The sequence below is a fragment of the Ruegeria sp. F5 genome (genome assembly GCF_056533845.1).
Genome location: NZ_JBQFOU010000007.1, coordinates 57,672 through 274,577 on the forward strand (window position 1 = coordinate 57,672; position 216,906 = coordinate 274,577).

A 216,906-nucleotide genomic window follows, 5' to 3' on the forward strand; every position below is an offset into this window, starting at 1 on the left:
GGCCCGTTCAGCAATCGCAGGGGTTTCGCGGGCAGTTTTCGGGGCGTTTGAACGGGCGCAAAATGTCGGGCGAGATCAATTGGGGCCTGCTTCTTGGGCGGGTTCAGGTCGTCGGGTACATTGCGGACCAGAAACTTACCATGAGCGGCCGGGATTCCAATCGATGCACGTTTTATGCGGCCAAGTCCTGACCGCGACCGATCCGGCGGCATTTTAGGGCCGCCTGCCGAGCGCAACATGGGGCAAACCGGAAATCCGCAGCCCGAACCAGACCTCTGAGCGCGCCCCTCAAACACACGGCTTTTCACGAACGCGAGACATGGGCGGCCACGCATTGCCTAATGCCTGCGATGGGCGCACCTTTGCCGCGTCACCATTCGATCATAGCCTTGAAAATGAACCTACGAGACCTTCAATACGTCCTTGCTGTTGCTGCCCACCGGAACTTCACGCGCGCATCTCAGGATGTTGCTGTCAGCCAACCGGCCCTCTCGAACCAGATCAAGAAGCTTGAGGCCGAACTGGGTGTTCCGATTTTCGAACGCGGCAAAGACGGGGTTTCCCTGACGGCCTTCGGTGAGGAGTTGATCACCCATGCCGCGCAGATCGTTGAGATTGTCGATACGATCGGCGATCTCGCGCAACGTCACCAGACGACCGAGTTGCCGCCGATCCGGCTGGGCATGACCCCGACCCTGGCCGCGTATCTGTCCTCATACTTTCGCGAGTTGTTCGCGACGGCGGTCGCCGACCGCAAGATCATCATCGTCGAGGAATACCCGATAGCGCTGGCCAAGATGGTCGAGGATCGCGCGGTCGACATGGCCTTCATCGCGCGCAAGAGCTTCGACAGCATCTATGGCGGGTCCAAACAGCCGCTGGATTTTACCTCTTTATGGCTCGAGCCGCTGTTTCTGGGTGTGCGCACGGACCATCCGCTGAGCCGAAAAACCAGCATCTGGGCGCATGAGGTTCCGGCATCGCAGTTGATCCGGTTCCCGATTTCCTTCGGCTACGATCTGGAGCGCGACCTGCCCGAGCCATCCAGCGCGGGGGCTGAGGAAACCGGCATCGACGTGACGACCGCACGGTTCGAAACGGTCTGCCGATATGTGGCGGAAAGCGATGCCTGTACCATGGTGAATGCCATCGCGGCAGAACAGTTCAAGCGCGACGGGTTCGGGCTGTGCTTTATCCCCTTCGATGACAAGGGCAACATGCGGGAACTTGGGGCGATCACCCGACCGCAATATCCCAATCCCGAGATCATCGAAGTGATGAACAACCATGTCTGCGCAACACCCCCACGCGGCACCGTCGCATCGCGCAACACGCGGCTTGTGAAGACACCCGTTTCGACGGATGGCTGAGAAACAGACCCGGGCGATCCCTGCCCGCGCAACATTGTTCCTTCACCGACAGCAACCTGAATTTGACCGACCCCCGAGGGGCTGAATACGGTCGAAAATCCGTACTTTTTTGTGAAGACGCGTCAGTGAATAGAGTCAGCGTCGCAAGTCCAAGATTCTAAACCATTATAATCGCGATAATATTATCCCTCATAACCTCGCGAACTGCGTGAGTATTTGCGTTGGTTATGCCCCCCATTCAAAGGAAAAATTTCCAATAACGCGCGCCCTCTGCACCTGTTGAGACAGCGGAAAGACGGCCAGCCGGTTGGACCTCCGCCTGAATTCAACTCATGCAGGGAGACACCCGATGCTATCCGAATTTCTTGCAAGTTTGCGCTCCAGATTGCTGACGACCTCGTCACTGGCGCAGGAAACCGTCCGCGACGGGCAAACGCTGTCCAACGGTTTTTTTCAAAACACCGTGGTCGACAACACACCGGCCTTTGTGCTGGACAATGACTTCGCGCGTCTTCTGAACTTTGGTCAGATCACCACCAACAACGCCGCCGCTGCCGTGTCGGTCGAAGGTGAGAACGCGCAGGTGTTCAATTTCCGCTCGGGCAGCATTCAGGCGAACTCGGGCCCCGACGCGCTGGCCACCGGCATTCAGGTCTCGGGCAGCGCCGATATCCGCAACTTTGGTGAGATCGCAGGCGAATTTAACGGCGTTCAGTTCGCAGGTGTAGGCAGCTCGGGCACGCTCGACAACTTCCGGGGCGGCGTGATTTCATCGGACAGCCGGGCGGTCGATATTCAGGGCGAAGGCGTCAGCGTTCGCAACTTTGGTGATATTGTCGGCACCGGCGATCAGCGCAATGGTACGATCTACACCAACTCTACCGCCGAAGATGTCAGCATCTCGAACTTCTCGGGCGGCACCATCGATGCGGGCGAGGGCAACAACGGGGCCGGTATCTCGCTTCAGGTCGGCAATGAGGTTGGCGACCGCGTGTCCAACACCCTGTTCAACGGCTTCGGCGCGACCATTCAGGGCCGCGGGCAAGAGGCCTCGATCTCGCCGGGCGCGGGTGACGGCATCCGCATCAACAACGGGGCCGAGGGTACGATCTCGGAAACCGATATCGTCAACAGCGGCCTGATCTCGTCCGAAAGCAATCAGGGCACTGCAGGCGGCATCCGCATTGCCGATGGTGCTGCGGCTGAAGGGCGTATCCTCAACACCTCGACCGGTGTGATCGAGGGGGTGCGCAACGGCCTGTACATTGGTGAGGCCGAGCATGATCTGGACGTGCTGAATTTTGGCACCATCCAATCCGACAGCCGCGCGGTGAATATCGACGGAACCGGTGTGAATCTCGTCAACGGGGGCGATATTCTGGGCACCGGCGATCAGCGCAACGGTACGGTTTATGCCGACGGCACGGCAGATGACTTCTCGGTCAGCAATCTGGCCAATGGCCTGATCGACGCGGGCGAGCACAATCAGGGCTCGGGTTTCGGCGTTGAAATCGGTGGTGCCGAGGATGGCGCGAACACCTTCACGCTGGACAATGACGGAGTCATTCAGGGTCGCGGCAACGCGGGCGCTGCGCTGGGTCTGGCCGGTGACGGCGTGCGGATCGGCAACGTGGGTAACGCGGGCACAACCGATGCAACGATCACCAACACCGGCACGATTTCGTCCGAAGGCGCCAATGGCACGGTCGCCGGTCTGCGGGTCGTAAATGGCGTGAATTTCCAGGGGACGCTGACCAATGCGGGCCTGATCGAGGGTATTCAGAACGGTGTCTATTTCGGAACCGGCGACCACGCGGGCGGGATGTTCCTGAACACCGGCACCGTGACCTCGGACAGCCGCGCGCTGAATATCGACGGTGGCGGTCTGGAGGTGCGCAACGAAGGCGACATTCTGGGCACCGGCAACCAGCGCAACGGCACGGTTTATGCCGATGGCACTGCCGACAACTATAGCTTCACCAACACCGGTCTGGTGGATGCAGGCGAAGGTTTCAACGGCTCGGCCGTGTCGCTGCAAACCGGTGACGTGGACGGAGATGTGGTTTCGGCCGCGATCTTCAACGAAGGCACCTTTCAGGGTCGCGGCGACGCAACCGAAGGCAATCAGGTCGGCGACGGCCTGCGCCTGTTCAGCAGTGTCGAGGACGCCAGCTTTGCCGGTCTGGTGCAGAACAGCGGTGTGATCGCAGGGTCGGAAGACAGCGACGCGGCGGCAGGTATCCGCATCGATGGTGGTGTGAACCTGCTGGGTGCCATCATCAACGAAGGTGAAATCTCGGGTCAGGTCAACGCGATTGACGCAACCGAGGCAGGCTCAGTGACATTCGTTAACGATGACGAAGGTTTGGTAAATGGTAACGTGTTGCTGGGTGCCGGAGACGACATCGTTGTAGACCTCGGTCAGATCAACGGTGTCGTCAACGGCGGAGCCGGAGATGACGTTCTGATCACCGGCGACGGTGACAACGTGATCGTCGGTGGGCTTGGAAACGACTTCATCGAGGGTGGAGACGGGTTCGACACAGCCGATTTCTCGGATCTGGATGTGGCTGTCACCGTCAATCTGGACGCCAACGGCAACGGCACCGCAACCCGCGACACCGGGTTCAACGTGAGTGTTGTCAATCAGGCGGTGACCGCGTCCGGTCAGTTCGGGTCGGCCATTGCGGACGGTGCTGCCTTTGTCGAACAGGCTGCTGCCGAGAACCTGTACTTCAACATCCACACAGCCGACTTCCCGGGTGGTGAAATTCGCGGTCAGTTGCTGGTCGACAGCGACGATACCGTGGACGGCATTCGCACCATCACCCTGAGCGGTCCGCTGGATGCGGCGCAGGAACCCGGGCCCCTGTCCGACAGCGATGCCACCGGCTTCGCAACGGCGGTTGTTGTTCAGAACCTGGAAACCGGTGAGGTCACCTATTCCAGCGAACTCAGCGTCACCGGCCTGAACGAAGCCGATCTGCTGACCCCGATCCCGGGTGCTGTCTCGGCCATCCACCTGCACAACGCCCCTGCCGGTCAGAACGGCCCGGTGGTTCAGGACACGCTGGTCGATGCCGGTGCGACGCTGGACGTGGGCGCCACAGGCGGCACCGGTGTTGTCGGTGCGGATATCATCGACAACCAGATCGAAACCGACATCCTCAGCTCGATCGAGCGGGTTGTGGGCTCGGGTGACAGCGACACAATCGACGTGTCGGGTTTCAACGGTGTCACCGTTGATCTGGACCTCAGCGGTCCAGCTCCGAACCCGGCGGGCAATGGGGATGAAGGTCCGCAGGACGGCGCCATCATCCAGAACGGGGTGATCGTTGCAGAAATCGACGATTTCGAGAACGTCGTCGGCACCAGCGGTGATGATCTGCTGCTGGGCAATAACGAGTTCAACATCCTTGACGGCGGTGCCGGGAACGATGCGATCCATTCCTTCGGTGGTGCCGACATCATCATCGGCGGCGATGGCATCGACACCGCGCTGTTCACCGCAGGCCCGGGCGTTGTTCTGGACCTCGATGAGGATGGCAACGGGGTTGCGCAGGTCAACGCGCCGGGCGGGGCCACGCTGGATCAGGTCTTCGGGTTTGAAAACATCAACGGCTCGAACAACGCAGGCAGCCCGAATGGCGGCAACGACATTCTGTCCGGCAACTCGGGATCCAACACCCTGAACGGTCAGGCCGGTGACGATGTGCTGAACGGTGAGGGTGGCGATGACATCCTGATCGGCGGCGCAGGCAACGACACCTTCGTGTTCGAGGGCCAGTTCGGTAACGACACCATTCAGGACTTCCAGGCTGGCTTCGACCAGTTGGATTTCGGCGACTTCGACGGTCCGCTGGGCGTCGCGCAGGACGGCGCTGATGTGGTCCTGTCCTTCGCTTCGGACAACTCGGTCCGGCTGGAAGGCGTCAATACCAGCGACCTGACCGACGACGACTTCGTCGCCTGATCCCAGACCAACGGGGTGGCGGCGCAGGTCGCCACCCTTTCACCCTGAAAAGAGATCACCGTCATGTTTCAGAAAAAATCATCCGTCAAAACAGCCTGGGCCTCGTTACGGGGCGGCTTTTTCGCAATCGGCTTTTTCAGCCTTGTTCTTAACCTCCTGATGCTCGCCGGTCCGCTTTACATGCTGCAGGTCTATGACCGCGTACTGACCAGCCAGAACATGGATACCCTGATCGCCCTGACCCTGCTGCTGGGTGGCGTGTTCATCGTCACCGGCCTGCTGGACCTGATGCGGGTGCGTATCCTGAACCGGCTGGGTGCGCGGTTCGAGTTGAAGATCGGCGCGCCGCTGCTGCGGGCCTCGATCCGTCGCCGCCTGCAGGGCAAATCGACGGCCACGGACAACCCGGCCGCAGATATCACCGGTCTGCGCGATTTCATCTCGGGCCCCACGCTGATCGCGTTTTTCGACGCGCCGTGGATTCCGATCTATCTGGCGGTACTTTACATGCTGCACCCCTATCTGGGCGCGCTTGGCCTTGCCGGAGCGCTGACCCTTACAATTCTGGCCCTGATCAACAACGCGCGCGCCGCTGGCGTCATGCAGGACGCATCCCGCGCGCGCAGCAGGTCCGACGCTTTGTTCACCGCAAGTGAGCAAAATGCAGAGCTTGTCCAGGCAATGGGGATGAATGGTGATCTCGCCCGGCGTTGGACAGCTCTGCAACTGGAGGCCCATACGCTGAAGACCCACGTGGCCGACCGCATCGCCAGTTTCTCGGTTCTGTCCAAGACGATCCGCATGGCGCTGCAATCGGGCATGCTGGGTCTGGGTGCGGCACTGGCCATTACCGGGCAGGCCACAGCGGGGGTGATGATCGCCGCCACCATCGTGCTGGCCCGGGCGCTGGCCCCGATCGACCAGTTGATCGGCCAGTGGCGCGGCTTTCTGGCTGCGCGCGGGTCTTACAAGACCCTGCGGACGTTGGATGAAGCCTTCCCGGAACACCCCAAGCGCCTGGCCCTGCCGCGTCCGCAATTCTCGATCAACACCGTGATTGCGCAGGCTGGCCCGCCGCTGGCACGCAATGCCACCATCGGAGACATCGAGTTCGCTCTGTCCGCAGGGGACGTGATGGCCGTGATCGGCCACAGCGGCTCGGGCAAGAGCACATTGGCGCGGATGCTGGCCGGCATCTGGATGCCCCAGCGCGGCGCAATCCGGCTGGATGGAACCCCTATGGCGAAATGGGAGCCGCAGGATCTGGGCCAGATGATCGGCTATCTGCCGCAGGACGTTCAATTGTTCGACGGCACCATCCGAGAAAACATCGCGCGGTTCGCAACCTCGGTCGATGACGCCAAAGTGTTCGAGGCCGCCGTTGCCGCCGATGTGCACGGTCTGATCAGCAACCTGCCCGATGGCTATGACACGCAGCTTGGCGATGGATTCCACCTGTCGGGCGGCCAACGGCAACGCATCGCTCTGGCGCGCGCGCTCTACAATGATCCGTTCATTCTGGTGCTGGACGAGCCGAACTCGGACCTCGACGCGCAAGGCGAACTGGCGCTGCGCAACGCCATCCGCGCCGCCAGCGCCCGCGGGGCTATCACCTTTGTCATGACCCACCGCCCCAGCACGCTGGAGGCCGTCAACAAGATCCTGACGCTGAACAAGGGCATGCAGACCGGCTTTGGCAACAAGGAAGCCATGCTGCGCCCGCGCCAGACCGGCCTGCCGCCGCAGCAACACACGCAGATCGCGGCGCGCAATCCGCAGCCGCCCGCCCGGAAAGGAGCCGCCCAATGACGCTCGCAGTTTACAACAGCCGCGATCAAAGTGTTCTGCATCTGGAAGATTACAGCCGGGCCGGGCAAAAACCCCCGGGTTCGGGCATCAAGGGCTTCGTGATCCTCGGCCTGCTGATCGTGGCCGGTTTTGTCGGCGGCTCGGTGTATTGGGCCGCAACCTCGAAACTGGACGGCGCCGTGGTCGCCCCCGCCTCGTTCGTGGTCGAGGGCAATCGCAAGACGGTCGAGCATCTGGATGGCGGTATCGCGCGGCGCATTCTGGTCGCTGACGGCGATCTGGTCGAGGCCGGGCAGGTTCTGGTCGAACTCGACAGCACCGATCTGGACGTCAATCTGGACGTGATCATCAGCCAGTTGGCAGAACTGACCGTCCGCCGCGCCCGTCTGGTGGCACAAATCCGCGATGAAGAGCGTTTCGACCGCGCGGACGTCACCCGGATGATGCGCGTCGAGATGGACAGCGGCGACTGGCACGGTGCGTTCCTGACGCAGAAGCTGTTATTCGACGCTGAAATCCGGACGCGGACAGCGGAACAAAACCTGCTCGACCAGCAGATCGCCAACCTGCGGGACCAGATCGCAGGGCTGCAGGCCCAGCGGCAGGCCAATACCCGCCAGATGGACATCACGCGCGAAGAACTGGGCAATCTGGAAACCCTGCAGGCCAAGGGGCTGGTCGCCGCCAACCGCGTGAACAGCCGCCGGGTCGAGATCGAACGTCTGACCGGCGTCGCGGCCTCACTGACCACGCAAGAGGCGCAGGCCCGCAACCAGATCAGCGAGTTGCAACTGGCCAGCATCGGCCAGCAGACCCAGCGGGCCGAGGCGATCTCGACCGAACTGGCGCAGGTCGAAGCGTTGCTGGCCACGCTTGAACCGCAATATGTCGGCGCTGCCGAGCGGCGCAAACGCGTCGCGATCACCGCCCCGGTCAGCGGGCGGGTTGTCGGCCTGACGGTCTTTACCTCGGGCGGCGTCGTCCGCCCCGGCGAGCCCATTCTGGACATCGTGCCCGCAGATCAGCCATTGATCGTCGAAGCGCGGGTGAACACGGCGGACATTGAAAAGCTGTTCGTCGGCCAATCCACCCGCGTGCGCCTCTCGGCCTTCGATCAGGGCGAGGTGCCCGAGGCCACCGGCAGGATCACCGATATCTCAGCCGACAGTCTAAAGGACGACCGCACCGGGCAACCCTATTATCTGGCACAGGTCAAGCTGGATCAAAGCCAGTCAGACCGTATCGAGACGCTGGAACTGGTGCCAGGCATGCCAGCGGATCTTTTCGTCAACACCGGCGAGCGCACCGCGCTGAGCTATCTGGCCCAGCCCTTACGGGACCGGATTGCCCGCACGTTCATTGAATAGCGCTGCGTTGTCGGAGCGGCGGGCTTTTTCACCCGCTCTCCGGCCACATTCTCGGTTCATCAGGCCTCGGTCCGGTCGCCGTTGCCCGAGAGATTCGACACAGACCGCGACGAAAACCCGGTTCTGCGTGTATGATCGACCCTTATTTGCAGCATCTATGGGGGTTGAAGGATGAGCGTGACTGAAAACGGTGACTATGTCCCGGGCAACCGTCCCGACGAAAACATGGCAGACGCCGAGTGGCAACGGGGAGAACGCAGGATGTCGATGTATTCGATGATCCTGTCGGCGGTGTCCGTCACGCTGTCCTTCGGCCTTGGCGTATTCATTTACATCGTCGAGGAATGGGACGAGAAATTCGAACGCAGTGTCAGCGAGGTGGACCGGGTCTACGATCCGAAATTCTCGGACGCGCTGACGACCGTGCTCGAGGCGGTTTACAAGTTCTACGAGGACCCCGAGAACCAGAACCTCAGCGCAAGCGAGCGCTACGTCACATTCTGGCGCGAGGCCGATGTCGACCGCGAAATGCTGGTTGTGCTGCCCAGAATTACCACGATCGCAAACTGCGTTGAGCGCGACCAGTGCTATCCCGAAGAGGTGTACAACCGGTTTCCGGAAATCACCCTTCAGGCGATCTATTTCATGCGGGAATTCATCTGGCCCGACTTCGAAGACGACGAAGGGGACGTGGACGAAGGGTGGTCCATCGGATCGACGGACTACACCTTTCTGGCCAATATGTGCCAATGGACCATGACCAAATACGGCGATTTCCCATTGTGGAGCGCGCGACACGAAGACATGCGCTCACCGGATGAACCGGCCCCAAGCCCATGTTTCGAGCCGATAGAATTCACTAAATAACCTTTGATTTTATCGCGGAAATTCAGTCATGTGATCCAAATACGCTTTCGGACAAGGCACAATTTACCAAAGTCATTTCAGGGCACAGAATGGACCACGCAAAGACTGACGGCCGTACGACCCGCGATCCGGAGCAACGCAAGGGCTATGCTGTCGGGACGCACAGAATTCGCCCCCCGGCCCAGACGGTGGCCGATCTGATGCCGCTGCTGGCGCAGGCCGGGATCACGCGGGTTGCCAATATCACCGGCCTTGATCGCATTGGTATTCCGGTCGTGTCCGTCAGCCGCCCCAATGCCCGCTCGCTTTCGGTGTCCCAGGGAAAGGGCCTTGACCTTGATGCCGCCAAAGCGTCGGGGATCATGGAGGCCATCGAAAGCCACCATGCCGAAAACATCGACCACCCCCTGCGCCTTGCGTCCGAGCGAGAGATGCAGGCGCAGTTTCCGGTCGTTTCGCCCTCGACCCTGCCGCAACTGCGCGACACGCGGCACGACCCGGAAAAACAGGTATTGTGGATTGAAGGCACAGACCTGTTCCGCCAATCCCCGATCTGGATGCCGTTCGAGGTTGTGCATACCAATTACACCGTGCCGACCAAGGCGGCCACCGGGTGCCTTGTGGCCTCGTCAAACGGCCTCGCCTCGGGCAACAGCACCGCCGAGGCCATCATTCACGGCATCGCCGAAGTGGTCGAACGGGATGCGATGACGCTGTGGAACCAACTGCCCGAAAGCGCCATTGCCTCAACGCGGGTGGATCTGAACAGCGTCGCGAACGAGGCCTGCCGGGCGCTGCTTGCCAAGCTGGATGACGCCAATTTCAAAGTAGCGGTCTGGGACATCACCAGCGATGTGGGGCTGCCGGTCTTCTACTGCCTGATCGTGGACGCCGAGCGCCGCAACGGGCATTCGGGCGCGGGGGCCGGGTGCCATACCTCCGCCGATGTCGCCATGGCCCGCGCGATCACCGAGGCGGTTCAGGTGCGCTGCAACTACATCGCCGGGGCGCGCGACGACTTGCTGCCGGACGAATACGGTCAGGACAGTCAGCAGGCCAAGCGGGACAGGGCCGAATGGCTGATGAGCCTGCCGACCAGAAGCCCGCGCGCGCTCAGCTCGATTGCAAGCTGGCAGAACGGCACGCTGGACGCGGACCTTGAAACTATGCTGGCGCAACTCTCTGGTGCCGGTCTGGATCGCGTCGCCTGTGTGGACCTGGGCAAGCCCGAGTTTAACCTCGGTGTGGTGCGCATCGTCATACCGGGGCTTGAGGGCCCGGATGACCACCCCGATTACACGCCGGGCCAACGGTCGCTGGCCCAGCGGGGGCAACCGGCATGACCGCATGTGTATTCTCCGGCCCCACCCTGTCCGCCGACGAGATCAGGGCAGTTTCCGAAGCCGAGGTGCTGCCCCCCGCCGCGATGGGCGACGTGATCGCCGCGGTCAAGCGCGGCTTCACCCGGATCGGCATCATCGACGGCTATTTCGAGGGCCAGCCTTCGGTCTGGCACAAGGAAGTCCTGTGGGCGATTGATCAGGGCGTCACCGTGTTCGGCGCGGCCAGTATCGGTGCGCTGCGCGCGGCCGAGCTCTATCAGTTCGGCATGATCGGCGTGGGCGAGATATTCTCGGCTTACGCCGAGGGTGAGTTGGAAGATGATGACGAGGTCGCCCTTGTTCACGGCCCGGCAGAGCTTGGCTATCAGCCTTTGTCTGAGCCCATGGTGAATATCCGGCTGACCCTAGCCAAGGCGGTGGAAGACGGCGTTCTATCGCCAGAGGTCGGCAGGATGCTGACCGATGACTGCAAGGACCTGCATTTTCCGAACCGAACCTGGGCAAACCTGCTGGAAAGCGCATCGCAACGCCTGCCCGGGAAGGACCAGTTTGATCGCCTGTCCGGGTGGCTGGCCGACAACAAGATCGACCAAAAGAAACGCGACGCGCATGAGATGCTGCGGGCGATGTCGCAGGCGGATGCGGTTAGCGAGGCCAATTGCCACATGCAATGGACGGTCATGTGGGACAAAGCGCTGCAATGGCGGGACGAAACCCACACGGATCACAGCGGCGTATTGGATGAACTACGCCTGTCGCCGGACCAATTCGCGAATATGCGGCGTCGGGCGCTTGCGCGGGTTCTGGCCTCGGACGGTTTCGCGGTCGGAACCGCCTCGGGCAACGATATGTCCGCCATGCTCAGCAGACTGCGCCGGGAACAGGGGTTATACTCGCTCTCCGCGCTGGAAAGTTGGATGGCGGACAACGCTTTGACACCGGACGGGCTGGAACGGCTGCTTGCCACCGACGGCGCGCTGGATGCGGCAGAAGAGGCTGCGGGCACCGCGCTGGACGACGCGATGATTGACGAATTGAAACGCGCTGGCCGGTTTGCGGCCCTGTCCAAACGCGCGCAGGCAAAGCGCGAAGCTTTAGCAACCGATCAATCGACAAGCACGGGACCGCCGGGCCGCGCGCTGCTGCTGGACTGGTTCATCCGCGACACAGGCACCGCGTTCGACCCGGAACAGCCTGACATTCTGGCAGATGCACTAGCCCTGCCGGATGCCGAAACGCTTTGTCGTCTTGTCGCCGATGAATTTCTGTTTCGTAAATTGCGCAAAAGCGGGGATACTGACGGCAGGACTTCTGCGCCAAGTGAATTTTAGCACTCGGTCTATTGAGGGGCTGAATTGAATGGATCACCATCCCGGCACGCGTTTCCTGCTGTTTCCGCAACTGCCCACCACGCAAGAGGGGCGGTTCGCCGAAACGGTCTGGGTGTCTTCGCCCGCAGGCTCGGTCGGGCCGGGTCCAGCGGATGACCGGCTCTATGTGGTGGATCCCATCGGCAAGGAACTTCCTTATGGCTTCTATCCTGGCCCGAACGGGATGCCGGATCATTTCAAGCCCCCCTGGGACGGCCAAAGACATCCACCCGCCCTGCCGGACGAACAGGGGCATTTCGATCATATCGACTTTCACACCCGCGAATTCGAACAGGCCCACGCCTTTGGCTGCGTCCGCTTCACGCTGGACATCTGGGAGGACTATTTCGGCGGACAGATTCCGTTTCATTTCCGCGCGGATTACGACCAGTTGGAGATCATTCTGCTGGAGAACTTCGACAATGCCTATGCCGGGTTCGGCTCGATCGAACTGGGGTCCTACAAGCGCAAGAACGGCGACCTGATGGATTTCGCGCTCAGCTTCGATGTGATCGCGCATGAGCTTGGGCACCTGATCGTCTACAGCGCCGTCGGCATGCCTGACACGGCGGATATGGATGGCGAACAGTTCGGGTTCCACGAATCCGCGGCGGACATGGTGTCGCTGATTGCGCTGATGCATTTCGAATCCGCGCGCGACGACCTGTTGGAAAAGAGCAAAGGCAACCTCTATTCCTTCAACCAGCTCAACCGCTTTGCCGAGGTTTCGGATTTCGAACAGCTGCGTCTGGTGTCGAACGATTCAAACATGTGGCAGTTCGAGCAGGGCTGGACCAGCGAACATGACCTCTCGCAACCCCTGACAGCGGCGTTTTTCGACATTCTCGTCGATGTGTTTCACGAGGAACTGCTTGCCGCGGGTCTGATGAGCGACGAGCTCGAGGATCTGTCCGACCGGCTTGAGGACGATCCCGGTTACCACGAGATCCTGCAGCCCATGTTCGATGCCAGCTACGCCCAATCGCCCGAGGGTTTTGCCGATGCTCTGGACCGCGCCCGGGATTATCTGGGGCACGTCCTGGCCCTGACATGGGTGCGCCTGCCGGCAGTTCCGACTTACGCGGACTTCCGGCACGTTATGACGGGTGCGGATGAAACGCTGACCGGTGGCCGTTTTGGCCGAATCATCGAAGTTAACATGGCCCGGCGCGGAATCGGCATCGTATCCGCCGGCCCAAGGCAGACCCCGCCGGACGAAGAAAGCCACGCGTTTTCCGACCGAACCTATGTGCCTGAAAATACATCGTTTCGGCCGCACAAATGCACACCCTACCGAACCCGCTATATGCTCGCACGCGGCGGCTAAAGGGGCGAAAATGAAGGAAAACCTTGTTTATGAATCAAAACTGCCTCAGGCTGTCGCCACTGTTCGCAAGGTTACAATTATTTCAAATTGATAATGGGGGGTTATCACAATGACCGAGAGCTTACTTAGTCTTTCCAAAGTCGTCCTGTTTGGCCGGGTTGTTTCGGACCTCAAGTTTAAGATCACCAGAGACAGACCCGTAGAAGACAAGGAACAACACCCGGGCGACAGCGATGCCTTTGGTGAACCACCCACTCTGGGCGGCAATAGTTTCCTGCTACGACAATTGTTCCGGTATGCAGAGAATGACGAGCGCATCGCACAATTCGCGAGAATTTATTGCTATAGCTATGAATCCCATATCTATGAACTTGCGCGGCCTCAGATCTTTTTGGTGCACGGTGACGGAACGCTCGTCGAGGGACCTAAAGGGGATCTTGAGACCCGATTTGCACGCACTCCGGGCAACCTTGACCGAACCGGCCTTGAAGCGCGCGGTTGGTCGTTCGCCGATGACATGAGGGCGTGGGCCTTTGACAAAGGCGACTACTCGATCCGATTTGACCCGAGTACCGGCCCGCTGGAAGATATTCTGCTCGCAACAGAAGTGAGTGACCCGGCCTATAGCGGTGGCAAGGCTTACAGCGGCGGCAAGGCCTATAGTGGCGGCAAAGCTTACAGCGGCGGCAAGGCCTATAGCGGCGGGAAAGCCTATAGCGGTGGCAAGGCTTATAGCGGCGGGAAAGCATACGGTGGAAACAACGATTAGCACCTGAGACTGTCAAATTTTCTTCAACTTCGAAAACAGGTTGGATGTGAAATGAGTGACTACGACGAAGTTATTCGCGAAATGAAAAACCTATGCGAAAAAGTTTCTGAGGCAAACGCCTTGGGCAAAGAAGCTTTGCCTGTGTTGCGCCAATTGGTGCAGGTTGCCATTAGCGCAACTGAAAATGATGACCCAGTACAAATCAAACCCAAGCGGGCCGAGGACAATCTGGAAATTCTGCGGAAGTCGGTTAGCGATAGCAGGCCACGATATGAAAATGTCCCTGTCCATGGAATATTCAATGCATCTCAGGATGTGACAACAACCGTGCATCTTCTCACAAAGGAAGATAGTGCCGTCTACCCCTTTCTAGAAGTCGTAGGTGTTGAAGTCGAGGGCAGCAGGTTGGACCTCGAAATTCGGGTGAATAACAAGTTGGAAGTAGTGCCCGATGACCCTGACGACGCGCGGAATTTCATAACGGTCGGCCAACAGATAATACTCCGGGTCGATCAGGACGATTCCACACACCCCAGAGCTGAGGCGCTTCATTTCGTAGTCACCGATTCATCTGGCAACTACTGACCAGCCCCTTGTTCGCCGGTTTTTTTGACGCCTAAAGTCATATAATGCTTCGTCTCATCCGAATGGGTGATCTCAAATCCCTCGCGGGTATACAGGCTCCGCGCCGGGTTTCCCTTGATCAGGTCCAGCCGTAACGGAAGCCCGCGCGCTCGGGCTTCGGCGATTACGTTGCGCAGCAGGCGTGTGCCAATGCCCCGGCGCTGGTACTGCGCAAGAATGTGGAACTGATCCAGATTCATCGCGCCATCCGAAATCGTGACCTGCAGATACCCGATATCGGTGCAATCCAGCCGCGTGACGCAGATTTCCTCGGCGTCGAAATACCTGTCGAATGTCGCATCGACCCGATCGGCATCCCATACGCCCAGCGTGGTCAGCAGCGGCTTCATGCAGGCCAGATACAACTGGTGACAAAACGCGCGGTCAGCCGGGACGCCCGGGCGCAGATCAACGCGGGACGGGCGGCTGTTGACCGCCAGCGAAAACGGCTGGGCGTGAATGGGTATCTTCATTTCAGCCCCGCCAGTTTCAGCCCGGCCATAAGGCGCTCTCTGGGTTCGGGGTTTTTGTCCGGCGGGACCTTGCTCCAGTGTTCTATTGAAAATTCGGGGTGGCTGGCCAGCAATTCGCGCGCCGAGCGCATCGCAAGCTGGTTCTCACCCATCAGCGCGTAGCTTGCGGTCAGCATCCGGTGCGCCTCGGTCCGGTCGCTCATCTGGCTAAGAATGCGGATCGCCTCGGCATAGTCGGATTTGTCGAAATGCGCCTCACCCAGATGCCACAGATACCAGTCCGGATAATGCGGGTTCAGCGACATCGCCTTTTTGATCAGTTCAATGGCACGATCCGGGTTGCCGCAGACGCTGACCGAATGCCCCATCTCGGCCAGCACATCGGCATCGTTGGGGTTCAGTTTGATGGCGCGCTCGTAGGCACCAAGCGACTGGTCGTATTCGCGCAGGTAAATTAGCGCGCTGCCCACAGCGGCGTGCCCCCTGGCGTCGGTCTGGTCCAGTTTCACGGCACGTTCGGCCTCTGCCAGCGCATCCCGCAATGCCGCGTCCGGCGGATCGACCCAGTGAAAACGCCAGGCGTCGTTCAATGTCCGTGAAATGCCGACATAGCTGCGGGAAAAGGTCGGATCGGCCTTGCGCGCCTGTTCGAACAGCCCGCGCGCATGGACATTGTTAAGACGCGACGGCCTGCCATAAACCGATCGCCCGCGCAACAACAGGCCATAGGCCTGCAACTGATCCTCGCCCGCGCTGACCGAGCGGCGTATCTCGGCGCTTGTAACCTCCTGAGACAGGCGCGCGGCAATAAGCGAGGTCAGTTCCGTGCGGATCGAGAACACGTCCTCGATCACGCCGTCAAACCGCTCGCCCCACAGCGACTGGCCAGTGGTGGCATCCAAAAGCTCGACATGGACCATGATGCGCCGGTCGCTGCGCAGCAGGTTGCCCGCGATCAGATAGGTGACGCCCAGGCTGTCGGCGATCTCAGACGTGGTCTGCATCGACTGGTCGAACATCGAAGACGACCGGTGCGCAATGACGTGCAGGTCATGAAACCGGGTCAGGTTCGAGATGATGTCCGCCGTGATCCCCGAACAGAGATGGATATTCGCCGTATCACCCGAGGTGTTTTCGAGATCCAGTACGGCAACCGAGTTTGGCGAGGGCGGCGGCGAATTTCTCTGCAACTCGCGCAGGCGAATGCCGGATGACGCGGCAGGCGCGTCCAGCATGACCTCGAAGACATTCACGAATTGCCTGAGGTTCTTGAGTTTCTTTTTCCCAAGCGGCTGCAGACGGACATCCGTGCTGTCCGTGATCTGCGCCTTCACATCTTCGCTGATCAGAATGCCACCCGGCGGTGCCAGGCTTTGCAGCCGCGCGGCGATGTTCAGTTGATGGCCCAGCAAGCCGTTGCGCGTTTGCAGCAGATCGCCAAAGCTCAGCCCGATCCGGAAGGCAATCGGCGACTCGCCCGAGTTCCAGACGCTGTCATTGCTCATTTCCCGCTGCACCGACACGGCCAGATTCAGCGCGTCATCTGCGCTTTCAAAAAAGGCCAGCACGCCGTCGCCGGCGATATGCTCGACCGACCCTCCGTAATCCACAATCAGGGAAGAGATCAGTTCGATCGCGCGCTGGGTGCGCTGTACGGCCCTGGCTTCGTCGCGTTCGATGATGGTCGTGTAACCACAGATATCCGCGAACAACGCCGTTACTGTTTTTGTACCTTCACCAACCATTTCACCGTCTCGTCCTGAATTAAGAACGGGTTTTTCCGTCGGCACAGACGCTACCATGTCTGCCCGGGCTTGCGAACTGTTTACTTGAGCAGACGGAACCGACGTCGCGTTTCGGATCGAAACAGGGTTTTATGCTTAGTTAACAACCCCAAAAGGTCTACGGCATTCGTTCGTTCAGCGCAGTGCCGATACGTCCAGTAACCGCTGTTCCCGTGTCATTTCGAACCTTTGTTCATCGCCAGCCCGTTCCACCTTTACATCCAATTTTTTCGCACGTTCAAATCGATCGAAATAAGCAAATTCAATTGTGTCCAGCGCGCCGATATCCTGACATTGGATCACGTATTCTGCCTGAAATTCCGAATGCGCCGAAGTCTCCGGATCACTCTGTTGCGTGGTTGATACAGTATCACCGGCAGAGTTGTCAGCGACCAAGGTCACATTCGCGGACTTGGTAAAACATCCGGCCTGCTCAGGCACCAGAAACAACTCCAGCGGTTTCGAAAGGTCCGAGATGGCAACCGCGACCGATGCCCGGTCGTCGTCATTGGCGGCAGCGTGCTCGAACCCGACGACATCAAACCCCGGAACAACCAGGGACAATGCGTATTCAGCCCCGGAAAAGGTGACATCAAGCGTGCCGGTTCCGTGCTGATGCTGCGATTCCGCTTGCGTGGCCTGAACGGCAAAGGCCGAAGCACACAGGGCCAAAGCAAGAAAAACTGTCCTCATTAACGCGTTACCACCCAAATCGAATCACCGATATCAGTCTAGACCGATTCGATAGTCGTGCAACTTTGCCCAGTTCTGCGGCACCGGCGGAATATGCCTAGCCAGATTCAGCGGGGGCGGGAAATCGTAATTTCTGACAATAAAACTCAGGTTGACATTGTTGAGTAATTCGCTCAGCTAATGGCGTGCATGAACACCGGGGCTCAGACCCCCATCCAGACAAGAGAGATTTGCGTTCCATGACCAAGCTATTTACCGCCGCCAGCACATTGACCCTGTGCATTGCCACCACTGCCCTGGCTGCCGATGCGCCCGCAAAGTCCGATGTGCTTGAGACCTACGCCAATATCGCCGAAGCCAAGTTCGAAGACAGTCTGATTGCCGCGCAATCCCTGCAGGCCGCCGTCAACGCTCTGATTGCGGACCCGTCCGATGCCACCCTCAACGCCGCCCGCGCCGCCTGGATTGCCGCGCGCGTGCCCTATCAGCAGACCGAGGTTTACCGTTTCGGCAACGCCATCGTCGATGACTGGGAAGGCAAGGTGAACGCATGGCCGCTGGACGAAGGCCTGATCGACTATGTCGATGCCGCCTATGGCGGTGCGACCGATGAAAACGAGTTCGCCGTCCTGAACGTCATTGCCAACCCCAGCTTCGATCTGTCGGGCGAAACCATCGACGCCAGCGAAATCACCCCTGAACTGCTCAGCGAAACCCTGCACGAAGCGGACGGGATCGAGGCCAATGTGGCAACCGGCTATCACGCCATCGAATTCCTGCTGTGGGGTCAGGACATGAACGGCCACGGCGCGGGCGCGGGCAACCGCCCTGCGACCGACTATGCGTCGGGCGACGCCTGCACCGGCGGCCAATGCGACCGTCGCGCGCAGTATCTGAGCGCCGCAACCGACCTGCTGGTCAGCGACCTTGAATGGATGGCCGGGCAGTGGAAACAAGGGGGTGCCGCGCGCGCCGCGCTGACCGAAAACGAGGATGCGGGCGTCAGCGCCATCCTGACCGGCATGGGCTCGTTGTCTTATGGCGAACAGGCCGGCGAGCGGATGCGTCTTGGCCTGATGCTGAACGACCCTGAAGAAGAGCATGATTGCTTCTCGGACAACACCCACAACTCGCATTACTACGACGGGCTGGGCATCCAGAACGTGTATCTGGGCAGCTATACCCGCATCGACGGCACCCCGGTTTCGGGCGCATCGTTGGCGGATCTGGTCATTGCAACCGACCCCGCGCTGGATGCCGAAATGAAGGTGAAGCTGGCCAACACCATGCAGGCTCTGGGCCGTCTGAAATCGACCGCCGAAGCCGGGTTTGCCTATGACCAGATGCTGGAACGCGGCAACGAAGGCGGCGAGTTGCTGATCATGGGCGGCGTCAATGGCCTGATCGACCAGACCAAGACCATCGAGCGCATCGTGACAGCGCTGGAACTGGACCAGATCGAATTCGAAGGCTCTGACAGCCTGGACAACCCGAATGCGGTGTTTCAGTAACATCTGACCCCGGCCAGAGGCATGCGCGACAACATGCCTCTGGCCTTTTTGGTCGGAAACGGTTGCATCCGGAACCGGTTCTGCGGCAAATATCATACTAAATAAGTAAGAAATCCGAAATATGGTCAAACAACCATGATCGTCTGCCACTGCACAAACATCTCGGACCACGAAATTCGCGCCGCGATTGACTGGATGCGGGCATCTGATCCTTATGCCGTCATCACCCCCGGCAAAATCTATCATGCCCTTGGAAAATCGGCGGATTGCGGCGGGTGCATGCCTCTTTTCCTAGACACGATGCGGGGTTCCGATAATCTGGAAGTCCCAATGCAACTCCGTGCATTACGCGGCGGAGTAACACAGGAGAAGTCAGATGAAGGGCGACCCGAAGGTCATCGAATATCTCAACAAATCCCTGCGGCATGAACTGACAGCGGTCAGCCAGTACTGGCTGCACTATCGGTTGCAAGAGGATTGGGGCCTTGGTCACATGGCCAAGAAAAGCCGCGAGGAATCCATCGAAGAGATGGAGCACGCGGATAAGCTGATCGAACGGATCATCTTTCTGGAAGGCCATCCCAATCTGCAGAAACTGGACCCGCTGCGCATTGGCCAGACGCCCAAGGAAACGCTGGAATGTGACCTAGCGGCCGAGATCGACGCCCGGGCGCTGTACAAGGAAGCCCGCGAATATTGCCGCGAGGCGGGCGACTTTGTCTCGATGGGTTTGTTTGAGAAGTTGATGTCCGATGAAGAGGATCATATCGACTTCCTCGAAACGCAGCTCGACCTGTATGAAAGGATCGGCGAAGCCAATTATGTGCAACTCAATGCATCGAAAATGGACGAAGACGACTAGGTTCTTCGCCCTCACGGTGGCCGCTTTTGCGGCCACCCCGTCCCTGTCAGCCGAGCTGCAGGATCTGCACCTGAACTACCCTCCCCGCACCGATGACGAACGCGCCCGTATTGCAGCAGTTACCGCCCCGCCGCAGGATTTCGCCGCACCGCAACCCTTTGAGGAACTGACCGCCGGGGCCGCCACCGTCCGCGCGCGCAATGACGCGGATGCGTTTTCGCAACCGTCCGGCAATCTGAGCTTCGAGCAGGAGCTGGATTTCAAGGTCGGCAACGGATTGTTCAAGAAAATCTGGGTATCGTCCCCGTCTTCGACATTGGCGTCGGACGGGTTGGGCCCGTTGTACAATGCGCGGTCCTGCCAGCGGTGCCATATCAAGGACGGACGCGGCCACACGCCGAACGGGCCGGATGACAACGCCATTTCCATGTTCCTGCGGGTGTCCATCCCCGGTCGGCCCGAGGACGGGCCCGCAGAAATCGCCGATTACATCGCCACCCTGCCCGAGCCCAACTACGGCGGCCAGATGCAGGATTTCGCGCTGGCCGGACATCCGGCGGAATACCGGCTGGGCATCACATACGAAGAACTGACCATTCACCTGTCAGAGGGCGAAACCGCATCCCTGCGCCGCCCGACCTATGAGGCTGCCGATCTGGGCTATGGGCCACTGCACCCGGACGCCATGCTCAGCCCCCGGGTCGCGCCGCAGATGATCGGACTTGGCCTGCTTGAGGCGATTCCGGTCGAGGATTTGCTGGCACGTGCCGACCCCGATGATGCGGATGGTGATGGCATTTCCGGGCGGCCCAACATTGTATGGTCGATTGAATATGGCGAACCGATGATGGGTCGCTTCGGCCATAAGGCCGGCATGCCGACGATCATGGAACAGTCTGCGGCGGCCTTTGCCGGCGACATCGGCATCTCCAGCCCGCTGTATCCGGCACCGCATGGGGATTGCACCGACAATCAGGTCAATTGCGTGAAGGCCCCCCATGGCGACAACGATGTGCGCGCATTCGAGATCGACCAGATCGGCATGGACCTTGTGGCCTTTTACAGCCGCAATCTGGGCGTGCCCGGTCGTCGGGATGTGGGTGACCCACAGGTGCTGCGCGGCAAAGAGGTCTTTCACACCACCGGCTGCGCCGCTTGCCACACACCTTCCCATGTCACCCACCGCATGGAGGATCGGCCCGAGCACAGTTTCCAACTGATCTGGCCTTATACCGACCTGCTGCTGCATGACATGGGCGAGGGTCTGGCCGACAACCGCCCCGAGGCCCGCGCAACCGGTCGGGAATGGCGCACGCCGCCGCTGTGGGGCGTTGGCCTGACCGAGCGTGTCTCGGGCCACACCCAGTTTCTGCATGACGGACGCGCGCGCAACCTGCTCGAGGCGATCCTGTGGCACGGGGGCGAGGCCCAGCCCGCGCGCGATACGGTCGTTTCCATGCCCAAAACCGACCGTGATGCCCTGATCCGATTTCTGGAAAGCCTGTAGCCGATGCGCCCTTTTGCCTTTCTCACCGCTCTTTTCCTGCCACTCGCCGCACAGGCGCAGGATCGCACCGCAATTCTGACGGACGTGACCCAGGCCCATATCCTGCCCCGTTTCGAAAACCTGGCGCAGGCGACCGAAAGCCTGATGACTGCGGCTGAAACCGATTGCACGGCAGGGTCAGATACACTCCGCGCTGCCTATGGCACCGCCTTTGACGCGTGGATTGCCGCCAGCCACCTCAGGTTTGGCCCGACCGAGGCCGAGGACCGCGCCTTTGCCCTGGCTTTCTGGCCCGACACCAAGGGGTTCACGCCGAAAGCCCTGTCACAGCTTATCGCCGCCGAGGATCGGGCGGTCGAAGACCCACAGGCCTTTGCGCAGACCTCAATCGCGGGGCGCGGGTTTTTTGCGCTGGAACGGATGCTGTTCGACCCGGCCTTTGCGGATCTCGGCAGCGCCGCGTATCGCTGCGCGCTGATCGGGGCGATTGCCACCGATGTCGACCACAATGCAGATGACATGCTCTCTGATTGGCACATCTACGCCCCTGCCCTTGTGCAACCGGGCGCAGACAGCCCCTATCGCACACAGGACGAGGCCATGCAGGAACTGTTCAGGGCCCTGTCCACCGGTCTTGAATTTACCGCCGATACACGTCTGGGCCGCCCGTTGGGAACCTTCGACCGCCCCCGCCCGAACCGGGCCGAGGCGCGGCGGTCCGAACGCGCGCTGCGCCATGTGGAATTGTCGCTGATCGCGCTGCGCGATCTGGCCGCGCGGCTATCCGCAGATCACCCGGATATCGCGGCCGATCTGGATGCGGGTTTCGGGCGTGCAATCGACAGCGCCCGGTCCATCGATGATCCGGCTTTGGCCGGGGTCGCCTCCCCGCAAAGTCGCATTCGCATCGAGGCGCTTCAGCAGCAGATCAACGATATCCGCGCGATCACCGCAACCGAACTTGGCCCGACCTTGGGGATCAGCGCGGGCTTCAACTCGCTGGATGGGGACTGACCCATGACCAGCCGCCGCAGTTTTCTGGCGGGTCTTGCCGCCTCATCGCTGGCACCCTTACGGGGCTGGGCATCCGTGGGTGGGCCTGCGTTTCTGGCCGCAGCCCTGTTCCCCGACGGGACATACCGGCTGGCCGGGCTGGACGCGCAGGGGGATATCCTGTTCGCCCTGCCGTTACCCTCGCGCGGACATGCCGCCGCTGCCCATCCGTTCCGGGCGCAAGCCGTCGCCTTTGCCCGCCGCCCAGGCACCTATGCCCTCGTGATCGACTGTGGCAGCGGCACAGAACAGGCACGGCTTCAGGCCCCTTCCGGGCGGCATTTCTACGGCCACGGTACATTCTCGGCGGACGGCTCCCGGTTCTATGCAACCGAAAACAATTATGAGGCTGGACTAGGCCTGATCAGCATCTGGGACGCGGAGAGTTTTGAGCGTTTGGGCGAGTTTGCATCCGGCGGCATCGGTCCCCATGACGTCCGCCTGATGCCCGATGGTCAGACGCTGGTGATCGCCAATGGCGGCATCGAGACCCACCCCGACAGTGGCCGCACCAAGCTGAACCTGCCAACGATGCGCCCGAACCTGAGCTATGTCGATCTGTCCGGCACCGTGCTCGAGCAGGTGGAACTGCCTCACGCGATGCACAAGAATTCGATCCGCCATCTGGCGGTACGCGGTGACGGGTTGGTGGGCTTTGCAATGCAATGGCAGGGCAGCACGGCAGAGCACCCTCCGCTTTTGGGATTGCATTGTCGTGGTGAAGCCCCGACCCTGCTGGCCGCACCCGAGGCAGAACAGAACGTGCTTCAGGGCTATGCTGGCAGTATCGCGTTTTCTGCCGATGGCGAGACAATCGCCATCACCTGCCCGCGCGGCAATGCGCTGCACCGGTTCGATGTGGCCAGCCGCGCGTTCCTGTCCGCCCACGATTTGGAAGATGTCTGCGGCCTCGGCTCGGGCACAAACGGGCTGGTCTTTACCACGGGAACCGGCGTTTTTGGCAGGTTGGACCATGCGCGTACCGAAATCCGAACCCGCGCCGAGTGCCAATGGGACAACCACCTGATCCCGATCCGGCGTCCGGTGTAAAATTCGGATTTCACTGTCACATAGTTTACACTTGGAAGAATCAAACTGCTGCCGTATTGGCGGGCGCGAAACCGGCACCCCAGAGTTAAGGACAGACTTGATTGAAACAGACGCCCGACGCACCGCATTCCATCTACGGGGTTGAGAAATGGGGCAAAGGCCTCATCGAGGTGACAGAGGCGGGCGAGATCGGTCTGCGTAACCCGATGGCGCCGGATACGGCGGCGATCAGCCTGCCCGGCATTCTCAGCGATCTGGACGAACGCGGCATCAAATCGCCGATGGTGCTGCGCGTGACGTCTTATCTGGAACACGAGATCGCGCATCTGAACGAAAGCTTCCTCGATGCCATCGCGCGCACCGGCTACAAAGGCCGTTATCGCGGCGTCTTCCCGATCAAGGTGAACCAGCAGGCGCAGGTCGTGGACCGGATCGTCGAGTTCGGCAAGAAATACAACTATGGGCTCGAGGCCGGGTCCAAGCCCGAACTGGTCGTGGCGCTGGCCCATCGTCTGGCCCCCGAAGCACTGATCGTCTGCAACGGCGTCAAGGATGCCGAGTTCATCCAACTTGCGATCCTGTCCCGCAAGATCGGGTTCAACACGGTCGTCGTTCTGGAAAGCCCGAAAGAGGCCGACACGGTGATCGAGGTCTACAAAGAACTGGGCATCGAGCCCCTGATCGGTGTGCGGGTCAAACTGACCAACCAAATCAGCGGCAAATGGGAAGAAAGCTCGGGCGACCGCTCGGCCTTTGGCATGAACACCGATCAGCTGGTGGCCACGGTGGACAAGCTGAAGGCGGCGGGTCTGCTGCATTGCCTGAGGCTGCAGCACTCGCATCTGGGTTCTCAGGTGCAGGACGTCAACGATGTGCGCCGCGCGGTGGGTGAGGCTTGCCGGTACTTCACCGAACTGACCCGCGAAGGCGTGCCGCTGACCCATCTGGACCTCGGCGGCGGCATGGGCGTGGACTATACCGGCGAGAAAAAGGCCGCCGAGAACTCGATCAACTACACGGTCGAGGAATACTGCGCCAACGTCGTCGAGACCGTCGCCTATGCCATGGACGAGGCCGAGATCGCCCATCCCACGCTGGTCACCGAAAGCGGCCGCGCGGTGGTGGCGACATCCTCGATGCTGGTGTTCAACGTGCTGGAAAGCACGCTCTACGATGCGCCCACCGGTCCCGAGGTCGAAGCGGATGACCACCATCTTGTCTCGGACCTCGCGGCGATCAACGGATACCTATCCAGCGACCGACTGCAGGAATGCTGGAACGACGCCACCTTCTACCGCAACGAATTGCGCGCGCTGTTCAGACGCGGCTATGTCGACCTGCGCCAGATGGCCCGCGCCGAACGCATCTACCTGTCGCTGATCGCCCGCCTCAAGGCACTTGCTGCCAGCGATGATCTGGAAACGGATGTGGACGAGCAGCTTGAGAAAGTGGCCGATATCTACCACTGTAACTTCTCGCTGTTCCAATCCCTGCCGGATGTCTGGGCCATCGACCAGTTACACCCGATCGTCCCCTTGCAGGGCCTGAACACGGCGCCTGACCGCCGCGCCGTTCTGTCCGACATCACCTGCGACAGCGACGGCAAGATCGACCGCTTCATTCTGGCCGATGGCGTCTCGCCCAGCCTGCCGGTGCATTCGCTGCCCGAGGACACCGAATATTTCATGGGCGTCTTCTTCGTCGGCGCCTATCAGGAAACACTGGGCGACCTGCACAACCTGTTCGGCGATACAAATGTCGTCACTATCGACCTGCGCGCCGATGGCGGCTTTGACCTGCTGCACGAGCAAGAGGGCGACACGATCAGCCAGGTTCTGTCTTATGTCGAGTTTGACCCGCAAGACTGCGTCGCCGCCTTCCGCAAAATGGTGGACGAGGCGATCTCGACCGGTACTCTGCAAGCCAAGGACCGCAAAACCCTGATGGGCGCCTATCGCGACTCGATCAACGGCTACACCTATTACGAATAAAAAGGAGACACACCATGAGCAAAACACTGGTTGTCGGCGCAGGCGGCGTATCCCACGCCGCCGTGCACAAGATGGCGATGAATTCGGAAATCTTCACCGAAATCACTCTGGCCAGCCGTACGAAATCGAAATGCGACGCCATCGCCAAAGCGGTGAAAGAGCGTGTGGGCGTCGATATCAAAACCGCCGAACTCGACGCCTACAAGGTCGAAGACACGGTCAAGCTGATCAAGGAAACCGGGGCCGAAATCCTCGTGAACCTCGCCCTGCCCTATCAGGATCTGGTGCTGATGGATGCGTGTCTTGAGGCCGGTATCCACTACCTCGACACCGCGAACTATGAGCCCGAGGATGAGGCCAAGTTCGAATACCACTGGCAATGGGCCTATCAGGAACGGTTCAAAGAGGCTGGCCTTACTGCCATCCTCGGCTCGGGCTTCGATCCGGGTGTGACATCCGTCTTTGCCAAATGGCTGAAGAAACACAAGCTGGACACGATCCGCCAGATCGACGTGCTGGACGCCAATGGCGGCAGCAACGATCAGGAATTCGCCACCAACTTCAACCCCGAGATCAACCTGCGCGAAGTACTGGCCGAGGTGCGCCATTGGGAAGGCGGCGAATGGAAACACTCCCCCGCTATGACCCACAAGGTCGAGTTCGACTTCCCCGCCATCGGCCCCAAGAACATGTACCTGATGTATCATGAGGAACTGGAATCGCTCTCAACCCATTTCCCCGAGATCGAGCGCGCCCGCTTCTGGATGACCTTCGGCGATGCCTACATCACCCACGCCAAAGTGCTGGAAAATGTCGGCATGACCCGCATCGACCCGGTGATGCATGACGGCAAGGAAATCATCCCGATCCAGTTCCTGAAAACCCTGCTGCCCGATCCCGGCGATCTGGGCGCGGAAACCAAGGGCAAAGCTTGCATCGGCGATATCGCCACGGGTCAAGCCAAGGACGGTTCTGGCGAGAAGACCTATTACATCTACAACATCTGCGACCACGAGGAATGCTATGCCGAGGTCGGCAGCCAGGCCGTCAGCTACACAACCGGCGTCCCCGCGATGATCGGCGCGGCGCAGGTGCTGAAAGGCAACTGGACCGAGCCCGGTGTGTGGAACATGGAACAGCTCGACCCGGACGACTTCATGGACATGCTGAACACCCATGGCCTGCCATGGCAGGTCCACGAACTCGACGGCTCCGTCGAATTCTGATCCGCAGCTTCATCTGGCTATAAATATCCCGGGGGTCCGGGGGCAGCGCCCCCGGCCTCTCCACTTAAGGAGACGCCGGTTATGTCCGACATGATGACCACACAGGCCGGAGATGCCGGAGCCTTCCGCAAGTTCGACTTCAGCCGCGTTCCCACCCCCTGCTTCGTGGTCGACGAGAAGGCCGTCGAACGCAACCTGTCCATCCTCACTGACATCGGCACCCGGTCCGGTGCCCATGTGCTCAGCGCGCTCAAGGCGTTTTCGATGTTCTCGCTGGCCCCTCTGGTGCGCCAACACCTCGGCGGCACCTGCGCATCCGGCATCTATGAGGCGCGTCTGGGCCGCGAGGAATATGGCGGTGAGGTCGCGACCTTCTGCGCCGGATACAAAGACGCCGATATCGACGAAATCCTGTCCCTGTCCGACCACATCATCTTCAACTCGCCCGCGCAAAAGGACCGGTTTCTGGCCAAGGCCCAGGCCGCCAAAGTGCAGGTCGGCCTGCGCATCAACCCGGAACATTCCGAGGGCGAGATCCCCAAATACGACCCCTGCGCCCCTTGCTCGCGGCTGGGCACACCTGTAAGCCAACTGACGGAAGACACGCTACACGGCGTGGACGGACTACATATGCATACGCTCTGCGAACAGGGGTTCGAGCCCTTGCAACGCACGTGGGCCGCCGTCGAACCGAAGCTCAAGCCGTTCCTGAACCAACTCAAATGGCTCAACTTCGGCGGCGGGCACCATATCACCCGCGATGACTATGACCGCGAGGGGCTGGTCGCCTTCATCAAATCCATCCGCGCCGAACACAATGTCGATATCTATCTCGAACCCGGCGAGGCCGTGGCGCTGGACGCAGGGATTCTGGTCGGAGAAATCCTCGACCTGCCGACCAATGACATGAACCTTGCGATCACCGATATCTCGGCCACCTGCCACATGCCCGACGTGATCGAAGCCCCCTACCGCCCCGCCCTGATGGACGAGGCCGAGGCGGGCCATACCTACCGTCTGGGCGGCCCCTCCTGTCTGGCCGGTGACGTGATCGGCGATTACACGTGGGACAAACCGCTGGAAATCGGGCAGCGCTTTGCCTTCCTCGATCAGGCGCATTATTCGATGGTCAAGACCAACACGTTCAACGGCGTGCCCCTGCCCGCCATCGCCCTGTGGAACAGCGAAACGGACGAACTGAAGATCATCAGACAGTTCGGCTACGACGACTTCAAGGACCGCCTCTCATGAGCATTTTCCTCAACAGCGAACTGACCGCGTTTGAACGCACCGAAAACGCCCGGTTCCGCGTGATCCCGGTGCCGCTGGAGCGCACCGTGTCTTACGGCTCTGGCACCGCCAAAGGCCCCGAGGCCATTATCGAAGCCAGCAACGAGTTGGAACGGATCATCGGCCATGCCGAACCCTGCGTTGAAGGCATCCACACGGAACCTCCTTTGGACTGCGACGCCGCGCTGCCCGAGATCATGGAACGTCTCGCCCAACGCACCGAGGCAGCCGTGAAGGCGGGCAAGGTGCCGGTGACGCTGGGCGGCGAACACTCGCTCAGCTACGGCGCGGTGATGGGCGTGGCCCGCGCACTGAACCAGCCCGTCGGCATCGTGCAAATCGACGCCCACGCCGACCTGCGCAACGCCTATCAGGGCGAAAAACACTCCCACGCCTCGGTCATGCATCTGCTGGCCGAAGAGGGCATCCGTCTGGCCCAATTCGGCGTCCGTGCCTTTTCCACCGAAGAGGCCAAGAGCCGCCTGAAAAACCACGTCTTCCACGTGGATGCCGAGGAACTGGTCACAGGCAATATTCACGCCGTCGACCTGCCCGAGGATTTTCCGGAACTGGTCTATGTCAGCTTCGATGTGGACGGGCTAGACCCGTCACAGATGCCCGCCACCGGCACACCGGTCCCCGGCGGGCTTGGCTATTATCAGGCTTTGAGGCTGGTGGAACACGCGCTGAAACACCGCAAGTGCGTGGGCTTTGACGTGGTGGAACTGGCCCCGGACGGCAATGCAGCGTGGGATTTCACCGCCGCCCAGATCGTCTATCGCCTAATGGCGGCCTGTTAACCCTCGGCTGTTTCGTTCAACTCCATATGCCCCTCGCCCTTGTTCAGGACGCGGCGCAGCATGGGCTCGAAGAACTCCAACGGCTTGGTCGGATAGTCCGGGTCGAACGCCTTTTGATCGTATTCATGGCAGAAATAGCGGCAGTCCTCCCAATAGGGGCTGTCGCGGTACTTGTCGCGGGCGTTGCGGTCGCCGCCAAGGTGGTGGTTGTAGTAGTAGCCCTGGAACACGCAGTGGTGCTTGAGAATCCAATGGGTTTTCTCGCTGACATAGGGCTTCATCATCGCCGCTGACAACTCGCCGTGATTGTAGGGCGACAGGATATCGCCGGTGTCGTGGATCAGCGCTGCGACGACCAGTTCCTCATCCGCACCATCCTCATAGGCGCGGGTCGCGGCCTGCAGGCTGTGCTGGTAGCGGTTCACCGGATAGGGCGTCCAGTCCTCATCCAGCGAGCGGATCGCGTCCAGAATCCGGTCTGGCAGGGCGGCATTGTACGCCTCTTCATACTCCATCACCGCGTCCCAGTCAGCTTTGGTGGCCTCTTCAAAACTGGTCCAGGTCGGCTTGTGGCTTTTGTCCAGCATGGCTGCGTCCTTTGGTCTGGTTCCCGCAATCAGGATACCGCAAATAGCTAAATCAAAAAAATGAATTGATTTTATCAGGTCGATCAAAAAATACTTTCGACATGCAAATCAAAGCCCTTGAAACCTTTCTCTGCGTTGCTGATACGGGCGGGTTCCACGCCGCCGCGCGGAAGCTCAACGTCACCCAAACCGCCGTCAGCGCCCGCATTCGGCTGATCGAGGACGAGACCGGCAAGCAATTGTTCACCCGCGGGGCCGGCGGAACGGCGCTGACCGAGTTCGGGCGGCAGTTCAAACCCTATGCGGAACAGATGCTGTCGCTGTGGTCCTTTGCCTCGACCGACCTGCCTGCGCAGACGCAAGACCGCCTCGCCCTGCGGCTGGGCGCGCAGCTTAGCATCTGGGACCCGCTGCTGGTCGATCTTGCGGTGCGCTTCGAGCAGCAATTCGGCAAGCTGCTGCTGACGCTGAACTATGACCACGACCTGAACATGACCGAGGCCGTGGCGACCCATGTTCTGGACGCCGCCCTGACCCACGAAAAACCGTCCGACCGCCGGGTGATCTGTCATGAGCTTGCCCCGGAACGCCTGTCGCTTGTCGGAACGCCCGATGGCGGCACCGCAGAAGACGCCCCGCTGTTTGTCAATCTGGAGCTTGGCGACGTCTATCAGGATCACGTGCGCTCGACGGCGCGGCGGGCGGCAGGACAGACGATCTTTCTGGGCAATTGCATGATGGCGTTGCGCTATGTGCTGAAACGTGGCGGATGCGGGTATTTTCCGGATTATGTCATCGCCAGCCATCTGGCTGAGGGCAGTCTGATGCGTCTGGACGGCGCGCGGGATCTGATGCTGCCGCTGTATCTGGTGGTGCGAAAGGACAGCGAGGAGTTTGCCAACATCCTGACCTGCCTGACCCAGTTGCGCGGGTGAGTCAGGCCGACGATACGGCCTCGGCCCGCCGCCTTGCTGGCAACAGCGGGCGCCCGGCGACCACCAGAAACAGGCAGGATATCAGAACGCCCATGACCGCCGGAAGATACAAAAGCCCCCACAGCCTGGGATCGCCAATCACGACAGGCGACACAAACCCCCGCACACCTTCCAGCAGCACAAGAATTGTGAACGCCGCCAATATCTGCGGCCACAGCCCGAACCGCGAAAAGCTGCCCAGCATCAGGGTCGAGTACCCTGCCAAAGCGACGGCGATGCAGATGGCGATCCAGGAAAACCTTTGATGCAGTTCTTCGACCAGCTGCCCCTCGCTATGCCCGTCCGCCGCGGCGACGGCGGCGCGGTCCTGAAGCAATTCCAGCGTCGGTATCGCCTCAAGACTGCGGCGGCCCATGCTGGTGGTATTGGTCAGTTCCGAAATGTCGTACGAGGCGTCCTGAAACAGGGTCGACGACAGGGTTCTGCCCTGTTTGTCCAGCCGCAGGGCAATTCCGTCCACCATCACCAGATGGATGCCGGTGTCGTTGTTGACCAGATAGGCCGTCGCGCTGGAATAACTGACGGCATTTTCCGTATCGCGCCGGTCCGAAACAAAGACCTCGTGCAAGGTACCATCCAGCTCGATCCGCCCGATATAGACGGTCACGCCCTCGACCGGATGCAGGAATTCGCCCTCGTTCAAAAGCTGCGCCGTCACATCGCCTGCGACCTCGGCCTGCCGTACCTCAAGCTGTTCTACCGAGGCCGGGCGCAGAAACACACTGATGATGGCCATCATCAGACCGGTCACCACACCGAACAGCACGATGGCCCGCGCCAGACGCCACGGGCTGGACCCGGTGGCCAGCATCACGGTCAACTCGCTTTCGCGGCTCAGGCGGTTGGTGGCGTAAACGGCAGCTGCAAACACCGCCATCGGCATGACGGTGCGCACCAGCGTCGGCAGGGTCAGGGCGGTAAATTCCAGAAATACCATCGCGGACTGCCCGCCGCTGATCACGCGATCAAACAGGCTGACCGAGCGGGTGATCCAGAACACCCCGACAAGGACCAGGGTGAAAAAGCCGAACAGAATCAGCAATTGCCGCAGGAAATATCCATCAAAGCGCGACATGAGGCTCCGTCCCTGTGATCCGTTCGCGCAGACAGTAATCCATTCGTCTGGCCGTGGAAACCGCGATTGGTCGGCGGCAGGCGTTTTCCATTGACGATTGCGGGATCCCGGCTCAGTCCGGCAGCAAATGAATGGTCAGATAACACAACAGTTGAAACCCGCCCTGCACCATATGGTTCTCCTCAAGGTCAAAATTCATCACCGTCTGATCCGCCAGAAAGAACGCAAGCCACAGGCCGAGCGAAACGATAAAGGCGATATCGACCCGGCGAAGCCATTTGTCTTTCTGCCTATAAGGCGTAATGGCGGCAAAGACGAACAGAAGCGTGGACAACAAGGCCCACAGAATAATTCCGACAAACAGGATGACATTGACCGCTGTGGTCGAGCCGAACTGTTCCAACGTCTTGACCAAGAACGGGTAATTTTGGCCGTCAAACCAGGGGGTCGATGTCAGGCCCAGCAATTCCAGCCCGCCGATGAAGTCCGTCAGAAAGGCAAAGACCCACCAGAAGAGCCAGAAGATCACCAGCCCCTGTTTGAATAAAATCCGCATTGTTCGCCCTCCGCCCCTGTCAAAATTCATTGAAACCAATGACCACAGGATACGCGGTTAAGTCGGGAAAGCGAAATGCGGGCCCGGACCAGCGCGGCTTGCTGAAAAAAGGTTAACCCGCAGGCCATGCGGGGTTCAGCACCAATCTCGATATCTGCCTTGAACCCAGCCAGTCACGAAAACAGGAGGATACCGGGATGGCCTATGCAGATACAAATACCGAAAACGGTTACTTATCGCGCTTCTTCTCAACGGCGAAAAGAAGGGCGCGGCGCGAGAAAACGGCGGAATACAAAAGAAAGCAGCGCGAGGTAGACATGATGTCGGACAAAGTGCTGGCAAAGCTTGGCCACAGCCGATCCGACATGCAGGAAGTTCTGTACCGGCACTACTTTCAGGGCTGAGATTTTGCACCGGGGCCGGCCCCACAGGGGCTGGCCGGCTGCCAATGCGTGCGCAATCCGAAAGATGTACGGGAAACCCCCAATATCGCAGAGGCGAATCCGCTGCTATCCATCGGGCAACGGACCACTTTACACAATCCGTAACCCCCTAAGATGAGGGGCTGGCCGAGACCCCCTCACCCAGCCCCTCACCCCACCCATCACATTCAGAGGCGATGCGACAGGCGGTAACGTTGCTGGCAGCTGTGTTGCGCCAATCCACCGCGATTCCGGGCCGGTGTACACTCGCTATTTCTGAGGGGGGTGCGGCCTCTGGGGCCGATGATATCCTGTGCGGATCGGCGGCCTGTTGAACGCAGGCCGGGTCAAACCGGAATCAGATGAACCAAGGCGCTTTTGGGGCAATGTATCCGGCCACGACGCAATAGCTTCGCAAATAGAGAATTATTAACAGAAGGTTAACGAAACGTTTCCCCTGCATTCAACTGGATTGTTGCAAACTAGCAGACAGTCGTATGGGTGATGGTCTCGCGATCATCGCTGCACGAACGGGAGAGGACGATAAAATGCTGGACTATTTTCTGAATTTCTCAGTGGCATCGACCGCTATCCTGATCGGGTTCCTTGCAACCTTTATTGTCGCCTGACGGAAAGGACACGGAAACCTGTGCACGAGCCATCGACTGCGAACACGGCCGTTCTGAATGCAAACCGCTTGCAGCGGAACGAGGCCGAATATGTCGCTGCCATGTGGGCCGCCTGCGCCCTGGCGGCCTTGTGTCAAAAAAGGTCAGAACATTTCGAGGATTATGCATGCGCCTGGGCAGGCAAGCTGAGCCCCAGCGCCTTACGGTAGGCGCGGCTTGCATGCCGAACTTGAAACCGGGTGTCTGATTTGATTTTCCCATAAAAACCAGACGGTTCATCCTGCGAACCGGTTCAACTAGAAAGGGGCTGGCGCCCATACCCCCCCTCGGCCAGCCCCTTATTTTTTCTAACGGATCAATGCCATCACGCCGACCGGATGAGATCGGCGGCCTTTTCGGCAATCGCCATTGTCGGCGCGTTGGTGTTGCCCGAAATCAGGTTCGGCATGATCGAGGCATCGACCACGCGCAACCCCTCGATCCCGCGCACACGCAGTTGCGGATCGACCACGGCCATCTCATCCACGCCCATTTTACACGATCCCACCGGGTGATAGATCGTATCTGCCCGGGCACGTATGTGCTTTTCCCAGTCAGCGTCCGTTTTGACGGCAACGGTGCCGTGCATCTCGGACAGTTCGTAATCGACCAGCGGCGGGGCCTTCATAATCTCGCGGGTGATCTTCACGCCCTTGATCAAGGTCTCAAGATCGCGCGGATCGCTCAGGAAACCGGGATCGATCCCCGGCATCGCAAAGGGATCGGCGCTGTGCAGGAACACGCGCCCCCGGCTGTCGGGGCGCAGCTTGCATATGTGGCAACTATAGCCGTGCCCCCAATAGAGCTTGCGCAAATGGTCCTCGACGATGGTCATCATGAAATGCAGTTGAATATCCGGGCGGTCCAGATCCGAGGAGGTTTTCAGGAAAGCACCGGCTTCGGCCACGGGCGAGGCCGCCATCGACTTGCCATCCCGGCCCCAGCGCCAGAAGTGGCGCATCAGGTTCAACCCGCCCCAGGCGCTAAGGCCCAGATTGTCCCGGTATGTACTGCGGAAGGACAGCGAGAAGTCCAGATGGTCCTGCAGGTTCCGGCCCACGCCCGGCAGGTCCTGCACCACGTCGATGCCCAGTCGCGCCAGATCCTCGCCGCTGCCGATGCCCGAAAGCTGCAGGATTTGCGGTGATTTCAGCGCGCCCGCGCTCAGCAGCACTTCGCGCCGGGCCTTGACCTGAACATCCCTGCCCTTGTGCTGGTACAGCACGCCGGTCGCCCGCTTGCCCTCGGTCAGTATGCGTTTCACCAAGGCGCGGGTGATCACCGTCAAGTTCGGACGCGCCATCACCGGGAACAGATAGGCTGCAGCAGCCGAGCAGCGCTCGCCATTCTTGTTCCGGTCGTGGAACTGCGTCACCTGATAGAGGCCCACGCCCTCCTGATCGCCGCGATTGAAATCGTCGGTGCGGCGGTGTTGCAGGCGGGTGGCGGCCTCGACAAAGGCATGGGATATTTCGCGCGGGTCCTGCTGGTCCGACACCTGCAGCGGGCCATCAGCGCCATGGTCGGCATCGCCACCGCGCTGGTTGTTTTCGGACTTTTTGAAATAGGGCAGCAGGCTGCCCCAATCCCAGCCCTCATTGCCCAGATTGGCCCAATCGTCGTAATCCTGCCGCTGACCGCGCACATAGAGCGCGGCATTGATCGCGCTGGACCCGCCCAGCGCCTTGCCGCGCGGCTGATAGATCGTGCGCCCGTTCAGGCCCGGCTGCGGCACAGACACCATGCACCAGTTGTTGATCTGAACCGGCCTGTTCTGGATCATAAGAGCCCCGCCCAGCATCATGCGAACAAGCAGCCCGTTGCCGCCGCCGCCCGCTTCCAGCAGGCAGACACTGACATTGGGGGCTTCGGTCAGACGGCGCGCCAGCACACAGCCAGCCGAGCCGCCCCCAACGATCACATAGTCGAAAATCATTTGGTCCCTTCCACAGCGGATACCGTGCCGGGGCTTTGTCTCTGCTTCAATCGTGCCGTTGCGGCAATCCTGTGCCGCTGCGTGTCTCAGCTGTGCGGACCGGCGGCCATCACACGTTGCAACTGCGCATAGCGGTCGCCCAGCTGGTGGTCGATCATCACCAGACGTTTGGCATAGTGCGATGCGGGATACTCCCACGTCATACCGATTCCGCCATGAAGCTGGATGCTCTCCTCGGCGATCAGCGTCCCCGCGCGCCCGATCAGGTTCTTGGCCATGGCGATATACGTTCCGGCCTCATCCGTGTCCAGTTTGCTGGCCGCCAGAATGGTGATCGACCGGCATTGTTCAAGCTCGATCGCCATATCCACCATTCGGTGCTGCAGCGCCTGAAAGCTGGCGATGGGGCGGCCAAACTGCCTGCGTTGTTTGAGGTAATCGACCGTCATGTCGACCAATACCTCCATCACGCCCACCGCCTCGGCACAAAGCGCCAGACGGCCCGCATCCAGCGCCGCTTCGATGATGTCACCGGCATTCTCGTTCAGGCAGGTCGCCGGGGTGGCGTCGAGGATCAAGTCGCCCGCACCTCCGCCGTCGATCATGGCATAGTCGATGGTCTCGGGCCTTTCGACCAGAAACAGGCCTATGCCAGCGCCGGAACGCGCGGCGACCAGCGCGCCATCGGCACCGGGCAGGCCGTAGACCACCGATTTGCGGCCGTTCAGAACCCAGCCATCCCCGGACCGGTCGGCGCTGGCGCGGATCAGCGGCAGGCTTTCTGCCTCCGGCTCGAACACGGCCAGCGGCAGGCGTTTTGTACCCGCAATCATCTGTTCAACCAGTTCATCCGCACCGCAATCGGCAGCGGCGCGGACACTCATCAGCGCCGCAAGCATCGGTTCAGGGCAAAGCCCCCGGCCCAGTTCCTGAAACACGGTGGTGATGTCGAAACCTGCGCCTCCGAACCCGCCCTGCCGTTCGGACAGGAAGGCCCCGATCAGGCCGAGGTCAGACAATTCAGCCCATTTGGCAGGCGAATGATAGGGGGAGGTGCCGATCACGCCATTGCGGGTCTCGAAACCATATTGCTCCGCCAGATAGCGCCGCAGGGTGTCCGACAGCATCTGGCGGTCTTCGGTCAGGGTGAAATCCATCGGTCAGCCCCCGAACAGGTCTTTGGCGATGACGTTGCGCTGAATCTCATTCGATCCGCCAAAGATCGACAGCTTGCGATGGTTGAAATAGGTGGCGGCGGACCGCGCAGCCTCTTCCGGTACGGTCAGCGCATTTTCGGGCAGGTCTTCGGCGGGAAACGGGGTCGCCGCCGCCCCGAGAGCCGAACGGGTCAACGCCAAAATCCGCTGCCGGATCACCGTGCCCTTGATTTTCAGCATCGAGCTTTGCACCCCGGAGGCAGCGCCTTCGCGGGCCGCCGACAACATGCGCAGGTTCATCACACGCAGCGCCTCAAGGTCAATCTCAACCTCGGCGAGTTCCGCAGCAAACAGCGGGTCCTGCGCCAATGGTTTGCCGCCCCGGAGTAGCCGCTGCGACAGGGTTTTTGAGTTTTTCCAGATCGCGCGCCGAAAAGCCCACGCCCGCGATATTGGTGCGTTCATGGGTCAGCAGGTATTTGGCGATGGTCCAGCCCTTGTTTTCCACGCCCACCAGATTGGTCACGGGGACGCGGACATCGGTAAAAAACACCTCATTCACCTCATGCCCGCCCTCCAGCAGCCTGATCGGACGCAACTCGACGCCCGGCGCGTCCATGTCGACCAGAACGAAACTGATGCCTTCCTGCGGCTTGCCCTCGGTCGAGGTGCGCACCAGACAGAAAATCCGGTTGGCGTATTGCCCCAATGTGGTCCAGGTTTTCTGGCCGTTGATCACGTAGTCGTCGCCGTCCCGCACCGCGCGGGTTTTCAGGCTGGCCAGATCCGACCCCGCGCCGGGTTCCGAATAGCCTTGGCACCACCAGTCCGAGCCATCCAGAATGCGCGGCAGAATATCGGCCTTTTGGGCGTCGGACCCGAACTTGATCAGCACCGGACCCAGCATGTTCAGACCAAAGGGCACGATGCGCGGCGCGTTGGCCAGCGCACATTCTTCTTCGAAGATGTGCCGCTCGACCGCGCCCCATCCGGTGCCGCCATATTCAACCGGCCATGTCACGGCCAGCCAGCCCCGCGCGTTCAGCTTTGCGTGCCAGCCCTCCATCTCGGCTTTTGTCAGCGGCTCGGAATTGCGGCCTTTGCGGGCGAGGTCTTCCGGCAGATTCTCGGCCAGAAAGGCGCGCACTTCGGCGCGGAATGCCTCTTCTTCCCGAGTGAAACGCAGGTCCATCCTCAGCCTCCCTTGTTCAGATCGTCAAAGGACTTGCCCGCCTCGGCCAGTTCGCGCAGCAGGGCGGGAACCTGCCAGTAATGGGGATCTTCCCGCGCGTATTGTTCGATCCGGCGGACCAGAACATCCAGCCCGGTGATATCGGCATATTGCAGCGGGCCGCCCCAGTGACGGGGGAAGCCGTAGCCGAACAGGAACACCGCATCCACATCGATCGGGCGCAGGGCGATCTTTTCTTCGACCACCCGCGCCGCCTCGGACACCATCGCGGCCATGTAGCGGTCGACGATCTGCTGATCGGTGAAGCTGCGGGCGGTGATGCCTTTGGCCTCGCGTTCCGCCTGCGCATAGTCGGCCACCGCAGAGTTCACGCTGCGGGACTTGCCGTCGTATATATAGAAGCCTTTCCCGGTCTTGCGCCCGAACCAGCCCTGTTCGCAGATACGGTCGGCGATCTCGACATAGCGTTCCTCGGCCGGGCGGAGCGCGGCCTGACGCTTGCGCGTGGCCCAGCCGATATCCTGCCCGGCCAGATCGGAAACCGCGAAGGGGCCCATGGCAAAACCAAACGCCTCGAGCGCTTGGTCGATCTGTTCGAACGGCGCGCCGTCCAGCTGCATATAGGCCGAAGATTTGCGGTAATGCGCCAGAATGCGGTTGCCGATGAACCCGTCGCAGACCTCGGACCGCACGGCGATCTTGCGCAGTTTTTTTGCCAGTCTGAAGCTGGTAGCGACGATTTCGGGGGCGGTCTGCTTGCCCACCACGACCTCGAGCAGGCGCATCACATGGGCGGGCGAGAAGAAATGCAACCCGATCACATCCTGCGGGCGCGAGGTGGTCGCGGCGATCTCGTTCACGTCCAGATACGAGGTGTTGGTCGCCAGAATAGCCCCCGGTTTGCAGACCTGATCCAGCGCGCCGAAGACCTGCCGCTTGACGTCCATGGATTCGAACACCGCCTCGATCACCACATCCGCTTCCCCCAGCGCTGCCATATCGGTGGTGCAGGTGAGCGTGCCCAGCGCCGCATCGCGCTGCGCCTCGGACAGCTTGCCGCGCTTCACCGCACCGTCGAGGTTTTTGGTGATCGTGTCGCGGGCAAAGGCAACGCGGTCCTCTTCCATCTCGATCAGGGTGACGGGCATCCCGGCCAGCAGCATCGCGGTGGCGATGCCCGAGCCCATGGTGCCGCCGCCAATCACCCCGCCCGAGGTCAGATCGCGCGCCTCGGCCCCTGCCTCGGGGATATGCGCCACGGCGCGTTCGGCGAAAAAGGCGTGTTTCAGGCCCTTATGGGCGTTGCTGCCCATGGCTTCCATGAACAGGGCGCGTTCCGCCTTTAGCCCCTCGGCCAGCGGCAGGTTGCTTGCCTCTGCCGCTTTCAGCGCGCGGTCGGTGACCTCACCCCTGGCCTTGGCGCGAAACGCGGCCAGTTCGTCAGCGGTGATGCGGTTGCTCAGTTCAGCCGTCACGCGGGGTTTCAGCGTGCCGTCCAGCACCTGCTGACCGGCGGCCAGAGCAACCGCCTCGGGGTCGCCATCCTGCAGGTCATCCAGCAGACCGGCCTGCAGCGCCGCCTCAGCCGGGATCGGTTTGCCCGAGGTGATCATGGTCAACGCGGTGGTCCCATCGACCAGACGCGGCAGACGCTGGGTGCCGCCCGCGCCGGGCAGCAGGCCCAGATTGACTTCGGGCAGGCCCAGTTTCAGCCCCTTGATCCCGACCCGCGCCTGACAGCTTAAGGCGATTTCCAGACCGCCGCCCAAGGTTGTGCCGTGCAGAACGCAGACGATGGGCTTGGCGCTGGCTTCAAGGACCTCGCACACTTCGGGCAGGATCGGTTGTTTCGGCGGCTGGCCGAATTCGCGAATATCGGCCCCGGCCACAAAGGTCCGCCCCGCCGCATAAAGCGCGATGACCTTGACCGCATCATCCCCGGCCAAGTCACGCACCGCGTTCACCAGCCCGATCCGCACGTCATAGCCTGCCGCGTTGACCGGCGGGTTGTCGATTTTGACCAGCGCCACCGCGCCTTCTTTGCGAATTTCAACCGCGGTCATAAAGTTCTCCTGTTTATCAATCACATATGCCCAAGGCTCAGCCTGAGCGTTTCCACCGCCCCCAAAGCCCCGGCGTGACGGCCAAAGGGGCTGCGCAGCCCGTCATAGATGTACGCATCAAGCACTCTGAACCTTTTGATCCAGTTGCGCCAGTTCCTCCGCGAAAGCTTCGACCAGCTGGTGTTTCAGGATTTTCCCGGTTGCCGCCTCGGGCAATTGCTCGGCAATCACGATGTGATGGGGGATTTTGTAACCCACCAGTGCGTGACCCAGATGCGCGTTCAACTCCGTCGCCGTCGCCGGGGCGCGCAGGGTCACAAAGGCCAGTACGTCTTCATTCCCGTCGCGGGCGCGGCCAACCACGGCGGCCTGCGTGACCGATGGGTGGGCGTTCAGCGCGGCCTCGACTTCGGGCGGGTAGACGTTGAAACCGGAATGGATGATGACCTCTTTGCAGCGCCCCACGATATAGATGCGCCCGTCCGCTTCGATCCGCGCCAGATCGCCGGTGCGCAGGAAGCCATCCGCCGTGAAAACTTCGGCGGTGGCTTCGGGGTTCCGGTAATAGCCCTTCATGATGTTCCGACCGCGCGCCAGCAATTCGCCGACACCATCCGCGCCGGGGCGGTCCAGCCGAACCTCGATCCCGGGCAGTGGGGGACCGACACAATCGTCCTGCGGAGGGTTTTCAACCTCGGTGGTGGCAATCCCCGGCGATCCTTCGGTCAGGCCATAGCCATTGTGAATGGGCAGGCCAAAGATCTGCTCGACCCGGCGTTTCCAGCTTGGATCAAGCGGCGACCCGCCCGAGGACATATAGCGCAGACGGGTCTCAATCCGGTCGATGCCGTTGTCTTTGCAATGCGTCAGGATCAGCGCAAACATCTGCGGCACGCCGGACAGCATCGTGGCGCCGTTCTGCAGCGCGTCGATCACAAGGGCCGGGTCGAACCGGGGCTGAAAGCGCAGGCTGCACCCGGCCAGAAAGGTCGTGAGGATGATCGAGGAGAACCCGAAGACATGCGTGCCGGGCAATACAGCCAGGGCCTGATCCGCCGCCGTCGCCTGTCGCCGCTTCATCGAGGCATTGGCCGCACATAACAGGTTGTCATGCGTCAGCATCACCCCTTTGGGTGTTCCGCTTGTACCCGAGGTGTAAAGCACCGCCGCCACCTGCCCGGCCCCGTGTTCGACCGGCTCAACCTCAGCCTCGCGGACGGGCGAGGCCACCAGTGCGCCGCAGGGTAATCGCCCGATCTCGGTCGCAGCCAACCGCGCGGCATGGGCCCTTGCCGCATCCGAGACATCCGAAGTACAGATCACACAGCGCGCGCTGCAATGGGCGATCAGGGTGTCCGCCTCGTGCTCGGTCGCGCGGGCGTTGAGGGGGACGATCCAGGCATCCAGCAGGCTCAGCGCCAGAATGACCATCGCATAGGTCGCGCAATTCTCGGCCAACACCACCACCCGGTCCCCCGGACGCACGCCATGGGCCCCAAGCAAAGCCTGCGCCGCACGCGCTGCATCCGACAGATTCCCATAGCTGAGGCGCGCGCCGTCATGGTCGATGACAGCCAGATCCGAGGCTGCCTTGCCCTCGATCAACTGGTGAATTCGGTGCACCGCCTTCCCCCTGAGCGCAATCAGCCGGTTCAGCGGGCATGCTAAAGCAAATCACTATACGCTCAAGTGGTCCGCATTGCGGCGCTTTGCCGTTGACCACTCGCACAGGCGGGCGAGCGAGAAATTCGGACTGTGGTCTGCTATGATGCAGAACCGATGATTTCCGATCATCAAAAGGGAGCTGCGCAGGCGACGTGAAGATAATGACGGGCGGACAAACCGGGGTTGATCTGGCGGCGCTGCAATTTGCGCGCCAGAACGGCATCCCCTATGGCGGTTGGGTGCCCAGGGGCCGCATGAATGAGGCGGGCCGAATCCCCGATCATTTCAGCGGTCTGGTTGAAACACAGTCCGAGGATGTCAGCGAGCGTACACGGCTCAATGTCCAATCCTGCGATGCGCTGCTGGTCTTTTCAGACGGATCGCCGAGCCCCGGCACCCAACTGACGGTGGAATTCGCGGAAGAGACCGGAAAGCCCTGTCTGATCGTCGATGTTCGGGAGGGGGCAGAGACCTGCGCCCGACAGATACGTGCATGGTTGGACTCTCACCCCATTGCGGCGCTGAATATCGCGGGCCCCCGAAGCTCCGAGGCTTCGCAGATCGGAGAACGGGTGGCAGACATTCTGCGCCTGTCACTGGGCTGAGCCGAGAACAATCCTTAGGGTCGCCTTTCTGCGGTCCCGGCAAACACGGTTCATAGTACAGGGCGCGCGCGAAACTGGCTCTTGCGCCAAAGGGAAATTATGTTTCGCGCAGACAGGCAAAAACGAAACTTCATGACAATCCAAACGCGATAGTCTAATTGTTTCTTTTAATCCAAGCTTTAAGTCCCGGTGAATTTAGTGGAATACGTGACCTTTACGTTCGAGATGGGTGTGGTTTGCGCGCTGTTGGCCTTTACCGTCTTCCTGTTCGTGTCCGAAATCGTCAGAATTGACCTCTCTGCCATTCTGGTTCTGGTGCTCATCGGTCTGCTCAGTTACGCACCTGGGCTGGAAAACCTTGCCGACGTGCCGCATCTGTTCGACGGGTTTGCCTCGAACGCGGTGATCTCGATCATCGCGGTCATGATCGTGGGTGCGGGTCTGGACAAGACCGGCATCATGAACAAGGTGGCGGCAGTTATCCTCAAATATGGCGGCACGTCCGAAAGCCGGGTTCTGCCCATCATATCGGGAACCGTGGGCGTGATTTCATCCTTCATGCAGAATGTCGGGGCCGCGGCCCTGTTCCTGCCGGTCGTCAGCCGGATTTCGTCGCGCTCGGGCATACCGCTGTCTCGGCTGCTGATGCCGATGGGCTTCTGCGCCATTCTGGGCGGGACGATGACCATGGTCGGGTCCTCGCCGCTGATCCTGCTGAATGACCTGATCCAGACGGCAAATGACGGGCTGCCCGACGGCCAGAAAATGAAACCCTTCGGGCTGTTTGCTGTCACCCCGATCGGCGTTGTGCTGATCCTGTCGGGGATCGCGTATTTCCTGCTGCTGGGCCGCTGGGTTCTACCGGGCGATGACGGGACAGACAATACCGGCACCGGTCAGGGCACGCAGGAATACCTGCAACGGGTCTACGGGTTGAACGCGGATGTGTTCGAGGTCGTCGTACCCGCCGACAGCCCACTGGTGGGTCAGGTTCTGGCGGATATCAACCATGAAAACCACTTGTACATCATCTCGACCTTCTATCGCGGCAAAACCTCGATGGTTCAGGTTCTGACGGCGGAAATCGCCGCCCCCTGCCGCCTGGCCATCATCGGCCGCCGTTGGGTGGTCGAGGAGTTTGCCAAGAAATTCGGCCTGACCGTCCTGCCGGACCTGGATATCTTCGTCGAAGAGTTTGCGCCCACCAATGCCGGTATTGCCGAGGTCGTGGTCACCCCCGACAGCAAGCTGATCGGAAAATGCCCGCGCGAGCTGCTGTTTCGCAAAACCTATGGCATGTCGCTGCTGGCCATTCACCGGGGCGAGGAAACGCTGAGCCATGTCGAGACCGAAGACCACCACTCCACCCAGATCGGGCTCGAGAAGTTTCACGCGGGCGACATGCTGGTCGCCCATACGCGATGGGACAACCTGATGCGGATCAAGCGCGACCCGGATTTCGTGGTGGTCACGACAGATTTCCCGCAGGATGAGTTGCGGCCGCAGAAAGTCGGCTGGGCGCTGGCCTTTTTCGCCATCTCCCTGTCGCTGATCCTGTTCACCGATGTCCGGCTGTCACTGTGCCTGCTGACCGGCGCTGCGGGCATGATGCTGACCCGCGTGCTGAGCGTGGACGAGGCGTATCGCGCCGTTGGATGGAATACCGTGTTCCTGCTGGCCTGCCTGATCCCGTTAGGGCAAGCGGTTCAGAACACCGGCACCGCGGCGTGGATTGCGCAGCAGATCATGGTCATTCTGGATGGCTGGCCGATCTGGTCGCTTCAGGCCGGTGTCGCCATTCTGGCCACCGCGTTTTCGCTGGTGATGTCGAATGTCGGGGCCACCGTTCTGCTGGTGCCGCTGGCGGTGTCCATCGCGGTTGCCGCCGGGGGCAACCCGGCGGTGTTTGCGCTGACTGTCGCGATCTCGACCTCGAACAGTTTCATCATCCCGACGCATCAGGTGAATGCGCTGATCATGGGCCCGGCGGGGTACAAGGTGATGGACTTTGTCCGCTCGGGCGGGGTGATGACCATTGTGTTCCTGATCGTCTCTCTGCTGACCCTGAACCTGATTTACTGAACCGCCCCGGTCCCCACATATCCAGATGGGGCAACATGCCACTGCCGGGTGTATTGCAACCTGCAGAAAATTAGTATACCGCCGCATACAATGAGTTTGGCCGGACCCGCGAACCCCCTTTGCGCCCGGCGCTCTCGCCTGATTCAACGCTTACACGTCGGGATAGCCATGAGCCTTTATACAGACTACTTAACCGAGATCGAAACCCGCAAGGAACAGGGGCTGCACCCCAAGCCCATCGATGACGGCGCGCTGGTGAAAGAGATCATCGCGCAGATCAAGGACACCGGGAAAGCGCACCGGGCGGACTCGCTGAAGCATTTCATCTACAACACCCTGCCCGGCACAACCAGCGCCGCAGGTGAAAAGGCGCAGTTTCTGAAAGAGATCGCATTGGGCGACGCCCAAGTTGCCGAGATCACGCCCGCTTTTGCGTTTGAGCTGCTGTCACACATGAAAGGCGGCCCCTCGGTCGAGGTTCTGCTGGATCTGGCCCTGGGCGACGATCTGGCCATCGCCGAACAGGCCGCCGAGGTTCTGAAAACGCAGGTGTTCCTGTATGATGCCGACACAGACCGGCTCAAGGCGGCCTATGCCGACGGGAACCCGGTGGCGAAGGACGTGCTGGACAGCTATTCCAAGGCAGAATTCTTCACCAAGCTTCCGGATGTGGACGAAGAGATCAAGGTTGTGACCTATGTCGCCGCCGAAGGCGATATCTCGACCGATCTGCTGTCGCCGGGCGGTCAGGCGCATTCGCGGTCCGACCGGGAACTGCATGGCAAGTGCTTCATTTCGGAGAAGGCGCAGCAGGAAATCCAAGCGCTCAAGCTGCAGCATCCGGACAAGCGCGTGATGCTGATCGCCGAAAAGGGCACGATGGGCGTCGGCTCATCGCGAATGTCGGGGGTGAACAACGTGGCGCTCTGGGCCGGTAAGCAGGCCAGCCCCTATGTGCCCTTCGTCAATATCGCGCCGATCGTGGCGGGCACCAACGGGATCTCTCCGATCTTCCAGACCACCGTGGGCGTGACCGGCGGCATCGGGATCGACCTGAAGAACTGGGTCAAAAAGGTGGATTCCGAGGGCAACCCGATCCTGAACAATGACGACAATCCGGTCCTTGAGCAGAAATACACGGTCGAGACCGGGACCATTCTGACCATCAACACCAAGGACAAGACACTGTGCAACGAAGCCGGTGACGAAGAGCTTGTGGATGTCTCCTCGGCGTTCACGCCGCAGCAGGTCGAGTTCATAAAGGCCGGCGGGTCTTATGCGATTGTCTTCGGCAAAAAGCTGCAGGCATTTGCGGCCGAAACGCTGGGCGTGGAACTGAAATCGGCCTTTGCACCGGCCCGAGAGGTTTCGCACCAGGATCAGGGCCTGACGGCGGTCGAGAAAATCTTCAACAAAAACGCCGTTGGCGTCACTGATGGTGCGGTTCTGCACGCGGGTTCCGATGTGCGGGTCAAGGTCAATATCGTGGGCTCGCAGGACACGACCGGCCTGATGACCTCGCAGGAACTGGAAGCGATGGCCGCCACGGTCATCTCTCCGACTGTTGATGGCGCGTATCAGTCGGGCTGTCACACGGCATCGGTCTGGGACGCGAAGGCGCGGGCGAACATCCCGAAACTCATGAGCTTCATGCACAAGTTCGGCCTGATCACCGCGCGCGACCCCAAGGGCGTCTATCATTCGATGACGGACGTGATCCACAAGGTGCTGAACGACATCACGGTGGATGACTGGGCCGTCATCATCGGCGGCGACTCGCATACGCGGATGTCGAAAGGCGTGGCCTTCGGGGCGGACTCGGGCACCGTGGCTCTGGCGCTTGCAACCGGTGAGGCAACGATGCCGATCCCGGAATCGGTGAAAGTGACCTTCAAGGGCACCATGGCCGACCACATGGATTTCCGCGATGTGGTCCACGCAACGCAGGCACAGATGCTGAAGCAATTCGGCGAAAACGTCTTTCAGGGCCGCGTGATCGAGGTGCATATCGGCACCCTGCTGGCCGATCAGGCGTTCACCTTCACCGACTGGACCGCCGAGATGAAGGCGAAAGCGTCGATCTGCATCTCGGAAGACGAAACGCTGATTGAATCGCTGGAAATCGCCAAAAGCCGCATCCAGATCATGATCGAAAAGGGCATGGAGAATGACAACCAGACCCTGCAGGGCCTGATCGACATTGCCGATCGGCGGATTGCCGAGATCAAGTCCGGCGACAAACCCGCTTTGGCCCCCGACTCCAACGCCAAATACAGCGCCGAGGTTGTCGTCGATCTGGATGAGATCAACGAGCCGATGATCGCCGACCCGGATGTGAACAACGCCGATATCTCCAAGCGCTACACCCACGATACGATCCGGCCGATTTCCTACTATGCGGCCGAGAAGAAGGTCGATCTTGGCTTCGTCGGCTCCTGCATGGTTCACAAGGGCGATGTGAAGATTGTCGCGCAGATGCTGATGAATCTGGAAAAGGCCAATGGCAGTGTCGAGTTCAACGCCCCGCTGGTCGTGGCCGCGCCGACCTACAACATCATCGATGAGCTGAAGGCCGAGGGCGACTGGGAAGTTCTGCAGAAATACTCGGGCTTCGAGTTCGATGATTTCATGCCGAAAACCGCGGCCCGCACTGAGTACGAGAATATCCTGTATCTGGAACGCCCCGGCTGTAACCTGTGCATGGGCAACCAGGAAAAGGCGGCCAAAGGCGACACCGTGCTTGCCACCTCAACACGCCTGTTCAAAGGGCGCGTGGTCGAGGATTCGTCCGAGAAGAAAGGCGAGTCTCTGCTGGCTTCGACCCCGGTTGTGGTGCTCTCGGCCATTTTGGGCAGAACACCGACGGTCGAGGAATACAAGACCGCCGTTGAGGGGATCGACCTGACCAAGTTCGCCCCGCCGCTGCAGAAACCGGCAGGCACGCAGTCGGCCCATTTCTAAGGGCTTAACCTGAAAGAAAGGCCCCGGCGGCTGAGGTCACGCTCACCGTCGGGGCTTTTCGTTTTAGACGTCCAGACCTTCGGTCGACAGATCGTCAAGCTTGGGCATCAGCCGCAGCAGCTCGCGCGCATAGTCCGTCTGCGGGTTGGCAAACAGCGCGTCAGTTTCCTGTATCTCGACCATCTGCCCGGCCTTCATCACCGCCACCCGGTCGCACATCTGCCGGACCACCGGCAGGTCGTGGCTGATGAACAGCATGGTCAGGCCCAGATGTTCCTGCAGGTCCTTGAGGATGTTCAGAATCTGCGCCTGAATCGAGACATCCAGCGCGCTGGTCGGTTCGTCACAGATCAGGAATCTGGGCTGTGTAGCCAGCGCCCGTGCGATGGAAATGCGCTGCCGCTGACCGCCCGAAAACTCATGCGGGTATTTCAGCCCGGCCTCGTGGCCCAGCCCGACCTGATCCAGCAACTCATCCACCCGGCGCTTGATGTCGGCGCCCTGCATCAGACGGTGATGGCGGATCGGTTCAGCCACAATCTCATCCACGCGCATCCGGGGGTTGAGCGAGGAATAGGGGTCCTGAAAGATCATCTGGATGTTCTTGCGGTATTCCTCTTGCACCGCCTTGTTTCCCAGATCGCTGACCAGTTGCCCGCCGAAAGTAATCGTGCCGCCATCGACCGGGTAAAGCCCGGCGATCATCCGCGCGACGGTGGATTTGCCTGAACCGGACTCGCCCACGACGCCGAACACCTCGCCCGCCTGCACGTCGAAACTCACGTTGTCGACAGCGGTGAAATAGGTGCGGTCCCAGGGCAGCAGGCCGCGTTTTTGCAGGAACTTCTTGGTCAGGTTGCGGATCTCGAACACCGGCTTTGAGGTGTCATTGTCCACCTTGGGCCAGTGACGCGCCATGTCTTCGATGGCAAATCGCGTCTCGCGCCCGCCATAGCTGATCTGCGGGAAACGGTGTAGTTTCAGCGTCGGGCGCGGCACGGCGGCGATCAGCGACTTGGTGTATTCGTGGCTGGGCTGGCCCATGACCTGCGCGGTCGGGCCGGATTCGACCACCTTGCCCGCATACATCACCGTCACCTTGTCGGTCGTATCGGCAATCACGCCCATATCGTGCGTGATCAGGATGACACCGACCTGACGTTCGCGGGCCAGTTCCTTGATCAGGTCCAGAATCTGCGCCTGTACCGATACGTCCAGCGCCGTGGTCGGTTCGTCCGCGATGATCACGTCCGGCTCGGTGCACAGCGCCAACGCAATCACCACGCGCTGCCGCATCCCGCCCGAGAACTGGTGCGGATACTGATCCAGCCGCGTGTCCGGGTCAGGGATGCCGACGCGGTCGATCAGGTCGCGCGCGCGGGTATTGGCCTCGGCCTCGGACCCGCCCAGATGGGTCAGGATGGTTTCGGTCAGTTGCTCGCGTACTGTGAACAGCGGGTTCAATGAGGTCAGAGGGTCCTGAAAGATCATCGAGATCTTCTTGCCGCGCAGCCCGCGCATCGCATCCGCATCCAGCCCGCTGATCTGATCACCACCCAGCTTGATCTGACCACTGGCGATCTGTCCGGGGCGTTCGAGCAGCCCCATAACAGCCGCGCCGATGGTGGATTTCCCGGCCCCGGATTCGCCAACCAGACCATGAATCTCGCCCGGCTCGACCGAGAGGCTGGCATGGTCCACGGCAGTGAACAGTTTCCGGCGGGTCGGGAACTCGACGGTGAGGTCCTGAATCGTAAGAAGGCTCATAAAATCACCGCAGTTTGGGGTTCAAAGCGTCGCGCAGCCAATCGCCCAGCAGGTTGACCGACAAGGCCAGCGCCAAAAGGGTGCAGGCCGGGAAGAACAGGATCCACCATTCGCCCGAGAACAGGAACCCTTGCCCGATGCGAATGAGCGTGCCCAGCGAGGGCTGCGTCGGCGGTGCGCCAACGCCCAGAAAGCTCAGCGTCGCTTCGGCAATGATCGCTAGCGCCAGCGAGATGGTGGCGATCACCAGAACCGGGCTGAGGACGTTGGGCAGGATGTGCCGGAACATGATCGGGATCGACCCGCGCCCGATCAGGCGCGCGGCCTGCACATATTCCTTGTTCTTTTCCACCAGCGCCGCGCCACGTACGACACGGGCGAACTGCACCCAGTCGGACAGGGCGATTGCGACGATCAGCACGTAGATCGCCATCTCGTTGCGGTATTCCGGCGGCGTGACACCCTTGGCGATGCCAAAGATCAGCATGGCGACCAGAATGGCCGGGAAGGTCAGTTGCACATCGGCAATGCGCATGATCAGCGTTTCGACCCAGCCGCCGAAATAGGCCGCGACCAGCCCCAGGATCACGCCGATGATCATCGCCAGCAGAACCGCGGCCGACCCCACGAACAGCGAAATGCGCAGGCCATAGAGGATGGTCGAAAACACATCGCGGCCCTGATCGTCGGTGCCCAGCAGGAACGTCTCTTGCGTAAAGGCGTTGGGTGTGCCGGGCGGGGTGAAGCCGTTCATCAGGTTCAAAGTGGCCGGATCGAACGGATTGTAGGGCGCGATCAGCGGCGCAAAAATGGCCGCCAGCACAAGGACTACAACCACCAGCGTGGCGATCACCGCCACCGGAGAGTGGCGGAAGGACCAGGCGAAATCGCTGTCCCAGAATTTCGCAAAGCGCGATTGGGCCGGTGCTTTGGGGGTTACAGGCGTATCGGTCATGTGGCCCTCGCGTCGACGCGCAGGCGCGGGTCGATGGCATAGTAAAGCAGATCCACGATCAGGTTGATCGCCACGAACATGACCGAAATCAGCATCAGATAGGCGGCCATTACGGGGATATCGACGAACTGAATCGCGTTGATGAACAGCAGGCCCACGCCGGGCCACTGAAACACCGTCTCGGTGATGATGGCAAAGGCGATGATCGAGCCCAGTTGCAGACCGGTGATGGTGATCACCGGGACCAGAGTGTTCTTCAGCGCGTGCCGGAAATTGATCACCCGGTCCGACAACCCGCGTGCGCGGGCAAAGCGGACGTAATCGGCGCGTAAGACTTCCAGCATCTCAGAACGGACCAGCCGCATGATCAGGGTCATCTGATACAGGCCCAGCGTGATTGCGGGCAATATCAGGGCCTTAAGGCCCGAGGCGGTCAGGAATCCGGTTGACCACCCCCCTATCATCACGGTTTCCCCTCTGCCGAAACTGGGCAGAAGATCCAGTTCGACCGAGAAGATGTAGATCAGCAATATCCCGATCAGGAAGGTCGGAAGCGATACGCCGATCAGACTGACGGTCATGATGACATTGGCCGCGATCCCCTGTCGTCGGATCGCGGTGAACACACCCAGCGCGATGCCCATGGTGATCGCCAGAAACCCGGACACAAAGGCCAGTTCCAGCGTCGCGGGCGCGCGTTCGGCTATGATCGTCGAGACCGGACGGCCCTGTCGGTATGAGACACCGAAATTCCCCTGCACGGCCCCCTGCAGGAACTTGAAATACTGAACCGGAAAGGGCTGATCCAGGCCAAGTTCGGTTCTCAGCCTGTCGATATCGGCCTGCGTGCGTTCCTGACCCAGCATGTTGTCGATCGGATCGCCGACAAACCGGAACATCGAAAAGGCAACCAGACCCACGACCAGCAAAACGATCACGGACTGGAACATCCTTCGGACAATAAATGCGAACATGCGTTCTCCCCATTGATCGGTCCGTCTAAGCCCTGGCGCAGCAGATGGTCAAGGCACCGCTGGCAAAAGAAACCGGAACCGGGGCCGTTACCTGGGGTCGTCAGTTGACCGTCACCCAGCGCAGGATGAAAAAGTCATCCGGGCGTTGCGTCAGATCGATATTGCTGCCCTTCCCCCAAACCAGCGGCGTGACGTAAAGCGGCACATAGACCTGTTCGTCCTGAATTATCTTGGCGACCTCATCCAGCATGGCCTGCCGTTTATCCGCATCCAGTTCGGACTGGATCAGCGGCAGCAGCTCGTCGATCCGCGCGTTCGAGAAACCTCCGAAATTCCAGCTGCCCAGTTTCTTTTCTTCGTTCGGGGTCGCCACGAGGAACCGCACCGGGTGCTCCGCGTCAAAAGTGCCAGGGCTCCAGCCCAACAGATACATGTCGTACTTGTCCTCGCGCAGTTCCGGCCAGTAGTTGCGCACGGGCATCGCGTCGAGTTCCGCCGTGACCCCGATCTGGGCCAGCATGCTGACAACGGCCTGACAGACCGCCTCATCGTTCAGATAGCGGTCATTGGGGCATTTCAGACCGAATGAGAACCCATCCGCATACCCTGCCTCGGCCAGCAGCGCCTTTGCGGCTTCGATATCGAAGGCGGGCCGTTCCGAATTGGCCCGCGAATACCCGCTCATCACCGGGCTGACCAGTTGCGACGCAGCCTCGGCATTGCCGCGCATGATGGTGGCAAGGATTGCGTCGACGTTCACGGCCTTGGCGATGGCCTGACGCACGCGGGCATCCCTAAACGGGTTCGGCTTTCCCGCATCGTCGGTGTATTTCAGCGCCTCGGCCTGATGATCGAAGCCCAGCATGATCACGCGCGCCTCGATGCCCTGAATGACGTCCACGTCATCACTGCCCTGCAACCGCGCCACGTCCTGAATGGGTACCGGGTTGATCATGTCCACATCGCCGGACAGCAAGGCGGCAACGGCGGTGGCGGGGTTCTGGATCGGGGTGAACTCGGCCCGGGTGATATTGTGCGCGGCCTCATCCCACCAACCGTCAAAAGGTTCCAGTACAGTGCGCAAACCCGGCTCGCGCGCTGTGACCCGGAAAGCCCCGGTGCCGTTGGCGTTGAGGGTGGCGTAGTTGCCGGTTTCCTTGTCCGGCAGGGTAGCCTCATTGGCTTCGGCCCAGCCCTGATCCATGATCATCCAGTTGGCAATCGAGGACGGGAACAGCGGGTTCGGGGCCGAGGTCAAGAAATCGACCGTGTAGTCATCGACCACCTTCACCTCGCTGATCGGCGCGAACCAGCTGCGGGTATCCGCCACCTCGTCCGAGGCACGCTGATAGCTGAACAGAACGTCCTGCGCGTCAAAGGTACTGCCATCGTGGAAGGTGACACCTTCGCGCAGGTTGAACCGCCAGCCTTCGCCATCGCCGATCTGCTCCCAGCTTACGGCCAGGGCAGGCTCTATGCGCATGTCCTTGCCCCGGCGCACGAGCCCCTCGTAGACATTGTTGAGAAAACCCAGAACGGCGGCAGAGTTCACTGCGTGCGGGTCCATCGTCTGCGGATCGGTCGTCGAGGCCCATTTGAACTCGGCAGCCTGTGCCGCGCTTGCGGCCAGCATGGCCAAACCAATGGCACTGTTTCTGAGGATCATGGCGACGACTCCCTGATTGGCCCGCAGGCGGTTTTGAATATCGTAAAGCAAAACAGGGCGCGAAACCGCGCCCTGTTTCCGGTTTTTCACCTTAGTTCATGGTGAAGTATTTGATTTTCGGCGAATCTTCCGGCTCAACAATAGTGCCGACATCCGACTTCATCCCCCAGTTCAGCACCTGATGGTGGATCGGGATGTAAAGCTGTTCGTCCTGAACAACCTGCCAGATTTCCGCGATCTGCTGATCCCGCGCAGGCAGGTCGGTTTCCGAAGCCAGCGCCTGAATCTTGGCGTCCAGATCAGGGTTCGAGTAGCGCGTGCCGTTCCACGAGCCATACTTCTCACCCTTGGTATGCGCCAGGAAGTTGAAGATGTATTCCGAATCATAGGTCGGAACACCCCAGCCCAGCATGTAGAAATCGGTCTCAAGGTTGTTGATCAGCGGGAAGTGCTGCGCCTTGGGCTTGGCGTCCAGATTCACGGTGATCCCGATCTGCGCCAGCATGCCGACAGCGGCCTGACAGATCGCCTCATCGTTGATGTAGCGATCATTCGGGCAGTCCAGCTGGATGGTGAAGCCGTCAGGATAGCCTGCCTCGGCCATCAGGGCCTTGGCCCCTTCGATATCGGTGGTCGAGGAGCTGTCCATACCCTCATCCCAACCATTGACGAAGGGCGGCGCGATCATGCCCGCCGGGGCCGACTGGCCGCGCATCACGACCTGTTTGATCGCATCGCGGTTGATCGCCTTGGACATGGCCTGACGCACGCGGACATCAGACAAGGGGTTCTTGCCGTCCACATTGTCATTGGCCAGATCCGCATCGCCCATGTTCATGCCAAAGAAGATCACCCGGTTCTGCGGCGCGGTGCGCACATCCAGCCCATCTGCGCTGGCAACACGTTCAAGGTCCTGCACCGGCACGTCCTGGATAAAGTCCACCTCACCCGACAGCAGGGCTGCCACGCGGGTCGCGGCGTTCTGGATCGGGGTGTAGACGATCTCGGTCACCTGCAGCGGGAACTCATCCTTGCCCCAGTAGTTTTCATGCGCCGCCAGTACGGTTTTCACGTCCGGCTCGCGGCTGACCACCTTGTAGGGGCCAGTGCCATTGGCGTTCTTGGCCGCAAAAGTATCCTCGCCCCCTTCATAGTCCTGAACCTTGACCGCGTTGTTCGCCTCGGCCCAGCCTTTGTCCATCATGAACATGTTGGTCAGGTTGTTCGGCATGATCGGGTTCGGGCCGTCGGTTTCGATCTCGATCGTGTATTTGTCGGTCGCGCGCACATCTTTGACCGAGGCCAGCAGTTCCTTGTAGTCCGAATCCGGTGTCATCGCCCGGTTCAGAGAGAACACGACGTCTTCGCTGTCGAACTCGGCCCCGTCATGGAACGTCACGCCTTCGCGCAGTTTGAACACCCAGACATTCGGGTTGTCTTCCGAGGGGGACCATTCGGTGGCCAGCGACGGAACCAGCGCGCCGGAATGGTCGCGCATGACCAGCGTTTCCATGATCTGATGCGCCAGGGTCGAGGTCGGCCCTTCGTTCTGCGCATGCGGGTCCAGCGTCAGCGAGTCGCCCGCGCGCGCCCAGCGCAGCGTCTCGGCCGAGGCGCTACCGGCAAGCAGCGCCGTTGCACTGGCTGCGATCAGCAAGTGTTTCAGTTTCATTTTGGATATCTCCCCTATTGGTTTTTGCCCGCACACGTGGCGGGAGACCGTGTTGTTCGGTCTTCATGCCCCTGATCATCCAAATCAGACTGAAACTTTCAACCGCATAATTTGCCCGCCAAGTCCGGTTGACGCAGGATCAGCCCCTGCGGCGATCCGGCTGCCTTGCCCCTGGCCCGGATAAGCCTTTCCCATCAAAAATTAGCCGTCCTGCAACTTTTTTGAACTTTTCAGTTGCCGAAACCGGTTTCGGAACTCCTAATTGATCCTATGACAGCGAATCTGGATACCCTTCGCATAGGATCGGCCGCCCCTCGCACGGCGATGGCGGGCCGCGTCAAGCTGAATGAACTGGCCGAGCATCTGGGGCTGTCCAAAAGCACCGTATCGCGCGCGCTTAACGGGTATCCGGACATTTCCGAGGTGACACGCAGGCGGGTTGAAACCGCCGCGCGCAAGCTGGGCTATCGCCCTTTGAGCCATGCGCAGGCGATCCGCACCGGGCGGGTACGCGCCATCGCAATGGTTCTCAACAGTGATGAGCCGGATGGGCACAACCCGTTCCTGCAGGAATTCCTGGCCGGCGCCTGTGAAGCCGCCAGTGGATTCGACTGGACCTTGACGATTTCGACCGCAAAATCCGAAGCCGACACCCTGACCGTGCTGCGGCGTCTGGTCGAAGAGCACAAGGCCGACGGGTTCATCCTGCCCCGTACCGCAGTCGAAGATGCACGGGCCAATCTGCTGCGTGATCTGAACGTTCCGTCCATCCTGTTCGGCCGGACAGGATATGGGCGCGACGAGTCGCAGGACGACATCTCGTGGTACGACATTTCGGGTGAAACCGCCATGCACAAGGCCGTGCAGCGGCTGGCCGATCATGGGCACAGCCGGATCGCCTATGTGGGCAGCGACCCCAAGTTCAATTACAGCCACCTGCGTCAGGACGGGTTTGTCGAAGGGCTGGCCGCCGCCGGTCTGCCCTGCGATTCCGATCTTATCCGAAACGGGGCCCGGACCCGCGAAGAAGGGGCCGCCGAGGGGCGCGCGTTGCTGCAGCTTGACCGCCCGCCGACCGCCATTGTCTTTGCAACCGATCTTGCTGCGCTCGGGTTCTGCTCGGTCGCTGCGGAACAGGGGCTGGAGATTGGACGGGACATCTCGGTCATCGGCTATGACGGAATTCCCGAATGCGCTTATGCCAAACCGCCGCTGACCACCTTCAGCGTCAACTCGCGCAAGGCCGGGCACCGGCTGGCAACCTTGTTGATCCGCCAGATCCGGGGCGAAGCCGCCGGAACGCTGCGGGAACTGGCTGACGCCACTTTGATCGAACGGCTCAGCGACGGCCCGCCGGCGCTGACCACCGAAGGCTTGGCGCGGAAATTACGAAACACCCACTAAACACAAACGGGGAGGAAACAACCGATGAAACTGACACCCACAGCCGCACGGCTGATGATGGGCTCGTCCCTTGCACTGGCGCTGACCGCGCTATCCGTGCAGGCCGACACGATCCGCTTCTGGACAACCGAGGAACAACCCGAGCGCCTCGCCAAACAGCAAGAGATGGCTGACCAGTTTAAGGCCGAAACCGGCACCACGGTCGAGGTGATCCCGGTCACGGAAACCGATCTGGGTACCCGCGCCACCGCAGCCTTTGCCGCCGGAGACCTGCCGGATGTGGTTTATCACCCGCTGCAATACGCCCTGCCCTGGGCCGAGGCCGGTATTCTGGACACCGAAGCCGCCAGCGAAGTGATCGAGGAACTGGGCGCCGACACATTCGCGCCGGGCGCTTTGGCCATGGCCGCGTTCAATGACGAAACCGCCTCGGTCCCCGTCGATGGCTGGACCCAGATGGTGGTCTACCGCAAGGACCTGTTCGATGAGGCCGGGTTGGGCGCTCCGTCCTCGTTCGGCGACATTCAGGCGGCGCTGGAAAAGCTGCACAATCCGCCCGAGATGTATGGCTTTGTCTCAGCCACCAAGGTTGACGAAAACTTCATGAGCCAGGTGCTGGAACATGTCTTCCTTGCCAATGGCGTTTCGCCTGTTGGTCCCGACGGCTTCCAGCCGCTGGACGAAGCCAAAACGACCGAAGTTCTGGATTTCTACAAGGCGATCTCGAAAGCCTCGCCTCCGGGTGAGTTGTTCTGGAAACAGTCGCGCGAGCTGTATTTTGACGGCAAGGCCGCAATGATCATCTGGTCGCCCTTCATTCTGGACGAACTGGCCGGTCTGCGCGACAGCGCGCCGCCGACCATCAATGACGACCCGACCTCGCGCGATCTGGCGGGCAAGACCGGCATCGTGACCAAACTGTCCGGCCCGTCGAACCCTGATGGCGCGGCCTGGGGCGATGTCCGTTACTTCGGCATCACCAACGACGCCGATACCGACGCGGCGATGGAGTTCGTGAAATACGCCATGGATCAGGGCTATACCCAGACGCTGGCGATTGCGCCCGAGGGCAAATTCCCGGTGCGTCGCGGCAATGCCGACAATCCGACCGCGTTTTCCGAAGCCTGGGCCGAACTGCCCGTGGGCGTCGACCGCAAGGCGCCGCTGGGTGAGTTGTACGAGCAGGCGATGATCGACGAGATCGTCGGTGGTCTGGACGTGGCGCAGCGCTGGGGCGTGGCCGAGGGCCAGCTGGCGCTGGCCTCAAAAATGATCAACTCTCAGGCCATCAACCGCGTGGTCCGGCAGTATATCGACGATGAAATCGACGCGGCCGCCGCCGTTGCGGCCATGAACGAAGAGCTCGCCAAGGTCCAATAACCTTTCGGCACACGCAGCGGCAGTCACGCCGCTGCACCCAACCCTTCGAGGTATCCCATGTCTTCGGCCACCCCACCGACCGGAACCGGGGCGCTTGCCAAACGCGAGGCGCGATTGGCCTGGGCGCTGCTTGCTCCGACCGTTATCAGCGTATCGCTTGTGGTGATCCTGCCCCTGCTGGCAATCCTCTGGATCAGCTTCAAGCCCTTCACCCTGTCCGACCTGCGCCCACCCGCGCCTGTTGTGCGCGAAAGCCTGCGCGGATCGGGCGACGATCTGCGGATCGAATACCGCCTGCGCAATTCCAGCCAGGAGATCGCCATTGAAGGCGTAACCCTGACGGACGTGCTGCCCGACGGGGTCTCGCCCGCCGAGGTCGCCGCGCCCTGCGTACTGGACGGGCAGGCGTTGTTTTGCGACTTCGGCACGCTGGAAGGCGGACAGCGCGAGCGCATCCGCATACCCGTTACAATCGACGGGGACCCGGACGCCTTCGAGGACCTGATCGAAAGATCGGAACCTGACACCACCGGCAGCGGTCCCAATGTGCTGACCAGTTTCGAATTCAGCTTCGAGAACTTCGCCCGCATCTTTGACGGGTCCGAGTTCTGGGGCGTTCTCTGGGTCACACTGTTTTACACGGTGTTCGGCACCATCGGCGCACTGGTCATGGGCCTGTTCGCCGCCCTGCTATTGAACAAAAGCTTCCGCGGGCAGGGCTTTATCCGCGGCCTTTACCTGTTTCCCTATGTCGCCCCGGTTATTGCGGTGGCCTTCACATGGGTCACGCTGTTCGATCCGTTCTCGGGCTCAGCCAACGCGCTGCTGGTGCAGATGGGTCTCAGCAATGATCCGATCAACTTCTTCGGCGAGCGGCCTTTGGCGCTGATCATGGTCACCGTGTTCGAGATCTGGCGTTATTTCCCGCTGTCCTTCCTGTTCATCCTTGCGCGGATGCAGTCCATCGACTCGAGCATGTACGAGGCAGCGGATATGGACGGCGCCTCGCCCTTCCAGAAGTTCTGGCTGCTGAGCATCCCGCAACTGCTGGGTATCCTGTCGGTGCTGTTCCTGCTGCGCTTCATCTGGACCTTCAACAAGTTCGACGACATCTTCCTGCTGACCGGCGGCAATGCAGGCACCCGCACACTGACCGTGAATGTCTATGAGCAGGCCTTTGCGATCTCGAACATCGGGGCGGGCGCGGCGGTGGCCGTTGTCATCCTGATGTGCCTGATCGCCTTCAGCTTCGTCTTCTTCCGTTTCATCAGCCGAGAGGAGGGATTGTGATGCGCAATGGTTTTGTCACCGGCCCGGTTCTGGGTGCGCTCTGGCTGGTGGTGATCGCCACCACCATCGCGATCACCATGTCCTTTGCCACGGGTGCCGCTTTCCGCCCGCAGGTTCTGCTGAGCCTGATCTGGGGTGCGGTCGCGGGCCTGGCCTATGTCCGGTTCCCGACCCGTCAGGCCGCCGCCCGGCTGGGTGTTTCGGCTCTGCTGGGCTTGTCCTGTCTGACCGGGTTCGGCCCGGTTCTGATCGGCTCGGACACCACGCTGCAGGCGACCCTGATCACCGTGATTGCGATCGCCATCGTGATGCATCTGTCGATGGCCGAGATCCTGAAAGAGGTTCCTTTCGGCGAGCTGACCCGGCACGAGTTCGAGGACGCGGTGATCCGCTTCTGCACTGGCTTCGGCTATATCTTCTTCACCGCCATCGTCATCATCCCGTTCTACGTCATGGTGATGACCAGCCTGAAATCGCAACAGGCGCTGCTGCAGAACCCGCTGGATTTCTCGGTTGACCTGTCACAAGGCACCGCCCTGTTCCGCAGCTACACCGAACTGTTCCGCGACTTCAATTTCGGCACTTACCTATGGACCTCGTTCTACGTTTCGGTCCTGACCGTGTTCATCACCCTGCTGTTCAGCGTTCCCGGCGCCTACGCCGTGGCACGGTTCCGGTTCAAAGGGCAAAAGGCGTTCTCGCGCTCGATCCTGCTGATCTACATGGTGCCGATGATCGTGCTGGCGCTGCCGATCTATATCGCCTTCTCGATGACCGGCCTGCGCAACTCGATCCTCGGCATCGTGCTGATCTACCCGGTCACGACAATCCCGGTTTCGCTGTACATGCTGCAGGGCTATTTCCGGGGCTTGCCGACCGAAGTCGAGGAAGCGGGCCTGATGGACGGCCTGTCGCGCATTTCAGTGATCTGGAAGATCACCCTGCCGCTCAGCCTGCCGGCGCTGGCATCGGTCTCGCTCTATGTCTTCATGATCGCCTGGAACGAGTTCCTGCTGGCCTTCATGCTGCTGGACGACCCGTCGAAATTCACACTTACCCGAGGGGTCACGATGCTGAACTCCTCGGAGATTCCCCGTCAACACCTGATGGCCGGTGCGGTGATCGCCACCGTCCCGATCATGGCGCTGTTCCTGGGGCTTGAACGTTTCATGACCAAGGGCCTGACTGCGGGGTCCGTCAAAGGATGACCGAGATGAACCAACATACAAACCCCGACCGCGAGGCGCGCAATATCCTGATCGCCAATGACCGCGGCGGCTACACCATCCCGACCGAAGGGCTGTACCCTTATCAATGGAACTGGGACAGCGCGATTGCGGCACTTGGCTTTGCCGAGTTTGACATCGACCGCGCCTGGGTCGAACTGGAAACCCTGTTCTCGGGCCAGTGGGATGACGGCATGGTGCCGCATATCCTGTTTCACCAGCAAGATGACGGCTATTTTCCCGGCCCGGATGTCTGGGGCTGCAACGGCCCCATCCCGTCCTCGGGCATCATCCAGCCCCCGATTGCCGCCACGATGGCGCGGAAAATCTGGGAGAAAGACCCCAAGGCGGGCGAGGCGCGCATCCGCGCCCTGTTCCCCGCGATGCTGGCCTGGCACCGGTGGATCATGAAGTGGCGTCTGGACGACCGGAATGCCGTCTGCACCACGCACCCCTGGGAAGCGGGCCGCGACAATGCGCCGGACTGGGATCAAACGATGGCGCGGATGGATGCCTCGGGCGTCGGTGAATACCAGCGCCGCGATACCACCCATGTGAACAGCGAGGATCGCCCGACCAAGTTCGATTATGACCGCTACATCAAGCTGGTCCAGATCGGTCGCAACGCCGGGTGGGATCAGCAGGAACTGCTGACCCTCAACCCTTTCCGCGTGGCCGACCCGACAATGACATTCACCACCCTACGCGCGGCACGGGATCTGCTGGCGATCAGTACTGCACTCGGACTAGCGGCAGAAGGGCTGGAAGCCGACATCAGACGGCTGGAGGCGGGGGCGCACTCGCTATGGAACGACACGCTGAATGCGTTCGATTCCCGCGATGCGCATAGCGGCGAATGGTCCGGCACCCTGTCGAACGCGTCCTACATGTGCTGGTTCGCGGGCGTTGAATCCGACAAGATGCTGGATCGGGTGCGGACCACTCTGGCAAATGTCCCGCACCCGATCCCCAGCTATGACCCCGGCATGCCCGGTTTCGACGCCCGCCGCTACTGGCGCGGGCCGACCTGGGCGATCATGAACATGATGATCGGCTTCGGGCTGGAAGATATGGGCCACGGTGACGAGGCCGCGCAGCTGCGCAGCAAGACCGCCGAGCTGATCTCGACCTTCGGCTTTGCCGAATATTTTGACCCCATGACCGGCAGCCCCGCTGGCGGCAACGCATTCACCTGGACGGCCGCTGTCTGGCTGCACTGGGCAGGGAGGAACTGATGGGCAGTATCGCACTGAAATCCGTCGAAAAATGGTTCGGCAGCGCGCAGGTGATCAAGGGTATCGACCTGCAGATCGAAGAAGGTGAGTTCGTCGTCTTCGTCGGCCCCTCGGGCTGTGGCAAATCCACATTGCTGCGCATGATCGGCGGGCTCGAAGACATCTCGCGCGGGGAGTTGCTGATCAACGGCAATGACGTAACCGATCATCCGCCCTCGAAACGCGGACTGACCATGGTGTTTCAATCCTACGCCCTGTACCCGCACCTGACCGTGGCCGAGAATATGGGCTTTTCGCTGAAAGTCGCAGGCGTCCCGAAAGCCGAGATCGAAGAGCAGGTCAACCGCGCTGCGGATGTCCTGAAGCTCGGACCGTTTCTGGAGCGCCGCCCCAAGGACCTGTCCGGCGGACAACGCCAGAGGGTCGCCATCGGGCGCTCGATCGTCCGCGACCCGACCGCATTTCTGTTCGACGAACCGCTATCAAACCTCGATGCCGCCCTGCGGGTCGAGATGCGCTACGAGATCGCGAAACTGCATCAAAACCTCAAGCGCACGATGATCTATGTGACGCATGATCAGGTCGAGGCCATGACCCTCGCCGACCGGATCGTGGTTCTGGAATACGGCAAAATCGCACAGGTCGGCACACCGCGCGAGCTGTACGAGCGCCCGGCCAACCTGTTCGTGGCCCAGTTCATCGGCAGCCCGAAAATGAACATCCTGCCCTGCACCACGCGCAACGGTCACTACCATCTGGAAAACGGCGGCAGCGGCGCATTGGACCGGGCGGGCGAGGCAACCAAACTGGGCATCCGCCCGGAACACATCACCCCGGTCGCGCCCGGCGAAGGCCAAAGCGACGGCACGATCGAGGTCATCGAATACCTTGGCGCAGACACATTCCTGATCGTGGATTGCGGCGGCGAAGAAAAGGTCACCGTGCGCATAAATGGCGATACTGACCTGAAGCCCGGAACCAAAATCGGCCTGCGCTTCGCCCCCGAAAAGCTGCACTTCTTCGATGGGGAGGGTCAGGCGCTCTGATCCCAAAACCGTCGCTACGGGGCCGGAGCAACCCGCTTCGGGCCCGTCGGCTTTCGGACTTGCACCGGGCTTGAAGCGCCGGGGCTTTATGGGAACGAACAAAGCCTAAGTGATGGCTGATGGGTGTTGTGCCAAACCCTGTCGGTCATCCTTTTTCCCGCACTGTTTTCGGTGACCCGCAAGTGTCTTCTAGGACTCCGCCTTGATCGGCCTCACCCTGTCCTCTTGGTGCTGTCAGAGGAATTCTAACCAGTCTCAGTTTGCCGCAGAAACCGTGAACCTATCCGGAACAAAGTTGACGCCACTCGGCGAGAGCGGCGGTGCGTGTCAGCTTGAAGGAGTCTCGGCTGGTAAGGGATCTTTCCTGATTGAAGTGGTTGTAGACGGAGGAATGGACGGACGCGAATTTCTGTAAACTGCGCATGCGCCTGAAACGTTGCATTACGCGTTCGCGTTGTCGAAACGACAGGTGCGAATTCTCGACACCGTTGTTGAGCCACCTTCCCGTCTGTTGTTTTTCGAGCGCGCCCAATTCTCTGAGCACAGCCTTGTAGGATGCAATACGGTCGGTAACGATCTCTTCGGCGCAACCATGCCGCTTCATCAATTTCTTGAGAAATTTCAATGCTGCAGCTTTGGTTCTGCGCTTGCTGACAACTGCTTCCAGCACTTCGCCCTCATGATCAACAGCTCGCCAAAGATAATGCCACTTGCCACTCACCTTCACGAAAACCTCGTCCACATGCCACTTCCATTTTGAAAAGGCTCGAAGTTGCTGAACACACTTTCTTCGGATCTCAGCAGCAAACATCAGGCCAAACCTGTTCCACCAATATCGAACAGTCTGGTGGCTCACCTCAATTCCCCTTTGGTGCAACAGGTCTTCCACGTTTCGCAGAGATAGAGGGAACCAAACGTACAGCATGACTGCCAGACGAATGACCTCTGGACTGGTCTTGAAGTACTTGAATAGCGATTGTTTGATCATGCGCGAAGGCTACGAGGGCACCCTGACCGCCTCAACCCAAGTTCTTCTGACAAGACCTGTTCAACGCTCAAAACCTGTCTGATCCACGTTGACGACTTCGATCCTGGTGACACCATCATCATGAACAAAACTGGAATGGACGGGCCAGTTTTTGCGAGGGTCTACGATCCGCGCGGTCACCTTTGACATGCAAACAGGTCGACTGCCATCCGTGTTCTTATCAAGTGTTTTTATCCAGTTCTCCAGCCGGGCGGTAACATTAATCGTGTCACCGATGACGTTGTACCGAAGAGAGCCGCTTACACCCAATGTGCCCCCCCAGGCTTCGCCGCTGTTCAGGGCAATTCGCAACCCGTAGCCTGGGCTCCCGTCCATTCCGCGGTTCAGTTCCAGCGCAATCGCGCGCATATCCTGGGCACATTGCAGGGCCGAAAGGGCGTCCCGCTGTCTCTGCTCTTCAGTGGTGCTGGGCACGGGCGCTCCAAAGATCACAAGGATGCCGTCCCCGGTGTACTTCTCGACGAACCCGCTATGTTTGCGGGCGACTTCACCCAATTGGTCCAGAATGCGCGAAACCCAGGCCATGAAGTCCTCGGCATCCATCGAGTTGCCAATACGCGTAGAGCCTTCGATATCGGCAAGCAGGGCCGTAACAAACAATCGGCGCGACTTTGGTTTGCCCCCGGACAACAGGCTTTTCCTCTGTTGCCATATCTCAGCAGACAATTCGTCCGACAAGTGAGACGAGAAAATCTGCACGATTGCGCGCCTTTGGTTTCGCGAAATACCCGCGATGACCGCGAACGCAAACAAGAACCCCAAAAGCCACCCCAACACGGACGGCACAACAGGCATCAGCACGGCATTTTTCTGGAACAACGACAGCGCGATTAGCAGCGCCCCTCCCCCGAACACCGCTATCGCTAAGGAGGGGGCCGTGACCCGTACGAACATCGCAATACAAGAGCCTGCAAAGACGCAGGCGAAGATCATAAATGAGGCAGATGAACTGCTCAGCGAGCGCAACGGCAAAAGACGGTCATTCCCATAGTCGACCAGTTGCTGAAAAATGGCCGCGTGTATTTCGGCCCCGTAAGCAAAACTCGCACCTGACGCGCGTTTGAGCGGGATTTGAAAGTAATCCTTAACGGATTGGCTGGTTAGCCCGATGATCGCAACTTTGTTTCTGATGCGCTGCATGCCTTGCCCGGCCAGAACATCTGCAGCGGGAATCCGGTGCGTGATCGGCAACGCGTTCTGGTAGTCTATGATGATTTGGTAACCGGACGTATCAGCACTTCGAAATAGGTTTGACCCGGCCGTCAACGGAGGCACCACCGTACTACCAAACATAAGATAGCTCGGGTTTTCGGGATCCGCTTGCAGCGCCGGACGACCAGAAAACTCCGCCGCCAATTGCATGGGCAGCGACAGTGACAATCCTTGCGCATCACTGACCAGCAGCAACGCGCGCCGGGCCACCCCATCGGGGTCGATGGGTATATCGGCAAACCCGGTTCTCACCCCTGGCGGGGCAGCAATGCCCGCACCGCTTTCATCCGGCAGTTTCGAGATCACAACAACTTTGGGATCACGCAGAACATCAAGCAGGTCTTCGCGGCCGGAACCGGCTGAAACATCCCTGTAGATGTCCACCCCGACCGCCGCCGCGCCAGCCGCCAGCAAATTCTCGATTAGCTTGGCAAGCTGGGCGTCCGGAACTGGCCAACCCCATTTGCTCAGATCCTGATCGGATATTGCAACAAGATGAACGTCTTCCGCCTGCGTTTTTTCGGAAATTGCAGATGTGGTCCAATCGTATTGCGCAAGCTCAAGCGGCTCTAACGCCCCTTTGTTGCGCAGCAAAGTTATGGAAGCTCCTACGATCAGAGTAATCGAAACGACCAGAAGCCAACGCTGCCACATCGGCAAAAGCGGCGTGGCCAGAGTGCCAGCTTGCTTTCGGCGCTTCGATTTCAATAAGCCACCCCGGCAGACTGCAAGAGTTGTTCAAACTGATCAGTGTTCACAGGTCTGACACGGCCACTCAGGCTGATGTCAACCAGTGGGGACAGCGCATCAAACCACAACCCGTCCGCGGACGGATTCCCGGAACTCAAACTCTCCGGAACCCGTTCGACAAGACGCATCGACCGTTCGCTCACCGTGCTCGTCTTGCTGTTCAAAAGCAGAATCTGCCATTCATAAATCCTGCCTGTTTCCAGGTGTTGCTGAAGCCGACCTAAATCCACCCCATAATATCCCGGCGGAAACGGCCCATTGATCAGCAGCTCGCCGCCAGGAGCGCCAGCAGGGTTCAGGGCGAACACCAGATCACCTCGGTGCCCGGACTTTAAATGCCAGATCAAGGGCGGAGACGACAGGGTCGTCAGGCCACCGTCTTCCGGCGCCAGCAGCAAAAGCACGCCGTCTTCGCCATCCACGGAAGTGCCCCGCGTACCCGCGCCCATCCGATCTTTCGGAGTTCCCATCTTAGGGGGGACAAACACGATCTCGTCGGTGCCGTCGGCTGCGTCACTCTCATCGGCAGCCGCCAGCTTGACGCCCGGCATTGCCATCAGGATCAAAAAAGCAAACAGGGCGTTTTTGGAAAGATCAATGCACGACACACAATGCCTCGCGAAACAAACTGATTAACAGAAGACCATTTGTGACGTCAGCTTAGGTCGGATTCAGGATTGAGTCCAGTTTCCGAGCCACGTCGTCCGCGTATCGAAAAGCGCGGTAAGATGTGGTACGGTATGCGATGTTTGACTGTGCTGGTTCGGGTTCTCTTGTATGATTTTAGGTTTTCAGAACATCATTTTGCTTATTCGGGCTTTTGTTTTGGCGTGTTTCTTAGCTGTCCCGGCAGCGACAATGGCCGAAGACGCGCGTGTCGCGCTGGTGATCGGCAATTCCGGCTATGAACGTGTTTCCAGTTTGCCCAATACACAGAATGACAGTCGCGATCTGGCTGACGCGCTAGAGCGCATAGGCTTCGAAGTCACCCGCGGTCTGGACTTGAGCTTTCGGGATATGCGTATAGCGATCCGCGATTTTGCAGAAGCCGCGGCTGACGCCAAGGTGGTCGTAGTCTACTTCGCAGGTCATGGCATTGAAATCGACAACACCAATTACCTCATTCCAATCGACGCCGAGTTGCAGAGTGACCGGGACATAGAACTGGAAGCGATCCGGCTGGACACGCTGATTGGCTCGGTTTCCGGCGGCGATGGGCTGAAGATCATCCTGATCGATGCATGCCGCAACAACCCGTTCGTGCCGAACATGGCCCGCACCTCTTCCACCCGGTCCATTGGCCATGGGCTGGCGCGGATAGACCCAAGCGGTGTTTTGGTGGGCTATGCGGCGCGCAGCGGCACGTTGGCGCTGGACGGAGACGGTCGAAACAGCCCCTATGCGCAAGCACTACTAAGCCATATCGAAGAACCCGGTCTGGAACTGGGTAAGATGTTCCGCAAGGTCCGGGATACAGTGTTTGATTTGACCGATGGCTATCAGGAACCATTTACCTACGGATCGTTGCCGGGGCATGACATCTATCTCGTGTCCCCGCCCGTTCCGCAGCCTGCAGTCGCAATCGAACAAACCGCAATCAATCCTCGGTCACCTGACGAAGAAGCCGAAGCAGCCTGGGATGATTTTCGCGACAGCACGTCACCGGATGCTCTGGAGGCGTTTGCCAAGACTTATCCCGACACGGCCTATGCCGCGCTGGCGTTGTCGATTGCAGATCGCTACCGTGAAAACACTGCTCAGACCTTGCCGCCTGCCGACTTGCCGAAATGGTGCAATAGCCCCAAGAACGAAACCCAGTCTCTTATATGCCGCGATCCTGATCTTCTCAAACGAGACAGCGAAGTATCAGAACTGTTTCAAAGACGACTGGATGCAGTTCGAAGCGGCGCGGCACGGGGGCAGGCCCTTGTGGAACAAAGGAATTGGCGTCTGTCGCGGGATGAATGCGGCAGCGATCCGACTTGCATCGCGAAATCCTACAAGCTGCGAAAGATTGCACTGGTCGAATTCGACGACGCCGCGATGCCAACGGCCCTGGTGGTCCGCTCGGTTCAGGAAGAGCTCAACCGCATGAGCTGCGGAGCCGGTGACCCTGACGGCGTGATAGGTGCCCAAACGCGAAATGCTTATGATCTCGCCGCGTCGTTGCTTTCGGAACTCGAAAAAGGGGCTGCGCTGGACGATGCGCGAACACTGAACGTTCTGCGCGCTCAACCGACTGCCGAGTGCTCGTTCCTCAAGCGGGCCGTAAAAGAGCCCAAACTTCTGGAAGGCGTCTGGAAGATTCGAACAGTCACATGTCCAGGCGAGGCCGGGGGTTTCAATCTCAGGCGGATACAGCTTAAACACGATGGCGATGGGGTCTATTCCGGCAGGCTGGCTTATGAAAACGGCGCTTTCAAGCGGGCAATAGGCGCGCGACTGTCTGACCGGGTACTGTCACTTACGCATGTGACGACAAATGGCAGCCGACAATCCTATTTTTTTGAGCCCGCAGATGTTCCAAACAAGTTTGTTGGCTCGGATTGGTCGAAATGTACGATCTCGGTCAGCAGATAGCGCAGTTTTGATTCCGGCGCATCAGTTCAGACGGCCTTCGAGTACAACTGAATGCGCATGGTTGCCATTACCATCAAACCATTCCGAAGGTATAGCTTTGCTTAGATCCCGACGCCCACGCTTCTGATACGCAAATTGCGCGAAAGCCTTTTTGCCATGACCGTGGGTCTTGTTCGGCTTAGAAGGCAACCAGTTTGTGTAAGCCACTGGTTCTCCACTGTACCAACGCCAGCCGATGACGGCGTCACCTTCTTTCGGATCCTTTCTGAAACCAAAATAGGGTCCTGATTTGAAGCTGTAGTTGGTTCTGCTATCGTATGCGATTTCAAAGAATGCCGGGTCATTTGCCATCATTTTGACGATGAAAGCATTTTCTTCAGCAGATGTGATCGACGCCAGATCAACACCGCACTTCTGAGCCTCGCTTCGCGCATTTTGGAGATTACCCCAATACGTCATAATCACGTATAAGCTGCCGCGAAATTTGCCATAAACGCTCCGCCGCAATCTCAAGCACCGCAGTATCTCCGTTGTTTCTTCGGATTCTCCTAGCAACTCCAGTTCGCTTACTTTCTGACTTACTGCGAACGGGTTGCTAATGAAAGTCTCGTTGTCCTCTTGCTGCGATCTCAGCCTCAATATGGCCAAAACGGCGGGGTCGACAAATCCGGTCTGTTCTAGCCCATTCGCTGCCTGAAGGGCCCGGAGGCCGGACCGGGTCTTGGGCCCGAAAGCACCATCGGCTGCGCCAACGTCAAAACCAGCGTTGTTGAGACTTTCCTGAACGCGCTTTTTGACATCACGATCCGGCACCAGAGCATCTTCCAGACTTTTCAATTTCCCGCTCTTTGCCAACCACTTCGGTGTGATTTCGGCCATTCGCTTCAGGGCGTCAGGTTCGGTTATCGAAGCGGCACGGTACTTCTGTGCCATCAGTGCCCAACCACGCATTGTGTTGGTTTTCATCGCGGCCGCCATTACATCCTGGCGTGTTACCGGTACCGGCTGAGGAACCGGCGCAGCTGCACCCTGACTTTTCGGCACCTGCAACGCGACGGGCTCAACATGGGGCACCAGGTAAATGTCTTCCCCGGGAAGCGAGCCGTAGATGAAAGGTTCCTGAAACCCCTCGGTCAGGTCATATACACGGTCTCTGACCCTGCGGAACATCTTGCCCAGTTCCAGACCCGGCTGCTCAATGTGCTCCAACAAGGCCTGCGCGTAGGGGCTGTTCCTGCCATCGCCATCCTGCGCCAAAGTCCCGCCCCGGGCAGCGTAGCCAACGACAACACCCCCCGGTTCCACCGCTGCCAGACCACGCCCGATTGATCGCGTATCTGAAACGCGTGCCATCTGAGCCAGAAACGGATTGTTCCGGCAGGCGTCGACAAGGACGATTTTTAGGCCGGGAGAGTTTGAGATTGAATTGACAATGGCATCCAGTCGAATTGTTTCAAAATCTACATCGCGATCACTTTTGAGCGTTGCATTAACGGGTATCAGATAGTTGGTATTCTCGATTTCTATGCCATGACCTGCAAAATAGATCAAAGCTACATCCGCAGTAGCCGCGGCCTCTGCGAAGTCACGCAACGCAATGCGCATCCCATTGTAGTCAAGATTCAACCCTTCGGTGACGTCGAACCCGATCCGCTTCAGAGACTGGGATAAATCCTCGGCGTCGTTCGACGGGTTTCGCAAGTTCGAGACATGTTGGTAAGCGGAGTTACCAATCACAAGTGCCACGTGTTTGTCTTTAGCCTGGGTCAAATTCGCGGAGGTCGCAAAAACCAAAAAAAACAGCAGACGCCAAGTTTTGAATCGTAGACAAAATTTGAGGAACATGAACAACCACTCAGGGATTAGCACCGATAATTACAGCGATGTTAGCATAAACCCGGTCGTTTTCTAACGGAGCAACTGTTGTTTCACGATAAAAGGCCAAATGAAACGTTTTGCTCTGAGAGCTTCATGTCACGAGATCGAAGGTCTTGATTGATGAGCCGCTTCTTTTCGTTGGGTACGGTCAGGTGAATTCGAACCAGTCTCGACCAGGGCTGGGGCTCAGGTGTTGTGAGACGAATTCGAACTTGTCTCGGTTAGGCCAGTGGCGCTGCCCTTTATCCCGCGCCAAGTTGGCGCCACTCGGCGCGAGCCGCGGTGCGCGTCAGCTTGAAGGTGTCTCGGCTGGTGAGAGATCTTTCCTGGTTGAAGTGGTTGTATCGAGGAATGGACAGAGGCGAATTTCTGTAAAATTCGCATGCGCCTGAACCGTTGTATCGCGCGGTCGCGTCGTTGGAACGGCAGGTGCAAATTCTCGACGCGGTTGTTGAGCCACCTGCCCGTCTGCTGTTTTTGGTAGCACCAAACTCTCTGAGAGCGGCCCGATACGATGCGAAGCGATCCCTGATAACGTTTTCCGCTTTACCGTGTCGCTTCATAAATTTCTTGAAGAATTTCAATGCTGCAACTTTGTTTCGGCGTTTGGTGACAACGGCTTCCAGCACCTCGCCTTCGTGATCAACAGCCCGCCAAAGATAATGCCGTTGGCCATTCACCTTCACGAAAACCTCGTCCAAGTGCCACTTCCATCTGGAAAACGCGCGCAGCTGCTGGACACGCTTCCGTCTGATCTCAGCAGCAAACATCGGGCAAAACCTGTTCTAACAATATCGGACAGTTTCGTGGCTCACGTCGATGCCTCGCTCATGCAGCAGATTTTCGACATTCCTAAGCGAGAGCGGGAAACGGATGAACAGCATCATTGCAAGGCAGATGATCTCAGGAATGGATTTAAAGCACTTGAAAGAGGCAGGTCTGGTCATGAGCAAAAGCTACGCAACCGCCCTGCCCCGCTCACGCAAAGTTCTTCTGAAAAGGCCCTTTAAAGCACCACGCCCGGCTTAGCGCCAGTTTTCACAGCAACTTGTGTCGAATTGAGGTAGCCCTCAGGGGGAAACAATGCGGAGTTGAGAACCCGAAATGCCGAGCCACGGCACCAAATTGGTGTGCCAATACAAGCCGCTACATTGACTAAAAACAAGTCAGACGCAATGCTGGCTTGAACTCCAACATCTTCGAATGGGTTAAACAATTACTATGGTCTCAATACGAGCAATTCTCTCCGCTGCAATGCTGTTCTTGTTGGCATTCGGAGCAATCGCACAAGAAGACCTGCAACGAACCCTGTTTGTCAATGTCGATGTTTTTGACAGCGAAAACGCAGCAGTGATCGAAAATGCCCATGTTCTTGTCGAAGGCAATCTGATTGCGAGGGTTTCGACCGATCCGATTGAAACCAATGGTGCCGTGGTCATTGACGGTCAAGGAAGGACTTTGATCCCGGGGCTCATCGACGGCCACAACCACATCATGTTGCCGTCCAATCCTCTGGCATTGGCGTACAACCTTCACTGGACATACACCGGGGCTCTCGTCACGCGGGAAGCTGAACTTATGTTGATGCGGGGCTTTACGACGCTGCGCGATGCAGGTGGTCCGTCCTATGGCATCGCCAAGGCCATTGACGAGGGTATCGTGCCCGGACCGCGTATCTTTAGTTCCGGGCATTGGATAGGTCAGACATCTGGGCACTTCGACTTCCGCCTATATAACGACACCCACCACCGACAGCGTATTGAACGTACGGCTTTTGAGCGCGAGTGGGCGTTCATTGCTGACGGAGTGCCTGAAGTGCGGGCAGCCACCCGTGAGGTGCTGCGCCTTGGGGCCACTCAGGTAAAGATCAGCCTGGGTGGCGGTAACTCAACCCCTTACGATCCATTGGACACAACCCATTACAGTCCCGAAGAAATCCGTGCCGCAGTGGAGGCTGCTGAAGACTGGAACACCTATGTCATCGTTCACGCCTACACAGATGAATCCGTCATCAGGTCATTAGAGGGCGGAGTAAAGAGCATCGATCACGGCAACATGATATTCGAGGAAGAGACCATTCGCGCCATTCGCGATGCTGGGGCCGTTCTCAACCCGCAGTTTCTAATCTTCACACCGGATGAGGAAATGTTGGCCGCGGGCGATCCTGCTACCATCGAAAAGGGCGCGCCGCTGCGCGACAACGTCGAAAACTACGTTGCGTTGATCAAAAAATACGACCTTCCGATTGCTTTTGGCGTGGACCTGTTCGGAGCCCCAGAGCTCTTGGCAATGCAGAACCTTGAGTTCGAACGCCGTGGTCGCTGGTGGTCTGGGGCAGAAGTCTTGCAACAGGCCACGTACAACACCACAAAGCTGGTCGAGATGTCAGGACCGCGAAACCCGTACCAGGAAGGCCCGCTTGGGGTGATTAAGGCTGGGGCATATGCTGATTTGATCCTCGTCGACGGTGACCCAGTCGAGGACATCAATCTTCTGGTCGAACCGGAAGAGAACTTTCTGATTATTATGAAGGATGGGGTCATCTACAAAAACACGCTTGAGAACTGATGAGCGTCATCATGCGGCTGCTTGTGGTTGGGATATTGGGTTTGCTTGTGGTGACTTCCGTGGCCGCGAACCCTCGTGTTGTCAGTTGGAGCGACCTAGTCGACCCGTCGGCCCAGACCTTTGAGGATCCATTCAAGAAACTTGGTGCCATTGATCTCGTGAACTTGCAGGTTGTGGTGCGCGTTCGCGAACTGCTGAAGAATGGTATAACTGACCCGGAAAAACTGGAACTGGCCAAATCCCGCTTGGCAGAGGCCGAAGCAACTCTCGATGCGGCGGGTGTGGATATTGACTGGTACATTTCGCAGCGTTTTGTCGTGGCTGACAAACGAGAGCGCGCCGCAAAATCGGGCAATCCCGGTCTCAATGGACGGCAGGTGTCGATAACCGGTTTCGCGATACCAGCGCCGCCGAACGCGGACGGAACACAAATGGCTTATCTGGTGCCGCAGCTAGGCATGTGTAGCCACTTACCGCCACCACCACCCAACCAGCTTTTACGCCTGCGTTTGCCTGAGGGTGAAAACACGGTTCGCCTATATGAACGGCTGCAAGTTACTGGCCCGCTTCAGATTGAGCCAAGTTCACAAACTGTTTTTGTTGCAGACGGAATGCAAAAGATGGAAACCACATGGATGCTCAACGCAGCGACTTTGGAGCGTCCGGAGGCTTTCGATGGTAGTTCGCAAAGCGGGCGACGGCCCATGCTCTCGAGGAACGGCATCATGACCTCGGAAGATTTCAGCCATAGGTCCGATGCGGATCTCAATTGATGTAAATCTCGGCATCAGAAACCTTCCTTTGCCACGTGGCTGCTGGAGTCTTGCAACTGTCAATACTTGCCAATCGCACGTATCCAAACGTGTCTGACGTCAGAGCCTGTCGGTCCAAGTATGGTAATTTGCTAAGGGTGGGTTTGTCACTCTTCATAGCCATTGAGGAATGGACGATGAATAAGCCACTGTCGCACCTTCCTCATTTTCTGGGTTGTGCTTTTGATCCCAACGGGTGTCTCATACAAATTGTAATGTCTTCATTGGATCTTAGCCGTGTTCGACGCGTCGACATACCTCGCGATAACATCGATTGCAGTCATCGGCACTGTTCACGTCTTCTGCGTGTCTTTTTTTCGAAGATTCCCCGCCCAAGCAAGCTGGCTATCTGATTTTTCGTCTGGGATTGGACTTGGCTATGCTTTCCTTTTCTTACTGCCAAAAATCGGTGAATTGTCCGCTGTATTAGCTGCATCCGGGAAGTGGGAGCACTCGCTGTATGGTTACTCTCTGCTAGGATTTCTCCTTTACTACTTGCTGGAAGCCAGACGCGACGTGGGGGCCGATAACCGGTTGTCGCTTGGCTTGGATACAGTGGCACTTGGAACCTACAACTGCTTGCTTGCTATTACAGTCATGCAAACGACGGGAACATCACCCGAGCTGAACGCGATTGGAACGTTGGCCTATTCATTGCATTTGTTTGGAGTGAATATTTTTCTCTATAAGACCCACCCCGGGCATATGTCTGGATGGCTACGCGCATACTTTGTCGCGTCGCTTGCAATCGGCATATTGATCGGTCTCAACGCGGACAAAAGTAGCATGATCTATTCAATTGCGACTGGGTTGACTGGGGGTGTGATAATTGCCCTGTCTCTTCGGGTTAAACTACCCAGCCTTTCGGCAGTGAATACAAAAGCGCTTTTAATTGGCGTGGTGTTTGCTGCGGTCGCAGTCGAGGTCACCCGGTACTGACCCGGCGACGCTGAACGAAGTACTGGGCTTGCATTAGTATGAGGCGCTCGATTTTTCTCGGTCTTTTTGTGACGTAACCACCAACACTTGGACAGGCCCAGCATTCTCTTCAATGACCGTTGTTGTCCTGTTGATCAGCGCATCCACTGCCTCAGCAGCGATGGTTTTGAACGAGTCGAAAAAATTTACGGCAACCTGCTGGGTGAAGCAGCTGGTACATCCCTAAGCCGACTTTGAGCACAGCATTCACTGTGCCTGCTTAGCTCAAGTGATGGTCGATACCTGAATGTGGGACGAAGCACCAATTCTCCGCAGCTGCGCCAACTGTCGCTTTCAGAAATTGATTGGCTCGAAAGCCATGTTTCGTGAGAAGGCTCTGACGTTTACGTTTTTTCCCTGCAGCCTTACCGAACAGTTTCGGAAACTCGATCCTGCCTCGGGGAACGTCCGAATTTACGGGCATATTCTCGTGAGAATTGAGCGGGGCTTTCATATCCGACGCCGTAGGCAATCTCTGAGATCTTTGCGCCGGTGGTTTGAAGCTCATTGCGGGCATGAAGTAGGCGCAGGTCTTTCTGGTATTGCAACGGCGAGGTTCCCGTGACGGCCTTGAACCGTTCGAAGAAGGCCGAACTGCTCATACCCACGCGCCCGGCGAGTTCTCCGACGACAAGGGGATTGGCCAGGTCTGACCGGATTTCGTGAGTCGCCGCGAAAATCCGGCTGGCCGTGTTTTCATGCCACACCAGTTTTTGAAGCGTGCCGCCATGTTGCCCGATCAGCAGGCGGGCATGGATTTCCCGCACCGTGATCGGCGCCAGCATGTGACGCGTCTCTTCGCCTTCGCACTGGCGGAAATACCGCAACAGGGCGCTTTTCATGTCATCACCGGTGTCAGCGAGGCAGATCGAAAATGGATCCGACACTCGATGGGTGGATGACTGCGGCAGTGACGAGGCCAGGACACGCAAGAGATCCAGATCAAGGGGGAACACGAGCGCGACATAGGGACGTTCTGGTGTGGCCTCGGTAATCCTTGAGACAACCGGCAGCGCGTTACTGACGATCAGCGACTGCCCGGCCCGGACGGTGAGTGTTCTGGTGCCGGTTCCGACCTCCTTGGCGCCTTGCAGGACCGCGCACAACAGCGGACGGTAGACATTTGCGTCATGTTGGGTGGTCGACGGGTGGGTGAGAAAAACCGTCCCGCTTTCCTTATGTGTCAGGACCCCCTGCGCGACGCCTGCGTGGTCAAGCAGCGCCAGAACATAGTCCAATAATGTCTGAGGTCCCATGACTGCCTCCTGTCGTTGCCCTCATCGTTAGCACGGAACCAAAAACGCTATTACTGAAAACTTCCATTTCCGGAGAATTGAGCAAGAAAGACGGAGAATACTGAAAGATACATCCTTTCCTGATGATTATTGTGTGCTTAGAAATTTGCGGAGCAATAACATGAAAACCATTCTGATCACCGGGGCCTCATCCGGTATTGGCGCGGCAACCGCCCGACATTTCCAAGCGAACGGTTGGAATGTCATTGCCACGATGCGCAACCCTGCGGGCAGCACGGATCTGGGGGATTTGGACAACGTACATCTGACCCAACTGGATGTGACGGATTCGGACTTAATCGCATCGGCCGTGGGCGCTGGCATCGAACGGTTTGGGCAGATTGATGTTTTGCTGAACAATGCGGGCTACGGCGCCTACGGTGCGTTAGAGGCCTTCACAATGGACCGCATCCGGCGTCAGTTTGACACCAACGTACTCGGGTTGATGGAAGTGACCAAAGCGGTTCTGCCCCATTTCCGTCAGAACCGGTCGGGCACGGTCATAAATATCTCGTCCATCGGAGGACAGATCACATTCCCACTTGGCGCGCTCTATCATGGCACCAAGTTCGCAGTAGAGGGGCTTTCCGAGGCGCTGCACTACGAGTTGGAGCCTCTTGGCATTCGGGTCCGTATCATCCAGCCTGGAATGATAGAGACCAACTTTGGCGGCAGCTCATTCGATTTCGCGATGGATGAGAACCTGCCGGATTACGCACCAATGGCCGAAGCCATGGGGCGCCTGTTTGGCAAGCTGGCCGCGAACCCTTCGGCACCAGAAACTGTCGCGCAGGTCATTTGGGATGCGGCCAACGAGACCGGCAACCGCCTGCGTTTTCGCGCAGGGCCTGATGCTGAAGAACTGCTCGATGCGCGCAAACAACAGGATGACGAGACGTTCATCGGTGGCGTCAAGCAAAAGATGGCGCCCTGAAAGGCCGCTTAGTCATTCACAGCAAAAGAGGATGATCCATGTACCGCGAAGCAATCGATAAAGGTGGCCTGGCCGTTGTAACCGGGGCAGCAAACGGTGTTGGCAAAGCCGCGGCCCAACGATTTATTCAAGACGGTCTGGGGGTCGTGCTGGTCGATCTTGCGGGTGAGGTCTTGGACAAAGCCGAGGCGGAATTGCGCGATCAGGCTGGGGGTGCCGCGACTGTTCAGGCGGTTCCGACTGATGTTACCGACGCCACTGCTGTGAATGCATTGGCGGATCAGATCTTTGCCCTCGGCGAGGTGGCTGTCCTGATGAACAATGCCGGTATCGCGGTGCCGTCCGGCAGTTGGGACAACGCGGAAAACTGGCGCAAACTGTTAGAGGTCAACCTTTTTGGCGTCATGAACGGCGTGCATGCTTTCCTGCCGCGCATGATCAAAGCGGCGCGCCCGGCTGTGGTGATCAACACCGGGTCAAAACAGGGCATCACCACACCGCCCGGAAACCCCGCTTACAATACCAGCAAAGCCGCCGTGAAGGTCATGACGGAAATGTTGGCGCATGATTTGCGGCAGGCCGAGTTGGATATCACCGCCCATCTGTTTGTGCCGGGATTTACCTATACTGGTATGATCGCGAAATTCATGCCGGAAAAACCTGCCGCCGCTTGGACAAGCGAAGAGGCAATTGACTATCTGCTGAAGCGCATGTCGGACGGGGACTTCTATATTCTTTGTCCCGACAATGATGTATCCGAAGAGCGCGACCACAAACGGGTTGAATGGGCCGCGGGTGATATTATCAACAATCGCCCGGCTCTTTCACGCTGGCATCCCGACTATGCGGATGCCTTTGCCGCGCACGAGGTCTTGGAATAGTCGAACCAAGCAAGAGGTCGTGCAAAATACACCGAACTTGCCCGCCGATGGAGAGAGTACGACCGTAGTGCATCCAACAGAGCTCACACCTCAATTTGAAACTGAGCGGGCGAAACCGGGTGCTGTGCCGCGACCTTCATAAGCGGAATTTCGTAAGAATCTCAGTATCAAGTACTTTGGGCTCATGGCCGCTATTGGGGCGGATGCAGCGTCTACAGCCACGCGGCCTGACGGCTCATAGCAGACGGCCCACAGATGCCTTTCAACCTCCAGTTCGATGCCGCAAAACAGATCCCCAAAGCGGTCGTTCATAACATAAGCGATAGCCGATTGGCAGTGAGCCAGCGTCCCTGGACGAAACTGGCCTCAGCTGTTTTCCCTGTCACAAAAGAAAGCGTTTTTGCCACATCCCGAGCAAGTCAAGAACACCCTTTTTCCACAACAATCCCTCTTTCATCGTGTATCTGCAAATCATACAACTTTGTCTGGTTGGCCAAACCCGCCGCCGCCCGGAGTCTCCATTACGAATACGTCTCCCGGAAGCAGCACTGACTGGTCGTTACCGCTGAGCTCTTGAATCAACCCGTTGCTACGAACAATTGCGTTCTGTCCCGTCGCGCCTGGGGCGCCGCCCGAGGCACCGTGTGGATGGGTATCCCGGTGGGACGAAAGGACGGTCACGGTTGTTTCTTCTAAGAACTGCAACCGCCTGCGGATACCGTCGCCACCTTGGAACTCACCGTTCCCGCCTGAACCAGAGCGGATTGAAAATTCCTCCAACCGCACCGGGAACCGGCTTTCCAGTACCTCCGGGTCCGTCATGCGGGTGTTTGTCATGTGGCTGTGTACTGCACTCGTGCCGTCAAAGCCTTTGCCAGCTCCGGTGCCCCCGCAGATGGTTTCGTAGTTTTGATAGGTGGAGTTGCCGTAGACAAAATTGTTCATCGTGCCTTGGCTGCCGGCCACAACCCCAAGCGCGCCATAGAGGGTGTCCGCAATGGCTTGCGAGACTTCTGTGTTGCCGGAAATGACAGCCGAGGGCGCGTTGGGATTGATCATCGTTCCTGCCGGAACAATCAGATTCAAAGGTTTCATACAACCTTCGTTCATCGGAATGTCGCTGCCGACCAACGTTCGGAAAACGTACAAGACGACGGCACGGCAAATCGCCAGTGGCGCATTGTAGTTGAGGGGCGATTGACCGGATGTGCCCGAAAAATCGATCGTGGCGGTTCGGGATGCCTTGTCTACCGAAATTGCCACTTCGATTTTTGCCCCTCCATCCAATGGGTAGGAAAAGCTGCAATCTCGCAGGACGTCGAGAACCTGTCGCACGCTCTCCTCAGCGTTATCCTGCACGTGCCCCATATAGGCGTGGACCGTCGGCAGGCCAAACTGTGCCGATATTTTGCGCAGTTCGGCTGCTCCGGTCTCGTTCGCGGCAATCTGTGCCGCAAGATCCGCCATGTTCTGATCGACGTTGCGACATGGGTAACGCCCCGAAGCCAACAGGTCGCGCGCAGCGTCTTCTCGCAACTCACCCCGATCGACCAACAAGAAATTGTCGATCAACACGCCTTCCTCTTCTATGTGGCGACTATCGGGCGGAGCCGAGCCGGGAGTTTTCCCTCCGATATCAGCGTGATGGCCGCGCGAGGCGACGGTGAACACGATTTTCTCACCTGCTTCGTCAAAAACCGGGGTGATGACTGTAACGTCGGGAAGGTGGGTGCCGCCATTATAGGGGTTGTTCATCATGAACACGTCGCCTAGTCGGATCTTACCCTTGTTTTGGCGCAGAATAGTTCGAACACTTTCCGACATCGAACCCAAGTGCACGGGCACATGCGGTGCGTTGGCAACCAGATCACCTTTTTGGTCAAATATCGCGCAGGAAAAGTCGTACCGTTCTTTGATATTCACTGAATACGCCGTATTCGCGAGCGTTGCCCCCATCTGTTCCGCGATGGACATGAAAAGGTTGTTAAACACTTCCAGCATAACCGGATCGACATTTGTGCCGACTGCCTCAACCCGCTGCAGCGGTGTTTCACGCGTCAGGACCAGGTTGCCACCGCTCAGACAGGTGGCGGTCCAACCGTCTTCGACGACATTTGTTCCAGTTGGTTCGGTCAAGATCGCCGGGCCTTTGATAGATTGACCAATGCCAAGCTGCGTCCGATCGATAAGAGGAACCTGTTGGTGGTGCCCGCTGCAATAAAGCGTCACCGGAATCCGAGCGGCGTTGGTTGCGACACAATCGAGCAAGGTGACCTGCTCACCCGTCTTTCCGATTGCCTCTGTCACCAGCATCTCGATGATCAGATCGCTGGTATCCGGCGCGAATCCAAAGCGCTGCTTGTGCGCCACAACAAACGCGTCGCGCATCGAAATCGGGTCGGAAAATGGCACCGATAGACTTTGCTGAGCATCCGCGGGGCGGATATGGGCAGTCGCTGAGACCGAAATATCTACTTCGGCCACGCCCTGAGCCGCAACCTCAGCCCTGGCGGACTTCGCCAGAGCATCGCAGATATTCTGTGCCTCTGTATCCAGAATAGAGGACTGGAACTGGTGTTCCCGGATCGCTGTGATGTCCGCCAAACCCATACCAAAGGCTGACAAAACGCCTGCATAAGGGTGAATGAAAATTCGTTCCATCCCCAACGCGTCGGCGACCAGACAGGCGTGCTGTCCCCCAGCGCCGCCAAAGCAATTCATAGTGTATTTGGTGACGTCGTAACCGCGTTGCACACTGATTTTCTTGATCGCGTTCGCCATGTTCTCGACAGCGATCCGCAAGAAGCCCTGGGCAAGTTCCTCAACCGATTTATCCGTGCCCATTTCAGCCGCCAGAGCTTCAAATTTACTGCGCACAATTTCCTTATCCAACGGTTCGTTGCCTTCATGGCCGAAAACCGAAGGAAAATGCTCGGGCTGCAGTTTGCCAAGCAAAACATTGCAGTCGGTGACGGTCAGCGGGCCACCACGTCTATAGGCAGCTGGTCCGGGGTTGGCGCCGGCACTTTCCGGCCCGACCTGCATCCTGCCATCGCGAAAGGACAGGATAGATCCGCCACCTGCAGCGACGGTATGGATCGACATCATTGGCGCGCGCATCCGGACGCCGGCAACCTCGGTTTCAAAGGATCGTTCATATTCACCGGCATAGTGACACACGTCCGTAGACGTACCGCCCATGTCGAAACCAATCAGTTTGTCAAAGCCATGATCGGCAGCGGTGCGTACCATCCCGACGACACCGCCCGCCGGACCGGACAAGATGGCATCACGACCCTGGAAGAGATCCGCGTCGGTCAAGCCGCCGTTAGACTGCATGAACATCAATTGATCACACCCGCCTTCATCGGCGCCCAGAGCCGTCGCTACCTGCTCTACGTATCGACGAAGAATGGGTGACAAATAGGCATCAACCACTGCGGTGTCTCCGCGGCCCACCAGTTTGATCAGCGGGCTCACCTCGTGGCTAAGCGAGATTTGTGGAAACCCAACGGCACGCGCCAGCTCGCCAATCAGTTTTTCATGATTGGGATGCCGGAAGCTGTGCATAAGCGCGACAGCGACGGAACGATATCCTTCCGAATAGGCTTTTTCCAACGCGGCTTTCGTTTTGTCGATATCCAGCTGTGTTACGACCTCGCCATCCGCCGCGACGCGTTCTTCGACTTCGACAACGTCTTCGTACAGAAGCTCGGGCAACTGAATATTCAGATCAAACAGGCGCGGTCGGTTTTGGTATCCGATCCGCAGAAGATCACGCAGCCCCTTGGTTATGAACAGGATGGTTCGGTCGCCTTTCCGTTCCAGCAACGCGTTGGTTGCAACCGTGGTTCCCATCTTTACCGCACGAATTGACCCTTTTGGGATGTCCTGATCACTTTCCAAACCCAGTAATTCACGGACACCTTGTACGGCGGCGTCAGCATAGCGCTCAGGATTCTCTGACAGCAACTTATGTGTCTGCAAACTCCCATCCGGCTTGCGTGCAACGATGTCGGTGAACGTGCCACCCCGATCTACCCAAAACTGCCACATGGACATAGCTCCTCTGTTTGCCGGCCCAACCGGCATTGAATTTCATGAAGGGGGAAAGGTGCCTTGGCGGTTTAGTACACCAGAGAAGGCAACCAGGTTGCGAGCTTAGGGAAGACCAAAAGAAGCCCGAGCATGACGAACATGGTGACAACAAATGGCAATGCGCCGCGGATCACATCCATCATGGGTCCTGCTTTTCTGATCCCTTGCACCACATACAGGTTGATCCCAATGGGCGGCGTGATCAGAGCGGTTTCCAGAAGTACCATCAACAAGATGCCAAACCAAACCGGATCAAAGCCGAGCGCCACAACGATCGGAGTGACCAGCGGTGCCATAGTTAACAGCATCGAAAGCGTCTCCATGAAGCAGCCGATCAGGATCAGCACCGCGACGATCGTCAACATGGTTTGCATGGGACTCCAGCCCAGCCCTGTTACGAATTCGGTCAGAGCCTGGGTTAGGCCGATGATCGAAAGGACAAAGTTCAGGAACACCGCAGCGATGATGATCAGCATGATCATGGCGGTCGTGCGCATCGTGCCTTCGATTGCGTGACGCATGGTTTCCATCGACATCTTGCCGTTGAACGCCGCAAGCGCCATCGAGGCAACAACCCCCAAAGCTGCAGCTTCGGTCGGAGTTGCCAGTCCCGCATAAATGGAGCCGACGACTACCATGAAGATGCCAAGTGGAGGGATCAGTGCAGGAAGCGCAGCAAGCCGCTCTGCCCAGCTGTGGCGTAGTTGGTCCCCGCCCCATTCCGGCTTGATCATGCATGCCACAACGACGGTCGCCATGAACAGCAGTGCCAGCAGAAATCCGGGCAGGAAGCCCGCCAGATACAGTTCCGGCACCGACGTATTAGTCAATAAACCATACAGGATCAGGTTGATCGATGGCGGGATCAGAATGCCGAGCGTTCCTCCGGCAGCCACCGTGCCAAGAAACAGCCGTTCGTTGTAACCCCGCTTTTTGATCTGCGGCACAGCCACCGTTCCGATCGTTGCCGCTGTTGCCACGGACGACCCAGACGTTGCCGCAAACAAGGCCGAGGACCCGATGTTGGAATGCATCAACCCACCTGGCAACCAACCGAGCCATTTGACGATGCCGTCATACATCCGTTCGGTGATGCCAGCTCGCAAAAGAATTTCTCCCATCATTACGAACATCGGGATAGCCACTAGCAGAAAGTCCGTGCTGGTCTGCCATGCCATGTCCGATATCGCGCGGTGCAGCGGCATCGGGCTGTCGGTCCATTGCAGGATCAGGCCCAGCCAACCCAAAGAGGCGGCAATAGGAACGGCCAAACCGATGAGAGCAAGAAGGATCAGAAGTGTCTTGATCAGCATCGGTCTACACCGTCTCGTCTTCTATTTGTTCGTCCAGGGATTTCACGCCAATCAGATCCTGCACGCGGGCCAGATCGCCTCGAAAATACTGTCTGATTGCAGCCAGAGCGATGAGTACGCCCGAGCCAACAAAGAACATCCAACCCAGCAGCCAAGGTATCTGCGGAATGGCCAGCGGTACGCGCATCGGTGTAATTGACCGGGAACCGTTAGCCAGCGTATCGGCCACCATGCCCCACACCATCACGACGATGACCAAGGCAAATCCTGTCAAAAGCACCAGGCCAAACAAATTGATAAACGGGTGCAGCGCCTTGGGAATTACTCCAAGCAGGGCGTCAACCCGGATATGCGCGCGTTCAAACAGCGCAAAAGACAGCGCCAAAGCGGTTGCCACACCGAAGGCATAGCCCGAGATTTCGTCCGCCCCGCCCAGAGAGATGTTGAAAACTTTGCGCAGAAAGACTTCGAGAGTAATGAGGAAGGCTGAAAACACGATCAGTGTTCCACCCAGCCACGTCATCCAAAGGCCCAACCTTTGCGCGCCGCCTAAGAGCTTGTCTAACATTTTGATTACCTGATGTTTTGTGGTGGGGCGGCGGGAGTCTGGCCGCCCCACCGAATGGGCCGGATTACTTGGCTTCGGCTTTCAGACCAAGGATCGGGCCAACGGTTTCATTCCAATTTGCGGCACAATCGGCGCCGCAGCGTTCTGCCCAACGGGCCAGCACGACATCGGTTGCGATTTTGTCCCGTGCGGTCAGATCGTCTGCTGTGGGTTCGACGAGCGTCATGGATCCGGCTTCTCCGATCTCACATGCGCCGCCGGTGATGCAGGAAATTGCAATATCATCCTCGGTTGCCGTCTCTGCCCACATGGAGTCCGTCAGCGCTGCGAGTTCGGTTTCCAAGAGTGCCTGTTGTTCGGGCGACAGGCTGTTCCATTTGTCCAGGTTCATGGCTCCGAATGCCAGGCCCCAGCCGACACGCAAGGTATAAGCGTGGGTGGCGACCTGGTTCCACTTGGCCGTATAGGCTGACATGGTCCCGGTGATCGCGCAGTCGACGACACCTTTCTCCAATGCCGGGATAACCTCGGAAAAGGCGACTGTCACGGATGTGCCCCCGACGCCCTCGACGAAGTCACCTAAGGTCGTTGAATAGACACGGATTTTCTTGCCTTCCAGATCGGCAATCCCGTTCACTTCAGCGTTGCACCACAAGGTTTGGCTTGGGAACGGGTACAGCATCAGCAGCTTGGCATTGTAGATTTCTTCGAACGCCGCGGACAGCGTGTCGAAATAGGCGTCGGCCACCTTTCGTTGAGTGTCGATATCCTGTGTCAGGGTAGACAAATCTGCGCCCTCGAAAATCGCGTTTTCGGCGGCGACGTAGCCGGGCAACCCAAATGCAAAGTCAAAGACGCCGTTCTTGACCATGCGCATGATCTCGAAGCCCTTTAACCCCAAACCGGATTGCGACTGGATCTTTCCGACTATTTCTCCGCCCGATGCCTCGTTGAGCCGCTGGTTAAAGAAAGGCTCTTCGTGTTTCTGGTAATTCGTCAGGCTGGACCACGTTCCCACAGCGTTCAGAACCACGGGATTGTCGGCGATGGCTGCGGTTGCTGAAACAGCGAGCGCGCCGAGTGTTGTTGCGAGCTTCTTCATCTGATTTCTCTCCTGTTGCTTTATTTTGATTGGTAGATTGGTGTTTCGGCATCATCAGCGATGTCGGTGATCAGCATGTGGCCCGGCTTGTGTGTGATCGCGATTGAAGGTTTGGCATTCCTGATCGCAGCCTGCGGTGTGACGCCACAAGCCCAGAACATTGGCGTGGTTCCGTCTGGGATCGGAGCCGGATCGCCCCAATCCGGGCTGCTAACATCGGCGATACCAATGATCGCCGGATCGCCCCAATGCACCGGACCGCCGTGTGCCAAAGGAAACTTGCGCGAGATTTCGACAACCTCGTCCACCCTTGCATCAGGGATCGCCCGCATGCTGACAACCATTGGCCCCTCAAACGGCCCAGATTTAACCGTTTGGATATTGGTCACGAACATCGGCACGGTACGGTCATTTTCGATGTGCCAGAGCGGTACTTTGGCCTGTTGCAAAGCATGCTCGAAGGTAAACGAGCACCCCAATGCGAAAGCCACAAAATCATCGCGCCACAGGTTTCTGAGATCATGAACCGTTTCGGTGTGGATGCCATCGCGATAAATGTAATAGGCCGGAGTATCGGTGCGGATATCGATATCACCGCCCAAGGTGTCCATGTTCGGATTGCCTGTGTCAGAAACGCCAACAATCGGGCAGGGTTTTGGGTTTCGCTGGCAGTAGCGCATGAAATCCAACGCGTAGTGCTCGGGTAAAATGGCCAGGTTGGCCTGCAGGGTATTCCCGCCCAAACCGGCGGTGTGTCCGCGATAGGCCTGTGACCTAATCTGCGCGCGCACAGACGCTGTTGTCACAGATTTTAGTGGCTCATACAGATCGTTCACTACGACGCCTCCCTCATTTGGGATACGTTCGTGCGCCCGAGGCATAAAATCAAATTGTATTATTTTTACCTTCTACATAAAAAACTTTTATGGATGTTGAAGCGCTATTTCCTTGGCGATGCCCGCTGCAGCCTCAAGCAGATGGTTGCGTGGTTCACCCAGATAAGACGCAGAAAATTGAAGGGGTTCGGGAACCCACCCCGGGTTGAATTCGACCAGTTTTTCCTCTTGCACCAGTTTTTTTGCCAGCGAGATCGGCAGGGCGCCCACGCATAACCCGGCCTCAACCATACGAAAACAAGATGACAAAGAGGAGGACGGGAACAGGGAGATTTCGGAGCCGAATCGTTCGAACAGAGCGGCCCTCAATTCCCGATACGGCCGAGTGTTCTTGGCGTAGGTCGCGATAGGAATGCCGGCCAGATCGACATTTTGACCAACAGGTCCACCCGACGCCTGGAACCATGCCAGTGGCACATCCGGCAATACCACGTTGTCAACCGTGTAGTCTGAGACCGGCCCAAGCAGGATACCCAGATCGATTTCACGCCCCAGCAACTGGTCCCGTAGGTTCAACGAAATGTCGACGCTGATCTCGATCTTGAGAGACGGGTACTTTGCTCGCAACGCGCCGACGAATTCGGGCAGCCAACTTTGGGCGATAGTCTCGGACACGCCAAGGCGGATCAACCTGTCAACGGCGCACGTATCCACAACGTGCTCTTCGACCAGATCGGAAAGGTGCTGAAATTGTTCGGCATAGTGGACCAGCATATCCCCACGCTTGGTCAGGCGCATTCCGGCGCTTTCGCGTTCGAACAACGACGTCCCCAAGGCGTCTTCCAGGGACTTGATGCGAGTTGTCACGGCAGGCTGCGTCAGGTTAAGCACTTCCGCTGCCTTGCTGACGCTGCCGAAACGTACAACAGCAAGAAATGTCTGTAGATGTTCAAGTTTGAGCCGAGACACGTTGATCGCTTTCTGCTGAGAACGGTCCTGATCTTACTATCGTATTGTCGACGTTCAAATTGTCTATGGTTAGAGGTGATATTACTTTGTTGAAAACTGGACATTTCACTGAATGCAACATTGGAATGGATCCGTTAATGAACCAAGGGGTTTTGCTGTCATGCCCTCGCAGCTAATTGACTGGGTAAAAACTCTGACTTGAATGGCAGCTTTCAATCATTTGTGAAGACCTGTTTGCTCTCGCAGCGAATGGCTGCTTCCATCCGATTCTGTTGAAAAACAACGTGTTGCTGACGCAGATTGGGGTGAGCTTAGCACGACACGAACGCCTTTCTGGTCAGGCTTTGCGCATTTGCTGCGGTGCGGGAAAGATCTTGGCCAATTTGCGGAGGTTTTGGGCGGTGGCGGCGAGGAGGAATTCGTCATTTGCACCGCATGGTCCCCGTAATCGGAGCCGTCCGATCCCGAGGATGCGTTTGAGGTGGGCGAAGAGCATCTCGACCTTCTTTCTAAGTTTCATCGAGATGTCGTATTGGCGGGTCTTGGAGATCTCGCGGGCAACCTGGCGGGCATCTTCGTGTTCTTCGCGGGTGATTTGCGTGCATCGGTGTTTGGACAGCATTTGGCTTTCGATGGACAGATCTGACAGACCTCTTTCAAGGCGCGATAACGTGCCGTGCCTTTGCCGGTCGGACCTCGGTTCGGATCGGAGTAGTTGCGGCGGAACTGCTTCAGGGCGTGGTCTTCCGGGCAGATGTATTGATCGTTCCCGGCATCCCATTCGAAGTCGGCGCGCGTCCAGGTGCCGTCGTTGCGCCCGGATTTATCAAAGACAGGAATGTGCGGTGCGATCTCGCGGTCAACCAGCCAGCCCAGAAGTGGCCCGGTGCCATAAGCCGTGTCGGCGATCAGCCGTTCAGGATGCAGATCGAACTTGTCCTCTACCCGGTCCAGCATGGTTTTGGTTGATCCGACCTCAGCTTGTCGGATGGACCGTGTGGCTTCCACATCCGTTGCCCGGCAGTCGTTTGCTCTGCAAACGATGAGAGGGGACGATGACGCCATGGTCCGTGTCGATCAGATAGTTGTCGGAATAGCTAAAGAATGCTGGGCCTTTACGGGCCGCCGTCCACTGGCTGGCCGGATCAGAATGGGAGGTGAACTTTGGTTACACCTCGCTCGCAGCTCCAAAAGCCGCCTCATCCAGAGTGTTGAGATACTCGCGGACCGCGCGAAGCGCATCTTCTGGATCGATGGTTGATGCATCCCATTCTTCTTTTGGCGTTGAATTCTGTATGTTGGCATCGGCCACGAACAGGCTGGCATCGATTGCCATGCGCTGGCCGCGCACCAGACCTTCCGCGATGCAACGTGCGACGGTCGTCTCGAACAGATGACGCAGCAGTTCGCTCTCGCGGAAGCGGCCATGCCGGTTCTTGGAGAACGTCGAGTGATCCGGGATACGGTCACTCAGATCGAGGCGGCAAAACCATCGATATGCCAGGTTCAGATGCACCTCTTCGCACAACCGTCGCTCCGAGCGGATGCCGAAGCAATAGCCGACCAGCAGCATACGGATCAGCAGTTCAGGATCGACCGATGGACGACCGGTGTGGCTGTAAAAATCCGCGAGATGCACTCGAATGCTGCTCAGATCAGCAATGCGATCAATCGACCGAAGCAAGTGATCTTGGGGAACGTAGTTCTCCATTGAGAACTCATAGAACAGCGACGATTGTGCTTCCTGCCTCGGTCCCATCATCGCCAATCCTCCCGCCAATTGGCAGAATTGAATCAGCTGTTCATGCGGCGATCAAGGAAGAGTTTTCAAAAAATTACACCCATGAGTAAATGGCGATGTCCGCTTTAGGCGAGCCTCCCCAACTGATCTGGTCCACCGTTATGTTTAGGAATCGGAGGACTGAGAATGGCAAAGAAGCGACCTAGGTTCAGGATGCATTGATTGTCACTGCTCGGCGTGATTCACGGCTCGCAAAACGGAGTGGTGACATGAACGACCTTTACTAGCTGACAGACGAGCAGATGGCCAAGCTTCCCCTTTCTTCCCGAAGTCGCACGGCAAGCCACGGGTCGATGATAGAAAGGTGCTGAGCGGGATTATCTTCATCAATCGCAATGGATTGCGTTGGCGAGATGCGCCCAAAGAATACGGACCTCACAAGACGCTCTACAGCCGGTGGAAGCGTTGGAGCGAGAAAGGCATCTTCGCACGAATGATGGCTGGTCTGGCCGCCGAGCACGGTGAAAAGAAAACGGTCATGATCGACGCCACATATCTAAAGGCCCATCGTACGGCGTCCAGCTTGGGCGTCAAAAAGGGGGGCGTGGCCGCCTGATTGGCAGAACCAAAGGCGGCATGAATACAAAGCTGCACGCTATCTGTGATAGCGAAGATCGCCCGCTCAACCTGTTCGTCACTGCTGGGCAAGTCAGCGATTACATCGGTGCCCGGGCCTTGATCAGCAGTCTGCCGGATGTCGATTGGCTGTTCGGAGATCGCGGCTACGACGCAGACTGGTTCAGAGAAGCGTTGAAAACCAAAGGGATACGTGCATGTATCCCCGGCCGGAAGCAGCGCAACAAAACCGTCAAATACGACAAGCGTCGCTACAAACGTCGCAACCGAATTGAGATCATGTTCGGCAGGCTCAAGGATTGGAGGCGCGTGGCGACCCGCCATGACCGCTGCCCGAAGGTGTTCCTCTCAGCAATCGCCCTCGCTGCAATCGTCATCTACTGGTTATGAATCCTGACCCTAGTCTTACTATCAACGTTAATGAAAAACGCATGCTGAAACGGTCTGAGGCGGCGGTTATACCGGGCTGCCTCCAAAGCTCTTCAAAACAACGTGCCCCGTCCAGGCAATCGAAATGCGCCCCGGCACAATCTTTTGGGACAAGCGCGATCTGGACAATTGGATTGATGCAATGAAGGAAGGGGCCGAGATGGCGACGAAGGACGTCATTCTTGGCAAGTTGTAATGACACGTGTCAGGGTAAGAGGTTTCAAGATATTTGATGATCGGCACGGGAAACCGCGCCGCTGTCATCGCGCCACGGGTCACAAGATCGACCTGGGAAAGACCCCATTAGGATCGGCGTTTTTTGCGGAATGCGCCCGCATTGCAGCCATTGCCAAGGCGAGGAAGGCGCAGGCACCCAAGCCGGGAGCCATTGGCGGGCTGGTCAATGCTTATTTCCGGACTGAACCCTTTGGCAATTTGGCGGACGTCACCAAGCGCAGCTATCGCAAGTGCGCTGACTTCCTGCACCCGATTCGTGACACGCCCGTTCCCGCAATCACAACGCCCCTTGTGTCGGGCATCCATGACAAGGCGGCGGGCGAACATGGTCCGCACCTTCCTGAGCCAAGTTTTTCGCTACGCCATTCCGCGCGGTCTGATCGATCGGGACTGCGCGGCGGGCGTCATTCCTAAGCCGCGCCCGAAAAATCGGCCCTATGCCAACCGACCTTGGACGGTAGAGGAACGCACAGTTGTTCTGGATCGAGCCGCCCCGCCCGTTCGGGTGGCGGTGACGCTGATTATGAATACAGACCTTGATCCGTCCGATGCATTCAAGCTGACCCGCCGCCAGATCGACGGCGACACGATCTGGGGCGTCAGGGGCAAGACAGGTCAAGAAGTTGTCATTCCTATCGGTCCGACACTGCAAGCGGCTATGGACGCTGCGCCCACGCACGACGCCGTGACCATCCTTGCCTAATCTATGGGAAAGCCTTGGACCTACAACGGCTTTTCGACAGTCTGGCACCGCTTCAAGAAAAAGCTGGAAGCTGAGGGCGTTGTGCAACCCGGCCTGACCCTCAAGGGGCTGCGACACACCGTGGCCACGACACTGCGCGAGGCAGGGCTTGAGGATCGCCAGATTGCGGACCTGCTGGGGCAAAAGACACCATCTATGGCCCGCCACTTTTCCCGGTCCGCCAACCTCGCGGACCGCAACCGGATCACGATGGAAACACTAAAAAAGGAGAACGAACGCAGATCGAAAGTTGTCAAACCTTTCAAGAAAACTGTCAAACCCTGAAAGGCTCAGAAAAGAATATTGCAAAATATCAGGTGTTTGAATGGTGCCCGGGGGCGGATCTAAATCACACTTAAAAACAATCACTTAGACATTATGATGCACCAAGTATGATGCACTTATGATGCGCTTTTCAAACTCAAGAGCTCTGTGCACAAAGTTAAATCAAACAAGAATGTATCATAATTCTTGGCGATTAGCGTTAAGGCTCACGACCGTACTGAATGGGACTGGCGCAAACTAAATAAGGAGCCCTGATCCGCTATTGCCGTCCGAACTGGCCGCTGCGGTCGCATTCGGCTGGCCTCTGTCCGGAGCGGACGCAAAGACCTTGGCTCAAAGCTGCAAAGGCTGACCTTCACGGTGCAGATCGCGAACTAGGGAACAGTGGGACACAGCCCATTCTATTTAGAAACCTACAGTCTCATCCGCAGGCGCCGAGTCACAAGAAATTTTCTCAGTAATTTCGATCCCCGCAGACCATGCTTACAAAGCGGTCCGCTGCGAGAACGGGTTTCCAAGTTTTTAACGCGATTTTAGCTTGAACGATCAATGCGCTTTAACGATGCTGCCCACGGTAAAGGAAAAAGGCAGAGCGGTGCATCTGGTATTTGTCGGCGCGATCATCGCGTCCGTGGTTGCGGTTCTCGGGGTGCTCAAACCCACCGGATGGGTCTGGGCGCTGTCGCTTCTTTGGGTATTTCTTTTTGGCGTTCTGAACTATGACCATCAAAGCGACCGGGTGTCGATCTTGAACGGGTTGAAACGACGCGACAATGCACTGGTCTATACGAAGCTTGTGGATACAATGCTGGGCGGGTTGAAGCGGATGTTGTCGCCCCCTGACATCTCGAATGATCCGATGCCCACCAAAGGTTGGTTGTTACGTTTTGAGTGGTTTATGACCCCGCGGGCGCGCGATTCCGACAACCTGAAACACCTGCAATCCAAAACATTCTCATGGCCGGTGATGGATGCTGCATTGAAGATCGCCGTGATTTACCCGCTTTTGCTGCTCCTCGTCCAATGGGGTCTAAGCGGTTCTGATACAGGCATCGGAACGGTCACGATCCTTGCTGCGGACGAGCGGTCTTGGTTGCGCGCTGCAGTGGTGTGCCCTGTTTTGGCGCTTGTCATCGTAAGTATACTGGCGTCAGCCAGTCAGATGCGTGTAGACGAAAAAGCATCTGCCTGGCTGTTTTATCTCGCAGTCGCATTCGCAGTCGCAGCCGCAGTCGCAGGCAAAGGCGGAGTCGCAGCCGCATTCGCAGGCGCACTCGCAGCCGCATTCGCAGCCGCAGCCGCAGCCGCAGTCACAATCGCAGTCGCACTCGCAGTCGCACTCGCAGTCGCACTCGCAACTGCAGTCGCAGCCGCATCCGCAGGCGCAGCCGCAGTCAGCTATAGTTGCGCCAAGGGCAAAGGCGGGCTCGGCTATTCCGGGTTGATCATCGCGACTTGGATCTGCCTCGTCGGGGTCTTTTCTGTGACGACGTATGCTCTAGAACCGCAAATGCGCGTTCTGATCTTCGCCCTGGGCTTGCTGCCGCTTGTTAACGCCGTGTTCGATTATCTTTCCTATGGCATTACTCTGGGTTTGGTCCGCTTTGGGCGGGGCCAACGCAATTTGCTTACCGGGCTGGTCTGGATTTTTGACGGGCTGGTCGCTGTGCTCTTGCTGATTGGGCTGGGGTTGGGGCTGAGCGGAACCATCGCGTTGATCAACCATCTGGCTGGGCAGGAGTTCATCGCGCTGCGCCCGATCTTTGACGATCTGAAAACGCCCGAGGGGCGCGCGGGCTATACATGGTTGACCATCACACTGTTCTCGACACTCGTACCGACACTCGTGCATCTGGTACTGGTCTTCTTGTCGGGTTTTACTTGGGTGCCGCAGCGCTTCAAACGCTGGATCGCGCGTGGAATTGAAGACAGCGAAACCGGCGATTTGGCCACGCTGGGCGGTAGCGCCGCCGCTGCGACGCTCGGCGCGCTCTGGGCTGCATTGGTGGCCTGTGGGTTTTGGGGAATCTGGCTGTTCGCAACGGCCTACCTAGAGCCTGCGGGAATGGTGGTTCTGGGGGCCGTGGAGGGCATCGCTCTCTGGCTCGGCTGGGCGGAGCCCGGCGGCGCGGCGGTCGTGGTGCCATTCATCGACATCTGATCGACCCCAATGCACCACCAGCAAACGCAAAAACGGTAAACCGAACTGCCACTCCAACTTTGCAAACTCCACTTTCTGCGCAAAGCCACCAGTTAGGACTGCAAGTATTGCAAGCGCCGCGAATTTCTGCTTGGTGACTAACTCACCAAATCGTTCGGAATTCGCCGCCGGCCTGCGGTGGCAAACGCAAAAAAACTCTGGATCGCTTTTTCTGCTAACGTACATGGTTTGCTGCTTATAGGCCAGCTTCGAGCACTGGCATTACCCATACTTTGCATCGATTTCGATTCCACGTTTGAGCATCGAACTCACAAGGCAAAACACATTCCAAAATTTGATTTCATGATGCACTTTGCGCGCCGAAATTCACTTTTTGGTTTAGCCTTTTGAAGTCAAAGCCGTTTTCAGAACCGATTATGATGCAGTTATGATGCACATTTTGCGCCATTTTTTTGACTGCAGTCGCGTAAGCCATTGATTTTAAATTATTAATTTTCTAAAAATGGTGCCCGGGGGCGGAATCGAACCACCGACACGAGGATTTTCAAACCGAAGCTTATTGATATGGCTCAACCGCTTAGGTTCCGAAAGTCTGTCAAACCCACCTCGGCGCATCAAGCACTTAGCGGGGAATTGTCAAACCTTGGCCCCGAGGCCTTCCGATGAGCTGGCGGGTTGCGAATGCGTGTGCCGAGCGGAAGTTCGGCAGTGCGACGCGCAAGCAGATCATAATGTTCCTGGCCGACAAGGCGAGTGATGACGGGTCGGGCATCTGGTGTTCTAAGGGTACTATCCAACGGCATACGGAGTTGGGCGAGACGACGGTCAAACGGACGATCCGAGATTTCCTAAAGGAAGGCATCCTCGTCGAGACCGGGGCGCGGGGGTGCAAGAACGGCTTCACGGTCGTTTACCGGATCGATCTGACGCAAATCGAAGCGCTGGAACTGACCGCTGAACCAGAGATCGAGACGGGGGCCACAGTGGACCCCGTCCAGACTGGACCCGGAACGGGGGCCACAGTGGCCGGGGTACCGGGGCCACCACGGCCCCCAAACCATCCTAAAACCATCCATAAACCACCTACGCGCGAACGCGTGGCGGAGGAGGATGAAGAGGCTGAGAAGGTTTTGGCGGCGTATCCGCCCGACCGTCTGCGCGGGAAGGCCGACTGTCTGGGGCGGATCAGAGCGGCGCTGGATGAAGGCGTAAGCGCCAAAGACCTGGCGGAAGGCGTGAAGTCCTACGCGACGGAGAGCGCAGGCTTCACTCGGTCGAAGGTCTGTTTCTCGGACAACTGGTTCAAGTCGGGACGATGGCGGAGCTACGTCGAGGACATCGCCCAGGGCCGAGAAATGGCAAAGGCGAAGGAGGCCGAGATGCTAGCGGGCTTGGCGAATTGGGTGACGGATCGCCATCCACTCTGCCGCCACATCACACCCGGCCAGATCGATGCTCTCCTGGCCGCAGAGCTGGTGACACAGGCGCAAGTCCAAGCGGCAGGCCTCAGATCATGAGCGTCCCCAAACCAACCGAAGCGCAGACAGCAAGGCGACCCATGTCATACGGCTGCGCCGATGACACGGGACCTTGCGAGGGGCGGCACGCCTCCCCTTCGAACCCCACCGTCGCGGGCAAAGCCCACGCCAAAGAGCCGCTCAGCGAGACCTTCGTCTTCCGCTGTAGCGCGTCCGAGAAGGTCCAGCTGCGCGCCAAGGCCGAGGCCGCCGGACTGCCCGCCTCGACCCTTCTGCGCGAGGCGCTTGGCTTGACCGAGGCCCGCCGACGCAAGCCCGTGCCGCGCGTCGATCCGGCGCTGGTGCTGGCCGTTGGACGCATCGGCGGCAACCTCAACCAGATCGCCCGCTGGCTGAACCACGCCATGAAGGTCGGGCGCACCGATCTCGACAGCCTGACCGTGGCGCGCCGCCTCGTGGTGATCGAACGTCAGCTTGCCGCGCTCCTCGATGAGGCGCGGCGGTGCTGATCAAATTTTTCCCCAATGGCAAAGGCGCGGGCGCGGGGCCGGTTGGCTACCTCGTGGCCGAGCGCGTGCTGGCCTACGACAGCAACCGCGACCTGATCCGCGATGCAGACGGCCAGCCCGTGACCGTCACTCGCGCCCCATTGCCCGAGGTCCTTCGCGGCAACCCCGAGCGCACTGAGGCCTTGATCGACGCCAGCCGCCACCAATGGACCTACCGCGCGGGCGTGATCAGCTTTGCCGACACCGACGATCCGACTGAGGACCAGCAGGCCGAGGTCATGGACCAGTTCGAGCGGCTGGCCTTCGCGGGGCTGGACCCCGAGCAATATGAGGTGCTCTGGGTCCGCCATCGCCACGAAGGCCGGGTCGAGCTTCACTTCTGCACGCCGCGCCTGGAGCTGACGACGGGCAAAAGCCTCAACATCGCGCCACCGGGTTACCAGGACGCCTATGACAGCTTGCGGGATGTGATGAACCAGCGCCACGGTTGGGCCGATCCGATGGATGTCGATCGCGCCCAAGAGGTGCGCGACTCCATCGAGGCCCCGACCCGCGCACAAGGCCGCGACGAGCTGCACGCCTGGATACAGGACCAGATCGATATGTGCCTGATCACCGACCGCGCGTCCATGGTCGAGGCGCTGACCGACGCAGGCTTCGACCTGCCGCGCACCGGCAAGGCCTACATCACTGCCCGCGATCCCGACACCGGCGAACGCTGGCGGCTGAAAGGAGAGATTTTCCATGAAGACTGGCAAGCCGACCCGGCTGAGCGAGAAGCTGAACGCGGAACTCGACACGATCCGGGCCGAACACGTCGCCTCGATCTCGTCCCAGCTCAAGAGCTTCAGGATCGATTTGAAGAACATTGTGGGTGCCGCGCAGCATACCATCGCGAGCGATACGCGCCGCTTTCAGACCGAGACGGCGAGCCTGTTCGAGACGCGGCTGAGGTCGATCCGCCTCTGGCTGACGATCTCGCCCTGGCTGATCGCGGCGATGGTGCTGACGGGGATCGCCTTGATGATGGCCGCGAGCTTTTTCTGGACGGTGCATCTGACGCGTTCGGAGCTGACGGAACTGGGCCTGACACGGATCGAACGGCCCGAGGGGACCTGGCTGATCCTGGACCCGTCGAAGACGCGGCTCAGGACCTGCACGATGGGCGAGCGGCACGTGACCTGCATTCGGATCGAGGAGGATTAGATGACCCAACTGACAGCCTTGGAACGCGACTTGATCGCCTGCGTCGAGCGGTTGGTGACGGCCTCAGAGGCCTCCGCGAAGGATTTGACCGCCTTGGAGACACGCTCGACCGGCAGGATCGCGAGGGAGCTGGCTGGCTTGAAAGACTGCGTGACCTTGCTCATTCGTTCCCAAGCCGCATCTATGAAGGCCTTGAACGGATTGCTGAACGACGAGGCGAGCTACAAGACGCTGGACGAGAGCTTGCAGCAGAGCTTGACCTTAGCGAAAGCCGCCGCCGAGAGATTGAAGGACAGCTAGACAGCCAGGAGGCGCATGCGGAGCGGGGGTTGAGGCATTGAGACGACAGTGCAGAAAACGAAACTGGACAAGCTTGATGATCAAGCCAACAAACGGTAAGAACGAATTACGAACATTGCGCATAAAATACCTTCAGTGTTGCCTTGGTTTGGCACAACTGGTTGTATGAGAAAAAAGAGAGCGGACAAAATGCAGATAGTTTGCGTGCTTTTTCCGTGGCTCCGTGGCGTGGGTGGAAGCAAATGAATGAACCGACCGTAATTGATTTGTTCTGTGGTGCCGGAGGCTTGTCCGAAGGCATGCGTCAAGCGGGTTTCCGCGTGCTTGCGGGCAATGATATCGACGAGCATGCTGGTTCAACTTTTGCTGCGACCCACCCAGACGCCACATTCATTCCGGGTTCAATCTACGATTTGGCCGCAAGTGATTTTTTGCGAGCCACCGGACTGAAGAAGTTTGAGCTTGATGTCCTGGCAGGCGGTCCACCTTGCCAAGGCTACTCAGTCTACAATCATCAGCGCGGCATGCACGACCAACGTAGTCATTTATTCAAGGAGTACCTCCGGATCGTTGAAGGCTTGATGCCCAAATGGTTGGTCATGGAAAATGTCACCGGGATCATGTCCGCTGGCGAAGGCGAAGCCTTTCAGGCCGTTTTGTCGGGTATTCGTAGCCTTGGTTACAATGTTGAAGCCAAGATTTTGAGGGCGGAAGAATATGGCGTTCCTCAAGAACGCCGCCGCGTAGTTTTCATTGGTAACCGTATAGGTGCCCCGATTGTCTGGCCGACGAAAACTCACGGACCCGACTTGCAGCCGTACACTACAATCCGCGATGCACTGTCTGACCTGCCTGAGTTGGTCAACGGCGAGGATCGCGGAGTTTCGAACTACCGCACAAAAGCAAGCTCAAATTATCAAACGGAGCTAAGACTTGGATCGAGCAAGGTTCATAACCATTCTGCCTCGAAGCTTGGAGCAATTAACTTAGAGCGGATGCAGCACATTCCTCAGGGCGGCAGTTGGCGAGACGTTCCATTTGATCTTTTGCCGGCCGGGATGAAGAGAGCCAAGCGAAGCGATCATACTAAGAGGTACGGTCGGATGCGCTGGGATGGGTTGGCATGCACCATCCTGACAAAATGCGATATTCATTGGGGAGCTTACATACACCCAGAGCAAGATCGCAGCATTACCGTTCGCGAAGCTGCGCGCCTTCAGTCTTTCCCGGATTGGTTTCACTTTGCTGGACCGAGGACCGAACAGTTCGTTCAAGTAGGAAATGCGGTTCCACCCATGATGGGAAAGTGCATTGGCCTTGCAATCTTGGACGCGGTAGGGGCTGAGCTTGCCAACCCTCAGCGGGAAGCCGCATTCGCGTAGCCACATAGCGCGTGTTTCAAAGACTTTTCTTTCTGCTAAGTGCGCTCAACTTAGTCGAAATCGTATCCTCATAGATACCCAATGGTGGTAAGTTCTGAGGGGATACGAAGGCGAAGGCAATCTGCTCAACGGTAGTAGTAAACTCAGTCACAAGCTCGATCGGACGTTCTCCGGAAGTCCAATTTTCAGCGAGTTGGTAGGAGTTGAAGGTAACTGTCCCAGGGCCTTTAGGATACTCCAACAGTGCACTACCGATACGAGTACGGATCTTTTGCAAGACTGGGTCAGGCAGAACAAAAAATAGGCCATGTCGGGCGAGCTTTTCGCGCCGTAGAGCGTGCCCTTTGTAGATTATCTGGGGTAGAATTCTCTTGGTAACATTTTCCCAATTGAAGCCTGCATTTGTTCCTCCCTCACCCCACTTGCTCGGGTGTGGCTGTTCGTCATAGTAGCTCGTCGACGCCTTCTTATAACTGTTTGTGGTGTCAATCGTTTGCACCTCGATCGCAACGATTGCCTGCGGCTCGAGCTCAGGGCCAACTGACGTAAGCAAGAAATCCACCTTAAACGAACCGGTTTCACCCTCGGCAGCTGGTGCCTTGATCCCTACTTCACCGCTATATCCCTGCCCGAAAACAACGACTTCACGACCGTTTAGAGATGATCCCCTTCGTCGTGTTTCAGCTTCGACATCAGTAACCAGATCGCTGCCAGGCCCAAACGTGGTTTCAGCGATCTTTGAGATAACCTCGAAATTATTACCATATAGGCGGTTTGGGCAAATTATGACCGGAGGAGAATCTGGAGCTTGCAAGGCGCACGCGCCACCGCTCTGCGACTTCTTGCATTTTTCGTCGACAAACGGACACCACCGCCTTGCAGCGAATGATCTGCTTTCTGGCGACAGCGGCGTGTAGCCGTGAAATTCTAGAACCTTTGTGGGAATCACTCATCTCCGTTTGCCTAAGCAAAACGATCTACGTTAGATTCTTCAACCGATATTTGAATAATTCCCGAGGCTTAGGCTGCTGCGACCAAGCACATCGTGTCGAACAGTTTGTCCTTCCAGTCTTCCTGGTCAAAGTGTTCCCCTGATGAAACAGCCTTAACCAAACGTAGCCGATCCATAACGATTCCGGCGTCCCGTGCCACCTCTGTTAGTTTGTTGTCCGGCACAACAAAAGGGATCGCAAAGACTTTTGCTGGGCATACCTTAAGCTTAGAGAACCACTTAAAGAACTTGGCAGACACGTCATTCAACTTGCTGTCCCAATCATTGCCGCACGCGCATTGCCCGAAGTAAAATGGTTGCCCTATTGGGCGACCACATCCAAAGTCTTTCCACAGGATGTAGTCCACGCCTTCGTCACCTTGGCGAGGTCCTTCGTCCGGCAAATCATCAACAGGCTGCCATTTTAGCTCTTTGCTCTCTTCAATCGCGACAGTTACAGCCTTTTTGAACCTCTTCTTCTCATTCGGAAAACCAATGTGGCAGTACCTAGTGTTAGGTCCCAGAAAATTTGCGGTAAGCACGGTCGCAAGTCGCTCAAATTGCCTTGGAAAGTCCTTAAATCGACCCGTCGTCAAACTGGGTGAAAGAGATGTGCACAATAAAAACTCGTACACCAGTGAATCTGACTGTTCATAGGTCAAAACATCGCCCTCCAAGCGGAAGGGATACAATCCGCCTAGCGAATTCGAGCGGCGTTCAAGTTCTTCAAGGATCTGCGTAGATGCAGTATCGAGTGAACTCTCTTGAGACTGCCAAGCCTCTTCAGCTACTCCGTCATCAGCAGAATAGCTTTCTTCCAATGTATCAGCGATCGCATCGTCGCGCACGCCCGACGTTGCGCGAGCCTTACCAAACCGAAGGGCAACGAGTTCCGCCTGGTCAGCGTCTTTGGAAACCTTGAGAAAGTGACCTCTCAAAAAGTAGGAATGGTCAGTCGACATCTTCTTCGAATTCCCTATCCGTTATCTCCTTGAGACGTTTAGCCAAATCTGAAGCTGACGACCTCACCTTTACGGAAGTCCCCAAGTGCTGCTTGGCTGAGTCCAAAGTCGGCGGCGTCTCAGAAACGGATGCCACCAGGTCGGAAAGGATCGTTCTTACCCTACCAAGGTTCTCTTCGAGTTTTTCTTCAATCGGTTTTGTCTTGTCCAAGGTTGTAACAAGATCGGTGCCCGTTTTTAGCAAAGCAACTTTCTCCGGGTCCGAAAAAGCATTTGCCAAGTCAATGAGCTGACGTGAATCTTGAATAGCGGAACTGCGCCCGGTCTTTCTGTTTCCAAACATTGCTTCAACGGCAATCGCAGCGTTGTCGAGCTTATCTTCAGGAACAGGATTTGCGCGCTCCGAGACTTTTTCACTCAGGCCACAAAAGTTTCGTGCGGCGCGATAACCTAGGATCGTATAAACCCATGAAAATGGGTATTCTGAAACGCTACCTCGCCCCCTCTTTTGGCTGTCGCTCGGACGAAAATGCCCGGTTTCTATCAGTTGCCTTATAAATCGATAGCCTTCGAGCAAACGAACAACAGTGCTATGTTGATCACCGATCATCTCGGTGATTTTGGAGACCGGCATGCCCGTCTCATCCGTTATTTTAGCAACCCAGGACGCTTTGGCATAAGAGTCCCAAGCTTGCGCTGCTGCAATGTGCCGAACCCCCAAGTATGAAAGCATGGTTTCTGCGGCGGGGCCATCCGGCTCAAATATCAGAACAGGGACCGGTTCTATCGCAGGGCTTCCGTTTGCCTTCCAGGCCTCTTGAACCCTGGCAGTTAAGCGCTCTTGTCGTACTGCGCGTGGGTCGCCCGTCAAAACGATGCAAGCACAAAGACGCCTGTTGCCTTCTTTCACAACCAGAGAGCCGTCTGTCTGGCGTACGCAAACAAGTGGCTCCGCCGCAAAGAAACCGTTCATTGCGAGAGAACTAACGACGTCTTCAATACCAAATTTGTCGATTATTAGATCAACAAGTTGAGATTGCTCGATCCCTCGCTCAAGCTCTCCAAACCTTGGATTGCTGTCGTCGAGAAGTAATTCTTCGATGTTCTTTGTGTCTGGAGTGCCACCTGACACGTTATTTGTTTGTGTGGTCACAGTTTACTCCCAAGTGTCTATCGACACAAATACGTGACGATGCCGCTGATTTACAGTGCGAATAAGCCGCTCGCCCAAACCCGCCCATTGAAAACATGAATTTTCGGAAACTAGGAATACCATCCCGCTACAGCCGAAGTTGCTTCGCGAAGGAGCGCTCAATCCCTAGCGCAAGTACAAAAGCAGGGAAAAGCACTAATACCGCCAACCCAGTGCCAGCAGCTGCAAGTGGGAAGAGTCCGGGCAAAAAACCTGTTTCCCAGAAGCAATAAACCAACGCCCAGAGCGCCAAATATGCCAATGAGACAACTGCGGCTGTGAACAGCACCGGATGAGTAAAACGAACGATTTCCCGTTGCATCATTTCTGTGGTGGCCAACTGGTGGCTCTTCCAATTTCTAGTCACTGTTAGGTCCATGTTCATTCCCTCAATAGCTCAATCCAAGTATGGACGTCGTCCATAGCTATCTCTTTTCCTTCGAGAAAAGAGCGGTACCAGCGCGCCGCGATTGCGCCGCGCTTTTCACTTTTTAACTTGATCCCATTGTCTGACAGGTACTTATCCAGCGCGATTTCGAACTCTTCCAACTTGTCGAGGTCGTGCTTTAGGCGCACCGCCTCAATACCAAGCAATATCCAACTCAAGTCGACTTCGAACTGACGGTGCAGCTTGATCAGAGCTTCAATCGGTATCGATCGCTTGCCCAACTCATAGCTCTGATATGCCCGCAACGACATTCCAAGAGCTTCGGCCATTTTTGCCTGTGACAAAGCTTGCTCGTTTCTGGCGATGCTGATGCGTGCGCCAAGAGCAGTTAGGTAGTTTTCCGCACGTTCTGCCATTGTGAAGGCAATCCACTTGTCTTTGCGCTCAAATGAATGCTATACGCACAAATGAACGTCATTCGTTGTGTTTCGCTATGGGAGCACGGCAAACCCGCGCAATCAACCCGATTCACGCTAGCTTCTTAAAAGGAGAGGGTTTTGGCTCACGAAAAGCTACTGTCGCCCAAAGAGCTTAGTTCCATCGTTGGTCTAAGCGTTGCGCAAGTTCGAGCGTTAATGAACAGCGGAAAGCTCGAATTTGTAGAAATATCACCCAAAACCAAGCTCTTGACGATGAGCGGTTGGGAACGGTTTCAGAAGAATGCCACCAAGGTCAAAGGGACCGAGAGTTCGGCGGCGAATTGATGGGGGTGTCAGGTCATGACGACGACCAATCTCAATATTAACGTGGTAGACAAACGCATGTTCAAGCAGTCCGAGGCCGCGAGCTATGCCGGGTTGCCAGTCAAGCATTTCAAGGCCGCTTGCCCGGTACGCCCGGTGGAGTTGATACGAGGTGCACGTCTTTGGGATCGCCGGGACCTCGATCTCTGGATTGATGACGTGAAGTCTGGGTCCGTGACCGACACGCGCGATAACATTCTGGACCGCCTTTGATGACACAGGTGCGGGTCAAGGGGTTCAAGATTTTCAAGGACCGGCACGGCAAGCAGCGATGCTATCACCGTGAGACCGGCCACAAGGTTGACCTTGCCCTCGCGCCCATCGGCTCCGCCGAGTTCTTTGCCGAATGCGAGACGATCCGCGCCATCGCCGAGGCGCAGCGAGCCAAGGCACCGAAGGCCGGGACGCTTGGCAGGTTGATCCAGTCTTACTTTGAAACCGAGCACTATCAGAACCTCGCCGAAGCCACCCGGCGCGATTACCGCAAATGCGCTGACTTCCTTGAACCGATCCGCGACACGCCGATCCATGTGATCGATACGCCTTTGATTGCGGGTATCCACGATAAGGCCGCAAAGAAGATCGGCTGGCGGCGGGCGAACATGGTCCGCACGCTTCTGAGCGAGGTGTTTCGCTACAACATCCCCAAGGGCCTGATCTCCGCCAACTTCGCCAAGGATGTCATTCCCAAGCGCCGCCCACGTGATCGCGCCTATGCCAACCGCCCTTGGAGCATCGAAGAACGCGATACGGTCCTAAGCAAAGCCAAACCACATGTGCGCGTGGCCCTTGCATTGATGATGAACACTGGCCTCGATCCGTCGGATGCCCTGCGCCTGAGGAAGGATCAGGTCGATGACGGCACGATCTGGGGCGTGCGCGGCAAGACTGGCGAAGAGGTCGCGATTCCGGTCAGCCCGACACTTCAAGCCGCCTTTGACCGCATGCCAGACCACGAAGCTGAAACCGTGCTTTCCAATTCACGCGGCGAGGCATGGACCTACAACGGCTTCTCGACTGTCTGGCACCGTTTCAAATCCGCCCTTGAGAATGAAGACCTCATAGAAAAAGGCCTGACCCTCAAGGGCTTGCGGCACACGGTCGCCACGACTTTGCGCGAAGCAGGGCTGGATGAACGCCGCATCGCAGACCTTCTGGGACAGAAAACACCGTCCATGGCGCGGCACTATTCACGGTCAGCGAACCTTGCCGACAAGAACCGCGAGACTATGGCGACATTAGAAGAAGAGAACCGAAGGCGGGCCGCAAGTGTCAAACCTTCGCAGAAAAGCGTCAAACCTGACCGAAACGAGGATCAGTCATGAGCAGAAAACACAATCATATCAGCTTGTTAAGTGGTGCCCGGGGGCGGAATCGAACCACCGACACGAGGATTTTCAATCCACTGCTCTACCCCTGAGCTACCCGGGCACGGGAACGACGTTTGTCGTTGGGTGGGGGCCTTCTATGACCTGAACCATGCAGTGTCCAGAGGCTTTTTGACATTTTTTCAATGCGGCCGCCGAACCTCGTCTTCGGGCTCTGACCCGACCGTATCGGGGTCCTCTTCGCGCTGTGACGGGACGGCGTAAGACCCGTTCAGCCACTTGGCAAGGTCGATGTCGGCACAGCGCTTCGAGCAGAAGGGGCGGAACTTTGTAACCGTGTCTTCACCGCAGATCGGGCAACTCATTTCAGCACCTCCGACAGGGGGATGCGCCCGCGCTTGCGCTGCAACTCGTAGTGGCCCAAAGGGGTCCAGCCCGCCAGCGTGGTTTCAATCCCATCTGCCTTGAAGGCCGCGCGCAGGGCGGCCTCGAACCCGCGGCGGTCTTTCTTGGGCATCGGCGCAAGGTCCAGCGTGATCTGCCCGCCAAGGCCGCGCACCCGCAGCGCGCGGGCCAAAGCTTTGGCGCAGGCGAAATTGGCCTTGGTGCCTGCGGCCAGTGACGTGTCCGAGCCAGTATTGACGTCCACAGCTACCAGCGCGCGGGTGGGTTGGATGTACAGGTGGCCGCCGCCGGGAAGCGGTTCGGATATCCCGCGCGCTGTGTCCAGTGCGTCGAGCACGCCGTGGGTTTCGAACCCGCCGGCTTGTGTCACGACCTCGACCGGGTCGGTCCAGTCGCGCCAGGCCAGAACGTGGGGGGCGTCGCCTTCCAGCAGCAGTTCCGGCTCGGTGCCCGGGTCGTTCAGCACCTGCTCGGCCTGAACCCGCATCGCGCTGATATCTTCGGCGATCTCAGCAGCGTCCTCGCCCTGACAGCACGAGCGCAGGATCAGGCCATAGGCGCTGCCCTCCATGCTGTCATGCGCGATTTCAAGCAGGCGGTCGCGTTCGTCCTCGTCGCGGATACTGCGCGAGATGTTCAGGCCGGGCGCATCCGGGGTGACGATGGCATAGCGGCTTTTGAACAGAATGCGGTCCGTCACCGGCAGCGCTTTGCCCGGTTCGGCATAGCCCGTCACCTGCACCAGCAGCGGCGCGCCGGGGGCCAGTCCCTTGACTTGCCGCAAAAAGGCCGGGCCATCGGGTGTGGTCAGGAACATCCCGCCCTGCCCCTTGACCGGACGATCAGCGCGGGCGCGGTAGATTGTGCCGGGCGCAGGCGCGTCCGAGGCGATCAGGAAATCATCCAGCCTGCCGTCCACCATCAGCGCCGCGGCTTCGCGGGTTTCGATGTGGTCCAGAATGATGGTACGGCCTTTCATGACGCCTCTTTGTACAATGGATAGCCGATGCCCTGCAAAAGACCGGCTGTCTCGGATAACGGCAGGCCCACGATGCCCGTGAACGAGCCCGAAATCCACGGGATGAAAGCCCCGGCAGGCCCCTGAATCGCATAGGCCCCGGCCTTGCCCTGCCAGTCACCGGTCGCGAGGTAGGCGTTGATTTCAACGTCCGACAGACGCTTGACCTTGACCTGAGAGACCACATCGCGCTGCAAAACACGCGCGTCGCAGCGCACCGCGACCGAGGTTACGACCCGGTGGCGCCGCCCGGACAAGGCATTCAGATACTCAGCCGCCTGCCCGGCATTGTCCGGCTTGCCCAGAATGCGGCGGCCCAGCGCGACCGTGGTGTCAGCACACAGAACAATATCGCTGGTATCCGCCTGAACCGCCTGCACTTTCTCGCGCGCGATGCGGCTGCAATAGGGCACCGGCAACTCGCCCTTCAGCGGCGTTTCATCGATATCGGGGGGGCGGATCGCGTCCGGCCGCACGCCAAGCTGCGCCAGCAGGTCCAGCCGCCTTGGGCTGCCCGATCCTAAGATAAACGCCATTGCGGCAGGCGTTACTTGAAGCGGTAGTTGATCCGACCCTTGGTCAGATCATAGGGGGTCATCTCGACCTGAACCTTGTCGCCGGCCAGAACACGGATGCGGTTCTTGCGCATCTTGCCTGCCGTATGTGCGATGATCTCATGGCCGTTTTCCAGCTCGACCCGAAACGTCGCATTAGGCAGGAGTTCCTTCACGACACCGGGAAATTCGAGCGTATCTTCCTTGGCCATGTTGTCTCCATCATTACGTTGAGCCCGCAGAATCTGCAGGCGTGTGCGCTTAAATGAGCCTATTTCAGCCTTATTTCAAGGCCGGAATCACCTAAAGGCGGGATATTGTGACCGAATCGACTCGGGGGAGTTGTTCGTCCCAATGCGTCCTGTTCAGCACGCGCCCGTCGGCGCGGACGTCGGCGATGGCGGTCAGGTCGACATCCGCATAGGTCCATCCGGGCTGGTTCAGCTGACCCTCGGCCAAAATGCCGGTGGCCGGAAAACCCTTGTCGGGCGGGCCGAAAACACCGCCCATGCCGGTGTTCATGTCCACCGCCTCGGACCAGTCGTTGCCTCCGACCAGCGAAGCCATGACCGTAACGCATTGATTTTCCAGCGCCCGGGACATGGCCCCGATGCGCACCCGCCAATAGCCCGAGAGCGCCTCGGTGCAGGATGGCACAAGGATCAGATCGGCCTCGCTGAGCGCACGGCCCAGCAGCGGGAATTCACTGTCATAGCAGATCAGAACGCCGATCCTGCCCAGTGCCGTGTCGAAGAGTTTAAGCGGCCCGCCGGGGGCAACGTCCCAGACCTCGCGCTCGAACCGGGTCATGATCTGCTTGTCCTGATGATCGCAACTGCCATCCGGGGAATAGAACGCCGCGCGGTTCACCGGTCGCCCTGCGCCGTCCACAACCGGGGCCGATGCGCCCAGAATGTAGGTCTTGTGCTCTTGCGCGAGGCGCTGATGCAGGGTCTGAACTTCCTGCGTCCGATCCGACACGGCCCGGATCGAGCGTTCCAGATCCCCGGCCACCCCGGCCCCGTCCAGCGTCGACAATTCCATCGCGCCGTACTCGGGGAAGACCAGCAAGTCCGCGCCCTGCCCTGCGGCCTCCGAAACCCAACGGTTCAGTTTGTCCTCGTACTGTGCCCAACTGTCGAGCCAGTCGAGATTGTAGGCGGCGGTGGCGACTTTCATGGGAAGGGGTTCCTCGGCGCTGGTTTGGCGCGACAGTAAGAGAGAACCTCTGCACCTGTACAGCCGCTTTGTTGGTCATTTCAACGACGGTAAAGTGAGTTGGCTTTCCACGGCTAAGTTGTTTCAATGGAAGCAGGAGGATCACCATGCAGAACCCCGAAAGCTTCGAGAAGTTCTATTTCGCCAAGGTCGGTATGGGCGAGGCCTGCGGATGTGCCGAACGGGTAATCGACGTGTTCGAATTCAACAGGAAAGGCGGCAAAACGGCCAAAACGGCTCTGAAACTGGAAAAAAGCAGACGCCGGACCCTCAGGGGATGGGCGGTCAAGTATGGCCTACTCAGTCGCAAGCGTCAGACCTGAGCCATCGTACAGCGTTCTATTCCGCAACATCTGCCTGTCAGCCTAAGGCCTGAACGGGCAAGATTTCTGTTGAACCGCCCGTGGGATTTTGCTCACAAATCCCTGATCCAGAACTGCAACGGCTTCAACGTCTCACCCTCTTCCCCGATATCTTTCCAGGAAAACTGCGCAACGACACCGGGCAGAGGCTCATATCCGCGTGCACGCCAGAACCCATCCAGCGGCCGGTAGCTTTCAGGCCGCATGGGATGATCCGCCGGGCGCTGGACGCCGCAGAAGGCGCATTTCCTGAAACTCTGGCTGCGGGCATGGGCTTCGCGCAGGTCGAAGAATTTGTGCCCTACGCCCTGACCGCGATAGTCGGGCAACAGGACGGATTCGGCGCAGTAGAAGATTTTGGACAGGTCCAGCCCGGTGCCTTCAAAAGCCGCAGCGAAATCGTCGGCATGGTCGGTCAGCGGCGCTCCGGTCGAGGCGCCAATTAGCCGGTCGCCGTCAAAGGCACCGACCACGATGGCGCGGTCGCTGTCGCGGTAGGATTGCAGGTATGTGCGCTCATACGCCAGGTCCCCGTCATACAGGTAAGGCCATGCCCGGAACACTTCGATCCGCAGGCGGGCCACATCGTCCAGCGCATCTGCCAGCGCGGGACCGGTCAGCGCGCGAACTTCGGTGACCTTAGCCATTCGACACCTGTTTCACCCAATCGGCGAGGTTGTAGAAGGTGGTGACGCGGGTGATCTTGCCGTCGCGCAGGTCAAAGAACGATCCGGCGGGCAGTCGGTAAGTCTGGCCGTGGGCTACGGGCAGCCCCTCATCGGTTTGCAGATAGGTACCGTTCACGATGAACTCGGCCGCGGCGCGGGTGCCGCCTTCGGCCTCGAACACCACGATATCGGTGAGCGTTTCCTTGTAGCATCGGTTCATATGGGCGCAAAAGGCGGCGAATTTCTCTTTGCCGGTCCTGATCTGGCCCTCGTTCACATGATGCGCCACATCATCGGACAGGCAGGCCAGCATGCCATCCACATCACCGGCGTTGAACGCATCGTAATAGGCTTTGACGGTCTGGTTCATGGTCCCTCCGTAGGCTCACCCCAGCTGTCTTTCAGATGCTTGATGATCTGATCGCGGGTCTGCCGGTAGTGGTGTAGCTTCTGTTCGCGGGTCTCGCCCAGCCCGGTAGGGTCCATTATTGGCCAATAATCGACATCCAGATGGAAAATCCGGGTCAGTTCCAGCGCCTTGCGCTGGCTTGCGGGCGACAGAGCGACGATCAGGTCGAACGAGCCGAGATCATCGCCCCATTCCTGCATCTCGTCAAAAGAGCGCGAGCGGTGGCGCGACAGCTCCACGCCAACCTCGTGACAGGCGGCGATGCTGAAGCCGTCGATCTCAAGGTCGTTATGCACACCGGCGGACTGCACATAGGTGCCGGTGCCATAGAATTTCTTCATCAGTCCCTCTGCCATCGGGGACCGAACCGCGTTGTGGTCGCAACAGAACAGGACCGACTGCGGCAAAGGCTTCACGCGTCAGCCCCCGAAATGCAGCACGCAGATCAGCGTGAACAGGCGGCGGGCGGTATCTGTATCTATGTCGGCCTTCCCTTCCAGCCGTTCCTGCAACACGCGGCTGCCTTCGTTGTGAATGCCGCGCCGCGCCATGTCGATGGTTTCGATCTGGCTGGGCGGCAGGGATTTCACCGCGTCGAAATAGCTTTCGCAGATCTGGAAATAGTCTTTGACCACCTGCCGGAAGGGCCCGAGCGACAGATGGAACTCGGCCGCCTTTTCGCTGGCCTCGGTGGCGATATCAAAGACCAGCCGTTTGTCCCGGATCGACAGCTGCAGGTGATAGGGGCCATCCGGCACCGCGCGCCCATCCCGTTTGGGCAGCGTAAAGCTGTTGTCCTCCAGCAGATCGTAGATCGCGACCTTGCGCTCCTGCTCGATCTCGGGCGTCGGCGGGGGCAGGTTGCTGTCATCCAGTTCGATATGCGAAATGCGGGTCATCTTTACGGTCACAATCCTTCACGTCAGCACAGACCTATATCAACGCATTTCGTTGAGCAACGGATAGAAGCGCCTTGGCGAAAAGTCAGCCATTCAACCGGTTCAAACGCGCCGTGACGGACAGGCCATGCGCCTCGAGGCTTTCAGACTTTGCCAACTGTTCGGCCGCAGGCCCGATGGCCCGCAGAGCTTCGGGCGTCATCTGGCTGAGCGTGGTGCGTTTGAGAAAGTCCATCACGCTGAGCCCCGAGGAAAACCGGGCCGAGCGCGCCGTGGGCAGCACATGGTTCGGGCCGCCGACATAATCTCCGATGGCTTCGGGGGTGTATTGTCCCAGAAAGATCGCGCCCGCGTGGATGGTTTTCCGGCTCAGCGCCACCGGGTCGGATACGCAGAGTTCCAGATGCTCGGGCGCGATACGGTTCGACAGCGCGGCGGCCTCATTCAGATCGCGAACGGTGATGACAGCGCCAAAATCGCGCCAGCTTGCGCCGGCGATAGCGCGGCGTTGCAGAGTCTCCAGACGCTTATCGACCGCGCGCGAGACCGCTTGGCCGAACTCGGCGTCATCGGTGATCAGAATGGACTGCGCGCTTTCGTCATGTTCAGCCTGGCTGAGCAGGTCCAGCGCGATCCAGTCCGGGTCATTGTCCTTGTCGGCAATCACAAGGATTTCCGAAGGGCCCGCGATCATGTCGATGCCGACCTTGCCGAATACCCGACGCTTGGCCGCTGCGACAAAGGCGTTGCCCGGGCCGGTGATCTTGTCGACCGGTTTGATCGTCTCGGTGCCATAAGCCAGCGCGGCAACCGCCTGCGCGCCGCCGATGCGATAGATCTCATCAACACCGGAAAGCTGTGCCGCCAGCAGAACCAGCGGGTTCACCTGCCCGTCAGGCGTCGGCACCGCGATGGCCAGCCGTTCGACACCCGCCACCTTTGCCGGGATCGCGTTCATCAGCACCGAAGACGGATACGAGGCCAGCCCACCCGGCACATACAGCCCGGCAGCCGAGACAGCCGACCAGCGCCACCCCAGCGTCGCCCCGGCCTCATCCGTCCATTGATGATCCTCGGGCATCTGCTTTTCGTGATAGGCCCGGATGCGGTCCGCCGCCAGTTCCAGCGCCGAGCGGTCCGTGTCCGAGACCTGCGTGACGGCGTCGGCAATCTCGGCGGCGCTGAATGCCAGTGTCTCGGGCGTCAGGTCCAACCGGTCGAATTTCGAGGTCAGTTCGATCACCGCAGCATCGCCCCGGCTGCGCACATCGTCGATGATCTGCGCCACAACCGCGTCCACATCCGGGCTGTCCTCGCGCTTGGCGCTCAGCAGGGTTTGGAACGCGGCCTCGAAATCGGGCGAGGTGGTGTTCAGGAAAACGGGCATGGTCAGGCACTCCGGGCGTTTGCATGGGTCATATCGCCCGGACCCGTGCGCCTCAACCCTCGACCTTGGGGTGCAGCGATTTGCGCATCGGGAATTGCGGAATGCCGTTCCAGTCGCCGGTGCCGCCCGTCAATTGCCAGCCCTGCGCAAGATAAAACTCCCGCGCTGTGCGGGATGCATCAAGGGTCGCGGCCTGGCAACCCATCGCGGCCAGTTCCTGTTCCATATAAGACAGCAGAGACCGCCCAACACCGCAGCCAGTGTGGTCTGGATCGACATACAGCAGCGAAATGACCCCGGTTTCCAGCAAACTGCCGACGGCTGCCAGCCGCCCACTCTGCTCTGCTAAGCGTATTTGCGCCCCTGCGTTAATCCGCTCTCGGATGTCCGCCGGATCCTTGTTCGCAGTCCACTCTGCCACCAGACCGGGATCATTGCCGTGATCGGCGGCGCAAAGTTCGGTGATCGAGCGGATCAGAACGCGGCTGATATCAAAGACGTCAAACACCGTCGCCGGGCGCAGGACATGCCCGGGCGGCACTTGCTGAAATGCCTGAGAAATACCGCGCTTGTTGTTCACTCGGGATGTTGCGGCGCGTGGCCCGACGGGGCGCGATAGGGCCGGGTGACATCTTTTAACGTGGCCTCCAGCGCCTCGACCCTCAGCCGGATCGCGCCATCGCCCGCAAGGGTCAGCAGAACCTGCCCCGCGCCATCCTCACCCGGTTCGAAATCAACAGACAGCAGGGACAGGATCATGTCCGTATCACTGCGGTCGATGCCCTGACTGGCCACCGACAAAACCGAGTCGAAGACCAGAACCGACTGCACCCGTTCGAACGGGCGGTCGCGGCGGCTGGCGGCATCCTTGTCTTCCCAGCGGAACCGGTTCAGCAGCAGGCCAAAGCGCCGCTGCGACGGCTGCCACTTCATCTCGGTCACCGGGAACACCGCATCCTGCGCCAGGGTCGAGATCACCTGCAGGTCGTCGCCATCCTCGGCTCCCAGATTCAGCGGCGCCTCGCGCCCGTCTTCGAAACTTGCGTCTGTCATTCGCCCTTGATCCGTTCAATCTTTGCGCCCACGCCTTCCAGCTTGCGCACCACATGCTCATATCCGCGGTCCAGATGATAGACCCGGCTGACCGTTGTCTCGCCTTCCGCCGCCAACCCGGCCAGGATCAGCGAGACCGAGGCCCGCAAATCCGTCGCCATCACCGGCGCGCCTTTCAGGCGCTCAACGCCGGTCACGGTGGCGGTCCCGCCATGCACCTCGATATTCGCGCCCATGCGCACCAGTTCGGGGGCGTGCATAAACCGGTTCTCGAAAATACGTTCTTCCAGAACCGAGGTGCCCTCGGCCGTGCACATCAGCGCCATCATCTGCGCCTGCAGGTCGGTCGGGAAACCGGGGAAGGGTTCCGTGACCACATCGACTGAGCGCACGCGGCCATTCTTGCGCGAGACTTTCAGGCCCGCTGCGGTCTGCACAACACTGACGCCCGCGCGTTCCAGTTTCTCGGCAAAGGACTCGACCAGCGACATTTTCCCGCCCAGCAGTTCAACCTCACCGCCACAGATCGCAGGGGCCAGCATATAGGTGCCCAGCTCAATCCGATCCGTCACCACCTGATGGGTCGCCCCGTGCAACCGGTCAACGCCCTGAATTTCTATGGTCGAGCTCCCCTCGCCCGAAATCTGCGCACCCATCTTGCGCAGGCACTCGACCAGATCGACGATCTCGGGCTCGCGCGCGGCGTTTTTCAGCACAGTCGTGCCCTTGGCCAGCGTCGCCGCCATGACGATGTTCTCCGTCGCACCCACGGATGCAAACCGCATCTCGTGCACGGCACCTTTAAGCCCTCCCGGAGCCCTGGCGTGCAGGTAACCGTCTTTCAACTCGATCTCAGCGCCCAGCGCCTCCAGCCCCTCGACATGCAGGTCCATCGGACGCGCGCCAATTGCGCAGCCGCCGGGCAAAGACACCACCGCCTGCCCGAACCGCGCCAGCAAAGGCCCCAGCACCAGATTAGACGCCCGCATCTTCCGCACGATGTCGTAATCTGCGGTCTGACTGGTCAGTGAGTGGCTGGACATCGCGATCACCTGACCATCCTGCAGCGAAGACACCTCGGCCCCCAGCGATTGCAGCAGCGCGGTCATGGTCTTGATGTCGCTCAGCCGTGGCGCGTTGGTCAGCGTCAGCGGTTCTTCGCTTAAAAGTGTCGCCGGCATCAGCGTCAGGCACGCGTTCTTGGCCCCCGCAATCGGAATCTGCCCGTTCAGCGGGCCATTCCCCGTCACCAGAATCGAATCCATCTGCTCTTATCCCTCGTCCTTATCGGCCTTGTCCCCCGAGGCCGCACGCGCCCTGGCCTGCGCCTTGCGCCGCGCCATGTTCGCTTTCAGCGCCGCTTTCAAGCGGTCTTCGCGCGTTTCCCCGGATTTGCCATGTTTTTTGGGTGAATTTTTCTCTGCCATTGTCTTTCTCTACAGGAGGCGAAAAAAACCGTCCAGACACCCTTGCGCCGCGTTTCGTTTGAGTCTAATCACCCGCCCACAGCGCTGCTGTAGCTCAGAGGTAGAGCACTCCCTTGGTAAGGGAGAGGTCGAGAGTTCAATTCTCTCCAGCAGCACCATGATTTTCTAAATAAATGCAGATACTTGCCCCTGGGCGGCACATTGCGCCAGCGCGACGGCTTTTGCCGTGCCTGCATGGCGAAAAACTCGACTTAGGGTCTGCGGCACCTCCCCAGAATTAGCGAATGTACGTAAGTCGGCGAACAGGGTGGACTTATGCAATGCGGTTCGGGACAATCTAAAACCGCCTGTCGAAAATGGATGAAAGTGATGGGTGGTGTGAGGGGCTGGACGAGGGGGTTTTGGCCAGCCCCTCATTCGGAGGGGGTGTTACGGATTGGGTCAAGTGGTCCGTTAACTCAAAGTTACCCGCTGCTACATTTTCGCGAAATTGGGGGTTTCCCTTAATTCGCGGCCAAGTTGCGAAACGCAGGGTTTCCGCTGTGGAAACGGTGAGTTTCACAATGAGTTGTGGACACATTTTCGCCACAATGCCACTTTGCGAATGTGGGCGGCGCGTTCTGATTTTAGCACGTACTGGTTTATCAACTGGTTTTTGAGGGGGTTATGAGTGCAGCGTGCCGCCCCACGAATACATCTCCAACCGATCCGCTAAGTTGATTCAGCCTTTTTGGGTGCCGGGTTCTGTGCCTGTTCTTCACCTGTCGGCCGTTTCTGTCGCTCCCGCTGTTCCACCCCTTGGTTGCGGTATGTCCCGAGATTGCTGTCGAATCGTTTGGGGGGAGTTCCCGTCACGCCAAGAACCGCGACAGGCCAGGCGGCGCTGAGCCAACCTTGCAGAAACCTCTCCTTCGGAACTGCCACAGATTCCCAAGCGCTCAACCGTAATTCACGGTCAGCCGCCGACATAAACCCCGCTTTTGGGACGATAGAAAATCTTCTGATCGTGAAGCCGACCCAAAAGGTCGTGCATTCGGCGAACGGTGTCTTCCCGCTCGCGCTGGCTGTCTTCGGTCTCGCCCGCCGTTTCAACCGCATAGACGGTCATGGCCTGACGCAGCGCCTGTTCGATAAGGTCCATATCTTCGACCGACAGCTCAAACATGTCGTTGTACCGGGGCATGTCGGGTCCTCCTGCCTGAATGCACACTACGCAGGGTGCATCGTATTTCGCGGATTTTCCACTGAAACCGTGCTTTGAACGACGCGTGACCGTTCCGGTGCCCCCGACATCTGCGCAGGATAGCCATAAGCAATCGCCTGCGCGCTGATGTGGCGATCACGTCCGGCGCCGACCGCCCCAGCCCAACATGCTGAAACAGGCAAACAGAATGGCCGCCACACAGACGATGGATGGCCCCGCCGGCGTGTCGAACACATAAGCCGCCCGCAACCCGGCCACGGCCGAGACCGCGCCGATGGCCGCCGCAATCAACGCCATCGATTCCGGGGATCGCGCCAGGCTGCGCGCGGCGGCCGCCGGGATAATCAGCATCGCCGCGATCAGAAGCACGCCGACCACTTTGATGGCAACGGCAACCGTCACGGCCAGCGACAGGGTCAGGATCAACTGCTCGCGCCTTGGGTCAAAGCCGCTGGCATAGGCCAGTTCCTCGTTCAGGGTGGCCGTCAGCAGATGCGACCAGCGCCACGCAATCAGGCCGACGACCAGCGCCGCACCGCCCCAGATGATCGCCAGATCGGTGCGGGATACGGCCAGAATGTCACCAAACAGATAGGCCATCAGATCGATGCGCACACCGGACAGGAACGATACCGCGACCAGACCAAAAGCCAGCGCGGAATGGGCCAGAACCCCAAGCAGCGTGTCCATCGCATAGCCACGGCCCGCCAGCAGCGTCACGGTCAGCGCCATGACAAGCGCAACGGCCAGCGCGCCGGGAAAAATCGACATCTGAAAGGTCAGCGACAAAGCCACCCCCAAAATCGCCGCATGCGCCGTTGCATCCCCGAAATAGGCCATCCGCCGCCAGACCACGAAACACCCTAACGGAGCCGCCGCAAATGCAACGCCAACACCGGCGAGCGTCGCCCGCGTCATAAAATCATCAAGCATTATTCTGCTGCTTCCTGCGCGTTCGACCCGTGGTCGTGATGGTGATCGTGGTCATGGCGATACAGGGCCAGCGCACCGCCCGTCCCGGTCCCGAACAGGGCCCGGTATTCCGGGGCCGAGGCGACCACGGCGGGCGAGCCTTCGCAGCAGACATGGCCATTCAGACAGATGACCCGGTCCGAGGCGCTCATGACCACATGCAATTCGTGGCTGATCATGATGATGGCGCAGCCGGTGTCTTGCCGCACGGTCTCGATCTGTTGGTAGAACGCGGCTGAGCCCGGCTGGTCCAGCCCCTGCGTCGCCTCGTCCAGCAACAGGATGTCGGGCCGGTTGATCAGCGCCCGGGCCAGCAGAACGCGCTGAAACTGCCCGCCGGACAGTTGCGACATCTGGCGTTTCATGAGATCGGATGCGCCTGCGGCCTCAAGCGCATCCGCGCAGGCCTTGCGCGTCACCGGATGGGTCAGCCGCATGAACCTTTCGACGGTCATCGGCAGGGTCGGATCGATATGCAGCTTTTGCGGCACATAGCCGATCTTCAACCCCGGTTTCAGCACGACGCGCCCGGCAGAGGGCTGCGTCGCGCCGATGATTGCCCGCAGCAGGCTGGTCTTGCCCGAGCCGTTGGGGCCGACAATCGTCACGATCTCACCCGGTTCAACCGCCATGTCCACATGGCGCAACACGGTGTTCTCGCCATAGCGCACCGTCAGGTTCTCGACGTTGATCAGGGTCATTTCGCGGGTTTCCCGGTGCAGGCGGGGCAGATGCCCTCGGCCTCGACCACCGTCCGCTCGATCTCGAAGCCAACGGCGCGGGCTGCGGCCCCCAGCGCGCCTTTGGCCGGGGCCGATTGCGCCTCGGCCACCGCATCGCATTTGCGGCAGATCATGAAGGCCGGCGAATGCGACGCGCCGGGATGCGCACAGGCGACAAAGGCGTTCAGACGTTCGATCTTGTGCACGAATCCGTTCTCGACCAGAAAATCGAGCGCCCGGTAAGCCACCGGCGGCTGCGAGCCGAAGCCTTCGTCCCGCAGGCGATCAAGGATCGCATAGGCGCCCAGCGCGCGGTGTTCCTGCAGCAACAGTTCCAGCACCTTGCGCCGGACCGGGGTCAGGCGCAGCCCTTCCTCGCGGCAGCGGGCCTCGGCTGTGGCAAGGGCGGTGCCGACACATGTGTCATGGTCGTGTTTCTGGAACCCGATCAGGGCCTCATCATCGGCCAGAGCGGGGCGCGTCTCACTTGTCATATTATTACATATCATGTATGTGGCTTGGAATGTTATACAATCACACAGAGGGTCTGATGTCCAGAAAGCTTCTGCCGGTTTCGGTCATGGCGGTTTTGATGGGGGGCACTGCGATGGCGGATGCCCCGAACGTGGCGGTTGATATCGCGCCGGTGCATTCGCTGGTCGCGCGCGTGATGGAGGGTGTCGGCACCCCGAAGCTGATTGTCCAGCCCGGCGCTTCGCCGCATGAATACAACCTGCGCCCGTCCGAGGCTGCGGCGCTGCAGGACGCCGATCTGGTGTTCTGGCTGGGCGAGAATCTGACCCCCTGGATGGAGGGCGCGATTGAAACCCTCGCCGATGGCGCGACTGTCACCACCCTGCTGGATTCCGATGGCACCGTCCTGCTGGAGTTCCGCGAAGGCGCGCTGTTCGAGGCGCATGATCATGGCAATGAGGACGGTCATGAGGACCATGCCGATGAACACGGTCACGATGATCACGATCATGATGAAGATCATGCCAAGCATGACGAGCATGAGCATGAGCATGAGCATGATGACGAGCACGATCACGAAGATCATGCGGAGGAAAAAGGCCACGACGATCACGGGCACGACGACGAACACGCGCATGATGATCATGCCGAAGGCGAAGACCATGATGACCACGCGGACCATGATGACCACGCCGGGCACGATCACGGCGACCATGATCCCCATGCCTGGCTGTCGCCTGCCAATGCCGGCACCTGGCTGAACCTGATCGCGGCACAGCTGTCCTCGGCTGATCCGGACAATGCGGGCGCTTACTTCGCCAATGCCGCAGCAGCGCGCGAGGAAATGGATGCGCTGTCCGCAGAAGTGGCCGAAATGCTCGACCCCGTTCGCGGCGGCAGCTTCATCGTCTTCCACGATGCGTATCAGTATTTCGAGGATGCGTTCGGGTTTCCGGCGTCGGGTGCAATTTCCCTGAGCGACGCCTCTGACCCCAGCCCGGCCCGGATCGCCGAAATTCAGGGGCGCATTCGCGACGAAGGCGTTGATTGCGTTCTGGCGGAACCGCAGTTCAATGCAGGCCTCATCGACACCGTGATGGATGGGACAGATGCCAAGACGGGCGTAATCGATCCCCTGGGCGCCGATCTGGAGCCCGGCGCGGACCTTTATCCGCAGGTCATCCGCAACATGGCCAAAACACTGGCCGAATGCCTTTGATTGCAACCCGGCTGACCCTTGCCCAATCGGCCTTGGGTCAGCCGTCTTATTTGTCCGGATAATACAGGCTTTCCGTCAGCAACGGTGACAGAACTGGAAGCAACGATGCTGTGATGGCAATCCGCGTGCATGCTTGCACCTGTCGGCAGTCACCCAGCCTGCTAGCGTTTCCTGCGCAGCTGTGATCAAATCCTTCCCATGAACATCAATCAGCTCAGGACGCTTCTGGCGGTTATTGATCAGAAATCCTTTGCCGGGGCGGGTGACGTCATTGGGCTGTCGCCCTCTGCCGTCAGCCTTCAGATCAAGGCGATGGAAGATGAACTGGGTGTTCAGCTGTTCGACCGGATCAAGCGCCCCCCGGTGCCGACGGCGCGCGGGCGGGCCTTGGCGGAACATGCGCAAAGAACACTGGCGCTTTTCGACGCCTCACCCCGCATCGCGCGCGGTGAGATAGTGCGATCCAGACTGGCGATCGGCGCTGTCCCGACGGCGATTGCCAGTTTCCTGCCGATGGGCCTGAAACCTCTGCAGGCGGCATATCCGACCCTGCAGGTTGAGGTCAAAAACGGAAGTTCATCAGCATTGGCACAAGGGCTCGCAGATGGGCAGGTGGACGTTGCCATCTGTACAAAACCGGTGAACCCGATCCCGGGGCTGGACTGGCACAGCATCGCGGTCGAGCCCTTCGTCGTCGTTGCGCCCGCACATGCCAAAGGCGACAGATGGCAGGATTTGTTGCGTGATCATCCGTTCATCTGGTTCAACCGCAAGACCTGGGCAGGGCAAGGCATTGAAGAAGAACTGAGTACCCAGGGTATCGAGGTGAAAAGTGCGATGGAAATCGACTCGCTGGATGCCATCTCGAACCTGGTGAGCGAGGGGCTCGGCGTCTCAATCGTTCCGATCTGCAAAGGACGGCAACCCTTTTCGGAACGCCTGCGCACACTGCCTTTCGGTGATCCGCCATTCTCGCGCGAGATCGGGGCGTTCACGAATTCCGAGGGCCGCGCGGATCTTGTAATCGATACCTTTATCGCGGCGCTGCAATCTTCATAAGAAAAACTCATGAAAGAAACAAGAAATCGCAATTAACGTAAACTTTATTGGTGGTGCTAACCTGTCCTTAACAACAAGGCGAGCGCACCATGCTTCATCACGCGATACACCCCAGCAGCCCTTCTTTTGACTTATCCGACCAGCAACGCGCGCTTCAGGCCAAGGCGCGGCAGGTGGCTGAAACCGTCTGCGGCCCGCTGGCCGCCGAAACCGACCGGTCCGAGACTTATCCCTGGCAGGCCGTTGAAGCCCTGACCGACGCGGGCCTGATGGGCATGACCGTCCCCAGATCTCTGGGCGGTCCGGGTCACAGCTATTTTGATGTCGCCCTGGTGGTCGAGGAAATAGCCGCACGGTGCGGCGTGTCCGGCCGGATTGCGGTCGAAGGAAATATGGGCGCAATCGGCGCGATCATTGCCTACGGAACACAAGAGCAAAAGCAAAGCGCGGCGGCGCATGTTCTGGCCGGGGATAAACCGGCGATCTGTATCAGTGAGCCTGACGCGGGAAGCGCCGCAACCCAGATGACTTCGACCGCTATACGTGATGGCGACGATTGGGTGCTGAACGGCAAGAAACACTGGATAACAGGCGGCGGCGTATCCAAGCTGCACCTGATCTTTGCCCGCGTCATTGACGGCGGTGACTTCAAGGGCATCGGCGGTTTCATGGCATATCTGGGCGAGGACGGTCTGGAGATCGGCGCGCGCGAACCCACGCTGGGCCTGCGCGGCAACCCCGAGACCGAGGTCATTCTGGACAATCTGCGCCTGCCGTCAGATCGTCTGATCGCCCCGCCCCAAGGGCTTAGACGTGGCTTTGCCGGGCTGATGGACGCCTACAATGCGCAGCGCGTGGGCGCGGCGACGGTGGCGCTTGGCATTGCGCGCGGCGCCTACGAGGCTGCGGTGGATTTCGTGAAGACGCGCGAGCAATTCGGAAGACCGATCGCCGAGTTTCAGGGTCTGCAATGGATGATTGCGGATATGTCGATGCAGATAGACGCCGCGCGTTTGATGATATGGCGCGCGGCGGCCAGCGCCGGGACCACGGGCACCGGCTTTCCCGATCCGATGCTGGCGGCGCAGGCCAAAGTCTTTGCGTCCGAGATGGCCGTGAAGGTCACCAATGACGCGCTGCAACTTCATGGCGCGCGGGGCTATTCCCGCAACGCACCTGTCGAACGCATGCTGCGCGACGCACGGATGTTCACCATCGGCGGCGGCACCGCGCAGATGTTGCGCAATCTGGTGGCGGGTAATGCTCTGAATATGAAAACGCCGCAAACGCGCGGCGGATACCTTGCGAAAGGCTCAGAGCCCGAAGCGAACGGTGACTGTGGCGAAAAACTTCAGGCCTTGCAAATCAATCGATCCAGCATCTGAAATTTCCGCTCGACAAAACTCAGAAACCGGCTCGACGACGCCGACAATCTGCGATCGCGCCGTGTAATGCAGCCCAGATGCCGGTCCGGGTCGCCGATCTTGATCGGAAGTGAGGTGAGCGTGTTTTGACGCTGCATCATGAAAACAACAGAGAATGGTAGGACGGTCAGCGAATCCGAACCGGTCATCACGTTTACAACCGCGCTCAGCGAACCGCCTGTGAAACTGATTTTAAGCTCGCGCATACCGATGCCGTCCAAAGTATTTCTCAGGTCGCGGAACAGCGGGCTGTTTGCCGGTGGCGCAATCCAGGGGTAATCGGTGATATCCTCAAGCTTCACCTCTTTCTTGCGCGCCAAGGGGTGCCCGACGCGGCAGGCAATCACATTTCGCCCCGGAAGGATCTGGCGGAACTCGTATTCTTCGGACACGTCGGCCGGACGGATGGGAAGAATCGCCACATCCAAAGCTTCGTTCAAAACCTTCGATAACAGTTCCGCCGGGTACCCATAAGACTGATCAATCCGAATATTGGGATGCTCGGCCTGAAACTCTGCAATCACGCTTGAGATAACGCCGTCCATGAAAATCGGCGTTCCCGCGACGCGAACTGCACCTGCGACGCCCTGTCGGTATTCGTCCACCAGACGGCTGGCATTGCGGCCTGCATCCAGAATTTTTTGGCCTTCCTGAGCAAGCGCAAGGCCAAGCTCGGTCGGTTGAAGCGGTCTGCGGGTGGGCTGAAACAGCAGATCTCCCACCCTGCCCTCTAGCAGTGACACGCTTCTGGACACGCTCGGCTGAGATTTCCCAAGCAAAGCAGCGCCTTCGGTCAATCCACCCGCTTCAACAATGGCCGCGAGGATTTCGAGATGTCTTGGATCAAGCTTCATAACCCAAAGTTATATTGAGCGTCGAAATTTCGATCAAGAGCACATTCGTCTGCTGCTAGCGTTTCCCTCAACGCGCACTTCCGCGCATGTCAGGAAACCCGTCCAATGGCTCTCAGCATCACCAGTATAAACGGTCAAAAGGTCCGGTTCGGTGCGGGCCTGCGCAGCGATATCTGCGCCGAGTTGTCGGCTTTAGGATCGGAAAAGGCACTGGTTCTGTCAACGCCCCAGCAAGTGGATATGGCGATGGAACTGGCAACCGCGATTGGCGACCGCGCGTCGGGTGTCTTTACGCGGGCAGCGATGCACACGCCTGTGGACGTGACGGAAGAGGCAGTGGACCACGCGCGCTCGGTTCGGGCGGACAGCGTTGTGGCAATCGGGGGCGGCTCGACGGTCGGGTTGGGCAAGGCAATTGCCCTGCACACCGGACTGCCACAGATCGCCATCCCGACCACCTATGCGGGCAGCGAGGCCACCCCGATTCTGGGCCAGACCGAAAACGGGATCAAAACGACGCTGACGGATGCAAAGGTCTTGCCGTGGGTCATTTTGTATGATCCCGAACTCGTCGCGTCATTGCCGCCTTCGATGACCGTGAACAGCGCGTTGAACGCGATGGCCCATGCGGTTGAAGCACTTTATGCCAAAGACCGAACCAATCAGACGACCGAACTGGCCCTTGAAGGTCTGACAGCCTTTGCCGAGGGCCTGCCCAAAGTTGTCGCAAATCCGGGCGATCTGAAAGCGCGGCAAGAAACGCAACATGGCGCCTGGGCCTGCGGCACGGTGCTGGGTCTGGTCGGAATGGCGCTGCACCACAAGCTTTGTCATACGCTGGGCGGGTCCTTCAATCTGCCGCACGCCGAAACCCACGCGATCATTCTGCCCCATGCCACGGCCTACAACGCGCCAGGAGTGCCCGAGTTGCTGGCACCGGTATCGCAGATACTGGGCGGCTCCGGCCCCGGGCAGGCCCTTTGGAACTTCGCACAGAAAATGGGCGCGCCGATGGCTCTGAAAGATCTGGGTCTTTCCGAGGTCGATCTGGACCGCGCCACCGAAATCGCACTCAGGAACCCGTATTGGAACCCGCAACCGGTCACGGCTGATGGATTGCGGGCGCTGCTGCAAAACGCGTGGGCGGGCGACGCCCCGAACGCCTGAGTTCCGCGTGTCAAGGGAGGGACACATGATCACACGACGCAAATTGCTGAAATCCAGCGCCGCGACCGGTTTAGGTCTGGCAGCGGGCGCATTGGCGACACCCGCACTCGCCCAAGGTGCCAAAATCAAACTGGGCTATGTCAGCCCGCAATCCGGCCCGCTGGCCGCGTTTTCCGAGGCTGACAAATACATCCTCGAAAACTTTGCCGCCTCCGAGGCGGGCGCGAATTTCGAGGTCATCGTCAAGGACAGCCAGTCGAACCCGAACCGCGCTGCGGATGTGGCAGGCGAGTTGATTGTTGATGACGGGGTCGACCTGATGCTGGTCGCCTCGACCCCGGAAACGACGAACCCGGTCGCCGCAACCTGCGAGGCCGAAGAAATGCCCTGCATTTCGACCGTCGCCCCCTGGCAGCCGTGGTTTATCGGGCAACAGGGCAATCCCGGCGATCCCGCAAGCTGGGAGCCGTTCTATTACGCCTATCACTTCTTCTGGGGGCTCGAAGACGTGATTTCGGTCTTCACCGCGATGTGGGGTCAGTTGGACACCAACAAGCAGGTTGGCGGGCTTTTTCCGAATGACGGTGACGGCAACGCCTGGGGCGATCCCAATGTGGGCTTTCCGCCGGTCCTGTCCGAACTGGGTTACACCCTGACCGATCCCGGACGGTATCAGAACCTGACCGACGACTTCTCGGCCCAGATCAACGCATTCCGGCAGGCCAATGTCGAAATCGTCACCGGCGTTCCGATCCCGCCCGATTTCACCACGTTCTGGAGCCAGACCAAGCAGCAGGGCTTTACGCCAAAGGCCGCAAGCATCGGCAAGGCCATTCTGTTCCCGCAAGCGGTCGAGGCCCTGGGCAGCGCTGGCAACAACCTGAGTTCCGAGGTCTGGTGGTCACCGACACATCCGTTTTCATCCTCGCTGACGGGCGCGAGTTCCACTGAACTGGCGCAAGGCTACATGGCCGCCACCAGCCGCCAGTGGACCCAACCCATCGGCTTTGTCCACGCATTGTTCGAAATGGCCGCCAATGTCATGGGCCGCGTCGATGATGCGGGCGACGGGGATGCCGTGGCCGAGGCCATTGCCGCCACGCAGTTGGATTCGATCGTTGGCCGCATCGCCTTTGACGGCGTGGGCCTGCCACCCTTCGCCGCGCAAAACGTTGCAAAAACGCCATTGGTCGGCGGTCAGTGGAGGCTTCTGGACAATGGCAGCTATGACCTCGTGATCGTCGACAACTCTTCAGCGCCCGAGATCCCGACAGCGGGCGTGATGGAAGAAATCTCGTGATCGCAACGAAACCAGCGCCCCGGAGTACTTCCGGGGCAGGAACACCGGCATGACCATTCTTTCGCTCAAAAACGTCTCGAAAAGCTTCGGCGCGCTGACCGTTACGGACGATGTCAGCTTTGACGTCGAACAGGGACAAGCGCTGGGGATCATCGGCCCCAATGGTGCAGGGAAGTCGACGTTGTTCAACCTGATAACGGGCAACCTGACCTCTGACACCGGGTCGGTTCATTTCGACGGCCAGGACGTGACCCGCGTGCCGCCGATGCAGCGATGCTTGTCGGGGATCGGGCGCTCGTTCCAGATCCCTCAGCCCTTCGATCATCTGACGGTGTTCGAAAACCTGCTGGTGGCCGCGACGCATGGGCAGAACAAATCCGAACATGAGGTCGAACAGGCTTGCGCCCGTATCCTTGCGCAAACGGAATTGATGGATGTGGCCAATGACCCGGCCGGTGGGTTGCGGTTGCTGCAACGCAAACGGCTGGAACTGGCGCGCGCCATGGCGACCAACCCAAAGCTGCTGCTTCTGGATGAAATCGCAGGCGGTCTGACCGACGCGGAATGCGCCGCCCTGATCAACACGATCAAGGGGCTGCATGCCAGCGGTGTCACGATCATCTGGATCGAGCACGTCCTGCATGCGCTCACCTCGGTCGTCGAGCGGCTGCTGGTTCTGGATTTCGGCAAGGTGATCGGCCTGGGCGACCCGGACGAGATCATGAACAGCCGGGAAGTCAAAGAAATCTATCTCGGGATCGAAGTCTGATGAGCCTGCTGGAGACCCATTCACTGACCGCTCATTACGAAGATTTCCAAGCCCTGTTTGGTGTGGATATCCGTCTGGAACAGGGCGAGACGGTTGCCATCATCGGTGCGAACGGGGCGGGAAAATCCACCCTGATGCGGTCTATCTCGGGGGTCCTGACCAACGGTTCGGATCAGGTTCGTTTCGACGGTCAGCCCATCGGAGACCTGCCCGCCGACGAGATCATGTCACGCGGTGTCGCCATGGTGCCGGAAGGGCGCAAGCTGTTCCCCTCGCTCAGTGTCGAGGAAAACCTGCTGATCGGCACCTATGGGCGCAAGGTGTCAGGCCATTGGTCTTTGCAAGCAATCTACGACCTGTTCCCAATCCTGAAAGAACGCCGAAACCATCCGGGCACCGCCCTGTCCGGCGGGCAGCAGCAGATGGTGGCCATCGGCCGCGCCCTGATGAGCAACCCGCGCGTGCTGCTGTGTGACGAAATCTGTCTTGGACTGGCCCCGGTGGTCATCAAGGACATCTACGACGCAGTGCCTCGCATTCAAAAGGCCGGGGCCAGCCTGATCGTGGTGGAACAGGATACCGGTCAGGCGCTCAAGGTGGCCGACCGCGTCTATTGCATGATGGAAGGCCGCGTCACGTTGGAGGGCACCGCAGACACGCTCAGCCGCGAAGCCATTCACGATGCCTATTTCGGAGGAGCCGCCGCATGATCTGGATCGACACCATCATTCAGGGCATTCTTCTGGGCGGGCTTTATGCGCTGTTCGCCGCAGGGCTGAGCCTTGTGTTCGGGATCATGCGGCTGGTCAATCTGGCGCATGGCGACCTGATCGTCTTTGCCACCTACCTGATACTGCTGCTGGTCTCGCTGCTTGGGCTGTCCCCGTTTCTGGCCGCGATCATCGCCGCACCCATCATGTTCGGTGTGGGCTGGGCGTTGCAAAAGCACGTTCTGAACCGGGTGCTTGGGCCTGATATCCTGCCGCCCTTGCTGGTGACGTTCGGCCTGTCGGTTGTGTTGCAGAACGCCCTGCTCGAAGGGTTCTCGGCCGACAGCCAACGTCTGCCTGCGGGTGATGTCGCGACGGCGTCGGTACAGATGGGTGGGCTGAACCTCGGAGTTCTGCCACTGCTCACCTTTGCCTCGGCAATCCTTGTGATCGTCGGTCTGAACCAGTTGTTTTATCGCACGGAATTGGGGCGGGCGTTCCGCGCAACCTCTGATGATGCGGTGACTGCCGGGTTGATGGGCATCCGCCCCGAACGCATCTTTGCCACGGCGACCGCAATCGCCATGCTGGTTGTGACGCTGGCGGCGCTCTACCTGGGCATGCGCGCAAACTTCGATCCCAATATCGGACCCGCGCGTCTGATCTACGCATTCGAGGCCGTGATTATTGGTGGCCTCGGCAGCCTTTGGGGCACGCTGATCGGCGGCATCATCATCGGTGTCGCGCAGACCTTGGGCGCTGCAATCAACCCCGAATGGCAAATCCTGACCGGTCATCTGGCCTTTCTCATCGTGCTTCTGATCAAACCCAGAGGCCTGTTTCCAAGGGCGGTGGACTGATGGCTGATACCTCAATGTACCGTGTTCAGACACAGACCCGCGCCTCCTACAGCGCCGGAGCCATCTGCGTCGCTCTGATCATCCTGTTCGTCCTGCTGCCGACCTTTGCCAGCCGGGGATTGATCCAGGACCTGTTCTTCATCTTCACGATGCTGGTTCTGGCGCAGTTCTGGAACCTGCTGGCAGGTTATGGCGGGCTTGTTTCCGTCGGGCAGCAAGCCTTTGTGGGTATGGGCGCTTATGCCATGTTCGGCGGCGTCATCCTGTGGGGCATGGACCCGGTTCCCGCGATCCTGCTGGGCGGCGTCGCGGCCTTGGTCGTTGCCATACCGACCGCTTTCTTCGCCTTTCGCCTGCAAGGGGCCTATTTCGCCATCGGCACTTGGGTCATCGCCGAGGTCATGCGCCTGCTGGTGGCGCAGTGGAAAGTTCTGGGCGGCGGCACCGGAACCTCTTTGCCCCGCACGGCAACGCGCGAGATGTGGGCGACCGAATGGATCCAGACCACGTTTGACGTTCGCGGCGCAGCAGCGCGGGATATCCTGACCTACTGGCTGGCTCTGGCGCTGGTGATCGCGACCATCGCAGGCATCTATTGGTTGCTCAGAACCAAACGCGGGCTGGCACTGGCTGCGGTGCGCGACAATGTCGAGGCAGCCAAGTCCGTCGGCGTCGATGCGGTGCGGATGAAATGGCTGGTCTACCTTGTCTCAGCCGCCGGAACCGGGCTGACCGGTGCGCTGATCTACGTTCAGAAGCTGCGGATATCACCCGATGCCGCATTCTCGGTCACCGACTGGACGGCCTATGTGATCTTCATCGTCGTGATCGGAGGCATCGGCACCATCGAAGGCCCGATCCTGGGCGTGCTGATCTTCTTCATCCTGCAAAGCCTGCTGGCCGATTACGGCTCCTGGTACCTCATGGTGCTCGGGCTGATCGGGATCGCCGTCATGCTTTTTGCCCCACGCGGCCTGTGGGGGCTGATCTCGGAAAAAACCGGGCTGCAAATATTCCCTGTGCGCCGTCGTCTGGTGATTGGCGCGCAATCGAACAAGGAGGATTGATCCATGAAAGCACTCACGTTGACAGCGGCGGTTGCTGCGCTGGGAACGGGCGCATTTGCCGAAAGCACCCTACCAGGAATGACAGGCACAGACCACGTGGGTTTTACAGTTCCGAGTGTCGATGAGGCCGTTACCTTCTTTCAGGACGTCATCGGCTGCAATGTGTTCTATCCGCTAGGTCCGTTCTCGGGCGGCGACAGCACCTGGATGGCGGATCATCTGAACGTGGACGCCAAGGCCGAGATCCCGACGATGCGGCTGGTGCGCTGCGGCAATGGCGCCAACTTCGAAATCTTCGAATACACCGCGCCGGATCAGGACACGATACTGCCGCGCAACTCGGATATCGGCGGGCATCACATCGCCTTTTACACCACAGATATGGACGGCGCCGTCGGCTATCTGCGCGATCACGGCATTCAGGTTCTTGGCAATCCGACCACCATGACCGACGGGCCAAGCGCCGGGGAAACCTGGGTCTATTTCCTAGCCCCTTGGGGGATGCAGCTTGAACTGGTCAGCTATCCGGACGGCAAAGCCTATGAGACCGACTATGACGGCCGCCTGTGGGACCCACGGCCCTGAGAAACGCAAAAGAACAAGGGAGCGAGACTATGGCCACCATCACAACGGATGTTCTGATCATCGGGACCGGACCGGCGGGCTCGGCAACGGCAGCTTTGCTGTCCAGCTATGGCGTCGAGAACATGGTCATCAACCGCTATCGCTGGCTGGCCAATACGCCACGGGCGCATATCACCAACCAGCGCACGATGGAGGTGCTGCGCGACCTCGGTCACGAGGTCGAGGCCGAAGCTTACATGCACGCCGCGCACCAGGATCTGATGGGCGAGAACGTGTTCTGCGAAAGCCTGTCTGGTGAGGAAATCGGACGCATGAAAAGCTGGGGCAATCACCCCTTGTCCAAGGCCGAACATCTGCTGTCCAGCCCGACCATGATGAATGATTTGCCGCAGACCTTCATGGAGCCCATTCTGTTCGGCACCGCCTGCCGCCGTGGCACCCAGGCGCGGATGAGCACGGAGTATTTGCGCCATGAACAGGACGCGGACGGCGTGACAACGACCTGCCTTGATCGCCTGTCAGGCGAAGAAATCACGATCCGGTCTAAATATCTGGTCGGCGCGGATGGGGGAAATTCTCTGGTCGCCGAACATGCCGGTTTGCCCTTCGAGGGTCAGATGGGCGTGGGCGGGTCGATGAACATCCTGTTCCGCGCGGATCTCAGCAAATACGTCGCGCATCGACCGTCTGTCCTCTATTGGGTGATGCAGCCCGGTGCGGATGTCGGCGGCATCGGCATGGGCCTTGTCCGCATGGTCCGCCCGTGGAACGAATGGCTGATCGTCTGGGGCTATGACATCAACCAGCCCGCCCCCGAAGTTGACGAGGCGATGGCCACGCAGGTCGCGCGCCAGCTGGTTGGCGACCCCGGGCTTGAGATCGAATTGATCAGCGCCAATACCTGGACCGTCAACAACATGTACGCCACCCACATGCAGAAAGACCGCGTGTTCATCATGGGCGACGCCGCGCACCGCCATCCGCCGTCCAATGGGCTTGGGTCGAACACGTCGATCCAGGACAGCTTCAACCTCGCCTGGAAGCTGGCAGCCGTGCTGAAAGGCCACGCCGGAGAGAGTTTGCTGGACAGCTACAGCGAAGAACGCGCGCCGGTCGCCAAGCAGATCGTCACCCGCGCCAACCAGTCCATCGGCGAATTTGGACCCATCTTTGAATCGCTTGGCATGGCCGAAGGCGTCGACCCGCAGGTCATGCAAAGCAATCTGGAAGCCCGCACGGGTTCAACGCCCGAAGCAGCAGCTCAACGCAAGGCAATCCGCGAGGCGATTGCTTTCAAGAAATATGAGTTCGACGCGCATGGTGTGGAAATGAACCAGCGCTATGACTCCGGCGCGATTGAAACGGATGGCCAGCCCAATCCCGGTTTCGATCAGGATGCCGAACTGCACTATCAGCCGACAACATGGCCGGGCGCGCGTATTCCACATGTGTGGGTGTTCGACCACGACACCGGCAACAAGTTTTCAACGCTGGATCTTTGCGGTCGTGGCGCGTTCACGATCCTCACGGGGATCGGCGGCGAAGCGTGGGTTGATGCGGCCGAAACCGTATCGCGGGAACTCAGAATGCCCATTCGCTGCCACGTCATCGGCCCGCGCCAGACATATGTCGATCACACAGGCGACTGGGCACGGGCGTCCGAGATTTCGGATACCGGCTGTTTGCTGGTCCGCCCCGACCAGCACGTCGCCTGGCGCTTAGCCGGTTTGGCGGCGGATGCCGAAGCCGAACTGCGGCGGGCTCTGACCACAATCCTTTCGCGATAAGCGGAAACGGATCAGGCTTAATAAGGTTTGGAGGTCACAATGGACTCGCATGAAAAGGGATACTTCACCGAGGAAAACTCGGCCGAGGTTGTCACGGCACGCAACAAGAACGCAGAAAGCGAACGGCTGAAAGAGGTGATGGAGGTCATCACCCGCAAGCTCCACGAAGCAGTGAAAGAAATCGAGCCAACGCAAAAGGAATGGTTTGAAGCGATCATGTTTCTGACCAGGGTGGGGCATATGTGCGATGACTGGCGGCAGGAATATATTCTGCTGTCCGACGTTCTGGGCGTGTCGATGTTGGTGGATGCAGTGAACTCTCGCCGCCCGACCGGAGCCTCCGAGAACACCGTGCTGGGGCCGTTCCATGTCGGCGATGCGCCTGAATACGCAATGGGCCACAACATTTGCCTCGATCAAAAAGGCGAAGACCTGGTTGTTCGTGGACGCGTAACAGACGTTGACGGCAATCCGCTCGAAGGCGTCAAGATCGACGTCTGGCAGGCAAACGACGAAGGGTTTTACGACGTTCAGCAAAAGGGCATCCAACCCGACTTTAACCTGCGCGGCGTTTTTCGAACCGGGCCGGATGGGAAATACTGGTTCCGGGCTGTCAGGCCCAAACATTATTCAATTCCTGCCGATGGCCCGGTCGGCGATCTGCTGAACCGATTGGGGCGTCATCCGTTTCGTCCGGCCCATTTGCACTACATTGTGTCAAAGGAAGGGTATGACGAACTGACAACCCACATTTTCGACCCCGAGGACAAGTACCTTCATTCGGATTCCGTGTTTGGTGTCAAAGAAAGCCTGATCGCCGAGTTCAACCGCATCGATGACCCTGCACGGTCCGAAGAAGTCGGTTTTGATGGCCCCTATTGGGATGTCGAATTCGATTTCGTTCTGGCACCCAATGAGGCCTGAAATGGCGGAACCATGCATCATTTGCGTCGCGATCACCGGGTCCTTGCCCACAAAGGCCAATAACCCAGCGGTGCCCATAACGGTCGGGGAACAAATCGAAAGCACGCACGCAGCGTTCGAAGCAGGCGCTGCGATCTGCCACGCCCATGTGCGCAACGATGATGGGACGCCATCCAGCGATCCGGAGAAGTTTGCAAGGTTGAAAGAGGGGCTCGAGAAACATTGCCCCGGTATGATCATCCAGTTTTCGACCGGCGGTCGCTCCGGGGCGGGCAAGACCCGCGGCGGCATGCTGCCATTGCGGCCGGACATGGCCTCGCTCTCGGTGGGGTCGAACAACTTTCCAACGCGCGTCTACGAAAACCCGCCTGATCTGGTCGAGTGGCTGGCGGCTGAAATGGTGACCTATGGCGTCAAGCCAGAGGTAGAAGCCTTTGATCTGAGTCACATCCTGAAGGCGGCCGAGATGCACAGGAGCGGGCAGATCAAAGATACGCCCTATGTGCAGCTTGTAATGGGTGTCAAAAACGCGATGCCGGCAGATCGCGAGGTTTTCGATTTCTATGTCAGGACGGTCAACAGATTGTTCCCCAGCGCGCCGTGGTGCGCTGCCGGGATCGGACCGAAGCAGATCGTCCTGAACGAATGGGCCATTTCTGCCGGAGGGCACGCCCGAACGGGTCTGGAAGATAACGTCCGCCTGGACAAAAGCACCTTGGCCCCCTCAAACGCGGCTCTTGTCGCGCGTACGGTCGATGTCTGTGCAAGGTATGGCCGCCCCGTTGCGACACCCGCGCAAGCCAGAGAGATGCTCGGTTTGGCCCCGGCCCAGAGCTAGAACGCCGTAGAAACGGAACGCACCGGATTCCGGGCGAAAGATGCTTTGGGTGGCGCTGCGCTGCAGGACGCGCTTAGGGAAGCGGAAATTGTTCACGTTGCAGATGCCTGAACAAAAGCACTCCGTAACTGCCAGACTTTGGGATAGGTTATTATCAAGCGGTGGACCAAAGAGGACTGCAATTGACCCTTTTTATCAACGGGGTAGGAGCAAGTCAGACCTTCTCAGCTTGCACGTGGCAACACTGACTTTCAGTGTCCTCGTGTCTGACGTTTGCGTCCAGATCGATTTCTTCTTTCCTGAATGTTTGGGTCTTGATCAACCTGCGACAAAAGCGAGACCCTTTGGGATCAAACACCTGATCGACGCACATTTGGCTGGATTTCGGTCCAACGCCTGATACCTTGCCCCCGCATCGGTTTATTAGGTGCAACACCTCTGCACCCAAAATCTATTGGAGCGCGCTATTGGTAATTCCGTTTCACGTTCGGGAAATGCTTCAACGCATAAAAGCACGGTTTGACGCCGATCAGATACCCCGGCAGATGGCGCCAAGCGACGCAGAGTTTTCAACGCTACGCCCGTCCCGCAAGCCGACCAAAGAGATGGTCATACGCTTCTGGGACAAGTTGAAACCAACAGCCAGTGACGAGGATCAAGCACGGATCGCAGACCTGGCAACCATTGAAGACGCCGAAATCTATGGCACCAATATCGAGAACTTCATTGGGACCGTTAAGCTGCCTGTCGGGGTCATAGGCCCCTTGCGCCTGAACGGGATGAACGCAAACGGCGATTTTCATGTTCCCCTCGCCACGACCGAGGCTGCACTGGTCGCCTCCTACGCCCGGGGCGCGTACGCCGCCACCCGGTCGGGCGGAATAAGCACAGCTGTGTTGTACGAAGGTGTTTTGCGGACGCCGGCGTTTGTGTTCGAAAGCCTGCTGAAGGCCGGGCAGTTCGTGGACTGGGTTGTCACGCATGTCGACATGCTCCAATCTGCCGCCGAAGCAACGACCCGTCATGGCAAGCTCGTGTCGCTGGAGCCGTTCATTGACACCAACGTCGTTTTCCTGATTTGCCGCTATACGACAGGGGATGCGGCGGGTCAGAACATGGTGACAATCGCCACCGACGCCTTGTGCCAAGCAATCGCCGATAACTGCCCTGTGACGATCGAGAACTGGTATGTCGAAGGCAATTTCTCGGGCGACAAAAAGGCCTCGGCACTGGGGCTGGTGACGGGGCGCGGGCGCAAGGTCAGCGCCTCGGTCACGCTTCCGGCCGAGATTGTCGAAAAGACGCTGGGCACAACGGTCGGGGCGATGCTGGACTATGGGCGCATCGCCAATCTGGGGGCGCATCTGTCCGGCCAGTTCGGAGCGCAGGCGCATTACGCCAACGGGCTTGCGGCGTTCTACATCGCAACGGGACAGGACGCGGCCTGCGTTGCCGAAAGCGCGATGGGGGTCACGCGAATGGAACCGAGGGGGGACGACCTTTTCTGCTCGGTGACGCTTCCGAATATCCTGGTCGGCTCGGTCGGTGGCGGCACGGGGTTGCCAAGTCAGGCTGCGGCGCTGAACATCCTTGGCCTCAGGGGCAGCGGGTGTGGCACGGCTTTGGCCGAGGTTGCCACGGCCACATGCCTGTGCGGAGAAATCTCCATCGTTGCAGCAATTGCAGCGGGCCATTTCACCCGTGCCCATGAAAGTCTGGCCCGCCAAAGATGAGTTTTCTGAACCGACTCTGGATTTACCAATCCGAGCGATTTCCGCTGAAAAAGACCGTACCCCTGCTGCTTGTCTTTTCCGCCGCCAGCATCTGCGTTTCCGCGCGTTTGGCGGATCGCCCCTTGCCGGATTGGCCCGCATTTGCCGCAGGGTTTGTGCTGGCGATGGCGCTGTTCTTCCAGATGCGGGTCTGTGACGAGTTCAAGGATGCCGAGGATGACAGACGTTACCGCCCCGAAAGACCGATCCCGCGCGGATTGGTCTCAGCGGGCGAAATTCTGAGCCTGGGACTGCTGACCGTCCCTTTGGCAATTGCTGCCGCCTGGCTCTGGCACCCGTCGGTCTTGTGGCTGCTGGGCGTGGTCTGGATCTGGCTGGCGGCGATGACGGTGGAATTCGGCGTCCCGGCCTGGCTGAAGGCGCGACCGGTTCTGTATTTACTGAGTCATATGGCCATCATGCCCCTGATTGATCTGTTGTTGACCGGTCTCGAATGGCTGCCGGCGGGTGGGGCTGCGCCCTCTTTGTGGCTGTTCCTGGCGTTGTCCTTTGTGAATGGCTGCGTGCTTGAGATCGGGCGCAAACTTTGGGCCCCGGAAAATGAAATCGACGGGGTCGATACCTATTCGGCTCTCTGGGGTCCGCGTCAGGCAGGGCGTGTCTGGATCGGCGGTGTTCTGCTGTCCTACGCGCTGCTTGTCGGCACCGGCAGCGCCACCGGAGTTGGCTGGCAAAGCGCCCTGATCGGAGCATTGGCCTTGGGCCCCTGCGGGCTTGCCGCGTATCGTTATATTCAATCGCCGACGGCAAAAGCCCAAGACAGGATGGACACGGTGGCCGGGTTATGGGTGTTTTTCTGCTATGCCACGGCTGGATTCCTGCCGTTCCTGACAGGAGCCCTTGCATGACTTTCATCATCGCCCAAACGGATGCCGAAGATGTTTCAGTTGTCGGAGGCAAAGCAGCGGCCCTGTCATATCTTGCCCGACATGGGTTCGCCCCACCTGCTTTTTTTGTCATCACCAATGACGCGTTTCGCATGGGGCAATCCGGACCCATCGCCCAAAAAGGTCTGAGATCGGCTGTGACCGATGCGCTTGAAACGCTTGGGCCCGGGCCTTATGCGGTGCGCAGCTCTGGCCGGGCCGAAGATGGCGTAGACCATAGCCATGCGGGACAGTTCGATTCCGCCCTGAACGTTCCGGGCAATACTGTTATCGCGGCAGCCAAGCAGGTCTGGCAATCCGGGTTCTCGGACACAGTCGAAACCTACCGGGCAATCAAATCCGCGGGCGGGGCCGAGGCCCCGGCGATCATCGTGCAGCGCATGATCGATGCGAAATCAGCAGGTGTTGCTTTCTCCGCCGATCCGGTCAGCGGTCGGCGAAACGTGGTTGTGATCTCGGCCATCAACGGGCTGGCAGACCAACTTGTTTCAGGCGAGGTTGATGGAGAGGATTGGGTCATCGGCTCGGATGGCACACCGGAAAGCGCTCCGGATATACCAGCGCATTTGGATTTGAGCGAAGCCCAATCCATCGCGGCCTTGGCACACAAGGCCGAAGCGCTGTTCGGGACCCCTCAGGACATCGAATGGGCCATTGATGCGCAGGGGCTTCATATTCTGCAAGCCCGACCAATCACAACGGCCCTGCGCCCGGTTGCCTTGGACGACAAGACGCTCACCATTTTCGACAACTCCAACATCGTCGAAAGCTATCCGGGTGTCGTCAGCCCCCTGACCTATTCCTTTGCTCTGCATGTGTATTCTCAGGTTTACCGTGCGTTCGTCAGGCTGTTGGGTGTGTCTGAACGTACCGTCGTCCAGAACCCGACCGTATTCGACAATTTGCTCGGGCGGGTGGATGGTCGTGTGTATTACAATCTGATCAATTGGTACCGCGCTTTGGCCATGTTGCCGGGCTTCTCGTTGAACCGTGATTACATGGAAACGATGATGGGCGTTTCCGAACCGATGCCACGTGACGTCACGGACGCCCTTGCGCCGCCCCCTTCGGTCGGCTGGCGCAGGGCCGTGGAATACGCGAAACTGGTCAAGGTTGCGGGTGGCCTGATCTGGCAGGCCATCCGTCTGCCGCGGACCCGGCGCGCCTTTTACCACCGGCTGAACGGCGTCCTGCGGGCGGGGCTGGATGTCGACGCTTCCAACGCGACCGAACTGGCCGCCGAATATCGCCGCATCGAAAGCACTCTGCTGGATCAATGGGACGCCCCGTTGATCAACGATTTCCTGTGCATGATCGCGTTTGGCGGTTCGCGCAACCTGCTGCAAAAGTGGCTGGGTGAGGACGGCCTGATCTTGCACAATGACCTCATGATCGGTCAGGGCGACATCGTTTCGGCCGAACCTGCCCGACGCATTGCCCGGATGGGTGAATTGGTCCGACAGGCGGGTCTTGCCGAGGCGTTGAAGGCCAAGCCGCATGTGTCGGTTCTGTCTGACCATCCGCAGATCGAAGCCGAGATAGGCGCATATCTTGAGAAATTCGGCGATCGCTGCACCGAAGAGCTTAAACTGGAAAGCATCCCGTTGCGCGACGATCCGACCAGCCTGTTGCTGGCCGTTGCCGCCAGCGCCGAACGTCCCCCGTCCGGGCGTCAGGAAAGCGCCGAACCGGACTGGAAGGCGCTGTTTCCGGCAAACCCTTTGAAACGGCTTGTGGCTAAGTGGATTTTGGGCTGGACCAAAGCGCGTGTACGCGACCGCGAAAACCTGCGTTTTGAACGCACGCGTATCTTCGGTTATGCGCGGCGTGTGTTTTTGGGCATCGGTCGGGAATTTACCGCACTCGGTTTGATCGAAGCCCAAAGGGATGTGTTTTTCCTGACCACGCACGAAATTCTCGGAGCCGTCGAGGGCTTTAGCCTGTCGCCTGATCTGAAAAGCATCGTTGCGCAGCGGAAACAAGAAGATGAACCCTCGTCCCGACGCCCCGACCCGCCGGAGCGGATTGAAATCCGGGGCCCCGCCATCGCGCCGATCTGGTCCGAGGCCGCTGAGCTTGCGGCGGATACAACCCGGGTGAAGCACGGCACGGGCTGTTCTGCAGGACAGGTCACTGCACGGGCACGTGTGATCCGAGACCCGCGCAGCGAAGCCCTGAACCCCGGAAACATCCTGGTCGCGCGCCACACCGACCCGGGCTGGATCGCCGTATTCTCAAACGCATCCGCCATCGTTGTCGAGCGGGGATCGCTGTTGTCCCACTCGGCCATTGTCGCGCGGGAACTGGGTATTCCCTGCGTCGTCGGCCTGAAGGGGGCCACAAACTGGATCGAAGATGGCGAAATGCTGTTTGTCGATGGCGCTGGCGGCACGGTAGAACGGTGCGATGCGTAGCAGCGAGATTGAGACTAAAGCGGATTTCGACCATATCCGATACGCGCAGTTGTGGGAGGACGCGGATGTCCTCACCTCGGCCATGGGCGATTGTGCGGGAAAGACATTGGTGTCCATCTGCTCGGCGGGGGATAACGCGCTGGCCATGCTGACACTCGATCCCGCGCGCATCGTGGTGCTGGACTTGTCGCCCGCCCAGATCGCCTGCCTCAAACTCAGGATCGCGGCCTACAAAGTGCTGTCGCAGCCCGAGTTCATCGAACTCACCGGCTCGCGCCCTAGTACCCGACGGGGTGCATTGCTGATCCGGGTGATGGATGCGACAGATGCCGAAACGCGCGTCTTCTGGCAAACACTGACCCCGGAAGTCGAAAGATACGGCATCGGCGGCGTCGGCAAGTTCGAGCGCTATTTTCGCATCTTTCGAACATGGCTGTTGCCGCTGGTGCATTCGCGCAGAACCATTGACGCGGTGTTCACCCCGCGCAACCCCCAAGCACGCCAGACCTTTTTCGACACGCGGTTCAACACAACCCGTTGGCGGCTTTTGCTGAACATCTTCTTCTCTCGCTTCGTCATGGGGCGCATGGGGCGGGACAGTGCGTTCTTCGACCATGTCGAGGGCAGCCCGGCCCAGCATGTCGCCCGCCGCATTCATCACGCGGGGGTTTCGACCGATCCATCGCAAAACCCCTATCTGCACTGGATTCTCAAGGGCGACCACGGCGATGCGCTGCCGATGGCGTGGCGTCCCGAGCATTACGACACGATCCGATCCCGGCTGGATCGTCTGGATATCCGCCCTGGGTCGCTCGAGGCTTTTGTGTCGACCGGTGAGAAAGCCAGTGGATTCAACCTGTCCGACATCTTCGAGTACATGTCCCCCGAAACCTTCCCGCAGGTCTACGGCTCGATCCTGACCGCCGCAGAACCCTGCGCCCGGCTGGTCTATTGGAACATGATGGCGCCCCGGCGGGTCCCGCCGGAATACAAGGACAAGGTAGAAACCCTGACCGGCATCGAAACACAGCTGAAAACCCGCGACAAGGCGTTTTTCTACTCGGATTTCGTTGTCGAAGAGGTTCAGCCATGACCGTTCTTGGACAAATCTTGCTGGCGGCGGGGTCGGTTTTGGCTTTGATCGGCGTCATGATGGTCATCCGCAATCTGGCCAAAACGGCGGGTCTGAGTGCCGAGGTGCAGCGCAAGCTGATGCATGTCAGCACGGGCCTCTTTGCACTGCTGCTGCCCTGGCTTTTTCCCGACCGCTGGCCGGTTTACATGCTGATCACCGCCACAATGCTGGTGATGCTTGTGCTGCGCCTGCCGCGTTTTTCATCCGGTCTGGGCGCGACTTTGCACGGCGTGGACCGTACGTCCTACGGTGATTTTCTGCTTGCCCTGTCGGTCGGGCTTTGTTTCCTGCTGGCCGGGGACAATACGCTTTTCTACATCCTGCCAATCGCCGTTCTGACACTGGCGGATGCGGCGGCAGCGCTGGCCGGAACCGCCTATGGCACACGGCGTTTCACGGTCGAAGACGGTGAAAAGAGCGTTGAAGGCTCGGTTGTTTTCTTCGTGATGACCCTGTTGATCGCGATCATCTGTTTTCTGTTCATGTCAGACCTGCCGCCCGCAAACACCCTTGTGCTTTGCGTCATGGTCGCGGCCTTCGGAACCCTGGTCGAGGCGCAAAGCTGGCGCGGCTTTGACAACCTGTTCCTGCCCCTAGGCCTGCTTATTTTTTTGAGCGTACATTCCGACAGCACGCTGATTGAACTGGCGATTATCGCGGTTGTCTTTTTGACCGCGATTGCCAGTTTCAGCACCCTCGGTGCAAAGCTGGGTCTGACCAAACATGCCACCCGCGTCTATGTCATCACCGCGTTTCTGCTGTTGTCGGTCACCGCGCTTCAGAATGCCGTCCTGCCCATTCTGGTGCTGGCGACACATCTTTGGGCACGCGTCGAGAACCCTTGTGACGCCAAGTATCCCGATCTGGATATCGTTGCCTCTCTGGGACTGTTCAGCTTTGGCTGGCTGGCGATTGGTAATGCCACCGGATCGAACGCCGTGTCCTTTTATGGCCTGTCTGCAATGGGGCTTGCGATGGGGTTCAGTGTTCTTGCATTGCGGGGAAAACTGCCTGCAATCCTGGCGGTGGCGGCAGCACTTTTCGTGATCAGGCACTTTGTCGTTGCCCTCAACCCTGCCCCATCGAACTGGGCCGAGCCGCTGACGGTTCTGGCCCTGCTTTCACTGCTGTGCACAGCCGCGGTGCCGCTGGCCCGGCCACGCTGGTTCGGAAAAGACCGGGTTCTCAGGCTGACTCTGTTGGCCCTCGCCCTGCCCTTGCTTTACTATGTTTGGATGGTTGCCGGATCGCTTGGTGCGGGGTTCTTTGCCGGAGTCGTTTCATGACCAGAGAGACCATCAAAACAGCGGATGCAAAGCTGACCGTATATCTGAATGGCCCAAACTGGGATGGTGTTCCCGCCGCAACTTTCGGTGATTTTTCCTGCAAAACGCCCGAAGCCGGTGCCGAAATCCTGCTTCAAGGGATTGAGAGGGTCAGGAACGCAGGCCTCGACCGCATTATTGGACCGATGTCGGGCGATACCTGGCACAGCTATCGATTTGTCTCGAACAGCGACGGGTCCGCGCCGTTCCTGATGGAGCCCACCAACAAACCTCATGAGCTTAAGGTGTTCCGGTCGGCAGGCTTTGCCGAGATCAGCCGGTATTTCTCGGCCCGGGTGCCGCTGCAGGCCGCCGCCGGATCACCACCCCCGGAAACCGATGGCTTTGTGGTGGAAGAATGGGATGGAACAGACCCCGAGGCCCTGTTCCGTCAGGTATTCGCGCTTTCAACCCAAGCATTCTCAAACAACGCGTTCTACAAGCCGATTTCCGAGGCGGATTTTCTGGCCATGTACATGCCGGTTGTGCCGATGATGAAGCGCGATCTGATCCTGTTTGCGCGCCGCCGTGACGGGACTTTGGCCGGGTTTCTGTTTGGCATTCCCAACTATGCCGAAGGCCCCAACCCGACATCCGCAATCCTCAAGACCTATGCAAGTCTGGAACCAGGTGCCGGGCGGCATCTGGCTCACAGGTTTCACAAGGCTGCGTTCGGTTTGGGATACGATACCGCCATTCATGCGCTGATCCATGATGACAACACCTCGGCCCAGCGCAGTGCGGCGGAAGGCGCGACGATATTCCGGCGCTACACCCTGCTTGGGCGGAAGCTGGATGGCTGACCTGCTGTCCCATTTCGCTGCCACGGTTGAGCGGGTTCCGGACCGGATCGCCATTGTGGATGGCAAGGGCCGCCAGATCAGATTTCAAACCCTGCACACGCGCGTTCAGCATCTGGCAGGCCGGTGGCAGGACAAGGGCATCCGGTCAGGTGATCGCGTGCTGTTGGCCATGCCCGTCAACGCAGACCTGTATGCCAGTCTGGCGGCCCTGTGGTCCCTTGGCGCTACGGTCGTTCTGCCCGAACCGGCCATGGGGCTGGACGGTCTGCGCCATGCCGCCCGCACCACCAAGCCAAAGGCATTCTGTGCGGCAGGCGCGTATTCCTTGCTGAAGGTTCTGGTTCCGGACCTTTGGCCCCTAACCCTGCTGACGCCCGGACAAAGCCGCAGCAACCCGCCATCACCCAGCGTTCGGCCGGATGACATCGCGCTCATTTCCTTCACGTCCGGGACGACGGGCCAGCCCAAGGCCATCCCACGCTCCCACGCGTTCCTGACGGCTCAGCACGACGCCATCGCGCCCCTCTTGGACAGTGACAGGGCCGAGCGCGATCTGGTTGCCTTTCCGGTGTTCACGCTGATCAATCTGGCAGCCGGGCGCACAAGCGTTTTACCCAACTGGAGGCTCAGCAAGCTGGACCGCCTGTCGCCCGCGCAGTTGGAACGCTGGCTTCGGACGCAACAGATCAGCCGGGCCCTGATCCCGCCATCGCTATGTGACAAGCTGGTACAGTCCCACGACACCGGGTCGTTGCACACGGTGTTCACCGGCGGCGGCCCGGTGTTTCCGGACTTGGTGGAGGCATTGAAAACCCGGCACAGACTTTCCGTCGTGTGCGTCTATGGATCGACCGAAGCAGAACCGATTGCCCATCTCGATGCCAGGGACATTTCAGAAGAGGATCGCCACCAAATGGCTGGTGGCAAAGGCCTTCTGGTGGGGTACCCGGTGCCCGAGGTCACGCTCCGCATTTGCGACAATGAGGTTCAGGTCGCCGGTGCGCATGTGAATGACCGGTATTTGGACCCGGCCCACTCAGAGAAAAACAAAATCAAGGAGGGGGGTGTCATTTGGCACCGGACCGGTGACGCCGGTACGCTGGATGATGACGGACGATTGTGGTTGTGGGGGCGGGTCGGGTCTGAAATTGAAGTTGTTTCAGGTACGCTGTTCCCCTTTGCGATCGAAGTCGCTGCGCAGTATTGGCCGGGCGTGGATCGGTGCGCGCTTGTCAAAACCAAGGCTGGCCCGGCGCTTTGCGTTCAGGGCCACCCGGATCACTTCGGGGATTGGAGTAAATCTGCGCTTGGATTTGGCGTTTCTAATGTGATTTCGATAGATAGGATTCCTATGGACAAGCGCCATGCCTCTAAAGTCGATCGGGCGAAACTTGAATGTATCATAAAGACTTAACGCAGTCCGGCTCAAAGGTTTCTGAGCCTTCCCGTCTGTAGGACTCCGTTGCTATGCGCAGTTGTCAGAGGACTGAGGATAGCAACGAAGTCCTCAGCTAGAAGTATCTCATCAAAATCTGCACATCTTGGGCAGGGGAAATGCGCATTCGTCAGTCACATCTGGCGGTATGAAACATTTGACCGCAGATACCCTGGCATGGTGTGCCTTTGCGATTGCTTCTGCAATTCTGGCCGCGCAGCCCTTGCAATGGCTTGTTCGAAGCTGGCTTAGCCCGGCTTACGGGTCGTATGGTTACATCTATGTTCTGCTGATCGTTGGCCTCGCCGGGATGAGTTTGTTGAGCGGCCGTCCGACAGACGCGCGCGCTCGGACACCCACGATTGCCCTGCTACTATTGGCGGCTTTGGTCCGTTTCTTAGGGCAGGTTCTGGCGATCAATATTCTGAGCGCTCTGGCCCTCGCATTGGATGTCTTCGCGCTGGTTGGGCTGTTGCAGTTGCACCGACGCCCCTTCGCGCTGTCGCCGTTCTGGATGGCGGCCCTGTTCCTGTTTTCCTTGCCAACCGAGATGGTCTTGCAACGTACGCTTGGATTTCCGTTGCAGATGGTTTCGGCAGAATTGTCCTGCCACATGCTCAGCGCCGTGTTCTCGAACGTTGCCTGCGACGGGGTGCGCATCACCCTGGAACAGAGGGATATTCTGGTGGACTTGCCCTGTTCCGGGGCCTCGGGGCTGTTGCTGTCGCTGGCTTTTGTGATCATCCAAAACGCGGTTATGCGGCCACGATGGTACATCGGCGCCCTCAGCCTGTTGGCCGTGACCGGATGCGCGGCCTTGGGCAATAGCCTGCGCATTTCGCTTCTGGCAGTCGGGCTGGCACATGATCTGGATGTGATGGCCGAGCCCTGGCACAGCCTGATCGGGTTGGGGACCCTGATCCTGACGGTTGCGCCCTTTGCACTGTTCTATCGGCCCCGCACCGCAAGCCCGCGCAAAGACCGCCCGCAGGCCGACAGGATCATCCTGCCGAAACCCATCAAGGCGCTGGCGGGCATTGCGTGCCTGATCGGCAGCATTGCCATCGTTTCGTTCAAGGCAAAACCGGTGGATGTTTCGGGCCGTGTCGCGACGCCGACCCTGCCCGCGCAGATCCACGGACATCTGGCGCAGAACGTGCCTCTGACAGCGATGGAGGCGCATTATTTCGAAGCTTATGGCGGGCAGGCGCAGAAAGCTCAGTTCGGCCCGTTGGGCTTGAACGTTGTCAGCACGCGTGCGCCGCTGCGGCATCTGCATGCCCCTGAGATTTGCCTGCGGGGTCTCGGCTACAAGGTGCGGTTTCTGGGCACTGGCTATGACGGCGTTCCCAGCGCCTATTACCGGGCGACCGGCCCAGACGGGGACGAATGGCTGGTTGCGGTCAGCTACGTCTCGCAGAACGGGCAGGTCACACCCAGCGTGGGCGAAGCGATCTGGCGCTGGCTGAACGGGTCCGGCGGCACCTGGAGCAGCGTGCAAAGGATCACCCCTTGGGCCCTGGACACCAAGCTACGCGCACAATTGGACGCTGCAACGATTGCAGCTCTGGACATTCAAACCATCAAAGGAACGGACATATGATACGCCATTTTGCTTTTGTTTTTCTGCTGCTGCCCGGGGCAGCCTACGCTCAACCCGATGACGAGATCGCAGGTCGATTGATCGGCGGCGGGGCAACCGGACAATTGGACCTGCCATTGCTGAAGTCGGACCTTTCCATTGATATTCAAGGCGATATGGCAACCGTTCAGGTGCGGCAGGTGTTCGTGAATCCGTCGGATGATCCGATGTCTGCGGAATATCTTTTTCCACTCAACCAAAAGGCCGCCGTCTACGCGATGCAGATGAAAGTCGGCGATGAGGTGATCGAGGCGCAGGTTCAGCAAAAGGACGAGGCCGAACAAACCTTTGAGACCGCAAAGCACGCGGGCAAGGCCGCAGCCCTTTTGACCCAGCATCGTCCCAACATGTTCACGCAGAACGTCGCCAACCTGATGCCGGGGCAGCCGATTACGGTGACGCTGAGCTATGTGCAGCCCGTTCCCAAGATCGACGGCGGGTATGAACTGGTGCTGCCGCTGGTCGTCGGGCCACGTTATCAGGGTGCGGTGAATTTTGACCCGGCCTCTGGCGATCTAGTGTTGGCGGAGTTCAACGAAGAAGAACCGGTCACCTCTGCCGTGACCCGGATCGATGGCTGGGCAGTTGCCGAGCTGCCCGAGTATCCACCGGTACCGCGCCTGACAAACCCCGATATCATTGAACCCGCGCGGGTCTCGCTGAACCTGAACCTGCGCGGTGCTGTTCCGGTCTCCAATCTGACAAGCGCAACACATGATCTGCAAATCCGGCAGTCAGACGGCGTGCTCAGCGCCACCTTCAGGGACGGGCGGGTAATCGACAACCGCGACCTTGTTCTGCGCTACGAGCTTGGCGGCGATCAGACGACGGCCGGAGTGCTGGCTCATCACGATGAACGCGGAGGCTTTGTGTCGCTGCTGATCGAACCGCCGAAGATCCCACAATCGGATCAAATCACCGCCCGAGAGCTGGTGTTTGTACTGGACACCTCGGGATCAATGGGCGGCGCGCCTCTGGACGCCAGCAAGCGATTCATGGAGGCCGCGTTGCAGGGCCTGCGCCCCGTGGATTATTTTCGCGTGATCCGGTTTTCTTCGGGTGCGTCCGAGTTCGCATCCCAGGCCGTTCCCGCCACCCGTGGCAACATCCGGTCCGGTCTGCGCTATGTACGCGGTCTGCGCGCCGGAGGCGGTACGGAAATCGACAGCGCGATCCGTCACGCCTTTGCGACACGGCAACCCGAGAATACATTGCGCATCGTCGTCTTTCTCAGCGATGGATATATCGGACGCGAAGCGGATGTGTTGCGCACGATCCGGCGGCAAATCGGCGACGCGCGTATCTATGCATTTGGTGTGGGCACTGCGGTAAACCGGTATCTTCTGGATGGGATGGCCGAAGAAGGCCGCGGTTATGCCCGCTATGTTGATCCAACTCAAAACGCCTCGGACGTCGCTGACACACTGGCCCGGGACCTGAAATCGCCGGTGCTGACGGATATATCCATTGATTGGGGCGGATTGGACGTCACCGAAGTTGTTCCCCAACACATCCCCGACCTGTTCGACGGCGGTACGATCCGGGTTCTGGCCCGGTACAACGGCGGCGGGCCTGCCGACATCAAGATCAATGGTCTGGTTCAGGGCAGAGATGCGCAGATGCCACTATCGCCAACCCTGCCCACAGAGTCCGACCCGCAAGACGACACGCATCAGGGGGCCGCGATCCCGCTGACCTGGGCACGTACCAAAATCGCGGATCTGGACCGCGCCATGGCGGTGCAGTCTGGTGACCCCGGGAAGCTTGAGGCACAGATCACCGATCTTGGGTTGAAATTCAATCTTCAGACCCAGTTCACCTCATTTGTTGCGGTGTCCAAACAGGTTGTGAATGAAGGCGAGGTGCCAACAAACCCGACTCCGGTGGCCTTGCCTCAGGTGGCGGGCGTGGGCGCCGGGGCCTATCCCAAAACCGCGTTCAGCGGATCATCCACGCCCGAGCCGCAAACGATTTTCGGACTGATCGTCCTGGCGGCGTTGGGCGCGCTGCGCCTGACACGGGGCCGGAGAGTTTCGGCATGAGGAATGTACCCTACAAACTGCGCACAGATGCCTGGTGGCTCGGCGCTGATTTCAGGTGGCGCAGACCGCAGATGCAAGCCCCACTTGACCCGGCCAATGGCAGTGTGATCTGTGATCGTGACTTCGGTGAAACTTCGATGGCGGACGCATATCGTGAACAACATCCTGATCGTAGATGACGATGCCCGTATCCGCGATGTCGTACGCTTTGCTCTGCAAGATTCCGGCTTTCGAACAACCGAGGCCGGCACCGGTCAGGATGCATTGGACCTGTTTTCCCAATCGCCCGCCGATCTGGTTGTACTGGATATCGGAATGCCCGAAATGGACGGGTTGGAGGCCTGCAAGGAATTGCGAAAAACCTCAACCGTGCCAATCTTGTTTCTGACGGCACGCGATGATGAGATCGACCGCATTCTGGGGTTTCAGCTTGGTGGCGATGACTATGTCACCAAGCCTTTCAGCCCGCGCGAACTGGTGTTGAGGATCAAGGCCATCCTTGCCCGCTCGGCTGACACAAATCCGCGGGGCGAGGTGACGGTCTATCAGGATCTGCAATTGGATCACAACGCGCATCGCTGCACCCTTGCGGATGCCGAGATTCAGTTGACCGGGATCGAATTCTCGGTGCTTTCGATCCTCGCCAAAACGCCAAGCCGTGTCTATGCGCGGGCGCAGCTGATCGAGTTGGTCTATGGTCACAACACCTATCTGTCCGGTCGCACGGTCGACAGCCATATTCGCAATATCCGTCAAAAGGCGCGCGCATTGGGGTATCCCGATCTGATTCAAACCGTGCACGGGGTTGGGGTGAAACTGGGCGTTTGTCAGTGCTGACCATCAGGCAAAAATGGCGGCCATCGCTTGCGCTGGTGATTGCGCTGGTCTGCATCGCCCTGGTGGCACTTCCGGTCATCGGCGTTTTGGGTGCCCGCCTGTCCAGCAACCAGTTCGCGCGCGAGACTGAGCGCAGCCTGCTGTCTCAGGCGGTGATATTTGCCGAGGTGTATGCCGCAGCCTTCGCCGAATTCCAGCCCGTGCCGACCGTCGGCCACCGCTTGTCGACCAAGCAGATCGAGCGTCTTGAACAGGACTTTCACCCCATCGCACCCAGTCTGGATTTGCTGCGCGGCGAGGTCTCGCCACCCAGACCCGATCCGGTATCCAGCGAAGAACCTCTGGCCGCGCCCTACAAGGCGATCTCGGAAACGCTGTCAGCGCTGGCAAGGTCAGCGAAGAAGACCACCCTGTCGGGATATGTTTTGACGGATCACACGGGTCAGGTCATTGCCAGCAGCGGATCAGCCAAGGGATCGTTTCTGCATGTCCCGGAAGTGTCTCGGGCCCTGAAGGGGGAAACCGTTTCCGTGCTGCGGCATCGGGATGATCCGTCGGAACGGCATCTTCTGAACTCGATCAGTCGGGACACATCATACCGCGTGTTCGTTGCCCATCCGGTGGTTTTGGACAGTCGGGTCATCGGCGCCGTTTACCTGTCTCGCACGCCCATGGACCTGAGGAAGTTCTTGTTTCAGGAACGATTCACGCTGGGTTCTGTCGCCGTGTTCATGCTGCTGTCCGCAGCTGGTGTCGGGTGGATGATGTGGCGGTTGATCTCGAAACCAATTCGCGATCTCAGCAGTCAGAGCCGGGATGTCGCAAGCGGATCGAAACCGACGCCTGATCCCGTGCCGCACTACGGCGTGCGGGAATTGGCGGATTTGGGCAATAACGTCGTTTCGATGGCCGCAACCCTGTCGGAACGCTCGACGGCGATCGAGACCTATACAAGCCACGTCACGCATGAGTTGAAGTCGCCGGTCACCGCAATTCTCGGGGCGGCCGAGCTGCTGTCTGAGGGGCCATCTGCCGTGTCCGGTGATCGCAACCAGAAACTGGTTCACAACATTCAGGAAGAAGGTCTGCGCATGAACGCCCTGCTGGTTCGGCTTCGCGAACTGGCCCGGGCCAGCGTTCAAACCGACCCGACCCCAACGTCATTGGCAGATATTGTCCAGGCGGCTTCCGCCGAGTTCTCGGACCATATCATCGAGTGTCACGCGCCGTCCGACACGCATCTGCCCCTGTCCAAAGATCAGGGGCAGATTGTTCTGCATCATCTCTTGCAGAACGCATTCCAGCACGGGGCAACACGTGTCGACATCACCTACGAAGCGGTTTCGCAAAGCCTCATTGTCGCCGATAACGGTACAGGCATTTCCGAACGGAACGCGGCTCGTATCATTGACCCTTTCTTCACGACAAGACGGGATCAAGGCGGCACCGGGCTGGGTTTGTCCATTGTTGCGGCTGTATTGAAACAAGCCGGTGCAACGATCGAGGTCATGTCACCCCAGCACGGCGCCAGTTTTCGGATCAGGTTTTGAACAAAAGGGGATACTAGTACCAATCTGCACGCCATCTGCGATAGCCAAGGAGCGACGCACGAATGTCTTCCGGTCGGCGATCTCTCTCGTAGCATTCGTCATCTCATAACCCCGACAGGCTTGCGGCAATTGCGAGGGCCGAGGTAATTTACCGCCGTTTGTCAAACGATGGATCGGGTTGTCCGACCAGACAATTCAGCACCCACGGGTAGCTTGTGGTGACGTAATATCCGTACTCACCATCCACAGTCATACCGTTGCATTCATCCAGATCGCCCGTCCCGGTGAACTCATAGTCGTCAATATATGTCCCGTCCGGTGTGCCGCCCGGCCCGGCAGGCGGCGCGGGGCGAGCTGTGGTTTTGAGTTGATAGCCGGAAACCGCAGGTCTGATTTTACCGTCGCTGTCCTTGAAAATCGTTCCGTAGATGGGATAGCCGTCAGCCGCGAAACCTATGACCGGTGAGGGTTTATCGAGGTCATGATCCAGAAACAGTGCATTTGGATTGGAATGGTAGTGATACCTGCCGTCTGGCTGGGCATGCGCGTTGTGCAGGTCCACGCCGAAGTATTGATCGTAGGACGGCGGATCGAGCAGCCACGGATCTGTATCCCGGCACCCCGCCAGGACGTTGCCGTTCTTGTCCGCCCGCGGGCCGTTCGGGCGATAACACCCGGCGGAAAGCAAATCGACCGGCACGCCATTCAGTAGAATTGCGTCATAGCTACGCTGAGACAGTGCAGTTTGGCTTCCGGTTTTCTCTGGATTTCTGGGAATCCGAAACGTGCCCGGCAATTCCCGCACGTCATTGGCAAAGTTCGCTGTCGGGCCGTTGAAGTCATGATTGGGAATGCCGTTGGTCTTGAGGGTGCAGTGCTGACCATCCGCCGAGATTTCGATTTCGGATTCGAAACGCTGCTGGCGCGTGACGTCCTCCACCGAAGCAGAATACACGCCCGCATAGTCTGCGCAGTCGGCAGACCGGTTGCTGAGCAAAAGATTGGTGATGTCCTGCGCAGCGGTTTGCGCCATGGCCTGAGCGGTCACAAATCCTGTCAAAAGCGCGCTGAATGTCAGAACGTCCAATCGCATGGCTCAATCTCCTTGGGGTTTTCGAAATTTCCAAAAATAAGTCGGTCGATGAGGGGTGATGCCCGTCAGTCTATCTTCAGAAGGCAACGCGGTCTCCTCCTTTCAGGTCCAGGATTTCCCGCGCTTCATCAGGGGTCGCGATCTGACTGCCCAGATCCTCGACAATACGCCGGATTTTTGCGACTTGCTGAGCGTTGCTCTCGGCCAGTTTCCCGCGCGAGATGAACAGGCTGTCTTCCAGGCCGACGCGCAGGTTACCGCCCATCTGGCTTGCGGTTGCAGCAAGCGACATCTGTGCGCCCCCTGCCCCCAATACGGACCAGCGATAGTTGTCACCGAACAGCCTGTCGGCGGTGCGTTTCATGAAAATCAGATTGTCGACCTCGGGTCCGATGCCGCCAAGGATGCCAAAGATGAACTGAATGAAGATCGGCGCTTTGAACAGCCCGACATCCATGCAGAATTTCAGGTTATACAAGTGGCCGACATCGTAGCATTCATGTTCGAATTTGATGTCGTGCGGCGCGAGTGTTTCCGCCGCCTCGCGAATGTCGCGGAACGTATTGCGAAAGATGTTCTGATCGGAATTCGCGACATAGTCCTTTTCCCAATCGAACTTCCAATCGTCATCGCCATACCGGTTCGCCAACGGATGAAACGAGAAGTTCATCGACCCCATATTCATCGAGCACATTTCCGGGCTGAAGGTCTTGGCCGGGTTGATCCGGTCCTGAATGGACAATGTCAGCGATCCGCCGGTCGACAGGTTCACAACCGCGTCTGTCGCCTGTTTGATGCGCGGCAGGAAAGGCGCGAAATCCTTGGGGTCGACCGATGGCGATCCGTTCTCGGGGTTGCGCGCATGAAGATGCAGGATCGACGCACCAGCCTCGGCGGCGTCGATCGCCTGCCGCGCGATGTCGTCATAACTGTAGGGCAGCGCATCCGACATGGTGGGCGTGTGGATCGCCCCGGTTACGGCGCATGTGATGATGGTCTTTTTCTGACGGGCCATGGGTTCAGTGTTCCTTGGATTGTCCGATGTGCTTCACGCGATAGCCCAGCGGAAAAAGTTGCAGATCATAGCGGCTGCGGATCACGCCCCAGATGCCTTTTGGGGCCCTGAGCATGACAACGATTGCGACCACGCCAAGAACGATCAGGTATGTTGTCCCGAGATCGGCCAGTGTTTCGCGCAAGGCAAAGAAGACCAGCGTGCCGATGATCGGGCCTTCGATGGTGCCGATGCCGCCGATCACCACTATGAAGATAACAAAAGCGGTCCAGTCATTGACGCTGAACGCCGCATCCGGCGAAATGCGCAGCTTTTGCAGGAAGATGAGCGCACCGATCATTGCGGTGAATGCCGAGGTGACAACATACACGATGAACTTCGTGCGCCAGATATCGATGCCCAGGCTTCCGGCGGCCAGTTCGTTGTCGCGAATGGCCGTCAGCGCCAATCCTTGCCGCGACCGCAGGAACAGATACACCGCCGTCACCACCAGCACAGCTGCCCCGAGCGCCAGCCAATAGCTCAGCGCCTCACGCATTGCGCGGCCAGAGGCCAGCGATTTCACGATGGCGACGGGTAAAGACGATCCTGATCCCCCGCCCAGTGCAGAGATTTGCGCGAAGCCCAGTCGAAAGACCTCGGCGATGACCCAGGTGCCAATCGCAAAATACGCGCCTCGGAGCCTGAAGATCAGAACGGCGACGGGGATAGAGATCAAAGCCCCCAGCACCCCGGCAACGGCAATGGCAGCCACCGGAGGCAGCCCACCGAACATCGTAAGCGCAAAAAGCATGTAGCCGCCGAAGCCCACATAGGCTTGCTGACCGACCGAGACGAGACCGGCATAGCCCGCCATCAGATTCCAGAGCGTGGCGAGGGACAGGTAGAGAAACAGCTCGCCCATCAGGCGCATGTCGGCGCGACCCGCCCACCACGGGGCGGCAATCAGAACAAGAACTGCAAGCGCGGCAATGATCGCCGCAACTCGGGCGGCTTTCGAAGAGCGGGAAACGGAATAGTCCTGCAGGTTCATCCGGACACCCTCGGGAAAAGGCCGTTGGGACGAACGGCAAGAATGACAAGAAAGGCAATATGGCCGGCCAGCAGCTGCCAGCCCGGATCAATCTTGGCTCCGACGGTTTGCGCGACGCCAAGGATGACGCCGCCAATCAGCGTGCCCCAGAGGTTGCCAAGCCCACCGATGATGACGGCCTCAAAGCCAAAGATCAGGCGGCCGCCGCCGATGGAGGGATCAAAGCTTGTCCGAATGCCAAGCAGTATACCGGCGATTGCCGTCACGCCCAGCGCCAGCGCCATGGCCAGCCCGAAGATGTGCCGACGATTGAGGCCCATAAGCTGCGCGATGTCCTGATTGTCGGACACAGCCCGAAAGGCGCGCCCAAGTGCGGTGTGGTAAAAGGTCCATTGCAGCCCCCAGATCACCGCGACAGCGATGCCAAACGTCAGCAGCGGCAGGAGTCCGAGCGTCAGCCCTCCGACTGCGACGCTTGCTGTTTCGAGCGCACCGGCGTCAAGGTCTTGCGGGTCGGCGGTGTAGACCTCCAGCAACCCGTTCTGGATGATCACGCTCAGCCCAAAAGTGACAAGCAGCGGCGGAAGAATGTCGTCGCCCAGTGTCTGGTTCAGCAGGCCGCGTTGCAGGGCGTACCCGATCAACACCATGGCGGGAACAACGATCACCAGCGCGGCCATCGGATGCATCCCCGTCGCGGTCGTCACGGTCAGCCCGAGATAGGCGGCCAGCACGATCAGATCGCCATGGGCAATATTGACCAGCCGCATGACGCCAAAGATCAAAGACAAACCTGCGGCGAACAGGGCGTACAGCCCGCCCAGCAACGTTCCCTGCACGATAGCGTTCAGCCATTCCATATCATTCGATCCCGAAATAGGCGCGCGAGATGTCCTCGCGCGAAACCGTGTCAGACGCGCCTTCCAGCGAAACGCGCCCCTCTTGCAGGCAGTAGACCCGGCTCGAGACCGACAGCGCCTTGGTGATGTCCTGTTCGACGATGATTGCGCTCATGCCTTCGCCGATGATGCCGGGCAGCGCCTCATAGATGTCCTTGATAATGATCGGGGCCAGCCCAAGGCTGATTTCATCGAACAGGATCAGATCAGGATTTGCCATCAGGGCGCGCCCGATGGCGACCATCTGCTGCTGACCGCCCGAAAGCGATGTCGAGGCCTGATCTTTTCGCTCTTCAAGGATCGGGAACAGATCGTAGACGGCAGCCAGATCCCAAGGACCTGCGCGGCCAACCTGCGCCCCGATCATCAGGTTTTCTTTGACCGACAAAGAAGGGAACAACTGGCGGCCCTCCGGCACCATGGCAAGGCCAAGTTCCGCGACCTCGTCCGCGCGCAGGCGGCTGATATCCCGGCCACGGTAGTGGATCTGGCCCGGCTCGTTCGCGAGCAACCCGGTGATCGACCGCATCAGGGTCGTCTTGCCTGCGCCGTTCGCGCCAATGATGGCCAGAACTTCGCCTTCGCCAACGTCCAGATCGACATCATAGAGCGCCTGAAAGTCACCGTAGAAAGCGTTCAAACCGCGTATCCGGAGAATGGGGTCAGGCATCGGCTTCGATCCCCAGATAGATCTCTTTGACTTCGGCGCTTTCCATGATCGACTGCGGCTCGCCCTCGGCGATCTTCTTTCCGAAATCGATGACGATCAGGCGGTCCACAACGGCCAGCAGCGCATGCACGACATGTTCGATCCAGATGATGGTAACGCCAGAGGCGTGGATGTCCTTGATGGTCTGGACCAGTGACCTGCACTCTGCTTCGGTCAAACCGCCGGCAATCTCATCCAGCAGCAGCAGTTTGGGCCTGGCGCAGAGCGCACGTGTCAGTTCCAGACGTTTGCGTTCCAGGAGTGTCAGGCGACCGGCAAGAACGTTTGCCTTGGGCAGCAGTTCCGTTTGGTCCAGAACCTCCAGACAAAAGCGTTCGGCCTGATGCCCATGCATACCGGCGGATTGCGTGGCAGCGATCATGGCGTTTTCAAAAACGGTCATGCCCGAAAACGGCTGCGGGACCTGAAAGGAACGGGCAATGCCCGCATGGCTGCGCTTAGCCGCGCTCCATTTGGTGACGTTCTGCCCATTGAATTCAATGACCCCGGAATTCGGTTTGAGCGTCCCCGTGATCAGATTGAACATCGAGGTTTTTCCGGCACCGTTGGGACCTATGACCCCGAGCGCTTTGCCTTGCTGGACCTCATAGCTCATGGCATCGGCGACAGTGACCGCGCCAAATGCCTTGCTCAGGTCTTGGAGTTTCAGGATCGTTGTCATGCGTCTCTCGGATGGGGGGTTCGGCGCCATGATCAGCGCCGAACGTCTGCTCAGCCCAGCAGTTTCATATCTGCCGTTACCGGAACCTCGGGCGCGGTGCTGTTTGCAACGATCTGCAACTCGTACGCGTCGCCGGATTTCTGCCACTGACCGCCGACGAGGGGCGTTTTGGTGACGTTGTTCATCGGCCCATCACCCCAGTTCACCGGACCGACGATCGTGTTCAGGTTGGTGGAGGTGATCGCCGAAATGATCGCAGACGGGTCCTCCAGATCTTCGGCCCGCTTGATGACATCCGCGACCACCTCGAACAGCGCATGCTTGAAGCCAAGCGGTTGGGTCCACGGACGACCAGACTCAGCCGTATAGCCTTCGGCCAGGTCTTTCGAGGAAATGCCGGTCAGCGAGGACGAGAACGGATGGTGCGGAGACCACCAGACCTCGGTCGACAACCCGTCGCCACGGTCGCCCAGCGAGTCAATGACGGACGGGAACAGCAGCGCTTTGCCAATTGTCACGACCTTCGGATTGAACCCTTGCTGGGCCGCCTGACTCCAGAACGTCGCGAAATCCGGCGGGATCATGTTGCCGGTGACGATTTCACAGCCAGCGGCCTTGAACGCTGCGATCTGGTTGGAAAAATCGTCGGACAACGGCTGATAGCGGCCGGGATCGGTGAGCGTGTATCCGGCGGCAGCCAATGGCTTTGGCAGCCCCAGTTCCGCGTCACCCCAGGCATTGCCGTCAGCATCGTTGGGGAATAGACCGCCCACGGTCTTGGTCACGCCGGTTTTGTCCCACATGTCGAGGAAGGCCGCGATCACATCCTCAAGGCCCCAGAAGAAGTGATAGGTCGTCTCAAACCCCTCACCCGGAACACCGTTGCGGCCAAAGAAATAGGGCTGCCACGGGCAGTCGGTCGTGATGCAGGGGACCTCATTGATTTCGGCCTGATCTGCGACCGGGTTCACCGTGTCCGGAGTCGATGCCGCGACGATGATATCGACCTCATCCCCCAGGATCAGGTCGGCGGCGACCTCTGCCGCGCGGTTGGGGTTGGACTGGCTGTCTTTCGAGATGATCTCGACATTCCAGGTCTTTCCATTGTTGTCCAGGCCAGCCGAAAAGACCTGCTGAATGGCCTGAAGCACGTATTCGTCAGCCTCAGCGAAACCCGCCAGCGGCCCGGTGCGCGGGCTGACATTGCCGATCCGCAGTGTCGGGTTCGCGGCGTAAGCGCGCGTCGCCCGGAGGATCGCCGGAGCCGCAATCGCCGCCGTTGCCCCGGCGATGAAACTGCGCCTTGTGGCCGATTTGAAAGTCCTTGTCATTGCGTCCTCCCTTCACCGGCCTCCCGCCGGTGTTTGATTGATCTTACAAAGTCTTCTCGAGATTTTTCAGATGTGTCGCGACGCGCTGGCGAACCTTGTCTGCCTCGCCCTCGGCCCATTTCCTGAACCCTTCGCCGGACTTCATGCCCAGCTTGCCCGCATCGACAAGCGACCTGAGATAGGTTGACGGGCCTTTTTGCGCCTCAAGATCGTGCAGCACGTTTTCGTGGATGTCGAGGGTCAGGTCGGTGCCGACCAGATCCGCGTTCTCCAATGGCCCCAGCACCGCCAGCCGCCGTCCAAAGCTGGACTTGATCACGGTATCGACGGCCTCCGCGTCACAGATCCCGTTTTCCACCAGACTGACCGCTTCACGCCACAGCGCATGCTGAAGGCGATTACCGATAAAGCCGGGCACGTCCTTTTCGACCATCACCGGAGTTTTGCCGGCATCCTTCAACAGATCGAACATCTCCTGCGCGACCCCGGGGTCTGTCCACTCGGTCTTGATGACCTCGACCAGCGGAATCATATGCGGCGGGTTCCACCAATGCGTTCCAAGCGCCCGGTTTCTCAGCCGCAAGCCGGACATGATCTGAGTGATCGGCATGACCGAGGTATTGGACGCGAGTATGCAGGTCTCTGACGCGTGCGCCTCGATCTCAGCAAAAATCGCTTGCTTGAGCTCCAGTTTTTCGGGTGCGGCTTCGAACACGGCGTCAGCGTTTCGTACCGCACCTTCCGTTGTCGCAAAAATCTCAATCATCTTGAGGGTTTTTGTGATTGTGACCTCGTCATCCCCCATCGCAACCATGCTGGCGCGGATGCGATCTGGCACGGTGGCCCGCGCCTTTTCAAAGGGGTCCGTGATGGCGACGTACTGGCCCGCTTTTGCCAAAGTCAGGGCAATGCCGTGCCCCATAAGGCCCGCGCCAATTACCGCCATCTGCTGCTTCTTGCGCACCATCCGTTAACCCGCCGTATATCCGCCGTCGGCATGCAGGATATGCCCGGTGTAAAAATCGGATGCCCGCGATGCGAGAAACAGCAGAGGCCCGGCAAGGTCTTCCGGCTCACCCAGCCGCCCCTTGGGAACCCGGGTCAGGAAGCCGTCGCGCACTGCTTTTGCCTCGTTAGTTTCTTCAAACATCCAGGCAGTCAGGGGCGAGCGAAACACCGTCGGTGCAATCGCGTTGACGGTAATCCCTGTCGGACCCAACTCGCACCCCAAGGCTTTGGTGATCCCGTTCACGGCGGCCTTTGAGGCGCAATAGGCGGTGTAACCGGCAGGATGGCCAAGGATACTGCGCGCGGAACTGACGAAGATAATCTTGCCGTATGCGCTTTGCTTCATCTGCGCCGCCGCCGCGCGCGCCAACAACCAGCTTTGGTTCACGTTGGCGTCCATCACCGCATCGAAAGTTTCCGGTGCCATTTCGTTGATCGGCGCGACTTTGTTCATGCCGGACGCGACAACGAGAATATCGAGCTTGCCAAAATTATCGACGGCGTCGTCGACCAGGGCACCACAGGATGCTTCGTCGGACGGGCGTGCATTCACCGCAACGACGGTTGCACCAAGCGCTTCACACTCTTTGGCAATTTCATCCAGCGCGTCCTTATTGCCTGCGGCCAGAACCAGATTGCACCCAGCGCCAGCCAGAACGCGCGCAGCAACCATGCCAAACGCGCCGGATGCGCCGGTGATCAATGCGACGTTGTCTTTCACGTCGAACATCTTGAGTGGATCAGACATTCTTTTCGTCCTCAGCTTTCTGGCGGATAAGGAATGACAACCAGCATCTTGCAGACGTGGTTCGCGCGGTTTTCAATTTTGCGCATTTCGCCCGGCGCGATCGTGCAACTGTCCATGGGTCCAAGAGTGGTTTCGCTGCCATCGACGATGACGGTCATCTCGCCCTCCAGAACGACGTAGACTTTCTCGAACGGCGTGGAATCCGGCCCGGCACCGCCGCCCGGCAGGAACTGGCTGAAGCCGACCCATTGATTTGTCGGCCCGCCTTCCTCGAACCCCTGCAAACGAAGCCCGTGGCATCCGAAGTGGTTCGGTGCTTCGTAGGGTAAGGCGTCTTGAAACCGCTTCAGATACATGTCCGTCTCCGCCAAAGGTTAATGGCGGCCGCCAGCGAACCGGCGACCGGTCCGTGTGTGTTCAGAATTCTTCACCCGCTTCGATGCGGTAGGATTGGGTCTTGTCGACCATGGCGACCAACCGGATGATGCAGCCGTCGCCACGGTCCCAGTTCCACGGGAAGAACGCGAACGTGCAGCGCTTGCCGGTCACCGCGTCCAGATCCCCGCCGACATTTTCAATGCCCAGAATACCTTTGGAGAACAGCATGTTGTGCACAGGCTCCCACTCGGGGAAGTCAACCTCCCACGGGGTTCCGCCCGACCATTCAAGGTACTCTTTCTCAAGATGCGGCAGGATCGGACCGTTCCGCTGCGGCCCGATGGCCGTGGCCAAAGGGTGGTCGTTTGCCTGAGTGTCGTGGCCGACGACTTTCACGCCCTTCTCGATCATCCACTCAGCAGCCGACGGAACAAGACCCGGGCAATAAGCGAAGTAGTCGCCATCTTCGTACTGCTTGTGCCAGCCGGTGTTGATGATCAGAACGTCGCCCCTGCGGATGGCGTGGCCGCAGGCCTTTTCCAGATCATCCCCTGTGATTTGCTCCCATTTCCTTTTGGGCACGGAAACCACCAGACCCGAGCCGAAGAAATGCGGCAGCGGAACCTCGTCGATGAACGGCGTTCCCTGAACAACATGCGCCGGCGCGTCGATATGCGTCGTCACGTGCATGGTCGTGGTAATCGTCTGCGACAGGACGCCGGACTTGGCCATATAGTGTTTCCGGTCGATCTGGACGTCCTTGAAGTACGGCCAGTTGGGGCATTGAAACCCGTATCTGTGGCTCAGGTTGTAGAACTCCAGCCCCATGTCGTTGTCGGTGTTGCCCTGGAACTCGATGCCGCGGATTTCAACCATTGGGCATATCTCCTTTGTTCGCCGACGACGCGGCGGTGTTCGATTTTCAACTGTCCGGGGGACCTCCCCTCCTGTCCCGTATCATGATGCATACGCACCGCAATGCGGTCAACTTAAAACTCACAATACGGTTGACTTGCACCGCATAGCGATACAATGTGACCAAGTACTCGGCACCGGCATAGGGCGGTAACAGGAAGTGCGAGGGTGATATAAGTGTCTGAAAGAAATGAAAAAGGCGGGATTCAGGTAATTTCACGGGCAGCTTCGATTCTGCGCGTATTGAAAGAAAGCCAATCCGGAATGAGCTTGGGGAAAATCGCCGAACGCGTCGGCTTGCCCCGCTCTACGGTACAGAGAATCACAAGCGCCCTTGCGGAGGAAAAGCTTGTTATTGCCGACGCGAATGGCAGCGGGTTGCGGCTCGGCCCTGAACTGAGCGTGCTCGCGGGCGCAGCTCACTACAACATCGTCGAACATTGCCGACTGCTTTTGACGGAGCTGACCCAGAAGACCGGCGAAACCACAGACCTCGCGGTCATGCGCGGCATCGGCATGGTTTTTCTGGATCAGGTTCCGGGTGTCTACCGATTGACCACGGTCTCGCAAGTCGGCGAGGTTTTTCCGTTGACCACCACCGCAAATGGCAAAGCGTGTCTTGCACAACTCGGTCAAGACGAGGCGACCAAACTCATTCAGAACGAATGGGAACGGAATGGCATCCAGAGAAGTTTGGATGAGTTCCTGTCTGAACTCGCGGTGATCCGCGAACAGGGCCTTGCCTATGATTTAGACGAGCATTCTGCCGGTGTATCGGCAATCGGGTTTTCTTTCGTCGACTGGGTTGGGGATTTGCACGCGATCTCGATTCCGGTGCCAACGACGCGGTTCTCAAGGCAAAAAGCAACGATTGAAAAAGCGCTGCTTGAGACAGCCGCCAATATCCATCAAACCTTTCAGTGAGCGGGCAAAAGAGGCATGAATTCGATGGCGCCTTGAGTTACGGCCCCTTTGACAATGTCTCTAAAAATGCAACCAAGTCTGCGATCTCCTGCTCGGACAAATTCAATTCCGAGAGAATGGCTTCGCCATCAGCGTGCAGCCTTTCCGTATCAATCTCACTGTAGTGCCTGATCACCGCGTCCAGGTCGATCAAACTGCCGTCATGCATGTATGGCCCGGTTTCGGCGACACCCCGCAGACTGGGCGTCCGAAAGGTTCCAAAGTCAGAATGGTTTCTGCGCATACTGCGAACCGCCCAAGCGCCTTTCTTGTCCGGATCGTCATTCCAGTCGCCGTCCAGTGTGTAACCGCTGGAGAGTAGAAGGTTCAATCCACCGAACCGCCCTTCGTCGACTTCGGTTTCACTCAGAAAATAAGGCACACCAGCGTCGTGAAACTCGTTGTTGGAAAACCTCGGACCGTTGTGGCAAAATACACAATTTCCGCGCCCCAAGAACAGCTGAAGACCTCGCTGGGCAGCTTCGGGGTAGGTCGCGGCCACTGCCAGATCGCGGCGTTCCAGTGCGTCCCGGAAGTCGTCGAATTGTGTCTGCCCGGTTGTCAGCGTTTCCAAATAGGCCGACAGAGTTTTGGCAGTGTTTACCAACACCAGTTCCGGTTCCTGACGTCGAAAATCGCCAAAAATAGCCTCGAAATCATCAACATACGCGCTCTCGGAAATGGCTGCCTTCAGACTCGCTGCGGTATGCGCCATCTCATCCTCTTCGATGATCGGATGCAGGCTGGCGGCCCAAAGATTGTCACTCTTGCCACCCCATCCGTACCAGCGCAGGCCAGCAAGGTTCCGCAGTGATGGTGTGTTCCGATTCAGCAGGACACGGCCTTGCGCCCGCGCTTGCGGCGTGGTGAAGGCCTGTTCAGGATCATGACAGCTTGCGCAAGAAAAAGCCCCGTCGACTGATAACACCGGATCTCTGAACAAGGCCGCGCCAAGCGCTATCGCATTTAGATCGTTCGAAACCCGGTTGCTTGGATCCGACTGGACGGGTGGTGGCCAAGGCCCGAAGGACAGTGTTTGTTGGATTTCGTCTTCGGACAACAGAACCTCGGCTCGTGCTGCACCCGTCAGGACCACGAACACGGCTGTCACCCACACCCTCATTTCAGCACGATGTCAGACGTGTAGGAGACCAGTTGCCCGTCAAAACCGATGTCCACTTGCAGTTCCCACGACCCCGGCATGTGGAACAGCATGTCATCGACACGAAACATTCCGTCGCCCATTGCAGTGACCTTGGGCGTGTAGTTCATCCCATGTTGATGCGCCGGCATGACCGCATCGACACGCATTTCACTCACCGCAGTTTCAGCGCAGATGGAAATCAGAATGGAAAACGGTTGGGCCAATGGGATTTCATCAACGGCCACGCGCAGCTCGGGTGCGTTTTGAGTGTCCGAACTCATAGGTTGCCCCGTTGGCTCACAAGCTATGGCCGCGCCGGATGAGACCAGAAACGAAACAACCCAGCGGATCATTCTGTCGCCAGCATACGTTCTGCGTTGGCGTATGCGATGTTGTCAGCGATCTGATTTGGCAACAAATCCAGCCAGTCGCGTGAAAATTCAGCATGCGGGCCGACGTAGTACCACCGCTCCGGCGCGAATGTATCCGTACCGACCATGAAACGATCCGGGTGCGCTTCGAACGCAGCTTTCCACTCCGGGTCGATACGACCGCGAGAAACCATATCGGAGCGGAACGCCAGATCGGCCCAGAGCCCGGGATAGGTGTCCAAGGCATCGACCACGCTGGCCGGGTCGTCAAAGCCGGAATGGGCCCACAATACCCGAGCCCCGGGCCAGGTCTGGAAAATCAGGTCAACAGCTTCCCGATCGCCATGGTGGTGCAGAATCAGGTTCCGCTCCTTCGCCAAGGCGATCATATGCTGGATGACCGGTGTTTTGATATCGTCCCCATAAGCGTGGAATTCGCCAATGGCCTCGTATTCGTTCTTTGCCAGATTTGCTTCCAGATAATCGATCACCGTTTCATCGTGCATCCAGCTATTGATCTCGCCGCGTCGACGGTAAGGGCGAAGTGCGGGAACAACGATGTCCGGCGCAGCGGCCAACAGCAACTGAGTCCCATTGTCATCCGAGCTGGAAACCAGGGTTTTCCGCACACCCGCGTCCCGCAGGATTTTGGCGACTTGTTCGGGTGGAACCAGTTCCACGGCATCATGGCTGTAGTGAATATGGGCATCGAAGATCGGCCGTTCGTCGGCCAAGGCCGCAGTTCCGAACATCGATATTGCCATGGGAACAAGAAATTTCAGCATATCGAGTGTCCTCAACCAAATTCAGACCCGGGCGAGTGTGACATCAAAATTCACATGCAGGAATGGTTCGGTGATCTTGCCGGAAAGTTCCATACCACCGGGGAATTCTGACGCAGGCTTTTCAACATAGGTCATCACCAGATCATCGCGAACGCCAAACACTGTATCCTGATCCAGATAGGGATCGTCGTCTGGGAATATCTCGGTCACCAGAGACCTGTAGCCGGTGGCCTTGACGATATAGTGCAGGTGCGACGGTCGCCAGGGATGACGGCCACAGGCGCGCAGGATATCCCCGACAGGCCCGTCTGACGGCACGGTGTATTCAACAGGCTTGACGGTAGTGAAGGCATATTTCCCGTCATCGCCGGTGGTCATCAGGCCGTGAAACGAATAGGTGTCCTGTTCTTCATCCTGACTGGCATAGAGGCCATTTGGGGCCGTTTGCCAGATATCGAGTTCGGCGCCCGCAATCGGATTGCCCTCGGGATCCCGAATGACGCCCTCGGCAAGCAGTATTGGCCCACCGTAGTGGCGTTTCATATCGCCACCGAATGGCAGAGGCGGCGCGCCGGACACGTGGAAAGGCCCAAGAACGGACGAGCTTGTGGCGTCTGCGCTTGAATGGAGCATGTCGACCAGCGATGAAAGCCCCAACACGTCCGAGGCCAGCACGAATTCATGCCGGTCCTCGGTCTCCACAGCCGCACACCCCTCCAGAAACGCAATACCGGCGCGCCATTCGTCATGCGTCAGGTTGGTTTCCCGGGCGAAGTCATGGAGATGCCTGACCAGAGACCCCATGATTTCACGCATCCGCGGATCGGTGTCCTTGGACAGGTATCCCATGAACACGTCGGTAATGTTGTCTTTGGTGACAGAGCGCATCTTGGCCTCCTTAGATCAGGGCAAGGCTGAGGATCGGGAACTCGATCAGAATGAACAGGACGATCAGCATCACAAACGCAAAGGGAAGCGCGCCCATGAACACGTCCTTGAGCGATATGCGGTCATCGTTGATCGTGGATTTGATGACGAAGCAGGATATGCCCAACGGTGGCGTCAGAAGCCCGATTTCGGCCCCGACCACAGTGATGATCCCGAACCAGATCAGTGACATATCAAGGGCTTCGGCCATCGGCAGGAACAACGGAACGACGATCAGAATGATCGAGGCCGTGTCCAGCAATGTTCCCAGAAACAGCATCAGCAAGACATAGAGCAGCATGATCGACCAGAAGGACGCGGAATTCCCTGCCAGCAAATCCTGCAACTGATTGGGTAGCCCCGCAAGGCCGAGCATGCGGCTGTAGATCGAAGCTGCTGTGATCAGGAACAGGATCGCAGCCGTGATGTGGCCGGTTTCCAGCAACGCATCCCAGAATGCGCGCGGCGTCATCGACTTGCGCACCACGGCGATGATCAGCGCAACCAGCGCGCCGGCGGCACCTGCCTCGACTGCGGTTAGCCAGCCCGTGTAAATGCCACCGAGCACCACGGTGATGATGAACAGGGTCGGCAGGGTTTTGGATGCGATCTCGCGCCCGGACATCCATTCGGTGTCTTCGACGATCCGGCCACCGACGAAAGCCGGTGTGAACCGCCCCATGACCCAAATCGCGCCGACATAAGCAATTGCCAGCATAATCCCCGGAATAACCCCAGCAAGGAACATGTCCCCAACGGATTGTTCCGCGACAAACGAGTATATGATCAGCATGGCCGAAGGCGGGATGATCATGCCTAGAACCGAAGACCCGGCTACAACGCCAACAGCAAAGCGCGGATTGTAGGCCTGCGCCATCATCTGCGGAACCGAGACCTTGGTGAACACCGATGCGGATGCAATTGACGACCCGGTAACGGCGGCAAAGACGGCGTTGGCCCCGACCGTTGCCATTCCGATACCGCCTTTGACTTTGCGAAACCGCATGGTCATGACTTCGTAAATGTCCCTGCCCAACCCGGCCTTTGAAACGATGAGTCCCATGAAGGTAAACAGGGGAATGGTCGCGAAACTGTATTCCATCGCGCTGTCGCCGACCGCCACTTTCAACAGGTTCAGCGCCAGCGTGAAATTGTCCCGCATCAGCCAGATGGACACGAACGAGACCACGCCCAGAGCAATCGGAATGTAAACGCCCGCGTAGATCAGAAAGACGATGGCGATGACCGAGATCAGGCCAATCTCAATCGGCGTCATTCGGCGGCCTCGTCATGTTCGGGGGTGCGGACAAGATGCGGACGATCCTGCGCCGTGACGACCTTGAGCAGGAAGATCACGCAGGCCAGCGCCGTGCCGCACGCGATGACCAGTTTGACCGGCCACCATGGCAGTGTGAAAAGACCGGGCACTCCGAAGTAATCCTGCGTCTCCCACATGTGCAGGAACTCGGGAAAGGTCACATAGGCTATCAGACCCATGAAGATTGCCGAGATGGCGTTGATGATGCGCCTCAGATTGGCTGTCAGGCCGGGGCGGCGATGGTGCAGCAGGTTCAGGAACCCGTCCGAGCGCGTCAGCCGGTCCACTCTGACCACGTCCGCCAATTGCAGAAAAACGATCATCACGACCGAAAACTGCACCATTTCATAGGTCCCGCGCAGAGGGGCCGAAAACAGACCGCGTGCAATGACATCGACATTCAGAATGACTACCAGCGCAAGCACCACGAGCGTACCCAAGGCGTTGGCGGCGATGGCAAGCGAATTGGCGACCCGCGACAGGCCAGCAACTGCGGTCTTCACCATGAAAGGCCCCTTTCGTGGATCGCCAGAGGGTTACTCGGCCGTCCAGTCACGCACTCCGGTAAAACCGGCGTCCTGCAGCTTGCCGAGATAGGCGGCCAGTATCGCGTCGCCTTGTTCACCGTTCTCATTCAGCGTGGCCGCCCATTCCTGCGCGACATTCGGCATTGCGTTGGCCCAAGCCGCGCGATCTTCGTCCGATACTTCGACAATCGTCCCGCCGGCTTCGGTATACGCGTCCCTCGAAGCCGCTGCGCGATCCATGGCAATGCCCGCCACATGATCACGGTAGTCGATGGCGACGGCCTGCAGAACGCCTTTGACTTCATCCGGCAGCTTTGCCCAATAGTCAGAATTCACCGTGATCGTCTTGGAATTCACGGCCCCCAGGTCAGCTTTGAGCATATACGGCGCCACCTCGGCAATCTTGAAGGTCTTGGCCGCTTCGGGCCAGAGCATCGCACAATCGACCAGGCCGGTTTGCAGCATATTGTAGAAATCGGTCAGACCGCCACGAACCCCGGCCGCGTCCTTGATGCCTTCAAGATACCGAAGATTCAGTCCGGCCCCTGCCACTTTTCGGCCTTCCAGATCAGAAACGGTCGAAACCGGTTCTGTACAGAAAACCTGATAGGTATCGAGAACGACACCCGTTGCCAGATAGACCTGGTTCTGCGCGGCAAACTCATTTTGCATCGCCGGATATTCGCGCGCGATTTCATCCACGGCTTTAGCCACCGCACGCGAGTCCGATGCCACGAAAGGCGTCGAGCCCGAAATACCCTGGCTGGGCAGTTTCGAAGAATGGAAGATGGTTGTGACGATGCCAATGTCGCCAAGGCCAAGCTGGATCCCTTCCAGAACGCCCTTCGGCTTGACGATCGACCCGCCATAGTTCTCTTGCCAGTTCATCTTGTAGTTACCGGACTCGGCCAGCCGCTTGTCCACTTCGGGGATGAAAAAGTTGGTGAATTCCTTCACCCACAAAGCCCGGTCCGGATAACCATCGATCACGACTGCGGAAATGGTTTCTTCTGCTGCAACGGGCAAAGCCATAACGCTTGCCAGAGCAGCACCTATAAGACTGTGCTTGGTCCAGTTTTTCATTTCTCTCCTCCCAGAAAGATGGGTCTTTCGAATTCCACTAGTTTGTTTTGACCCAGTTGACGGTCAGGTCGGTGCCTGCCGCTTCGAACAGTTTTGCGATGGCGCAATACCTGGCTGTCTCTTCGCCCACGCGTGTCAGCTCCTCCTGACTGGCGGGCGTTTCGCAATTCACGGTGAGTTCAATTTCGGGAAACGGAACATCGATCTCCTCCTCCATCAGGACACCGCGCCGATCCAGCCTGCACTTCGCGTCGATGGTCACCGCGCCAAGATCAATTCCCAACCGGCGCGCGTTCTTGTGCCCGATGACGTTGGTGCAGGCGATCAGGGCCGCCATTGCGGTTTCTGTCGGAGACGGACCAAGATTTGTTCCACCCCGTTCGACGGGTTCGTCGATAACCACGTCCAGATCGCGGATGGGAATCTCGGTACGCGCATGTGTCGGGCACCGGGCTGTCGTCCGGTACGTCACGACAGGTTTCACTTTCATGGCCACGGCGTCGCCTCCTTACGCATAAGAGCACACCCTTTCGAACGGAAAACGCGGCAGTTTGTGGAACAGACCGGTTTCATCCGCATAGCCCAGATTGCAAAGAAAGTTGGACCTGAGCGTCGTGCCCGCAAAGAATTCCTCGTCTACGATCTGGTTCGAAAAGCCTGACATGGCGCCAACGTCCAACCCGACGGCCCGGGCCGCGATCATGAAGTAAGCGCCCTGAAGCGTGCCGTTCCGAAACGCAGTGTCGGCCACATAGTCGGGATTGTTTTCGAACAATGGCCGACGATCTTCGTGCGGGAAAAGAAAGGGCAGTTCCTTCCAGAACTCCATGTCATAGGCAATGATGGCCGTGACCGGTGCGTCCATCATTTTTGGCACGTTCTTTGGCTTCAACGACTTGGCAAGCCGGTCTTTGCCTTCGGCGCTTGTCACGAAAACGAAACGGGCGGGCAGCGTGTTCATGCTGGTCGCGCCGTTGATCGTGATGTCATAGATCTCTTCAAGCAATTCGTTGGAGACCGGCTTGTTCGTCCAGGCGTAGTGCGATCTGGACTCGCGCAGGATCAACGCAATCGCGTCATCCGACAGCCGTGGAATGCGTTCGCGCAGATCGCGATGATCTTGCTGCGCCTTGGCGCGAAGTGCGTCCAGTTCTGCCCCGGTCGGTGCGCTCATTCTGCGGCCACCTTCGATCTGGTATCTTTTTCATCGACAATCGGGCTGGCACAGATGCCGATACCTTCGATCTCGACCTCAACGACTTCGCCCGGCTTTAACCATCGTGGATCGGGTTTTTTGGCGTGACCCACACCCGGCGGCGTTCCCAATGCAATCAGATCGCCCGGCTCAAGGGTCATGAATTCGGAAATTGTCGCGATCACCTGACGCACGCCCCAGATCATGTTGGCGGTATTTGAACTTTGCAGAACCTCATCACCAACGCGGCTTTCGATCTTCAGGCCCGCAGCACCTTCGGGCAACTCGTCCTGAGTCACCGTGAACGGGCCGATTGCGCCTGTGTCGTCAAAATTCTTGCCCGGCGTCCATTGCACCGTTTTGCGCTGATAGTCCCGCACCGACCCATCGTTGAAAACGGTATAGCCAAATACATAGTCAAGCGCGTCCTCCTCTGGGATATGGCGACCGCGTTTGCCGACAATCAACATCAGCTCCGCTTCGTAGTCGAAATGCTCGGAAACCGCCGGTCGTACCATCGGTTTGCCAGCCGCCATGATCGAGTTCTTCCCGCGCATGAACAGCGTTGGATACTCGGGAATGTCGTATCCGCCTTCCTTGATGTGGTCGGTGTAATTCAATCCCATGCAGATGATGGTGCCGGGGGCCGCTATCGGCAAAGCCGGCGTGATAGCCGAAACTGGCACGGCTTCGGCTGCAGAGATATTGTCGGCCATTGAGTCGCCCAGCCCCGGATTGGCAATCAGACCCATCAGATCGCTGCCAACGCCCGCGTCCAAAGCCGTTAGATTCACTGCGTTTTTGCCAGTCACAGCAAAAACCGCAGTGCCTTCCGAAGTCTCTCCCACCAGGTATTTCATTTTCACCATCCATGTCAGTTCGCTTGATTTTTGCCGACTATTTTGCAATATGTCAAATAATATCGATATTTTTGGAGGGCGCAGATGGTTGCTTGGGCAGAATACAAATCAGAGGCAAAAACCCGTGGCGCGCTTGCGTTGGAGCTTTACGTTGCCCACAGCACACCCGCCAAAGCACCCGAAGATGTAAAGGCGTCACTTCCCGATCATTTGGCCTATCAGGCACAGCTCGAACGTTCGGGGCATTTGGCTTTTGCAGGCCCAATGTCGGACGAAACCGGCGAGCATATGCAGGGGGTGGGCCTGATTATCTATCGCGCCGACAGTCTTGAGGCCGCCCGAAAACTGGCCGAGGGCGACCCGATGCACAAAAGCGGTGCGCGCAGTTTTGTGCTTCGGCGCTGGATGATCAACGAAGGCTCGCTGAACCTATCGGTCGGACTGTCGACTGGAACGAGTGCCCTCAGCTAAAAGCACCCGTAAGTTTGCGCATTCGAAAAGGAACAGCCGGATATGGACGCCATGCTTGATACCGAGGGCAAGGAAACATCAGCCACTCATGGTGCGTATCGACGGCTGCGCGATATGATCCTGACGGGCGAGTTGCCCCCTGGACAGAAGCTGAAGATCGAACAGCTCCGTGGGTTGCTGGACACCGGCGCAAGCCCGGTGCGCGAGGCTCTGAGCCTTTTGACGTCAGATATGCTGGTCGAGCGGATCGATCAGCGTGGGTTCAGGGCCGCGCCGGTCAGCAAGTGCAACTTCGAAGAAATCCTGTTGCTGCGATGCAACCTCGAGGAAACCGCGCTGCGCGCCTCGATCGCCAATGCGGATGGCGCCTGGGAGGACAGGCTGGTTCTGCGTCATCACCATATGAAAAAGGCCGGCCTGAAAGGGGCACCTGACTTTGAAGACGCCCACAAAGCGTTTCACATGGCTTTGCTGGAAAACGCGAAACTGCCGTTGCTGTTGCGGTATTGTTCCCAGCTTTACGACCTGAACATCCGCTACCGCTATCTGGCAGCGGGGGGGCCAACTTACAAAAAGCGCGATATCGCGGCCGAACATCAGCAAATTCTGGACGCCGCATTGGACCGCGACACGGACAGCGCGACGCGGCACTTGCTGGATCACTACCGCCGAACGGGTGAGTACCTGAGCCGTCAGATGGAGCCTTGAGATGCAGCGGAACTGGTTTCTGGGCGATCTGCTGACTCAGCTGTTCGACCGTCCCGGAAAAAGGCGCGGCAAAGAAGACAATCGATCCATTGCAGAGCTGTGTGAGGCACTTTTGTCCGCCGAAGGCGAAGTATCGGGCTTCACGCTCGCGTCCACGATTTTGGATCGCTACCAGACCTTGAGCGATCCCGAGAAGCTGGAGTTCTTTGCCTATTTGAATGACCAGCTTGAGCTGGATGCGGGCCAACTTTCTGAAACAGCGCGCCTTTATGCCGAAGATCAGAGCGTGGATTTATATCAAAAGCTTAGTGAAGTCGCCGAACCCAGACGGCAAGAGCTGTTGCGGCGGCTGAATCAACCCTCAGGTGCGACGCAGGCAGTTGTGGCCATGCGCGTGGACCTGTTGCGCTTCCTCAAGTCCAACCCCGAACTCCAACGCACCGATATTGATTTCGTTCACTTATTGCGAAGCTGGTTCAATCGGGGGTTTCTTGTCCTTAAACAAATCAGTTGGGATACCCCTGCCCGAGACGAACATGAACACCTCCAACCCCTATAGTGGCGACCGTCGCGCGGAAACTGTCGGTATGGCCCTGCCCGGCATCGAGGTGATCGTGACACACCCGGATACCGGAGAACCGCTGCCCCGGGGCGAGGTCGGAATGATCGAAGTCCGCGGCCCCAACGTGTTCCAAGGCTATTGGCAGATGCCCGAGAAAACCGCCGAAGAGTTGCGAGAGAAAGGGTACTTCATCACCGGCGATCTGGGCCGATACCGTCGGGATGGCCACCTGTTGATTGTAGGCCGGTCCAAAGACCTGATCATCACCGGTGGTTACAACGTCTACCCCAAAGAAATTGAAGATGTCCTGAACGACATTGATGGTATCCTGGAATCGGCGGTGTTCGGCGTTCCCGACACCGAGTTTGGCGAAGCAATCATTGCCACTCTGGTGGCCGAGCCCGGCGCGCAACCTGACAAGGAACAGATCGCGAGGACTGTCAAAGACAAGCTGTCGCGCTTCAAACATCCGCGCCGCTACGAACTCGTCCCGGAACTGCCGCGCAATACAATGGGAAAAGTTCAAAAGAATGTGCTGCGCGAACAGCACGCACAAAAAGGATACGCCACTTGAAGTGTCTTAAAAGACGTGCCGGGACCCTCAATCAAACAAGGACCCTTGGACCGGATACTACCCCACCTTTCGGACAACCAAACTCAACAGGAGATTCACTATGACCCGCATGACAGCCAGAGATTTCGACCAGGAGCTTTTGGACCTGTACGACTTTTACGCGCATGGCAAAATCACCAAGCGCCAATTCCTGGACCGGGCAGGCAAATTCGCAGTCGGCGGCTTGTCGGCCGTCGCGTTGCTGAACATGCTAAGCCCGAACTATGCCCTTGCTCAGCAGGTTTCCTTCAACGATCCCGGTATCCACGCGGACTACATTACCTACCCTTCACCGAATGGAACCGGCGATGTCCGGGGCTATCTGGTCCGGCCGGCGGGCGAGGACGACCCCCTGCCCGGAGTGCTGGTGATCCACGAAAACCGGGGCCTGAATCCCTATATCGAGGACGTCGCGCGCAGGTTGGCGAAAGCCGGGTTCATGGCTCTGGCCCCCGACGGCCTGACCTCGGTGGGCGGATACCCCGGTAACGACGCCGACGGGCGCGAACTGCAAAAGACAGTGGACCGGGTCGCGTTGATGAACGATTTCTTCAATTGTTTCGAATACCTGCTGAATCGGGAAGACTGCACAGGCAAGGTCGGCGCGGTTGGTTTCTGCTATGGCGGCGGCGTGGTCAGTGCAATTGCCGTGGCCTATCCCGAACTGGCCGCCGGTGTGCCGTTCTATGGTCGTCAGCCTGCCGCTGAGGATGTGGCCAAAATTCAGGCGCCTCTACTGATTCAGATGGGAGAGCTTGATGAACGCATCAACGCAGGCTGGCCGGATTTCGAGGCCGCTCTGCAGGCCAACGATAAGGTCTACGAGGCCTATATCTACGAAAACGCCAACCACGGCTTTCACAATGACAGCACACCCCGTTATGATGAAGAGATGGCAAATCTCGCCTGGGACCGCACAATTGATTGGTTCAACAGATATCTGAAGTAGGTGGAGTGGGCTGCGAAGTCAGTGCTGCATTTGCGGCGCGTCTTCCAGCCCGGGACTCACTGCGACCAAGGATTGTTAAGCCCGATCATTCCGAATTTAGTGAAGCACCAAAGTGGCGGACCGAGGAGGATTCGAACCCCCGACCCCTTGATTCGTAGTCAAGTACTCTATCCAGCTGAGCTATCGGTCCGCGTTGGTGAGGCGCTATGTAGACCCGGGGCCGGGGACGTGCAAGCCGATTCTGTAAAAAATCTTCAAAAAGTCACGTCCCCGCGCGGTAGTCTTATTTCAAAGGTGGTTCCCTCGGGGCCGGTGTCTTTCAGCAGCAGATCACCGCCATGCCCGCGGACAAGTTCCTGCGAGATTGCCAGCCCCAGCCCGGACCCTCCCTTGCGCACGCCGCCCTGAAACGGGGTGAACAGGTTCTCGCGTGCCTTGGGGGGCAGGCCGGGGCCGGTGTCGCGGATTTCGATGCACCAGCTGTTTTCATACTCGCAGCCCGCGATGGTGATGCGCCCGGGTTTGCCCGAAGCAACCAGCGCCTGCCGAGCATTGCGCACCAGATTCATGATCACCCGGAACATCTGTTCCGGATCGGCGCGGGCCACCAGATCCTCGGGCAGTTCGTTTTCGATTTCGACGCAGGCATCGGCCAGAGCGAGCCGTTCATTGGCGGCCACGTCCTCGGCAATGTCGCGCAGGCGCACCATGGTCAGCGTCGGCGCGGGTTCCTCGGCGCGGCCAAAGGCCAGCGTGCTTTCGCACAAAGACACCGCGCGCGTGATCGAGTTGACCAGTTTGGGTGCCATACGCCGGACCAGCGGGTCATCGCTGGCCTCGATCCTGTCGGTGAACAACTGGGCCGAGGTCAGGATGTTGCGCAGGTCATGGCTGACCTTGGCCACTGCGCCGCCCAGTTGCGCCAGACGCTCCCGCTGTTTCAGAACCTGGGTCAGGTCGGTCTGCAATTGCTGCAGCGCCTCTTCCGCCTCACGCAGTTCGGTCACTTTGGAATTGGGAGAGATGATGCCCCGCGCATCCTCGGGCGCGCTTGCATAGCGCTGCATATAGCCCACAACGCCTTTGATCGGCTTCACCAGCACCACCCGCACGGCCAGAAACAGGAAAAACGCCGTGATGATCGAGATGACAAAGGACAGCCCCAGAATGCGCAGCCCGTAGTCGGTCATCGCCATGCGCAAGGGCATGCTGTCGGTGGTCACTTCGATCAGAAGGCCTGCGCCTTTGACCGGTTCGCCGATCACGCGGATCACCTCGTTTTCAGGTGTCCAGAGCCGGATCATCGCGTCGCGGATCAGCACCCAGGGGCCTGCGTCGCGCAGGTCATAGGTTTTGGTGATCTGCTCGGGGATGGGTGACGACAGCATCAGTTGCCGGACCTCGTCCCGGCGCAGCACGACGTTATAGACGCCCGCATTGGCCAGCAGTTCGGCCTCAAGGTCTTCGGCCAGCATGTCGTCGGCCAGCAGCGCCAGCGAGGCGATCTGGGCGCGTTCCAGCCGGTTCAGCAGGAAATCCTCGCGAAAGCGCGCAATCGAAGGAACAAAGATCAGAATCTCGGCCAACATGACGAAGACCGTGGTCAGGATCAGAAATCGGCCTGACAGCGAGTTCACTCTGCTCTCCCTTTTTCGGTCAGGGTATCCAGCGCTGGACGAACCTGACCATTCGTTTAACCGTTTGATTCTCAAACAGCCTTGGCGAGAAATAAGCACCCGCGACACGTTTGTTAAGCTCTCCGATCGTCGGGTATGGGGAAACCATCGCGGCGATCTGGCCCATCTTCAGGTTATTGGCCAGCGCCAGCGACCACAAGTTGATCAGTTCGCCCGCCTGATGACCCACGATTGTCGCGCCCACAGGCCGGCCTTTTACGACCATGACCTTAATGAAGCCTTTCGTTCTTCGCTCAGAAATCGCGCGGTCATTGTGGTGATAATCAAATCGTGCGATTTCCATCTTATCGCCGTGCTGTTCGCGGGCCTGCGCCTCGGTCAGGCCGACCTGGGCCAGTTCGGGGTCGGTATAGGTGGCCCACGGGATATGGGCCGTTTTGGCCTTGGACGGCAGGCCGAACAGGGCCGAGCGGATGATGATGCCCGCGTGATAGCCCGCGACATGGGTGAATTGCAGACCGCCCGCGACATCGCCGATGGCGTAGACCTTGCGGTTTGTGGTGCGCAGGGTTTCATCGACCTTGATGCCGGTCCGCGTGGGTTCGATCCCGGCAGCCTCAAGGTTCAGCCGGCCGGTATTGGCCTTGCGCCCCGCCGCCAGCAGCAGGTGCGTACCCGCGTAAATCTGGCCGGTTTCTGTGACGACCTCGACCTTGCCTTCGGACCCGCGAATCTGGGCGACCATGGCCTGTTCGTGGATCTCGACACCTTCGGCCCGCAGCGTGTCCAGAACGACCGCCGCAGCCTCGGGGTCATCCTTGCCCAGCGCTTGCATGCCTTCGATCACGGTGACCTTGCAGCCCAGCCGGATATGGGCCTGCGCCATCTCCATCCCGATGGGGCCGCCGCCGATGATCAGCAGATGCTCGGGCTTGTCGCGCAGGTCAAAGATCGTCTCATTGGTGTAAAAGGGCACCTGATCCAGACCGGGGATCGGCGGCACCAGAGGGGACGAGCCGGTTGCAATCACCACGCGGCGCGCAGTGATCAGCGTGTCGCCCGCCTGCACCTGCGTGGGCGAGACAAAGCTGCCGTATTCCCGGATCACCTTGACGCCGAAGCCCTCGAACCGTTCCTGACTGTCCATCGGCTCGATCTGCGCGATGACGTCATGAACGTGGTCCTTGGCGGCGACATAATCGACCTTGGGCACCACATCCGCCACGCCAAGCGCCGAGGCATGTGCCTGACCAAATGCCGCCTTGCCGCTGGCGATCAGCGCTTTCGACGGCACACAGCCGAAGTTCAGGCAGTCGCCGCCCATCTTGTGGCCTTCCAGCAGGACCACATCGGCCCCCATCTGGCTGGCCCCGGCGGCGACGGACAGGCCTCCGGACCCGGCTCCGATCACCAGGATATCGGTTTTCAGTTCGGTCATGGATCAGCTGTCCTTTTTGCCGCGCAGGGCTTTGATCACAATCGGCAAGGCCGCCAGAAGGCACAAGCCAAGGATCGGGCCGATCACGAACGGCTCCCATAGCAGCGAGACATCCGGTGTCTCGCCCCGATCAAACACGCCGCCCAGACCCACGCCAATCCATGTATAGACGATTCCGCCCGGAATGATGCCCAGCGCCGTGGTCAGCAGGAAATTGCGGAACTTCACCCCGACCAGCGCGGGCACCAGATTGGCCACGAAGAACGGCACAACCGGTACAAGGCGCAGCAGGAACAGCACCGAGATTTCATTCTCACGCAGCCCGTCTTTCAGCTTCTTGACCGTACCTTCCGAGGATTCCAGCCGCGCGGTCAGTGTCTCGCCCAACCCCCAGCGCGCGGCCAGAAAGATCGCCGATGCGCCGATGGCGGCGGCAAAAACGTTAAAGACAGTGCCTGCGAACAGGCCGAACAGGAACCCTCCGGTCATCGAGGCAACGGCCGCGCCCGGCAGGGAAAAGGCCACGATCACGATGTAAATACCGACAAAAGCCGCCGCCATCGCCCAGTAATGCCCGTCACGCCAGGCCAGCAACGCCTCGCGGTTGTCGCGCAGGGTCTCGAAAGTCAGGTAATCCCCAAGGGTAAAGAACCCGACAGCGGCAACCGTCAGGATGATCAGCAAGGGAATATGCCGCGCAACCCCGCTGCGCGGCGCCTGGGTGGTATCGCTCATGTCGCCATCCGGCTTTGTCAGTTTCATCTTCTCCACAAGATGCGCCGCCCGGCGGCCAAGCAACAGAGGCTTCACGCGGCCTTGATCCATGTGTCGGTTAATGTGAGCGTTTCTGTGCGGAACCACCGGATTCTGAAATCTTTTCGCCGGTCGGTTACAGAATTGTTGCAAATAGCGACAAAACCCCCACCTTGGGGTTTGACTTACCCTGCCCTTAGCAGTAGAGGACGGGCTTCGAACACTAGGGCCAGGCGAATCCGCGCCGCACCCGACCGCTATAGATTGGAGACGGAGCGATGAAACGCACCTATCAGCCTTCGAACCTGGTTCGCAAACGCCGCCACGGTTTCCGCGCGCGCATGGCCACCAAGGCCGGCCGCAAAATCCTGAACGCGCGCCGCGCACGTGGCCGCAAATCGCTGAGCGCGTAAACCGCTCACCGATAAGGTTATGAACATGACGCCGCCGGAGGCCCCTGAGGATGGTAAGAACCACCCCGGGGACACGCCCCCGGCGGCGTCCGTTTGCGTGCCTGATACTCTGACCGTTCTCAGGAAACGGTCCGATTTCCTGAAAGCCGCGCGGGCGCGCAGGCAGGGCACGTCCTCGTTGATGGTGCAGGCCCGCAAACGCGCACCGGATGAGGCCCCCGGTATTCGGGTTGGCTTCACCTGTTCCAAGAAAGTCGGCAATGCCGTTGCCCGCAACCGCGCCAAACGACGATTGCGCGAGGCAGCACGGGCCGTTTTGCCCGCGCACGGGCGGGACGGCTGGGATTACGTTCTGATCGGACGGGCCGAAGTCACGGCAACCCGCCCTTTTGACGCCCTGCTGGACGATCTGAAATACGCGCTCCGCAAGGTTCACAGCGCCCGGAAATGACGCCGTTTGCCCATATCCTTGCCCTGCCCGTCCGGGCCTATCGGCTAATCTTCAGTCCCTGGGTCGGGTTCAATTGCCGCTACCAGCCCACATGTTCCGCCTTTGCGCTGGAAGCGCTGGAAAAGCACGGCGCTATAAAGGGCACATGGCTCGCCGCCCGCCGCATCGGGCGCTGCCATCCCTGGGGCGGGGATGGCTATGATCCGGTGCCGGATCGCAAGGACTGAACCGCCTCAGACCAGCGCCAGATTGCCACGATCCGTGCGTGCGCGGGTCGGAATAACCTCACGGTCCAGAGAGCCCATAAAGGTGTGATACAGGTCTTCGTAGAACCGGGGCGCGTCGAAATACCAGCTATGCGAGGCGGATTTCCCGTCAGGATAGCTGTCTTTGGTCTTCTTGTAGAACGCGCCGCAATACAGGTTCACGGCCTTGTCCGCCCGATCCTCGGGCAACCCGACCCGCCCGGCCCGGCGCGACACCCCGACACGTTTGATTTCCGAGACCGACAGCGCCTCGTCAAACGGGCTGTAGTAGCAGGTCAGTCGTATGCTACGACGCAACAGGGAAGAGGTTTTGGGGTTCCCGTCCTGAAAGGATTTCGACGACACGTCCGCCGCCACAAAGGCCACCTGGCTGGCGGTCCAGCTGGTCTGGGCCGTGGCGTGGTCGTCATCGGCATAATCCATCGCTTCGCGCACCAGATAGGTGCCCATGGAATGCGCCAGCACGTGAATGTTGTACCGGCAATCCGCCGTCTGCATACGCGACAACCGGTTGATGCCGTGCACAAACAGCTTGTCGGCTGACCGCCGCGCGTCGGCTCGGTCCGAGTTATAGCCCAGAACCGACCCGTCGCTGGGCCAGTCATAGCTGATCACGACGCCCTTGAATCCGTGCGCCTCAAGCCCTTTGCGGATTTTGCGGTGGCGTTCCAGCATCTCGAACTGCTCGGTGTTGAAGCCGTGGACAAACACGACGATATGCCCCTTGTCCTCGTCGGTTGCGCCCGCCGCGGCCTGAACATCGCGCAGCCAGTCCGAGACCCGGACCTCGTGTCTTCGCGCGGGCTGTTTCGCGGTGCCGGGGATCGCCAGATACCGCGCCGCGCCTAGTTTGTTCGAGTAGTGATCGCCCTTGCGGGCGCGGACGGAAAAGAAATAGTCCATGAATTCGCTCCTGCCTGAAATGCTGGCTTCCTACCACATCCGGCACACATCCCCAAACCGGCTGCGTTCAGCCTTGCCCGGGCGCAATGCTCGGTGTACGCACGGGCGCATGTTTGATGACGCAGACGATATCCACCCGCTGTTTGCCGGCGCCCCCTCGACCACCGAGTTCAAGAAGCTGCGCAAGCGCATCGTGCGCCAGACCCGTGAAGCCATCGAGCAGTACGGGATGATCGAACGCCATGATGGGAAGCCCCCCCGCTGGCTGGTCTGCCTGTCGGGCGGCAAGGACAGCTACACCCTGCTGGCCGTTCTGCACGAACTGAAATGGCGCGGCCTGCTGCCTGTCGATCTGCTGGCCTGCAATCTGGATCAGGGCCAGCCCGGCTTTCCCGCCACCGTCCTGCCCGAATTTCTGGATCGGATGGGCGTGCCCCACCGCATCGAGTATCAGGACACCTATTCGGTCGTCATGGACAAGGTCCCGCAGGGCCGGACCTATTGCGCCCTCTGCTCGCGCCTGCGCCGGGGCAACCTGTATCGCATCGCGCGGGAAGAGGGCTGTTCGGCGGTGGTTCTGGGCCATCACCGCGACGATATCCTCGAGACATTCTTCATGAACCTGTTCCATGGCGGGCGTCTGGCGACCATGCCGCCGAAACTGGTGAATGAAGAGGGCGATTTGTACGTCTACCGCCCGCTGGCCCATGTGGCCGAGGCCGATTGCGAGAAATTTGCCAAAGCGATGAACTATCCCATCATCCCCTGCGATCTGTGCGGCAGTCAGGACGGGTTGCAGCGGCAACAGGTGAAACAGATTCTCGACCAGTGGGAAAAGAACAGCCCCGGACGGCGGCAGGTCATGTTCCGCGCGCTTACCAATGCGCGGCCCTCCCATCTGCTGGACCCGAAACTGTTCGATTTCGCCAATCTTGCGCTGAAATCCGGTGAAATAGACGAAAAATTGGAAGAAATTCCGCGCCTGCGTTAACCACTGACTCAGAGAGGTTTCCTAGGGTCTGTCTTGTGCGATTTCAGCCAAGGCCCGGAAACTGATGCGGAACCTTCTTTTTACTCGACGATTGGTGCAGTCCCTCTCGGGTGTGTTCAATGGCCCGTCCGCGCTGGCCTTTGTGCCCGCGATCAGTCTGGGGGCCTTCTGGATCGGGGGCGAACGGGCGCTTGTGGCGATCGCGCTGGGGTTACCCCTGATGTGGGCGGGCTCGGGCATTGCGGGGTCCCGGACCAAGACAAACGCTCGGGGGGCATCGGGCGGGCTTTTGCCGAATGATGGCTTTGACACAGCCCTTGCCGATGTGTTCCAGGCTGCCAACCGCAGGGGCGATGCCTCGGCCTGTATCGCCCTGGCGCTGGACGATTACAGCCAGATCGTCGATCTGCACGGTCAGGCCGCCGCCGAGCATATAAATCAGCAGGTCTGCACCCGTGTCCTTTCGGTAATCCGCACCGGGGATTTTATCACCCGGCTGGACGGGCACAAAATCCTGATCGGTCTCAGCCCCGCGCAGCATTTGGATCTTGAGACATGCATCCAGTTGACCGGGCGCATCCAGTCCGCGGTCGAAACCCCGGTAATGCTGAACGAAGCGGGCGTATACCTGTCCTGCTCGATCGGGTTCTGCCTGAGCACCAGCGCCTCGGACGGCACGGCCAGCGACTGGAAAGAAGCCGCGTTCAGCGCGTTGTTTGAGGCGCAGCAAAATGGCCCCTCGACCATTCGGGCCTATTCCGCAGAGATCAGCCGCCGGTCAAGAATAAGGACCAACCTGCGCAAGGAATTTGACGCCGCGCTGAACAGCGGGGAAATCCGCCCCTGGTTTCAGCCGCAGATTTCAACCGACACAGGGCAAGTCACGGGTTTTGAGGCGCTGGCCCGCTGGGAACACCCCAGAAAGCGCGTCCTTGGGCCGCATCTGTTCCTGCCCTTTGCCGAACAGGCCGGGCTGATGGAACGGTTTGGGCAGGCCATACGCCAACATGCCTTCACCGCCATGCGCGACTGGGATCGCGCCGGGATTATCGTACCCCGGATCGGCGTCAACTTTTCCTCGGACGAGCTGCGCGATCCCGGCCTGATCGACCACCTGAAATGGGAACTGGATCAGTTCGACCTGACCCCGGACCGGCTGGCGGTCGAGGTGTTGGAAACCGTATTCTCCCGCCGCCCCGACGATGTGATCACGCGCAATGTGTCGGGTCTGGCCGCTTTGGGATGCTGCATAGATCTGGACGATTTCGGAACCGGCCATGCGTCAATTGCCTCGATCAAGCGGTTCAGAGTTTCCCGGATCAAAATCGACCGCTCCTTCGTCACCAAGGCCGATCAGGACCCCAGCCAGCAGCAACTGGCCGGCGCCATCCTGACCATGGCGGACAAGCTGAATCTCGAGACTCTGGCCGAAGGGGTCGAAACCCCGGGCGAACACGCGTTGATGGCGCAGCTGGGCTGCAACCATGTTCAGGGCTTCGGGATCGGCAAACCCATGCCCGTTGAAAAAACCGTCGACTGGATCGCCGCCCATCGAAATAAAATCGGGGGCGTTCCCAAAATCGGTCGGCAAACCGGGTAGCGGGGCGGAATTGCATCACGGAAAGCCTGCCCAAGGCGGATTTACGGGCGATTCCGCTTGACCTTTGGGCCTGCACTCTGTTGAACCCTGCGGGTGTCTTTCACTGCTCAAGGTGGCTGTCCCAGATGGACGATCAGAACAAGAATCTCATCCTCGCAACCGCGCTCAGCTTTCTGGTGATCCTGGTTTGGTTCGTGCTGTTCCCCCCGCCGGAACCAACACCCACGACCGAACAGGCCGAGATCGCTGCGGTCGAGGACACTGACGTTCAGACGCCCAGCGCCGCCGGAACCGGCACCGTGGGTGAGGCGACGACCGCCGCAGAAGAAACCCTGCCTGAGGAACTGGCCCCCCGCGTGCAGATCGACACGCCGCGCCTGAAAGGCAGCCTGTCGCTGTCGGGCGGCCGCATCGATGAGCTGTTCCTGAAAGATTACAAGGTTTCCATTGATGAAGGCGCGCCCATCGTTGAACTGCTTGCGCCGGTTGGGACCGATTCCGCTTATTACGCCCTGTATGGCTGGGCCCCAGGGTCTGGCGTGTCGGGCACCGATGTGCCCGGTCCGAACACCCTTTGGACGCTCGAGCAGGGTGAGGCACTGGGCGTGGACACTCCGATCACGCTGGCTTGGGAAAACGGCAACGGCCTGACCTTCCGCCGCACCATTTCGGTGGACGAGGACTACATGTTCTCGGTCACGCAATCCGTTGAAAACGGATCCGACACGACCATCGCGATGGCACCCTATGGAATTCTGGCGCGCCATGGCATCGGCGAGGATGGTGACATTCCCGAGTTAAAGAACTTCTTCATCCTGCACGAGGGCTTGATCAGCATGGCTGATGGAACTCTCAACGAAGTCGATTACAGCGATATACAGGATGGTGTAGATGAGCTTGAGAATATCAAGGAAGGTTGGATCGGGTTCACCGATCACTATTGGATGACAACCCTTATCCCTGAGCAAGGGGCTGAGTTCACTGCTTCTGCAGGTTTCAATAACCAAAACAAAGTTTATCAGGCTGACATAAAGACACCTACTTTAACTGTGCCCGCTGGCGAGTCCGCACAGGTCACGACACGCCTGTTTGCCGGTGCCAAAGAGTGGGAGACCATTCGCGAGTATCAGAAAGAAGGCGTGCAGAAATTCATCGACAGCATCGACTGGGGCTGGTTCTTCTTCCTGACCAAGCCGATCTTCTGGCTGCTGCACAACATCAACGCCCTGATCGGCAACATGGGCTGGTCGATCATCGGCCTGACGCTGATCATCAAGGCGATCCTGTTCCCGCTGGCGTTCAAATCCTACGTCTCGATGGCGAAGATGAAGGAATTGCAGCCGCAGATGGAGGCCCTGAAAGAGGCGGCCGGCGACGACCGCCAGAAGATGCAGCAGGGCATGATGGAGCTGTACAAGAAGGAAAAGGTGAACCCTGCCGCGGGCTGTCTGCCGATCCTGATGCAGATCCCGATCTTCTTCTCGCTCTACAAGGTGATCTTTGTCACCATCGAACTGCGACAGGCCCCTTGGTTTGGCCCGTTCCGGGACCTCAGCGCGCCCGATCCGACCTCGATCTTTAACTTCTTCGGCTTGCTGCCCTGGGCGGCCCCGCAGCCCGAAAGCTTCATGGCGCTGATCTTCATCGGCATCCTGCCGTTGCTGCTGGGTATCTCGATGTGGCTGCAGCAGAAACTGAACCCGGCCCCAACCGATCCGACGCAGGCGATGATCTTTGCCTGGATGCCGTGGGTCTTCATGTTCATGCTGGGCGGCTTTGCCAGCGGTCTGGTGGTGTACTGGATCGCGAACAACACCATCACGTTTACCCAGCAGTACCTGATCATGCGCAGCCAGGGTTACACGCCCGATGTGTTTGGCAACATCAAGTCCGGTTTCAAAAAGACCCCAAAGACGGACGACAAATGAGCGGCGCAATCACCAGCCTGTGGCGGCATCCGATCAAAAGCCACGGGCGTGAAAGCCTTGATCACGTCACCATGACCCCCGGGCAGACCATGCCCGGGGATCGTGTTTGGGCGGTCGCGCATGAGGCATCCACAATCGATGGTTCGCAATGGGCCCCCTGCGCCAATTTCAGCCGTGGCGCGAAGGTGCCGCAACTGATGGCGATCTCGGCGCGGTTGCAGGGCGACGCGGTTACACTAAGCCACCCCGACCGCCCCGATCTGAGCTTTGAGCCGGACACCCAGCAGGATGCGTTTCTGGACTGGGTCAAGCCCTTGATGCCTGCCGATCGCGCGGCCTCGGCCCGTATTGTCCGCGCCCCCGGCCGGGGTATGACGGACAGCGATTTTCCGTCGATCAGCCTGTGCAACATGGCCTCGCACCGGGCGGTCGAACAGAAGCTGGGCCGCGATCTGTCCATCGTGCGCTGGCGCGGCAATATCTGGTTCGATGGCCTGCCTCTGTGGGAAGAGTTCGACTGGCTGGGCCGTGACATCCGCATCGGCGAGGCCCTGTTCCGCGTCCGCGAACGCATCACGCGCTGTCTGGCGACCACCGCCAACCCCGAAACCGGTGAGCGGGACGCCGACACGCTGGGGGCGTTGAACAGCTGGAACCATCAGGATTTCGGCGTCTATGCCGAAGTGCTGGAGGGCGGCAGCGTCCGGACCGGCGACAAGGTAGAAGTGCTATGACCCCGCTTCCCTTCCCCCTGGCCGAAACCCCGGATGAGTTTGCGGCGGAAACCGGCCGCAAGCTGTTTGCCGGCGAATCCGAGTTCGTCAAAGGCGTCGTCGCGATGGACGGCCTGCCCGCCCCCGACCGGTTGGAGGTCTGCTTTGCAGGCCGCTCGAACGTGGGCAAATCCAGCCTGATCAACGCGCTGACCGGCACCAAAGGTCTGGCGCGCGCATCCAACACGCCGGGCCGCACGCAAGAGATCAACTTTTTTACCCAGGGCCCCGAACTGTATCTGGTGGACCTGCCGGGCTATGGCTACGCCAATGCGCCGGTGAAGGTGGTCGAGAAGTGGCAGCGGCTGTTGAAGCAGTACCTGAGCGGGCGTCAGACCCTGCGCCGCGCCTTTGTTCTGATCGATTCACGCCACGGCGTGAAACCGGTGGACGATGAGATCATGAAGCTGCTGGACACCAGCGCCGTGACCTTTCAATGCGTGCTGACCAAGGCCGACAAGGTGAAAGCCAAGGACCGCGCGAAAGTGCTGGATCAGGTGCGCGGCGCGTTGTCCAAACACCCGGCGGCCTTCCCCGAGATCGTGCTGACCTCATCCGAGAAAGGCGACGGCATTCCGACCCTTCGCTCGATAATCGCGCATCTGGAGTAGTCACGGCAGTTCCGGTTTTCATTGCAAAAACACTGATCGCCAATGTCCCGAGAGCGCCGAAGGCGAGGCAGGGCATTGGTGATTCTATGTGAACCGGAACTGCTTTAGGCCCTTGGCAGTGCCGCGCAAAGGTCCTAACACGGAATGTCAGAAGGACCTTAGCCATGAAGACACGTGACATGAACCGGGACTGGATCGCCACCGCCGCAACCCTGAACAGCGCGCTGCCCTATCTGCAGCGCTATGACGGCGCGATTGTCGTCATCAAGCTGGGCGGCCACGCCATGGGCAGCGACGAGGCGATGGAAAGCTTTGCGCGCGACGTGGTGCTGATGCGGCAGGTCGGGGTGAACCCGGTGGTCGTGCATGGTGGCGGGCCGATGATCAACGCGATGCTGGACAAGCTGGATATCCAGTCCGAGTTCGTGAATGGCAAGCGCGTGACCGACAAGGCGACGGTCGAAGTGGTCGAGATGGTGCTGTCGGGCCTTGTGAACAAGCGCATCGTGCAGGCGATCAACCGTCAGGGCGGCACAGCCGTCGGGCTTTCGGGCAAGGATGCCAATCTGATGACCTGCGATCAGGCCGACCCGTCGCTGGGCTTTGTTGGCTCGCCTTCGGAAATGAACCCCAAGGTTCTGCACAACCTGTTCGCCCATGACGTTATTCCGGTCATTGCCCCGCTGGGCGCTGGCCGGGACGGTGAGACCTTCAATGTCAATGGCGACACCGCAGCCGGGGCCATCGCTTCGGCGCTCAAGGCGGATCGCCTGTTGCTGCTGACCGATGTCTCGGGCGTCAAGAACGCCGCCGGTGAGGTCGTGACCGAGCTGAAGGCCGGTCAGATCCGCGAGATGACGATGGACGGCACCATTGCGGGCGGCATGATCCCCAAGACCGAAACGGCGCTGGATGCGCTGCACAGCGGCGTGCGGGCCGTGGTCATTCTGGACGGGCGCGCGCCCAATGCAGTCCTGCTGGAACTGTTCACCGAACACGGTGCGGGTTCGCTGATCCGGCCCGACTGACCCGAGCCGCGGAGGAGAGATGACCGGACATCCCCCACCCTCCTCTTACATGGCGGCAATCAGCTATGGCTGGGTGGGGCGCGTTGCGCATCAGGCGGGCCTGATCGTCATGGGTGCGACCCATCCACGTATCAGCGGCGCCAAAGGGCTGGACGGAGGAACTCTGGTCCTTTTGGGCGCGGGTTCGGCCTTTTGGTCCGTTCTGAAAGCCGCGCCCGAATGGCAGGGCCCCGACCCGGTGGACCGCTGGTCGAGCCGGGTTATCGGCGGGATGGCGCAGACGCTGGGCGCGCAGGCGCATTTCCCCTTTGGCGGGCCGCCTTACGCCCCGTTCATCGACTGGGCGCTGAAATCCGGACGCACGTTCAGCAGCCCGGTCGGCGCGTTGGTGCATGACACGGTCGGCATGATGATCTCGTACCGGGGCGCGCTGCATTTTGCGCAGGAGTTCGACATCCCCGAGATCAGCGCCCCGTCGCCCTGCACGGGCTGCCCGGCCCCCTGCACAACGGCCTGCCCGGTCGGTGCGCTGAATGCCGAGGCGTTTTACAGCGTCGACGCCTGCCACGACCATCTGAACACGCCCGAGGGGCAAAGCTGCTTGACCGGCGGTTGTCTTGCCCGGCTGGCCTGCCCCCTCAGTCCCGGCGCGGGCCGCGATCCGGAGCAATCCGCCCACCATATGAAAGCGTTCCACCCGACATGACCCGTACTCTGATCCTGACCCGTCACGCAAAATCCAGCTGGGACGCGCCGGTTACAAGCGACCATGACCGCCCACTGAACAAACGCGGACGCAAGTCGGCCCCGGCCATCGGTGGATGGCTGAGGCAAAACGGATGGCTGCCGGATGAGGTCATCAGTTCCACATCCGAAAGAACCCGCGAGACATGGGACAGGATGGGTCTGCGGGCTGCAACGGTCGGGTTCACACGCCAGCTTTATCATGCGGGGCCGGGCGACATGCTGAACGTTCTTTCGGGCGCGACAGGGGACACGGTGCTGATGCTGGGCCATAACCCCGGAATTGCCGGTTTTGCCCAGCAGATCGTGCAGCAAGGCCCCGAGCACGCCAGATTTTACGACTATCCGACCTGTGCGACCACAGTGATCCGCTTCGACCTTAGCGATTGGGCGGATGTGAACTGGCGCAGCGGAACGGTGCTGGGCTTTGCCATCCCGCGTGAGTTGCTGGAATAGAAAAAGGCGAGGCCAAAGCCCCGCCCTTCCCGTGATTTCAACCGGATCAGTGCCCCAGAATCTGGCTCAGGAACAGCTTGGTCCGTTCGCTTTGCGGGTTGTTGAAGAACTCTTCCGGTTCGTTCTGTTCGACGATCTGGCCGGCATCCATAAAGATCACGCGGTTGGCGACCTGACGGGCAAAGCCCATCTCGTGGGTCACGCACAGCATGGTCATGCCTTCCTCGGCCAGTTCGATCATGGTGTCGAGCACCTCTTTGATCATCTCGGGGTCCAGCGCCGAGGTCGGTTCGTCGAACAGCATGATGCGCGGCATCATGCAGAGCGAACGGGCAATCGCCACCCGCTGCTGCTGACCGCCGGACAGCATGCCCGGATACTTGTCCGCCTGTTCCGGGATTTTCACCTTTTCCAGGAAGTGCATCGCACGCTCTTCAGCCTCTTTCTTGGGCGTCTTGCGCACCCAGATCGGGGCCAGCGTGCAGTTTTCCAGAATGGTCAGATGCGGGAACAGGTTGAAGTGCTGGAACACCATCCCAACCTCGGACCGGATCTTGTCGATGTTCTTAAGGTCATTCGACAGCTCGATCCCATCTACGACAATCGTGCCCTGCTGGTGTTCCTCCAGCGCGTTCAGGCAGCGGATCAGGGTGGATTTCCCCGAGCCCGATGGCCCCGCGATGACAATCCGTTCGCCCTGATTGACGGTCAGATTGATGTCGCGCAGCACGTGGAACGAGCCGTACCACTTGTTCATGCCGTTGATTTCGATGGCGACCTCGTCGCTCACCTGCATTTTGGTGCGGTCGATTTCGCGGTCAATTGCAAGTTCAGACATGTGTTGAACTCCTTAACGATGATCGGTGGCAAGGCGACGCTCGAGCCACTGTGAATATTGAGAGATGCCGTAGCAGACGACGAAGAACAGAAGCGCGGCAAAGCCCAGAAGCTCCCAATAGACGCCGTTCCATTCGGTCGACGCCAGGATGGGACCCCGGATCATGCCCACCAGATCGAACATCGAGATGACCGAAACCAGTGTGGTGTCCTTGAACAGGCCAACGGCCACGTTCACGATGCCGGGGATCGAGATCTTCAGCGCCTGCGGCAGGATGATCAGGCGCATGGCCTGCGGGTAATCCAGGCCCAGACTGTCTGCTGCCTCGTACTGTCCGCGCGGAAGCGCCGCCAGACCGCCGCGGATCACCTCGGCGATATAGGCGGCCGAGAACATGGTGATCATGATCACGACGCGCAGGAACAGGTCGACCGTGCTGTCAGGCGGGAAGAAATAGGCCAGCATCACCGAAGCCACGAACAGCAGCGTAATCAGAGGCACGCCACGGATGAACTCGATGAAGATGACGCAGACCCACTTGATCAGCGGCATGGTGGATTGACGGCCCAGCGCCAGCGCAATCCCCAATGGTACCGACAGCGTCACGCAGGTTACACCCAGCATCATGTTCAGCATGAAGCCGCCAAGGTCCCGGCTGGGAACGGCCGAGAGCCATGCGTTCTCGGACGCGCCTTCGGGGATCAACGCCCCGCCAACTTTCCAGACCACCAGCGCCACGACGATGGCCCCGAAGAACCCCGCCGCAAAGCTGTTTTTGCCGAATTTCTGGAACACTGCGGCAGCCGCCACACATCCCAGAAGCGCGACCAGCGGAACCAGGATGGTGCCACCCCAAATCAGCCAGAAGGCGACAAACGGATAGACTGCGGTGAACAGCAGCATCTTGCGCGGCAGGTCGAAAAACAGCACCGGAGCCGCAGCAACCAGCATCAGCACAAAGGCCAGATTTGGCCGCCAATAGGCGTCATCGGGGTATTTGAACCCGTAGATCAACTGATGCCAGCGCTCGGTCAGAACCGCAAAACACGCCCCTGTCTTGCCATCCAGAATCTCCCGGCACTGCGCCAGTGAATCCGCCTGCCAGACACCGTTCAGCATCCAGGGAAGCGTATTGCGCAGGATCAGATAGATCAGGATCAGCGACAGTACCGTCAGGATCGTGTTGGCCACGCCCGAAAACAGGTTTTCCCGCAGCCACTTGACCACACCCGTTTCACGCGCCGGCGGCGGTGACGGTGGGATGGTGCCTTCGGCCACGAAAGCGATCGAATTGGTTGTTTGATCGGTCATGACTCAGCGCTCCTTCAACTTGACGGATGCGTTGTACAGGTTCATTACCATCGAAATCACCAGCGAGGCTGTCAGGTAGAACAGCATCAGCAGCAGAACACATTCGATCGCACGACCGGTCTGGTTCAGGGTGATGCCACCCAGCGTTGCCGTGATGTCCGCATAGCCCACGGCAATCGCCAGCGACGAGTTCTTGGTGATGTTCAGGTACTGCGAGATCAGCGGCGGGATGATCACCCGCAGCGCCTGCGGCAGGATCACAAGGTTCATGATCCGGCCCGAACGCAGACCCAAAGCAGCGGCGGCTTCGGTCTGACCCTTGGAAATCGCCTGAATACCGGCGCGCACGTTTTCCGCGATGAAGGCGCCCGTATAGATCGACAGGGCAAACCACAGGGCAATCAGCGGGGCTCCGACCTGGGTGCCTCCCCGTAGATTAAACCGGTTTGCCAAGGGATCGGGAAGGTCCCACGACAAGCCCAACAGAAGCAACACAGCGACAAGCGGGACGACCCAGATCGCCGCATTTATCAACAGCGTGTTCGGCCTGACGCCCGTCTGCTCTTGCTTTATCTGCGCGTTCTTGTTAACGAACCGGGTTGCGAAATACGACAGAACCAGCACAGCCAGCACCAGAAGCCAGTTTACGAAGCTTCCGCCTTCCCCGCCGAACCCACGGGTAAAATAGGGCGACGGAACATAGATACCCCGGTTGGTGAACGCGATGAGCCCGAAGGTCATCTCACGCTCCGGTTCTTCACCCAGATATGCTCTGGCACCCGGCAGGACCGCGGTCATGATCGTGAAGATGATGATGATCCAGATCAGCACCGGAATATTCCGGAAGATCTCGACATATACCGCCATCAGCTTGGACACGAGCCAGTTGTTCGACAGCCGCAGAACCCCGGCAACGACGCCAAAGAACGTGGCCGTGATGCAGGCCAGAAAGGCGACAAGCAGCGTGTTGAGCAAACCGACAACGGACGCGCGGGCATGCGAGTCCTGGCTGTCATATTCTATAAGAACCTGGTTGACGTCATACCCGGCAGTGTCTCCGAGAAACGCAAACGAGATGTTCAGGCCAGCGGCGCGGAGGTTTTGAAACAGATTGTGCCCTAAGTACCAGATACAGTACGCAATAACGATGGCCGCAATCACCTGAAACGTCAAAGAGCGATAGCGGGTATCGTTTATGAGCATCGACAACCGAAAATCAGCTTTCGGTGGGTCAGTCATAGTCGACATATTATGGGATCCCCGTAGCTTGCGGACTGTTTTATCCTGGCGAGGTTGTCCCCGCTCTGCATCTGTCCGCAGCAGTTATTGGTGAAAAGGGCGCAGGTTACCCTGCGCCCTCTTCAATTGATGTCTTAGCGGAACGGCGGCGAGTACAGCAGACCGCCATCGGTCCACTGCGCGTTCAGGCCGCGCGCCAGACCAATCGGGGTTTCTTCGCCGATGTTCTTGGCAAACACTTCACCATAGTTGCCGCCTGCTTTTACAGCTTTGGCAGCCCAGTCGGCATCCAGACCCAGCATCTCGCCCAGGGTGCCTTCGGTCCCCAGCAGGCGGTTTACTTCAGGGTTCTCGGTGCCGGCGCTCAGTTCGTCGATATTCGCCGAAGTCACACCCAGCTCTTCCGCCGAGATCAGCGCGTTCAGGGTCCAGCGAACCACATCTGCCCATTCGTTGTCGCCGTGACGGACCAGCGGGCCCAGCGGCTCTTTCGAGATGATTTCGGGCAGCAGGACGTGATCACCGGGGTTTTCGAACGTGGCACGCGTTGCGGCCAGACCCGATGCGTCGGTGGTGTAAACGTCACATGCGCCAGCCAGATACTGCTGTTGCGCTTCGGCGTTGGTTTCAATCGGAACCGGCTCGTAGCTGATGTTGTTGGCACGGAAGAAATCGGCCAGGTTCAGCTCGGTGGTGGTGCCGGTCTGGATACAGACGGTTGCCCCGTCCAGTTCCTTGGCCGAGCTGACGCCCAGCGCTTTGGGAACCATGAAACCCTGACCGTCATAGTAGTTGACGCCCACGAATTCGAACTTCAGGTCGACGTCGCGGCTAAAGGTCCAGGTGGTGTTCCGGGCCAGCATGTCGATCTCACCGGCGGCAAGCGCCGTGAAGCGTGTTTTTGGTGTGGTCGGAACAAACTCGACAGCAGTCGCGTCGCCCAGAACGGCTGAAGCCACAGCCCGGCACAGGTCTACGTCAAAGCCTTTCCACTCGCCATTCGCGTCAGGTGCAGCGAAGCCGACCAGACCGGTGGTCACACCGCAGTTCAGCGTACCCCGTGCCTTGACGTCGTCCACAGTACCCGCCACGGCTGCGCCAGCGGCCAGGCCGGCAACTGTTGCCGCGCCCAAGATTACGGATTTTTTCATTTTTACCTCTTCCTGATTTTCCGCCCCCTAAAGGAACGGTTCTACCCAGCAAATGAATGCCGGAAAGGTTTCCCCAAAGGTGTCTCCCCTTTAGTGGGCTTGAGTTTGGGCGCATTCATAAACAAACGTCAAGGGTTGGATCAGAGAAAACGATGGGTCCGGCCAATAGGTTTTGGCAGGCCCGTCATAATTTCGATGCGCGAAGGATCAGACAGATACGTCGAAGAAACGTTTGGCGTGCAGAAACGCGGCTTTCTTTGTTTCCGCCGCCGCATGGGCTTCGTCGTCATGGCCCCATTGTTCGATCTGCCACCGCTCGTCCAGCCGCGAGATGTCCCAGATGGCGTCCGCTTGGCGCCAGTTCAGCGCTGCCGCAAAGCCCAGAACCAGCGAGCCCGACAGGCTGACAAGATCGTGGAAGGCGGCCAGTTGAAAAGCATCCATTGCGTGCACCCGGCGGCGCAGCGCGATCAGGGCCTGTTGCGACTGCGGCTGATGCAAAACCCCGGCGACCGGCAACAGCCGGGCCGACAATGCCTCTGCCGCCCAGTCCAGCGCCGGGTCCCATTCATCGGCCTGTCGGTTCTGCAATTCCTGCGGATGGGTCGCACGGTAGCACAGCAAATCCGAATCGCCGTAATCGGCCAGCATGTCGGCCACTTCGGCATGCTGTATCCGCACCTTGTCTATCGCCGCGTTGGCCGAACGGGTAAAGGGCATCGAGGCCGGATCGACCTCTTTCTCCTGCGCGTCCCATTCGGCGGCTACGGCCCGGGCCATGGCGCGGGTCGGCAGGATCAGCGCGGCTTTGGCGGGGGTTTTGACCCGGCGCCCGTCCAGTTCCACGGTATAGCCGCCCTCGGCCTCGACCACGGCGCTGGTTTTCCAGAAGCGTTTCGGTTTCCAGTCGCTCATGCCATCAGTTCCAGATGCGGGCCAGCGCGCCGGGCAACTGGTCGAAGGTTTCAATCATGCAGGTGGCCGAGGTCAGGGCCACCGGGTCGTGATAGCCCCAGGACACGCCGATACCGCGCACTCCGGCCGCGGCGGCCATATCCATGTCATAGCTGGTATCGCCGATCATCACCGCATTTGCGGCCTCGACCCCGGTTTCGGCCAATGCGGTTTCCACCATCGAAGGGTGCGGTTTCGACGGGTGGTGATCGGCAACCTGCTGGGTCACGAAATAGCGCTCCAGCCCATGCGCCTCGATCAATGCGTCCAGGCCGCGCTGAGATTTGCCGGTCGCCACGCCCAGCAGAATTTCCGGCACAGCATGCAAGGCTTCGATTGCCTCGCGCGCGCCGGGAAAAAGCGGAGAACTGCCAACGCCCAATTCCAATCGGTAGGCATGGAAGGCCTCTTTGTAGCCTTCGACCAACCGCGCCTGCACCGCGTCAGACTGTTCCGGCGCAAGCCGCGCGATGGCCTGTGGCAGCGACAGACCCACAATCGACAGGATCGCGTCCCGGGACGGTGCCGTAACCGAGGACGCCTGAAAGCTGGTTGTCATGCAATAGACGATGCTGCCCTGACTGTCGACCAGCGTGCCGTCGACATCGAACAGGACCAGCCGCAAAGGTGCGCTCATTGCAGTTCCTCGAACGGGTCGTCTGCGGCCAGATCCTCGGTCCAACCGAAGGTGTCCCAGCTGTTTTTCATATGTTCGGGCAAAGGAGCTTCGATGGTGATCTGTTTGCGTGTCATCGGGTGCTGAAAAGACGCGCGCCGCGCGTGCAGATGCAGCTTCTTGCTGATGATGCCGCCCAACTGCGCGCCCCAGCCATCGCCAAGGTTTTCCTGACCCGAACCACCATATTTCCCATCCCCGATGATCGGATGCCCGATGGCGGCCATATGCGCCCGCAACTGATGGGTGCGCCCGGTGATCGGCTCCATCGCCACCCAGGCCGCCCGGCCCGCGACGCGGTAGAGCGTGGCATAGTGGGTGTGGGCGCGTTTTGCGCCTGGCGTGCTGTCGATCTCGTCCATAAGCACGGGGATCATCTTTTCGCCCTCGCCGTGCTTGCCGTGACCGGGGGCCTTGACCAGACCCGTCTTGATCTCGCCCAGATACGGCGTAGGAACGCCAGCGACCAAAGCCCAGTAAATCTTGCGGGTATCGCGGTGGCGGAAAGCGGCGGTCAGGCCCTTGGCGGCCTCACGCGTGCGGGCCAGCAGCAGAACGCCCGAGGTATCCTTGTCCAACCGATGCACCAGACGCGGGTTTTCGTCGTAGCCAAAGCGCAGTGCCTCGGACAGGCTGTCCACATGCCGGGTCTGCCCGCTGCCGCCCTGCACCGGCAGGCCCTGCGGTTTGTTCAGCGCCAGAACGTGATCGTCGCGATAGATCACGCAGGACTGGATCATCTTGGCATCCGCATCTGATATGCGACGCTTCACCTCGGCCGGCTTGTGATCCGCATCCGGCAGCGGCGGAACCCGCACGACCTGCCCAACCTCAAGCCGGGTCGAGGCTTTGGCCCGGCTGCCATCGACACGCAATTCGCCCTTGCGGCACATCTTTTCGATCCGGCCCTGACTGACATGCGGGAACAGGCGGCGCAGCCAGCGATCGACACGCTGGTCCCCGTCACCTTCCGCAACCGTAATCATCTGCACGCCACTCATGCCATTGCCCCTTGCACCGTGCGGCCACCCCGCCCGGATTGCACCTTTGCCAGTGTCCCAGAAAACATGCGCGTCTGTGGCCCGCTGGAGGCGAAGAGTCAAGCCGGGCCTACCGCGCGTTCCGCTGCGCCCGCAGTTTCGAGAAATAATCCAGCCGCTTCTTCAACTCGCGCTCGAAGCCGCGTTCGACCGGCTGATACAGTTCTGGCCGCTCCATCCCATCGGGGAAATAGTTCTGGCCGGAAAACCCATCTTCGGCATCGTGATCATAGGCATAGCCCTTGCCATATCCCTGATCCTTCATCAGCGAGGTCGGCGCGTTCAGGATGTGCTTTGGCGGTGGCTCGCTGCCCGATTGCTTGGCCAGCCGCATCGCGGCCTTGTAGCCCACATACGCCCCGTTCGATTTCGGCGCCAGCGCCAGATAGACCAGCGCCTGCGCCAGCGCCAACTCGCCCTCGGGCGAACCGAGGCGTTCGTAAGTCTCCCAGGATTGCAGGCAGATCGCCTGCGCCTGCGGATCGGCCAGCCCGATATCTTCGACCGCCATCCGCGTGATCCGGCGCGCCAGATAGCGCGGGTCCTCGCCCCCCGTCAGCATCCGGGCAAACCAATAAAGCGCTGCGTCCGGGTCCGACCCGCGCACCGATTTATGCAGCGCCGAGATCAGGTTGTAATGCTCATCCCCCGACTTGTCGTACTTCGCCGCGCGCCGCATCAGGCGGGTCGACAGCGCATCCGGGTCCAGCGGGGCGTCGGTCTTCCAGGCCGAGACCTGCTCGATCAGGTTCAGCAGCGCCCGCCCGTCGCCATCGGCCATTTCCTGTAATGCATCCCGCGCCGCAGGGGTCAGCGGCAGGGCGCGGCCCAGCTCCTTTTCGGCCCGCTGGGTCAACCGTTCCAGATCGCTCAGGCTGAGGCGTTCCAGCACCAGCACCTGCGCGCGGCTGAGCACAGCGGCGTTCAATTCGAACGAGGGGTTTTCGGTCGTGGCCCCCACCAGCAGGATGGTGCCATCCTCCATATGCGGCAGAAACCCGTCCTGCTGCGCCTTGTTGAAGCGGTGGATTTCGTCCACGAACAGCAGCGTGCCCTGCCCGTTCTGGCGGCGGATTTTTGCGGCCTCAAAGACCTTTTTCAGGTCCGGCACACCGGTGAAAATCGCGCTGATCTGCACGAAATGCAGGTCGGTTTCCTGCGCCAGAAGCCGCGCAATCGTCGTCTTGCCGACACCGGGCGGCCCCCAGAAAATCAGGCTCGACAGGCTGCCCGAGGCCAGCATGACGCCCAGCGGCGCGTCCGGGCCCAGCACCTGACCCTGCCCGATCACCTCGGCCAGCGTTTGCGGCCGCAACCGGTCAGCCAGCGGGCGGTGCGGGGCCGGTGCGGGCTCGGCGGCCCCGGTATCGAACAGATCGCTCACGGTATCACAGACGGAACCGCAGCGACATGGTGCGACTGCCGCGCTGAATATCCATCTGTACCCTGCGCCCCGGATCAGTCAGCGCGTCCACCACATCTGCGGGGCGCTGCATGTCGTCGCCATTGATGGCGCTCAGCACATCCCCGGCCCGCAGCCCTGCGCGCGCGCCGTAAGGGCCGGGATCGACAACGACGACGCCGGTTTGCGACAACAACAAGCCCAAGCGACTGATCACCGCCGGATTGACACCCGAAACCGTCAGTTCCGGCAGCACGGTTTGGTCATCCAACGTCGTTTCCTCGGCCGCCGGGGTTTCCGGCGCCTTGATCAGAGCCACCTCAACCTCGTCACTCTGTTCACCGCGCAGCCGGGTCAGGACCGAGGTTCCGCCGACCCCTGCAACGGACATGCGAAACTTCATCTCAGCGGGCGAGTTGACCTCATCCCCATCCACATGGGTGACCACATCGCCAACCCGCAGGCCCGCATCGGCCAGCGGGCTGAGGTCGTGCAGATCGGAAATCACCACGCCAAGCGGAATGACCAGACCCAGCGACTCGGCAATATCGGCGCTCATGTGCTGGCCCGACATGCCGGCCCAGGGGCTGACGAAGGCCTCGTTACCCGCCTGCGCCTGCCGCAGGAACTCGGCCACCAGATTGGCGGGGATGGCGAACCCGATCCCGTTCGACCCGCCCGAACGCGTGAGAATCGAGGTGTTGATCCCGATCAGATCGCCGTTCACATCAATCAGCGCCCCGCCCGAGTTGCCGGGGTTGATCGCCGCATCGGTCTGAATGAAATACCCCCGCGCATTCCCTGTGGCCGTCCCCGTCCGCGCCAGCCCCGAGATGATGCCCGAGGATACCGTCTGTCCCACCCCAAACGGGTTGCCGATGGCCAGCGCCAGTTCCCCGACCTCAACCTGATCTGAATCGCGCAAGGTCAGGTAGGGCAGATCGTCGGCCTCTTCCAGACGCAGAATGGCGATGTCGCTTTCCTCATGGCCCAGAACGACCCTGGCGGAAAACTCGCGGCGGTCGGTCGTCACGACGCGAATCTCGGTCGCCGAGCCCACCACGTGATAGTTGGACACCACATAGCCGTCCTCGGACAGGATTACGCCCGAGCCCAGCGAGTTCTGTACCCGTTGCTGCGGCTCGCCAAAGCCCCGGCCAAAGAAGTCGCGAAAGAACGGGTCCGAGAACAAGGGCCGCGCGCGTCCCTGCCGGACGATCTTGGCATAGATATTCACAACGGCGGGTGCGGCGTCTTTCACGACTGGCGCAAAGCCCAGCGAAATCTCGGCCTGTGACTGGGGCACCCGGGTTTCCGCATGGGCGATGGATGCACAGGCGAGGGAAAAGGCGAAAAGGGTCGCGCGAAACATTCAGACCTCAAACTTCTAAGACCTGTTGGATATGCGTCCACACGACCCGTAATGCAATGGTGGTTTACCCGTCCAGCGGCGCGTGCAGGCGCGTGCCCTCGGTGATGATCCCGCCCCGGTTGCCGATCTCGATGGTGCCATAGCGCTGCCGGAACACCTCGGGCAGTTCCCGATCACCGTCCGGAGACAGCCACAGCCGCAGCAGATGCCGCCGCTGGGCCGGGTCGGGCCAGTCGACAAAGCCGGTGCGGTCATGCAGTTGCGCGTGATTGTAAACAAACTGCATGTCCCCGGGTTGCAGCCGCATCAGCAGGTAAAGCTCGGGATCATTGGCCAGCGCATCGAACCTGTCCAGCGCGGCCACGTGGTCCGGCGTCAGGCGCATCGCCTTTGGGAACCTCTGGGCGCTGTCGATATATTGCCGCTGGTAGAACACGGTCAGCTTGCCGTCATGCCAGCAGAAGGGCGGGATGGTCATGAAGGGCTGCATCCCTTCGGGAACCTCGCCCCGGCGGTCGGTGGCAATCGGATCGAACAGCCGGGCCAGCAGGTCCGGGCATTCAGCGCGCATCCGGTTGTAGATCGCCTCGGCGCTGACAAGCAGCGAATCCCCGCCTTCCTTGGCCTCGCGCAGGCACAGCAGCCCGACAATATCGGCGCTGTCCGTGTGGAAGGTCTGGCGCTCGTGGGTCTGGTAAATGCGGGTATTCGGATCACTGGCATCCGCGCCGACGTCGCGCACATGGCCCAGAATATGGCCCTGCGCGTTCTGCGACCGGGCCGAGCCCAGATGCGCGCCCACGCCGCAAAAGATCGTCGCCGCCATTTCCTGTGTGTAGCGCTGAACCGGCAATCCCCTGATAACCTCGAACCCGATGCCGTTGATCAGCTTGTCGCGCAGGGTTTCCAGATGCCCGCCGAAGCCGGCAAGCGGGAAATCGGCCCTGGTAATTTCCCCGATATCGCGCCCCAACGCCAGATAGTGCCGGGCGGCCTGTTCCAGATCGTCAATATCGGCCTGGGTCAGATCGACGATCCACTCGTCCTGCCGCGCGGCCATCTCGCGCCCGGTCCAGACCGATGGGCCTGTCAGTTCGCCCGGGATTTTCGAAAGCACGTCTGTCATATCGCCCTCCTCGTTTGCGGTTCAGAGTCGCGCGGGGATGGGCGGGTTTCATCGTCTCAAATCATCGGAAATCGCCCAAAAACGACATTAACGCCTTCAATCGGGCGACCCTTGTCAGCGCGCAAGGCAAATCACTCGGCCACGGACCAGTCCGGGCCGGGGTCATATTCCGAAATTTCCGCCGCGCGGTCCAGCGTTTCAGGGCCAAAGTCAGCCTCATAGATGATCCCGTTCTCGCCGATCAGGAACGTGTGGATGCCGGTCTCGCCATATTCTGCCGGAACCGCCAGCAAAGCGTGCCCGGCGACCATGTGATCGCCTGCGAAATAGGAATGTGCACCGCCGGGCGCATTGTCGCCCTGCCCCTGCAGGATGGTGTAGTAATAGCCCAGGAAGGGTTCCGGTTCGTAATCCTGTTCCCCGTCGCTCCACCCCGAGGCCGCGGCCCGGGCCAGGGCGGCCCCGACAAGGCTGTCCTCACCCGGCCAGAACAGCCCGTCGCGGGTGTCAGAGTCCGAGATGATCGCGCGCGCGAACTCCATCACGCCGTCGCGATTGTGATCGACCAGCCGGAACGCGGCCTGCAGATCGACATAGGCTTCGAGCAGGTCCATCACATCCAGCTCATTCAATCCGATCTCGCGCGCGGCAAGCTCTTCTATCCCGGCGTCCAGATCGAATTGCCACTGCGCGCCGTCCCGCGTGATCGGGATCGGGAAGGGCCAGCTGTCTTCGCCCATCAGGACGACGACGCCGTTTCCATCGGGCTGGAAGCGATAGCCATCGGCATACATGGCCAGAACCTCTTGCCGGCGGGACCGATCCTCATCAGCATCGCCGGTTGCCAGCAGGTCTTCGGCGTCGGGCCCGAAAATCTCGAGCAGTTTGCCGTGATCTTCCGCTTCCAGCGCGGCGACAAAGGCGTCCAAAGCCGATTGCGGCGTATCAAATTGCGCGCCGTCGGACAGCGCTGGCCCGGCAATTGCGAAAACGAAAGCGGAGGAAACCAAAATCTTGCGCATCTTACCGTCTCCGCTTTCCTTTGGACGCATGTCCCCGGTTCGAGGCCGAGCGCGTTTTGTGACCCGAGGCTTTCTTTTTCATGGCCTGCCCTTTTTGGGCCGAGGGCTTGCGTTGCGCCGCAGCCTTCTTGGCCTGAGGCTTTTGGGCCGTCTGCGCGTTGCGCTTCACAGGCTGCTTCGCCGTGTCTGGCCGCTGTTTGGTGCGGTCTATCGCGTTTTGCTTGGCTGCGGCCTTGTCCCGATCCACGCCACCGGGATTGAGCGGTGGCAGCTGCTTTTTCGCGCCGTCGCGATTGGCCAGCGCGCCGCCCGCGACCGCACCGGCCCCAGCCCCGGCGGCCAGAGCGGCGGCCCCCGCCCCATCCCGGCTGATATCCGCAGCACCGGATTCCCGGCTGAGCTTGGCGCGCAATTCATCCGTACGCCCATCGGGCCGGTTCACAGGCAAATCACCGCGCCCGCCTTCGGGCCGCTTGTGATCAGCGATCTTGTCGCGCGCATCCTGCTGGCGCCCGGGGTCGGGGTTCCAGCCAATATCGGTCCGGTCGCCCAGATCGATCTGATTACCGATATTGACGTTGCCATCCACATCGATGTCGATATCGGGGTTTCGGATGATGGGATTGCCATTCCAGCCGCCGCAATTCCGGCAGCCCCAGTAATCGTACCAATCGTCGTCATCGTCGAAGATCTCATCAATCAGCGCGACGGTGCCAAAGGTCAGCAGGGCCGCGCCGATCACATCTCCGGTTGATGGCCCGGTATAGACCGTCTGGTAATCATATTGCGGCACATAGACGGTTTCGGGGTTGGTCGGAACAATCGTGACGGTGTCATCCTCGGCCACTTCGACGGTCTGTTCCTCGCCCGAGACAAGCGCACCGCTGTCAATCGCCTGATCCCGCATGACCTGAACAGCATTCATCACGTCGTCGGATTGGGCCAGCATCGCTGTGCCCATGGTTTCAGTCCAGTCGATATGCGTTGCCATCTGGCCCACAACCTCGGGGAAGGCCGTCGCCAGAACGGTAACCGACGGGTCCCACCCCATCGCCTCAATCTCGGGCTCCAACTCGACCGGGTCGCGGTCGGCGTTGTCCAGCAGATAGCGTTCCGCCTTGACGATTTCCAGCGGCTGCGTGGCCGCAACGAATATCTGGATCAGCAGCGTGTCGGGATAAAGCGCGACCGGGGCAACCAATGTCTGAAGCTCGGCATCGGTCAACAACTCAGCCGAGGCATCGTCTGCTGCGCCTTCGGTCGCCTCCCCAGACGTTTCCTGAGCGTAAAGCGCACTGCCTGCGCCGATCAGAAGCGCAAAAATCAGAAATCTATACATATTGCGATCCTTCAATTTCTTCAAAGATCGCCCAAGTTTACGATTCTGGCAACACGGCGCAAAAAACATCGCCGCGCGAAAAAGAAAAACCCCCGCACCGCATGGTACGAGGGTTCCGAGTTTACAGACTATATAAGTCTTATTCTTCTGCAGCCTCTTCGGCGGCAACGCGGGCCTTGTCAGCCGCGCCTTTGGCGTCGACGTCACGATCCACGAATTCGATGATCGCCATCGGAGCCATGTCGCCATAGCGGAAGCCCGCTTTCAGGATGCGGACGTAACCGCCCTGACGCTCGGCGTAGCGGGGGCCCAGAACCTCGAACAGCTTGGTGACGTCTTTGTCTTCTTTCAGCTGCGATGCGGCCTGACGGCGGGCGTGCAGGTCGCCGCGCTTGCCCAGCGTGACCAGCTTTTCGATGATCGGGCGCAGTTCTTTTGCCTTGGGCAGAGTCGTCTTGATTTGCTCATGCTCGATGAGCGAGCCGGCCATGTTCGCAAACAGCGCCTTGCGGTGCTCATGTGTGCGGTTCAGGCGGCGGTAACCACGTGCGTGACGCATTTTCTAGTTCCTTCTTTCGCGTTTTGCTTTGTCTGACCGGCGATGCGTGTCACCGGCTCTCCTTGGGGCGGAAGTGCCCGTTTTGTCCCCGGCAGATCCGGGCATTTGGGAAGACGCGCTTAGAACGCGTCTTCGAATTTCTTCGCCAGATCTTCGATGTTGTCGGGCGGCCAATCCTCGACATCCATGCCGAGGTGCAGACCCATGCCGGACAGCACTTCCTTGATCTCGTTCAGCGACTTGCGGCCGAAGTTCGGGGTGCGCAGCATCTCGGCTTCGGTCTTCTGGATCAGGTCGCCGATATAGACGATGTTGTCGTTCTTCAGACAGTTCGCCGAACGGACCGACAGTTCCAGCTCGTCCACTTTCTTCAGCAGCAGCGGGTTGAACTCCAGACCATCGTCCTCGTCCTGGCGGCCAGCCGATTCCGGCTCGTCGAAGTTGACGAAGATCGACAGCTGGTCCTGCAGGATACGGGCGGCATAGGCCAGCGCGTCTTCCGGCGTGATCGAACCATCGGTTTCGATCTTCAGGGTCAGCTTGTCATAGTCCAGAACCTGACCTTCACGGGTCGGCTGAACGTCATAGGCGACCTTTTTGACCGGCGAATAGATCGCGTCGATCGGGATCAGGCCGATGGGCGCGTCTTCGGGCTTGTTCTTTTCGGCCGAGACGTACCCTTTGCCGGTGTTGACGGTCAGTTCCATGAACAGGTCGGCGCCATCGTCCAGGTGGCAGATGACGTGATCGCGGTTCAGAACCTCGATACCTGCGCTTTCGCTGATGTCGCCTGCTGTGACAACGGCGGGGCCTTTGGCATTGATCGACAGGCGTTTGGGGCCTTCGACTTCCATGCGCAGCGACACGCCTTTCAGGTTCAGGATGATGTCGGTGACGTCTTCGCGAACGCCCGCGACGCTCGAGAATTCGTGCAACACGTTGTCGATCTGAACGCTGGTGATGGCCGCGCCTTGCAGGCTGCTCATCAGCACGCGGCGCAGCGCGTTGCCCAGGGTCAGACCAAAGCCACGCTCCAGCGGTTCAGCAACCAGGGTTGCCTGACGCGCGGGATCGTTGCCCGGCTTGCCGTCCAGTTGGGTCGGCTTGATCAATTCTGCCCAATTTTTGTGGATCATGTAATCCCTCCATTCCTGTCCGCGCCCCATGACCAACAAGGTGCAGACGCCCGAGGTTCAAAATGACGTGCTGGGGCCGTGCAAAAACACAGCCCCAGCCAAATTCGAAATCGCTTAGACGCGGCGGCGCTTCGGCGGGCGGCAGCCGTTGTGAGCGATCGGGGTCACGTCGCGGATCGACGTGATGTTGAAGCCCACGGCAGCCAGCGCGCGCAGCGCCGATTCACGACCCGAACCGGGGCCCTGAACTTCGACTTCCAGCGTCTTGACGCCATGTTCCTGCGCCTTCTTGCCTGCGTCTTCCGCAGCCATCTGCGCGGCATACGGAGTAGATTTCCGCGATCCTTTGAAGCCCATGGTACCGGCAGACGACCACGAGATGGCGTTGCCCTGCACGTCCGAGATCAGGATCTTGGTGTTGTTGAAGGTCGAATTCACATGGGCAACGCCCGATGCGATGTTCTTGCGCTCTTTGCGCTTGATGCGAGTCTTGTCGCGTGCCATCGGTCAGACCCCCTCTTATTTCTTCTTACCGGCAATGGCCTTTGCGGGGCCTTTGCGGGTACGAGCGTTGGTGTGGGTGCGCTGACCGCGAACCGGCAGGTTGCGGCGGTGACGCAGACCGCGATAGCAGCCCAGGTCCATCAGGCGCTTGACGTTCATCTGAACTTCACGACGCAGGTCACCTTCGACGGTGTAGTTGGCGTCGATATGTTCACGGATGGCCAGAACTTCGGCATCCGACAGTTCGTTGACGCGACGGGTCGCATCAATGCCCACGGCTTCGCAGATCGCGTTGGCCGAGGTGTTGCCGATACCGGTGATATATGTGAGGGCGATAGGTACCCGCTTTGCAGTCGGGATGTTTACGCCGGCAATACGTGCCACGTGTCACTTTCCTTTTCGTTGCGGTTCCGTAGCTCCAGAACCTTTTTTCACAACGCCTAACCGTGGCAGTGCCGCCAGAGGGTCCAGCATTATTCGAGGTGGTCGGGGCGCAGGGGACGAATCCCGCACGCGGTCTTGATTCCCTTCAGGGATGGGGGTCGATATGGGCTTTTGGCACCGCCGTCAAGCCCATATTGGAATCAGCACAGAATAGCCTCGATCGAAGCTGTCACTTCCTTGATATCCGCCAGCCCGTTCACCGGGCGCAGATCGCCTTTGGCATAGTAGTAGCCAATCAGCGGCGAGGTCTTCTTGTAGTATTCCATCAGCCGCGTGCGCAGGCTGTCTTCGTTGTCATCCGCCCGGCGGACGTAGTCGTTTTCCTTGCCGCAATTGGTGCATTTGCCATCGGCAGGGATCGGCTTGGTGATGTCGTTGTAGACCTCGCCGCAGCCGCCGCAGGTCGACCGTGCGGTGATACGACCCACCAGCGCATCGTCGTCCACCCGCATCTCGACCACGGTGTGCAGGGACTGGCCCAGCTTGGTCAGCAGCGCCGACAATGCGTCCGCCTGTGCCAGCGTGCGGGGGAAGCCGTCAAAGATGAAACCGGCACCGGTTTCCGAGGTCAGCTTCTCTTCGATCAGACCGATCACGATCTCGTCGGTGACCAGCTTGCCCGCATCCATGATCGCGGCGACCTTCTGGCCCATCTCTGTTCCGCTGGTCTTGGCCTCGCGCAGCATGTCGCCAGTGCTCAGTTGCACCATGCCCCGGGTTTCAACCAAATGCCGCGCTTGCGTGCCTTTGCCTGCCCCCGGGGGGCCGAGAAGAATGATGTTCATCGACGAGCAGCTCCCTTTCTGCCGCGTTTCTTGCCTTTGCCGCGCAGCTGGGACTTTTCGATCAGCCCTTCATATTGATGCGCCAGCAGGTGGCTCTGGACCTGTTGGATCGTGTCCATGGTCACAGAGACGATAATCAGAACCGAGGTGCCGCCGAAATAGAACGGGATGGCAAACTGGCCCCGCAGAATTTCAGGCAGCAGACAGACCGCCGCCAGATAGGCCGAACCCAGAACCAGCACGCGGTTGACCACGTATTCCAGATACTCGGCGGTTTTCTTGCCGGGGCGAATGCCGGGCACAAAACCGTTCTGCTTTTTCAGGTTGTCCGCCACATCGTCCGGTTTGAACGACACGTTGAACGTGTAGAAATAGGCGAAGAACACGATCATCGAGGCGAAGAACAGCAGGTACAGCGGCTGTCCGGGACCAAAGTTGGCCAGCAGCCAGGACATCACCGGGCCGTTCGCAGCCCCCGACGAGAAGGTCGAGATCGTCACCGGCAGCAGCAGCAGCGAGCTGGCGAAAATCGCCGGGATCACGCCCGCAGGGTTCACCTTGACCGGCAGGTGGCTTGAGCCGCCTTCGTAGACTTTCATCCCGGCCTGACGGCGTGGGTACTGGATGTGGATCTTGCGCAGGGCACGCTCCATGAACACCACAAAGGTGATCACGGCGATGACCATGACGATCACACCAACGATCACGGCGGGGCTGATCGCACCGCTGCGTCCGCTGGCAAAGAACTGCGCCAGTGCAGCCGGAACCTCGGCAATGATGCCGACGAAGATGATCAGCGAGATACCGTTACCGATGCCGCGCGCGGTGATCTGTTCACCCAGCCACATCAGGAACATGGTGCCGCCAACCAAAGTTATCATGGTCGACATGCGGAAATACAGCCCCGGATCGGTCGCCAGATCGCCTGATTCCAGCGAGACCGCCAGACCATAGGCCTGAACCGTGGCCAGTGCCACGGTGCCGAAACGGGTGTATTGGTTGATCTTCTTGCGGCCCTGCTCGCCCTCTTTCTTGAGTTGCTCAAGCGCGGGAACCATCGAGGTCAGCAGCTGCACGATGATCGAGGCCGAGATATAGGGCATGATCCCAAGGGCAAAGATACCCATCCGCCCCAGCGCCCCGCCGGTGAACATCGAAACCATGCCGCCGATGCCCTGCCCCGCCTGCTCCATGAACTCGCGCAGGGCCTGCCCGTCGATCCCCGGCACCGGAATGAAGGTGCCCAGACGATAGACGATCAGCAAGGCCAGCGTGAACAGGATGCGGTTGCGCAGATCGGTGGCTTTGCCCAAAGCAGCCCAGCTTGTGTTGGCTGCCATTTGTTCTGCTGCTGATACCATAAATCGGTCTCTCTTATGAAAACACCGCCCGGAACCGTTTTCCGGCTCGGGCGGCGTCTTGGAAAACTCTGTGGTCTATGTAAGCGGGTCTTGGCCCGCTCACAAGCGCTTACTCTGCCGCAGCAGCTTTTGTGACCGTCAGTGAACCGCCCGCTTTCTCAACTGCCTCAACGGCAGCTTTCGAAGCACCGGTAACTTCCAGGTTCACCTTGGCGCTGATTTCGCCTTTGGCCAGAACGCGGATACCGTCCAGCTTGCGACGGACCAGACCGGATGCAACCAGAGCGTCTTCGGTGATCGCAGCTTTGGCGTCCAGCTTGCCGGCGTCGACGAATTTCTGGATCAGGCCCAGGTTGATGACGGCGAATTCCTTGCGGTTCGGCTTGTTGAAGCCACGCTTGGGCAGGCGCTGGTACAGCGGCATCTGGCCGCCTTCGTAACCATTGATGGCCACACCCGAACGGGATTTCTGGCCTTTGATACCACGGCCACCCATTTTACCCTTGCCCGAGCCGGGACCACGGCCAACGCGGGTCCGTTTCGGTGCAGCGCCGGGATTGTCGCGCAATTCATGCAGTTTCATATCGCTTCTCCTAAGCCGGATGTGACCCCCGAAGCGTGATGGGCCAACCACGGCGTTTCTTGGTTTTGATTCTCGTGGACGGAAATCCACCGGAGCGCCTTACAGCGTTGCGCATCCCGTTGCAAGGTTTGTTGTGAACCGCGTCGCCCCAAACGCAAAAGAGGTGCCGGATCGGGCACCTCTTTTTTTTCGTGAGCGGTGGGTAGTCTCAAGAGCAATAAGCATGCTCGCGTGCGATGTCGGCGATATCGCAACGGCGAATGCCGATATCGTCCAGCTCGCGCGTGCTCAGCTGCTGCAGCTCGGTATAGGTGCGGTGGTATTCGGCAGCACGGGCGCGGGACGCCTTGATGCGCTCGACCAGCGCGGTAAACCGGGCGCCGAAGTTAAAACCGTTATGTGTCAGAGTAGCTGTATGTGCCATATCTCATTTCCTTTCTGTGTCAGGGCGCATTCCCCAACGATCACTTTTTTGTTCCTTGTTTGGACAAGGTGGAGATAGGCCCATACGATATCGCTAACAACTGCGGTTTTGGGTCTAGCCGATATGCAGTACGGGAATGTCGGGGACATGGTTTGCCAATACAGGGCGGTATCCGCTGTGCGACGGACCCCGCCCTATCCGGCATGAGCATAAGCCTTGGACGTCTATATTTTTTCCGAATTCAGCCAGGCCTGGGCCAGGGCCTCGGCCCGGGCTATTTCGTTCGCGGTCATCGTCTTCGATACGTTGTAGAGATGCTTCGCCATTAACCCGGCTTGCTGCTCGGTCGCAATTCTGAGCCACTTATAGGCCTGAATTTTGTCCTTCGGCACGCCGGTCCCGTTCAGATGCATGTAGGCCAGATCATGCTGTGCGAAAGCATGGCCACGCTGTGCTGCGCGCTCATACCACTTTGCAGCCAGGCCGGGATCGCGGACGACACCCCATCCATTATCGTGAAAAACGCCCAATCGATATTGCGCTTCTGTCACATTCTGCTCAGCCGCTTTCTGATACCTGATCGCGGCCTCTGTATCATCGCGTTCAAATCCGTGCCCATACTCGTACATCATACCCAAAGCATGTTGTGCCTCCGGATCTCCGGCCTGAGCAAGGGGTTGCCATTCATCCAGCGCCAGCTGGATTTCTCCGGCCCGGAAGGCCTTGAGCCCGAGTTCGAAATCAGCCGCCAAAACGGGTGCGGATAAACATATCAATGCAAGGGTCATGAGAGATGCAGCTTTGTCGCTTAATCTCTGGCAAACGTTGGTTAAGCTTTTCTTGGTCTCCGGCATCAACTTATCCCCTCCGCACTTGGGTCAGGCAATGGATCAAGGAGTGCTTTCAACCATAGGACAGGGCCGGAGACATAGGAAATCACGAATACTGGCGCGTGGTTCCGATGGATTGCGAGGATGCAAAACCGGGTCGGCGCGGTTGAACGGCTGTCCTTAAGAACCTCGGTGCGCCGTGTTGCGGAAACCGGCGACAAACAGGAAAACTGCCGATCGGAAACGAAAAACGCCCCCGACCACGTCGGAGGCGTTTCTTTGTTCTGCGAATTGCGCTTAGCCGCGCTCTTCGATGATCTCGACCAGATGCGGGATCTTGTTGACCATGCCGCGGACCGAAGGGGTGTCCTCCAGCTCACGGGTCTTGTGCATCTTGTTCAGGCCCAGGCCGATCAGGGTTGCGCGCTGTTCGGCGGGGCGGCGGATCGGCGAGCCGATCTGCTTGACGACGATGGTTTTTGCCATGGTTCGCTCTCCTTACGCTTCTGCTTCAGCAGCAGCCGGTGCTTCGTCCCGCTTGGGCAGGATATCGGCAACCTTTTTGCCACGACGTGCGGCAACCGAACGCGGGCTCTGCTCTTTCTGCAGGCCGTTGATGGTGGCGCGGATCATGTTGTACGGGTTCTGCGAGCCCAGCGACTTGGACACAACGTCCTTGACGCCCAGCATTTCGAACACGGCACGCATCGGACCACCGGCGATGATACCGGTACCTTCAGGTGCGGTGCGCATAACCACTTTACCAGCGCCGTGACGGCCCTCGATGTCGTGGTGCAGGGTGCGGCCTTCGCGCAGTTGCACGCGGATCATCTGACGCTTGGCTTGTTCGGTCGCCTTGCGGATGGCCTCGGGCACTTCTTTCGCTTTACCCTTGCCAAAGCCCACGCGGCCTTTCTGATCGCCGACAACCACCAGAGCGGCGAAGCCAAAGCGCTTACCACCTTTTACGGTTTTCGACACGCGGTTGATTGCGACCAGACGATCTGCAAATTCCGGTGCTTCTTCACGGTCGCGGCCACGGCCCCGACGGTTTTCACGTTCTGCCATTTGGCATCCCTTTTCTCATGTGGCGCTTGTCGCGCCGTTTTCTTCAATCCAAGTGAGCCCCGGCTGTTGCCGAGGCCCCCGGATCATCGGGGCGGATCGAAACCCGCCCGCAGGTCTTAGATCTTCAGGCCGCCTTCACGCGCGGCGTCGGCAACTGCCTTCACCTTGCCGTGGAACAGGAAGCCGCCACGATCGAAATAAGCCTCTTCGACGCCTGCCTTCTTGGCACGCTCGGCGATGGCCGCGCCCACTTTGGTGGCCGCTTCGACGTTGTTCTTGCCAACCACACCCAGATCTTTTTCCAGGGTCGAGGCTGCGGCCAGGGTCACGCCACGAACGTCGTCGATCAACTGAACGCTGATGTTCTTGTTCGAACGGTGAACCGACAGGCGTACGCGGCCCGCGTTGACTTTGCGAAGTTTGTTCCGAACGCGCAGGCGGCGCTTCAGAAACAGGGTTCTTTTGCTGTTTGCCATTGTCTGCGTCCTTACTTCTTCTTGCCTTCCTTGCGGAAGATGAACTCGCCCTTATAGCGGATGCCCTTGCCTTTATACGGCTCAGGACGGCGCCATTCGCGGATTTTGGCCGCGACTTCGCCCACCTGCTGCTGGTCGATACCTTCCACAACGATCTCGGTCTGCTTCGGCGCGGTGATGGTGACACCTTCCGGGGCAGTGAAATCAACATCGTGGCTGTAGCCCAGGTTCAGCTTCAGGGTGTTGCCCTGCATCTGAGCCCGGTAACCAACACCCTGGATCTCCAGCTCTTTTTTGAAGCCCTGGGTAACACCGGTTACCAGGTTGGCAACCATGGTGCGGCTCATGCCCCACTGCTGGCGGGCACGCTTGGACATGCCACGGGGGTCGATCTTGACCACGTTGTCTTCAACCGACAGCGTCACGTCGTCGGTGGCGGTGAAGCTGCGGGTGCCTTTCGGACCTTTCACTTCGATGGTCTGACCCGACACAGAGGCGGTAACGCCGCTGGGCAGCTCGACCGGTTTTTTACCAATACGAGACATTGCAGACCTCCTTAGAAGACGGTGCAGAGCACTTCGCCGCCAACATTGTTGGAGCGAGCGTTTGCGTCCGACATCACACCTTTCGGAGTGCTGACAATCGACACGCCCAGACCCTGACGGACCTGCGGGATGTCATTGACGCCCATGTACACGCGACGACCGGGCTTGGAAACCCGCTTCAGTTCGCGAATGACAGGGGTGCCTTCGTAGTATTTCAGGCTGATTTCGATGGCCGGATGACCGTTTTCACCGGTCGTCTTTTCATAGCCACGGATGTAGCCTTCGTCCGCCAGCACGTCCAGAACCCAACCGCGCAGCTTGGAAGCCGGGGTGGAAACGGTGGACTTGCCGCGCATTTGCGCGTTGCGGATACGGGTGAGCATATCGCCGATAGGATCGTTCATATCTATGTCTCCCTTACCAGCTCGATTTCACCATGCCGGGGATCTGACCAGCAGAACCCAGCTCGCGCAGCGCGATACGGCTGACCTTCAGCTTACGGTAGTAAGCGTGGGGACGACCGGTCAGCTGACAGCGGTTGTGCAGACGGGTAGCCGAGCTGTTGCGCGGCAGTTTCGCCAGCTTCAGACGCGCCTTGAAGCGCTCTTCCATCGGGCGGCTCTCGTCATTCGCGATTTCTTTCAGCTCGGCACGCTTTGCGGCATATTTGGCCACCAGGCGTTCGCGCTTCTTCTCGCGTTCGATCATTGCTTTCTTAGCCATGTCTCAATCCTCCCGGCGCTTAGGCGTTGAAGGGCATGTTGAACGCTTTCAACAGTGCCTTTGCTTCAGCGTCGGTGTTCGCTGTGGTGGTGATTACGATGTCCAGGCCCCAGACCTCGTCGACCTTGTCGAAGTCGATTTCCGGGAACACGATGTGCTCTTTCATGCCCATGGCAAAGTTGCCACGACCATCGAAAGACGGCTTCACACCGCGGAAGTCACGCACGCGAGGCATCGCGATGGTGATCAGACGATCCAGGAATTCGTACATCCGGTCACCGCGCAGGGTCACTTTCGCGCCCAGCGGCATGTCTTCACGGACGCGGAAACCCGCGATCGACTTCTTCGCCTTGGTTGCAACGGCCTGCTGACCGGCAATCGCAGTCAGATCCTCGACGGCAGCTTTCGCTTTCTTCGAGTCTTTAACCGCCTCAGAACCACAGCCGATGTTCAGAACGATTTTTTCCAGCTTGGGCAGCTGCATGTCGTTCTTGTAGCCGAACTCTTCTTTCAGAGCGGCGCGGATGGTTTCGGCGTACTGAGCTTTCAGACGCGGGGTGTAGGTTGCGTTATCAAGCATCGATCACGTCCCCTGTGGTCTTGGCGAAGCGGACCTTCTTGTCGCCTTCCATGCGGAAGCCAACGCGGGTTGCTTTGCCGTTCTTGTCCAGCAGCGCCAGGTTCGACAGCTCGATCGGGTTTGCCTGAGGCAGGCGACCCCCTTGCGAGGTTTGCGACTGGCGGGTGTGGCGGATGGCGATGTTGATGCCGTCGACAACAGCTTTACCGGCTTTCGGGTCAACCGAGGTGATGGTCCCCTCTTTGCCCTTGTCCTTGCCGGCCAGCACGACGACCTTGTCGCCTTTGCGGAGTTTAGCAGCCATGATTACAGCACCTCCGGAGCCAGCGAGATGATTTTCATGAAGTTCTTGCCGCGCAGTTCGCGAACAACCGGGCCAAAGATACGGGTACCTACGGGCTCGTTGTTGTTGTTCAGGATGACGGCGGCGTTGCGATCGAAACGGATCGCTGTGCCGTCTTCGCGACGGACTTCCTTGGCGGTGCGTACGACGACGGCCTTGCGGACGTCCCCTTTCTTTACGCGGCCGCGCGGGATGGCTTCCTTCACCGAGACGACAATGATGTCGCCGACGGAGGCGTATTTACGCTTGGAACCACCCAGGACCTTGATGCACTGAACTCGGCGTGCGCCGGAGTTGTCAGCGACATCCAGATTGGTCTGCATCTGGATCATGTGGTTTCTCCCGACCTGTGGGGGCTGGTCTTGTTAAATCCCCCAGGGTTTCGACAAATGGAAAAATCCCGGAAGCTTACGCTTCCAGAACTTCCCAACGTTTCGTCTTCGATTTCGGCGCGCATTCGATGATGCGGACTGTATCGCCGACCTTGAAGGCGTTCTTTTCATCGTGAGCCCGGTATTTCTTGGACTTACGGATGGTTTTCTTCAGAACCGGGTGGGTAAAGCGGCGCTCTACCTGAACGGTTACGGTCTGTTCGTTGGCGTCGCTGGTCACGGTGCCTTGCAGGATACGCTTGGGCATCTGATTACTCCTCGGATGCCGCGGCAGCGGCCTTTTCGTTCAGAATGGTTTTGACGCGGGCAGCATTGCGGCGGGCCGCTTTGATGCCGGCAGTGTTTTCCAGCTGACCGGTTGCCTGTTGAAAGCGCAGGTTAAAGCTTTCTTTCTTCAGGTTGGCCAGTTCCTCGCGGAGCTGGTCCGGGGTCTTGTCACGCAGTTCTTGGGCGTTCATCGCCTTTTTCCTTTGCTCAAAACACCAGAAGGCCCCGTACACGGGTCACCTTGGACCTGGTGGATGAATGATAGACATACGAATCGCCCGACAACGCCGGGAGATCGCAGGATGCCGCCGTATAAGGGTTTAGGGGGTGGGTGGCAAGGGAAAGATTCCTTCCCTTTGGGATTATACACTGCAAGCGGAATTCGACGATCTTTTCGGTGTTTACAACCCGCGCGACCAAAGTGGCTTTGCGCACAAACTATAAGTGTTGCCCTGAAAGCGCTTGCCGCCGTACCATTACGATCTGTTCTTGGTCTAAATTAATTGGTGAGGAGTATTGTGCAGCGTACCAAAGCAACGATTTTCACATTTGCCATCCTGATTTCAGCCTCCATCGCAACTGCCGCCCCGGATGGGAAATGGACCCTGACCATCAATTCCAACCGCCCATGGCAGATGGACATAGCTGTCAGCAACAACACGCCGCAGGTCCTTGCCGCACACGGGATCACCCCCGAGGGTATAAAAATTCGAAAGGTCACCGACGATCGGCTTCAGTTCGACGCTATTATTTCCAAAAAAGACAGTTGTTCTTCGGGAAGCGTGATGAAGTTTGATCTCAAATTCAAAAACGGGGCTTACAGGTCAGGGTCGGTGAACGGGAACTGCATCGGCTTCCCTAAGTTCCGCGCGCGTGTCAGTGCAAAGTAACAGTGAAAAAGTTCACTCCCACTTATAATTGAAACTCACCGAAATCCGCTCGTCCTCGGCCATGTTCATCGGCACCTCGTGGCGCAGCCAGCTTTCCCAGAGCAACACGTCGCCCACCTGTGGCTTCATATAGATGAACGGCTGCAAATCCCGCCGCCCGCCTTTGATCCGCGTTGGCGCGGCCATCATGCGGCCCGAGCGGGGGTCTTCCAGTTTCAAGGCACTCGCCCCTTCGGGCATCGCAACATAGGTCGTGCCCGAGATCACGCTGTGCGGGTGCAGGTGGCTGGAATGCATGCCGCCCTCGGGCAGGATGTTGATCCACAGGTCCTCCAGTTTCAACGCACCCTCACCCAGATCGAACTCCAGATCTTTCGCAAAGGCCGCCACATGCTGGTCCAAAGCTTTGACCAGATCGGCGAAGATCGGAAACCGCCAGGGCAGATCGGTCAGCGAGGCATAGCTGGTGTAGCCGGGATAGCCGTTTTCTTCACACCACTCCTGCCCGGCCTCGTCATCCTCGGCGATGACAAGGCAGGAGCTTTCCAACTCCTGAGGGTCGATCCTGGGGTCGAATTCGGACAAGGCCGCACGGTAGAGACGGGTAACGAAGAGCGATTCAATCTGTGCCATGCGCCCCTCATAGCTCAGCCCGGTGCCGCAGGCGAGGGCAATGGCGGCGCGAAATTGCGACCTATTGCTGCAACAGTTCCGGCCAGTAGCCGTTCGCCTTTTCGATATTCTCGTCGATCTTGTTGGCCCAGATCCGGCGCACCTCGATGCTGTAATTCAGGTAAAGCTTGTCGTCCCAGATACGCCAGGCGATCGGGTCGACATCCGCAACTGCGTTCTGGCTGGCGGCATAGGCGCAATAGCCACCAAATTGCGGCGCAAACTTCGCCGGGTCCGAAAGAAACGCCTGCCGGTTTTCGTCGCTCTAGAATACCCAAGTCGCCCCATTGTAGTCCGCCGCGATCTGTGCGTCGCCTTTCTGCGGGTCGCCGCCACGCCAATATGTCATCACGTCATAGCCGTTCATCGCAAGCCCGTTGAAGTGGCCAAGGTTCACCTCTGGTGACGCGGCCCGCGCCGTCGGCACGGCGACCAGTGCCGTTACGGCCAGCAGAGAGAAAAGGGCCAACAGGCGAAGAAAGTGTGACATGTCTAGTCGTCCCGAAACGAAAGCGCAGGACCCGATGATAGCCGTGTATACGTTTCGATTGCCAGTCACGTCTCTGTGGCCCGCACCCGGCAAAAAGAAAACCCCGCCGGTTTCCCGGCGGGGTCAATTCAAAACGAACGGGGACAAAACCCCAATCGCTTACCAGTCTTCGCGAACCACGACGCGGGTCTTGATCGGCAGCTTCATCGCGGCCAGGCGCAGGGCCTCGCGGGCGATGTCGTCATTGACGCCGTCGATCTCGAACATCACGCGACCGGGCTTGACTTTGCAGGCCCAGCGGTCGACCGAACCTTTACCTTTACCCATACGAACTTCGATCGGCTTTGCAGTGACCGGAGTGTCGGGGAAGATGCGGATCCAGACGCGACCCTGACGCTTCATGTGACGCGTCATCGCACGACGTGCAGCTTCGATCTGGCGTGCGGTTACACGCTCAGGCTCAAGAGCTTTCAGGCCGTAGGTGCCAAAGTTCAGATCAGAGCCGCCCTTGGCGAGACCCTTGATCCGGCCTTTGTGCATCTTGCGGAATTTAGTACGCTTTGGTTGAAGCATATCTTTCCCTCCTTAGCGACGACCGCCACCAGCACCACGAGGTGCAGGGCCGTCCTGGAGTTCCTGTGCTTTACGGTCACGTGCCTGCGGATCGTGCTCCATGATCTCACCTTTGAAGATCCAGACCTTGATCCCGATGATCCCGTAGGGGGTCATCGCTTCGGCATGTGCGTAATCGATGTCGGCACGCAGGGTGTGCAGAGGCACGCGGCCTTCGCGGTACCACTCGGTCCGTGCAATTTCAGCACCGCCCAGACGGCCAGCGACGTTCACCCGGATACCCAGGGCGCCCATGCGCATGGCGTTCTGAACCGACCGCTTCATCGCGCGGCGGAACGAGACGCGGCGCTCGAGCTGCTGAGCGATAGACTCGGCAACCAGCTGCGCGTCAAGCTCGGGCTTGCGCACTTCGACGATGTTCAGGTGCAGTTCGCTGTCGGTCATACGAGCAAGCTTTTTGCGCAGAACTTCGATGTCTGCACCTTTCTTGCCGATGATGACACCGGGGCGTGCAGTGTGGATCGTAACGCGGCACTTTTTGTGCGGACGTTCAATGATCACACGGGCAACACCGGCCTGCTTGCACTCTTTGTTGATGAACTCACGGATCTTGAGGTCTTCCAGCAGAAGATCACCGTAGTCCTTGGTGTCGGCGTACCAGCGGCTGTCCCAGGTGCGGTTGACCTGCAGGCGCATGCCGATCGGATTTACTTTATGACCCATTAGGCTTGCTCCTCAACTTGACGCACCTTGATGGTGATCTCCGAGAACGGCTTCATGATCTTGCCGAAACGGCCACGTGCACGCGGACGACCGCGCTTCATGACCAGGTTCTTGCCAACCCAAGCTTCGGCGACGATCAGTTCGTCAACGTCCAGGTTGTGGTTGTTTTCGGCATTCGCGATTGCGGACTGCAGGCACTTCTTGACGTCCTGCGCGACACGCTTGTTGCTGAAAGTCAGGTCGGTCAGAGCCTTCTCGACTTTCTTGCCGCGGATCATTTGCGCAACCAGGTTCAGTTTCTGCGGGCTGGTGCGAAGCATGCGGGTTTTCGCCATTGCTTCGTTTTCAGCCACGCGGCGGGGGTTCTTTTCCTTGCCCATGACTTACTTCCGCTTCGCTTTTTTATCTGCGGCGTGGCCATAATAGGTACGGGTCGGCGAGTATTCACCGAACTTCTGACCGATCATGTCTTCCGAGACGTTGACGGGAATGTGCTTCTGGCCGTTGTACACACCAAAGGTCAGACCCACGAACTGGGGCAGAATGGTGGAACGACGCGACCAGATTTTGATGACTTCGTTGCGGCCCGACTCGCGCGCTGCTTCGGCTTTTTTCAGCACGTAAGCATCGACGAAAGGACCCTTCCAAACAGAGCGAGACATGGATTAACGTCCCTTCTTCTTGGCGTGCCGCGAGCGGATGATCAGCTTCTGGGACGCTTTGTTCTTGTTGCGGGTACGCTTACCCTTGGTGTCCTTACCCCACGGCGTAACCGGCGTACGGCCACCCGAGGTCCGACCTTCACCACCGCCGTGCGGGTGGTCGATCGGGTTCATTGCAACACCACGAACCGACGGACGAACGCCCTTGTGGCGCATACGACCGGCTTTACCGAGGTTTTGGTTCGAGTTGTCGGGGTTGGACACGGCACCGATGGTGGCCATGCATTCCTGACGGACCATGCGCAGCTCACCCGAGCTCAGACGGATCTGAGCGTAGCCGCCATCGCGACCAACGAATTGCGCGTAAGTACCGGCCGCACGTGCGATCTGACCGCCTTTGCCAGGCTTCATCTCGATGTTGTGGACGATGGTACCGATGGGCATGCCCGAGAACGGCATTGCGTTGCCCGGCTTGATGTCGGCCTTGGCGGATGCCACGACTTTGTCACCAACAGCCAGACGCTGCGGAGCCAGGATGTATGCCTGCTCGCCGTCTTCGTATTTTACCAGTGCGATGAATGCGGTCCGGTTCGGGTCATATTCGATCCGCTCGACGGTTGCCGCAACATCAAATTTGTTCCGTTTGAAGTCAACGATCCGGTAGAGACGCTTTGCGCCACCGCCGCGGCGGCGTGAAGTGATCCGTCCGGTGTTGTTCCGGCCGCCCGATTTGGTCAAACCCTCAGTGAGAGACTTGACCGGACGTCCTTTCCAAAGCTCCGAACGGTCGATCAGCACCAGCCCGCGCTGGCCCGGCGTCGTCGGCTTGTACGACTTGAGTGCCATGCTTTCTGTCTTCCGTTTAGCAAGTGCAGGGGGTTTCCCTGCTATGTGATAGGCCCCCGTAGGTGCCAAGGGTATAGGGCCCCGAAGGTCCCCGGTTACAAATATCAGAGGCCCCGGAACGAATCCGAGGCCGCAAGATTGGGAGCGTGTAACAGGGTTGGGGATGGGTGTCTACACCCTCATCCAAGATTGCATAATCTTTCTCTTTTTATCCCGGTGATACAGTTGGCTTTGGTGTTATCCGTCTGCCTTCATCTCGGTATCGATCATGATTGTGATCGGCCCGGTTGAGAATGGTCCCACACCGAATTCCGTATGATCGATCTCACCCGTTGCCGAAAAGGCCACCCAATCGCCTTTGTAATATTCTATGGCGCCGCCTAAAGGATGCTCGCCCTGATGGGTCAGTGTGGCTTGCAGGGTTACTGGTTTGGTCACGCCATGAATGGTCAGATCTCCGGTCACGTCCGCCGTCGTATCGCCGGTCCGTTTGATTTCGGTGCTGACAAAAGTGATTTCGGGATAGGTTTCGACCTCGAAGAAATCAGCTGATTTGAGGTGGTCATCCAGGGGGCCAAAGCCCGAAGCCAGACTGTTCGTGTCAATCGTCACGTTCAGCGTCGAGGCTTCCACATCTTCGGCATTTAGATCCAACGTGCCGTCTACTTTGGTGAACTCACCATGCTGGTTCGAGACACCTGCGTGGCTCCAACCGAACCGGACTTCAGTATGCCCTTGATCGGTCTTATAGGTCTGCGCGAAAGCCGGTGTCACGGCAACGGTCAAGGCAGCGGCGGCAATTATAGACTTTAAGGTCATGGTTGTATTCCTTTTGTCCGGTAGGCACTGGAAAGTAGATGAATTTTCATCTAAATAAATTGAACCAAGACTGCAATCAGAAACAAGGCAAACACGAAGTTGTGAAGAACGATCTGCCAACAGAATTTGAGACAGAGATCTGGGTCGCAATGAACCGAGCCAACCGCCGTATCCAGTCGGATATCAGCGCAGCCTTGAAAGAGGCGGGACTTCCACCGTTGAAATGGTACGATCTGCTTTGGTCGCTGGAACGCCACGGGGGGCAACTACGTCCATATGAGCTTGCACGGGACACCATATTCGAGCAATCAAACCTGTCCCATCTGAGCAAGCGGCTCGCTGCAGAGGGACTGGTGGAGTTTGTCGACTTTGGTAGTGACCGGAGAGGCAAAGTCGTGAAAGTCACGACAAAGGGACGGGACTTACGAAAACGCATGTGGTCCATCTACGCCCCTATGCTGCACGAAAGAATGCGCGTGTTTGGCAAGGTAGACGGTTGGCAGGCATTCATCGAAGCGGAGCAGGATCAAACCAGTTCAAACTGATTGGCCCCAAGATAACTTGCATGTGGCAGCACCGCATGTTGGAGCGCAATAAAACCCCGCTTTCGCGGGGGCCTTTATCTCTCTCCAATGACGGATCCGATCAGAGACCGGTCGATACTTCGATGGTGTTACCCTCTTCCAGGGTGACATTTGTTTTTTTGACGTCTTTCCGACGGACCAGCTTCACCCCAAAGATCGCCTACGGCACAGCGGCTCGGACTCCACCGCAATCCTCTGCTTGAGCTTGACATGCCCCAGCACCTCGCGAAAGGCGCGGTGTTTGGGTTTGCCTTCCAGATAATCCGCCAGTTTGAGCAGGTTGATCGGGTGCTTCGCAACCAGCGCCTCGATCCGCTGCACGGCGTCGTCCAACTCATAGTGATCCACGTACTGACAAGCTACCTGCGTGGGTGTCAGCAGACAGTAATCCTGCGGGCGTTTCTCGGTATAGCGCGCGATATCGAAAGGCGACGCGCCAAGGGCGTGGAACTTGGGGATGTGGACACGCAAGTCGGCCTCGGCGTGCTCCAGCACCGTGCCTGAGGTCTGGCGAAACCCCAGCGGGCCAAGCTTTCCGACCACATGCTTTCGCATCGCCGGAGAGATCATGTCCACATCTGCCCGGTCGTATTTCAGATCATCGAAAACCGACAGCAGCCTCAGCTTTTCATCGGCGATCTGAAAATAGGGCTCGGCACTGAACACCCGCATTTGATCCAGCACCTGCGCACGCACAGTTTCAGGATCCGAAACGAAATCGGCCCCGGCGGGTTGAACCGCCGGGGCCGTGAATAGTCGCAGTAAGCGTCGGATCAAAGACCGGTGCTCACGTCGATGGTGTTACCCTCTTCCAGGGTCACATATGCTTTTTTGACGTCTTTCCGACGGCCCAGCTGACCGCGGAACCGCTTGACCTTGCCTTTGGTCACGGTGGTGTTCACCGCTTTGACCTTCACACCAAACAGCGCCTCAACGGCCTCTTTGATCTGCGGCTTGTTGCTGTCGATCGCCACTTCAAAGACAACCGCGCCGTTCTCGGACGCCATGGTCGACTTTTCGGTGATGATCGGCTTGCGGATCACGTCGTAGTGTTCTGCCTTCGCGCTCATTTCAGACGAGCCTCCAGTGCTTCGACAGCCGCTTTGGTGAGCACCAGGGTGTCACGCTTGAGGATGTCATAAACGTTTGCACCCATCGACGGCAGGATATCCAGACCTTCGATGTTGCGCGACGCCTTCAGGAACCCTTCGTTCACGGTCGCGCCGTCGATGACCAGAGCGCGTTTCCAGCCCAGGTTTGCAACCTGTTTGGCCAGAGCGGCGGTCTTGCCTTCGGCTTCGGCGTTCTCGATCACAACCAGTTCACCTGCTTTGGCTTTGGCCGACAGAGCGTGGCGCAGGCCGAGCTTGCGGAACTTCTTCGGCAGGTCGTGGCCGTGCGAACGAGGGGTCGGGCCCTTGTAGATACCACCCTTGCGGAAGATCGGCGCGTTGCGGTCACCGTGACGAGCGCCACCGGTGCCCTTCTGGCGATAGATCTTCTTGGTCGAGTAGCTGGTTTCCGAGCGGGTCTTGACCTTGTGGGTGCCGGCCTGCGCGTTGTTGCGCTGCCAACGGACCACACGGTGCAGGATGTCCGCACGCGGCTCGAGACCGAACAGATCGGCGTTCAGCTCGATGTCGCCGGCTTTGCCGCCGTCCAGTTTGATTACATCAAGTTTCATGCTTCACCACCTTCCGCGGGCGCTTCTTCCGCAGGTGCTTCGGTTGCAGCCGATTTCACAGCAGCCGGGAAAGGCAGGCCTTCCGGTGCTTTCTTCTTGACGGCGTCCTTGACGGTGACCCAGCCCGATTTCGGTCCGGGAACGGCGCCTTTGATGAAGACCAGGTTCCGGTCGGCGTCGGTTTTGACAACTTCCAGGTTCTGGGTGGTGACACGGGCAGCACCCATGTGACCGGCCATCTTCTTGCCTTTGAACACCTTGCCCGGGTCCTGACACTGACCCGTTGAGCCGTGCGAACGGTGGCTGATCGAAACACCGTGCGAGGCGCGCAGACCACCGAAGTTGTGGCGCTTCATCGCACCGGCAAAGCCTTTACCGATCGACGTGCCCGACACGTCAACTTTCTGACCTTCCAGAAAGTGTTCTGCCGAAATCTCGGCGCCCACATCGATCAGGCCATCTTCGGAGACGCGGAACTCGGCCAGTTTACGCTTGGGCTCGACCTTCGCAGCGGCATAGTGACCGCGCATGGCTTTCGAGGTGCGTTTTGCCTTGGCAGCACCGGCGCCCAGCTGAACGGCGGTGTAGCCGTCTTTGTCAGCAGTGCGCTGTGCAACGACCTGCAGATTGTCCAGGTGAAGAACGGTCACAGGGATCTGCTTGCCGTCTTCCATGAACAGGCGGGTCATGCCAACTTTTTTTGCGATAATACCAGAGCGCATAATCTATACCCTCCGATCTTACGACTGCAGCTTGATCTCGACGTCCACACCAGCAGCGAGGTCGAGCTTCATCAGCGCGTCAACGGTCTGGGGGGTCGGATCAACGATGTCCAAGAGACGCTTGTGGGTGCGGATCTCGAACTGGTCGCGGGATTTCTTGTCAACGTGAGGGCCACGGAGAACCGTGAACTTCTCGATCTTGTTCGGCAGCGGGATCGGGCCGCGCACGTTCGCGCCGGTCCGCTTGGCAGTGTTGACGATCTCTTGCGTGCTGGCATCCAGAACGCGATAGTCAAATGCCTTCAGCCGAATACGGATATTTTGGCTTTGCATAGATACAGCCTTTTATCAGGCGTTGAGGTTGAGAGGAGGACAGACGCGCATCGCCAACCCTCATCGAACCCAAAAGGCGGGAATCACCCCGCCTTGACGTTCTTGTTGAGAACTCGCGCGTATTAGTGGGGTTGGCGGGGTTTGGCAAGGGGGAAATGGTTGACCCTGACAATCCGATAGCCACCAAAGAAGTGCGCCTCAGATTTAACCGGGCTTTTGCAGTCTTTCGTAAAGACCAGCGGCCAAATTCATGTCCCACTCATCTGATGGAACCGTTCGCCACTCGTTGCTTTCTAACCAAACGCCGTTCCGACACTGGGCAAATAGAATTCTCAGGAAGTCTGGCTCAAATGAGCACATACTTCCTTTCAATTTTTTTAATGTCTGTACTGGCAGATTTTCGAGTGTAGCGGCGATACTTTCGTCATCCGCAACCTCGTACTCTGATAAACTCCAGCAGCATTCATACACCAGCCAAGGCCCGAATGCATCTGTCCAAGCCCAGCCGCGTGGTGTCCTTTCTATGTAGTCGCAAGCACGAAAGGCCTCGCATATTCTTGTCGTTGAGTTGTTTTTGGGCACTACGGACACGTAGTGGTCAGCAAACTCGTCTGCGTAGTGCGAATGACAAGCGAAAGCCTCGAGCAGTTCGTCAAGATCATCACGTCGATAGTCTGTTGGCAGCTCGATGCTTTGACCGGCTTCCCAAGTAAGCAAACCGTAGATTCCCTCATTGCGCATTAACCCCGCCCGGGACAAAACGCTAAACCCCTTTTCAAAGTTGGATTGCCCACCCGCGTGCAAAAGCGTTGGTGCTGGTGACATGTGCTGCGAGCGCCAAGACATCTCATGAGCAAGCCAAGGAAGAATGGATAATGCCAAAGACCGCTCGTTGGAACTAAGCTCTCGATTCATTTGGGAAATTCCATGCTTTGCAATTGTGTTTGTGGGACCAGTTACCAATCTGACCGCGAGATTGTCCATCGGTAGAAACATGATGGAAACCTCTCAACCGAAAAGGCCGCCCCTGAGTGGGACGGCCTTCTTTAGTTCTTTACCGAGTTGCTCCCGGCAGATTTTCCCGTGGAAAATCGCCTGCTGCAACCAGGCGCGACGAGCGCGCCTTACTCGATAATTTTAGAAACAACACCTGCGCCAACGGTGCGACCGCCTTCGCGGATGGCGAAGCGCAGGCCGTTTTCCATCGCGATGGGCGCGATCAGCTCAACGCCGAACGACACGTTGTCGCCGGGCATGACCATCTCGGTGCCTTCGGCCAGGGTCACGGTGCCGGTCACGTCCGTGGTCCGGAAGTAGAACTGAGGACGGTAGTTCGCGAAGAACGGGGTGTGACGGCCGCCTTCTTCCTTGGTCAGGATATAGGCTTCGGCTTCGAACTTGGTGTGCGGGGTCACGGAACCCGGCTTACACAGAACCTGGCCACGCTCAACGCCGTCACGGTCCACACCACGCAGCAGCGCGCCGATGTTGTCGCCTGCTTCACCGCGGTCCAGCAGCTTGCGGAACATTTCAACGCCGGTGCAGGTGGTTTTCGAAGTGTCGCGGATGCCGACGATTTCGATCTCGTCGCCCACGTTGATCACGCCACGTTCAACACGACCGGTCACAACGGTACCACGGCCCGAGATCGAGAACACGTCTTCGATCGGCATCAGGAACGGCTGGTCAACAGCACGCTCAGGCGTGTCGA

At 59.2% G+C, this 216,906-nt stretch carries 215 protein-coding genes, 3 tRNA genes and 7 pseudogenes (1 of these 225 cut by a window edge); 96 read left to right on the forward strand and 129 right to left on the reverse strand.

Annotated features, from left to right (window positions below; genetic code table 11):
* The 11 genes from ACR0K1_RS12345 to ACR0K1_RS12395 form a co-directional block, all read left to right on the forward strand.
* A protein-coding gene (locus ACR0K1_RS12345) for a peptidoglycan-binding domain-containing protein (RefSeq protein WP_480612632.1) crosses the window boundary here: on the forward strand, positions 1-191 show its final stretch. 793 nt of this gene lie to the left of the window's left edge; only the last 191 of its 984 coding nucleotides appear in the window; its start codon lies beyond the left edge, outside the window; it ends in the stop codon at positions 189-191.
* Positions 192-395: 204 nt separating this feature from the next.
* A complete protein-coding gene (locus ACR0K1_RS12350; protein ID WP_480612633.1) occupies positions 396-1,370 on the forward strand; it encodes a LysR family transcriptional regulator in 975 nt (324 codons plus the stop codon).
* A 349-nt stretch (positions 1,371-1,719) separates the two neighbouring features.
* The gene (locus tag ACR0K1_RS12355) at positions 1,720-5,343 is read left to right on the forward strand and encodes a beta strand repeat-containing protein (RefSeq protein WP_480850841.1); all 3,624 of its coding nucleotides are present in this window, start codon (positions 1,720-1,722) and stop codon (positions 5,341-5,343) included.
* A gap of 63 nt (positions 5,344-5,406) precedes the next feature.
* Complete coding sequence (locus tag ACR0K1_RS12360; RefSeq protein WP_480612635.1) at positions 5,407-7,152, forward strand: type I secretion system permease/ATPase; 1,746 nt, start codon at positions 5,407-5,409, stop codon at positions 7,150-7,152.
* Positions 7,149-8,519 (forward strand): HlyD family type I secretion periplasmic adaptor subunit, encoded by a 1,371-nt coding sequence (locus tag ACR0K1_RS12365; protein WP_480612636.1) that lies wholly within the window; start codon positions 7,149-7,151, stop codon positions 8,517-8,519. The genes ACR0K1_RS12360 and ACR0K1_RS12365 overlap by 4 nt, the downstream gene beginning before the upstream one ends.
* 171 nt (positions 8,520-8,690) lie before the next feature.
* Positions 8,691-9,386 carry a hypothetical protein gene (locus ACR0K1_RS12370; RefSeq protein WP_480612637.1) on the forward strand — a complete coding sequence of 232 codons (696 nt, stop codon included), beginning with the start codon at positions 8,691-8,693 and terminating at the stop codon, positions 9,384-9,386.
* A gap of 89 nt (positions 9,387-9,475) precedes the next feature.
* Positions 9,476-10,729, forward strand: coding sequence for a YcaO-like family protein (locus tag ACR0K1_RS12375; protein ID WP_480612638.1), 1,254 nt, complete (start codon positions 9,476-9,478; stop codon positions 10,727-10,729).
* Positions 10,726-12,060 (forward strand): TfuA-like protein, encoded by a 1,335-nt coding sequence (locus tag ACR0K1_RS12380; protein ID WP_480850844.1) that lies wholly within the window; start codon positions 10,726-10,728, stop codon positions 12,058-12,060. Before ACR0K1_RS12375 ends, ACR0K1_RS12380 begins: the two co-directional genes overlap by 4 nt.
* Before the next feature lie 28 nt (positions 12,061-12,088).
* Entirely contained in the window at positions 12,089-13,426 is a 1,338-nt protein-coding gene (locus ACR0K1_RS12385) for a gluzincin family metallopeptidase (RefSeq protein WP_480612642.1), read from the forward strand.
* A gap of 109 nt (positions 13,427-13,535) precedes the next feature.
* Entirely contained in the window at positions 13,536-14,195 is a 660-nt protein-coding gene (locus tag ACR0K1_RS12390; protein WP_480850846.1) for a hypothetical protein, read from the forward strand.
* A 51-nt stretch (positions 14,196-14,246) separates the two neighbouring features.
* Positions 14,247-14,780 (forward strand): hypothetical protein, encoded by a 534-nt coding sequence (locus ACR0K1_RS12395; RefSeq protein WP_480612646.1) that lies wholly within the window; start codon positions 14,247-14,249, stop codon positions 14,778-14,780.
* On the opposite strand, the gene ACR0K1_RS12400 is transcribed toward ACR0K1_RS12395, so the two are convergent.
* The 3 genes from ACR0K1_RS12400 to ACR0K1_RS12410 form a co-directional block, all read right to left on the reverse strand.
* Positions 14,774-15,292 (reverse strand): GNAT family N-acetyltransferase, encoded by a 519-nt coding sequence (locus ACR0K1_RS12400; RefSeq protein ID WP_480612648.1) that lies wholly within the window; start codon positions 15,290-15,292, stop codon positions 14,774-14,776. The genes ACR0K1_RS12395 and ACR0K1_RS12400 overlap by 7 nt on opposite strands.
* Positions 15,289-17,037 (reverse strand): tetratricopeptide repeat protein, encoded by a 1,749-nt coding sequence (locus tag ACR0K1_RS12405; protein WP_480612650.1) that lies wholly within the window; start codon positions 17,035-17,037, stop codon positions 15,289-15,291. The genes ACR0K1_RS12400 and ACR0K1_RS12405 overlap by 4 nt, the downstream gene beginning before the upstream one ends.
* 174 nt (positions 17,038-17,211) lie before the next feature.
* On the reverse strand, positions 17,212-17,769 hold the full coding sequence (locus tag ACR0K1_RS12410) for a ZrgA family zinc uptake protein (protein ID WP_480612652.1): 558 nt from the start codon (positions 17,767-17,769) through the stop codon (positions 17,212-17,214).
* Between the two features lie 239 nt (positions 17,770-18,008).
* Between ACR0K1_RS12410 and ACR0K1_RS12415 the strand changes: the two genes are divergently transcribed.
* From ACR0K1_RS12415 to speB, 10 genes are all read left to right on the forward strand, one after another.
* Positions 18,009-19,280, forward strand: coding sequence for an imelysin family protein (locus ACR0K1_RS12415; protein WP_480612654.1), 1,272 nt, complete (start codon positions 18,009-18,011; stop codon positions 19,278-19,280).
* 135 nt (positions 19,281-19,415) lie between these two features.
* Entirely contained in the window at positions 19,416-19,709 is a 294-nt protein-coding gene (locus tag ACR0K1_RS12420) for a (2Fe-2S)-binding protein (RefSeq protein WP_480612656.1), read from the forward strand.
* On the forward strand, positions 19,657-20,142 hold the full coding sequence (gene bfr, locus ACR0K1_RS12425) for a bacterioferritin (RefSeq protein ID WP_480612658.1): 486 nt from the start codon (positions 19,657-19,659) through the stop codon (positions 20,140-20,142). The genes ACR0K1_RS12420 and bfr overlap by 53 nt, the downstream gene beginning before the upstream one ends.
* Complete coding sequence (locus tag ACR0K1_RS12430; protein WP_480850850.1) at positions 20,114-21,649, forward strand: di-heme oxidoreductase family protein; 1,536 nt, start codon at positions 20,114-20,116, stop codon at positions 21,647-21,649. Before bfr ends, ACR0K1_RS12430 begins: the two co-directional genes overlap by 29 nt.
* Positions 21,650-21,652: 3 nt before the next feature.
* On the forward strand, positions 21,653-22,663 hold the full coding sequence (locus ACR0K1_RS12435) for an imelysin family protein (RefSeq protein ID WP_480612662.1): 1,011 nt from the start codon (positions 21,653-21,655) through the stop codon (positions 22,661-22,663).
* A 3-nt stretch (positions 22,664-22,666) separates the two neighbouring features.
* Positions 22,667-23,752 (forward strand): DUF1513 domain-containing protein, encoded by a 1,086-nt coding sequence (locus ACR0K1_RS12440; protein WP_480850852.1) that lies wholly within the window; start codon positions 22,667-22,669, stop codon positions 23,750-23,752.
* Between the two features lie 101 nt (positions 23,753-23,853).
* Positions 23,854-25,743, forward strand: a complete 1,890-nt coding sequence (gene speA / locus ACR0K1_RS12445; protein WP_480850854.1) for a biosynthetic arginine decarboxylase — start codon at positions 23,854-23,856, stop codon at positions 25,741-25,743.
* A gap of 14 nt (positions 25,744-25,757) precedes the next feature.
* Complete coding sequence (locus ACR0K1_RS12450) at positions 25,758-26,969, forward strand: saccharopine dehydrogenase family protein (RefSeq protein WP_480612668.1); 1,212 nt, start codon at positions 25,758-25,760, stop codon at positions 26,967-26,969.
* A gap of 81 nt (positions 26,970-27,050) precedes the next feature.
* Positions 27,051-28,220, forward strand: coding sequence for a carboxynorspermidine decarboxylase (gene nspC / locus ACR0K1_RS12455; protein WP_480850856.1), 1,170 nt, complete (start codon positions 27,051-27,053; stop codon positions 28,218-28,220).
* The gene (gene speB, locus ACR0K1_RS12460; protein ID WP_480612672.1) at positions 28,217-29,059 is read left to right on the forward strand and encodes an agmatinase; all 843 of its coding nucleotides are present in this window, start codon (positions 28,217-28,219) and stop codon (positions 29,057-29,059) included. The genes nspC and speB overlap by 4 nt, the downstream gene beginning before the upstream one ends.
* Here the strand turns inward: speB and ACR0K1_RS12465 are convergent.
* Complete coding sequence (locus ACR0K1_RS12465; RefSeq protein ID WP_480612674.1) at positions 29,056-29,646, reverse strand: HD domain-containing protein; 591 nt, start codon at positions 29,644-29,646, stop codon at positions 29,056-29,058. The two genes, speB and ACR0K1_RS12465, sit on opposite strands and share 4 nt — an antisense overlap.
* A gap of 101 nt (positions 29,647-29,747) precedes the next feature.
* On the opposite strand from ACR0K1_RS12465, the gene ACR0K1_RS12470 reads away from it, so the two are divergent.
* Positions 29,748-30,581: a LysR family transcriptional regulator gene (locus ACR0K1_RS12470; RefSeq protein WP_480612676.1), complete on the forward strand. Its 834-nt coding sequence runs from the start codon at positions 29,748-29,750 to the stop codon at positions 30,579-30,581.
* Between the two features lies 1 nt (position 30,582).
* Here the strand turns inward: ACR0K1_RS12470 and lptF are convergent, their stop codons facing one another.
* Positions 30,583-31,716, reverse strand: coding sequence for an LPS export ABC transporter permease LptF (lptF, locus tag ACR0K1_RS12475; RefSeq protein WP_480612678.1), 1,134 nt, complete (start codon positions 31,714-31,716; stop codon positions 30,583-30,585).
* A gap of 112 nt (positions 31,717-31,828) precedes the next feature.
* On the reverse strand, positions 31,829-32,272 hold the full coding sequence (locus ACR0K1_RS12480; protein ID WP_480612680.1) for a hypothetical protein: 444 nt from the start codon (positions 32,270-32,272) through the stop codon (positions 31,829-31,831).
* Between the two features lie 197 nt (positions 32,273-32,469).
* Here ACR0K1_RS12480 and ACR0K1_RS12485 point away from each other — a divergent pair, with 197 nt between their 5' ends.
* Both ACR0K1_RS12485 and ACR0K1_RS12490 read left to right on the forward strand, forming a co-directional pair.
* Complete coding sequence (locus ACR0K1_RS12485) at positions 32,470-32,676, forward strand: hypothetical protein (RefSeq protein ID WP_480612682.1); 207 nt, start codon at positions 32,470-32,472, stop codon at positions 32,674-32,676.
* A gap of 515 nt (positions 32,677-33,191) precedes the next feature.
* Positions 33,192-33,323: a hypothetical protein gene (locus ACR0K1_RS12490; RefSeq protein WP_480612684.1), complete on the forward strand. Its 132-nt coding sequence runs from the start codon at positions 33,192-33,194 to the stop codon at positions 33,321-33,323.
* Positions 33,324-33,687: 364 nt separating this feature from the next.
* Here ACR0K1_RS12490 and ACR0K1_RS12495 read toward each other — a convergent pair whose 3' ends face one another.
* From ACR0K1_RS12495 to ACR0K1_RS12515, 5 genes and pseudogenes are all read right to left on the reverse strand, one after another.
* Positions 33,688-35,298 carry a GMC family oxidoreductase gene (locus ACR0K1_RS12495; protein WP_480612685.1) on the reverse strand — a complete coding sequence of 537 codons (1,611 nt, stop codon included), beginning with the start codon at positions 35,296-35,298 and terminating at the stop codon, positions 33,688-33,690.
* Between the two features lie 86 nt (positions 35,299-35,384).
* Positions 35,385-36,455, reverse strand: a complete 1,071-nt coding sequence (locus ACR0K1_RS12500; RefSeq protein WP_480612687.1) for an acyl-CoA dehydrogenase family protein — start codon at positions 36,453-36,455, stop codon at positions 35,385-35,387.
* A gap of 3 nt (positions 36,456-36,458) precedes the next feature.
* A pseudogene (locus ACR0K1_RS12505) lies at positions 36,459-37,647 on the reverse strand (acyl-CoA dehydrogenase family protein).
* 2 nt (positions 37,648-37,649) lie between these two features.
* Positions 37,650-39,710, reverse strand: coding sequence for a 3-hydroxyacyl-CoA dehydrogenase NAD-binding domain-containing protein (locus ACR0K1_RS12510; protein ID WP_480850861.1), 2,061 nt, complete (start codon positions 39,708-39,710; stop codon positions 37,650-37,652).
* 117 nt (positions 39,711-39,827) lie between these two features.
* Positions 39,828-41,333: a class I adenylate-forming enzyme family protein gene (locus ACR0K1_RS12515; RefSeq protein WP_480850863.1), complete on the reverse strand. Its 1,506-nt coding sequence runs from the start codon at positions 41,331-41,333 to the stop codon at positions 39,828-39,830.
* Positions 41,334-41,536: 203 nt separating this feature from the next.
* Here ACR0K1_RS12515 and ACR0K1_RS12520 point away from each other — a divergent pair, with 203 nt between their 5' ends.
* The 3 genes from ACR0K1_RS12520 to ACR0K1_RS12530 all read left to right on the forward strand — a co-directional run bounded on the left by ACR0K1_RS12520 (position 41,537) and on the right by ACR0K1_RS12530 (position 47,023).
* Entirely contained in the window at positions 41,537-41,980 is a 444-nt protein-coding gene (locus ACR0K1_RS12520) for a putative molybdenum carrier protein (RefSeq protein ID WP_480612763.1), read from the forward strand.
* A gap of 225 nt (positions 41,981-42,205) precedes the next feature.
* Positions 42,206-44,062: an SLC13 family permease gene (locus ACR0K1_RS12525; protein WP_480612765.1), complete on the forward strand. Its 1,857-nt coding sequence runs from the start codon at positions 42,206-42,208 to the stop codon at positions 44,060-44,062.
* A gap of 168 nt (positions 44,063-44,230) precedes the next feature.
* Complete coding sequence (locus tag ACR0K1_RS12530) at positions 44,231-47,023, forward strand: bifunctional aconitate hydratase 2/2-methylisocitrate dehydratase (RefSeq protein ID WP_480850865.1); 2,793 nt, start codon at positions 44,231-44,233, stop codon at positions 47,021-47,023.
* Between the two features lie 63 nt (positions 47,024-47,086).
* Here ACR0K1_RS12530 and ACR0K1_RS12535 read toward each other — a convergent pair whose 3' ends face one another.
* The 5 genes from ACR0K1_RS12535 to ACR0K1_RS12555 all read right to left on the reverse strand — a co-directional run bounded on the left by ACR0K1_RS12535 (position 47,087) and on the right by ACR0K1_RS12555 (position 54,057).
* A complete protein-coding gene (locus tag ACR0K1_RS12535) occupies positions 47,087-48,790 on the reverse strand; it encodes an ABC transporter ATP-binding protein (protein ID WP_480612697.1) in 1,704 nt (567 codons plus the stop codon).
* A gap of 4 nt (positions 48,791-48,794) precedes the next feature.
* Positions 48,795-49,745 (reverse strand): ABC transporter permease, encoded by a 951-nt coding sequence (locus tag ACR0K1_RS12540; RefSeq protein ID WP_480612699.1) that lies wholly within the window; start codon positions 49,743-49,745, stop codon positions 48,795-48,797.
* A complete protein-coding gene (locus tag ACR0K1_RS12545; RefSeq protein ID WP_480612701.1) occupies positions 49,742-50,719 on the reverse strand; it encodes an ABC transporter permease in 978 nt (325 codons plus the stop codon). The genes ACR0K1_RS12540 and ACR0K1_RS12545 overlap by 4 nt, the downstream gene beginning before the upstream one ends.
* Positions 50,720-50,819: 100 nt before the next feature.
* Positions 50,820-52,385, reverse strand: a complete 1,566-nt coding sequence (locus ACR0K1_RS12550) for an ABC transporter substrate-binding protein (RefSeq protein WP_480612703.1) — start codon at positions 52,383-52,385, stop codon at positions 50,820-50,822.
* Positions 52,386-52,476: 91 nt separating this feature from the next.
* Entirely contained in the window at positions 52,477-54,057 is a 1,581-nt protein-coding gene (locus ACR0K1_RS12555) for an ABC transporter substrate-binding protein (RefSeq protein ID WP_480612705.1), read from the reverse strand.
* 270 nt (positions 54,058-54,327) lie between these two features.
* Here ACR0K1_RS12555 and ACR0K1_RS12560 point away from each other — a divergent pair, with 270 nt between their 5' ends.
* The 6 genes from ACR0K1_RS12560 to ACR0K1_RS12585 are packed head-to-tail and all read left to right on the forward strand — an operon-like array spanning position 54,328 to position 61,638.
* Positions 54,328-55,461, forward strand: a complete 1,134-nt coding sequence (locus tag ACR0K1_RS12560; protein WP_480850868.1) for a LacI family DNA-binding transcriptional regulator — start codon at positions 54,328-54,330, stop codon at positions 55,459-55,461.
* Positions 55,462-55,485: 24 nt separating this feature from the next.
* Positions 55,486-56,841 (forward strand): ABC transporter substrate-binding protein, encoded by a 1,356-nt coding sequence (locus ACR0K1_RS12565; RefSeq protein ID WP_480612708.1) that lies wholly within the window; start codon positions 55,486-55,488, stop codon positions 56,839-56,841.
* Between the two features lie 57 nt (positions 56,842-56,898).
* Positions 56,899-58,131 (forward strand): carbohydrate ABC transporter permease, encoded by a 1,233-nt coding sequence (locus ACR0K1_RS12570; protein WP_480612710.1) that lies wholly within the window; start codon positions 56,899-56,901, stop codon positions 58,129-58,131.
* Positions 58,131-59,339: a carbohydrate ABC transporter permease gene (locus ACR0K1_RS12575; RefSeq protein WP_480850871.1), complete on the forward strand. Its 1,209-nt coding sequence runs from the start codon at positions 58,131-58,133 to the stop codon at positions 59,337-59,339. Before ACR0K1_RS12570 ends, ACR0K1_RS12575 begins: the two co-directional genes overlap by 1 nt.
* 5 nt (positions 59,340-59,344) lie before the next feature.
* The gene (locus ACR0K1_RS12580) at positions 59,345-60,592 is read left to right on the forward strand and encodes an MGH1-like glycoside hydrolase domain-containing protein (RefSeq protein WP_480612714.1); all 1,248 of its coding nucleotides are present in this window, start codon (positions 59,345-59,347) and stop codon (positions 60,590-60,592) included.
* On the forward strand, positions 60,592-61,638 hold the full coding sequence (locus tag ACR0K1_RS12585; RefSeq protein ID WP_480612716.1) for an ABC transporter ATP-binding protein: 1,047 nt from the start codon (positions 60,592-60,594) through the stop codon (positions 61,636-61,638). The genes ACR0K1_RS12580 and ACR0K1_RS12585 overlap by 1 nt, the downstream gene beginning before the upstream one ends.
* Positions 61,639-61,918: 280 nt before the next feature.
* On the opposite strand, the gene ACR0K1_RS12590 is transcribed toward ACR0K1_RS12585, so the two are convergent.
* From ACR0K1_RS12590 to ACR0K1_RS12600, 3 genes are read right to left on the reverse strand one after another with little or no spacing between them, the layout of a single operon-like run.
* Positions 61,919-62,626: an IS6 family transposase gene (locus tag ACR0K1_RS12590; RefSeq protein WP_480850874.1), complete on the reverse strand. Its 708-nt coding sequence runs from the start codon at positions 62,624-62,626 to the stop codon at positions 61,919-61,921.
* 60 nt (positions 62,627-62,686) lie between these two features.
* Positions 62,687-64,552, reverse strand: coding sequence for a CHASE2 domain-containing protein (locus tag ACR0K1_RS12595; RefSeq protein ID WP_480851033.1), 1,866 nt, complete (start codon positions 64,550-64,552; stop codon positions 62,687-62,689).
* Between the two features lie 50 nt (positions 64,553-64,602).
* Complete coding sequence (locus ACR0K1_RS12600) at positions 64,603-65,256, reverse strand: hypothetical protein (protein ID WP_480612720.1); 654 nt, start codon at positions 65,254-65,256, stop codon at positions 64,603-64,605.
* Between the two features lie 250 nt (positions 65,257-65,506).
* On the opposite strand from ACR0K1_RS12600, the gene ACR0K1_RS12605 reads away from it, so the two are divergent.
* Positions 65,507-67,228, forward strand: a complete 1,722-nt coding sequence (locus ACR0K1_RS12605) for a caspase family protein (RefSeq protein ID WP_480850876.1) — start codon at positions 65,507-65,509, stop codon at positions 67,226-67,228.
* 21 nt (positions 67,229-67,249) lie between these two features.
* Here the strand turns inward: ACR0K1_RS12605 and ACR0K1_RS12610 are convergent, their stop codons facing one another.
* Entirely contained in the window at positions 67,250-69,073 is a 1,824-nt protein-coding gene (locus ACR0K1_RS12610) for a caspase family protein (RefSeq protein ID WP_480850878.1), read from the reverse strand.
* A 275-nt stretch (positions 69,074-69,348) separates the two neighbouring features.
* Positions 69,349-69,993: pseudogene (locus ACR0K1_RS12615) on the reverse strand (IS6 family transposase).
* Between ACR0K1_RS12615 and ACR0K1_RS12620 the strand changes: the two are divergent.
* From ACR0K1_RS12620 to ACR0K1_RS12635, 4 genes are all read left to right on the forward strand, one after another.
* Positions 69,913-70,116 (forward strand): hypothetical protein, encoded by a 204-nt coding sequence (locus ACR0K1_RS12620; RefSeq protein WP_480851035.1) that lies wholly within the window; start codon positions 69,913-69,915, stop codon positions 70,114-70,116. The pseudogene ACR0K1_RS12615 and the gene ACR0K1_RS12620 overlap by 81 nt on opposite strands.
* Positions 70,117-70,360: 244 nt before the next feature.
* Positions 70,361-71,674 carry a metal-dependent hydrolase family protein gene (locus ACR0K1_RS12625; RefSeq protein ID WP_480850880.1) on the forward strand — a complete coding sequence of 438 codons (1,314 nt, stop codon included), beginning with the start codon at positions 70,361-70,363 and terminating at the stop codon, positions 71,672-71,674.
* Positions 71,674-72,447, forward strand: coding sequence for a DUF3299 domain-containing protein (locus ACR0K1_RS12630; RefSeq protein WP_480850882.1), 774 nt, complete (start codon positions 71,674-71,676; stop codon positions 72,445-72,447). Before ACR0K1_RS12625 ends, ACR0K1_RS12630 begins: the two co-directional genes overlap by 1 nt.
* A 276-nt stretch (positions 72,448-72,723) precedes the next feature.
* A complete protein-coding gene (locus ACR0K1_RS12635; protein WP_480850884.1) occupies positions 72,724-73,425 on the forward strand; it encodes a hypothetical protein in 702 nt (233 codons plus the stop codon).
* A 404-nt stretch (positions 73,426-73,829) separates the two neighbouring features.
* Here the strand turns inward: ACR0K1_RS12635 and ACR0K1_RS12640 are convergent, their stop codons facing one another.
* Complete coding sequence (locus tag ACR0K1_RS12640) at positions 73,830-74,720, reverse strand: AraC family transcriptional regulator (RefSeq protein ID WP_480612732.1); 891 nt, start codon at positions 74,718-74,720, stop codon at positions 73,830-73,832.
* A 160-nt stretch (positions 74,721-74,880) separates the two neighbouring features.
* Here ACR0K1_RS12640 and ACR0K1_RS12645 point away from each other — a divergent pair, with 160 nt between their 5' ends.
* Both ACR0K1_RS12645 and ACR0K1_RS12650 read left to right on the forward strand, forming a co-directional pair.
* Complete coding sequence (locus ACR0K1_RS12645; RefSeq protein ID WP_480612734.1) at positions 74,881-75,693, forward strand: SDR family oxidoreductase; 813 nt, start codon at positions 74,881-74,883, stop codon at positions 75,691-75,693.
* A gap of 38 nt (positions 75,694-75,731) precedes the next feature.
* On the forward strand, positions 75,732-76,574 hold the full coding sequence (locus tag ACR0K1_RS12650) for an SDR family NAD(P)-dependent oxidoreductase (RefSeq protein WP_480850886.1): 843 nt from the start codon (positions 75,732-75,734) through the stop codon (positions 76,572-76,574).
* Positions 76,575-77,045: 471 nt separating this feature from the next.
* On the opposite strand, the gene ACR0K1_RS12655 is transcribed toward ACR0K1_RS12650, so the two are convergent.
* From ACR0K1_RS12655 to ACR0K1_RS12685, 7 genes and pseudogenes are all read right to left on the reverse strand, one after another.
* A complete protein-coding gene (locus ACR0K1_RS12655; protein ID WP_480850888.1) occupies positions 77,046-80,630 on the reverse strand; it encodes a hydantoinase B/oxoprolinase family protein in 3,585 nt (1,194 codons plus the stop codon).
* Between the two features lie 71 nt (positions 80,631-80,701).
* Positions 80,702-81,985 (reverse strand): TRAP transporter large permease, encoded by a 1,284-nt coding sequence (locus ACR0K1_RS12660; protein WP_480612740.1) that lies wholly within the window; start codon positions 81,983-81,985, stop codon positions 80,702-80,704.
* Between the two features lie 4 nt (positions 81,986-81,989).
* A complete protein-coding gene (locus tag ACR0K1_RS12665; RefSeq protein ID WP_480612742.1) occupies positions 81,990-82,553 on the reverse strand; it encodes a TRAP transporter small permease subunit in 564 nt (187 codons plus the stop codon).
* A 64-nt stretch (positions 82,554-82,617) separates the two neighbouring features.
* Positions 82,618-83,655: a TRAP transporter substrate-binding protein gene (locus ACR0K1_RS12670; RefSeq protein WP_480612744.1), complete on the reverse strand. Its 1,038-nt coding sequence runs from the start codon at positions 83,653-83,655 to the stop codon at positions 82,618-82,620.
* Positions 83,656-83,675: 20 nt separating this feature from the next.
* Complete coding sequence (locus ACR0K1_RS12675) at positions 83,676-84,491, reverse strand: putative hydro-lyase (protein ID WP_480850891.1); 816 nt, start codon at positions 84,489-84,491, stop codon at positions 83,676-83,678.
* Between the two features lie 87 nt (positions 84,492-84,578).
* Positions 84,579-85,460, reverse strand: coding sequence for a LysR family transcriptional regulator (locus tag ACR0K1_RS12680; protein WP_480612747.1), 882 nt, complete (start codon positions 85,458-85,460; stop codon positions 84,579-84,581).
* A 337-nt stretch (positions 85,461-85,797) separates the two neighbouring features.
* Positions 85,798-87,222, reverse strand: a pseudogene (locus ACR0K1_RS12685) (IS1182 family transposase).
* A gap of 281 nt (positions 87,223-87,503) precedes the next feature.
* Here ACR0K1_RS12685 and ACR0K1_RS12690 point away from each other — a divergent pair.
* The 8 genes and pseudogenes from ACR0K1_RS12690 to ACR0K1_RS12725 all read left to right on the forward strand — a co-directional run bounded on the left by ACR0K1_RS12690 (position 87,504) and on the right by ACR0K1_RS12725 (position 96,566).
* Positions 87,504-88,227 (forward strand): annotated as a pseudogene (locus tag ACR0K1_RS12690) (IS5 family transposase).
* Between the two features lie 601 nt (positions 88,228-88,828).
* Complete coding sequence (locus ACR0K1_RS12695; RefSeq protein ID WP_480850893.1) at positions 88,829-89,206, forward strand: hypothetical protein; 378 nt, start codon at positions 88,829-88,831, stop codon at positions 89,204-89,206.
* Positions 89,207-89,209: 3 nt separating this feature from the next.
* Entirely contained in the window at positions 89,210-89,530 is a 321-nt protein-coding gene (locus ACR0K1_RS12700) for a tyrosine-type recombinase/integrase (protein ID WP_480850895.1), read from the forward strand.
* A gap of 562 nt (positions 89,531-90,092) precedes the next feature.
* Positions 90,093-91,691 (forward strand): hypothetical protein, encoded by a 1,599-nt coding sequence (locus ACR0K1_RS12705; protein ID WP_480850897.1) that lies wholly within the window; start codon positions 90,093-90,095, stop codon positions 91,689-91,691.
* Between the two features lie 662 nt (positions 91,692-92,353).
* Positions 92,354-93,208: a hypothetical protein gene (locus ACR0K1_RS12710; protein WP_480850899.1), complete on the forward strand. Its 855-nt coding sequence runs from the start codon at positions 92,354-92,356 to the stop codon at positions 93,206-93,208.
* Between the two features lie 41 nt (positions 93,209-93,249).
* Positions 93,250-93,678 (forward strand): plasmid mobilization protein, encoded by a 429-nt coding sequence (locus tag ACR0K1_RS12715; RefSeq protein WP_480850901.1) that lies wholly within the window; start codon positions 93,250-93,252, stop codon positions 93,676-93,678.
* A complete protein-coding gene (locus ACR0K1_RS12720) occupies positions 93,672-95,225 on the forward strand; it encodes a relaxase/mobilization nuclease domain-containing protein (protein ID WP_480850903.1) in 1,554 nt (517 codons plus the stop codon). Before ACR0K1_RS12715 ends, ACR0K1_RS12720 begins: the two co-directional genes overlap by 7 nt.
* Before the next feature lie 120 nt (positions 95,226-95,345).
* A complete protein-coding gene (locus tag ACR0K1_RS12725) occupies positions 95,346-96,566 on the forward strand; it encodes a DNA cytosine methyltransferase (RefSeq protein ID WP_480850905.1) in 1,221 nt (406 codons plus the stop codon).
* A 16-nt stretch (positions 96,567-96,582) separates the two neighbouring features.
* Here ACR0K1_RS12725 and ACR0K1_RS12730 read toward each other — a convergent pair whose 3' ends face one another.
* The 5 genes from ACR0K1_RS12730 to ACR0K1_RS12750 form a co-directional block, all read right to left on the reverse strand.
* On the reverse strand, positions 96,583-97,515 hold the full coding sequence (locus ACR0K1_RS12730) for a hypothetical protein (RefSeq protein WP_480850907.1): 933 nt from the start codon (positions 97,513-97,515) through the stop codon (positions 96,583-96,585).
* A 71-nt stretch (positions 97,516-97,586) separates the two neighbouring features.
* Complete coding sequence (locus ACR0K1_RS12735) at positions 97,587-98,519, reverse strand: hypothetical protein (RefSeq protein ID WP_480850909.1); 933 nt, start codon at positions 98,517-98,519, stop codon at positions 97,587-97,589.
* On the reverse strand, positions 98,509-99,672 hold the full coding sequence (locus ACR0K1_RS12740; protein WP_480850911.1) for a hypothetical protein: 1,164 nt from the start codon (positions 99,670-99,672) through the stop codon (positions 98,509-98,511). Before ACR0K1_RS12740 ends, ACR0K1_RS12735 begins: the two co-directional genes overlap by 11 nt.
* A gap of 127 nt (positions 99,673-99,799) precedes the next feature.
* Positions 99,800-100,096, reverse strand: a complete 297-nt coding sequence (locus ACR0K1_RS12745) for a hypothetical protein (RefSeq protein WP_480850913.1) — start codon at positions 100,094-100,096, stop codon at positions 99,800-99,802.
* Positions 100,093-100,515 carry a helix-turn-helix domain-containing protein gene (locus ACR0K1_RS12750; RefSeq protein ID WP_480850915.1) on the reverse strand — a complete coding sequence of 141 codons (423 nt, stop codon included), beginning with the start codon at positions 100,513-100,515 and terminating at the stop codon, positions 100,093-100,095. The genes ACR0K1_RS12745 and ACR0K1_RS12750 overlap by 4 nt, the downstream gene beginning before the upstream one ends.
* Positions 100,516-100,656: 141 nt before the next feature.
* Between ACR0K1_RS12750 and ACR0K1_RS12755 the strand changes: the two genes are divergently transcribed.
* The 3 genes from ACR0K1_RS12755 to ACR0K1_RS12765 are packed head-to-tail and all read left to right on the forward strand — an operon-like array spanning position 100,657 to position 102,227.
* Positions 100,657-100,863, forward strand: coding sequence for a hypothetical protein (locus ACR0K1_RS12755; protein WP_480850917.1), 207 nt, complete (start codon positions 100,657-100,659; stop codon positions 100,861-100,863).
* Positions 100,864-100,878: 15 nt separating this feature from the next.
* Positions 100,879-101,115, forward strand: coding sequence for a hypothetical protein (locus tag ACR0K1_RS12760; RefSeq protein WP_480850919.1), 237 nt, complete (start codon positions 100,879-100,881; stop codon positions 101,113-101,115).
* Positions 101,115-102,227: a tyrosine-type recombinase/integrase gene (locus ACR0K1_RS12765; RefSeq protein ID WP_480850921.1), complete on the forward strand. Its 1,113-nt coding sequence runs from the start codon at positions 101,115-101,117 to the stop codon at positions 102,225-102,227. Before ACR0K1_RS12760 ends, ACR0K1_RS12765 begins: the two co-directional genes overlap by 1 nt.
* A 31-nt stretch (positions 102,228-102,258) precedes the next feature.
* On the opposite strand, the gene ACR0K1_RS12770 is transcribed toward ACR0K1_RS12765, so the two are convergent.
* The 6 genes from ACR0K1_RS12770 to ACR0K1_RS12795 form a co-directional block, all read right to left on the reverse strand.
* Positions 102,259-102,333, reverse strand: a tRNA-Phe gene (locus tag ACR0K1_RS12770).
* Between the two features lie 79 nt (positions 102,334-102,412).
* On the reverse strand, positions 102,413-102,595 hold the full coding sequence (locus ACR0K1_RS12775) for a DNA gyrase inhibitor YacG (protein WP_480616650.1): 183 nt from the start codon (positions 102,593-102,595) through the stop codon (positions 102,413-102,415).
* On the reverse strand, positions 102,592-103,614 hold the full coding sequence (locus ACR0K1_RS12780; protein ID WP_480850923.1) for a ribonuclease E/G: 1,023 nt from the start codon (positions 103,612-103,614) through the stop codon (positions 102,592-102,594). Before ACR0K1_RS12780 ends, ACR0K1_RS12775 begins: the two co-directional genes overlap by 4 nt.
* The gene (locus tag ACR0K1_RS12785) at positions 103,611-104,189 is read right to left on the reverse strand and encodes a Maf family protein (protein WP_480616654.1); all 579 of its coding nucleotides are present in this window, start codon (positions 104,187-104,189) and stop codon (positions 103,611-103,613) included. The genes ACR0K1_RS12780 and ACR0K1_RS12785 overlap by 4 nt, the downstream gene beginning before the upstream one ends.
* Before the next feature lie 11 nt (positions 104,190-104,200).
* Positions 104,201-104,419 (reverse strand): translation initiation factor IF-1, encoded by a 219-nt coding sequence (gene infA / locus ACR0K1_RS12790; RefSeq protein WP_005978431.1) that lies wholly within the window; start codon positions 104,417-104,419, stop codon positions 104,201-104,203.
* 91 nt (positions 104,420-104,510) lie between these two features.
* Entirely contained in the window at positions 104,511-105,386 is an 876-nt protein-coding gene (locus tag ACR0K1_RS12795) for a carbon-nitrogen hydrolase family protein (RefSeq protein WP_480616655.1), read from the reverse strand.
* A gap of 146 nt (positions 105,387-105,532) precedes the next feature.
* Between ACR0K1_RS12795 and ACR0K1_RS12800 the strand changes: the two genes are divergently transcribed.
* Positions 105,533-105,748 (forward strand): hypothetical protein, encoded by a 216-nt coding sequence (locus ACR0K1_RS12800; RefSeq protein WP_480616657.1) that lies wholly within the window; start codon positions 105,533-105,535, stop codon positions 105,746-105,748.
* Between the two features lie 92 nt (positions 105,749-105,840).
* Here ACR0K1_RS12800 and ACR0K1_RS12805 read toward each other — a convergent pair whose 3' ends face one another.
* The 9 genes from ACR0K1_RS12805 to ACR0K1_RS12845 form a co-directional block, all read right to left on the reverse strand.
* On the reverse strand, positions 105,841-106,434 hold the full coding sequence (locus tag ACR0K1_RS12805) for a GNAT family N-acetyltransferase (protein ID WP_480850926.1): 594 nt from the start codon (positions 106,432-106,434) through the stop codon (positions 105,841-105,843).
* A complete protein-coding gene (locus tag ACR0K1_RS12810) occupies positions 106,427-106,825 on the reverse strand; it encodes a ketosteroid isomerase-related protein (protein ID WP_480616661.1) in 399 nt (132 codons plus the stop codon). The genes ACR0K1_RS12805 and ACR0K1_RS12810 overlap by 8 nt, the downstream gene beginning before the upstream one ends.
* Positions 106,822-107,280, reverse strand: coding sequence for an arsenate-mycothiol transferase ArsC (locus ACR0K1_RS12815; protein WP_480616663.1), 459 nt, complete (start codon positions 107,278-107,280; stop codon positions 106,822-106,824). Before ACR0K1_RS12815 ends, ACR0K1_RS12810 begins: the two co-directional genes overlap by 4 nt.
* Before the next feature lie 3 nt (positions 107,281-107,283).
* Positions 107,284-107,763: a UPF0262 family protein gene (locus ACR0K1_RS12820; protein ID WP_480616665.1), complete on the reverse strand. Its 480-nt coding sequence runs from the start codon at positions 107,761-107,763 to the stop codon at positions 107,284-107,286.
* A gap of 85 nt (positions 107,764-107,848) precedes the next feature.
* On the reverse strand, positions 107,849-109,150 hold the full coding sequence (hisD, locus tag ACR0K1_RS12825; RefSeq protein WP_480616667.1) for a histidinol dehydrogenase: 1,302 nt from the start codon (positions 109,148-109,150) through the stop codon (positions 107,849-107,851).
* A gap of 52 nt (positions 109,151-109,202) precedes the next feature.
* Positions 109,203-109,730: a GNAT family N-acetyltransferase gene (locus tag ACR0K1_RS12830; RefSeq protein WP_480616669.1), complete on the reverse strand. Its 528-nt coding sequence runs from the start codon at positions 109,728-109,730 to the stop codon at positions 109,203-109,205.
* The gene (locus ACR0K1_RS12835) at positions 109,727-110,203 is read right to left on the reverse strand and encodes a DUF2948 family protein (protein ID WP_480616671.1); all 477 of its coding nucleotides are present in this window, start codon (positions 110,201-110,203) and stop codon (positions 109,727-109,729) included. Before ACR0K1_RS12835 ends, ACR0K1_RS12830 begins: the two co-directional genes overlap by 4 nt.
* Positions 110,200-111,468: a UDP-N-acetylglucosamine 1-carboxyvinyltransferase gene (gene murA, locus ACR0K1_RS12840; protein WP_480616672.1), complete on the reverse strand. Its 1,269-nt coding sequence runs from the start codon at positions 111,466-111,468 to the stop codon at positions 110,200-110,202. The genes ACR0K1_RS12835 and murA overlap by 4 nt, the downstream gene beginning before the upstream one ends.
* Positions 111,469-111,474: 6 nt before the next feature.
* Positions 111,475-111,630: a hypothetical protein gene (locus ACR0K1_RS12845; protein WP_480850930.1), complete on the reverse strand. Its 156-nt coding sequence runs from the start codon at positions 111,628-111,630 to the stop codon at positions 111,475-111,477.
* Positions 111,631-111,713: 83 nt separating this feature from the next.
* Here ACR0K1_RS12845 and ACR0K1_RS12850 point away from each other — a divergent pair.
* Positions 111,714-111,788, forward strand: a tRNA-Thr gene (locus ACR0K1_RS12850).
* Positions 111,789-112,585: 797 nt separating this feature from the next.
* On the opposite strand, the gene ACR0K1_RS12855 is transcribed toward ACR0K1_RS12850, so the two are convergent.
* The 4 genes from ACR0K1_RS12855 to ACR0K1_RS12870 all read right to left on the reverse strand — a co-directional run bounded on the left by ACR0K1_RS12855 (position 112,586) and on the right by ACR0K1_RS12870 (position 115,022).
* Positions 112,586-112,813, reverse strand: a complete 228-nt coding sequence (locus ACR0K1_RS12855) for a hypothetical protein (RefSeq protein ID WP_480616473.1) — start codon at positions 112,811-112,813, stop codon at positions 112,586-112,588.
* Between the two features lie 156 nt (positions 112,814-112,969).
* Entirely contained in the window at positions 112,970-113,767 is a 798-nt protein-coding gene (locus ACR0K1_RS12860; RefSeq protein WP_480616474.1) for a metal ABC transporter permease, read from the reverse strand.
* A complete protein-coding gene (locus tag ACR0K1_RS12865) occupies positions 113,767-114,507 on the reverse strand; it encodes a metal ABC transporter ATP-binding protein (RefSeq protein ID WP_480616475.1) in 741 nt (246 codons plus the stop codon). Before ACR0K1_RS12865 ends, ACR0K1_RS12860 begins: the two co-directional genes overlap by 1 nt.
* Entirely contained in the window at positions 114,504-115,022 is a 519-nt protein-coding gene (locus ACR0K1_RS12870; protein WP_480616476.1) for a transcriptional repressor, read from the reverse strand. The genes ACR0K1_RS12865 and ACR0K1_RS12870 overlap by 4 nt, the downstream gene beginning before the upstream one ends.
* Before the next feature lie 56 nt (positions 115,023-115,078).
* On the opposite strand from ACR0K1_RS12870, the gene ACR0K1_RS12875 reads away from it, so the two are divergent.
* The 3 genes from ACR0K1_RS12875 (at position 115,079) to acdA (ending at position 118,665) form a co-directional block, all read left to right on the forward strand.
* Positions 115,079-116,221, forward strand: coding sequence for a zinc ABC transporter substrate-binding protein (locus ACR0K1_RS12875; RefSeq protein WP_480616477.1), 1,143 nt, complete (start codon positions 115,079-115,081; stop codon positions 116,219-116,221).
* Between the two features lie 198 nt (positions 116,222-116,419).
* Positions 116,420-117,280, forward strand: a complete 861-nt coding sequence (locus ACR0K1_RS12880) for a LysR family transcriptional regulator (protein WP_480616478.1) — start codon at positions 116,420-116,422, stop codon at positions 117,278-117,280.
* Between the two features lie 89 nt (positions 117,281-117,369).
* The gene (gene acdA / locus ACR0K1_RS12885) at positions 117,370-118,665 is read left to right on the forward strand and encodes a 3-sulfinopropanoyl-CoA desulfinase (protein ID WP_480616479.1); all 1,296 of its coding nucleotides are present in this window, start codon (positions 117,370-117,372) and stop codon (positions 118,663-118,665) included.
* Here the strand turns inward: acdA and ACR0K1_RS12890 are convergent.
* Complete coding sequence (locus tag ACR0K1_RS12890) at positions 118,632-119,558, reverse strand: LysR family transcriptional regulator (protein ID WP_480616480.1); 927 nt, start codon at positions 119,556-119,558, stop codon at positions 118,632-118,634. The genes acdA and ACR0K1_RS12890 overlap by 34 nt on opposite strands.
* Positions 119,559-119,663: 105 nt before the next feature.
* Between ACR0K1_RS12890 and ACR0K1_RS12895 the strand changes: the two genes are divergently transcribed.
* The 21 genes from ACR0K1_RS12895 (at position 119,664) to ACR0K1_RS12995 (ending at position 145,428) form a co-directional block, all read left to right on the forward strand.
* Entirely contained in the window at positions 119,664-120,725 is a 1,062-nt protein-coding gene (locus ACR0K1_RS12895; RefSeq protein WP_480850935.1) for a maleylacetate reductase, read from the forward strand.
* A gap of 25 nt (positions 120,726-120,750) precedes the next feature.
* A complete protein-coding gene (locus tag ACR0K1_RS12900) occupies positions 120,751-122,025 on the forward strand; it encodes an ABC transporter substrate-binding protein (protein WP_480850937.1) in 1,275 nt (424 codons plus the stop codon).
* Between the two features lie 49 nt (positions 122,026-122,074).
* On the forward strand, positions 122,075-122,794 hold the full coding sequence (locus ACR0K1_RS12905) for an ABC transporter ATP-binding protein (protein WP_480850939.1): 720 nt from the start codon (positions 122,075-122,077) through the stop codon (positions 122,792-122,794).
* Positions 122,794-123,504 (forward strand): ABC transporter ATP-binding protein, encoded by a 711-nt coding sequence (locus ACR0K1_RS12910; protein ID WP_480850941.1) that lies wholly within the window; start codon positions 122,794-122,796, stop codon positions 123,502-123,504. Before ACR0K1_RS12905 ends, ACR0K1_RS12910 begins: the two co-directional genes overlap by 1 nt.
* Positions 123,501-124,364 (forward strand): branched-chain amino acid ABC transporter permease, encoded by an 864-nt coding sequence (locus tag ACR0K1_RS12915; RefSeq protein WP_480616485.1) that lies wholly within the window; start codon positions 123,501-123,503, stop codon positions 124,362-124,364. Before ACR0K1_RS12910 ends, ACR0K1_RS12915 begins: the two co-directional genes overlap by 4 nt.
* Positions 124,364-125,431: a branched-chain amino acid ABC transporter permease gene (locus ACR0K1_RS12920; RefSeq protein WP_480616486.1), complete on the forward strand. Its 1,068-nt coding sequence runs from the start codon at positions 124,364-124,366 to the stop codon at positions 125,429-125,431. The genes ACR0K1_RS12915 and ACR0K1_RS12920 overlap by 1 nt, the downstream gene beginning before the upstream one ends.
* 3 nt (positions 125,432-125,434) lie before the next feature.
* Entirely contained in the window at positions 125,435-126,016 is a 582-nt protein-coding gene (locus ACR0K1_RS12925; RefSeq protein ID WP_480850943.1) for a VOC family protein, read from the forward strand.
* A gap of 29 nt (positions 126,017-126,045) precedes the next feature.
* Positions 126,046-127,803, forward strand: a complete 1,758-nt coding sequence (locus tag ACR0K1_RS12930) for an FAD-dependent oxidoreductase (protein ID WP_480616488.1) — start codon at positions 126,046-126,048, stop codon at positions 127,801-127,803.
* A 39-nt stretch (positions 127,804-127,842) separates the two neighbouring features.
* Positions 127,843-128,727: an intradiol ring-cleavage dioxygenase gene (locus tag ACR0K1_RS12935; protein ID WP_480616489.1), complete on the forward strand. Its 885-nt coding sequence runs from the start codon at positions 127,843-127,845 to the stop codon at positions 128,725-128,727.
* A 1-nt stretch (position 128,728) separates the two neighbouring features.
* Entirely contained in the window at positions 128,729-129,565 is an 837-nt protein-coding gene (locus ACR0K1_RS12940; protein ID WP_480616490.1) for a 3-oxoadipate:acetyl-CoA acetyltransferase, read from the forward strand.
* Between the two features lie 494 nt (positions 129,566-130,059).
* The gene (locus ACR0K1_RS12945; RefSeq protein ID WP_480850946.1) at positions 130,060-131,298 is read left to right on the forward strand and encodes a hydroxymethylglutaryl-CoA reductase; all 1,239 of its coding nucleotides are present in this window, start codon (positions 130,060-130,062) and stop codon (positions 131,296-131,298) included.
* The gene (locus ACR0K1_RS12950; RefSeq protein WP_480616492.1) at positions 131,295-132,206 is read left to right on the forward strand and encodes a UbiA family prenyltransferase; all 912 of its coding nucleotides are present in this window, start codon (positions 131,295-131,297) and stop codon (positions 132,204-132,206) included. Before ACR0K1_RS12945 ends, ACR0K1_RS12950 begins: the two co-directional genes overlap by 4 nt.
* Positions 132,203-134,659, forward strand: a complete 2,457-nt coding sequence (locus ACR0K1_RS12955) for a PEP/pyruvate-binding domain-containing protein (RefSeq protein ID WP_480850949.1) — start codon at positions 132,203-132,205, stop codon at positions 134,657-134,659. Before ACR0K1_RS12950 ends, ACR0K1_RS12955 begins: the two co-directional genes overlap by 4 nt.
* Positions 134,652-135,752, forward strand: coding sequence for a BtaA family protein (locus ACR0K1_RS12960; RefSeq protein WP_480616494.1), 1,101 nt, complete (start codon positions 134,652-134,654; stop codon positions 135,750-135,752). Before ACR0K1_RS12955 ends, ACR0K1_RS12960 begins: the two co-directional genes overlap by 8 nt.
* Positions 135,749-137,080, forward strand: a complete 1,332-nt coding sequence (locus ACR0K1_RS12965) for a hypothetical protein (RefSeq protein ID WP_480616495.1) — start codon at positions 135,749-135,751, stop codon at positions 137,078-137,080. The genes ACR0K1_RS12960 and ACR0K1_RS12965 overlap by 4 nt, the downstream gene beginning before the upstream one ends.
* Positions 137,077-137,922 (forward strand): hypothetical protein, encoded by an 846-nt coding sequence (locus ACR0K1_RS12970; RefSeq protein WP_480850951.1) that lies wholly within the window; start codon positions 137,077-137,079, stop codon positions 137,920-137,922. The genes ACR0K1_RS12965 and ACR0K1_RS12970 overlap by 4 nt, the downstream gene beginning before the upstream one ends.
* Positions 137,915-139,336 carry an AMP-binding protein gene (locus ACR0K1_RS12975; RefSeq protein WP_480616497.1) on the forward strand — a complete coding sequence of 474 codons (1,422 nt, stop codon included), beginning with the start codon at positions 137,915-137,917 and terminating at the stop codon, positions 139,334-139,336. Before ACR0K1_RS12970 ends, ACR0K1_RS12975 begins: the two co-directional genes overlap by 8 nt.
* A gap of 169 nt (positions 139,337-139,505) precedes the next feature.
* Positions 139,506-140,960, forward strand: a complete 1,455-nt coding sequence (gene xrtT, locus ACR0K1_RS12980; RefSeq protein ID WP_480616498.1) for an exosortase T — start codon at positions 139,506-139,508, stop codon at positions 140,958-140,960.
* Positions 140,957-143,041 carry a VIT and vWA domain-containing protein gene (locus ACR0K1_RS12985; protein ID WP_480850954.1) on the forward strand — a complete coding sequence of 695 codons (2,085 nt, stop codon included), beginning with the start codon at positions 140,957-140,959 and terminating at the stop codon, positions 143,039-143,041. The genes xrtT and ACR0K1_RS12985 overlap by 4 nt, the downstream gene beginning before the upstream one ends.
* A 126-nt stretch (positions 143,042-143,167) precedes the next feature.
* Positions 143,168-143,878, forward strand: coding sequence for a response regulator transcription factor (locus ACR0K1_RS12990; RefSeq protein ID WP_480616500.1), 711 nt, complete (start codon positions 143,168-143,170; stop codon positions 143,876-143,878).
* The gene (locus ACR0K1_RS12995; protein ID WP_480850957.1) at positions 143,872-145,428 is read left to right on the forward strand and encodes an ATP-binding protein; all 1,557 of its coding nucleotides are present in this window, start codon (positions 143,872-143,874) and stop codon (positions 145,426-145,428) included. The genes ACR0K1_RS12990 and ACR0K1_RS12995 overlap by 7 nt, the downstream gene beginning before the upstream one ends.
* 148 nt (positions 145,429-145,576) lie before the next feature.
* On the opposite strand, the gene ACR0K1_RS13000 is transcribed toward ACR0K1_RS12995, so the two are convergent.
* The 11 genes from ACR0K1_RS13000 to ACR0K1_RS13050 all read right to left on the reverse strand — a co-directional run bounded on the left by ACR0K1_RS13000 (position 145,577) and on the right by ACR0K1_RS13050 (position 155,200).
* Entirely contained in the window at positions 145,577-146,521 is a 945-nt protein-coding gene (locus tag ACR0K1_RS13000; RefSeq protein ID WP_480850959.1) for a YHYH protein, read from the reverse strand.
* 76 nt (positions 146,522-146,597) lie between these two features.
* On the reverse strand, positions 146,598-147,536 hold the full coding sequence (gene kce, locus ACR0K1_RS13005; RefSeq protein ID WP_480850961.1) for a 3,5-dioxohexanoate:acetyl-CoA acetone transferase: 939 nt from the start codon (positions 147,534-147,536) through the stop codon (positions 146,598-146,600).
* A 4-nt stretch (positions 147,537-147,540) separates the two neighbouring features.
* Entirely contained in the window at positions 147,541-148,569 is a 1,029-nt protein-coding gene (locus ACR0K1_RS13010; RefSeq protein ID WP_480616504.1) for a branched-chain amino acid ABC transporter permease, read from the reverse strand.
* On the reverse strand, positions 148,566-149,429 hold the full coding sequence (locus ACR0K1_RS13015) for a branched-chain amino acid ABC transporter permease (RefSeq protein WP_480616505.1): 864 nt from the start codon (positions 149,427-149,429) through the stop codon (positions 148,566-148,568). Before ACR0K1_RS13015 ends, ACR0K1_RS13010 begins: the two co-directional genes overlap by 4 nt.
* Position 149,430: 1 nt before the next feature.
* Positions 149,431-150,138, reverse strand: a complete 708-nt coding sequence (locus ACR0K1_RS13020; protein WP_480616506.1) for an ABC transporter ATP-binding protein — start codon at positions 150,136-150,138, stop codon at positions 149,431-149,433.
* Positions 150,131-150,859 (reverse strand): ABC transporter ATP-binding protein, encoded by a 729-nt coding sequence (locus tag ACR0K1_RS13025; protein WP_480616507.1) that lies wholly within the window; start codon positions 150,857-150,859, stop codon positions 150,131-150,133. The genes ACR0K1_RS13020 and ACR0K1_RS13025 overlap by 8 nt, the downstream gene beginning before the upstream one ends.
* Before the next feature lie 50 nt (positions 150,860-150,909).
* A complete protein-coding gene (locus ACR0K1_RS13030; protein WP_480616508.1) occupies positions 150,910-152,190 on the reverse strand; it encodes an ABC transporter substrate-binding protein in 1,281 nt (426 codons plus the stop codon).
* Positions 152,191-152,233: 43 nt separating this feature from the next.
* A complete protein-coding gene (locus tag ACR0K1_RS13035; protein WP_480850965.1) occupies positions 152,234-153,157 on the reverse strand; it encodes a 3-hydroxyacyl-CoA dehydrogenase family protein in 924 nt (307 codons plus the stop codon).
* A gap of 3 nt (positions 153,158-153,160) precedes the next feature.
* The gene (locus ACR0K1_RS13040) at positions 153,161-153,946 is read right to left on the reverse strand and encodes an SDR family NAD(P)-dependent oxidoreductase (RefSeq protein ID WP_480616510.1); all 786 of its coding nucleotides are present in this window, start codon (positions 153,944-153,946) and stop codon (positions 153,161-153,163) included.
* A gap of 11 nt (positions 153,947-153,957) precedes the next feature.
* Positions 153,958-154,302 carry a cupin domain-containing protein gene (locus tag ACR0K1_RS13045; RefSeq protein ID WP_480616511.1) on the reverse strand — a complete coding sequence of 115 codons (345 nt, stop codon included), beginning with the start codon at positions 154,300-154,302 and terminating at the stop codon, positions 153,958-153,960.
* Between the two features lie 61 nt (positions 154,303-154,363).
* Positions 154,364-155,200: a cyclase family protein gene (locus tag ACR0K1_RS13050; protein ID WP_480616512.1), complete on the reverse strand. Its 837-nt coding sequence runs from the start codon at positions 155,198-155,200 to the stop codon at positions 154,364-154,366.
* A 216-nt stretch (positions 155,201-155,416) separates the two neighbouring features.
* On the opposite strand from ACR0K1_RS13050, the gene ACR0K1_RS13055 reads away from it, so the two are divergent.
* Complete coding sequence (locus ACR0K1_RS13055) at positions 155,417-156,163, forward strand: IclR family transcriptional regulator (RefSeq protein WP_480616513.1); 747 nt, start codon at positions 155,417-155,419, stop codon at positions 156,161-156,163.
* Positions 156,164-156,200: 37 nt separating this feature from the next.
* Here ACR0K1_RS13055 and ACR0K1_RS13060 read toward each other — a convergent pair whose 3' ends face one another.
* The 10 genes from ACR0K1_RS13060 to ACR0K1_RS13105 all read right to left on the reverse strand — a co-directional run bounded on the left by ACR0K1_RS13060 (position 156,201) and on the right by ACR0K1_RS13105 (position 164,412).
* A complete protein-coding gene (locus ACR0K1_RS13060) occupies positions 156,201-157,304 on the reverse strand; it encodes a cytochrome-c peroxidase (RefSeq protein WP_480850968.1) in 1,104 nt (367 codons plus the stop codon).
* Positions 157,305-157,321: 17 nt separating this feature from the next.
* Positions 157,322-157,627: a hypothetical protein gene (locus ACR0K1_RS13065; RefSeq protein WP_480850970.1), complete on the reverse strand. Its 306-nt coding sequence runs from the start codon at positions 157,625-157,627 to the stop codon at positions 157,322-157,324.
* A gap of 68 nt (positions 157,628-157,695) precedes the next feature.
* A complete protein-coding gene (locus ACR0K1_RS13070) occupies positions 157,696-158,451 on the reverse strand; it encodes an amidohydrolase family protein (protein WP_480850972.1) in 756 nt (251 codons plus the stop codon).
* 72 nt (positions 158,452-158,523) lie between these two features.
* Positions 158,524-159,390 (reverse strand): dioxygenase family protein, encoded by an 867-nt coding sequence (locus ACR0K1_RS13075; protein ID WP_480850974.1) that lies wholly within the window; start codon positions 159,388-159,390, stop codon positions 158,524-158,526.
* Between the two features lie 10 nt (positions 159,391-159,400).
* Entirely contained in the window at positions 159,401-160,705 is a 1,305-nt protein-coding gene (locus ACR0K1_RS13080) for a TRAP transporter large permease (RefSeq protein ID WP_480850976.1), read from the reverse strand.
* Positions 160,702-161,253 (reverse strand): TRAP transporter small permease subunit, encoded by a 552-nt coding sequence (locus ACR0K1_RS13085; RefSeq protein WP_480850978.1) that lies wholly within the window; start codon positions 161,251-161,253, stop codon positions 160,702-160,704. The genes ACR0K1_RS13080 and ACR0K1_RS13085 overlap by 4 nt, the downstream gene beginning before the upstream one ends.
* Before the next feature lie 30 nt (positions 161,254-161,283).
* On the reverse strand, positions 161,284-162,357 hold the full coding sequence (locus ACR0K1_RS13090) for a C4-dicarboxylate TRAP transporter substrate-binding protein (RefSeq protein ID WP_480850980.1): 1,074 nt from the start codon (positions 162,355-162,357) through the stop codon (positions 161,284-161,286).
* 37 nt (positions 162,358-162,394) lie between these two features.
* Positions 162,395-162,847: an OsmC family protein gene (locus ACR0K1_RS13095; RefSeq protein WP_480850982.1), complete on the reverse strand. Its 453-nt coding sequence runs from the start codon at positions 162,845-162,847 to the stop codon at positions 162,395-162,397.
* A gap of 18 nt (positions 162,848-162,865) precedes the next feature.
* On the reverse strand, positions 162,866-163,531 hold the full coding sequence (locus ACR0K1_RS13100) for a malonic semialdehyde reductase (RefSeq protein ID WP_480850984.1): 666 nt from the start codon (positions 163,529-163,531) through the stop codon (positions 162,866-162,868).
* Positions 163,528-164,412, reverse strand: coding sequence for a fumarylacetoacetate hydrolase family protein (locus ACR0K1_RS13105; protein WP_480850986.1), 885 nt, complete (start codon positions 164,410-164,412; stop codon positions 163,528-163,530). The genes ACR0K1_RS13100 and ACR0K1_RS13105 overlap by 4 nt, the downstream gene beginning before the upstream one ends.
* An 84-nt stretch (positions 164,413-164,496) precedes the next feature.
* Here ACR0K1_RS13105 and ACR0K1_RS13110 point away from each other — a divergent pair, with 84 nt between their 5' ends.
* The 5 genes and pseudogenes from ACR0K1_RS13110 to yghX all read left to right on the forward strand — a co-directional run bounded on the left by ACR0K1_RS13110 (position 164,497) and on the right by yghX (position 167,715).
* On the forward strand, positions 164,497-164,883 hold the full coding sequence (locus ACR0K1_RS13110; RefSeq protein WP_480850988.1) for a YciI family protein: 387 nt from the start codon (positions 164,497-164,499) through the stop codon (positions 164,881-164,883).
* A gap of 42 nt (positions 164,884-164,925) precedes the next feature.
* Positions 164,926-165,591 carry a GntR family transcriptional regulator gene (locus ACR0K1_RS13115; RefSeq protein ID WP_480850990.1) on the forward strand — a complete coding sequence of 222 codons (666 nt, stop codon included), beginning with the start codon at positions 164,926-164,928 and terminating at the stop codon, positions 165,589-165,591.
* Between the two features lies 1 nt (position 165,592).
* Positions 165,593-166,150 (forward strand): malonyl-CoA decarboxylase N-terminal domain-containing protein, encoded by a 558-nt coding sequence (locus ACR0K1_RS13120; protein WP_480850992.1) that lies wholly within the window; start codon positions 165,593-165,595, stop codon positions 166,148-166,150.
* Positions 166,113-166,727 (forward strand): annotated as a pseudogene (locus ACR0K1_RS13125) (AMP-binding enzyme); the annotation flags it as partial. The gene ACR0K1_RS13120 and the pseudogene ACR0K1_RS13125, both read left to right, overlap by 38 nt.
* A 100-nt stretch (positions 166,728-166,827) precedes the next feature.
* On the forward strand, positions 166,828-167,715 hold the full coding sequence (gene yghX / locus ACR0K1_RS13130; protein WP_480850994.1) for a YghX family hydrolase: 888 nt from the start codon (positions 166,828-166,830) through the stop codon (positions 167,713-167,715).
* Positions 167,716-167,828: 113 nt separating this feature from the next.
* Here yghX and ACR0K1_RS13135 read toward each other — a convergent pair.
* The 4 genes from ACR0K1_RS13135 to ACR0K1_RS13150 form a co-directional block, all read right to left on the reverse strand.
* Positions 167,829-167,905 (reverse strand) — tRNA-Arg (locus ACR0K1_RS13135).
* A 64-nt stretch (positions 167,906-167,969) separates the two neighbouring features.
* Positions 167,970-169,352, reverse strand: coding sequence for an ATP-binding protein (locus tag ACR0K1_RS13140; RefSeq protein WP_480617121.1), 1,383 nt, complete (start codon positions 169,350-169,352; stop codon positions 167,970-167,972).
* Positions 169,353-169,371: 19 nt separating this feature from the next.
* On the reverse strand, positions 169,372-170,790 hold the full coding sequence (locus tag ACR0K1_RS13145) for a dihydrolipoyl dehydrogenase family protein (RefSeq protein WP_480617122.1): 1,419 nt from the start codon (positions 170,788-170,790) through the stop codon (positions 169,372-169,374).
* Between the two features lie 3 nt (positions 170,791-170,793).
* On the reverse strand, positions 170,794-171,552 hold the full coding sequence (locus ACR0K1_RS13150) for a TVP38/TMEM64 family protein (RefSeq protein ID WP_480617123.1): 759 nt from the start codon (positions 171,550-171,552) through the stop codon (positions 170,794-170,796).
* A 269-nt stretch (positions 171,553-171,821) separates the two neighbouring features.
* Between ACR0K1_RS13150 and rpmH the strand changes: the two genes are divergently transcribed.
* From rpmH to yidD, 3 genes are read left to right on the forward strand one after another with little or no spacing between them, the layout of a single operon-like run.
* Entirely contained in the window at positions 171,822-171,956 is a 135-nt protein-coding gene (gene rpmH, locus ACR0K1_RS13155) for a 50S ribosomal protein L34 (protein ID WP_005980833.1), read from the forward strand.
* A 25-nt stretch (positions 171,957-171,981) separates the two neighbouring features.
* Positions 171,982-172,407: a ribonuclease P protein component gene (gene rnpA / locus ACR0K1_RS13160; protein WP_480617124.1), complete on the forward strand. Its 426-nt coding sequence runs from the start codon at positions 171,982-171,984 to the stop codon at positions 172,405-172,407.
* Positions 172,404-172,634 (forward strand): membrane protein insertion efficiency factor YidD, encoded by a 231-nt coding sequence (yidD, locus tag ACR0K1_RS13165; protein WP_480617125.1) that lies wholly within the window; start codon positions 172,404-172,406, stop codon positions 172,632-172,634. The genes rnpA and yidD overlap by 4 nt, the downstream gene beginning before the upstream one ends.
* Positions 172,635-172,640: 6 nt before the next feature.
* Here the strand turns inward: yidD and ACR0K1_RS13170 are convergent, their stop codons facing one another.
* The gene (locus ACR0K1_RS13170; protein ID WP_480617126.1) at positions 172,641-173,576 is read right to left on the reverse strand and encodes an alpha/beta fold hydrolase; all 936 of its coding nucleotides are present in this window, start codon (positions 173,574-173,576) and stop codon (positions 172,641-172,643) included.
* 109 nt (positions 173,577-173,685) lie between these two features.
* Here ACR0K1_RS13170 and ttcA point away from each other — a divergent pair, with 109 nt between their 5' ends.
* The 8 genes from ttcA to ACR0K1_RS13210 all read left to right on the forward strand — a co-directional run bounded on the left by ttcA (position 173,686) and on the right by ACR0K1_RS13210 (position 181,707).
* The gene (gene ttcA, locus ACR0K1_RS13175) at positions 173,686-174,567 is read left to right on the forward strand and encodes a tRNA 2-thiocytidine(32) synthetase TtcA (RefSeq protein ID WP_480850998.1); all 882 of its coding nucleotides are present in this window, start codon (positions 173,686-173,688) and stop codon (positions 174,565-174,567) included.
* A 64-nt stretch (positions 174,568-174,631) separates the two neighbouring features.
* A complete protein-coding gene (locus ACR0K1_RS13180) occupies positions 174,632-176,167 on the forward strand; it encodes a putative bifunctional diguanylate cyclase/phosphodiesterase (RefSeq protein WP_480851000.1) in 1,536 nt (511 codons plus the stop codon).
* Between the two features lie 125 nt (positions 176,168-176,292).
* Complete coding sequence (gene yidC / locus ACR0K1_RS13185) at positions 176,293-178,095, forward strand: membrane protein insertase YidC (protein ID WP_480851002.1); 1,803 nt, start codon at positions 176,293-176,295, stop codon at positions 178,093-178,095.
* On the forward strand, positions 178,092-178,829 hold the full coding sequence (locus ACR0K1_RS13190) for an MOSC domain-containing protein (RefSeq protein ID WP_480617130.1): 738 nt from the start codon (positions 178,092-178,094) through the stop codon (positions 178,827-178,829). The genes yidC and ACR0K1_RS13190 overlap by 4 nt, the downstream gene beginning before the upstream one ends.
* A complete protein-coding gene (yihA, locus tag ACR0K1_RS13195) occupies positions 178,826-179,479 on the forward strand; it encodes a ribosome biogenesis GTP-binding protein YihA/YsxC (protein ID WP_480617131.1) in 654 nt (217 codons plus the stop codon). The genes ACR0K1_RS13190 and yihA overlap by 4 nt, the downstream gene beginning before the upstream one ends.
* Positions 179,480-179,643: 164 nt before the next feature.
* A complete protein-coding gene (gene argB, locus ACR0K1_RS13200; protein WP_480617132.1) occupies positions 179,644-180,507 on the forward strand; it encodes an acetylglutamate kinase in 864 nt (287 codons plus the stop codon).
* Between the two features lie 19 nt (positions 180,508-180,526).
* Positions 180,527-181,213 (forward strand): ferredoxin, encoded by a 687-nt coding sequence (locus ACR0K1_RS13205; protein ID WP_480617133.1) that lies wholly within the window; start codon positions 180,527-180,529, stop codon positions 181,211-181,213.
* Positions 181,210-181,707, forward strand: a complete 498-nt coding sequence (locus ACR0K1_RS13210) for a SixA phosphatase family protein (RefSeq protein WP_480851005.1) — start codon at positions 181,210-181,212, stop codon at positions 181,705-181,707. Before ACR0K1_RS13205 ends, ACR0K1_RS13210 begins: the two co-directional genes overlap by 4 nt.
* A 46-nt stretch (positions 181,708-181,753) precedes the next feature.
* Here the strand turns inward: ACR0K1_RS13210 and ACR0K1_RS13215 are convergent, their stop codons facing one another.
* The 32 genes from ACR0K1_RS13215 to rpmC all read right to left on the reverse strand — a co-directional run bounded on the left by ACR0K1_RS13215 (position 181,754) and on the right by rpmC (position 206,388).
* Positions 181,754-182,545: an amino acid ABC transporter ATP-binding protein gene (locus ACR0K1_RS13215; RefSeq protein WP_480617135.1), complete on the reverse strand. Its 792-nt coding sequence runs from the start codon at positions 182,543-182,545 to the stop codon at positions 181,754-181,756.
* Between the two features lie 12 nt (positions 182,546-182,557).
* On the reverse strand, positions 182,558-183,856 hold the full coding sequence (locus ACR0K1_RS13220; protein WP_480617136.1) for an amino acid ABC transporter permease: 1,299 nt from the start codon (positions 183,854-183,856) through the stop codon (positions 182,558-182,560).
* Positions 183,857-183,859: 3 nt separating this feature from the next.
* Positions 183,860-185,104, reverse strand: coding sequence for an amino acid ABC transporter permease (locus ACR0K1_RS13225; RefSeq protein ID WP_480617137.1), 1,245 nt, complete (start codon positions 185,102-185,104; stop codon positions 183,860-183,862).
* A gap of 125 nt (positions 185,105-185,229) precedes the next feature.
* Positions 185,230-186,246: an amino acid ABC transporter substrate-binding protein gene (locus ACR0K1_RS13230; RefSeq protein WP_480617138.1), complete on the reverse strand. Its 1,017-nt coding sequence runs from the start codon at positions 186,244-186,246 to the stop codon at positions 185,230-185,232.
* 207 nt (positions 186,247-186,453) lie between these two features.
* A complete protein-coding gene (locus ACR0K1_RS13235; RefSeq protein ID WP_480617139.1) occupies positions 186,454-187,161 on the reverse strand; it encodes an ATP12 family chaperone protein in 708 nt (235 codons plus the stop codon).
* Between the two features lie 4 nt (positions 187,162-187,165).
* Entirely contained in the window at positions 187,166-187,837 is a 672-nt protein-coding gene (locus tag ACR0K1_RS13240; RefSeq protein WP_480851009.1) for an HAD-IA family hydrolase, read from the reverse strand.
* Complete coding sequence (locus ACR0K1_RS13245; RefSeq protein ID WP_480617141.1) at positions 187,834-188,877, reverse strand: RluA family pseudouridine synthase; 1,044 nt, start codon at positions 188,875-188,877, stop codon at positions 187,834-187,836. The genes ACR0K1_RS13240 and ACR0K1_RS13245 overlap by 4 nt, the downstream gene beginning before the upstream one ends.
* Before the next feature lie 109 nt (positions 188,878-188,986).
* Positions 188,987-190,300 (reverse strand): replication-associated recombination protein A, encoded by a 1,314-nt coding sequence (locus tag ACR0K1_RS13250; protein ID WP_480617142.1) that lies wholly within the window; start codon positions 190,298-190,300, stop codon positions 188,987-188,989.
* Between the two features lie 4 nt (positions 190,301-190,304).
* On the reverse strand, positions 190,305-191,690 hold the full coding sequence (locus tag ACR0K1_RS13255) for a trypsin-like peptidase domain-containing protein (protein ID WP_480851011.1): 1,386 nt from the start codon (positions 191,688-191,690) through the stop codon (positions 190,305-190,307).
* A 64-nt stretch (positions 191,691-191,754) separates the two neighbouring features.
* Positions 191,755-192,816 (reverse strand): TauD/TfdA family dioxygenase, encoded by a 1,062-nt coding sequence (locus tag ACR0K1_RS13260; RefSeq protein ID WP_480851013.1) that lies wholly within the window; start codon positions 192,814-192,816, stop codon positions 191,755-191,757.
* Between the two features lie 131 nt (positions 192,817-192,947).
* Positions 192,948-193,838, reverse strand: coding sequence for a DUF2950 family protein (locus ACR0K1_RS13265; RefSeq protein ID WP_480851015.1), 891 nt, complete (start codon positions 193,836-193,838; stop codon positions 192,948-192,950).
* 1 nt (position 193,839) lies between these two features.
* Positions 193,840-195,177, reverse strand: coding sequence for a DUF3300 domain-containing protein (locus tag ACR0K1_RS13270; RefSeq protein WP_480617146.1), 1,338 nt, complete (start codon positions 195,175-195,177; stop codon positions 193,840-193,842).
* Between the two features lie 139 nt (positions 195,178-195,316).
* Positions 195,317-195,736 (reverse strand): 50S ribosomal protein L17, encoded by a 420-nt coding sequence (rplQ, locus tag ACR0K1_RS13275; RefSeq protein WP_480617147.1) that lies wholly within the window; start codon positions 195,734-195,736, stop codon positions 195,317-195,319.
* A gap of 119 nt (positions 195,737-195,855) precedes the next feature.
* The gene (locus tag ACR0K1_RS13280; protein ID WP_170377644.1) at positions 195,856-196,872 is read right to left on the reverse strand and encodes a DNA-directed RNA polymerase subunit alpha; all 1,017 of its coding nucleotides are present in this window, start codon (positions 196,870-196,872) and stop codon (positions 195,856-195,858) included.
* Positions 196,873-196,986: 114 nt separating this feature from the next.
* Positions 196,987-197,376 (reverse strand): 30S ribosomal protein S11, encoded by a 390-nt coding sequence (gene rpsK, locus ACR0K1_RS13285; protein ID WP_170462414.1) that lies wholly within the window; start codon positions 197,374-197,376, stop codon positions 196,987-196,989.
* A 15-nt stretch (positions 197,377-197,391) separates the two neighbouring features.
* A complete protein-coding gene (gene rpsM, locus ACR0K1_RS13290) occupies positions 197,392-197,760 on the reverse strand; it encodes a 30S ribosomal protein S13 (RefSeq protein ID WP_480617148.1) in 369 nt (122 codons plus the stop codon).
* Between the two features lie 200 nt (positions 197,761-197,960).
* Positions 197,961-198,605, reverse strand: a complete 645-nt coding sequence (locus ACR0K1_RS13295; RefSeq protein ID WP_480851018.1) for an adenylate kinase — start codon at positions 198,603-198,605, stop codon at positions 197,961-197,963.
* Entirely contained in the window at positions 198,602-199,966 is a 1,365-nt protein-coding gene (secY, locus tag ACR0K1_RS13300) for a preprotein translocase subunit SecY (RefSeq protein WP_480617150.1), read from the reverse strand. The genes ACR0K1_RS13295 and secY overlap by 4 nt, the downstream gene beginning before the upstream one ends.
* A gap of 109 nt (positions 199,967-200,075) precedes the next feature.
* Entirely contained in the window at positions 200,076-200,549 is a 474-nt protein-coding gene (gene rplO / locus ACR0K1_RS13305) for a 50S ribosomal protein L15 (RefSeq protein ID WP_480617151.1), read from the reverse strand.
* A gap of 208 nt (positions 200,550-200,757) precedes the next feature.
* Positions 200,758-200,973, reverse strand: a complete 216-nt coding sequence (locus ACR0K1_RS13310; RefSeq protein WP_480617152.1) for a DUF1127 domain-containing protein — start codon at positions 200,971-200,973, stop codon at positions 200,758-200,760.
* A gap of 224 nt (positions 200,974-201,197) precedes the next feature.
* Positions 201,198-201,827, reverse strand: coding sequence for a tetratricopeptide repeat protein (locus ACR0K1_RS13315; RefSeq protein WP_480851021.1), 630 nt, complete (start codon positions 201,825-201,827; stop codon positions 201,198-201,200).
* 273 nt (positions 201,828-202,100) lie between these two features.
* Positions 202,101-202,289 (reverse strand): 50S ribosomal protein L30, encoded by a 189-nt coding sequence (gene rpmD, locus ACR0K1_RS13320; RefSeq protein ID WP_008757946.1) that lies wholly within the window; start codon positions 202,287-202,289, stop codon positions 202,101-202,103.
* Between the two features lie 12 nt (positions 202,290-202,301).
* Positions 202,302-202,871, reverse strand: coding sequence for a 30S ribosomal protein S5 (rpsE, locus tag ACR0K1_RS13325; RefSeq protein WP_155148691.1), 570 nt, complete (start codon positions 202,869-202,871; stop codon positions 202,302-202,304).
* A gap of 116 nt (positions 202,872-202,987) precedes the next feature.
* Complete coding sequence (gene rplR, locus ACR0K1_RS13330) at positions 202,988-203,347, reverse strand: 50S ribosomal protein L18 (RefSeq protein WP_170356678.1); 360 nt, start codon at positions 203,345-203,347, stop codon at positions 202,988-202,990.
* Positions 203,348-203,358: 11 nt separating this feature from the next.
* Positions 203,359-203,892, reverse strand: a complete 534-nt coding sequence (rplF, locus tag ACR0K1_RS13335; RefSeq protein WP_170531622.1) for a 50S ribosomal protein L6 — start codon at positions 203,890-203,892, stop codon at positions 203,359-203,361.
* 11 nt (positions 203,893-203,903) lie between these two features.
* Complete coding sequence (gene rpsH, locus ACR0K1_RS13340; RefSeq protein WP_068340741.1) at positions 203,904-204,296, reverse strand: 30S ribosomal protein S8; 393 nt, start codon at positions 204,294-204,296, stop codon at positions 203,904-203,906.
* 13 nt (positions 204,297-204,309) lie between these two features.
* Positions 204,310-204,615, reverse strand: coding sequence for a 30S ribosomal protein S14 (rpsN, locus tag ACR0K1_RS13345; protein ID WP_068340744.1), 306 nt, complete (start codon positions 204,613-204,615; stop codon positions 204,310-204,312).
* A 19-nt stretch (positions 204,616-204,634) separates the two neighbouring features.
* Positions 204,635-205,195, reverse strand: a complete 561-nt coding sequence (gene rplE, locus ACR0K1_RS13350; protein WP_480617154.1) for a 50S ribosomal protein L5 — start codon at positions 205,193-205,195, stop codon at positions 204,635-204,637.
* Positions 205,188-205,499 carry a 50S ribosomal protein L24 gene (rplX, locus tag ACR0K1_RS13355; RefSeq protein ID WP_010437096.1) on the reverse strand — a complete coding sequence of 104 codons (312 nt, stop codon included), beginning with the start codon at positions 205,497-205,499 and terminating at the stop codon, positions 205,188-205,190. Before rplX ends, rplE begins: the two co-directional genes overlap by 8 nt.
* A gap of 2 nt (positions 205,500-205,501) precedes the next feature.
* Entirely contained in the window at positions 205,502-205,870 is a 369-nt protein-coding gene (gene rplN, locus ACR0K1_RS13360) for a 50S ribosomal protein L14 (protein WP_008757934.1), read from the reverse strand.
* Between the two features lie 76 nt (positions 205,871-205,946).
* Positions 205,947-206,177 (reverse strand): 30S ribosomal protein S17, encoded by a 231-nt coding sequence (gene rpsQ / locus ACR0K1_RS13365; RefSeq protein ID WP_170356682.1) that lies wholly within the window; start codon positions 206,175-206,177, stop codon positions 205,947-205,949.
* A gap of 4 nt (positions 206,178-206,181) precedes the next feature.
* Complete coding sequence (rpmC, locus tag ACR0K1_RS13370) at positions 206,182-206,388, reverse strand: 50S ribosomal protein L29 (RefSeq protein WP_010437082.1); 207 nt, start codon at positions 206,386-206,388, stop codon at positions 206,182-206,184.
* Between the two features lie 444 nt (positions 206,389-206,832).
* Here rpmC and ACR0K1_RS13375 point away from each other — a divergent pair, with 444 nt between their 5' ends.
* On the forward strand, positions 206,833-207,087 hold the full coding sequence (locus tag ACR0K1_RS13375) for a hypothetical protein (RefSeq protein ID WP_480851024.1): 255 nt from the start codon (positions 206,833-206,835) through the stop codon (positions 207,085-207,087).
* A gap of 12 nt (positions 207,088-207,099) precedes the next feature.
* On the opposite strand, the gene ACR0K1_RS13380 is transcribed toward ACR0K1_RS13375, so the two are convergent.
* The 9 genes and pseudogenes from ACR0K1_RS13380 to ACR0K1_RS13420 all read right to left on the reverse strand — a co-directional run bounded on the left by ACR0K1_RS13380 (position 207,100) and on the right by ACR0K1_RS13420 (position 211,872).
* The gene (locus ACR0K1_RS13380; RefSeq protein ID WP_480617157.1) at positions 207,100-207,720 is read right to left on the reverse strand and encodes a 2OG-Fe(II) oxygenase family protein; all 621 of its coding nucleotides are present in this window, start codon (positions 207,718-207,720) and stop codon (positions 207,100-207,102) included.
* 61 nt (positions 207,721-207,781) lie between these two features.
* Positions 207,782-208,012, reverse strand: a pseudogene (locus ACR0K1_RS13385) (YHS domain-containing (seleno)protein); the annotation flags it as partial.
* Between the two features lie 12 nt (positions 208,013-208,024).
* Positions 208,025-208,249 carry a hypothetical protein gene (locus tag ACR0K1_RS13390; protein ID WP_480851026.1) on the reverse strand — a complete coding sequence of 75 codons (225 nt, stop codon included), beginning with the start codon at positions 208,247-208,249 and terminating at the stop codon, positions 208,025-208,027.
* A 159-nt stretch (positions 208,250-208,408) separates the two neighbouring features.
* Entirely contained in the window at positions 208,409-208,822 is a 414-nt protein-coding gene (rplP, locus tag ACR0K1_RS13395; RefSeq protein ID WP_058283513.1) for a 50S ribosomal protein L16, read from the reverse strand.
* 12 nt (positions 208,823-208,834) lie between these two features.
* Positions 208,835-209,545, reverse strand: coding sequence for a 30S ribosomal protein S3 (gene rpsC, locus ACR0K1_RS13400; protein WP_008758042.1), 711 nt, complete (start codon positions 209,543-209,545; stop codon positions 208,835-208,837).
* Positions 209,545-209,925, reverse strand: a complete 381-nt coding sequence (gene rplV / locus ACR0K1_RS13405; protein WP_039538267.1) for a 50S ribosomal protein L22 — start codon at positions 209,923-209,925, stop codon at positions 209,545-209,547. The genes rpsC and rplV overlap by 1 nt, the downstream gene beginning before the upstream one ends.
* A gap of 3 nt (positions 209,926-209,928) precedes the next feature.
* Positions 209,929-210,207 (reverse strand): 30S ribosomal protein S19, encoded by a 279-nt coding sequence (gene rpsS, locus ACR0K1_RS13410; protein ID WP_005980699.1) that lies wholly within the window; start codon positions 210,205-210,207, stop codon positions 209,929-209,931.
* Between the two features lie 3 nt (positions 210,208-210,210).
* Positions 210,211-211,053 carry a 50S ribosomal protein L2 gene (gene rplB / locus ACR0K1_RS13415; protein WP_120633917.1) on the reverse strand — a complete coding sequence of 281 codons (843 nt, stop codon included), beginning with the start codon at positions 211,051-211,053 and terminating at the stop codon, positions 210,211-210,213.
* A 237-nt stretch (positions 211,054-211,290) separates the two neighbouring features.
* Complete coding sequence (locus ACR0K1_RS13420) at positions 211,291-211,872, reverse strand: YceI family protein (RefSeq protein ID WP_480617159.1); 582 nt, start codon at positions 211,870-211,872, stop codon at positions 211,291-211,293.
* A gap of 38 nt (positions 211,873-211,910) precedes the next feature.
* Here ACR0K1_RS13420 and ACR0K1_RS13425 point away from each other — a divergent pair, with 38 nt between their 5' ends.
* Positions 211,911-212,417 carry a MarR family winged helix-turn-helix transcriptional regulator gene (locus ACR0K1_RS13425; protein WP_480617160.1) on the forward strand — a complete coding sequence of 169 codons (507 nt, stop codon included), beginning with the start codon at positions 211,911-211,913 and terminating at the stop codon, positions 212,415-212,417.
* A 100-nt stretch (positions 212,418-212,517) separates the two neighbouring features.
* On the opposite strand, the pseudogene ACR0K1_RS13430 reads toward ACR0K1_RS13425, so the two are convergent.
* The 8 genes and pseudogenes from ACR0K1_RS13430 to ACR0K1_RS13465 form a co-directional block, all read right to left on the reverse strand.
* Positions 212,518-212,598: pseudogene (locus ACR0K1_RS13430) on the reverse strand (50S ribosomal protein L23); the annotation flags it as partial.
* A gap of 2 nt (positions 212,599-212,600) precedes the next feature.
* Complete coding sequence (locus ACR0K1_RS13435) at positions 212,601-213,233, reverse strand: hypothetical protein (protein ID WP_480617161.1); 633 nt, start codon at positions 213,231-213,233, stop codon at positions 212,601-212,603.
* Positions 213,230-213,526, reverse strand: coding sequence for a 50S ribosomal protein L23 (locus ACR0K1_RS13440; RefSeq protein ID WP_008757532.1), 297 nt, complete (start codon positions 213,524-213,526; stop codon positions 213,230-213,232). The genes ACR0K1_RS13435 and ACR0K1_RS13440 overlap by 4 nt, the downstream gene beginning before the upstream one ends.
* Complete coding sequence (rplD, locus tag ACR0K1_RS13445; protein WP_155148664.1) at positions 213,523-214,140, reverse strand: 50S ribosomal protein L4; 618 nt, start codon at positions 214,138-214,140, stop codon at positions 213,523-213,525. Before rplD ends, ACR0K1_RS13440 begins: the two co-directional genes overlap by 4 nt.
* Positions 214,137-214,862, reverse strand: coding sequence for a 50S ribosomal protein L3 (rplC, locus tag ACR0K1_RS13450; protein WP_170328778.1), 726 nt, complete (start codon positions 214,860-214,862; stop codon positions 214,137-214,139). The genes rplD and rplC overlap by 4 nt, the downstream gene beginning before the upstream one ends.
* 18 nt (positions 214,863-214,880) lie before the next feature.
* On the reverse strand, positions 214,881-215,195 hold the full coding sequence (gene rpsJ, locus ACR0K1_RS13455; protein ID WP_008756422.1) for a 30S ribosomal protein S10: 315 nt from the start codon (positions 215,193-215,195) through the stop codon (positions 214,881-214,883).
* A 204-nt stretch (positions 215,196-215,399) separates the two neighbouring features.
* Positions 215,400-216,191, reverse strand: coding sequence for a hypothetical protein (locus ACR0K1_RS13460; RefSeq protein ID WP_480851029.1), 792 nt, complete (start codon positions 216,189-216,191; stop codon positions 215,400-215,402).
* A gap of 128 nt (positions 216,192-216,319) precedes the next feature.
* On the reverse strand, positions 216,320-216,906 hold a 587-nt coding region (locus ACR0K1_RS13465), incomplete at its 5' end, for an EF-Tu C-terminal domain-related protein (protein WP_480851031.1).

Excerpts from the sequence above, each read along its gene's own strand:
- ACR0K1_RS12955 (WP_480850949.1), top strand. The coding sequence starts at position 132,203 with ATGACTTTCATCATCGCCCAAACGGATGCCGAAGATGTTTCAGTTGTC.
- ACR0K1_RS12595 (WP_480851033.1), bottom strand. The coding sequence starts at position 64,552 with ATGTGGCAGCGTTGGCTTCTGGTCGTTTCGATTACTCTGATCGTAGGA.
- ACR0K1_RS12650 (WP_480850886.1), top strand. The coding sequence starts at position 75,732 with ATGTACCGCGAAGCAATCGATAAAGGTGGCCTGGCCGTTGTAACCGGG.
- ACR0K1_RS12925 (WP_480850943.1), top strand. The coding sequence starts at position 125,435 with ATGAAAGCACTCACGTTGACAGCGGCGGTTGCTGCGCTGGGAACGGGC.
- rplV (WP_039538267.1), bottom strand. The coding sequence starts at position 209,925 with ATGGGCAAGGAAAAGAACCCCCGCCGCGTGGCTGAAAACGAAGCAATG.
- ACR0K1_RS12465 (WP_480612674.1), bottom strand. The coding sequence starts at position 29,646 with ATGCTGGACAAAAGCCACAAGCCGACCTGGACCAGTTTTGAAGAGGCC.
- ACR0K1_RS12940 (WP_480616490.1), top strand. The coding sequence starts at position 128,729 with ATGGCGGAACCATGCATCATTTGCGTCGCGATCACCGGGTCCTTGCCC.
- ACR0K1_RS12960 (WP_480616494.1), top strand. The coding sequence starts at position 134,652 with ATGCGTAGCAGCGAGATTGAGACTAAAGCGGATTTCGACCATATCCGA.
- ACR0K1_RS13145 (WP_480617122.1), bottom strand. The coding sequence starts at position 170,790 with ATGACCGAACTGAAAACCGATATCCTGGTGATCGGAGCCGGGTCCGGA.
- ACR0K1_RS12920 (WP_480616486.1), top strand. The coding sequence starts at position 124,364 with ATGGCTGATACCTCAATGTACCGTGTTCAGACACAGACCCGCGCCTCC.
- ACR0K1_RS12890 (WP_480616480.1), bottom strand. The coding sequence starts at position 119,558 with ATGAAGCTTGATCCAAGACATCTCGAAATCCTCGCGGCCATTGTTGAA.
- ACR0K1_RS13105 (WP_480850986.1), bottom strand. The coding sequence starts at position 164,412 with ATGAAATACCTGGTGGGAGAGACTTCGGAAGGCACTGCGGTTTTTGCT.
- rplQ (WP_480617147.1), bottom strand. The coding sequence starts at position 195,736 with ATGCGTCACGCACGTGGTTACCGCCGCCTGAACCGCACACATGAGCAC.
- ACR0K1_RS12900 (WP_480850937.1), top strand. The coding sequence starts at position 120,751 with ATGATCACACGACGCAAATTGCTGAAATCCAGCGCCGCGACCGGTTTA.
- ACR0K1_RS12665 (WP_480612742.1), bottom strand. The coding sequence starts at position 82,553 with ATGTTAGACAAGCTCTTAGGCGGCGCGCAAAGGTTGGGCCTTTGGATG.
- ACR0K1_RS12775 (WP_480616650.1), bottom strand. The coding sequence starts at position 102,595 with ATGAGTTGCCCGATCTGCGGTGAAGACACGGTTACAAAGTTCCGCCCC.
- ACR0K1_RS12855 (WP_480616473.1), bottom strand. The coding sequence starts at position 112,813 with ATGCCCCGGTACAACGACATGTTTGAGCTGTCGGTCGAAGATATGGAC.
- ACR0K1_RS12495 (WP_480612685.1), bottom strand. The coding sequence starts at position 35,298 with ATGATTTTCGACTATGTGATCGTTGGGGGCGGCTCGGCTGGCTGTGTG.
- ACR0K1_RS12970 (WP_480850951.1), top strand. The coding sequence starts at position 137,077 with ATGACCAGAGAGACCATCAAAACAGCGGATGCAAAGCTGACCGTATAT.
- ACR0K1_RS12670 (WP_480612744.1), bottom strand. The coding sequence starts at position 83,655 with ATGAAGAAGCTCGCAACAACACTCGGCGCGCTCGCTGTTTCAGCAACC.
- rplF (WP_170531622.1), bottom strand. The coding sequence starts at position 203,892 with ATGTCTCGTATTGGTAAAAAACCGGTCGAGCTGCCCAGCGGCGTTACC.
- ACR0K1_RS12750 (WP_480850915.1), bottom strand. The coding sequence starts at position 100,515 with ATGGCAGAACGTGCGGAAAACTACCTAACTGCTCTTGGCGCACGCATC.
- rpsJ (WP_008756422.1), bottom strand. The coding sequence starts at position 215,195 with ATGCAAAGCCAAAATATCCGTATTCGGCTGAAGGCATTTGACTATCGC.
- ACR0K1_RS13180 (WP_480851000.1), top strand. The coding sequence starts at position 174,632 with ATGCGGAACCTTCTTTTTACTCGACGATTGGTGCAGTCCCTCTCGGGT.
- ACR0K1_RS13270 (WP_480617146.1), bottom strand. The coding sequence starts at position 195,177 with ATGTATAGATTTCTGATTTTTGCGCTTCTGATCGGCGCAGGCAGTGCG.
- ACR0K1_RS12565 (WP_480612708.1), top strand. The coding sequence starts at position 55,486 with ATGAAACTGACACCCACAGCCGCACGGCTGATGATGGGCTCGTCCCTT.
- rpsK (WP_170462414.1), bottom strand. The coding sequence starts at position 197,376 with ATGGCACGCGACAAGACTCGCATCAAGCGCAAAGAGCGCAAGAACATC.
- secY (WP_480617150.1), bottom strand. The coding sequence starts at position 199,966 with ATGGTATCAGCAGCAGAACAAATGGCAGCCAACACAAGCTGGGCTGCT.
- ACR0K1_RS13150 (WP_480617123.1), bottom strand. The coding sequence starts at position 171,552 with ATGAAACTGACAAAGCCGGATGGCGACATGAGCGATACCACCCAGGCG.
- murA (WP_480616672.1), bottom strand. The coding sequence starts at position 111,468 with ATGGATTCGATTCTGGTGACGGGGAATGGCCCGCTGAACGGGCAGATT.
- ACR0K1_RS13245 (WP_480617141.1), bottom strand. The coding sequence starts at position 188,877 with ATGAGTGGCGTGCAGATGATTACGGTTGCGGAAGGTGACGGGGACCAG.
- ACR0K1_RS13000 (WP_480850959.1), bottom strand. The coding sequence starts at position 146,521 with ATGCGATTGGACGTTCTGACATTCAGCGCGCTTTTGACAGGATTTGTG.
- ACR0K1_RS12945 (WP_480850946.1), top strand. The coding sequence starts at position 130,060 with ATGCTTCAACGCATAAAAGCACGGTTTGACGCCGATCAGATACCCCGG.
- ACR0K1_RS13315 (WP_480851021.1), bottom strand. The coding sequence starts at position 201,827 with ATGCCGGAGACCAAGAAAAGCTTAACCAACGTTTGCCAGAGATTAAGC.
- rplX (WP_010437096.1), bottom strand. The coding sequence starts at position 205,499 with ATGGCTGCTAAACTCCGCAAAGGCGACAAGGTCGTCGTGCTGGCCGGC.
- ACR0K1_RS13235 (WP_480617139.1), bottom strand. The coding sequence starts at position 187,161 with ATGAGCGACTGGAAACCGAAACGCTTCTGGAAAACCAGCGCCGTGGTC.
- ACR0K1_RS12585 (WP_480612716.1), top strand. The coding sequence starts at position 60,592 with ATGGGCAGTATCGCACTGAAATCCGTCGAAAAATGGTTCGGCAGCGCG.
- ACR0K1_RS13100 (WP_480850984.1), bottom strand. The coding sequence starts at position 163,531 with ATGAGCGCACCGACCGGGGCAGAACTGGACGCACTTCGCGCCAAGGCG.
- ACR0K1_RS12485 (WP_480612682.1), top strand. The coding sequence starts at position 32,470 with ATGGCCTATGCAGATACAAATACCGAAAACGGTTACTTATCGCGCTTC.
- ACR0K1_RS12535 (WP_480612697.1), bottom strand. The coding sequence starts at position 48,790 with ATGAGCCTTCTTACGATTCAGGACCTCACCGTCGAGTTCCCGACCCGC.
- ACR0K1_RS13015 (WP_480616505.1), bottom strand. The coding sequence starts at position 149,429 with ATGGAATGGCTGAACGCTATCGTGCAGGGAACGTTGCTGGGCGGGCTG.
- ACR0K1_RS12400 (WP_480612648.1), bottom strand. The coding sequence starts at position 15,292 with ATGAAGATACCCATTCACGCCCAGCCGTTTTCGCTGGCGGTCAACAGC.
- ACR0K1_RS13230 (WP_480617138.1), bottom strand. The coding sequence starts at position 186,246 with ATGAAAAAATCCGTAATCTTGGGCGCGGCAACAGTTGCCGGCCTGGCC.
- ACR0K1_RS13205 (WP_480617133.1), top strand. The coding sequence starts at position 180,527 with ATGACCGGACATCCCCCACCCTCCTCTTACATGGCGGCAATCAGCTAT.
- ACR0K1_RS12415 (WP_480612654.1), top strand. The coding sequence starts at position 18,009 with ATGACCAAGCTATTTACCGCCGCCAGCACATTGACCCTGTGCATTGCC.
- acdA (WP_480616479.1), top strand. The coding sequence starts at position 117,370 with ATGCTTCATCACGCGATACACCCCAGCAGCCCTTCTTTTGACTTATCC.
- ACR0K1_RS12550 (WP_480612703.1), bottom strand. The coding sequence starts at position 52,385 with ATGATCCTCAGAAACAGTGCCATTGGTTTGGCCATGCTGGCCGCAAGC.
- ACR0K1_RS13265 (WP_480851015.1), bottom strand. The coding sequence starts at position 193,838 with ATGCGCAAGATTTTGGTTTCCTCCGCTTTCGTTTTCGCAATTGCCGGG.
- ACR0K1_RS13045 (WP_480616511.1), bottom strand. The coding sequence starts at position 154,302 with ATGTATCTGAAGCGGTTTCAAGACGCCTTACCCTACGAAGCACCGAAC.
- yidC (WP_480851002.1), top strand. The coding sequence starts at position 176,293 with ATGGACGATCAGAACAAGAATCTCATCCTCGCAACCGCGCTCAGCTTT.
- rpsQ (WP_170356682.1), bottom strand. The coding sequence starts at position 206,177 with ATGCCCAAGCGTATCCTGCAAGGCACCGTGACCAGCGACGCCAACGAA.
- ACR0K1_RS12380 (WP_480850844.1), top strand. The coding sequence starts at position 10,726 with ATGACCGCATGTGTATTCTCCGGCCCCACCCTGTCCGCCGACGAGATC.
- ACR0K1_RS12735 (WP_480850909.1), bottom strand. The coding sequence starts at position 98,519 with ATGTCGACTGACCATTCCTACTTTTTGAGAGGTCACTTTCTCAAGGTT.
- ACR0K1_RS13080 (WP_480850976.1), bottom strand. The coding sequence starts at position 160,705 with ATGACGCCGATTGAGATTGGCCTGATCTCGGTCATCGCCATCGTCTTT.
- ACR0K1_RS13120 (WP_480850992.1), top strand. The coding sequence starts at position 165,593 with ATGCAGCGGAACTGGTTTCTGGGCGATCTGCTGACTCAGCTGTTCGAC.
- ACR0K1_RS12560 (WP_480850868.1), top strand. The coding sequence starts at position 54,328 with ATGACAGCGAATCTGGATACCCTTCGCATAGGATCGGCCGCCCCTCGC.
- ACR0K1_RS13065 (WP_480850970.1), bottom strand. The coding sequence starts at position 157,627 with ATGAGTTCGGACACTCAAAACGCACCCGAGCTGCGCGTGGCCGTTGAT.
- ACR0K1_RS12835 (WP_480616671.1), bottom strand. The coding sequence starts at position 110,203 with ATGACAGACGCAAGTTTCGAAGACGGGCGCGAGGCGCCGCTGAATCTG.
- ACR0K1_RS12810 (WP_480616661.1), bottom strand. The coding sequence starts at position 106,825 with ATGAACCAGACCGTCAAAGCCTATTACGATGCGTTCAACGCCGGTGAT.
- ACR0K1_RS13035 (WP_480850965.1), bottom strand. The coding sequence starts at position 153,157 with ATGGTGCGCAAGAAGCAGCAGATGGCGGTAATTGGCGCGGGCCTTATG.
- ACR0K1_RS12935 (WP_480616489.1), top strand. The coding sequence starts at position 127,843 with ATGGACTCGCATGAAAAGGGATACTTCACCGAGGAAAACTCGGCCGAG.
- ACR0K1_RS12780 (WP_480850923.1), bottom strand. The coding sequence starts at position 103,614 with ATGAAAGGCCGTACCATCATTCTGGACCACATCGAAACCCGCGAAGCC.
- ACR0K1_RS12845 (WP_480850930.1), bottom strand. The coding sequence starts at position 111,630 with ATGGCAGAGAAAAATTCACCCAAAAAACATGGCAAATCCGGGGAAACG.
- bfr (WP_480612658.1), top strand. The coding sequence starts at position 19,657 with ATGAAGGGCGACCCGAAGGTCATCGAATATCTCAACAAATCCCTGCGG.
- ACR0K1_RS12765 (WP_480850921.1), top strand. The coding sequence starts at position 101,115 with ATGACACAGGTGCGGGTCAAGGGGTTCAAGATTTTCAAGGACCGGCAC.
- ACR0K1_RS12700 (WP_480850895.1), top strand. The coding sequence starts at position 89,210 with ATGGGAAAGCCTTGGACCTACAACGGCTTTTCGACAGTCTGGCACCGC.
- ACR0K1_RS13220 (WP_480617136.1), bottom strand. The coding sequence starts at position 183,856 with ATGACCGATCAAACAACCAATTCGATCGCTTTCGTGGCCGAAGGCACC.
- kce (WP_480850961.1), bottom strand. The coding sequence starts at position 147,536 with ATGGCCCGTCAGAAAAAGACCATCATCACATGCGCCGTAACCGGGGCG.
- ACR0K1_RS12570 (WP_480612710.1), top strand. The coding sequence starts at position 56,899 with ATGTCTTCGGCCACCCCACCGACCGGAACCGGGGCGCTTGCCAAACGC.
- ttcA (WP_480850998.1), top strand. The coding sequence starts at position 173,686 with ATGTTTGATGACGCAGACGATATCCACCCGCTGTTTGCCGGCGCCCCC.
- rplC (WP_170328778.1), bottom strand. The coding sequence starts at position 214,862 with ATGCGCTCTGGTATTATCGCAAAAAAAGTTGGCATGACCCGCCTGTTC.
- rpmC (WP_010437082.1), bottom strand. The coding sequence starts at position 206,388 with ATGAACGCCCAAGAACTGCGTGACAAGACCCCGGACCAGCTCCGCGAG.
- ACR0K1_RS12350 (WP_480612633.1), top strand. The coding sequence starts at position 396 with ATGAACCTACGAGACCTTCAATACGTCCTTGCTGTTGCTGCCCACCGG.
- ACR0K1_RS13460 (WP_480851029.1), bottom strand. The coding sequence starts at position 216,191 with ATGTTTCTACCGATGGACAATCTCGCGGTCAGATTGGTAACTGGTCCC.
- ACR0K1_RS13030 (WP_480616508.1), bottom strand. The coding sequence starts at position 152,190 with ATGACAAGGACTTTCAAATCGGCCACAAGGCGCAGTTTCATCGCCGGG.
- ACR0K1_RS12645 (WP_480612734.1), top strand. The coding sequence starts at position 74,881 with ATGAAAACCATTCTGATCACCGGGGCCTCATCCGGTATTGGCGCGGCA.
- ACR0K1_RS13020 (WP_480616506.1), bottom strand. The coding sequence starts at position 150,138 with ATGCCTGACCCCATTCTCCGGATACGCGGTTTGAACGCTTTCTACGGT.
- ACR0K1_RS12530 (WP_480850865.1), top strand. The coding sequence starts at position 44,231 with ATGAGCCTTTATACAGACTACTTAACCGAGATCGAAACCCGCAAGGAA.
- ACR0K1_RS12820 (WP_480616665.1), bottom strand. The coding sequence starts at position 107,763 with ATGACCCGCATTTCGCATATCGAACTGGATGACAGCAACCTGCCCCCG.
- rnpA (WP_480617124.1), top strand. The coding sequence starts at position 171,982 with ATGACGCCGCCGGAGGCCCCTGAGGATGGTAAGAACCACCCCGGGGAC.
- rplR (WP_170356678.1), bottom strand. The coding sequence starts at position 203,347 with ATGGCAAACAGCAAAAGAACCCTGTTTCTGAAGCGCCGCCTGCGCGTT.
- ACR0K1_RS12430 (WP_480850850.1), top strand. The coding sequence starts at position 20,114 with ATGCATCGAAAATGGACGAAGACGACTAGGTTCTTCGCCCTCACGGTG.
- ACR0K1_RS12360 (WP_480612635.1), top strand. The coding sequence starts at position 5,407 with ATGTTTCAGAAAAAATCATCCGTCAAAACAGCCTGGGCCTCGTTACGG.
- ACR0K1_RS13240 (WP_480851009.1), bottom strand. The coding sequence starts at position 187,837 with ATGAGCGCACCTTTGCGGCTGGTCCTGTTCGATGTCGACGGCACGCTG.
- ACR0K1_RS13420 (WP_480617159.1), bottom strand. The coding sequence starts at position 211,872 with ATGACCTTAAAGTCTATAATTGCCGCCGCTGCCTTGACCGTTGCCGTG.
- ACR0K1_RS13025 (WP_480616507.1), bottom strand. The coding sequence starts at position 150,859 with ATGACAACGATCCTGAAACTCCAAGACCTGAGCAAGGCATTTGGCGCG.
- rplN (WP_008757934.1), bottom strand. The coding sequence starts at position 205,870 with ATGATCCAGATGCAGACCAATCTGGATGTCGCTGACAACTCCGGCGCA.
- ACR0K1_RS12545 (WP_480612701.1), bottom strand. The coding sequence starts at position 50,719 with ATGTTCGCATTTATTGTCCGAAGGATGTTCCAGTCCGTGATCGTTTTG.
- ACR0K1_RS12930 (WP_480616488.1), top strand. The coding sequence starts at position 126,046 with ATGGCCACCATCACAACGGATGTTCTGATCATCGGGACCGGACCGGCG.
- ACR0K1_RS12655 (WP_480850888.1), bottom strand. The coding sequence starts at position 80,630 with ATGTGGCAGTTTTGGGTAGATCGGGGTGGCACGTTCACCGACATCGTT.
- ACR0K1_RS12395 (WP_480612646.1), top strand. The coding sequence starts at position 14,247 with ATGAGTGACTACGACGAAGTTATTCGCGAAATGAAAAACCTATGCGAA.
- rplP (WP_058283513.1), bottom strand. The coding sequence starts at position 208,822 with ATGCTTCAACCAAAGCGTACTAAATTCCGCAAGATGCACAAAGGCCGG.
- ACR0K1_RS12875 (WP_480616477.1), top strand. The coding sequence starts at position 115,079 with ATGTCCAGAAAGCTTCTGCCGGTTTCGGTCATGGCGGTTTTGATGGGG.
- ACR0K1_RS13255 (WP_480851011.1), bottom strand. The coding sequence starts at position 191,690 with ATGTTTCGCGCGACCCTTTTCGCCTTTTCCCTCGCCTGTGCATCCATC.
- ACR0K1_RS13260 (WP_480851013.1), bottom strand. The coding sequence starts at position 192,816 with ATGACAGACGTGCTTTCGAAAATCCCGGGCGAACTGACAGGCCCATCG.
- ACR0K1_RS12710 (WP_480850899.1), top strand. The coding sequence starts at position 92,354 with ATGAGCTGGCGGGTTGCGAATGCGTGTGCCGAGCGGAAGTTCGGCAGT.
- ACR0K1_RS13075 (WP_480850974.1), bottom strand. The coding sequence starts at position 159,390 with ATGCGCTCTGTCACCAAAGACAACATTACCGACGTGTTCATGGGATAC.
- rpsC (WP_008758042.1), bottom strand. The coding sequence starts at position 209,545 with ATGGGTCATAAAGTAAATCCGATCGGCATGCGCCTGCAGGTCAACCGC.
- yidD (WP_480617125.1), top strand. The coding sequence starts at position 172,404 with ATGACGCCGTTTGCCCATATCCTTGCCCTGCCCGTCCGGGCCTATCGG.
- ACR0K1_RS12580 (WP_480612714.1), top strand. The coding sequence starts at position 59,345 with ATGAACCAACATACAAACCCCGACCGCGAGGCGCGCAATATCCTGATC.
- ACR0K1_RS12895 (WP_480850935.1), top strand. The coding sequence starts at position 119,664 with ATGGCTCTCAGCATCACCAGTATAAACGGTCAAAAGGTCCGGTTCGGT.
- rpmH (WP_005980833.1), top strand. The coding sequence starts at position 171,822 with ATGAAACGCACCTATCAGCCTTCGAACCTGGTTCGCAAACGCCGCCAC.
- ACR0K1_RS13050 (WP_480616512.1), bottom strand. The coding sequence starts at position 155,200 with ATGGTTGAAATCCGCGGCATCGAGTTCCAGGGCAACACCGACAACGAC.
- rplD (WP_155148664.1), bottom strand. The coding sequence starts at position 214,140 with ATGAAACTTGATGTAATCAAACTGGACGGCGGCAAAGCCGGCGACATC.
- ACR0K1_RS13115 (WP_480850990.1), top strand. The coding sequence starts at position 164,926 with ATGGACGCCATGCTTGATACCGAGGGCAAGGAAACATCAGCCACTCAT.
- ACR0K1_RS12905 (WP_480850939.1), top strand. The coding sequence starts at position 122,075 with ATGACCATTCTTTCGCTCAAAAACGTCTCGAAAAGCTTCGGCGCGCTG.
- ACR0K1_RS12540 (WP_480612699.1), bottom strand. The coding sequence starts at position 49,745 with ATGACCGATACGCCTGTAACCCCCAAAGCACCGGCCCAATCGCGCTTT.
- ACR0K1_RS13090 (WP_480850980.1), bottom strand. The coding sequence starts at position 162,357 with ATGAAAAACTGGACCAAGCACAGTCTTATAGGTGCTGCTCTGGCAAGC.
- infA (WP_005978431.1), bottom strand. The coding sequence starts at position 104,419 with ATGGCCAAGGAAGATACGCTCGAATTTCCCGGTGTCGTGAAGGAACTC.
- ACR0K1_RS12435 (WP_480612662.1), top strand. The coding sequence starts at position 21,653 with ATGCGCCCTTTTGCCTTTCTCACCGCTCTTTTCCTGCCACTCGCCGCA.
- ACR0K1_RS12500 (WP_480612687.1), bottom strand. The coding sequence starts at position 36,455 with ATGGATTTCACCCTGACCGAAGACCGCCAGATGCTGTCGGACACCCTG.
- hisD (WP_480616667.1), bottom strand. The coding sequence starts at position 109,150 with ATGCCCGTTTTCCTGAACACCACCTCGCCCGATTTCGAGGCCGCGTTC.
- ACR0K1_RS13040 (WP_480616510.1), bottom strand. The coding sequence starts at position 153,946 with ATGTCTGATCCACTCAAGATGTTCGACGTGAAAGACAACGTCGCATTG.
- ACR0K1_RS12950 (WP_480616492.1), top strand. The coding sequence starts at position 131,295 with ATGAGTTTTCTGAACCGACTCTGGATTTACCAATCCGAGCGATTTCCG.
- ACR0K1_RS13295 (WP_480851018.1), bottom strand. The coding sequence starts at position 198,605 with ATGAACATCATTCTTCTCGGCCCCCCGGGGGCAGGCAAAGGCACGCAA.
- ACR0K1_RS13210 (WP_480851005.1), top strand. The coding sequence starts at position 181,210 with ATGACCCGTACTCTGATCCTGACCCGTCACGCAAAATCCAGCTGGGAC.
- ACR0K1_RS12880 (WP_480616478.1), top strand. The coding sequence starts at position 116,420 with ATGAACATCAATCAGCTCAGGACGCTTCTGGCGGTTATTGATCAGAAA.
- ACR0K1_RS12370 (WP_480612637.1), top strand. The coding sequence starts at position 8,691 with ATGAGCGTGACTGAAAACGGTGACTATGTCCCGGGCAACCGTCCCGAC.
- ACR0K1_RS12390 (WP_480850846.1), top strand. The coding sequence starts at position 13,536 with ATGACCGAGAGCTTACTTAGTCTTTCCAAAGTCGTCCTGTTTGGCCGG.
- yihA (WP_480617131.1), top strand. The coding sequence starts at position 178,826 with ATGACCCCGCTTCCCTTCCCCCTGGCCGAAACCCCGGATGAGTTTGCG.
- ACR0K1_RS12910 (WP_480850941.1), top strand. The coding sequence starts at position 122,794 with ATGAGCCTGCTGGAGACCCATTCACTGACCGCTCATTACGAAGATTTC.
- ACR0K1_RS13425 (WP_480617160.1), top strand. The coding sequence starts at position 211,911 with ATGAATTTTCATCTAAATAAATTGAACCAAGACTGCAATCAGAAACAA.
- ACR0K1_RS12490 (WP_480612684.1), top strand. The coding sequence starts at position 33,192 with ATGGGTGATGGTCTCGCGATCATCGCTGCACGAACGGGAGAGGACGAT.
- ACR0K1_RS13215 (WP_480617135.1), bottom strand. The coding sequence starts at position 182,545 with ATGTCTGAACTTGCAATTGACCGCGAAATCGACCGCACCAAAATGCAG.
- rplE (WP_480617154.1), bottom strand. The coding sequence starts at position 205,195 with ATGCTTGATAACGCAACCTACACCCCGCGTCTGAAAGCTCAGTACGCC.
- ACR0K1_RS12785 (WP_480616654.1), bottom strand. The coding sequence starts at position 104,189 with ATGGCGTTTATCTTAGGATCGGGCAGCCCAAGGCGGCTGGACCTGCTG.
- ACR0K1_RS12795 (WP_480616655.1), bottom strand. The coding sequence starts at position 105,386 with ATGAAAGTCGCCACCGCCGCCTACAATCTCGACTGGCTCGACAGTTGG.
- ACR0K1_RS12870 (WP_480616476.1), bottom strand. The coding sequence starts at position 115,022 with ATGACAAGTGAGACGCGCCCCGCTCTGGCCGATGATGAGGCCCTGATC.
- yghX (WP_480850994.1), top strand. The coding sequence starts at position 166,828 with ATGACCCGCATGACAGCCAGAGATTTCGACCAGGAGCTTTTGGACCTG.
- ACR0K1_RS12440 (WP_480850852.1), top strand. The coding sequence starts at position 22,667 with ATGACCAGCCGCCGCAGTTTTCTGGCGGGTCTTGCCGCCTCATCGCTG.
- ACR0K1_RS13110 (WP_480850988.1), top strand. The coding sequence starts at position 164,497 with ATGGTTGCTTGGGCAGAATACAAATCAGAGGCAAAAACCCGTGGCGCG.
- xrtT (WP_480616498.1), top strand. The coding sequence starts at position 139,506 with ATGAAACATTTGACCGCAGATACCCTGGCATGGTGTGCCTTTGCGATT.
- rpsS (WP_005980699.1), bottom strand. The coding sequence starts at position 210,207 with ATGTCTCGCTCTGTTTGGAAGGGTCCTTTCGTCGATGCTTACGTGCTG.
- ACR0K1_RS12745 (WP_480850913.1), bottom strand. The coding sequence starts at position 100,096 with ATGAACATGGACCTAACAGTGACTAGAAATTGGAAGAGCCACCAGTTG.
- ACR0K1_RS12860 (WP_480616474.1), bottom strand. The coding sequence starts at position 113,767 with ATGCTTGATGATTTTATGACGCGGGCGACGCTCGCCGGTGTTGGCGTT.
- ACR0K1_RS13095 (WP_480850982.1), bottom strand. The coding sequence starts at position 162,847 with ATGAAAGTGAAACCTGTCGTGACGTACCGGACGACAGCCCGGTGCCCG.
- ACR0K1_RS13190 (WP_480617130.1), top strand. The coding sequence starts at position 178,092 with ATGAGCGGCGCAATCACCAGCCTGTGGCGGCATCCGATCAAAAGCCAC.
- ACR0K1_RS12365 (WP_480612636.1), top strand. The coding sequence starts at position 7,149 with ATGACGCTCGCAGTTTACAACAGCCGCGATCAAAGTGTTCTGCATCTG.
- ACR0K1_RS12695 (WP_480850893.1), top strand. The coding sequence starts at position 88,829 with ATGGTCCGCACCTTCCTGAGCCAAGTTTTTCGCTACGCCATTCCGCGC.
- ACR0K1_RS13375 (WP_480851024.1), top strand. The coding sequence starts at position 206,833 with ATGGACATAGCTGTCAGCAACAACACGCCGCAGGTCCTTGCCGCACAC.
- ACR0K1_RS12625 (WP_480850880.1), top strand. The coding sequence starts at position 70,361 with ATGCTGTTCTTGTTGGCATTCGGAGCAATCGCACAAGAAGACCTGCAA.
- ACR0K1_RS12450 (WP_480612668.1), top strand. The coding sequence starts at position 25,758 with ATGAGCAAAACACTGGTTGTCGGCGCAGGCGGCGTATCCCACGCCGCC.
- ACR0K1_RS12385 (WP_480612642.1), top strand. The coding sequence starts at position 12,089 with ATGGATCACCATCCCGGCACGCGTTTCCTGCTGTTTCCGCAACTGCCC.
- ACR0K1_RS12915 (WP_480616485.1), top strand. The coding sequence starts at position 123,501 with ATGATCTGGATCGACACCATCATTCAGGGCATTCTTCTGGGCGGGCTT.
- ACR0K1_RS12660 (WP_480612740.1), bottom strand. The coding sequence starts at position 81,985 with ATGCTGATCAAGACACTTCTGATCCTTCTTGCTCTCATCGGTTTGGCC.
- ACR0K1_RS12590 (WP_480850874.1), bottom strand. The coding sequence starts at position 62,626 with ATGATCAAACAATCGCTATTCAAGTACTTCAAGACCAGTCCAGAGGTC.
- ACR0K1_RS12470 (WP_480612676.1), top strand. The coding sequence starts at position 29,748 with ATGCAAATCAAAGCCCTTGAAACCTTTCTCTGCGTTGCTGATACGGGC.
- ACR0K1_RS12410 (WP_480612652.1), bottom strand. The coding sequence starts at position 17,769 with ATGAGGACAGTTTTTCTTGCTTTGGCCCTGTGTGCTTCGGCCTTTGCC.
- ACR0K1_RS12525 (WP_480612765.1), top strand. The coding sequence starts at position 42,206 with ATGGGTGTGGTTTGCGCGCTGTTGGCCTTTACCGTCTTCCTGTTCGTG.
- nspC (WP_480850856.1), top strand. The coding sequence starts at position 27,051 with ATGTCCGACATGATGACCACACAGGCCGGAGATGCCGGAGCCTTCCGC.
- ACR0K1_RS12865 (WP_480616475.1), bottom strand. The coding sequence starts at position 114,507 with ATGACCCTGATCAACGTCGAGAACCTGACGGTGCGCTATGGCGAGAAC.
- ACR0K1_RS12480 (WP_480612680.1), bottom strand. The coding sequence starts at position 32,272 with ATGCGGATTTTATTCAAACAGGGGCTGGTGATCTTCTGGCTCTTCTGG.
- ACR0K1_RS12640 (WP_480612732.1), bottom strand. The coding sequence starts at position 74,720 with ATGGGACCTCAGACATTATTGGACTATGTTCTGGCGCTGCTTGACCAC.
- ACR0K1_RS13440 (WP_008757532.1), bottom strand. The coding sequence starts at position 213,526 with ATGAGCGCGAAGGCAGAACACTACGACGTGATCCGCAAGCCGATCATC.
- ACR0K1_RS13225 (WP_480617137.1), bottom strand. The coding sequence starts at position 185,104 with ATGTCGACTATGACTGACCCACCGAAAGCTGATTTTCGGTTGTCGATG.
- ACR0K1_RS12420 (WP_480612656.1), top strand. The coding sequence starts at position 19,416 with ATGATCGTCTGCCACTGCACAAACATCTCGGACCACGAAATTCGCGCC.
- ACR0K1_RS12375 (WP_480612638.1), top strand. The coding sequence starts at position 9,476 with ATGGACCACGCAAAGACTGACGGCCGTACGACCCGCGATCCGGAGCAA.
- ACR0K1_RS12800 (WP_480616657.1), top strand. The coding sequence starts at position 105,533 with ATGCAGAACCCCGAAAGCTTCGAGAAGTTCTATTTCGCCAAGGTCGGT.
- ACR0K1_RS12760 (WP_480850919.1), top strand. The coding sequence starts at position 100,879 with ATGACGACGACCAATCTCAATATTAACGTGGTAGACAAACGCATGTTC.
- ACR0K1_RS12630 (WP_480850882.1), top strand. The coding sequence starts at position 71,674 with ATGAGCGTCATCATGCGGCTGCTTGTGGTTGGGATATTGGGTTTGCTT.
- lptF (WP_480612678.1), bottom strand. The coding sequence starts at position 31,716 with ATGTCGCGCTTTGATGGATATTTCCTGCGGCAATTGCTGATTCTGTTC.
- ACR0K1_RS12555 (WP_480612705.1), bottom strand. The coding sequence starts at position 54,057 with ATGAAACTGAAACACTTGCTGATCGCAGCCAGTGCAACGGCGCTGCTT.
- rpsN (WP_068340744.1), bottom strand. The coding sequence starts at position 204,615 with ATGGCTAAGAAAGCAATGATCGAACGCGAGAAGAAGCGCGAACGCCTG.
- ACR0K1_RS13390 (WP_480851026.1), bottom strand. The coding sequence starts at position 208,249 with ATGTCACACTTTCTTCGCCTGTTGGCCCTTTTCTCTCTGCTGGCCGTA.
- ACR0K1_RS12975 (WP_480616497.1), top strand. The coding sequence starts at position 137,915 with ATGGCTGACCTGCTGTCCCATTTCGCTGCCACGGTTGAGCGGGTTCCG.
- ACR0K1_RS13280 (WP_170377644.1), bottom strand. The coding sequence starts at position 196,872 with ATGATCCACAAAAATTGGGCAGAATTGATCAAGCCGACCCAACTGGAC.
- rpsE (WP_155148691.1), bottom strand. The coding sequence starts at position 202,871 with ATGGCAGAACGTGAAAACCGTCGGGGCCGTGGCCGCGACCGTGAAGAA.
- ACR0K1_RS12355 (WP_480850841.1), top strand. The coding sequence starts at position 1,720 with ATGCTATCCGAATTTCTTGCAAGTTTGCGCTCCAGATTGCTGACGACC.
- ACR0K1_RS12965 (WP_480616495.1), top strand. The coding sequence starts at position 135,749 with ATGACCGTTCTTGGACAAATCTTGCTGGCGGCGGGGTCGGTTTTGGCT.
- ACR0K1_RS13310 (WP_480617152.1), bottom strand. The coding sequence starts at position 200,973 with ATGGCACATACAGCTACTCTGACACATAACGGTTTTAACTTCGGCGCC.
- rpsH (WP_068340741.1), bottom strand. The coding sequence starts at position 204,296 with ATGAACGATCCTATCGGCGATATGCTCACCCGTATCCGCAACGCGCAA.
- ACR0K1_RS13380 (WP_480617157.1), bottom strand. The coding sequence starts at position 207,720 with ATGGCACAGATTGAATCGCTCTTCGTTACCCGTCTCTACCGTGCGGCC.
- ACR0K1_RS12520 (WP_480612763.1), top strand. The coding sequence starts at position 41,537 with ATGACGGGCGGACAAACCGGGGTTGATCTGGCGGCGCTGCAATTTGCG.
- ACR0K1_RS12705 (WP_480850897.1), top strand. The coding sequence starts at position 90,093 with ATGCTGCCCACGGTAAAGGAAAAAGGCAGAGCGGTGCATCTGGTATTT.
- speB (WP_480612672.1), top strand. The coding sequence starts at position 28,217 with ATGAGCATTTTCCTCAACAGCGAACTGACCGCGTTTGAACGCACCGAA.
- rplB (WP_120633917.1), bottom strand. The coding sequence starts at position 211,053 with ATGGCACTCAAGTCGTACAAGCCGACGACGCCGGGCCAGCGCGGGCTG.
- ACR0K1_RS13010 (WP_480616504.1), bottom strand. The coding sequence starts at position 148,569 with ATGAACCTGCAGGACTATTCCGTTTCCCGCTCTTCGAAAGCCGCCCGA.
- rpmD (WP_008757946.1), bottom strand. The coding sequence starts at position 202,289 with ATGGCAAAAACCATCGTCGTCAAGCAGATCGGCTCGCCGATCCGCCGC.
- ACR0K1_RS13170 (WP_480617126.1), bottom strand. The coding sequence starts at position 173,576 with ATGGACTATTTCTTTTCCGTCCGCGCCCGCAAGGGCGATCACTACTCG.
- ACR0K1_RS12805 (WP_480850926.1), bottom strand. The coding sequence starts at position 106,434 with ATGGCTAAGGTCACCGAAGTTCGCGCGCTGACCGGTCCCGCGCTGGCA.
- ACR0K1_RS12405 (WP_480612650.1), bottom strand. The coding sequence starts at position 17,037 with ATGGTTGGTGAAGGTACAAAAACAGTAACGGCGTTGTTCGCGGATATC.
- ACR0K1_RS12575 (WP_480850871.1), top strand. The coding sequence starts at position 58,131 with ATGCGCAATGGTTTTGTCACCGGCCCGGTTCTGGGTGCGCTCTGGCTG.
- ACR0K1_RS13085 (WP_480850978.1), bottom strand. The coding sequence starts at position 161,253 with ATGGTGAAGACCGCAGTTGCTGGCCTGTCGCGGGTCGCCAATTCGCTT.
- rplO (WP_480617151.1), bottom strand. The coding sequence starts at position 200,549 with ATGAAACTGCATGAATTGCGCGACAATCCCGGCGCTGCACCGAAACGG.
- ACR0K1_RS12985 (WP_480850954.1), top strand. The coding sequence starts at position 140,957 with ATGATACGCCATTTTGCTTTTGTTTTTCTGCTGCTGCCCGGGGCAGCC.
- ACR0K1_RS12610 (WP_480850878.1), bottom strand. The coding sequence starts at position 69,073 with ATGTTCCTCAAATTTTGTCTACGATTCAAAACTTGGCGTCTGCTGTTT.
- ACR0K1_RS12510 (WP_480850861.1), bottom strand. The coding sequence starts at position 39,710 with ATGACCGCGGTTGAAATTCGCAAAGAAGGCGCGGTGGCGCTGGTCAAA.
- argB (WP_480617132.1), top strand. The coding sequence starts at position 179,644 with ATGAAGACACGTGACATGAACCGGGACTGGATCGCCACCGCCGCAACC.
- ACR0K1_RS12715 (WP_480850901.1), top strand. The coding sequence starts at position 93,250 with ATGTCATACGGCTGCGCCGATGACACGGGACCTTGCGAGGGGCGGCAC.
- ACR0K1_RS12605 (WP_480850876.1), top strand. The coding sequence starts at position 65,507 with ATGGCCGAAGACGCGCGTGTCGCGCTGGTGATCGGCAATTCCGGCTAT.